The sequence below is a fragment of the Streptomyces sp. NBC_00158 genome, assembly GCF_045160885.1.
GTDB lineage: Bacteria > Actinomycetota > Actinomycetes > Streptomycetales > Streptomycetaceae > Streptomyces.
In genome coordinates, this window is record NZ_CP108161.1 from 4,966,656 (window position 1) to 5,191,933 (window position 225,278).

The following is a 225,278-nucleotide window of genomic DNA, read 5'->3' on the forward strand; positions in this document are numbered from 1 at the left end:
AGACCGGGCTGGTGTTGAGCAGGAAGCCGAGGGCGACGCCGGTCATGGCGACGTGGCCGATGCCGTCGCCCATGACGGCCTGGCGCCGCTGGACGAGGTACGTGCCGATCGCGGGCGCGGTGATGCCGACCAGCGCGGCGGCGATCAGCGCGCGCTGCATGAAGGCGTAGTGCAGGAGGTCCATCAGCTCAGCAGTCCCGTCCGCAGGGGCTCGGCGTCGTGCGCCGCGTGGGGGTGTACGTGGTCGTGGCCGGGGAGGGCGTGCTGCCCGACGGCCTCCGGGGGCGGGCCGTCGTGGACGACGCAGCCGTCGCGCAGGACGACGGCGCGGCCGATCAGGGGCTCCAGCGGGCCCAGCTCGTGCAGGACGAGGAGGACGGTGGTCCCGGCGGCGACCTGCTCGCGCAGGGCGCTCGCGAGGACCTCCTGGTTGGCGAGGTCCACGCCGGCCATCGGCTCGTCCATGATCAGCAGTTCGGGTTCGACGGCGAGGGCCCGGGCGATCAGCACGCGCTGGTGCTGGCCGCCGGAGAGGGCGTTGACCGAGGCGTCGGCGTAGCCGTCCATGTCGACCAGGGCCAGGGCCCGCTCGACGGCGGCCTTGTCGGCCTTGCGCAGGATCCCGAAGCGGGAGCGGGCGAGGCGGCCGGAGGAGACGACCTCCCGGACGGTGGCGGGGACGCCGCTGGCGGCGGTGGTGCGCTGGGGGACGTACCCGATGCGCGACCACTGGCGGAAGCGCTTGAAGTCGGTGCCGAAGAGGGTCAGGGCGCCGTCGGTGAGGGGGACCTGGCCGACCACGGCGCGGACCGCCGTGGACTTGCCGGAGCCGTTGGCGCCGAGGAGGGCGACGACCTCGCCGCGGCGGACGGTGAGGTCGACCCCGCGCAGCACGGGGCGCGAGCCGAGCGAGGCCGTGGCCCCGCGCAGGGATATGACGGTCTGGTCGTCTTCCGCCGGCAGGGGCGTTGACTGCATGGCTCGCGCCTCCGTTGCTGCTGTCATCACTTGGTTCCGAGTGCCTTCTGGAGGTTCTTCAGGTTGGACCGCATGACCTCGAAGTAGTCGGCGCCCTGCGACTTGTCGGTGATGCCCTCGAGCGGGTCGAGGACGTCGGTCCGCAGGCCCGTGTCCTGTGCGAGGGTCCTGGCGGTCTTGTCGCTGGCCAGGGTCTCGAAGAACACGGTCGTCACATTGTCCTTCTTCGCGACGGCCTGGAGTTCCTTCATCCGCGCCGGGCTCGGCTCGGACTCGGGGTCGACGCCGGAGATGCCCTCCTGGTCGAGGCCGTAGCGCTCGGCGAGGTAGCCGAAGGCGGAGTGGGTGGTGATGAAGGTCCTGGACGCCGTGTTCTTCAGGCCGTCCTTGAACTCGGTGTCCAGCGCGCCCAGTTCGGCGACCAGGTCGTCGGTGTTCTTCTTGTAGTCCGCCGCGTGGCCGGGGTCGGCCTTCTCCAGGGCGGCGCCGAACCCCTTGGCGATCTCCGCGTACTTGGCGGGGTCGAGCCAGACGTGCGGGTCCTCGCCTCCCTCGCCGTGGGAGTGGCCGTGGCCCTCGGCGGCATGGTCGTGGCCCTCGGCGGCGTGGTCGTGGTCCTCCTCGCCGGAGGTGCCGTGCGCCTCCAGCTTGGTGAGGGTGGCCGCGTCCACGATGTTCTTCACGCCGGACTGGGCGATGGCCTTGTCCACGGCGGGCTGGAGCGACTTGAGGTAGAGGACCACGTCCGACTCGGAGAGCTGCCCGGTCTGCTTCGGGGTGATCTCCAGGTCGTGCGGTTCGACGCCCGGCTTGGTCAGGGTGTCGACCTTCACGTGGTCCCCGCCTATCTGCTCGGCGAGGAACTGGAGGGGGTAGAACGACGCCGTGACGTGCAGCTTTCCGTCCGCCGTGCCCGCCGCGCCGGCCGTGCCGGAGCAGGCGGTGAGGGCCGTCGCGCCCAGGGCGACGGCGGCGGTGAGGGCGGTGGCGGGTATCAGGCGTCGTACGTTCATGACATCCATTTTCATCAAAGATGGAAACCGTTGTCAAAAACCCTGGTGGGAGGGGTGGCCGGGGCCGCGGAAGGGCATACCCGATTTGAAAGGGGGGGTGCGGGCGCCGGTAACCTGAGGCATTCGCGTTCGTCCTCGTAATGAAGAGAGCACCGTGGCCGCCGACAAGATCGAAACCATCGTCAGCCTGAGCAAGCGCCGTGGCTTCGTTTACCCGTGCAGTGACATCTACGGCGGCTCCAGGGCTGCCTGGGACTACGGCCCGCTCGGTGTCGAGCTCAAGGAGAACATCAAGCGCCAGTGGTGGAAGGCCATGGTCACCGGGCGTGAGGACGTCGTCGGCCTCGACTCCTCCGTGATCCTGGCCCCCGAGGTCTGGGTGGCCTCCGGCCACGTCGCCACGTTCTCCGACCCGCTGACCGAGTGCACCTCCTGTCACAAGCGCCAGCGCGCCGACCACCTGGAAGAGGCGTACGAGGCCAAGCACGGCCGCCTCCCCGAGAACGGCCTGGCCGACATCAACTGCCCCAACTGTGGTGTGAAGGGCCAGTTCACCGAGCCGAAGCAGTTCTCCGGCATGCTGGAGACCCACCTCGGCCCGACCCAGGACACCGGCTCCAAGGCGTACCTGCGCCCCGAGACCGCCCAGGGCATCTTCACCAACTTCGCCATGGTGCAGACCTCGTCGCGCAAGAAGCCCCCGTTCGGCATCGCGCAGATGGGCAAGTCCTTCCGCAACGAGATCACGCCCGGCAACTTCATCTTCCGCACCCGCGAGTTCGAGCAGATGGAGATGGAGTTCTTCGTCAAGCCGGGCGAGGACGAGGAGTGGCAGGAGTACTGGATGGGGGAGCGGTGGAACTGGTACCGCGGCCTCGGCATGCGCGAGGAGAACATGCGCTGGTACGAGCACCCCGCCGAGAAGCTGTCCCACTACTCGAAGCGCACCGCTGACATCGAGTACCGCTTCAACTTCGGCGGCAGCGAGTTCTCCGAGCTGGAGGGCGTGGCCAACCGCACCGACTACGACCTGAAGGCGCACTCCGCGGCCTCCGGCACGGACCTGCACTACTTCGACCAGGAGGCGGGCGAGCGCTACACGCCGTTCGTCATCGAGCCGGCGGCCGGCGTCAACCGCGCCATGCTCGCCTTCATGCTCGACGCGTACGTCGAGGACGAGGCCCCCAACGCCAAGGGCGCCATGGAGAAGCGCACGGTCATGCGCTTCGACCCGCGCCTCGCGCCGGTCAAGGTCGCCGTCCTCCCGCTGTCGCGCAACGCGAACCTGTCGCCGAAGGCCAAGGGCCTCGCCGCCGACCTGCGCAAGAACTGGAACATCGAGTTCGACGACGCGGGCGCCATCGGCCGCCGCTACCGCCGTCAGGACGAGATCGGTACGCCGTTCTGCGTCACCGTCGACTTCGACACCCTCGACGACAACGCGGTGACCGTGCGCGAGCGCGACACCATGAAGCAGGAGCGCGTCTCCCTGGACCAGATCCAGAGCTACCTCGGCAGCCGTCTGCTCGGCTGCTAGTTCCCGCTCGAAAGACCGGTGGCCCGGTGCGCGTACCGCGCACCGGGCCACCGGTCTTCGTGCGTCCGCTCCGGGCGTCAGGCCGCGGAGCCCTCCGCGGCGGCCGCCGCGGCAGCGGCGCGCTTCTCGCCCTCCGCCTTGGTGCGCTTGACGAAGCGGACCGTCCACAGGGCCAGGCCGCCGAGCGTCGCGTAGATCAGGAACGGGCTGAGGGCCACCATGGTGGAGGTGTCCAGCGTGTAGGAGAGGGCGATCCGGACCAGCGCCTCGATGATGTAGACCACGCCCCACACCAGGGTCATGCGGCGCTGGGCGTCGCGGAAGCCCTCGTACTGCCACAGGCCGTTGTAGTAGGCCACGCCCGCGGGGGTGCCGTCCGTGCCGAACTTCCGGCCGAAGTAGAACATCAGCGGACGCGGCGCGAGCAGCGTGGCCAGGCACAGCAGCCCGAACAGCCCGGTCACGGCGGAGTCCTTGACCAGCAGGGCCCGGGCGGACTGGGCGCCGACGAGCGAGACGACTGCCGTGATCACCAGGAACACCAGGGCGATGACGGCGAACTCGTCGAGCTTGCGCCGCCAGGCCACCATGATGATGGTGTCGAGCACCGGCCAGATGCCGCTGACCAGCAGCGCCGAGGCCTCGCTCCAGCCGTGGTCCCCGACGAGGATGTTGTAGGTCAGGAGCGGCGCGACCACGTTGAAGACGATGGTCACGATCAAGCCGATCGCTGCGGCCCCGCCGGACCGTGCCGGTGGCGAGGGCTGTGCTGCTGCTGTGGACAAGGGGTCCCCCTGGACGTACCTGATGAGTGCGGTAAGGGGACCGTAAAGAATCACAACTGACATGTACAAGCCGACATGCCCCAAAATGATCGCCAAGCTGTCCGGAGGGAATGATTCCGGTCAACTGGGCCCGTGGCGGGGTCCGTTCAGGGGCGCAGGCCCCGGATGAGCAGCGCCGTCACGGCCTCGAACTCCGTGAGGATCGTGGGGGAGAGCCAGTCCGCCACGTACTGCGGGTCGTGGAACCGGCCCGTGGCGTCGAAGACCGCGCGGGCGGCCGCCGGGACGTCGGGCGCGGCCAGGGTGCCGGCCGCGACCCCTTCGGCGATGATCCGCGTCAGCTGGTCGATCAGCTCGCCGAGGTGCGCGTCGACCACCCCGCTGTTCTCGCCGAGCAGCACCGTGTACGTCGCGAACAGTTCGGGATCGTCGCCCGCCTTGTGGCGCTTGGCCTCGAAGAGGGCCTCCAGCCAGGCTTCGAGCTTGGAGGGGGCGGCCTCCCCGGGGGCCGAGGCGATCTCCTCCAGCATGATCACGCTCTTGGCGAGCCACCGGTCCGTGACCGCCTCGCGCAGCGCCGCCTTCGAGGGGAAGTGCCGGTAGACGCTGCCGTGGCTCACCCCCAGGGCGCGCGCGACGTCAACGACGGTCGCCTTGGTGGGGCCGAAGCGGCGCAGCACCTCCTCGGTGGTTTCGAGGATGCGCTCAGGGGTCAGGGGCTCGGCGGCAGCGGAGGGCATGGGTACGACCGTACCGCCAGCTCAGTGCTCGCTGTCGAGGTGGGCCATCTGCGCCGCCGGGTAGCGGTCGCCGGCGGCCGATCCCGCCGGGACGGCCTCCTCGATGGCTGCCAGGTCGGCGGCGGTCAGCTCCACCCGCATGGCACCCAGTGCCTCGGCCAGGCGGTGCGGACGCCGGGCGCCGACCAGCGGCACGATGTCCTCGCCCCGGGAGAGCACCCAGGCGATCGCGGTCTGCGCGACGCTGACCCCCTTCTCCTCGGCGACCTTGCGCAGGGCGTCGACCAGGTCGAGGTTGCGGTGCAGGTTGTCGCCCTGGAAGCGGGGGCTCATCCCGCGGAAGTCGCCGGGGGCCAGAGCGCGGTCCCGGGTGAAGTGCCCGCTGATCAGGCCGCGGGACAGTACCCCGTACGCCGTGACGCCGATGCCGAGCTCGCGGGCGGTGGGCAGGATCTCGTCCTCGATGCCGCGCGAGATCAGGGAGTACTCGATCTGGAGGTCCGAGATCGGGGCGACCGCCGCGGCCCGGCGCAGCGTGTCCGCGCCGACCTCCGAGAGGCCGATGTGCCGTACGTGCCCGGCCTGGACGGCCTCGGCGATGGCGCCGATGGTCTCCTCGATCGGGACGTCAGGGTCCACGCGGGCGATCCGGTAGATGTCGATGTGGTCCCGGCCGAGCCGCTGGAGCGAGTAGGCCAGGAAGTTCTTCACGGCCTCGGGCCGGCCGTCGTAGCCGGTGAAGCCGCCCTCGACGGTACGCAGCGCACCGAACTTGACGCTGGTCAGGGCCTGCTCGCGGGCCGCGGTCGGCGCCGTGCGCAGGGCCTCGTTGATCAGCAGTTCGTTGTGGCCCATGCCGTAGAAGTCGCCGGTGTCGAGCAGCGTGCTCACTCCCTCCGGGGCGGCCTCCAGGTAGGCGTGGACGGTCGCGAGGGATTCGGCGCGGTCGGCCTCGCCGTAGAGGGCGGACATGCCCATGCAGCCCAGCCCCAGGGAGAAGACGGCGGGGCCGGTGGCGCCCAGCCGGCGGGTGGCCGCGGGGGCCGCCGCGGGGGTGGAAGTGGTGGCGGTGGTGGTGTTCTCGTTCGTCGTCATGGAACGAGAATGGCATGACGGATGACAGATTTCAATATCTGTCATCCGTAAGTGTGAGCGAGCGTCCCGGGAAGGGTGTGGACATACGAGTGCGGCCGGACCCCGCCAGGGAGTCCGGCCGCACGGCCGCGCGAGCCGCGGGAGGTCAGCCCGCCGGTGCCGGGCCCGGAGCCGGGGGCAGCCCGCCGTCCATCCGGGACCCGGGGCCGGGGCCCGAGGCCTGCCCCGGCGGGGGACCGGAGGGGGCGGAGGGCGCGGCGGCCCCGGACGGTTCGAGGGACTGCGCCGTGCGCAGCGCGGTGGCGTGCGCCCACGGGCCGGTGGTGACCGCCCCCAGGACGAGCACCAGGAACGCGCAGCCGGTGATGATCCACCAGGCCGGCCGGGTCGCCGTGACGAAGTCCGCGCCGCCCGCCGTGCCCGCCGCCAGCACCGCCCCGATCACGGCCACGCCCAGCGCCCCGCCGGTCTGCCGGCTGGTGGAGGCCACCGCGGCCGCCACCCCCGCCTGGGCGCGCGGCATCCCGGACACCGCCGTATTGGTGATCGGCGCGTTGACCAGACCGAATCCGATGCCGAAGAGCACGTACCCGGTGAACATCAACGGGGTGGAGGTCTCCGCCGAGAAGGCCGCGAACAGCAGCCCGCTCGCCCCCATGGCCACCCCCGAGATCAGCAGCGACGGCCGCGGCCCGTGGCTGGCGACCAGCCGCCCCGACACCGGCGCGCACAGGAACGCGAAGGCGGCCATCGGCAGCATGTGCAGCCCGGCGTCCAGGGCGTCCAGCCCCCGCACCTCCTGGAGGTAGAGGGTGGTCAGGAAGAGGAAGCCGGAGAGCGAGGCGAAGGTGCTCACCGCGATCACGGTCGCCCCGCTGAAGGGGGCGCTGCGGAAGAAGCGGGGGTCGATCAGCGGGTCCGTCCGCCTGGACTCGTAGTGCAGGAGCCCGGCCAGCGCGGCCGCCGAGCCCAGCGCGCACCCGAGGATCGGCGGCGAGCTCCAGCCCTCGGCCGGGGCCTCGATGATCGCGTACGTCACCCCGCCGAGCAGCGCCATCACCAGCAGCTGGCCCACCGGGTCCGGCCGGCGCGGGCGCTCGGACCGGGACTCCGGGACGTGCCGCAGGGTCAGCACCAGGGCGAGCAGCCCCACGGGGAGGTTGACCCAGAAGATGGACCGCCAGCCCACCGAGTCCACCAGCAGCCCCCCGACCAGCGGCCCGGCGGCCATCGAGATCCCGACGACCGCGCCCCAGACGCCGATGGCGCGGGCGCGTTCCTTCGGGTCGGTGAAGGTGTTGGTGATGATCGACATGGCGACCGGGTTGAGCATCGCCCCGCCGACGGCCTGGAGCATCCGGAAGGCGATCAGCCATTCCAGGCTCGGAGCCAGCGAGCACAGCACGGACCCCGCCGTGAAGAGCACCAGCCCCCACGCGAACACCCTGCGGCGTCCGATCCGGTCCGCCGTGGACCCGGCCAGTATCAGCAGCGAGGCGATGACCAGCGTGTAGGCGTCGATGGTCCACTGCATCCCGGAGACCGAGGCGTGGAACTCGCGGCGCATCGCCGGCAGGGCCACGTTCAGGACGGTGTTGTCCAGACTGACGATCAGCAGGCTCATGCAGCAGATCGCCAGCACCAGCAGGCGACGCCTGCGGCTCATGTGATCCACGACACTCGTGTGATGCATACCGCCGATAGTACGGCTAACTAACGAACGGCGCGTGGGCGAGAATGGAGGGATGAGCACGCTCCCCCCGCCCCTCGCGATCGGCCCGCACACCGTGCAGCCCCCCGTGGTGCTCGCGCCCATGGCCGGCATCACCAACGCCCCGTTCCGTACGCTCTGCCGCGAGTTCTCGGGCGGCAAGGGACTGTTCGTGAGCGAGATGATCACGACCCGCGCCCTCGTCGAGCGCAACGACAAGACCATGCAGCTGATCCACTTCGACGCGACGGAAAAGCCGCGCTCGATTCAGCTGTACGGGGTGGACCCCGTGACCGTCGGCAAGGCCGTCCGCATGATCGTGGAAGAGGACCGCGCCGACCACATCGACCTCAACTTCGGCTGCCCGGTCCCCAAGGTCACCCGCAAGGGCGGCGGCTCGGCCCTCCCCTACAAGCGCAACCTGCTGCGCGCGATCCTGCGCGAGGCCGTCGCGGGCGCCGGCGACCTGCCGGTGACGATGAAGATGCGCAAGGGCATCGACGACGACCACCTCACCTACCTCGACGCCGGCCGGATCGCCGTCGAGGAGGGGGTCACCGCCATCGCCCTGCACGGCCGCACCACCGCCCAGCACTACGGCGGCACCGCCGACTGGGAGGCCATCGCCCGGCTCAAGGAGCACGTCCCGGAGATCCCGGTGCTCGGCAACGGCGACATCTGGTGCGCCGAGGACGCGCTGCGCATGGTCCGCGAGACCGGCTGCGACGGCGTGGTCGTCGGACGCGGCTGCCTGGGGCGGCCGTGGCTGTTCAACGACCTGGTCGCCGCCTTCGAGGGCCGTCCCGAGGACTTCCACAAGCCGAACCTGCGGGAGGTCGCGGGCACGATGCTGCGGCACGCGCAGCTGCTGGGGGAGTGGATCGGCGACGAGGCCCGCGGTGTGATCGATTTCCGTAAGCACGTGGCCTGGTACCTCAAGGGCTTCGCCGTCGGTTCGGAGATGCGGGGCAAGCTCGCGGTCACCTCCTCCCTGGCCGAGCTGGACGCTCATCTGAGCGAGCTCGACCTGGACCAGCCCTGGCCCGACGGGGCGGACGGCCCGCGGGGCAGGACGTCCGGAAACAACCGAGTTGTCCTGCCCGACGGCTGGCTGAAGGATCCCTACGACTGCGCCGGTGTGAGCGAGGACGCCGAGCTGGACACGTCCGGGGGCTGAGAAATCGCCCTCCGTGCCGCGTGATATACGCCACGCATGGGATGGGTTTCGCTCAGATGAGCGCGTAAGTCACGGGTAAGACTTTCAAAGGGTGGCACTGGGTGCCACCCTTTGTTCGTTCAAGAGTTGAACGCAAATGTATCGATGATCGCTCATCCGAGCGGGATCAAGCCTCAAACCGCCACTCGGGCTTCGGCTTCTGAAGGCTCTTCGTACGATCGCATTACCCATCGGTTACTTTCGATACGGTGGCGCACGGGTGGTTACAGCCTCATGACCGCCAAGTGGACGTACCGATAAGCCTTCGATCTGGGTATGTTCCTGGCCGTCAGGGCAGCCACCCGAGTCCTCGAGGAGTCGAGACCCGTGTCGGAAAACAAAGATCAGAAGTTCGTCTACGACTTCACCGAGGGCAACCGGGACCTCAAGGACCTTCTCGGCGGCAAGGGGGCCAACCTCGCCGAGATGACCAACCTGGGTCTTCCCGTCCCTCCCGGCTTCACCATCACCACCGAGGCCTGCAAGGTCTACCTCGAGAGCGGTTCGGCCCCGGCCGAGCTCCGCGACGAGGTCAGCGCGCACCTCGCCGCCCTCGAGGCGAAGATGGGCAAGAAGCTCGGCCAGTCGGACGACCCGCTGCTGGTCTCCGTCCGCTCCGGCGCCAAGTTCTCCATGCCGGGCATGATGGACACGGTCCTCAACATCGGCCTCTCCGACGAGTCCGTCGTCGGCCTCGCCGCCCAGGCGGACAACGAGCGCTTCGCGTGGGACTCGTACCGCCGCCTGATCCAGATGTTCGGCAAGACCGTCCTCGGCGTCGAGGGCGAGCTCTTCGAGGACGCCCTCGACGACGCCAAGGCCGCCAAGAAGGTCACCGTCGACACCGACCTCGACGCCGCCGACCTCAAGAAGCTGGTCAAGGTCTTCAAGAAGATCGTCTCCAAGGAGGCCGGCCGGGAGTTCCCGCAGGACGCCCGCGAGCAGCTCGACCTCGCCGTCGAGGCCGTCTTCAACTCCTGGAACACCGACCGCGCCAAGCTCTACCGCCGCCAGGAGCGCATCCCGAGCGACCTGGGCACCGCGGTCAACGTCTGCTCGATGGTCTTCGGCAACCTCGGCCCCGACTCGGGCACCGGCGTCGCCTTCACCCGCGACCCCGCCAGCGGCCACGCCGGCGTCTACGGCGACTACCTGCAGAACGCGCAGGGCGAGGACGTCGTCGCGGGCATCCGCAACACGGTCCCGCTCGCGGACCTGGAGGCCATCGACAAGGCCTCGTACGACCAGCTCATGACGATCATGACGACGCTGGAGACCCACTACAAGGATCTCTGCGACATCGAGTTCACCATCGAGCGCGGCCAGCTGTGGATGCTGCAGACCCGTGTCGGCAAGCGCACCGCCGGCGCCGCCTTCCGCATCGCCACCCAGCTCGTGGACCAGGGCCTGATCTCCGAGGCCGAGGCCCTCCAGCGCGTCACGGGCCACCAACTGGCGCAGCTGATGTTCCCGCGCTTCGACGAGGGCGCGAAGACCACCCTGCTGGGCCGCGGCATCGCCGCCTCCCCGGGCGCGGCGGTCGGCAAGGCCGTCTTCGACTCGTACACGGCCGTCAAGTGGTCCCGCTCCGGCGAGAAGGTCATCCTGATCCGCCGCGAGACCAACCCGGACGACCTCGACGGCATGATCGCCTCCGAGGGCATCCTGACCTCGCGCGGCGGCAAGACCTCGCACGCCGCCGTCGTGGCCCGCGGCATGGGCAAGACCTGCGTCTGCGGCGCCGAGGAGCTCGACGTCGACACCAAGCGCCGCCGGATGACGGTCGGCGAGACGGTCATCGAAGAGGGCGACGTCGTCTCCATCGACGGCTCCACCGGCAAGGTGTACCTCGGCGAGGTACCCGTCGTGCCGTCCCCGGTCGTCGAGTACTTCGAGGGCCGCATGCACGCCGGCGCCGACGACGCCGACGAGCTGGTCGCCGCCGTGCACCGGATCATGGCGTACGCGGACCGCGTCCGCCGCCTGCGTGTCCGCGCCAACGCCGACAACGCCGAGGACGCGCTGCGCGCCCGCCGCTTCGGCGCCCAGGGCATCGGCCTGTGCCGCACCGAGCACATGTTCCTCGGCGAGCGCCGCGAGATGGTCGAGCGCCTGATCCTCGCGGACACCGACGGCGAGCGCGAGGAGGCACTCAGTGCCCTCCTGCCGCTGCAGAAGCAGGACTTCATCGAGCTGTTCGAGGCGATGGACGGCCTGCCCGTCACCGTCCGCCTGCTCGACCCGCCGCTGCACGAGTTCCTGCCCGACATCACCGAGCTGTCGGTGCGCGTCGCCCTCGCCGAGTCCCGCAAGGACGCCAACGAGAACGACCTGCGCCTGCTCCAGGCCGTGCACAAGCTGCACGAGCAGAACCCGATGCTGGGTCTGCGCGGCGTCCGCCTCGGCCTGGTCATCCCCGGCCTGTTCGCCATGCAGGTCCGGGCGATCGCCGAGGCCGCCGCCGAGCGCAAGAACGCCAAGGGCGACCCGCGCGCCGAGATCATGGTCCCGCTGGTGGGCACCGTCCAGGAGCTGGAGATCGTCCGCGAGGAGGCCGACGCGATCATCGCCGAGGTCGAGGCCGCCACCGGCACCAGCCTCAAGCTCTCGATCGGCACGATGATCGAGCTGCCGCGCGCCGCGCTGACCGCCGCCCAGATCGCCGAGGCCGCGCAGTTCTTCTCCTTCGGCACGAACGACCTGACCCAGACGGTGTGGGGCTTCTCCCGCGACGACGTCGAGGCCAGCTTCTTCACGGCCTACCTGGAGAAGGGCATCTTCGGGGTCTCGCCCTTCGAGACCATCGACCGGGACGGCGTCGGCTCCCTGGTGCGCTCCGCCGTCGAGCAGGGCCGGGCCACCCGCCCCGACCTCAAGCTCGGCGTCTGCGGCGAGCACGGCGGCGACCCGGAGTCGGTGCACTTCTTCCACGAGGTCGGCCTCGACTACGTCTCCTGCTCGCCGTTCCGGATCCCGGTGGCGCGCCTGGAGGCCGGCCGCGCCGCCGCCGAGGCCAAGGGCTCCGACAGCCGCTGACGCCCTCCAGGGGCCCTTCGGGGCCCCGCCCGGCCCCTGTGGGGCCACCGGGCTCCCCGAGCCCCCCTGACTGCGCCCTCCTCCGGTTCCCTGACTGCCGGAGGAGGGCGCGACCCATTTCGGGGCCCGTTCGCGAGACGTCCCGTTTCGCGAAATTTTCAACAATGTCATTACAGCGCCAGGCGGTGGACGGATCCCCACCCGTCCACCGCCTGCCGCCTATCTGCCAGGCACGTCGGCGCTTCCCGGTGCGACCGACCGCCAGGCCCCGCAAAGCCCCCCACGGCCTTCACGGAGCGTTTCGGTCGCACCGGAGTGTGCCTGGCGGAGTACAGGATTTCGCTTGTCACGCCTCTGCCGAAAGGGGTTTCAACTGTGGCCGAAAGGGCGTGGTGACCACGTGTGACGGCATGCATACTCGTGGGGCGGGGGGATTGCGGTTGCACAGGTGGGGGTTCGGTGCTTCGTATCCATTTCACTGGAGTGGACCTGGCACGCGTACGGATGGCAGGGCGTCCCGATGCGTTGTGGGAAACGATTCTTAGTTTTCATCGCTTAAGAGACCGGCGTGACGCCCGGTTCTTCGGCGAATGGCGTACGGAAACCCGGAGCCGGTTGAATGGTGAAACAAGGCTGCTGGGTGCGCTCATACCGGCTCGTGGCTATTTCCCCGATTTCCTGACCCCGGCCGAGGGCCAGTACGGGTGGGACCTCGGTCTCGACGCGCTGCGCGGGCTGCGCCCCGAGCGGCTGCGCCGGGAGCTGTCCCTCGTGGGCGCCGGCGCCGGAACGGGCTTCGGTGCGGCCTTCGGGACCCCGCCGCCGGCCCGGCTGCGGGAGTTCATGGACGGCGGCACCAGGCACCTGCCCCGGCTGCTGGGCGAGCTGCGCGCGTACCACCGGGCGGCCGTGGAGCCGTACTGGAGCCACATCCAGGCCCAGATAGAGGCCGAGCGGGCGGCACGCGGCCGCGCGCTCCTCGACGGGGGCGCGGACGAGCTGCTCGCCTCGCTGCCGCCGATGCTGCGCTGGCGGGCCCCGGTGCTGGAGTGCGAGTACCCGGTGGACCGGGACGTACGGCTGCGCGGGCGCGGGCTGCTGCTCCAGCCGTCCTTCTTCTGCCGCCGGACGGCGGTGACCCTGCACGACCCGGAGCTGCCGCCGGTGCTGGTCTACCCGGCCGCCGCCCAGCTGGCCTCCGCGGCGGCGAGCGGGGAGGCCGCCCGGCCGGCCGAGGAGCAGCGCCAGCGCACCCTCGGCAAGCTGGTGGGCCACACCCGCTCGGTGGTGCTGAGGGCCATCGGCGACGGGGCCACCACCAGCGAACTGGCCCGCCGGGCCGGGGTCTCCCTGGCCTCGGCGAGCCAGCACGCCTGCGTGATGCGCGAGGCGGGCCTGGTGACCACCCTGCGCCACGGGAACGCGGTCCTGCACACGGTGACCCCGCTGGGCGCGGCCCTGCTCAAGGGCGGCGCGGTGGTCTCCTGAAGGATCGGTTCTCCGGGTGCGCCGCGGCCCGGCGGGGAGGCGTGGTCCTCCCCGCCGGGCCGGGCGTCCGGGGCGCGGGCGTCAGACGCGGAACGGCCCGGTCACCTCGTAGGTGATGCCGCCGGTCGAGGAGCCGCTCGTACCGCGCTGGCTGCTGAAGTACAGCCGGCTGCCGTCGGGGGAGAAGGCGGGGCCGGTGATCTCCGAGGAGGACTGGCCGGTGATCCGCAGGAACGGCGCCACCACGTCGTCCGGGGTGATCACGCAGATCTCCATGTTCCCGCCGTCCTCGGCGACGTACAGGTCCCCGTACGTCGACCCGGTGACGTTGTCGACACCGGTCAGCGGCGCCGCGCCGCCGGGGACCAGGGAGTCGTCGTAGGCCAGCTCGTAGGTGCTGGTCGCCAGGTTGAGCTGCCAGACCCGGTTGTCGCCCTTGGTCGTGAACCACACGGTGTCGCTCGCGTAGTGGCAGCCCTCGCCGCCGTTGAACTTCTTGGCGGCCGAGACCTGGCTGCGGGTCGCGGTCGGGGAGCCGTCGGGGTCCGGTACGTTCTGCCAGCTGAAGGAGCCGGAGGTGCCGCTTCCGGCGACCATGACCTGGAGCGTGCCGGAGGAGAGGTTGCCCCAGGTGGTGGGCACGAACCGGTAGAAGCAGCCGTTCGTCTCGTCCTCGGTCAGGTAGACCACCTGGCGCACCGGGTCGGCCGCCGCCGCCTCGTGTTTGAAGCGGCCCATCGCGGGCCGCTGCACGGCCGCGTTGACCCCGTACGGGTCGGTCTCGTAGACGTAGCCGAGGCTGACCTCCTCGCACGAGAGCCAGGTGTTCCACGGGGTCTTGCCGCCCGCGCAGTTCTGCCGGGTGTTCGAGAGGATCCGGTAGGCCCCGGTGACCGTGCCCGAGGAGTTGAACTTCACCGCGCTCGCGCCGCCGCTCGGGTTGATCTCCGAGTTCGACACGTAGATCCAGCCGCTGCCGTCCGCGAAACACGCACCGCCGTCGGGGGCGCTGTGCCAGGTGTACGAGGTGCCGCTCACCGTCTGGGAGGAGCGCGCTATGACCCGGCTGGTGAACCCGGACGGGAGCATGATCCCGTTGGCGTCCGCGGCGCCGAGGGCCCCGTAGGGCCCGGCGCCCGGCTGGGCGGGGGCGGCGTACGCGGCCCCGTGGCTGAGGGTTCCGGCGAAGGCGGCGGCGGAGGTGCCGATCACGGCACCGCGCAGGAAGGTACGACGTTCCACGGTCTCGCTCCTGGGGGAGGAGGGCCCCCTCGCCCGGTCGGGCGCGGGGTCGCATGCGTCGAGGAACCTAGGGGCGCAGCATGGACGGGGCGCCAACTCCGCATGACGCGGGAGCGACCGGCGCGCGTGCGGTCGCCCTGGCCCGCCGGGCCGCCGGACGACTCCGTTCCAAAGGCTCTGACCTGCGGAAACGAAGTCACCGAAATAACTTCTGCGGACAGCGATGAGTTCTGCCGGTGCCCCGGGTCTACCCCTTCGACAACGCACCGCGTACCGCGCACCACGCACCGGGCCGCACCAGAGAAGAGGAACCGAGATGACCCAGATGATCTTCGTCAACCTGCCGGTGAAGGACCTGGACGCCGCGAAGGCCTTCTGGGAGAAGCTCGGCTACTCCTTCAACCCGCAGTTCACCGACCCGACCGCCGCCTGCATGGTCGTCAGCGACAGCATCTTCGCGATGCTGCTGACCGAGGAGAAGTTCAAGGAGTTCGCCACCAAGCCGGTGGCCGACGCCTCGAAGACCACCGAGGTCATGGTCGCGCTCAGCGCCGACAGCAGGGAGAAGGTCGACGAGGTCGTCGACGCCGCCCTCGCGGCCGGCGCCGTCGAGCCCCGCCCCGCCATGGACCTCGGCTTCATGTACGGCCGCGCCTTCGAGGACCTGGACCACCACGTGTGGGAGTTCGTCTGGATGGACCCGGCCGCGGTCCAGGGCTGATGCCCTACGGGGCGGAGGCGGTCCGCACCTGGTACGTCCGGACCGCCACCTCCTCGTCGTCCAGGCAGCGCCCCGACTCCAGGTCGAAGCGCTGCTTCAGCAGCGGCGAGGCCACGAACGGCCGCCCCGCCGCACGCCCCACCAGCCCGCGCGACAGGACCTGCGCGCCGGTGAAGGGGTCCTGGTTGCCGATCGCGTACGGGCGCCCCGCGCGGTCGAGGAAGACCGCCGCCTGGCTCCCGTCGGGCAGCAGGGCCGCGACCCCGCGCCCCGGGATGAGCGCCGACAGCGGGCACACCGTCAGCCAGCCTTCGGCCACCTTCAGTTCCACGGTCATCGGGCCGGTCCTCCAATGGTCAGGACGGCCAGGTCGGGCTTGACCTGGTCGCGCTCGGGAACGAACTTCACGGTCGGGTCGGGCGCGCCGGGCGCGTTGACGAAGGACACGAACCGGCGCAGCCGCTCCGGGTCCGACAGGGTCTCGGCCCACTCGTCCCGGTAGTGCGCCACGTGGTCGGCCATCAGGGCCTCCAGCTCGTCGCACAGCCCCAGCGAGTCGTGCACCACCACGTCCCGCAGGTGGTCCAGGCCGCCCTCCAGCCGGTCCAGCCAGGTGGACGTCCGCTCCAGCCGGTCGGCGGTGCGGATGTAGAACATCAGGAACCGGTCGATGAGCCGCACCAGCTCCGCGTCCGACAGGTCCTGCGCCAGCAGGTCCGCGTGGCGCGGGGTCGCCCCGCCGTTCCCGCCGACGTACAGGTTCCAGCCGCTCGCCGTCGCGATCACCCCGAAGTCCTTGCTCTGCGCCTCCGCGCACTCGCGGGCGCAGCCGGACACCGCCGACTTCAGCTTGTGCGGGGCGCGCAGGCCCCGGTAGCGCAGCTCCAGGTCGATGGCCATCCGTACGCTGTCCTGCACCCCGTAGCGGCACCAGGTCTGGCCCACGCAGGACTTCACCGTCCGCAGGGCCTTGCCGTACGCGTGCCCGGACTCGAAACCGGCTTCGACCAGCCGCGCCCAGATCCGCGGGAGCTGGTCCACGCTCGCCCCGAACAGGTCGATGCGCTGACCGCCCGTGATCTTCGTGTAGAGGCCGAAGTCGCGGGCCACCTCCCCGATCACGATCAGCTTGTCGGGGGTGATCTCACCGCCCGGGATGCGCGGGACGACCGAGTACGAGCCGTTGCGCTGGAGGTTGGCGAGGAAGTGGTCGTTGGTGTCCTGGAGGGCGGCCTGCTCCCCGTCCAGGACGTAGCCGCTGGCGCCCAGGGTCGGGGCCAGGGAGGCGATGATCGAGCCGACGGCGGGCTTGCAGACCTCGCAGCCGTCGCCGCCGCGCGCCGCCTCGCGGCCGTGGCCGTCCAGGATCTCCCGGTACGAGGTCAGGCGCCGGGTGCGGACGATCTCGTACAGCTCGGCCCGGGTGTACGGGAAGCAGCCGCACAGGCCCTTGTCGGCGGCGGCCGGCAGCAGCTGCCCGATCGTCTTCAGGCAGCTCCCGCAGCCGGTGCCGGCCTTGGTGCACTTCTTGACCTCGGGCAGGGTGGCGCAGGCGGTGATGGCCCCCTTGGTGACGTTGTGGCAGGAGCAGATCACCGCCGTGTCCGGCAGCGCGGACGGGCCGAGCGCGACGGGCGCGCCGACCCCGGCGGGCAGCACCAGCTGCTCGGGGGCGACCGGCAGGACGCTGCCGGTCAGCGGGCGCAGCGTGCCGTACGCGTCGGCGTCGCCGACCAGCACGCCGCCGAGCAGCACCCCGTCGGCGGAGACGACCAGCTTCTTGTAGACGCCGGAGCGGGAGTCCGACCAGACCACGTCCAGGCTGCCCTCGGCGGTGCCGTGCGCGTCGCCGAAGGAGGCCACGTCCACGCCGAGCAGCTTGAGCTTGGTGGACAGGTCGGCGCCGGTGAACTCCTTCTCCCGGCCCAGGAGGTCCTCGGCCGCGGTCTCGGCCATCTCGTAGCCGGGCGCGACCAGCCCGTAGACGCGGCCGTCGACGGCCTGCGCGCACTCGCCGATGGCGTACACGTGCGGGTCGGAGGTGCGGCAGCGGGCGTCGACGGTGATGCCGCCGCGCTCGCCGACGGCCAGGCCGGCCGCGCGGGCCAGCTGGTCGCGGGGGCGGACCCCGGCCGAGAAGACCACCAGCTCGGTCTCGACGGCGGAACCGTCCGAGAGGCTCATCCCGCACACCGAGCCGTCCTCGCCCGTCAGCACCTCCTGCGTGCCGACGCCGGTGTGCACGGTCAGGCCCATGGACTCGATGGTGCGCAGCAGGGCCGCGCCGCCGCCCTCGTCCACCTGGACGGGCATCAGGCGCGGGGCGAACTCGACGACGCGGGTGGCGAGCCCGAGCCCCTTGAGGGCGCCCGCCGCCTCCAGGCCGAGCAGGCCGCCGCCGACGACGGCTCCGCTGGAGCGGGTCTTGGCGTACTCCTCGATCGCGAGGAGGTCCTCGATCGTGCGGTACACGAAGCAGCCCGGGGCGTCCTTGCCGGGGACGGGCGGCACGAAGGGGTAGCTGCCGGTCGCCAGCACGAGCACGTCGTACGGGATCACCCGCCCGGAGCGGGAGGTGACGGTGCGGGCGGCCGTGTCGACCTGCTCGGCGGGGTCGTCGAGGTGCAGCTCGATCCCGTGCTCCGCCATGAAGCCGGCCGGGGTCAGAGAGAGGTCCTCGGGGGTGCTACCGGAGAAGTACGAGGTGAGGTGGACCCGGTCGTAGGCGGGCCGGGGCTCCTCGCACAGCACGGTGATCCGGTGCGTGGCGGTGGCCCCGCGCTCGGCGAGGGCCTCCAGGTAGCGCTGGCCGACCATGCCGTGTCCGATGAGCACGATCGCGGGCAGGGGCTCGGGCACGGTCATCAGTGGCCTCCGTCGTCGGTGAGCAGGTGGAACGGGTCGTGCGGGGCGGTCAGGAACTCGTCGCCCTCCCAGGTGCGGGCGAGGGCCCCCACCGTGGAGAGCTCCCCGAGCAGCACCCCGCCGACCAGCCGGTCGCCGCGCAGGACGACCTTGCGGTAGGTGCGGCGGGTGGCGTCCGCGAGGCGGAGCACGTCGTCGCCGGGGAGCGGGGTGGGGTCGCCGAACGCGGCGAGGTCGAAGGGGCCGGGACCGCCGGCCGTGGGGAGGGTGAGGCGGGTGAGGGCGCGGGTGCCGGTGTACTCGGCTCCGCCGTCCCCGCGCAGGACCGCCGCGAGGGCGTCGGCCTGCTCCAGGGCGGGTCCCGCCAGCCCGTACACCCGGCCGTCGTGCTCGGCGCAGTCGCCGATGGCGTGGACGAGAGGGTCGCTCGTACGCAGCCGGCCGTCGACCACGACGCCCTTGCGGACCTCCAGCCCGGCCGCCTGGGCGAGCCCGACGCGCGGGCGGACCCCGCAGGCGAGGACGACGACGTCGGCGTCGAGCCGGTACCCGTCCGCGAGCTCCACCCCGGTCACCCGGCGGGGGCCCTGTCCGGGCCTCGCGCCGGGCCGTAGGCGGGCGGGATTCTTCAGCCTCGCCGGCGTTTGAGGCGCGGGGTCCGGGGCGGAGCCCCTGGGGGTACCCCCAGCGGTAGCTGGGGGAGGAACGGAGGAAGGGCGGGGCGGGGAGGAGGCCCCGCGCAGCTGCCCCGCCGGGTCGGCCGCCTTGCGGGCCGGGGACGAAGCCCCGTGCGGCGGCGGACCAGTCGTGGTCAGGCCCCTGACACGGCATTCCGTGTGGATCTCCACCCCGAGCGCCGTGAGGTGCTCCCGCAGCAGCGCGGAGGCGTCGGCGTCCAGCTGGCGCTCCATCAGGCGCTCCGCCTGCTGGGCGAGGACCACCTGCGCACCGCGCGCGGCCAGTGCACGGGTCGCCGAGACGCCCAGCAGCCCGCCGCCGATCACCACCGCCCGCACTCCCGGGCGTACGGCCGCCGCGAGGGCCAGGCAGTCGTCCATGGTGCGGAACGCGTGCACCCCCTCGGGGAGTTCCCGCCCGTCCGGGGCGAACAGCCCGCGCAGCGGCGGCAGCACCGGGTTCGAACCGGTGGCCAGCACCAGGGCGTCGTACCGCTCCACCGAGCCGTCGTCGCAGTGCACGGCCCGGTCCGCGCGGTCGATCCGCACCGCCCGGACGCCCCGGCGCAGCGCCGGGCCGGGGGCCGGGAGCGCGGTGACCTCGGGCGCGTACCGGCCCGCCAGCACCTCGGCCAGCAGCACCCGGTTGTAGGGGGCGCGGGTTTCCTCCCCGAGCACGGTCACCGCCGCACCGGGGCCGAGCCGCGCGGCGAGCCGCAGGCCCGCCAGGCCGCCGCCGATCACCACCACACGCTGTTCCGAGGTCATGGCACGAGCGTGCGGGCGGGCTGTTTCCCCGCCGCATCGCCCCTGTTACCCGGACGGAACACCGACCTCAGCATCCGTGCCGGGGGTTCGTGAGGCCGGGGAACCTCAACCTTTGCGCAAGTTTTCGGGGATCGATGGTCCCTGCACCGATGCGGTACCTAGGGTCGTGGCCGTGCCTGACATATCAACGACCATGATCATCGTGCTGTGCGCGGCCGCCGCGGCGGCCGGCTGGATCGACGCGGTGGTCGGCGGCGGCGGACTGCTGCTCCTGCCGGCCCTGCTGCTCGGCCTGCCGAACGCCCAGCCCGCCGCCGTCCTCGGGACCAACAAGGCGGTGGCCATCGTCGGCACAGCCGGAGCGGCCGTCACCTACGCCCGCAAGACCCCGGTCGACGTGAAGCTGGCCGTCCGCATCGGCCTGGCCGCGCTCGCCGGTTCGATGGGCGGGGCCGCGCTCGCCGGCGGGATCAGCAAGGACGCCATGCGCCCGCTGATCATGGGCGTCCTGGTGGTCGTCGCCGCCGTGGTCATCTTCAAGCCGGGCTTCGGCGCCGCCCCCGCCGCCTCGCCCGTCTCCCGCGGCCGCGTCCTCCTCACCATCGCCCTCGCCGGCCTCGGCATCGGCTGCTACGACGGCCTCATCGGCCCCGGCACCGGCACCTTCCTGGTGCTGGCCCTGACCGCCCTGCTCCACCTCGACCTGGTCACCGCCTCCGCCACCGCCAAGATCGTCAACTGCTGCACCAACGCCGGGGCGCTCGCGATGTTCGCCTACCAGGGGATGGTGTTCTGGCAGCTGGCCGCCCTGATGGCCGTCTTCAACCTGGCCGGCGGCATGGTCGGCGCCCGGATGGCCCTGAAGAAGGGCAGCGGCTTCGTCCGCGGCGTACTGCTCACCGTGGTGGGCGCGCTGGTGGTGAAGCTCGGCCTCGAACAGTGGGGGTAGCCGATCAGGATTCCCCCGTGAGGTGGGCGAAGACCACCACGTTGCCCTGGTAGCCGGTGCGCGGCGAGAACGCGCCGCCGCAGGTGATCACCCTCAGCTCCGCACGCGGCGAGGGCCCGTACACGCGCCGGTCCGGGAAGGCCCCCGCGTCGTACACCTCGACCGCGTGGACGGTGAACACGGCCGTACGCCCGTCCGCGCGGTCGACCTCCACGGCCGCCCCCCGGCGCAGCGCGCCCAGGTGGTAGAAGACGGCCGGTCCGCTGGCGTGGTCGACGTGCCCCGCGATCACCGCGGTGCCCGTCGCGCCCGGCGTGGTCCCGTCCCGGTACCAGCCGGCCAGCTCGCGGCGGTCCGGCGGGGGCACTTCGAGGCTGCCGTCGCCGTCCAGGCCCAGACCGGTCAACGGGGCGTCCACCCGGATCGACGGGATCCGGATGCGCACGGGCGGGGAGCCGGGGAGCGGGTCGATGCTCCCGGGGTAGAGGGGCTGCGCGCTCAGCGCCTCGGCGGCGGAGGGCAGCGGGGGCCGCACGGTCACGGCCGAGCCGCTGCCGATGAGCCAGACCCCCGCGCAGACGGCCGCCGCGACCAGCGCGGCCCGTGTCGCGAGCGCCCCGGCGGAGCCCCTCGCGCGGTCCCCGGGACGTACGCTTCGCGGGGCTCGGGGGCGTCCCCGCAGGCCCGGGAAGCCGCCACGCATGCGCCGCACCCCCTCGTCTCGCCGTTCCTGGAGTGGCCGTCGCCCGGCCCCGCGAACGGGGGGACCTCGCGGGGCGGGCGACGGGGGGCGGTACCGGTCGGACCGCGGCCGCAGCCGCGGTGGGCGCCCGTCAGCTCCGCGTGCCGCTCGCCCGGCGACGCAGGAGCCAGGTACCGCCGACGGCGGCCGCGGCCAGCACTGCCGCTCCCGCCGCGATCTTGGCGGGGTCGGTGGCGGTGGTCGTGCCACCACCCACCCCGGTCCGTACGTGGCCCTGCGGGCCGCGTTCGGTGACGACCAGGTCGCCGGTGGCGAACTTGCCGTTCGCGCAGGTGGCGCCGATTCCGTAGGTGCCCGGCCGCAGGGCCCGGCCGATCCGGAACCGGCCCGTGACCACGTCCTCGCGGCCGCCCGGGGCCAGTTCGAACCGGCCGCCCTCCACCGTGCTGGCGTCGCCCTCGGCCCGGCTGCCGCGGCCGCAGGCCTTGGTGTGCACGGTGACGGTGGCGCCCGGCGCCGCCGACTTCGGCCAGACCTCCAGCACGGCGAAGTCCCCGGGCGCGAGGGGCGTCATGCCGAGCTCCGCGGCGGCCACCGCCCCGGCGACCGGCCCGGCGAAGGCGACGGCGGTCAGCGCGGTGGCGGTGAGCACGTGGGCGGTGCTGCGGCGCATGGGTACTCCAGGGGACACGGGGTCGTGATCCGAGGTAAACCGGCCTGCCCGCGCAGCGCCTGCCGAACCTGCGCAGAATCCCGTCCGCGACACCCAGAACGAGGGCGTCCGTGCAGGTCAGGGTCGTGCAGGGGCATCCGTGTGCGCCCACGCCGTCCGGGTGACGTCAGGCCGGCGGCAGGGTCACCACGGCTGCCGCGCCCGCCGGTCCGGGGTTCGACAGGGCCACCTCGGCGCCGATCACCCGGGCCTGCCCGAAGGCGATCGTCAGCCCGAGCCCGGTGCCCTGGCCCCGCTCCGGCGTGCCCGTCACGAACCGCCGGGGCCCCTCGCGCAGCAACGTCGGGGGATAGCCCGGACCGTCCTGGTCCCGGACGGTCACCGAGGTCCCCGACACCGTCACCGTGATCGGGCCGCTGCCGTGCCGCCGGGCGTTGACCAGCAGGTTCGTCAGGATCCGCTCCAGCCGCCGGGCATCGGTGCGCACCAGCACCGCGCCCGGCCGCCCGGCGGTCCCGTCTGCCCCGGGCACGTCGGCTCCGGGCACGTCGGCTCCGGGCACGTCCGCACCGGCCGCCTCCGCACGGGGCGGCTCCGCACCGACCACCCGCGCCGTCACCCCCGACCGCTCCGTGATCGAGGCCACCAGCGGCCCCAGCGCGTGCACCTCCAGCCGCGCCTCCTCCCGGTCGGCGTCCAGCCGGGCCACCTCCAGCAGGTCCTCCGTCAGCGTCCGCAGCGCCGCGACCCGGTCCCGGACCAGCTCCGTCGGCCGCCCGGCGGGCAGCAGCTCGGCCGCCGTGTGCAGGCCCGTCAGCGGGGTCCGCAGCTCGTGCGCCACGTCCGCCGTGAACCGCTGCTCCGCCTCCAGCCGCCGCTGGAGGCTGGCCGCCATGGTGTCCACCGCCGAGGACAGCTCGGCCACCTCGTCCCGGCTCCCCGGCGGCCCCGCCGGGCCGATCCGGGCGTCCAGATCGCCCGCGCTGATCCGCCGGGCCGTCTCGGCGGCCGTCCGCAGCTCCTTGCTGAGCCGGCTGGCCAGCAGCGCCCCGCCGACCGCCGCCAGCGCCACCACGCCCGTCACGGAGGCGATCAGCTGCGCGTCCAGCTCCTCCAGCTCGGCCTGCTCGGCCGCCAGGGACTGCCGCACCGTCAGCACGTGCCCGCTGCCCACCGGCCGGGCCGCCCACACCGCCGGGTCCGCTCCGGTCAGGTCGAGGTAGGTGGTGCGGCGCCCGTCCAGGGCCGCCCCGCGCAGCTCCTGCGGGGTGGCGGGGCAGTCGATCCGGGCGTCGGCCTCCCCGACCTTGTCGGAGTCGAGCCGCCCGGTGATCTCGTAGATCTGCCGTACGCGGACCAGCTGTTCGACCGCGCTCTTGCGGGCGGCGTCGGACACCTGCCGCACCCGGGCCTCGTGGATCAGGACGCCGATGGTGACGGCGACCAGGGAACAGCCCACCGCCAGCAGGGCGGCGATCTTCCAGCGCAGCCCGAGGGCGCGCAGCCACCGCCGGCAGCCGGAGGGCACGTCCAGGAGCCGGGCCCTCACGAGGGGTCCTGGGGCTTGGTGTAGCGGCGTTCGTCGTTGACCACCGTCATGCGGGTGCCGTCCCAGTGGTAGCGGACGACCTGCTCGGAGCCGTCCTCGGGGGCGGTGCGGACCAGCAGGTCATGGCCGATGGACTCGGCGTCCATCCGTCGCCCGATGGTGAACAGGATGGGGACGATCCGCTCGCCCCGGGCGGCGTACACGCTGAGCGCGGTGCGGCCGGTCTCGGTGTCGGCGGCGACGACCATCTCCTGCTTCCCGTCCCCGGTCAGGTCGAGGTAGACCGGCGGACGGACCCCGGCCCGGCCCGGGGCGTTGATCACCCCCTTGCCGGTGAGCACCTTCATCCGCTTGTCCGCCTTCACCACGGCCATCACGTCCACCGACGCCAGCCCCCCGGGACCCACCTCGGGCGCGTCCGGCAGCGGCTCGGGCGGCGGCTGGCGGGTGCCGGTGGCCGCCCCGGGCGCGCGCGGGGAGTCCTCGGACCAGACCGGCCACAGCGCCTCCGGCTGCGGCTGCGGGGAGACCGGCGCCACGGGCTCGCCCGGGGCGAGCCCGCCGGGCGCGGCGCAGCCCGCCGCCGCCGACGCGGCGGCGCAGATCAGCACGGCGACGGCGGTGGCGGCGCGGGAGCGGTGGGGGGATCGCGTCATGGGGGGAGGGGGTGGGGTCGGGAAACGGGCGGAACCTGACGTTATGGGGCGCCCGTCACGGGAGCCGGGAGATCGTGTAACAGCGGTGCGTACGGTGGGGGTGCGCGGCGAAGACGGGCCTTTGGGCCCGGACCCCGCACCGTCCAGTAGTAGTCGAGGGAGGGCCCTGTGGCATCGGTCGATCGGCCGGGATCCGGACCGGGGTCCGGCGTACTGCCGTTCTTCGTCTACGGGACGCTGCGGCCGGGGGAGGTCAACCACGACCTCTTCCTCAAGGGCCGCACGGCGGCCGAGGAACCCGCCCGTCTGCCGGACGCGGCACTGTACGAGGGCCCCGGCTACCCGTACGCCGTCGACCGCCCCGGCTCCGGCATAGCCGGGGAGCTGATCACCGCCGCGCCGGGGGCGTACGCGGAACTGCTGGTCGCGCTGGACCTGCTGGAGGAGTACGCCGGCCCCGGCCGCCCGGGGAACGTCTACGACCGGGTCGCCCGCGAGGCCGTGCGCCCCGACGGCAGCCGGGTCCTGGCCTGGGTCTACCTGGCGGCCGCCCCGCTGGCCCGCCGCCTCGCGGCGACCGGCACCGAGATCCCGGGCGGGGACTGGCTGCGGCGGTAGCCCCCGGCGGTCCGGGGACGGAGGCCCCGGCGGGGGACCGGTGGGACCGCTCGGCGGCGCGGCCCTGCCGGGTGCCGCCGGGCGGGGACCGCGGCGGTGGGCCCGGCGGTCAGAGCCCTTCGGCGCCGCGGTTGCGCAGGCGCTGCCCGTACTGCTGGAGCACCCACAGCTCCTGCTGGATCGCCGCGTGCTGCTCCGGCGGGGCCTGCGGGCTCAGCCGGGTCATGGCGCCCTGGATCTCCAGGACCCGGCGGTCGACGGCGCGCAGCCGGACCTGCACGAGCTGGACGCCCGCGTAGACCTCGTCCACCGTCTTGGTGTGGATGGCCTCCACCGCCAGCTCCGTGACCATCGCGCGGACCGTGTCGTTCGGAGCGGCCTCGCGCACCCGGACCAGGTAGTCCTCGGTGCCCTGCGACGCGCCGCCCGCGTCCTGGATGGCCTGCCGGACCGCCGCGTAGGGCGGGGCGGTGAACTCGTCGGTCCCGTACGCGTCGAACGCGGGGGAGACCAGGGCCGGCCGCTGGAGCGCCAGCTTGAGGAGCTCGCGCTCGGTGCGGTGGGCGGGGCTGCGCAGGTTCAGCGCGGGCCCGCCGCCGACGGCCGCCGCCGGCGGCGCGGGGGCCGGTTCCTGGGGGCGGCCCCGGCCCTGCTGCGGCTGGCCGCCGCGCTCGCGCGCCCAGCGCGCCAGCTGCGCCACCCGCTTGACCACGAACTGCTCGTCCAGGATGCCCAGCATCCCGGCCAGCTGGACGGCCGACTCGTGCTGGATCGAGAGGTCCTTGATGCTGGCGACGACCGGCGCGGCCTCGGCCAGCGCGGCCGCCCGCCCCGCCGGGTTCTCCAGGTTGTGGCGGGCCACGATGTGCCGCAGCGCGAACTCGAACAGCGGGGTCCGCGCGTCCACCAGCCCGGCCACCGCCGCGTCGCCCTGCGCGAGGCGCAGGTCGCAGGGGTCCATGCCGCCCGGGGCGATGGTGATGGAGGTCTCCGCCGCGAACTTCTGGTCGTCCTCGAACGCCCGCAGCGCGGCCTTCTGCCCGGCCGCGTCACCGTCGAAGGTGAAGATCACCTCGGCGGTCGCGTTGTCCATCAGCAGCCGCCGCAGGATCTTGATGTGGTCCCCGCCGAACGCCGTGCCGCAGGTGGCGATGGCGGTGGTGACCCCGGCCAGGTGACAGGCCATGACGTCCGTGTAGCCCTCGACGACCACGGCCCGGGAGGTCTTCGCGATCTCCTTCTTCGCCAGGTCGATGCCGTACAGCACCTGGGACTTCTTGTAGATCGCCGTCTCGGGGGTGTTCAGGTACTTCGGCCCGTTGTCGTCCTCGCGCAGCTTGCGCGCGCCGAAGCCGACCACCTCGCCGCTGATGTCCCGGATCGGCCACATGAGCCGGCCCCGGAAGCGGTCGATGGGCTTGCCGCTGCGGCTGTCCTGGGACAGCCCGGAGAGGATCAGCTCCTTGTCGGAGAAGCCCTTGCCGCGCAGGAACCGGGTCAGGTGGTCCCAGCCGGCCGGGCTGTAGCCCACGCCGAAGTGCTGCGCCGCCGCCTGGTCGAAGCCGCGCTCCGCCAGGAAGCGGCGGGCGATCTCGGCCTCGGCGCCGCCGAGCTGGTCCGCGTAGAAGAGGGCGGCGGCCTTGTGGGCCTCGACCAGGCGGATCCGCTCGCCGCGGCCGCTGGTGCCGGCGGTGTAGCCGCCCTCCTCGTACCGCAGGGTGATGCCGGCCTGGCCGGCCAGCCGCTCGACCGCCTCCGAGAAGGAGAGGTGGTCGATCTTCATGATGAAGTCGAGGGTGTCCCCGCCGGCCTGGCAGCCGAAGCAGTGGTAGAAGCCCTTGCTGGGGCTGACCTGGAAGGACGGGGACTTCTCGTCGTGGAAGGGGCACAGGCCCTTGAGGTTGCCGCCGCCGGCGTTGCGGAGCTGGAGGTACTCGGAGACCACGGCGTCGATCGGGACCGCGTCCCGTACCGCCTTCACGTCGTCGTCGTTGATCCGTCCAGCCACCCGTGAATTCTACGGCCGGGCGGCGGCAAACCCGTCAGGCCCCCTCGGCCGGCACCAGGGAGTCAAGCGGAACAGACGGGTCCGCCAGTTTGTCGCGATCCACCGGCGCCTTCGACCTGATCAGGGCCTGGATGGGCTCGGCGACGTCCCACACGTTCACGTTCATCCCGGCCAGCACCCGGCCGTCCGACAGCCAGAACGCGACGAACTCCCGCTTGCCCACGTCCCCGCGCACCAGCACCTGGTCGTAGCCGCCCGCCGGGGCGTACCCCGAGTACTCCAGGCCCACGTCGTACTGGTCGGAGAAGAAGTACGGCACCCGCTCGTACGACACCTCCTGCCCCAGCATCGCCCGCGCGGCGGCCGGGCCGCCGTTGAGGGCGTTGGCCCAGTGCTCCACGCGCAGCCGGGTGCCCAGCGCCGGATGGTGGGCGGCGGCCACGTCCCCGACCGCGTACACGTCCGGGTCGGAGGTGCGCAGCGAGGCGTCCACGGCGATGCCGCCGCCGTGCTCCCGGTCCACCAGGGCCAGCCCCGAGGTCTCGGCGAGCGCGGTACGCGGCGCCGCCCCGATCGCGGCGAGCACCGCGTGCGCCGGGTGCTCCTCCCCGTCGTCGGTGCGGGCGGCCATCACCATGCCGTCCTGGCCGACGATCTCCGTCAGCCGCGCTCCGAAGTGGAACCGCACCCCGTGCTCGGTGTGCAGGTCGGTGAAGAGCCGGCCGACCTCCGGGCCGAGCACCGCGTGCAGCGGGGTGGCCAGCGGCTCGACCACGGTCACCTCGGCGCCGTAGCCGCGCGCGGCAGCCGCGACCTCCAGGCCGATCCAGCCCGCGCCCGCGATCAGCAGGTGGCCGTTGTCCCGGCCCAGCGAGGTCAGTGCCTTGCGCAGCAGGTCGGCGTGGGCCAGCCGGCGCAGGTGGTGCACCCCGGCCAGGCCGGTGCCCGGGATGTCCAGGCGGCGGGGCTCGGCACCGGTGGCCAGCAGCAGCTTGTCGTAGTGCATCAGGGTGCCGTCGCCCAGCCGCACCGTCTTGGCCTCCCGGTCCAGGTGCACCGCGGGCTGGCCCAGGTGCAGCTCGACGTCGGCGCCCGCGTACCAGGACGGCTTGTGTACGAAGACGCTGTCGCGCTCCTCCTTGCCCAGCAGGTAGCCCTTGGACAGCGGGGGCCGCTCGTAGGGATGGTCGCGCTCGTCGCCGATCAGGATCACCCGGCCGGTGAACCCCTCCGCCCTCAGCGTTTCGGCGGCCTTGGCCCCGGCCAGCCCCGCGCCGACGATGATGAACGTCTCGTTTGCGTCGACCACCTGATGCCTCCTCATAACCCATCGGCCACTTGCGGCCACCTTGCGAGCGTCCCGCACCCAGCCTGCCGCGTGAAGGGGGAGTGGCCCGATCGGCTCACCCTTCGGCGCGCCGCCCGCGTCGGGTGAGGCGGGCGTGCAGTGAGCGTGCGGACGCGTCGGTCAGGCAGGCGATCTGGTCGATGACCGCGCGTTTGCGGGCCTTGTCGTCCGCCGCCGCGTCGAAGATCGCCCGGAACTGGGGGTCCAGGCCCTCCGGAGCGCGGGCGCTGAGCGCCTCCGCCAGTTCGGCCAGGACGATGCGCTGGTCGGCCCGCAGCCGTTCCTGCTCGTCGCGCTGCATCACGTACAGGTCCGCCACCGCCTTGAGGACCGCGCACTCGTTGCGCGCCTCGCGCGGTACGACCAGCTCCGCCGCGTAGCGGGTGAGCCGGCCGGAGCCGTACGCCTCGCGGGTGGCGCCCTCGGCGGCCAGGCAGAAGCGGCCGATCAGCTGGCTGGTGGCGTCCTTCAGGCGGGCCTGCGCCACCGCCGAGCCGTCGTAGCCGTGCGGCCACCAGTCCTCCTCCATCAGCCGGTCCAGCGCCTCGCGCAGCTCCTCCGGGGAGGTGTCGGCGGGCACGTAGCGGCCGATCGCGACCTGCCAGATGGCGGCCCGCTCGGGCTCGGCGAACAGCATGTTGGGGTCGAGGTGGCCGGCGTGGAGTCCGTCCTCGAAGTCGTGCACGGAGTACGCGACGTCGTCCGACCAGTCCATCACCTGGGCCTCGAAGCACTTGCGGTCGGCGGGCGCGCCGCGCCGCAGCCACTCGAAGACCGGCAGGTCGTCCTCGTAGGCCCCGAACTTCACCGAGTCCGGGTCGGTGGGGTGGCCGCCGCGCGCCCAGGGGTACTTGGTGGCCGCGTCCAGGCAGGCGCGGGTCAGGTTGAGGCCGACGCTCAGCTGCCCGCCGTCCGGTCCCGTGACGAACCGCTTGGGCTCCAGCCGGGTCAGCAGGCGCAGCGACTGGGCGTTGCCCTCGAAGCCGCCGCAGTCCTTGGCGAACTCGTTGAGCGCCTCCTCGCCGTTGTGCCCGAACGGCGGGTGGCCCATGTCGTGGGAGAGGCAGGCCGCTTCGACGAGGTCGGGGTCGCAGCCGAGGGCCGCCCCGAGCTCCCGGCCGACCTGCGCGCACTCCAGGGAGTGCGTCAGCCGGGTGCGGGGGCTGGCGTCCCAGTCGAAGGAACGCGTGCCGGGGGTGACGACCTGGGTCTTCCCGGCGAGGCGGCGCAGCGCGGCCGAGTGCAGCACCCGGGCGCGGTCGCGCTGGAAGGCGGTGCGGCCGGGCCGTTTGTCCGGCTCGGCGGCCCATCGCTCGGTGGCGGCCGGACCGTAGGACTCGTAGGCGGGGACGTGCGCGGTGCCTTCCATGCTGAGACGTTAACCGGAGTCACCGACAATCCGAGCAATCCGAACCTACGCGGCCTTTACGCGGTGGCCAGTTCCGGCTCCCGCGCGCTGCGGGCGAGGGCTTCGTCGTAGCGGCGCAGCACCAGCCGGGCGAGTGCCGGGTGCGCGCCGAGCGGGGCCGACGCCGGGCCGGTGGCGGCGGCCGCGCTCGCGGAGGCGAACCGGCCCGGGGCGACGAAGCAGGAGGCCACGGCGGCCCGGTGGTACCCCCGGGCCGCCAGCGCCCGGACGGCGTCGGGCACGCCGGGGGCGGCCGCCGACGCGTACGCGGGGACCACGGGGACCCCGTCGAGCCGCTCGGAGAGCAGTGCGGCGACGCGGCCGGTGTCGGCGGCGGAGTCGGGGTCGAGGGAGCCGGCCGAGGCCAGCACCACGGCCGTGCCCGGGGTCCAGCCGGCCTCCAGGAGGCGCTCGAACAGGGCCTCGACGAGAAGGGGGTGGGGGCCGAGGGGGTCGGCGGTCCGGATCGGCAGGTGCGGGGCGCGGGCCGCGGCGGCGGGGAGGTCCCGCTTGACGTGGGTGCCGCGTCCGAGCAGCAGCGGTACGAGGACGGCCGGTCCGGCGGCGTCCCGCAGGGTGTCGGCGAGCAGCGGCCGGTTCAGTTCGATGTGGCCGAGGCGGACGTCGAGGGCCGGGCGGAGCTCGCGGACGCGTTCGAGCAGGGCGAGGACGGTGTGCGGGGCGCGTGGGTCGCGGCTGCCGTGGGCCACGGCGACGAGGGTGGGGTGCATGCGGGGACTCCGTGGTGCCGGGCGCGTGGCGGGCGCAGGCCGCTGAGCTGGGTGCCGAGCTGGTCGGTGATCCGGGTCAGCAGCTCGGCCGCGCTGCCGAAGGGGAAGGACTGGGTGGCGGGAGGGTGCACCGGCTCCGTCATGGACCGATCCTGCGGGGTGCGGATTGCGTGGGCGTTGCGCGGGGGTGACGGGTGGTTTCCTGCTCCTCACTCGGTCATTCGTACGAGTGAAGGGCGGGGCGGGTGGAACTGGGGGGCGGGGATGGTTCGTCAATCCGTGCGAAAGGCGTGCGGGACGAGGGGAATCGGTCATGGGGGAGCGGGAGCGGGAGCGGAAGCGGGCGGGGCGGTTCGGCGTCGGCCGCTGGCGGACGGGGCTGCGGACCGTGGGGGTGCTGCGGACGGTGCGGGGGCGGCGGCGGGCCGTGCAGGCGGTGATGGTGCTGTGCGTGCTGGCCCTGCTGCCCTCGACGTGGACGCACGCGGTGGCCGCCGACCGGCTTCGGACGACCGCGGAGGCGCCCGACGCCGGGGTGGCGGTGGTCTTCGGGGCCGGCCTGTGGAAGGGCCGCCCGACCCCGTACCTGGCGTACCGGCTGGACGCGGCCGTGGAGCTCTACCGGGCGGGCAAGGTGAAGGTGGTCCTGGTGACCGGCGACAACAGCCGTACCGAGTACGACGAGCCGGGCGCGATGCGGACGTACCTCAGGGGGCACGGCATACCCGACGACCGGATCGTCAGCGACTACGCCGGATTCGACACCTGGGACTCCTGCGTACGGGTCCGGGAGATATTCGGGGTGCGCCGGGCGGCGCTGGTCAGCCAGCACTTCCACATCCACCGCGCGGTGGCCCTGTGCCGGGCGGCGGGCGTGGACTCCTACGGCGTCGGCGTGGACGACGAGCACGACGCCACCTGGTACTACGGCGGCGCCCGCGAGGTCTTCGCGGCCGGCAAGGCGGCCCTGGACGCGGCCTTCCGGCCGGAGCCGAGGTTCCTCGGCCCGAAGGAAGAGGGGGTGTCGCGGGTCCTGGCCGCTCTGGCAGACTGACGCCGCAATCGGCATATGCCGATTAGTCATATACCGATGTGTCTGTCTGCGTCAGGGGTGTGGATCGTGGCTGTGGTGGATCTGAGCGGCAAGGTCGTCGTCGTCACCGGTGGGGCCAGGGGCCTGGGCGCGGCGGCCGCGCAGGCGGTCGTCGACGGCGGCGGCCGGGTGCTGATCACCGACCTGCTGGAGGCCGAGGGCGCCGAGACCGCCGCCAAGCTCGGCGACGCGGCCCGCTTCCTGCGGCACGACGTGACCAGCGAGGCCGACTGGACGGCGGCGCTGGAGTACGCGGTCGCCGAGTTCGGCCGGATCGACGGGCTCGTCAACAACGCCGGCATCTCCACCGGCCAGTTCCTGGAACACGAGAGCGTCGAGCACTTCCGCCAGGTCATCGAGGTCAACCTGGTCGGCGTGTTCATAGGCATCAAGACCGCGATACCCCTGCTGCGGGCGAACGGCGGCGGATCCGTGGTCAACATCTCCTCCGCGGCCGGCCTCACCGGCCTCGCCCTCACCGCCGGCTACGGAGCCTCCAAGTGGGGCGTGCGCGGACTGTCGAAGATCGGCGCCGTCGAACTCGCCGAGGCGAAGATCCGCGTCAACTCCGTCCACCCGGGCATGACCCTGACCCCGATGACCGCCCCGGTCGGCATCCAGGCCGGCGAGGGCAACTACCCCGGCGCCCCCCTGGGCCGGGTGGGCGTCCCCGAGGAGACAGCGGCCGCCGTCGCCTTCCTCCTCTCCGACGCGGCCGGCTACATCACCGGCGCCGAACTCGCCGTCGACGGCGGCTGGACGGCCGGCCTCACGGTCAAGTACCTCACCGGCCAGTAGCCGGGCTCACCGGGTCGGGCGCGCCAGATCGATGTCGATGCCGAAGGGCACGCTCGTCTTGAGGCGCTCCCGGTGGGGGCGTAGGTGCAGGTGGCCGTCAGTTGATTCGACTGTTGGCCGTGGCTGACTGTCGGCTGCCTCGTATGGGTGAACGGGAGGCGCCGTAGGCACGGTGGTTTCGTTGAGACGTCAGTCTGAGTGGGGAACGTCCGTGCTGGTGTAGGGGATGGGGAGGGGGTGGCCGATGGCGCGCGGTGGGAGAGAGCGGAAGCCGAAGCGCGCACTGCGCGCGCTGGCTGCGCCGTTCACCGTGTCCGCTCCCGCGGGTGCGCGGATCAGGGATCGCCTGCGCGTGTCTGCTGACGATGCCCGGGTCTTGCGGGTCGTCGGCGAACATCTCGGTGGGTGCGCCCGTGCCGATCTTGCTGAGCGGGTGCGGATCGGCAAGGTAGCGGTGAAGGAGAATCGGCGGGCGGAGCGCAAGCGGGCGCTGACGAAGGTCTCGTCATCGCGCTGGGCGGGGGCGATCACCCGCGCCAGTGAGGACCAGTACCAGCTCTCCCTGCGGTGCCTGTTCGATGAGCGGGCTTCCCTGCGCCGGGCCACCGCCAGGATCCGTCAGCGTCTTGCGGTGCCGTGCGGGCATCGTGCGGGCGGTGTCCGGGGCTACCTGAACCAGGCCGAACGCGCACAGAGGCAGCGCCGGTTGCAGGTGCTCACCGCGCGCCTGGTCGACGTGGAGACCCGTATCGAGGCCGGGCGTCCAGCGATCGTCGTGGGCGGTCGGCGGTTCGTCAAAGTGCGGCACCACCTCACGGCCGCCGGTCTCATCGAATCCGGGTGGCGGGAGCGGTGGGAGGCGGCCCGACTGTTCCTGACTGCCGACGGGGAGTCCGGGGCCCCGTACGGGAACTACACGATCAGCGTGGGCCCGGTCGAGGGCACGGTCACGATCGTTCTTCCCGAACCCTTGCGGCACCTGGCGAACGCGCCACGCGACCGCTACCGCCTCACCTGCACCGTCACCTTCAACCACCGCCGCGAGGAATGGCTGGACCGGGTCACCGCCCACCAAGCGGTGCGCTACGACATCACCCACGACCCCGAACGTGGCCGCTGATATCTCGACGCGTCCTGGTCCAACCCGAAAGCGGTCCTGCCCACCCCGGCCGAGCTGGCCGCCACTGGTGTGCGGCTGCTGGCCGTGGACCTCAACGCAGGCCACCTCGCCGCATGCGTCATCGACACGCACGGCAACCCGGTGGGCCAGCCCGTCACCGTGCCCGCCGACCTGACCGGACCCACATCACAACGCGACGGACGACTGCGGGCCGCCATCACCACGCTCATCGACCTCGCCCGCCAGCATGGCTGTGCCGGTCTGGCGATCGAGAGTCTGGGCTTCGACGATGCCCGCGCGATCGGGCGCGAAACCATGGGCCGCGGCAGTCGCGGCAAGGCCTTTCGCCACACCGTGGCCGGACTCCCCACCGCCGGCTTCCGGGAACGCGTACGCGGCATGGCCCACCACGTCGGACTCGTCGTGGTTGCGGTCGATCCCGCCTATACCTCCCGTTGGGGAGCACAGCACTGGAAGCAGCCTCTCCAGCAGCAGTCGAAGACCGTCGTCGTCACCGGCCACCACGCGGCCGCGGTGGCGATCGGCAGGCGCGCCCTCGGACACGGGCTACGGCGTCGGCCAGGTGTGACCGCACACGACCAGAGGATCGTGGCGCGGAGAGCTACCGGCCAGACCGTCCCCCACCCCAGGGCGCGCGGGACCGCGAGCCCGCCGAGGACCACAGGCACGCCCCACCAAGGCAGCAAGACCTGCCGGGACCGAAACGACCAGCTCGCGCTGCTCCCCGTTTCCCAAGACCGTTCGGGGAGACAACCGGCCGGCCCGGTTCACGGCGATCCGGCCAACAGCGGCCAACATCGCTAGGAACGGTAGAGCCACTCGGGCAGCGTGGCGGTCATGGTCTCCTCCAGTCCTGACCTCGCCAGCCTAGCCATGCCGGGCTGCGGGCGGGGCTCCATCCGGTCCCGCTCACCGGGCCGGGCCGGGACCTGGGAGACCGGCGTACCCAGCGCGTAACGCGGGGCGAAGCCCCCGCGTAACACCCGGCCGACACCCTGGGGGCATGCACAGCTCCCCGGACGCCACCGCCACCCACTGCCCCTACTGCGCCCTGCAGTGCGGCATGAACCTGCGCCCCGCCCCCGCGGGCGACGCGGTGACCGTCGAGGAGCGGACCGGGTTCCCCGTCAACCGGGGCGCGCTGTGCGGCAAGGGCCGCACCGCCCCCGCCGTACTCTCCTCCCGGGTGCGCCTGACCGAGCCGCTCATCCGCACCCACGCCGGCGGCCCGCTCGTACCGGCCACCTGGGAGGAGGCCCTCGACGCCGTCGCCGAGGGCCTCGCCCGCACCCGCCGCGCCCACGGCCCCGACGCCGTCGGCGTCTTCGGCGGCGGCGGCCTGACCAACGAGAAGGCCTACGCCCTCGGCAAGTTCGCCCGCGTCGCCCTCGGCACCTCCCAGATCGACTACAACGGCCGCTTCTGCATGTCCTCCGCCGCCGCCGCGCACCACAAGGCCTTCGGCCTCGACCGCGGCCTGCCCTTCCCGCTGGAGGACATCCCCCGCACCGGCTGCGTCGTCCTCGTCGGCTCCAACCCCGCCGAGACCATGCCCCCCTTCGTGCGCTACCTCACCGAACTCAAGGCGAACGGCGGCACCCTGATCGTCGTCGACCCCCGCCGCACCCGCACCGCCGAACTGGCCGACCTGCACCTCGCCCCCCGCCCCGGCACCGACCTCGCCCTCGCTCTCGGACTGCTGCACCTGGTGGTCGCCGACGGCCGCACCGACGAGGAGTTCATCAGCGAGCGCACCACCGGCTGGGAGGACGCCCGCGCCGCCGCCATGGCCCACTGGCCCGAACTCGTCGAACGCATCACCGGTGTCCCCGTCCCCGAACTGCGCCGTGCCGTGGACCTGTTCTGCACCCCCGCCGCCGCCATGGTCCTCACCGCCCGCGGACCCGAGCAGCAGTCCAAGGGCACCGACACCGTCGGCGCGTGGATCAACCTCTGCCTCGCCACCGGCCGCGCCGGCCGCCCGCACTCCGGCTACGGCTGCCTCACCGGCCAGGGCAACGGCCAGGGCGGCCGCGAACACGGCCAGAAGGCCGACCAGCTCCCCGGCTACCGCAAGCTCACCGACCCCGCCGCCCGCGAACACGTCGCCCGCGTCTGGGGCGTCGACCCGAACGCCCTGCCCGGCCCCGGCCGCAGCGCCTACGAACTCCTCGACGCCCTCGGCAACGACGTCAAGGCCCTCCTCCTCATGGGCTCCAACCCGGTCGTCTCCGCCCCCCGCGCCGCCCACGTCGAGGACCGGATCCGCTCCCTGGACTTCCTCGCCGTCGCCGACGTCGTCCTCTCCGAGACCGCAGCCCTCGCCGACGTGGTCCTGCCCGTCACCCAGTGGGCGGAGGAGACCGGCACCACCACCAACCTGGAGGGCCGCGTCCTGCTGCGCCGCCGCGCCCTCACCCCGCCCCCCGGCGTCCGCGGCGACCTCGACGTCCTGCACGGACTCGCCGCCCGCCTCGGAGTGGAGAAGGGCTTCCCCACCGACCCCGAAGAGGTCTTCGAAGAGCTCCGCCGCGCCTCCGAGGGCGGCCCCGCCGACTACTCCGGCATCACCTACGCCCGAATCGAAGCCGAACAGGGCGTGTTCTGGCCCTGCCCCGAAGGCTCCCCGGGACAGCCCCGGCTCTTCCTCGACCGCTTCGCCACCGACGACGGCCGCGCCCGCTTCACCCCCGTCTCCCACCGCGACGCCGCCGAGGTCCCCGACGCCGAATACCCGCTGCTCCTCACCACCGGCCGGGTCGTCGCCCAGTACCAGTCCGGGGCCCAGACCCGCCGCGTCCCCGAACTCAACGCCGCCGCCCCCGGCCCCTTCGTGGAACTCCACCCGCGCCTCGCCGCCCGCCTCGGCGTCACCGACGGCACCCCGCTCGCCGTGACCTCCCGCCGCGGCCGCGCCGTCGCCCCCGCCCGGGTCACCGACGCCGTCCGCGCCGACACCGTGTTCATGCCGTTCCACTGGTACGGCGAGGGCCGCGCCAACACCCTCACCAACCCGGCCCTGGACCCCGTCTCGCGGATGCCCGAGTTCAAGGTCTGCGCGGTCCGCGTGGAACCCGCGTAGCTCAGGTCGGACATGAGTCCGATCCGCATCGGGATTCCCGCCAGGGGGTAACCATCCGTCACGCAGCGGGCTCAGAAAGTGCTCGCACGCCCCTCGTGGCAGCGATGTGTCGTACCCCACACTGAGGTGCGGTGCCACCGTCCTCGGAGCCCTGGAGGTCGCCCCCGTGCAGACCCAGACCCTGACCGTGAACGTGAGCCGCCCCGCCGAAGACGCCTCCGATCCGGATCCCGAGGCCGAGGCCGACACGGTGGAGGAAACCGGCGACGAGGAACCCGAAGTCCTCGAACTCATCGAGCCGGTCCCCCCGCAGCGCGTACGCGCCGGCCGCGACAACGGCGCCGGGACCGGGCCCTCCGCCGACCTCTTCCGCCAGTACCTGCGCGAGATAGGCAGGATCCCGCTGCTCACCGCCGCCGAGGAGGTCGAACTCGCCCGGCGCGTGGAAGCGGGACTCTTCGCCGAGGAGAAACTCTCCGGCGCCACCGACCTCGACTCCCAGCTCGCCGTGGACCTCGACAAGCTCGTGGTCATGGGCCGGATGGCCAAACGCCGGCTCATCGAGTCGAACCTGCGGCTCGTCGTCTCCGTCGCCAAACGCTACGTCGGCCGCGGACTGACCATGCTCGACCTGGTCCAGGAGGGAAACCTCGGCCTGATCAGGGCCGTCGAGAAGTTCGACTACGCCCGCGGCTACAAGTTCTCCACCTACGCCACCTGGTGGATCCGGCAGGCGATGTCACGGGCCCTCGCCGACCAGGCCCGCACCATCCGCGTCCCCGTCCACGTCGTCGAACTCATCAACCGGGTCGTCCGCGTCCAGCGGCGCATGCTCCAGGAACGCGGCTACGAACCCACCGCCGAAGAGGTCGCCGTTCACCTGGAACTGACCCCCGAACGGGTCATGGAGGTCCTCCGCCTCGCCCAGGAGCCCGTCTCCCTGCACGCCCCCGTCGGCGAGGAGGACGACGTCGCCCTCGGCGACCTCATCGAGGACGGCGACGCCGCCTCCCCCATGGAGTCCGCGGCCTTCTTCCTGCTGCGCGAACACCTCGAAGCCGTCCTCTCCACCCTCGGCGAACGCGAACGCAAGGTCGTCCAGCTCCGCTACGGCCTCGCCGACGGCCGCCCCCGCACCCTGGAGGAGATCGGCCGGATCTTCGGCGTCACCCGCGAGCGGATCCGCCAGATCGAGTCCAAGACCCTCAACAAACTGCGCGACCACGCCTTCGCCGACCAGCTGCGCGGCTACCTCGACTGACCCGGCCGGCCCGCACGGGCCGGGGAACGGGAAGGGGGCGCCCCGAAGGACGCCCCCACCCGGGCTCACGGCCCGGCCGGTCAGTCGACCTCGGCCACCGCCTGCGCGAACTGCGCCGCGTACAGCCGCGCGTACGCGCCCTCCGCCGCCAGCAGCTCCTCGTGCGTGCCCTGCTCCACGATCGAACCGTTCTCCATCACCAGGATCACGTCCGCGTCGCGGATCGTCGACAGCCGGTGCGCGATCACGAACGACGTACGGCCGTGCGCCAGCCGCGCCATCGCCTTCTGGATCAGCACCTCCGTACGGGTGTCCACCGAGCTCGTCGCCTCGTCGAGGACCAGGATCACCGGGTCCGACAGGAACGCACGGGCGATGGTGATCAGCTGCTTCTCACCCGCGCTGACCCCCGCGCCCTCGTCGTCCAGCACCGTGTCGTAGCCGTCCGGCAGCGTGCGGACGAACCGGTCCGCGTGCGCCGCCCGCGCGGCCTCCTCGATCTCGGCGCGCGTCACCTCGCGGGAGGCACCGTAGGCGATGTTCTCCGCGATCGTCCCGCCGAACAGCCAGGTGTCCTGGAGCACCATGCCGATCCCGCCGCGCAGCTCCTCGCGGGTCATCTTCGCGATGTCCACCCCGTCCAGGGCGATCTCCCCGCCCGTGACCTCGTAGAACCGCATCAGCAGGTTGACCAGCGTGGTCTTGCCGGCGCCCGTCGGCCCGACGATGGCGACCGTCTGGCCCGGCTCCACCGTCAGCGAGAGGTTCTCGATGAGCGGCTTGTCCGGCTCGTAGCGGAAGGCCACCTTGTCGAGCGTGACCTGACCGCGCAGCTCCTCCGGGCGCTCCGGAACCTCCGCGTCCGGCTCCTGCTCCGGCGCGTCCAGCAGCTCGTACACCCGCTCCGCCGAGGCGACGCCCGACTGCACCAGGTTCGCCATCGACGCCACCTGCGACAGCGGCATCGAGAACTGGCGCGAGTACTGGATGAAGGCCTGCACGTCACCGATCGACAGGGTGCCCGAGGCCACCCGCAGACCGCCGACGACCGCCACCAGCACGTAGTTGACGTTCGAGATGAAGAACATCACCGGCTGCATGAGGCCGCTGACCAGCTGCGCCTTGAACGAGGCCCGGTACAGCTCCTCGTTCTGCTCGGCGAAGACCGCCGCCGACTCCTTCTGCCGCCCGAAGACCTTCACCAGCGAGTGGCCGGAGTACATCTCCTCGATGTGCGCGTTCAGCGCGCCCGTGCTCTTCCACTGCGCCACGAACTGCGGCTGCGACCGCTTGCCGATCTTCGCCGCGACCACCACCGACACGGGTACGGTCACCAGCGCGACCAGCGCCAGCAGCGGCGAGATCCAGAACATCATCACCAGCACGCCGACGATCGTGAGCAGCGAGTTCAGCAGCTGCCCCATCGTCTGCTGGAGCGTCTGCCCGATGTTGTCGATGTCGTTCGTCGCCCGGCTCAGCACCTCGCCGCGCTTCTGCTGGTCGAAGTACGACAGCGGCAGCCGAGACAGCTTCGCCTGGAGCTCCTCGCGCATCCGGTAGACGGTGCCGTTCATCACGTGGTTCGACAGCCGCGTGGCGACCAGCATCAGCAGACCCGCCAGGGTGAACACCAGCAGCGCCCACAGCGCCGTGACCCCGACGGCACCGAAGTCGATGCCCTGGCCGGGGGTGAAGTCGGTGCCGGACAGCATGTCCGCCATGCCGTCCTGGCCCTTGGCCCGCAGCCCGTCCAGCGCCTGCTGCTTGGTCAGGCCGTCCGGCATCTGCCGGCCGACGATCCCCGCGAACACCAGGTCGGTGGCCTCGCCGAGGATCTTCGGCCCGACCACCGCGCAGCCGACGCTGCCGACCACGGCGGCGACCATGCCCCACAGCTTGGCCCGGTCCTGCGCCAGCTGGCGCAGCAGCCGCTTGCCGGACCCCTTGAAGTCCAGGGACCGCTGGCCCGGCCCCATCATCATCCGTCCTCCGGGCCCGCTCATGCGGCCTCCGCCTCCGTCAGCTGGGAGAGCACGATCTCCCGGTAGGTCTCGTTGCCGGCCATCAGCTCGTGGTGACGGCCCTCGCCCACCACCTGGCCCTCGTCGAGGACGATGATCCGGTCGGCGTCACGGATCGTGGAGACCCGCTGCGCGACGATGACGACCGTCGCGTCCTCGGTCTCCCGGGCGAGCGCCGCGCGCAGCGCCGCGTCCGTCGCGTAGTCCAGGGCCGAGAAGGAGTCGTCGAACAGGTAGATCTCCGGCCGCTGCACCAGCGTGCGGGCGATCGCCAGACGCTGGCGCTGGCCGCCCGAGACGTTCGTCCCGCCCTGGGTGATCGGCGCCTCCAGGCCGTGCTCCAGCTCGGACACGAAGTCCTTGGCCTGGGCGACCTCCAGGGCCCGCCACAGTTCCTCGTCGGTCGCGTCCGGGCGTCCGTAGCGCAGGTTGGAGGCGACCGTCCCGGAGAACAGGTACGGCTTCTGCGGGACCATGCCGACCGTCCGGGCCAGCAGCTCCGGGTCGATCCGGCGTACGTCCTCCCCGTCGACCAGCACGTCGCCGCCGGTCGCGTCGAACAGCCGGGGCACCAGGCCCAGCAGTGTGGACTTGCCGCTGCCGGTGGAGCCGATCACCGCGGTGGTCTCGCCGGGACGGGCCACCAGGTCCACCCCGCGCAGCACCGGGGCCTCGGCGCCCGGGTAGCGGAAGTCGGCGCCGCGCAGCTCCAGCTGCCCGCGCCGGGCCAGCGTACGCACCGGGTCGACGGGCGGGACCACGCTGGACTCGGTGTCGAGGACCTCCTGGATGCGCTCGGCGCAGACCTCGGCGCGCGGCACCATCATGAACATGAAGGTGGCCATCATCACGGCCATGACGATCTGCATCAGGTAGGCGAGGAACGCGGTCAGCTGGCCGATCTCCATGCCGCCGCCGTCCACCCGCATCGCACCGAACCAGATGACGGCGACGCTGGAGATGTTCACGACCAGGATGACGACCGGGAACATCAGGGCGAGCAGCTTGCCGGAGGCCAGCGACACCTCGGTCAGCTCGGAGTTCGCCCGGCGGAAGCGCTCCTCCTCGTAGCCGTCGCGGACGAAGGCGCGGATCACGCGGTTGCCGGTGATCTGCTCGCGCAGCACCCGGTTGACGACGTCGAGACGGTCCTGCATCAGGCGGAACAGCGGCCGGGTCTTCCAGACGATCGCGCCGACCGAGACGCCGAGGACGGGCACCACCGCGAGCAGGACGGACGACAGCTTCACGTCCAGCGAGAGCGCCATGGCGATGCCGCCGACGCACATGATCGGCGCCGACACCATCAGGGTGAACGTCATCAGCACCAGCATCTGGACCTGCTGGACGTCGTTCGTCGTACGGGTGATCAGCGACGGGGCGCCGAACTGGCCCAGCTCCCGCGCCGAGAAGCTCTGCACCCGGTCGAAGACGGAGGCGCGGACGTCACGGCCGAGGGAGGCCGCGGTGCGGGCACCGTAGTAGACGGCCCCGGCGTTGCAGACGAGCTGGACGAGGGAGACCCCGAGCATCAGCGCGCCGAAGCGCAGGATGTAGCCGGTGTCCCCGTTGACGACGCCCTTGTCGATGATGTCCGCGTTGAGGGTGGGCAGGTAGAGGCTCGCACTGGTCTGCAGGAGTTGCAGCAGCACCAGTACGGCGATCGGTTTCTTGTACGGATCCAGGTGGGTCCGCAGCAGTCGTATGAGCACGCGCAGGCTCCGGTTGGCAAGATCGAGGGGGTTCACTCCATCTTCTGCCAACGGGTGGCCCGAACCCCACCGGATTTCGCAAAGCCCGGTCAAAAGGACGAGGGGCGCCCGGCCCCCCGTCCTAGAACCCGAACGCGCCCGGGTACATCTGCTCCCGCGTGGTGACGTACTGCTGGCGCACGGCCTGCCAGGCCGGGTAGTCCTCGCCCGGCTCGAACACCTGGGCCGGCGGCGCCGGCCACAGCGGCGGGACGTGCGGGGCCAGCGTGCCCTGCCGCACCCCGAGCGCCCAGGCCGCCTGACGGGCCGCGCCCAGGGCCGCGTAGTCCGCCGGAGCGGGCACGACCACCTGCGTCCCGAACAGCCCCGGTGCGGCGGCCTGCACGGCGGGCAGCTCGGCGGCGGCCCCGAGCAGGAACACCCGGCGGATCCCCACGCCCCGGTGCCGCAGCACGTCGAGGGCGTCGACCAGCCCGCACAGCATGCCCTCGAAGGCGGCCCGCGCGAGGTGCTCGGGCTTCATCGAGTCCCGGCGCAGCCCCGACAGGGTCCCGGCGGCGTGCGGCAGGTTCGGGGTCCGTTCCCCCTCCAGGTACGGCAGGAGCACGAGCCCGTGTGCACCGGGGGTCGACTTCAGCGCGAGCGCGCTCAGCCCCTCCAGGTCGGTGCCCAGCATGTCGGCGGTGCCGCGCAGGGCCCGTACGGCGTTGGAGGTGTTCACCACCGGCAGGTGCATGCCGCTCGCGTCGGCGAGGGAGGTGATCAGGCCGCCCGGGTCGGACAGGGCCTCGTGGTGCACGGCCATCACCGAACCGGAGGCGCCCAGCGAGACCACCGCGTCCCCCGGGCCGATGCCGAGCCCCAGCGCGGCGGCCGTGGTCTCGCCGGTCCCCGCCGAGATCAGCAGCCCCTCGGGGGTCATCCCGGCGGCGTCTGCCGGACCGAGGACCTCGGGCAGCAGCGCCTGGTGCCCGAGCGCCAGCTCGACCAGGTCGGGCCGGTAGGAACCGGTCGCCGCCGACCAGTACCCGGTGCCCGAGGCGCCGGCCCGGTCGGTGGTGCGGCGCGCGGGCCGGCCGAGCAGCTGCCAGACGAGCCAGTCGTGCGGGGAAAGCACCACCGCGACCCGGCGCGCCGACTCCGGCTCGTTGCGGGCCAGCCACGCGAGCTTCGTGACCGGCTGCGCGGCGTGCGGGACGGCGCCGACGGCGGCCACCCAGGCGGCCCTGCCGCCGAGCGCCCCGATCAGGTCGGCGGCGGCGACCTGGCCGCGCTTGTCGTTGCCGATCATGGCAGGACGTACCAGCGCGCCCTGCGCGTCCAGCGGCAGCAGGCCGTGCTGCTGCGCGGAGACGCCGATGGCCTGGACGCCTTCCAGCAGCCCGCCCCCGGCGGCTTCGCCGAGGGAGAGCAGCCAGGCCTGCGGATCGGTCTCGTGGGGGACGGTCTCACCGGCGGGCTGCGGATGGGGCGCGTAGCCCTGGCGCAGCACGGCCCCCGTGTCCGTGTCACAGACGACGATGCGAGTGAAGGTGGAAGAGCTGTCCAGCCCGGCGACTATCCCCATGCGGAGAATTCTGCCGCACGCCGGGCCGGAACCAGCCGCCTCAGGTGTTGCTCGTGCCCCACTCGTCCTCGGCGCCCTGTCCCCGCTCGCGCAGCGACCGCACGCGCTTCGCCACGGAGCCGGGAACGGCGTCGCCGACCTTGTCGCCCACCGCCGCGAACGCCTTGCCCGCGAACTGCCGCCCGGTGTGCCCGGCGGTCTCGGCGGCGTTGCGCACCGCCGGGTTCTGCGCGATGCGCCGGGCGGACTTCTTCATCTCCTCGTACCGCTCGCGTCCCGCCGCCGCGCCCACCACGTATCCGAGGGCTACTCCGGCGAGGAACGTGACCTTGTAGCGCATGCCTGCCACCCTTCGTTGTCTCGGTGCCCGGCCTGCTGCGATACCGATTGGCGGAGCACCCCCCTGCTTGCGCTAATCTATGACTCGCAACGGGCGCTCGCCCCCCGGCAAGGCCGGAGGTGGGCTGTTCGGTGCACCGCAGCAATCCCCTGTAGCTCAATTGGCAGAGCAGCCGGCTGTTAACCGGCAGGTTACTGGTTCGAGTCCAGTCGGGGGAGCGCGGTCCCCTGTAGCTCAATTGGCAGAGCAGCCGGCTGTTAACCGGCAGGTTACTGGTTCGAGTCCAGTCGGGGGAGCAGGAAGAGGAGAGGACCCGGGAGGGTCCTTTTCTTTTTGCCCTGATCCGGGAACCGGGCAGCCCTCGGCGCGGTCTCTCTGAACAAGCGCAGCCGATCATGCGGGGCATCCGAGGCAGGAGATCGTATGAGCGGCTATGCTGCGGCAGACGGCGCGCACACATGTACGCGCCACGCCGTAAAGGGGCGGTAGCTCAGCCGGTTAGAGCAGCGGACTCATAATCCGTCGGCCGTGGGTTCGAGTCCCACCCGCCCCACCGCAAGCCGCAGGTGCAGAAACGATTGCACCTGCGGCTTCGGCGTTCCCGGGGGAAGGGGAGCGCGGGCGGGGGTGTGTCGTACGTCACGGCAGGGTGGGAGTGGTCGGCTCCGGCCGCCGTCCTTCGCCCGTTCGGCGCCGCCCTCCGTCCGGCGCCGAACGGAGGATCAGTCCCAGCCGATGGTGCGCTTGTCGGCGGCGGCGGAGTCCCAGCCGATCGTCTGCGGGCCGGCCGCCCGCACCGAGTCCCAGCCGATCGTGCCCGGGGTCGTGGCGACCGCGACGGCGGCGGTGCAGGACAGCAGGGCGGTGAGGCCGGCGGCGGCGAGCAGACGAGCGGTGCGAGACATGGATCCCCCCGGAACGCGAAGCGGTGTCGGTGTGGTGCGGCTGGGGCGCCCTGCACCGGTCCGGCCTTTCGGCCCTGGCCTGGGGTGGGGCTCCGTGCCCCGCCGTCCCGGTGAACACCATCCTGCAAGCCCGCGTATAGACGCAGAAGAGGAATCCGATGGCACCAAGGTGACAGGCACCAAGGTGCCGCTCCGGCAAGATCGAAAGAGACTGCCTATGGCCCCACCTGCGCACCTTTGGGATCAAGACAACCGGCGGGAAGTCATCCGTCGGACCAACACGCCGGGGGGCAAAGCATGCTGGAAGCGTTGGGACTGGACAGCCTCGTAGAGGCCGTCTACCGGGAGATGCTCGCCGATCCGACCGGCGGAGTGGCCGAACTGGGCGCACGGCTGGGGATGACCGAGGCGGAGGTGCGCGACGGCCTCGACCGGCTCGTCGACCTCGACCTGCTCACTCCCTCGCGCGACCACGCGGGCGGGCTGCGGGCCGTCAGCCCCGAGGCCGGGCTGGAGCAGATACTGCGCCGCCAGGAAGAGGAACTGATCCGTCGCCAGCAGGAACTGGCGGCCAGCAAGGCGGCGGCGGCCAGAGCCGTCGCGGAGTTCGCGGGCCTGCGGCCCAACACCGAGTCCGACGGCGCCGAACGGCTCGTGGGCCTCGATGCCATCCAGTCCCGGCTGGAGGTCCTCGCCCGGGACCTCACCGTCGAATGCCTCTCGATCATGCCGGGCGGCGCCCAGTCCCAGGCCAGCCTGGACGGCTCGCGGCCGCTCGACGAGGACGCGCTGCGGCGCGGCATCCAGCTCCGGTCGGTCCACCAGGACAGCGTCCGCAACGACCCGGCCACCCTGGCCTACGTCCAGTGGGAGACCGACCTCGGGGCCCAGGTCCGCACCAGCCCCGTGCTGCCGCCCCGCCTGGTGATCTTCGACCGGAAGACCGCCGTGGTCCCCATCGACCCCGCGAACTCCAGGCTCGGCGCCCTCTGCACCACCGCCCCCGGCATCGTCGCCTCCCTCGTCAGCCTCTTCGAGCAGACCTGGGAGCAGGCCGTCCCGCTCGGCGCCGCCCGCGAACAGGCCGCCGAGGACGGCATCACCGCCGGCGAACGCGAACTGCTCAAGCTGCTGGCCTCCGGCCTGACCGACGAGGCCGCCGGCAAGCGGCTCGGGGTCTCCCTGCGCACCGTCCGCCGCCAGATGTCCGCGCTGATGGAACGCCTCGACGCCACCAGCCGCTTCGAGGCCGGACTGCGCGCCGCCCAGCGCGGCTGGCTCTGAGCCCGGGGCGCGCCACGGCCGCGGACGCCCCGAGCGGGCACCCGCGGCCGCGGCCGCCGGGACGGACCGGCTGGGCCGGTTGGACCGGTTGGACCGGTTGGACCGGCAGGACCGGTTTGACCGGCAGGTCCGGTCCGACCGGCTAGAAGTTCTCCGTCTCCTCGACCAGATGGCGCAGCACGTCCGTGAGGTCCTCACGGCGTGCGAACGCCGTACGCTGCCGGGCCGCCCCCGACCCGTCGCGCAGCAGCCCGCCCAGGGTCTTCGCCGCGTGGTCCAGGTCGCCCGTGGCGGCCAGGTCCGGGGCGACCAGGTCGAGCAGCGCCTCCGCCAGGTCGGCCGCCGGAACCTCGGCACCCGTGTACGGGTCCAGGCCGAAGCCCTCCAGGCCGTCGTGCGCCGCCCGCCACCGCGCGAGACGCAGTACGTCGTCCCGTACGGGCGGATCCGGCCGCCCCTCGGCGATGGCGCGCAGCGCCGACGCCACCAGGGCGCGCCCCAGCTCCGCCTGGAGCACGGCCGTGTCGATGTCCGGGGACATGTCCGGCGCCCGGATCTCGAGCGTGGGCCAGTTCCCGGATGGACGGAGGTCCCAATAGACCATCTTGGTGTCCAGGGCCGCACCGGAGCCGAGCAGGGTCTCCACCGAGTGCCGGAAATGGGCCGTGGACGTGAAGTGCGGGGGCGGCCCCGCCGAGGGCCAGCCCGACCAGGCCATCGCCCGCCAGCTGGAGTGCCCGGTGTCCCGGCCGCCCCAGAAGGGGGAATTGGCGGCCAGCGCGATCAGCGTGGGCAGCCATGGTCTGACCCGGTTGGACACGGCCACCGCGGTGTCCACGTCGAGGGTGCCGATGTGGATGTGGCGGCCGCAGCTCACCAGCGTGTCCGTCAGCGCGCCGAACCGCCGGTGCTGCTCCCGCTGGCGCGGCTCGTCGTCGGTCAGGTGCAGGGGCCCCTCCACCGCCACGACCGGCGAGGGAGCGGCCAGCAGCCGGCAGCCGTGCGCACGGGCCGCCGCCGACAGCGCGCGCCGCAGGACGGCGAGCTCCTCGCGGAGGGTCACCGCCGAATCCGCGACCGGGGTGGAGATCTCCACCTGGTACCGGGTCCCCTCGGCGTGCAGCTGCTGCGGGAGCCCGGCGGCGGTGGCGAGGACGAGCGGTGCGGCCGGGACCACCCGCAAGGTGGTGGAGTCGACGAGCAGGAACTCCTCTTCGACCCCGACCGTGAGGGGGGTGGTGACGCCGCTCACGGTGGTGCTCGTTGTGCTGTTGCCAGGTTCGATCACTACGCCTCCCTGGACATACGAGTCTTTTCATCATGAGCGGACAGGGGGCGTGGAGGGTACGCCGATTTGGTCAAATGTCTGGTGACAGTGGCGGGTTAGCGGCAAGACCGGCCCCCGTCTGGGGCCCCGGGTCCGCGTGGTGAGGGCGTTGCGGGAGTGTGAACGGTCCCCGTTCTCCAGAGCTGCCCCAGCAGGGCCTGGTTACCATCCCGTGTGACCGGAACCGCCTCCCCAGCCCGACCGAAGCGACGCATATTCGCCGACCTGACCCCGCTGCGCACCTCCGCCGACTACCGGCGGCTGTGGGTGGGCGGCACCATCTCCTGGATGGGCCAGGCGATGACCGCCCTCGCGATCTCGCTCCAGGTCTACGAGATCACCGGCTCCAGCTTCTCCGTCGGCCTCGTCGGGCTGTTCTCGCTCGTCCCGCTCGTCGCCTTCGGCCTGTACGGCGGCGCCATCGCCGACACCGTCGACCGGCGCAAGCTCGGCCTCCACAGCCAGACCGGGCTCGCCGTCCTCTCCGTCGGCCTGGCCGCCGCCGCCCTGCTCGACTACCACCGGGTCTGGCTGCTCTACACCGTCGTCGCCCTCCAGGCCGTCTGCGGGGCCCTCAACGGACCCGCCCGCTCGGCCATGATCCCGAAGCTGCTGCCGCCCGAGCAGCTGCCCGCCGCCAACGCGCTGGGCTCCGTCACCATGACCTCCGGCGCCATGCTGGGCCCGGTGCTCGGCGGCGTCATCGTCGGCTGGTGGGGCTACCAGGCGGCGTACCTGATCGACGTGGTGACCTTCGCGGCGGCCCTGTACGCCATGTGGCGGCTGCCCTCGATGCTGCCGGAGGGCCGCAAGGGCGGGCGGGCCTCGGTCCTCGACGGCCTGCGCTTCCTCGGCACCCGGCCCAACATCCGGATGACCTTCTTCTCCGACCTGGCCGCCATGGTGCTGGCACAGCCGAAGGCGCTGTTCCCGGCCATCGCCGTGCTCTGGTACGGCGGCGACGCCAAGACCGTCGGACTGCTGGTGGCCGCCCCCGCGGTGGGCGCGCTGCTGGGCGGGCTGTTCTCCGGCTGGCAGGGCCGGATCCGCCGGCACGGGCTGGCGATCCTGCTCTCCGTCGGGGCGTGGGGGCTGGCCATCGCCGTCTTCGGCCTGACGCGGAACCTCTGGCTGGGGCTGCTCTTCCTGGCGGTGGCCGGCTGGGCCGACACCATCTCGATGGTGTTCCGCAGCACGATGCTCCAGGCGGCCACACCGGACGGCATGCGGGGGCGCCTCCAGGGCGTGTTCATCGTGGTCGTCGCGGGCGGCCCCCGGCTCGGTGACTTCCTGGCCGGAACCGTCGCCGACCTCACCTCCCCGGCCGCGGCCATCACGGGCGGCGGCCTCGCGTGCGCCCTGGTCCTGACCCTGCTCGCCGCCCGCTGGCGCTCCTTCGCCCGCTACGACGCCCGCACGCCCGAGGCGTAGCGGCCGCGGGCCTTCGGCCGGCGGGCGTGGTGCGGTGTGGTGGGCCGCACGGACACGCAGCTCCCGGACGGGGGGCGGGCCCGCGCAGCGCCCCCCGTGTGAACGGGAGTTGGCGAGTTCGTTGCCACCCCGCCGCCCGCCCTTCCCTTTTGTTTCGGTCAGGCATATGACGGTTAGGCAGGGTCCCCGTCCGGTCCCGGCCCAGCCCGCTCCGAACCCCGACCCGCACAGGAGGAAGGCCGCATGCGCCTTCGTACCCTCGCCACCACCGCGGTGGCCACCGCCGCGCTCACCGGGGCGCTGACCCCGCCGGCCGGCGCCGCCGGCCAGGCCCCCGCCAAGCCCGCGCACTGCTCCCCGTACATGTCCGTCGCCGGCTTCTCCGACTCCCTCGACAAGACCCTGCTCGACGGGAAGCCCGTCGGCGGCATCTCCGGCCTCGCCCTCGACCGGGACGGCAGCGTCACCGCCGTCTCCGACAAGTCGGCGCTCTACCGCCTGGAAGTGGCCCGCGGGAACACCCCCGCCGCCAGGGCCACCGCCCGGCTCCCGCTCACCGACGGCGCCGGCAAGGTCACCGACTCCGAGGGCGTGGTCGTCGACCGCGACGGCACCTACCTCGTCACCGACGAGACCGCGCCTGCCATCCGCCGCTACAGCCGTACCGGCCAGGTGCTCGCCACCCTGCCGATCCCGCCCGCGTTCACCCTCGCGCCCCAGGGCCGGGCCACCGTCAACCAGACCTTCGAGTCCCTCACCCTCCTCCCCGGCGGACACACCCTCGTCGCCGGCGTGGAGGGGCCGCTCGCGGGCGACGGCAAGGACGCGCGGGGCCGCACCCTCCAGCGGATCCAGACCTGGGAGCGGCGCGCGAACGGCGAGTTCGTCCTCGGCAGGCAGTACGCCTACCCCGTCGACCCGGGCCACGGCCTGGTGGAGCTCGCACCCACCCGCGACGGGCGGCTGATCGTCCTGGAACGCGGCTTCACCCGGGAGTTCGCGATCACCGCCAGGCTCTACCTCGCCGACCCGCTCGGCGCGAGCGACACCTCGAAGACGGAGGCGCTGACCGACGGCCCGGGCCTGAGGGTCGCCCGCAAGACGCCGCTCGGCGACTTCGACGACTGCCCGACCCTGGGCGCCCCCTCGAAGCTGCCGCAGAACCACCCGCTGGTGGACAACATCGAGGGCATGGTCGCCACCGACCACGACGGCCACGGCCGCGTGCGGCTGCTGCTGGCCAGCGACGACAACGAGTTCCCGCAGCAGATCACCCGGCTGTACACGGTGGACCTCCGGCTCCCGGCCCGCCGCTTCGGCTGACCCGGGCGGGGGCCGGTCAGGCCAGCGGATCGGCGTCCAGCCGGAGCACCTCCGCCGGGCCCGCCCGGAACGCGGCACAGGCGGCATCGGACTCGACCATGTGCGGGGCGGCGTCGTGAGCGGCCAGGGCCGCCTGCGACGCCCACCGCTCGATGAGGACGAAGCGGTCGGGCTCGCCGCTCACCCCGTGCAGGTCGTAGCGCAGGCAGCCCTCCTCGGCCCGCACGACCGGCGCGAGGCGCTCGTACGCCTCGACCTGCTCGGAGCCCCTGCCGGGGAGGGTGGTGATCAGGACGACGAGCTGCACGGGCTTTGACATGCGGCGGAGCGTACGTCCCCGACTCCGGCCGGGTGAAACGGTGTTCAGGGGGTGAGATCTGCGATCGGCGCGCGGGGGATCAGCGCAGGGGAGGAACGATTCCCCGGGCCACGCCCAGCGCCACCAGGTCCTGCGGCCGGATGCGCAGCTGGTCCGCCGTGGCCGGAGCCTCCTCGACGGGACGCTTCAGGATGGCCGCCGCGAGCTCCGGGGCGATCACCGAGAAGTAGCTGTCCGGGGTGACCCAGGTGTTCCCCGGCGCGGCCAGCGCCAGCGCCCCACCGGAGCCCCCCTCCCCGATCAGCAGCGTGGTCACCGGTACGGAAGCCTCCGCGAGCGCCGCGAACGCGTCGGCGATGGCCGGGCCGGCACCGGCGTGCTCGGCGGCCGCGTCGTTGGCCGCGCCCGGGGTGTCCACCAGCGTCAGCACCGGGATCCCGAGCCGGTCCGCGAGCCGGACCACCCGGGCCGCCGTACGGTAGCCCGCCGGACGGGTCGCCGTGCCGCACTGGGCGGCGTACGCGACCGCCCGCCCCTCCCGCAGCCCGAACCCGCACAGCATCCCCGGGTCGGCCGCCCCGGCCCGGTCCCCGCGCAGCGGCATCCGCAGCTCGAAGTACGCGTCCAGGTACGCCTCCGCCCGCGGGCGGTCCGGGTGCCGCGCCTGCCGGACGGCGTCCCAGCCCGTCTCCGGGGGCGTCACCCCGGCCAGCGCGGCCGGGGGCTCGACGGGCCCGGCGGCCCGGGGCGCGGCCAGCACCCGCAGCCAGTCCGCCACCGTCCCCGGCAGCTCCGCCCCGGGCACGACGGCGTCGACGTGCCCGGCCCCGTACTGCCCCTCGGCGGTGTACGCCGCCGGATCCGCGTCCGCCGGCCGCACCCGGGACCCGGCGAAGCCGACCTGCGCCCCGGGCAGCGCCAGCACCACGTCGGCACCCGCCCCGAGCGTCGCCCACCCGCCACCGGTGGTGGGGTCGCGCAGCACCGCGATCTGCGGCAGCCCCGCGGCCCGGGTGAGCACGCACTGCCGCGCCACCCGCTGGAGCTGGGTCAGCGCGAGCATCCCCTCCTGCATCCGCGAGCCGCCGGTCGCGATCAGCGACACCAACGGCAGCCGCTGCTCCCGAGCGTGCGCGTACGCGGCTTCGAGCCGGTCTCCGGTGCGCTGCCCGAGGGACCCGCCGAGGAAGCCGAACTCGAACGAGATCACGGTCGTCGGCCGCCCGCCGACGAGGGCGGTCCCGATGACCACCGACTCCGACTCACCGGTCCGCGCGGCGGCCCGCGCCCGCGAGGCGTCGTACCCGGCCCACCCGATGGGCCCGTCGTCGGACGACTCCGGGCCGGGGGCGGGGAGTTCGGTGAACGAGTCGGGATCGATGAGGGCGGCGATGGCGGCACGGGCCGAGAGACGGGTCGTCACCGGGCCACCCTAGGCGGAGCCGGCTCGCGGGGCCATCGACTGGCTGCGCGGTGGGGGCCCGCTATCTCCCCCGCGAGGGGGCGGGGGCCGGGCGGTGTTTGCCCACCCGCCCCCTTGTCTGCGGGCCGGTGGCCGGGGTGGGCGGGGTCCCCTGGGGCGGTCTCAGTGCGGCCTTGGGGGTTTCCCGGCAGTCCATCGTCCTTCCGTGTCGGGCCGGCCTGTCAAGGGCGCTCCCTTCGGTCGCGTCGCTTCGCGATGGCCTTCGGCCACCCTTGACAGACCGACCCGCCACGGAAAGCCGAAGAACTGCCGGGAAACCCCCAAAAGAACGGTCACGGGGCAAGAGAAGGACAGCGGCCTCGTCAGCGATGAGGCGAGGGGCCGGGCGCCGGCCGGCTGGGCATCCGAGCCGGCCGGCAGTGCTGATCCAGGCCAGGGGCGCGGCTACCCGCACGAAAGGTCGATCAGAACGGCCTGGGGAGCGCCCAGGCGCCCCAGATCGCTACGCGCTCCTCTCGTATCGGCGTCCGACGACCGCCTGTGGCTGATAAACCGCACGAGTGAGGTTGTTCCTGTTTGGCGGACAGGTTCGATGTGTTGGTCAGGCTGCTGTGGTTTCGTACTCGGCTGGGCTTTGGTAGCCGAGGCTCGAGTGGAGTCTGCGGGTGTTGTACCAGCCTTCGATGTACTCGAAGATCGCGGTCCGGGCTGCTGCTTTGGTGTGCCAGACGTGCTGGCTGACGAGCTCGTTCTTCAGGCTGGCGAAGAAGGACTCGGCGAGGGCGTTGTCCCAGCAGACGCCGGTGCGTCCGACGGAGAGCCGGATGCCCAGGCCGGCTGCGAGGCGGGCGAACGCGTGGCTGGTGTACTGGCAGCCGCGGTCGGAATGGAAGACGACCTGGCCTGCGGGCCTGCGCTGGTGGCAGGCGCTGCTGAGGGCGTCGGCCGCCAGGGACGTGCCCAGGTGGTCGGCGGTGGCCCAGCCGACCACGCGCCGGGAGGCGATGTCGATCACGGTGGCCAGGTAGAGCCATCCCTCGCCGGTGCTGATGTAGGTGATGTCTCCGCACCAGCGGGTGTCGACCGCGTCCGCGTCGGCGTGGAAGTCCCGCCCGATCAGGTCGGGGCGGGCGGCTGCGGCAGGGTCGGGAGTGGTGGTGCGGTGGACGCGCCGACGGTGCCGGCCGGCGATGCCGGCTTCCCGCATGAGGCGCGCGATGCGGCGTCGGCCGCAGGCATGCCCCTCGCGCAGCAGGGCGGCGTGAATGCGCGGGGCGCCGTAGGTGCCCCGTGAAAGCGCGTGGACCTCGCTGATCAGCGAAGTCAGTTCCTCATCACGCAGAACCCGTTTCCCAGGCCTGTGGCTGCGGCGCGTGTAGTAGGCGGACCGGGAGACCTTCATCAGCTCACACGCCCGTTTGACGCTGTGACCTGCCTGCTTCTCCGCCTCGATGAACGGATCAACCGTCACCGGGTCCCCCTCGCGAAGAAAGCCGTGGCCCGCTTGAGGATCTCGATGTCCTCCCGCAGACGGCGGTTCTCCCGCCGCAGCTCCGCGAGCTCGGCCCGCTCGTCGTGCTGAAGGTCTTTGGGCTGGTGGCTCTCGTCCGCCTGGGCCAGCCACAGCCGCACTGCGGTCTCGGTCAGGTCGAAGTCCTTGACGATCTCGGGCACCGACCGGTCCCCACGCAGGCACAGCTCCACGATCTCGGCCTTGAAATCGGCCGTGAACTGCCGCCTGGGCCGCGGCTTCTTCTTCGGCATGTTCTCCATCATGGACATCCCTCCCTGGGCGCGAGCCCAGATCTCCGGATGTCCGTCAAACCAAAGCAACCTCAGAGCGCCCTTGACAGGCCGGCCCGACGCGGAAGGACGATGGGACTGACGGGAAACCCCCAACCTGCTCCGAGACCGTCCGAGGGGATCCCGCCCCCGGGCCACCGGCCCGCAGACGGGGAGGCGGGTGGGCAGCCACCGCCCAGCCCCACCCCCTCGCGGGGGAGATAGCGGGCCCGAACCGCAGGCCGCGTACGCCGTCCCAGCCCCCTACAGCCCCGCCTCCCACACCACCGTCGTCCCCCGCGTGCCCGTCTCCGTGCGGCCGTCGTCGGAGACCGTGAGGCGGACGCGGGAGGGGGTGGCGTCGATCTCGACCTCGATCGAGGTGACCTCGGTGCGGCGGTGGGCCGCCGCCAGGGCGCTGCGGAGGGTGGAGAGCAGGGCCGTGGTGACGGGGTCCGGGAGGAGGGCGTCGACGGCGCCCGCGAAGTGCACCGACGGCTGGAAGCCCAACAGCACCGCGGCTCCGCCCGTTTCGCGGAGCACCCGTCCGCGGAAGGTGGTGGGGGCGTCGCTCGGGGGTTGCTGGAGGGCGAAGATGGCGGTGCGGACCTCCTGGATGGTGGAGTCGAGTTCGTCCACCGCCCGGCCGAGTTCCTCGCCGACCTCGTCGCCGGTCCGGCCGCCCTCCGCGTCGGCCGCTGCCGCGTTGGCCGAGCGTCGGCGGGTGCTCTCCAGCATCATCTCGGTCGCGAACAGCCGCTGGACCACCAGGTCGTGCAGGTCGCGCGCGATGCGGTCGCGGTCCTCGTAGACGGCCAGCTGTTCGCGGTCGTGCTGGGCGTCCGCGAGGACCAGGGCCAGCGCGGCCTGCGAGGCGAACTGGGAGGCCAGCAGCCGGTCCACCGCGTCGTACGGCTGTCCGCCCCGGGCCCTGGGCAGGGCGAGGGTGCCGATCAGCTGTCCGCCGCTCTGCAGCGGCAGCATCATGCTCGGTCCGAAGCGTTCGCGCACGTGGGTGGTCATGCGGGGGTCGGTGGCGGAGTCCTCTATGAAGACGGGTTCCCCGCCGAGCAACTGGACCAGCACCGGTGAGCCGGGTGCGATGGCGGTGCCGACGAGGTCGCCGGGGTCGCCGTGGGTGGAGGCGGCGACGATCTCCATGCCGCCCTCCGGCGTGGGCTGGAGGATGACGCCCGCGGCGGCGTCGGCGAGCAGCCGGGCGCGTTCGGCCACGCACATGAGGGCGTCGGCGGCGGGCCGTCCCGCCAGCAGGGTGGTGGTGACGGCGGCCGCGCCCTCGATCCAGCGTTCGCGCCGGCGGGCGGTCTCGTAGAGCCGGGCGTTGCCGATCGCTATCCCGGCCTGGGAGGCGAGTACGCGCATCAGCGCGAGGTCCTCGTCCGTGAAGGGGCCGCCGCCGCGCTTCTCGGTGAGGTAGAGGTTCCCGAAGACCTCGGTGTGCACCCGGATGGGCACGCCGAGGAAGCTGCGCATGGGCGGGTGGCCGGGCGGGAAGCCGGCCGAGCGGGGGTCTTTCGTGAGGTCGTCGAGCAGCAGCGGCCGGGGGTCGGCGATCAGGGCGCCGAGCACGCCGGCGCGGCCGTCGGGCAGCCGGGGGATCGCGGCCCGCTCGGCCTCGGTCATCCCGGAGGTGAACAGCTGGGTCAGCCGGACGCGCTCGGGGTCGACGACCCCGAGTGCCCCGTACCGGGCCCCGCACAGCTCGGTGGCGGAGTCCACGACGTGCTGGAGGGTGGTGTGCAGTTCCAGTTCGGAGCCGACGCTGAGCACCGCCTCCAGCAGTACCGGGAGGCTGCTCGACGGCGCACCGGCCCCGCCGGAGTCGTCCGCGGGGCCGGCTCCGGCGGGTCCGTCCAGGGTCATCCGGCCAGCGGGTTGAGGACCATGGGGGCGATCTTTCCTTCCAGCATGGCGCCGAGACCCAGCACGGCGCACACGTCGGGCCGTTCGGCGATGGCCACGGGCATTCCGGTGGAGTCCCGCAGCATCTGGTCGAGGCCGGGCAGCAGGGCGCTGCCACCCACCATCATGATCCCCCGGTCCGTCAGGTCGGCGACCAGGTCGGGCGGGCAGTCCCGCAGGACCTTGCCGATGCCGTCGAGGACGGCCGTGAGCGGGGTGTGGATGGCGTCCCGGACGGCGGCGGTGTCCACGTGGACGGAGCGGGCGAGTCCGGTCGCCACGTCGCGGCCGTGGATCAGGGTGGAGGCGGGGCCCTCGGGGGTGATGCCGTTGCCGTGCAGGGCCAGCTGGAGGGGGCGTACGGCCTGGCTCGGGAGCATCAGCTCGTGGGCGTGGCGCAGGTGCTGGACCACGGCGTGGTCGATGGCCTCGCCGCCGACGGGGATGCGTTCGGCGGTGACGATCGAGCCGAGGGAGAGCACCGCGATCTGGGTGGCGGCGGCCCCGCACACCATGATCATGGTCGCTGTCGGCTGTTCCACGGGCAGGCCGCAGCCGACGGCGGCGGCGATCAGGGTGTCGACGAGTTCGACGCGCCGGGCGCCGAGTCCGACCATGGTCTCCACGGCCGCCCGCTGGGCGAGCGGGTCGGCGTCGTGCGGGGTGCAGCACGCGGCGCGCAGCCGGGGCTTGCGGCGCAGGGCGCGGCGCAGCTTCTCGCCGAGGAGGTGACGCAGCATCCGCTGGGCCATTTCGATGTCGACGACGGTGCCGCCGGAGACGGGGCGTGCGACGCGGATGTAGTCGGGCGTGCGTCCGGTCATCCGTTCGGCGAAGGTGCCGACGGCGATGAGGGCGCCGGTGCGGGTGTTGACCGCGGCGACGCTGGGCTCGTCGACGACCAGTCCGGCTCCCTTGACGTAGACGCGGGTCCTCGCGGCTCCCAGGTCGACGGCGACGTGGCAGCGGCGCAACTGCTCAAGACTGACGGTCACGGCAGATCCTCCCGAGAGCGCTGACGAAGGATGAGACCGGCGGCTGCCGATCGCATTCCATATCTTCTCGGATAAATCAGACATATGGCCCGTTGGAATGCTCCGGGCGGGGCGTGCCGTACGGGTGAGGGGTGCTGCACGGGGGTGGATTTCTGTACCGACAGGCATCAGCATGCGCGGACCACACGCGCTACTCGCCCGTAACAAGGTAAAGGGGACCCGATGCTGACGCCCCGCCAGAGAATCCTGGCGTTCCTGACCCTCTGCCTCGCCCTCCTGGCGCCCTTTCCGGCCCAGGCGGCCGCCGGGCGGGTGGCCGACACGCCGACCGCCCGCAATCCGGTGGTCTTCGTCCACGGGTACAACGCCGACCCGGGGGTCTGGGGTTCCCTGCGCGAGGACCTGAGGGCCGACGGGTACGCCGACTCCCAGCTGTTCTCCTTCGGCTACGACACCCACCAGTCCGTCAACGAGGTGCTCTCCGGCCGCCTCGCCGCCTATGTCGACCAGGTGCGGCAGCAGACCGGCGCCGCGCGCGTGGACGTCGTGGGGCACTCCTTCGGATCGCTCGTCAGCCGCTGGTACGTCAAGTACGGCGGTGGCGCCGCGGCCGTAGACCACTGGGTCTCGCTGGCCGGACCCAACCACGGCACGTCCACGGCCTGGGCCTGCGCCCTGTGGGACCAGGCGTGCAGGGACATGACACCGGGCTCGTACGTGGCGAAGAACCTGGCCGCGGGCGACGAGACCCCGGGTGCGGTCAAGTACGCCACCTTCTGGTCGGAGTGCGACGAGGTGGTCAACCCCGACAGCAGCGTCCCGCTCTCCGGCGCCCTCAACACGTCGGTCGGCTGCCTGAAGCACAACGACCTGCTCGGCGACGACGCCACCTCGGCCGGGGTCCGCGCCTTCCTGCGGAGCTAGGGAGCCCCTTCCTCCACCCGCTGGAGCAGCCCGTACGTGAACTCCGCCACCAGCGGCCGGCCCGACGCGGTGAACGCGAGCCGCCAGCGCGTCGGTGCCGTGCCCTCCATCGGCCGCGCCGGCGCGAAGGCCCGGGCCACCTCGTCCACCGTCGCCGACCAGGGCACCAGGTCCCCGGCCGCCTCCAGTACGGGCCCCCGCGCGCCCGGGGCCCGGACCAGCCACTCGTTCCACACGGCCCCGTCCGGCGCTGCCAGCACCTCGAACCGCAGCTCCGGCCAGAGCGGCACCGGCCACAGCAGGGCCTCGCACTCCAGGTCCCCGATGCGGCGCCGCTCCGCGGACTCCGGCGGGCCGAGCACCGACCGGTAGCGCGCGAGGGCCCCGCGGGAACGGGGCGATCGGACCATCGCCTGCCAGCGCCGGTTGGCCTCCCGCTGCTCCGCGAGCGAGGCGCCCAGGCGCAGCCGGGCCTCCTCAGCGAGGTCCGGCTGGAAGTCCGCCATCCTGCGCAGCAGCACCAGCTGGAAGGCGGCCGGCCCGAAGGCCCCCGGCCGTCCCGGATTCGGGGTCGCTGTCATGGACGTAACGATTCCACACAGGATCCTTACGATCCCGGAATGCTTATGTTGCCGGGGACCGCATAGTTTGTGGGCGCCATGAACTACTTCTGCCCCGCCTGTCAGAGGCACCTCAACGGCGCGCTCGCCTGCGCCGGGTGCGGAACCCCGGCCGAGCACCTGGTGGTCGCCGCGCCCAGCGCGCCGGCCCCGGGTCCCGAGCCGCAGCCCGCGCTGGCCGAGGTGTTCGCCGATTCACTTGTCGTGCTGTCGGGCCCCCATGAGGGCCGCGCGGACACCCGCAAGCGGGCCGCCACCCGCCGCAGACGGGGCCGGGGCGTGCTCGCGCTCGGCCTCGGCGTGGTGCTGGCGGCCGGGGGCTCGATCGCCGTGGCCCGGATCGTCGGCGACGACGAGGGGATCGACCGGGCCGACAAGGTGATGCTCACCGACGGCGGGCCCAAGCAGCCGGACGCGCTGCCGAGCGTGGCGGGACCCTCGGTGCCGGCGGTCCTCCCGAAGGCCTCCGGCGGGGCGGCGAAGACGGCCAGGCCCAGCGGGAGCCCGAGCGCCTCCGCGACGCCTTCGGCGAGCCCGAGCGCCTCCGCCTCGGCGGCCACGCCCTCGCAGAAAGGTTCCGGCGGCGGGGCGGCCGTACAGCCGTCCAGGCCGGGGCAGCCCGCGCCCGGCCCCACGGGCACGGCGAAGCCGTCCCCGACGAAGACCAAGCCGGGCAAGCCGAAGCCCGAGCCGACCGAGGAATGCGTGTTCTGGATCTTCTGCTGACCGCGCCCGACCGGGCCTGACGCCGCCCGGCCCGGCCCGGTGTGGCCGTGCCGGGCCAGGCGCGGCCGGACCCGGCGCGGCCGGACCCGGCGCGGCCGGACCCGGCGCGGCCGGGCCCGAGCCGTGGGCCCGCGTGCCCGGGCCCGGCCCCGACCGGGCGGTACCGCCCGGCGGTGCGCCCCGGGCCGCGTCTCGGCTCCGCCGGGCGGTGCCGTTTCCGGCCCCATCCCCCGGTCGCCCGGCTCAGGCCAGCATGCGCCTGAGCAGGTCGCGCAGTGCCGTGCGCTCCTCCTCCGAGAGTCCGGCCAGCGGCTCGCGCGCGAAGTCCAGGGACTCGCGCAGCCGCTCCGCGGTCTCCACGCCCTCCGCGGTGGGGGCGGCCAGCTTCACCCGGCGGTCGGCCGGGTCCGGGCGGCGTTCGACCAGGCCGCGGGTCTCCAGCCGGTCGATGATGCCGGTCACGTTCGAGGGCTCGCAGCGCAGCTTCTGCGCGATGCGCCGCATGGGCAGCGGTTCCAGGGAGAGCAGGTTCAGCACCTTGGCCTGGGCCCCGGTGAGCTGGTGGCGGGCGGCCGCCTCCTCGTACTCCATGTGGTAGCGGGCCACGACATCGCCGATGAGTTCGACGACCTCGACGGTCACTGGGTCTGCGCGACGACTGGGCATGCATTCAGCGTAACCGTTTACTTGACAACATGAAATATCCAGGAGCATGGTTGTTTCACGTTCTGAAGTAAATCTTCGTTCCTCAGGAGTCCCCCATGTCTCAGATCCCCGCCGTCAGCCGCGAGTGGCACCTCGTCCGCCGCCCGCAGGGCTGGCCCGTGGCCGAGGACTTCGCCCTGCGCGAAGTACCCGTCTCCGCCGAGCCCGCCCCCGGCCGGATCCTGGTCCGCAACCTCCACATGTCCGTGGACCCGTACATGCGCGGCCGGATGAACGACACCAAGTCCTACATCCCGCCCTTCCAGCTCGACGAGCCGATGCAGGGCGGCGCGGTCGGCGAGGTCGTCGCCTCCGCCGCCGAGGGCTTCCAGGTCGGCGACCACGTCCTGCACCCGCTGGGCTGGCGCGAGTACGCCGACGTGGACGCGCAGCACGCCACCAAGGTCGACGCCTCCCTCGCCCCGCTCTCCGCCTACCTCGGCGTCCTCGGCATGCCGGGCCTGACCGCCTACGCGGGCCTCTTCGAGGTCGCCTCCTTCAAGGAGGGCGACTCCGTCTTCGTCTCCGGCGCGGCCGGCGCGGTCGGCGGCCTCGTCGGCCAGTTCGCGAAGATCAAGGGCGCCTCCCGGGTGATCGGCTCCGCCGGCTCGGACGAGAAGGTGACGCTCCTCACGGAGAAGTACGGCTTCGACGCCGCCTTCAACTACAAGAACGCCCCCGTCGCGGAGCAGCTTCCCGCGGCGGCCCCCGGCGGTGTCGACGTCTACTTCGACAACGTCGGCGGCGACCACCTGGAAGCGGCCATCTCCGCCATGAACGTCCACGGCCGCGCCACCCTCTGCGGCGCCATCGCCGGGTACAACGACACCGAGCCCGCCCCCGGCCCGCGCAACCTGATGATGGTCATCGGCAAGCGCCTGCGCCTCCAGGGCATCCTCGTCGGCGACCACTACGGAATGCAGCAGCAGTTCGTCCAGGACGTGGCCGGATGGCTGGCCTCCGGCGAGCTCCGCTACGACGAGACGGTCGTCGAGGGCATCGAGAACGCCACCGGCGCCTTCCTCGGAATGCTGCGCGGGGAGAACACCGGAAAGATGATCGTTTCGTTCTCGGGTTAGGCTCACTCCACGACCGTCGCGATCGTGGGCGCGCATCGCGGCGATTCATCTGGAGGAAGTTCTTCATGTCCATCACGCAGACCGACGTCGCGTACACGGCCGTCGCCACCGCCGAGAACGGCCGTGACGGCCGCGTCGCCACCAACGACGGCCAGCTCGACGTCGTCGTGAACCCGCCGAAGGAGCTCGGCGGCAGCGGCGCCGGCACCAACCCGGAGCAGCTCTTCGCGGCCGGCTACAGCGCCTGCTTCCAGGGCGCCCTGACCGTCGCCGCCCGCAACGAGAACCTGGACGTCGCCGGCTCCACGGTGACCGCCGAGGTCGGCATCGGCAAGAACGACGAGGGCTTCGGCATCATCGTCAAGCTCACGGCCTCGATCCCGACCGTGGACGCCGCCACCGCCAAGGACCTGGTCGAGAAGGCCCACCAGATCTGCCCGTACTCCAAGGCCACCCGCGGCAACATCTCGGTCGAGCTGAACGTCGCCTGACGTCGTCCGACCGCGTCGCACGCCTGGTGAAGGCCGCACCCCCCAGGGGGTGCGGCCTTCGCCGCGTCCGGCCCATAAACTGGCCCCATGCGTGATCTTGCGGGGGGCTTCCGGTACTTGCTGGCCGGACAGAGATGGGTGTTCCGGAACGGCCGCTGGCTGGGCTTCGGCCTGCTGCCGGGCCTCGTGGCGCTGGCGCTGTACGCCGCCGCGCTCGTCGGCCTCCTCTACGGGGCCGACGACTTCGTCCGCTGGGCCACGCCCTTCGCCTCGGACTGGTCCTCGGGCTGGCTCAAGGTGTTCCGGGGCTTCCTGACGGCCGTGGTCGTCTCCCTCGGGCTCTTCATCTCGGTGATCACCTTCACCGCCGTGACCCTGCTCGTCGGGCAGCCCTTCTACGAGTCCCTCTCCGAACAGGTCGACCGGACCGAGGGCGGCGAGGTCCCCGAGTCGGGGCGCTCCTTCTGGGAGGACCTGTGGATCTCCGCCCGGGACAGCGTGCGGCTGCTGGTGCGGGTGGTGCTCTACGGGATCCTGCTCTTCGCCCTGGGCTTCATCCCGGTGATCGGACAGACCGTGGTGCCGGCGATCGGCTTCTGCGTCTCCGGCTTCTTCCTCACCCAGGAGCTCACCTCCGTCGCCCTCCAGCGGCGCCGGGTGGACCTGGCCGAGCAGTTGGTCCTGCTGCGCGGGCGGCGGGCGCAGGCGCTGGGCTTCGGCGTGCCGCTGGTCCTGGCGTTCCTGATCCCGTTCGTGGCGGTGTTCCTGATGCCCGGCGCGGTGGCGGGGGCGACCCTGATGGCGCGTGAGCTGGTCGGCGCGGATTCCTCCGAGGGGGGGTCCGAGGACGAGGGCGAGGACGAGGCCGGCGGCGACGGTGCCGGCGGGCAGCAGTACGGACAGGCACCGGCGGGCCAGGGGCCGTACGGGCAGCAGTACGGGCAGCCCCAGGGCCAGGGCCCGTACGGCCAGTCGCCCCAGGCCCCCTACGGCCAGGCGCCCCAGGGTCAGGCCCCCAACCCGTACGCGCAGGGCCCGAACCCCTACGGCCAGTCGTACGGCCAGACCCCCAACCCCTACGGCCAGGGCTGACCGCGGCTAACGCCGCCGCAGCAGGGTGATCGCCCCGGCGTTGTCCTCGCCCGCGTGGGCCGTCGGGTCGGCCTCCAGCCGCTCGCGCATCAGGTCCAGGTACGGGCGCAGCAGCTCGGCGCTGACCCCCTGCTCGGCCGAGGTGCGCAGCAGGGTGCCGCTGCCCGCGACCTGCATGGCCAGGCCGGACACCACCCCCGTGGTGAAGTCCCGCGAGACCAGCCGCTCGGCGGCGCTGCCGATGAAGAAGCCCATCGCGCCCAGCCACTCCGACAGCAGCGGTGCGAGGGACCCGGGGGCGATCCCTTCGCCCTCGGTCAGGGCGTAGGCGTGCGAGACCCCCGCGAACAGCCCGTACATCGCGCTGAGCAGCGCCACGTCGTGCAGGGCCGCGTGGCCGGGGTCCTCGCCGACGAAGCGGGCCCCGGCCGGGACCTCCAGGGTGGCCCGGTGGGCGTCGAAGAGGGCGCGGGAGCCGCTGTGGAAGACGTACCCGCCGGCCTCGGGGACGCCGATCATCGCGGGCGTGGCCATGATCCCGGCGTCCAGGAAGCGGGCTCCGCGGGCCTCGGCCCAGGCGGCCCGGGCGCGGCCCTCGGCGGGGGTGCCGGTGGTGAGGTTGACCAGGTCCTTGCCGGTCAGGTCGATGCCGTCGAGGGCGGCCCCGACGCTGGCGTCGTCGAGCAGGCAGAGCACGACGAGCGTGTTCGCGGCGACGGCCTCGGCGGGGGTCGCGGCGACGGCCGCGCCCTCGGCGGCCAGGGCTTCGGCCTTGGCGGCGGTGCGGTTCCAGACGGTCAGGGGGTGGCCGGCGGCGAGCCAGGTGCGGGCCAGGGCGGTGCCCATGTCGCCGAGGCCGAGCAGGGTGAGCGGACGGTTCGTCACGTGTGTGTCGGTCATGCCGTTTAGCCTGGTGGCGGGCGGTGAAGCGCTCAAGTACGCACTTCGGAGTGGGTGGTTACCCCGAGGTGAGCGAGCAGGTGGGAGGGGTGTGCGCGATGGCGGTGACACGGAGGCCGGGGGCGGACCACTGCGGGATCGCCGCGGCGATGGCGGTGATCGACGGCAAGTGGAAGGTCTCCCTCTTGTGGGAGCTGGAGCGCAGTCCGCGCCGCCGCTTCGGCGAGCTGCGCCGGCTGGTGCCGGGGGTGTCGGAGAAGGTCCTCGCGGCGCAGCTGCGGGAGCTGGAGAACGACGGAGTGGTCCACCGCGAGGTGTACGACGAGGTCCCGCCGCGCGTGGAGTACTCCCTGACCCCGCTCGGCGAGGAGCTGAACGGGGCCCTGGAGGCGCTGGGGGAGTGGGGCAGGAAGCGCCTGCTCCCGGAGACGGCCCAGGCCTAGGCCGTCTTCCGGAGCGTGCCGGATCCGCCTAGGCTCGCGGCGTTGGGTCGCGAACTGACCTGCTTGCTCCCGGCACCCTGAGGCGGCGCCCATGCCCGGCTGGATGGACCTGGCGTACACGACGGCCGGCGGAGTGGTCGGCGCCGCGGTGACCAACCACCTTTCCAGGACCCAGGAACGCCGGGAGCTGCGGGCGGCGGTCATGCAGCAGCTGCTCCGCGTCGAGGCGGTGCGCGACGAGGTGTACGGCATCGTGCCGGGCCGGCGGGAGGGCCCGTCGCGGCGGCCGGCGGGGGTGCGGGCGCCCGTCGCGGCGCGCTTCGGGGCCGTGGCGGTCCTGGAGGACGGCCGGGACGCCGAGCGGGCGCAGCGGGAGGCGGTCGCGGAGCTGGTGGCGGCCGCCCGCTCGGCCGGTGTGCCCCGCCGGGTCCTGGACTTCGCCGGAGGCGGCGCGGAGCGTGCCCTGCAGTGCGAGGTCGTCCGGGAGGTCGACGCCCGCCTGGGCGGTGTCCTCGGTGCGCCGCTCGACGAGCTGACGGTGGCCTGCGAGGAGTACCGGCAGGCCACCGCCCAGTTGCTGCTCGGGGCCCTGTGGCAGCCGTGGCGGAAGCGCCTCCGGATGCGGGGGCGCCTGCGCGCGCTACGCCGGGACGCGGCAGCCCTGCACCGCATGCAGGAGGCGGCGGTGTCCGTCCTGACGGGGCCGCGGCACCTCGCCACCCTCGCCGAGCGGCTCCGCGGCGGTCTCCCGGGCCCGGACCTGGACCCGGGCCCGCCCCGTGCCGACGGCCCGGGACATGCGGCGTAGGGCGGGGGGAAAGAGCCCGGGGCGCTCAGGCCGCCGGGACGTCGGCCGTGATCACGTCCGGGCCGTCGGCGCCGGCTTCGGCGAGGAGGGTGCCGTCCGGGGCCCAGACCGCCGCGCCGCCGCAGCCCGTCCAGGGGCCGGCCGGGCCGACGTGGTTGGCGAGGACCACGTACAGGCCGTGCTCCTTCGCGATCCCCGGGTACACGGTCGCCCGCTCGGCGATGCCGTCGCCCGTGCCGTAGAGGGAGCTCGCCAGGTGCACCGTGCAGCCGTCGGCGGCGGCCCGTTCCGCGAGGTCCGGGAAGTGGTTGTCGAAGCAGACCCCCAGCGAGAAGCGGACGCCGCCGAGCTCGAAGCGGCCGTCGGCGGCGCCCGGGGCGAAGGCGCCCTGTTCGTGCTGGTAGAGGTGCTGCTTGGCGTACGTGGTGACGTGCGTGCCGTCCGCGTCGTACACGAGCGTCGCGATGGCGGGCAGCGGCCCGTCGGTGCGCAGGGCGGCGTTGACCGCCACGGCGAGGCCGCTGGAGCGCAGCCCGTCCAGGCGGGGGTCCTCGGCGTCGGCCAGCCACAGGCCGGGGTCGGCGGCGAGGGGCTCCAGCTCGTACCCGGTGAGCGTGAACTCCGGGAACACCACCAGCTCCGCGCCGTCCTCGCGGGCCCGGGCGGCGAGGCCGGCGGCGTTCGCGGAGTTGGCGGTGACGTCGGCGGGGACGCAGGTCAGCTGTGCGGCGGCGATCTTCATGCCCTCAGGATGCCAAGGGCTCCGGGGCCTGTTCGGCCCGGCCTCCGGGGAGGACGCCCCGCCGGCGGACCAGGCCCAGCTCCACCAGGTTCAGGGCGGTGACCAGGAGGGTGAGCAGCGCGAGCGCCCCGAGGGAGGGCAGCAGCGCGGCCACCGGCAGCAGGGCCAGGACGGCCGCGGCGGCCGCCAGCCGGGTCACCGACCAGGAGCGGAACAGGTGCCAGCGGGTGTAGCCGAAGGTGGCGAGGAAGAGGGCGCAGCCGCCGTACAGCAGGGCGGCGACACCGAGCGGGAGCCGGGCCCCGGGGTGGGCGACGGCCTCGGCCATGCCGACGGCGACCGCGATGATCGAGGCGATCAGCGAGAGGTGCCCGTACGACAGGACCTGCCGGGCCACGTCGGCCCGTACGGCGGCGGTCTCCAGCCCGTGCCGGACGGCTCCGGCGGCCAGGTGGAAGTACACCCACCACAGGCTGCAGACGAGTACGAAGGCCACGGCGACGGCCGTCAGGGAGCCCGTGTCGAGGTCGGGGGCGGTGGCCACGGGGGCGCCGACGGCGACGATGGACTCGCCCAGCGCGATCATCACGAACAGGCCGAACCGTTCGGCGAGGTGCCCCGAGTCGAGGTTCAGCCGGACCATGCTGGAGCGGGTCAGCCGGGGTGCGGCCAGGTCCACGGCGGCGGCCAGGGCCCACAGCCCGACGCGGGGTCCGCCGTCGAGGAAGGCTCCGGCCAGCAGCAGCGGCCCGCTGATCAGCACGGACAGGGTCACGGGGGTGGGCCGCAGGCGGCGGCTGCGGCCGTGGGCGAGGGCGGCGAGGACGAGGCGGGCGCAGAAGTAGGCGCCGGCGAAGAGGATCCCGCGGTCCCCGAAGGCCTCGGGCAGGGCCAGGGCCATCAGCAGGCCGCACAGCCCGGCCGCGAAGAGGGCGATCCGGTTCAGCGGGCGGTCCGCGTCGTGGGTGTTGGCGTGGACGGTGTTGCCCACCCACACCCAGTAGACGGGCACGAAGACGATCAGGGCGCGGCCGGTGCCGGCCCAGCCGTGGTCGTGGTGCAGCAGGGCGGAGACCTGGGTGACGGCGAAGACGAGCACCAGGTCGAAGAACAGCTCCGACCAGGCGACCTTCTTCTCCGGCCGCTCGGGCCGCTCGGGCCGCTCGTGTGACTCCAGCTCGTCCATCTCGTGTCCCCCCACTAGAAGTTGGGGGAAAGGATGCCCGGTCACGGGGTGCGGCTATGCGCCGGGGCCCCTCAGCAGGGTGATGAACGAGCGGAACGCGGCGGGCATGTCCACCGATTCCGGGGCGAGCAGCCACTGGTACTGGAGGCCGTCCATCACCGCCGTCAGCAGCGGAGCGGCCTGCTCCGGGGTGAGGCCGGAGGGGAGCCGGTCGCCGAACTCGGCGCGCAGCAGCGCGGCCATCTCCGCGCGGACCTGCGCGTACCGGTCGGTGAAGAACTCGCGGGCGGGGTGGCCGTCGGTGACGCTCTCGCCGAGCAGGGCCGAGAAGGTCTGCACGATGCCGGGGCGCATGGCGTTGTACTCGACCAGCGACTCCAGCAGGTCCAGGCGCCAGGTGCCGGCGGCGGCGCGCGAGCCGCCGCCCGTGTCCCAGCGGTCGCGCTCCTCCAGGACCGCGACGAGGAGGGCCTCCTTGGTGGGGAAGTGGTGCAGCAGCCCCTGCTGGGTGAGGCCCACGCGTTCGGCGACGGACCCCAGGGAGGCGCCCCGGTAGCCGCGCTCGGCGATCACCTCGACCGCCGCGCGGACGATCTCCCCGCGCCGCTCCTCGCTCTTCGCTCTGGCCATCGCCCGGCACCCCTTCCGCTCACACCTGCCAGCAGGACCGTACGGCATGATGACATCACGAAAAGATTACAAGACCTACCGCTCTACAGGTACCGGGTCCACGATGGGGGCCATCCGCACCGCACCCGCACGCAATCGACGAGGAGGCACGGCCGTGACCGATGCCGATCAGGTACGCGAAGCCGACGAAGACGGCGAAGCCCGCCAGGCCGCCGGGGCCCGCGAGGAGCAGGCCCGCGAGGACGCGGTGGAAGCCGCGCTGGGCAAGCTGGACCTCGACACCAAGGCCCTCCTGCTGTCCGGACAGGACATGTGGACCCTGCCCGCCCTCCCCGGGATCGGACTCGGCTCCCTGGTCATGTCCGACGGCCCCATCGGGGTCCGCGGGGTGCGCTGGACCGCCGACGACCCCTCGGTCGCGCTGCCCTCCCCGACCGCCCTCGCCGCCTCCTGGGACCCGGACCTCGCCCGCCGCGCCGGCCGGCTGCTCGCCCAGGAGGCCCGCCGCAAGGGCGTCCACGTCCTCCTCGCGCCCACCGTCAACCTGCACCGATCCCCGCTCGGCGGCCGCCACTTCGAGTGCTACTCCGAGGACCCGTACCTCACCGGCGCCATCGGCAGCGGCTACGTCAACGGCGTCCAGGACGGCGGCGTCGGCACCACCGTCAAGCACTTCGTCGGCAACGACGCCGAGACCGAACGCTTCACCGTCGACAGCGTCATCGCCCCCCGCCCGCTGCGCGAGGTCTACCTCGCCCCCTTCGAGGCCATCGTCAAGAACGCCCGCCCCTGGGGCATCATGACCGCCTACAACCGGGTCAACGGCACGACCATGACCGAGCACCACCACCTGGTGAACGAGGTCCTGCGCGCCGAGTGGGGCTTCGACGGCTGCAACGTCTCCGACTGGATGGCCGCCCGCTCCACCACCGGCGACATCCTCGGCGGCCTCGACGTGGCCATGCCCGGCCCGCAGACCGTCTACGGGCCCGCCCTCGCCGCCGCCGTCCGCGCCGGGGAGGTCCCCGAGTCCGCCGTCGACACCGCCGTGCGCAACGTCCTGCGGCTCGCCGCACGCGTGGGCCTCCTGGAGGGTGCCCCCGCCGCCGTCCCCCGGCCGCCCGCGCCGGTCGACGGGCAGGCGCTGGCCCGCGAGCTGGCGGCCCGCGGGTCCGTCCTCGTGCGCAACGAAGCCGGCGCCCTGCCGCTGGACGCCGGCCCCGGCCGCACCGTCGCCCTGATCGGCGCCGCCGCCCGCGACGCCCGTGTCCTCGGGGGCGGCTCCGCGACCGTCTTCCCCGAGCGGGTGCTGTCCCCGCTCGACGGACTCACCGCCGCGCTGCCCGAGGGCGCGCTCACCTTCACCGTCGGCGCCGACCCGAGCGACGAACTCGTCCCGGCCGGACAGGGCTTCGAGCTGCGCGCCGTCTGCCGCGACGCCTCCGGTGCCGTCGTCGGCGAGGGCGGCCTGCCGAGCGGACAGGTCCAGTGGATCGGCGACGACCTGCCCGCGGGCGCCTCGTACGAGACGATGGCGTCCATCGAGGTCACCGGTACGTACGTGCCGCGCGAGAGCGGCGAGCACGCCTTCGGCACCCGCGGCCTCGGAGCCTTCGCCCTCGCCGTCGGCGGCCGGGTCCTGTGGGAGGGCGTCCAGGAGATGGGCGACGAGGCCGACCCCTTCGAGGCCTTCTTCGGGGCGCCCAGCGAGCGCGCCACGGCCGTCCTCAGCGCGGGCGAGCCGGTCGAGGTGTCGCTGACCTACCAGGTCCCCGACATGAGCGCGCTGCCGCTGCGGGCGGTCATGTTCTCGCTGCTCCACCTCGGGCCGCGGCGCGACGCCGACGAGCTGATCGCCGAGGCCGTGGAGGCCGCGCGGGCCGCCGACACGGCCGTCGTGGTCGTCGCCACCACCGAACGCGTGGAGTCCGAGGGCTTCGACCGGGGGGACCTGGCCCTGCCCGGCCGCCAGGACGACCTGGTGCGGGCGGTCGCCGCCGCCAACCCGAACACCGTGGTCGTCGTCAACGCGGGCTCCCCGGTGGAACTGCCCTGGCGCGAGGACGTCGCAGCCGTGCTGCTGACCTGGTTCCCCGGGCAGGAGGGCGGGGCCGCGCTGGCCGACGTCCTCCTCGGGGACGCGGAGCCCGGCGGGCGGCTGCCCACCACCTGGCCCGCCGCGCTCGCCGACGCGCCCGTCACCGAGACCGTCCCCGACGGAGGACGGCTGGAGTACCGGGAGGGGCTGTTCATCGGCTACCGGGCGTACGAGGCGCAGGGCGTGGAGCCCGCCTACCCGTTCGGGCACGGCCTCGGCTACACGGACTGGGCGTACGAGTCCCTGGAGGCGGGCCCCGACCGGGTCCGCGTCCGGCTCACCAACACCGGTACCCGGCCGGGCCGCGAGACGGTCCAGGTCTACCTGGCCCCCGCCGCCGACCGTGACGGGCGCCCGGCGAGCTGGCTGGCCGGTTTCGCGGGCGTGGAGGCGGGCCCCGGCGAGAGCGTCGAGGCGGAGATCGAGCTGCCCGCCCGCGCCTTCGAGATCTGGGACGAGGAGGCGCACGGCTGGCGGCGGATCGGCGGCGCCTACGAGGTCCGCGCGGGCCGTTCGCACGCCGACACCCGGCTGACCGCCACCCTCGACCTGTGAGGGCCGGCCGTCGCGACACGCCGTAGCGCGGAATTGGCCGGAAACAACCCGTGAACCGGGCCGGAGGCGGACCCTGACACCGCTTCCGGCCCCCCCGCGCGTCAACGCGGCGGTGCCGCAGCCGTCACCTGTCGGTGCGCGAGTTCCGCGAGCCGCGCCTGCCCGTCCCGGCCCGGGTGGAACCAGTCCCAGTGGCTCAGCTGGTCCGCCCCGAACGGGTACTGGAAGACGGCGCCGCCGTCGTAACGGCACAGCGCGTCGGCCGCGCACACCTCGCGCAGGACCTCGTTGTACTCCACCACCCGCGCCCGCACCTTCTCCCGGCGGGCGGTGGCCCCCGCCTCGGCCGACAGCGGTTCGGCCAGCATGGACTGACAGATCCCCAGCTTCCAGACCTGCCGCACGAGCGGGTCGTCCTTGCCCTGCTGCCACAGCCGCTGGAGGTCCGGCACGGAGGACACGTACACCTGGGACTCGGGCGAGGCGCTCCGCAGGTCCTTCAGGGCGCGCTCGAACCCGCTGCGGAACTCCGCCACCGGGGTCATCGACGAAGGCGTGGGCCGGCAGGCGTCGTTGGAGCCCACCATGACCGTGACCAGGCCGGGCTTGTGCTGGGCGGCCGTGGCCACCTGTCCGGGGAGGTCCGCCATGCGGGAGCCGGTGACCGCGTAGTTCCAGCTGCGCGCGGGCACTTCGGCGTCGCCCAGCAGCCGGGCGGCCAGCGAGCGGACGGCGGGATCGCTGCCGGTGGCCCAGGAGACCTCGGGGCAGTCGGCCAGTACGGAACAGGCGTCGAAACCACGGGTGATGGAGTCGCCGACGGCGGCGACCGAGGCGGGCGCGGTGTTCCAGCGGGGTGCGGCCTGCGCCCCCCGCTCGCCGCCGGCCGGCGGGGCAGGGTCGTCACAGCCCGTGACCACCGCGGCCAGGACGGCCACCGCCAGGCCCGCGGACGTCCGGGGTGCGCGACGGCGGGCGGCGGTGGTGCGCATCGGGTGGTCCTCCCTCGTCGTTCCCGTGTTTCCGGGGGCGTCCTGCTGAGTGAATGCTCTGTGTTTAGGGGCCTCGGAGCGACCGTACGTCACACCATGACCCCTGGCGCACGGTAGCTTTTTCCCGTGGCGTTTCGGCCGCAGGTGCCGTAGCGCAATGTCAAATAATTTCCGTTACATTACATCACGTCACATACTGTCCGTTTTCTGGAGTTTATTCCCGACCTCGTCCCACACTGGAGGTCCCGGTGACGACACGTGGAGTTCTGTACGTGCATTCCGCGCCGCGCGCGCTCTGCCCGCACGTGGAATGGGCTGTTGCGGGCGTGCTCGGGGTGCGGGTGAACCTCGACTGGATCAGGCAGCCCGCCTCCCCCGGCACCTGGAGAGCCGAGTTCTCCTGGCAGGCCGAGGCGGGCACCGCCTCGAAACTCGCCTCCGCCCTGCGCGGCTGGCACCTGCTCCGCTTCGAGGTGACCGCCGAACCCTGCCCCACCGCCGAGGGCGAGCGCTACAGCTCCACCCCGGAGCTGGGCATCTACCACGCCGTCACCGGCATGCACGGGGACATCCTGATCCCCGAGGACCGGCTGCGCGCGGCGCTGGCCCGGTCCGCGCGCGGCGAGACCGACCTGGAGGCGGAGATCGCCAAGCTGCTCGGCAAGCCCTGGGACGACGAACTGGAGCCCTTCCGCTACGCCGGCGAGGGCGCCCCGGTCCGCTGGCTCCACCAGGTCGTCTAGCCGCCCCGCGCACGACGAAGGCCCCGTCCGGCAGCTGCCGGACGGGGCCTTCGTCGTGGTACGGGATCAGACGGTGCGGAACGCGAGGCTCACGTTGTGGCCGCCGAAGCCGAAGGAGTTGTTGATCGCGGAGATCGGGCCGTCGACCGGCAGCTTGCGGGGCTCGCCGATCACGATGTCCGCGTCGATGTCGTCGTCCAGCTCGTCGACGTTGATCGTCGGCGGGGCGATCCGGTGGTAAAGCGCCAGCACGGTCGCGACGGTCTCGATACCGCCCGCGCCGCCCAGCAGGTGACCGGTCATCGACTTGGTCGCGGAGATCGCGATGTGGTCGAGGTCGTCGCCCAGGACCTTGCGCAGGGCCTTCACCTCGGCCGTGTCACCCTGCGGGGTGGACGTGGCGTGCGCGTTGACGTGGACCAGCTCGGACGGGTCCAGCTGGGTGTTGTCGAGCAGGTTCTGCAGGGCGGCGGCGACACCGCGGCCCGTCGGCTCCGGCTGCGCGATGTGGTGGCTGTCCGCGGACAGGCCCTGGCCCAGCACCTCGCAGTAGACGCGGGCGCCGCGCTTGGCCGCGTGCTCGGCGGACTCCAGCACCACGACGCCGGCGCCCTCGCCGAGGACGAAGCCGTCGCGGGCCTTGTCGTACGGGCGGGAGGCCGTGGTCGGGCTCTCGTTGTTCTTGGACATCGCCATCATGTTGGCGAACGCCGCGATCGGCAGCGGGTGGATCGCGGCCTCGGTACCGCCGGCGACGACCACGTCGGCACGGCCGGTACGGATCATCTCGACGGCGTAGCCGATGGCCTCGGCGCCGGAAGCGCAGGCGCTGACCGGGGTGTGCACACCGGCGCGGGCGTTGACCTCCAGGCCGACGTTGGCCGAGGGGCCGTTCGGCATGAGCATGGGAACGGTGTGCGGGGAGACCCGGCGCACACCCTTCTCCTTCAGCACGTCGTACTGGTCGAGCAGGGTGGTGACACCGCCGATGCCGGAGGCGATCACGGTGCCCAGGCGCTCGGGGACGACGGCGTCGTCCTCGCCGGCCGGGGCGGTGTAACCCGCGTCGGCCCAGGCCTCGCGGGCCGCGATGAGGGCGAACTGCGCCGAGCGGTCGAGCTTGCGGGCCAGCGGGCGGGGCAGTACCTCGCCCGGGTCCACGGCGGCCTGGGCGGCGATGCGGACCGGCAGTTCGGCGAAGCGCTCGCCCTCCAGGGGCGAAACGCCGGACCGGCCGGCGAGCAGACCTTCCCAGGTCGAAGCGCTGTCGCCACCCAGCGGAGTGGTTGCGCCGATACCGGTGACGACCACGGTGCGATTGGTCGGGCTCACAGGAATTCTTTCTCCACGTCTAAGGGGGTGCTGAATTGTCACGGCGCCACCGCCGGGTGGCGACAAACGCTCGTCAGGCTCAGGCCTGGTGCTTCAGGATGTAGTCGGCGGCGTCGCCGACCGTCTTGAGGTTCTTGACGTCCTCGTCCGGGATCTTGACGTCGAAGCGCTCTTCGGCGGCGACGACGACCTCGACCATGGACAGCGAGTCGACGTCCAGGTCGTCGGTGAAGGACTTGTCGATCTCGACGTCCTCGACCGGGATGCCCGCGATCTCGTTGACGATCTCCGCGAGACCCTCGACGATTTCTTCCTGCGTGGCGGCCATGTGGCGCTCCTTCTGTAGCTAACTGGTGGATCAGGGCGGGAAGTGATCCCGGCCCTAGGGGAGGGTAACGACCGTCGCGGCGTAGACGAGCCCCGCCCCGAAGCCGATGACGAGCGCGGTGTCGCCGCTCTTCGCCGCTCCGGTCGCCAGGAGCCGCTCCATGGCGAGCGGGATCGAGGCGGCCGACGTGTTGCCGGTGGTTTCCACGTCACGGGCGACCGTGACGTGCTCCGGCAGCTTGAGAGTCTTCACCATCGAGTCGATGATCCGCATGTTGGCCTGGTGCGGAATGAAGACGTCCAGGTCATCCGGGGTGATCCCGGCGGCGTCGAGCGCCTGCTGGGCCACCTTGGCCATCTCGAAGACGGCCCAGCGGAAGACCGCCTGACCCTCCTGGGTGATGGCCGGGAACTTCTCGCCGCCGTCCTTGCCGAGGTACTCGTCCCACGGCACGGTCTGCTTGATGGTCTCGGACTTGTCGCCCTCCGAACCCCACACCGTGGGGCCGATGGCCGGCTCGTCCGAAGGGCCGACGATCACGGCGCCGGCGCCGTCGCCGAACAGGAAGGCCGTCGCGCGGTCCTCCAGGTCGGTCAGGTCCGAGAGCCGCTCGACGCCGATGACGAGCACGTACTCGGCGGAACCTTCCACCACCATGCCCTTGGCGAGCGTCAGGCCGTAGCCGAAGCCGGCGCAGCCGGCCGAGATGTCGAACGCGGCGGGCTTGCCCGCGCCGATCCGGTGCGCGATCTCCGTCGCGACGGCCGGGGTCTGCTTGAAGTGCGAGACCGTCGAGACGATCACCGCACCGATCTGCTCGGGGGACACCCCGGCGTCGGCGAGCGCCTTGCCGGAGGCCTCCACCGACATCGCGGCGACCGTCTCCTGGGGCGAGGCCCAGTGCCGGGACGCGATGCCCGAGCGGGAGCGGATCCACTCGTCGGAGGAGTCGATCGTCTCGAGGATGACCTCGTTGGGCACCACCCGGGTCGGGCGGTAGCCGCCGACACCGAGGATGCGGGCGTAAGGGGAGCCCTTGGCCGGTTTGATCTTGGACATGCTGTGTGGGCTCCTTCTCTCAGGCCGTCTGCTCGGCGATGAGCGCCTTGGCCTTGTCGAGATCGTCCGGCGTCTTCAGGGCCACGCTGGGCACGCCCTTGAGCGCGCGCTTGGCCAGACCCGTCAGGGTGCCGCCCGGGGACAGCTCGATGATCCCGCTGACGCCCAGCTCGGCGAACTTCTCCATGCAGAGGTCCCAGCGGACCGGGTTCGCGACCTGGCCGACCAGGCGGGCGACGACGTCGGCACCCGAGGCGACGACGAGGCCGTCCTTGTTCGAAACGTACTTCAGCGCCGGGTCCGCCGGAACGAGGGCCTCGGCGGCCTTCTCCAGCGTGGCGACCGCGGGGGCCATGTGGTGCGTGTGGAAGGCGCCCGCGACCTTGAGGGGCACGACCTTCATGGAGCCCTCGGGCTTCTCGGCGACCAGGGCCTCGATCTGCTCCGCGGTGCCGGCGGCCACGATCTGGCCCGCGCCGTTGATGTTGGCCGGGGTCAGGCCGAGCTTCTCCAGGTGGGCGACGACCACGTCCTGGTCACCGCCCAGCACCGCGGCCATGCCCGTCTCGGTGACGGCGGCGGCCTCGGCCATGCCCAGACCGCGGGTGCGGACGAAGGACAGCGCGTCGCCCTCGCTCAGCACGCCGGCGATGCCGGCGGCGGTGATCTCACCCACGCTGTGGCCCGCGACGGCACCGAAGGCCGTCGGCGAACCGAGCGCGGAAGCGGACAGCAGGCCGGCCGCGACCAGCAGCGGCTGGGCCACCGCCGTGTCGCGGATCTCGTCCGCGTCGGCGTTCGTGCCGTAGTGGACGAGGTCGAGCCCGATGGCGTCGGACCAGCCCGCGACGCGTTCGGCGGCGCCGGGGAGTTCGAGCCAGGGAGTCAGGAAGCCGGGCGTCTGAGCGCCTTGGCCGGGAGCGACGAGTACGAGCACCCTCACACTCTCTCTTGTTGATGGTCTCCGCCGCCCGTGGGGACAGGGACGAAGAACCGCCGGGCTAATTGTTGATGTCCGACAAAAGTCTAGAGCTGCTGATCTCCATCGGCCAGACGCCCGAGGATCAGGGCGATCCGGAGCGTGAACGCCGAACGGACATCGGACGGCGACCAGCCGGTGACGTCGGTCACACGTCGGAGCCGGTAGCGCACCGTATTGGGGTGCACGAACAGCATCCGCGCCGCCCCCTCCAGGCTGCTCGCCTGCTCCAGGTAGACACTCAGCGTCTCCAGCAGCGCCGAGCCCGCCTCCTCCAGAGGTCTGTAGATCTCCTCCACCAGCTGCTCCCTGGCCGAGGGATCCGAGGCGATCGCGCGCTCGGGCAGGAGATCGTCCGCCAGCACCGGGCGGGGCGCGTCCTGCCAGGCCGTGCAGGCCTTCAGGCCCGCCGCCGCGGCCTGCGCGGACTTCGTGGCGTTCAGCAGGTCCGGGACCACCGGACCCGCCACCACCGGACCGGCCGCGAACGGCCCGATCAGGGACTTGGCCACCTGCATCGGGTTGTCGCTGCCGCCCGCGATCACCACCAGGCGGTCGCCGAGCACCCCCGTGAGCACCTGGAGCTTGTGGTGGCGGGCCGCGCGGCGGATCGCCTCCACCGTCAGCTCGCTGTCCCCCTCCGGGGCGGTGCCCAGGACCACGCACACGTGCTCCGGGGAGTTCCAGCCGAGCGCCGCCGCCCGCGACAGCGCGCCCTCGTCGGCCTCGCCCGACAGCACGGCGTTGACCACCAGGGACTCCAGCCGGGCGTCCCACGCGCCGCGCGCCTCGGCGGCCTGCGCGTACACCTGGGCGGTCGCGAAGGCGATCTCCCGGGCGTACACCAGCAGCGCCTCGCGCAGGATCGACTCGTCGCCGGGGGCCGCCACCTCGTCGATCGCGGCCTCCATGACCTCGATCGTCGTACGCACCATCTCGACGGTCTGGCGCAGCGTGATCGCCCGGGTCAGCTCGCGCGGAGCCGTTCCGAAGACGTCGGTGGAGATGGCCTGCGGGGTCTCCGGGTGCCGGAACCACTCCGTGAAGGCGGCGATGCCGGCCTGCGCCACCAGGCCGATCCACGACCGGTTCTCCGGTGGCATCGCCCGGTACCAGGGCAGGTTCTCGTCCATCCGCGCGATGGCGTTGGCGGCGAGCCGTCCGGAGGACTTCTCCAGCCGGCGCAGCGTCGCGGCATGCGGGTGGACCGGATGCGCGGGACGCACCTCGGGGGACTGCTCACGTTCGGGTTGGGGCACGGGACAAGACTGCCTTATCGGCGGCCCGGCTCGGACTCGGGTCCGCGCCGCGCTGCCCGGGCGGCGGCTACGGTGGCCCACATGATCGATGTACGCCGCGCCGCCGACCGGTACCCGGGCGGGGATCCGGACGCCGGGATCACCACCCGCCACGCCTTCTCCTTCGGGTCGTTCTACGACCCCGACAACATCCGGTTCGGTCCGGTGCTGGCCTGCAACGAGGAGAGCCTCGCGCCCGGGGCGGGCTTCGACGAGCACCCGCACAGCCACACCGAGATCGTCACCTGGGTGGTGGAGGGCGAGCTCACCCACGAGGACAGCACCGGCGGGCACAGCGGCACCGTCCGGCCCGGGGACGTCCAGCGGCTCGGGGCCGGATCCGGGGCGCGGCACGTCGAGCGCAACGACGCCGGGGTTCCACTGAGGTTCGTGCAGACGTGGCTCGCGCCGCTGGCCGCGGGCGGGGAGCCGGCGTACGAGGTCGTACGGGACCTCCCGGACGGTACCCCGTACGAGGTCCCGGCGGCGGGCGCGGTGCTGCACGTGCGGCGGCCGGGCGCGGGCGAGCGGGTCCCCGTACCGGAGGCCGGGCGGGTCTACCTGCACGTGGTGCGCGGGGACCTGCGGCTGGACGGGGAGGAGCTGGGCCCGGGGGACTCGGCGCGGATCACCGGCGAGAAGGGCCTGGAGATCACCGCCGGGTCCCCGGGGGAGCTGCTGATCTGGGAGCTGCCGGCCTAAACGGTACGCAGCTCCGCGAGGACCGCGTCGGTGAAGGGGGTCCAGGCCTCCACGGCCCAGGGGCCGAAGGCGCGGTCGGTGAGGGCCACGCAGGCGGCGCGGACGTCGGGGTCCACCCACAGGAAGGTGCCGGACTGGCCGAAGTGGCCGAAGGTGCGCGGGGAGGAGGTCAGGCCCGTCCAGTGCGGGGACTTGCCGTCGCGGATCTCCAGGCCGAGGCCCCAGTCGTTGGGGGACTGGTGACCGTACCCGGGCAGGACGCCCTTGAGACCGGGGTGGACCACGGAGGTGGCCTCGGCGACGGTGCGGACGTCGAGCAGCCGGGGAGCCTGGAGCTCGGCGGCGAATCGTACGAGATCGGCGACGGTGGAGACGCCGTCCTTGGCGGGGGAGCCCTCCAGGCTGGAGGAGGTCATGCCGAGCGGCTCGAAGACGGCCTGGTGCAGGTATTCCGCGAAGGGGATCCCGGTGGCCTTGGCGAGGTGGTCGCCGAGCACCTCGAAACCGGCGTTGGAGTAGAGCCGGCGCTGTCCGGGCGGGGCCGTGGCGCGGTGCTCGTCGAAGGCCAGGCCGCTGGTGTGGGCGAGGAGGTGACGGACCGTCGACCCCTCGGGGCCGGCCGGCTCGTCCAGTTCGAGCGCCCCCTCCTCGTACGCGACGAGGACGGCGTACGCGGCGAGCGGCTTGGTGACCGAGGCGAGCGGGAAGCGGCGGGCCGTGTCCCCGTGGGAGCCGGCGACGGTCCCGTCGGTGCGTACGACGGCCGCCGCGGCGGCGGGTACCGGCCAGGTCTCGATGGCCCGCAGGCTGTGCATGGTCTCCATGCGGCCGAGCCTACTTGCTTGGAGTGCACTCCAGGGTTCTAGCGTATGGCCATGAACCTGACGGAGACGCGGTACACGATCAGCGAGGTCGAGGCGCGGACCGGTCTGACCCAGCACACGCTGCGCTGGTACGAGCGGATCGGCCTGATGCCGCACGTGGACCGCTCCCATTCGGGGCAGCGGAGGTTCACCGACAAGGACCTCGGCTGGCTGTCCTTCGTGGGCAAGCTGCGCGCGACGGGGATGTCGGTGGCGGACATGGTCCGCTACGCCGAACTCGTCCGCGAGGGGGAGCACACCGTCGACGAGCGCCGCGAGCTGCTGGAGCGGACGCGCCGCGAGGTGCGGGCGCGGCTCGCGGAGCTGACGGACGCGCTCGGCGTCCTGGACTTCAAGATCAACATGTATGCGATGAACACGATCAGCACGATCAACACGACGAGCACACAGACGACGAGCGCCGATACGGTCGCGGGGAAGGCACGGTTATGACGGAGTACGACACCACCCCCATCGAGCGGGCCGAACTGGGCAAGGGCGGACCGGTCGTCGGCGTCCAGGGCCTCGGCTGCATGGGCATGAGCGAGTTCTACGGGGAGACCGACGAGACGGCCGCCCGCGAGACCCTGGACGCGGCGCTGGCCGCCGGGGTCACCCTCTTCGACACCGCCGACGTCTACGGGCGCGGCGCGAACGAGGAGTTCCTGGCGCCGTTCGTGGCCGCCCACCGCGACGAGATCACCCTCGCCACGAAGTTCGCCATCGAGCGCAACGACGACCCGATGTACCGGGGCATCCGCAACGACCGCGCGTACATCCGCCAGGCGGTCGAGGACAGCCTGCGGCGGCTCGGCGTCGACGTGATCGACCTGTACTACATGCACCGCCGCGACCCGGAGGTGCCGTTCGCCGAGTCGGTGGGCACCATGGCCGAGCTGGTTCGCGAGGGGAAGGTGCGCCACCTGGGCCTCAGCGAGGTCACCGGGCCGGAGCTGCGCGAGGCGCACGCGGTGCACCCCATCGCTGCGATCCAGTCGGAGTGGTCGCTGTTCAGCCGGGACGTGGAGCGCAGCGCGGTCGGCGCGGCGGCGGAACTGGGCGTGGCCTTCGTGCCGTACTCCCCGCTCGGGCGGGGCTTCCTGACCGGCGCGTTCGCGGACGCGGCGGCGGAGCTGTCGGCCGACGACTTCCGGCAGTACCAGCCCCGGTTCACGGGCGAGAACGCCAGGGCCAACGCGGCCCTGCTGGCCCCGGTCCGGGAGATCGCGGCCGCGCACGGGGCCACGGCGGCGCAGGTCGCGCTGGCCTGGGTACAGCAGCGGGCGGCGGTGCACGGCCTGACGGTCGTCCCGATCCCCGGCACGCGCAAGCCGGGCCGGCTGCTGGAGAACACCGCCGCGACCCGGATCACCCTGACCGAAGCGGAACTCGCCCTGCTGGAGCCGCTCGCCGGCCAGGTGGCCGGGGCCCGCTACCCGGACATGGCCTTCACCTCGGACTCCCGCGAGGTGTAGAACGCGGGCCCCGCGGCCCGACCCGGCCCGGCCTCGCCCGACCCGGCCCGACCCGGCCCGGCCTCGCCCGACCCGGCCCGACCCGGCCGGCCTCGCCTGGCCCGGCCTCGCCCAGCCAGGCCAGGCCAGCCCGGCCAGGCCAGCCCGGCCAGGCCAGCCAGGCCAGGCCAGCCAGGCCAGGCCAGCCAGGCCAGGCCAGCCCGGCCAGGCCAGCCCGGCCAGGCCAGCCCGGCCGGGCTTCGGCCGGTCCTGGTCAGGCCGCCGGTCCGGGTCCCCCGCCCCGCCGGGCGGTCAGGCGTCGGCGGCGAAGCTGTCGCGGAGGGTCGCGTACTCGGCGTCCGTCAGCAGGCCCGTGCTGTGCAGTTCGCTGAGGTGGGTCAGCCGGTCGTCGGACGCCCGTGCGCGCGGGACCGCGGCCACCGGGGCCCGCTCGCGCAGCGCGGCGAGTACGGCGGCCGCGAACGGCAGCGACTCGTGCACGGCCCCGTAGCCCACCCCGAAGACCGCGGCCGCGAGGTCGTGGTCCGGCGGGGCGGGTTCCGCGGCGGCGTCCCGGGGCCGCAGCCGCAGGTAACCGCCGCCCGGGCGGTCCGGGGAGGCCCACTCGACGCCGGACAGGCCGGCCAGCGCGAAACGCTGGTCGCCCGCCCGCCACTTGGCGCTGCTGGCGCCCGTGCGGGACCAGTGGAAGGTGACCGCGGAGCCGTCGAAGCCCAGCCTGGCGTCGTACGCCTTCAGCTGGAGCGGCGGCTGCGGCACCTCCACGAGGAAGCGGTCGGCGGGTCCGCCGGAGCCGGGCCCCAGCCGCTCGCGCAGGGTGTCGGCGAAGGCGGCTGCCTGCGCCGCCCGGTCCCCGGGCAGCACCAGCCGGTACGGATCGCACCCCTCCTTCAGCTGCCCGGCGGCAGCCTCCATCAGCGGATCGGCACCCGCGCGCGGTACCGCGCGCAGCACCACCGCGTCCCGCCGGCCCATCGCCCCGGCGGCGGCGCTCACGTTCACCCCGGACAACGCTTCCAGGGGGATCCGCCGCTCGCCCAGCGCGTGCCAGAGCCGTGGAGTTCGCATCCCCCGTGCGAAGCGGATGAGCACCGAGTCCGAGTCGAACTCCCAGACGGCATGATTTCCGGCCAGTACGTCACCCATGCGGCACATGGTAGAGGGACGCGCCCCCGCGCGTCCCCCTCGTCTTCAGGCCCGGTTTTCTGCTTGCTACGGGTGTGCGGCGGGGGATACCCCCGTCAGTCACCGTCCGTGGCGGAAATTCCGGCGCGGCAGTCGTCGCTCCCGTTCGCGCACGCGACGGAACCGAAGGCGCCGGTTCCGATCTTGGCGAAGTTGTCCAGCGAGGCCGTGCCTGGCTCGAAATAGCCGGTGTGGCTCCGGGCCCCCTCGGAGGACAGCAGCCGCGAGCCGAAGTCCGGGGAGACCGGGTCCGCGCCGTGGCCCACGCCGCCGACCTCCATGTGCGGTACGCCGGAGATCCAGTCGCCCTCGTCGCGCATCGCCCAGACCCGGGCCGAGGTGTGCAGTCCGGCGACGTTCTCGGTGCGCATGCCGGGGCTGCCGGCGACCACCACGTCGGTGACCCGCTCGGGCAGCCGGTGCGCGGCCACGCCGCACACCACCGAGCCGTAGCTGTGGCAGATCAGGGCCACGCTCGCGTCCCCGGGCAGGGCCGCGGCCAGGGACTCCAGGCGGGCGGCGCCCTGGACGGCGAGCCTGCCGGTGGCGGCGTCCACGCCGACGCCGGTGGGGGCGGTGTAGCCGGCCCAGGCGATGACGGCGGTCCGTTCGGCCGGCGCGGTCGAGAGCTCGGCCTCGTACAGGGAACGGGCCATGCCGGCGGGGGCGGTGAGACGGCGCTGGGAGCGCTCGAAGGTCAGCGCGTCGGTGTCGACGCCGGGGACGACCACCGAGACCCGACGGGCCGCGTCGAGGTCGCCGAAGACCTCGGCCACCAGGCCGCTGCCGGTGGGGTCGAAGGCGAGGATCTGCCGGCCGGGCTCGGCGAGGGACTCGAAGCGGTGCGCGCGCCGGACGGCGGTGCTGCGGTCGGCGGGGGTGAGGGCGACGTCCCGGCCCCGGGACTCCTCCAGCCGCGCGGCCAGCGCCAGGGAGCGGCGGTTGGCGCGGTAGCGCAGCTCGGCGGGGACCCCGTCGAGGTTGCCGACGACGAGCGGGTAGCCGTCGACGAGGTGGCCCCGCTGGGCCCCGTCGAGGTCGGCGAAGAAGCGGGCGACCGTGCGTACGGGGGCGTCGGCGGGCGGTACGGCCCGGCCGTCGATCCGCGCCGAGGCCCACGCGACGAGCTCGGCGGCCCGCGCCTGGATCCCGGCGTCGGGGCGGTGCACGGCGGTCCAGCCGGTCGTCGCCAGCATCAGGAACACGACGCCGAGCGCGAGCAGCATGCGCAGGGCGGCGGGGCGCGCGGGGGCGTCCGGGGTGGTGGGGGCGGGGCGGCCGGGCAGGTTCACTGGAGCCAGACTAGGAGACCGGTGGAGGCTGCGGCGCGCCGGGTGACCGGGCTCACGGCCGGTCGTGGGACACATCTCCCCGCCGATCACGCTCTGTTGCCGGTCCGGGGGGACGCCCGCGGGTGCGGCGGGTGTGCCCGGAGCCACTCCCGGGCGGCGCCTTCCGGAGCGGTCCGCGGCCCTGTGCCCGGGCCCGGATCAGCCCGCCGCGGGCGCCCGGCGCCAGTCCGCGGCCAGGGCCGGGCCGATCTGGTCGAGGTAGGCCACGGTCATCCGCCGGATCGCGGCCACGCTGGTGTCCTCGCCCTGCCCCCAGAGCCGGCCCGTGACGCGCATCACGCCGCTGAACGCGGCCACCGCCACCCGGGGCCGCGGGTCGGCGTCCAGGTCGAGCCCCTCGCGGGCGGCGATCAGCCGGGCGATCTCCTCCTCCAGCTCGGTGGAGCGCCGCAGGTGCACGGCGAGCAGCGCCGGAGTGGACTCGATCAGCTGGTAGCTGCGCATGTAGAGGTCCACGGGCACCACGTCGGAGATGGCCTCCCCGACGGTGTCCCAGGAGGCGAGCACCGCGTTGCGCATGGCCTCCAGCGGGCCCTCGGAGGCCGGCCGGGCCCGCAGGGCGGCGAGGAAGTGGGACTCGACCACGTCCTGTACGGCGAACGCGACCTCCTCCTTGTTGGCGAAGTACCGGAAGAAGGTGCGCTGCGAGACCTCGACGGTGTCGGTGATCTCGTCGACCGTGGTCCGCTCGTAGCCCTGCGAGATGAACAGCAGCAGGGCGGCGCGCAGCAGCGCGTCCCGGGTGCGGCGCTTCTTGCGCTCGCGCAGTCCGGCCGCCGGCGCGGGCCGCTGGTCGGTCATCGCCGCGGGGTCCTCTCTGATCCTGATCTGACGCTGAGTAAGCGGTCAGGGTACCTGTGACGGACCTGACAGCCGCTGTCGCGTTAAGCCGTTTGTGAAGTGTCAGCGACTGTCATTAGCCTGTTCGCATGACAAGTCAGATCACGCTCGCCAAGGAAACGGGCCCGGATCCGGCGGCGCGCGCCGGTCTGCGCGGCCATCCCTGGCTCACCCTGTTCGCGGTGGCCGTCGGCGTCATGATGGTCACCCTCGACGGCACGATCGTCGCCGTCGCCAACCCGGCGATCCAGAAGGACCTCGGCGCCAGCCTCGCCGAGGTGCAGTGGATCACCAACGGTTACCTGCTGGCCCTCGCGGTCTCCCTGATCACCGCGGGCAAGCTCGGCGACCGTTTCGGGCACCGCCAGACCTTCCTCATGGGCATCGCAGGCTTCGCGCTCTCCTCGGCGGCGATCGGCCTGTCCACCGGCGTCGGGCTCGTCATCGGCTTCCGCGTCGCCCAGGGCCTCTTCGGCGCCCTGCTGATGCCGGCCGCCCTCGGCCTGCTGCGCGCCACCTTCCCCGCCGAGAAGCTCAACATGGCCATCGGCATCTGGGGCATGGTCATCGGCGCCTCCACCGCCGCCGGCCCCATCGTCGGCGGCCTGCTCGTCGAGCACGTCAGCTGGCAGTCCGTCTTCTTCATCAACGTGCCGGTCGGTGTGATCGCCCTGGTCCTCGGCCTGGTCATCCTGCTCGACCACCGCGCCGAGAACGCCCCGCGCTCCTTCGACCTGCCGGGCATCGTGCTCCTGTCGGCCGCGATGTTCTCCCTGATCTGGGCGCTGATCAAGGCCGCCGAATGGGGCTGGGGGGACACGAAGACCCTGCTCTTCCTCGGCGCCTCGGTGCTGTGCTTCGCGCTCTTCGCCGTCTGGGAGAGCAAGGTCTCCGAGCCGCTGATCCCGCTCGGCATGTTCCGCTCGCTGCCGCTGTCCGCCGGCACCGTGCTGATGGTGCTGATGGCCTTCGCCTTCATGGGCGGCCTGTTCTTCGTCACCTTCTACCTGCAGAACGTGCACGGCATGAGCCCGGTCGACAGCGGCCTGCACCTGCTGCCCCTCACCGGCATGATGATCGTCGGCTCGCCGCTGGCCGGCGCCGCCATCACCAAGGTCGGCCCGCGGATCCCGCTCGTCGCCGGCATGGTCGCCACCGCCGCCGCCTGCTTCGGCATGGCCCGGCTCACCCCCGACACCGGCACGCTCACCATGTCGCTCTGGTTCGCCCTGCTCGGCCTCGGCCTCGCGCCCGTCATGGTCGGCGCCACCGAGGTCATCGTCGGCAACGCCCCGCTGGAGCTGTCCGGCGTGGCGGGCGGCCTCCAGCAGGCGGCCATGCAGGTCGGCGGCAGCCTCGGCACCGCCGTGCTCGGAGCGGTCATGGCGGCCGAGGTCGGTGACACTTTCGGGGACAACTGGCAGGGAGCGGGCCTGCCCCCGCTCACCCCGGAACAGCTCGACCTCGCGGAGAAGGGCGTACAGGTCGGCATCGCCCCCGTACCGCCCGGCGTGCCCGAGCCGGTGGCGCAGACCATCGCGGGCGTCGCGCACGACACCTTCGTGTCCGGCATGAGCACGGCCTTCACCTGCGCCGCGGTCGTCGCCGTCCTCGCCGCCGTCGTGGCCTGCTTCACCAAGCGAGGGCAGAACGCCGAGGCCGGAGCGGGCGCCGCGGCCCACATCTGAGCAGCCCGCCGACGCGTTACGGGTACGTCAACCCCGCGCCCGCCACAGCCCCGCCGGACGGTTCCGGCGGGGCTGTCGCCTATCCGGGTGGACCCGCCCCCAGCCCCTTCCGCTCGGACGTCGCCGCAGGTCAGCGTGGTGTCGACGGAGCACCGGAAGGAGTCCGGAGCCCGTCCGTCAAGGAGGAGTTGACCCCGTCATGCGTACGTGGAGCACCGCACGAGCCACCACCCTCGCCGCCGCCCTGCTGGCCGCCGCCACCCTCGTACCCGGCACCGCCGCCGGCGCCCACGCGGCCGGCCCGCCCTGCGCCACCGGGGAGCTGTGCCTGTGGGCGAAGCCGGACTTCAAGGGCACCAGGCAGACCTACGACCTCAGCACCGTCGACATCAACAGCTGCATCACCCTGCCCGCCGGGAACTACCAGTCCCTGATCAACCGCATCCAGCGGCAGGTGACGGCGTACCAGTCGGCCGAGTGCGCGGAGACCGGCCAGTTCGAGACCTACTCGGGCAACGGGGTCTGGCTGCCCGCCTCCCCCTACCAGATCAGGGCGTTCAAGGTGTGGGAGACGTAGCCCCCGGCTGCTCGGAGTGGCCGGCGGCCTGGGCGGGCATCGCGCCCTGGCCGCCGCCGCCCAGCAGCGCGACCTCGGCGCGCAGCGCCCGTACCTCCGCCTGGAGCTCCCGGATCGCCGCGAGCTGGATCCGCTCCGCCTGGTCGTCCCGTTCGAAGCGGGCGATGAACCAGGCGGCGATGTTGGCCGTCACCACACCGAGCAGGGCGATCCCCGACAGCATCAGCCCGACCGCCAGCACCCGGCCCAGACCGGTGGTGGGGGAGTGGTCCCCGTACCCGACCGTGGTCATGGTGGTGAAGGACCACCACACCGCGTCGCCGAGGTTCTTGATGTTCCCGTCGGGGGCGTCCCGCTCCACGCTCAGCACCGCGAGCGAGCCGAACATCAGCAGCCCCACCACGGCCCCCGCCACGTACGTGGTCAGCCGGATCTGCGGAGCCATCCGCGCCCGCCGCCCCACCAGCATCAGGGTGGCCACCAGCCGCAGCAGCCGCAGGGGCTGCACCAGCGGCAGCACCACCGCGGCCAGGTCCAGCCAGTGCGTCCGCACGAAGTGCCGCCGGTCCCGCGTCAGGCCCAGCCGCACGAGGTAGTCGAGGGCGAAGGCACCCCACACCACCCACTCCGCGTACGTGCACGCCCGGTGCACGGCCGGGTCCGCGTCCGGGGCGACGATCGGCACGGCGTACGCGAGGGCGAAGGCCACCGCGAGGACGAGCAGCGGGGTCTGGCTCCGCCGCTCCCACAGCAGCTGGCGGGAGGTTTCCTTCATGCGGAGCATCGTAGGGAACGGCACGGGTGAGCCCCGCCCGGCATCCGGACGGGGCTCACACCGGCGTGCTCGCCGCAGGCGTCAGGCGTCGCCGCCGGCGGCGCCCGGGTCCGCGGCCGACACGTCCAGCAGCTGGTACCGGTCGACGGCCTGCTTCAGCACCGAGCGGTCCACCTTGCCCTCACGGGCGAGCTCGGTGAGCACCGCCAGGACCACCGACTGCGCGTCGATGTGGAAGAAGCGACGCGCCGCGCCGCGCGTGTCCGCGAAGCCGAAGCCGTCCGCGCCCAGCGAGGTGTACGTACCCGGCACCCAGCGGGAGATCTGGTCCGGCACCGCGCGCATCCAGTCCGAGACCGCCACGAACGGCCCCTCCGCGCCCGACAGCTTCCGCGTCACGTACGGGACGAGCTGCTCCTCCTCCGGGTGGAGCAGGTTGTGCTCCTCCACCTCGACGGCCTCGCGGCGCAGCTCGTTCCAGGAGGTCGCCGACCAGACGTCCGCCCGGACGTTCCACTCGGCGGCCAGGATCCGCTGCGCCTCCAGGGCCCACGGCACCGCCACGCCCGAGGCCATGATCTGCGCCCCGACGGCGCCCGAGGTGCCCTCGGAGACCCGGTGGATGCCCTTGAGGATGCCGTCCACGTCGACGCCCGCCGGCTCGGCCGGGTGCTGGATCGGCTCGTTGTAGACCGTCAGGTAGTAGAAGACGTCCTCGGCGTCGGGCCCGTACATGCGCCGCAGGCCGTCCTTGACGATGTGCGCGATCTCGTACCCGTAGGCCGGGTCGTACGCGACGCAGCCCGGGTTCGTCGACGCCAGCAGCAGGGAGTGACCGTCGGCGTGCTGGAGGCCCTCACCCGTCAGGGTGGTCCGGCCCGCGGTCGCGCCCAGGACGAAACCGCGCGCCAGCTGGTCGGCCATCTGCCAGAACTGGTCACCGGTGCGCTGGAAACCGAACATCGAATAGAAGACGTAGACCGGGATCAGCGGCTCGCCGTGCGTCGCGTACGCCGAACCCGCGGCGATCAGCGAGGCCGTGCAGCCCGCCTCCGAGATGCCGTCGTGCAGCATCTGGCCGGTCGGGGACTCCTTGTACGCGAGGAGCAGGTCGCGGTCGACCGCCTCGTACTGCTGCCCCAGCGGGTTGTAGATCTTGGCGCTAGGGAAGAAGGCGTCCATGCCGAAGGTGCGGTACTCGTCGGGCGCGATCAGCACGAAGCGCTTGCCGATCTCCTTGTCCCGCATCAGGTCCTTCAGGATGCGGACGAAGGCCATCGTGGTGGCGATCGACTGCTGTCCCGAACCCTTCTTGGCCGCCGCGTACGTCTTCTCGTCCGGCAGCTGCAGCGGCTTGGCCCGCACCACGCGCGTCGGCACGTAGCCGCCGTGGGCGCTGCGCTGGTCGTGCATGTACTGGATCTCGGGCGAGTTGCGGCCCGGGTGGTAGTACGGCGGCGCGCCGCTCTCCAGCTGGGCGTCCGTGACCGGGATGTGCAGGCGGTCGCGGAAGCGCTTGAGGTCGTCGACCGTCAGCTTCTTCATCTGGTGCGTGGCGTTGCGGCCCTCGAAGTTCGGGCCGAGCGTCCAGCCCTTGACCGTCTGCGCCAGGATCACCGTCGGCTGGCCCTTGTGGGCCTTGGCCGCCGCGTACGCGGCGTAGACCTTCTTGTGGTCGTGGCCGCCGCGGCCCAGGTGCTGGATCTGGTAGTCGGACATGCCCTCGACCATCGCGCGCAGCCGCTGGTCGCCGCCGAAGAAGTGCTCGCGGATGTAGGCGCCCGACTCGGTGGCGTACGTCTGGAACTGCCCGTCGGGGGTCGAGTTCATCTTGTTGACCAGGATGCCGTCGCGGTCCTGCGCCAGCAGCGGGTCCCAGGAGCGGTCCCAGATCAGCTTGATGACGTTCCAGCCGGCCCCGCGGAAGATCGACTCCAGCTCCTGGATGATCTTGCCGTTGCCGCGCACCGGGCCGTCGAGGCGCTGAAGGTTGCAGTTCACGACGAAGGTCAGGTTGTCCAGGCCCTCGCGCGCGGCCAGCGAGAGCTGGCCCAGCGACTCCGGCTCGTCCATCTCGCCGTCGCCGAGGTACGCCCAAACGTGGGACTTGGAGGTGTCCGCGATCCCGCGCGCCTCCATGTACCGGTTCATCCGGGCCTGGTAGATCGCCCCGAGCGGGCCGAGGCCCATCGAGACGGTCGGGAACTCCCAGAAGTCCGGCATCAGCCGCGGGTGCGGGTAGCTGGACAGGCCGTACGGGGCCTTCGACTTCTCCTGCCGGAACGAGTCCAGCTGCTGCTCGGTGAGCCGGTCCAGGAGGTAGGCGCGGGCGTAGATGCCCGGGGAGGCGTGGCCCTGGAAGAAGATCTGGTCGCCGCCGTCGCCCTCGTCCTTGCCCCGGAAGAAGTGGTTGAAGCCCACGTCGTAGAGGGAGGCGGAGGAGGCGAACGTGGCGATGTGGCCGCCGACGCCGATCCCCGGGCGCTGCGCGCGGGAGACCATGACCGCGGCGTTCCAGCGGGTGGCGTTCAGGACCTTGCGCTCGATCTCCTCGTTACCGGGGAAGAACGGCTCGTCCTTGGTGGCGATGGTGTTGACGTAGTCCGTGCTGCGCATCTCCGGCACGGCCACGCGCTTCTCGCGGGCCCGCTCGATCAGTCGCAGCATCAGGTAGCGGGCGCGCTCGCGGCCCCGCTCGTCGACCGCGGCGTCGAGGGAGTCGAGCCACTCCTTCGTCTCCTCCGGATCGAAGTCCGGGACCTGGCTCGGAAGACCGCCAATGATGATCGGGTTGCGATCGGATGCGGAAGCCACGCTGTTCCTTCGCTGTCGGGGGAGTCGTGCCCTGGGTCGCCGCCTCCCATGGTCTTACGCCCGGCCGAAATCTTCACCTCTACCACTGGGTAACACCTGGAGCGGCGAAGGAGCGGGCCGGCGTGCCTTGCCCGGTGCCGGGCCAAATCGCAACCATACGCCCAAGTCGATCAGCGGGTTCGTAAGGACGTTCGTCCCTCAAACAGGTAGGAAAGTCCTCATGCGATGCCGAATGAGCTGGAATGGTGTGGGATGAATCACCGGTGGTCCACCGGGGAAGCCTGAAAGTTGCGGCGAGACGGCCGTAATCGTCACCGTTTCGACGGTCTCGGCGGCCGGGTACTTGCGCGATCCGCCGCGCCCGTGTGGACTACGCCCAATGCTGCGCGTACGCGCGCCGCCGAAAGACATTCACCGAACATGAGCAGGAGGCACCCCGTGAGCGCGACCGCGGACCACGCGGAGAGCCTGGCCACCCGGCTGGGTTTCCAGTCCGAACAGGTGGTCCAGGAGATCGGCTACGACGAGGACGTCGATCAGGAATTCCGTGACGTCGTCGAGACCCTCGTCAGCGAGCTCGTCGACGAGGACTACGACGAGGGCGCCGACGCGGTGCTGTTGTGGTTCCGCGACGAGGACGGCGATCTGACGGACGTCCTGGTCGACGCGACCGAGCTGGTCGAGGACGGCGCACTGATCCTGCTGCTGACGCCCAAGACGGGCCGTGACGGCTACGTCGTGGCCAGCGACATCAGCGAGGCCGCCGAGACGGCCGGCCTGTCGCTCGCCAAGGGCGGGCCCGTCGGCAAGGAGTGGGTCTCCACCAAGCTGGTGACGCCGAAGGCAGCCAAGTCCAAGCGCTGATCTGCGCCCCGCAGCCGAGCGGAAAGCACGCACCCCGCCGACCGGGACTCCCCGGCCGGCGGGGTGTGCGCGTTCCGGGGCCGGCGCGCGGGCCGGCCCCGGAACCCGCTTCCGGCGCGCCGGTCCGGTCCGCTCTCCGGGGACGGGCCGTAGGCTGGGCCTCACCCGAACGGCCCCGTGCGGGGACGCAGGAAACGAAGGGATACGAGAGATGGCGATCGAGGTCGGTCACAAGGCCCCGGACTTCGAGCTCAAGGACAACCACGGCGCCACCGTGAGGCTCTCCGACTTCCGCGGCGAGAAGGCCGTGGTGCTGCTCTTCTACCCCTTCGCCTTCACCGGCGTCTGCACGGGCGAGCTGTGCGAGCTCCGCGACCAGCTGCCCCGCTTCCAGAACGACGACGTGCAGCTGCTGGCCGTCTCCAACGACTCGGTCCCGACCCTGCGCGTCTTCGCGGAGCAGGAGGGCCTGGAGTACCCGCTGCTGTCCGACTTCTGGCCGCACGGCGAGACCTCCCGCGCCTACGGCGTCTTCGACGAGGACAAGGGCTGCGCGGTCCGCGGCACCTTCGTCATCGACAAGGACGGCATCGTGCGCTGGACCGTCGTCAACGGCCTGCCCGACGCGCGTGACCTGAACGAGTACATCAAGGCCCTCGACAGCCTCTGAGACGGAGCCGTCGGCGGCTTCCGTACGAAAACCGCCTGTGGGCGGGAACCCGTCACTAGGATCGAACCGTTGATCCGGTAGCAACGCACGACGGGGCCCCGCCCCATACGAAAACCAATGGAGGACCCGTGGGAGTCAGCCTCAGCAAGGGCGGCAACGTCTCGCTGACCAAGGCCGCGCCTAACCTGACGGCGGTCATCGTCGGTCTGGGCTGGGACGCTCGCACCACCACCGGTGTCGACTTCGACCTCGACGCCAGCGCGATCCTGACCAACGACCAGGGCAAGGTCGCCAACGACTCGAACTTCGTGTTCTTCAACAACCTGAAGAGCCCGGACGGTTCGGTCGAGCACACCGGTGACAACACCACCGGTGAGGGCGAGGGCGACGACGAGGCCATCAAGGTCAACCTCGCCGGCGTCCCGGGCGACGTCGCCAAGATCGTCTTCCCCGTCTCGATCTACGAGGCCGAGAGCCGCCAGCAGAGCTTCGGCCAGGTCCGCAACGCCTACATCCGCGTCGTGAACCAGGCCGACAACACCGAGCTCGCCCGCTACGACCTCTCCGAGGACGCCTCGACCGAGACCGCCATGGTCTTCGGCGAGCTGTACCGCAACGGCGCCGAGTGGAAGTTCCGCGCCATCGGCCAGGGCTACGCCTCGGGCCTGCGCGGCATCGCGCAGGACTTCGGCGTCAACGTCTGAGCCGAAACCCCAGAGCAGTTCGTCCGTCCGGCGCCGTGCACCCCTGTGTACGGCGCCGGACCGGCTTTGCCACCATGAAGCGGGTGGCTCGGCCATCACCACCACGTCGTCCGGGGAGGACCACATCATGGGCGTCACACTCGCCAAGGGGGGCAACGTCTCCCTGTCCAAGGCCGCACCGAACCTCACCCGGGTTCTGATCGGTCTCGGATGGGACGCGCGCTCGACCACGGGGGCGGACTTCGACCTCGACGCCAGCGCACTGCTGTGCAACAGCGGCCGGGTGCTGGGGGACGAGTACTTCGTCTTCTACAACAACCTCAAGAGCCCCGAGGGCTCCGTCGAACACACCGGGGACAACCTCACCGGCGAGGGTGAAGGCGACGACGAGTCGATCATCATCGACCTCACGAAGGTCCCCGCCCAGGTCGACAAGATCGTCTTCCCGGTCTCGATCCACGAGGCGGATTCCCGCCGGCAGAGCTTCGGCCAGGTGAGCAACGCCTTCATCCGCGTGGTGAACATGGCCGACGACCAGGAACTCGCCCGCTACGACCTGACCGAGGACGCCTCCAGCGAGACCGCGATGATCTTCGGGGAGGTCTACCGGTACGGGGGTGAATGGAAGTTCCGTGCGGTAGGACAGGGGTACGCGTCGGGGCTGCGGGGCATCGCTCTAGACTTCGGGGTCAACGTTTCGTAAAGCCGTACAAGACGATGGGGTGCCAGTGGTTCTCAAAACCTTCGGCTGGTCGTTCGCAGTCACTGCGCTCGGTCTGGTCGCAGCGGTGTTCTACGGGGGGTGGACCGCTTTTGGGATCGTGGCGATCCTGTCGATCCTCGAAATCTCGCTGTCCTTCGACAACGCGGTGGTCAACGCCGGAATCCTGAAGAAGATGAACGCCTTCTGGCAGAAGATCTTCCTCACGATCGGCGTGCTCATCGCCGTGTTCGGCATGCGCCTGGTCTTCCCCGTCGTCATCGTGGCGATCAGCGCCAAGATCGGGCCCATCGAGGCCGTCGACCTGGCGATGACCGACAAGGAGATGTACAAGCAGCTGGTGACGGACGCCCACCCGTCCATCGCCGCCTTCGGTGGCATGTTCCTGCTGATGATCTTCCTCGACTTCATCTTCGAGGACCGCGACATCAAGTGGCTCGCCTGGCTGGAGCGCCCGCTCGCCAAGCTCGGCAAGATCGACATGCTGTCGGCGTGCATCGCGCTGATCGTCCTGGTCATCACCTCGATGACCTTCGCCGCCAACGCCCACCAGCACGGCGGCACCCACGTGGACAAGGCGCAGACCGTCCTGGTCTCCGGCGTCCTGGGCCTGATCACCTACATGATCGTCGGCGGCCTCTCCGGCTACTTCGAGAACAAGCTCGAAGAGGAGGAAGAGGCCGAGCACGAGGCGGAGGAAGCCGCCAAGAAGAGCGGCAAGCCCGTCTCGGCCGTCGCCATGGCCGGCAAGGCCGCGTTCTTCATGTTCCTCTACCTGGAGGTCCTCGACGCCTCCTTCTCCTTCGACGGCGTCATCGGCGCCTTCGCCATCACCAACGACATCGTGCTCATGGCCCTCGGCCTCGGCATCGGTGCCATGTACGTCCGGTCGCTCACGGTCTACCTGGTCCGCCAGGGCACCCTCGACGACTACGTCTACCTGGAGCACGGCGCGCACTACGCGATCGGCGCCCTCGCCGTGATCCTGCTCGTCACCATCCAGTACGAGATCAACGAGGTCATCACCGGCCTCGTCGGCGTCGTGCTCATCGCCTGGTCCTTCTGGTCCTCCGTCCGCCGCAACAAGCGGCTGGAGGCCGAGGGCGGCGACAGCCCCGCGGAGGTCGGTGCCGGGGTGTGACCCGGCGCTGATTGCGGAACGCTTCCAGTAACGACGGGGCGGCCGCGCGGATCCACTGGACCGCGCGGCCGCCCCGCCGCATTTTCCGCTGCACGGACCGACCTGGGGGGTTGGAACATGGGGTTCTTCGACGGGATCAGGGGCGCTCGCGCCATGGGCTTCGACTCGGGCAACGCCTCGTCGAACGCCATCGAGCTCACCAGGCGGCAGCCGACGGTGTCGCTCACCAAACAGCAGGCCGTTCACGGCAACATGCGCGTGAACCTCTCCTGGCGGATGCGCACCTCCGACTTCGGCGGCCGCTCCGGCCAGAGCGGGCAGCTCTTCCGGCACCCGTTCAAGCTCTTCAAACCCGACATCGTGCAGGCCCACACGCAGGGCATGGTCAACGTGGACCTGGACATGGGCTGCCTCTACGAGCTGACCGACGGCACCCGGGGCGCCGTCCAGCCCCTGGGCAACCTGCTCGGCGACCTCAACGACCCGCCGTACGTGAAGCTCAGCGGCGACGACCGGTTCGGCTCGGGCTCGGGGGAGACCCTCTACATCAACCTCGACCACGCCGACGAGATCAAACGGCTGCTGGTCTTCGTCTACATCTACGACCAGACCCCGGCCTTCGACCGGACCCACGCCCTGGTCACCCTCTACCCGACCGCCGGCCCCCGGATCGAGATCCCGCTGGACGAGCGGCACCCGCAGGCCCGCTCCTGCGCGGTCCTGTCCATCGAGAAGGTCAAGGGCGAGCTGATCGTGCGCCGCGAGGTGAAGTTCGTGTACGGGTTCCAGGCCGAGCTGGACCGGCTGTACGGCTGGGGGCTCCAGTGGGGCCGGGGCTACAAGAGCACCAAGGCCTGAGGCCCGGGGGACTCCACGCCCCCGGGCGGCCCGTCAGCGGCGGATGAACTGCGGCCCCTGCACCGGCAGCCGGAACGACGGGTCCCCGCCCGGAGCCGGCACCGGGACCGGCGACACCGGCTGCGGGTACCCGTACGCGGGCTGGGCGGCCGGCGGGGCCTGGGTCACCGGGGTCTGCACCGGCGGGCGCATGGCGGCCGTCCGGTCGTCCCCCGGGGTGCCGGGGGCCGCCGGTGCGGGCTCCGCGGCCGCACCGGCGCCCTCGCCGGCGTTCTCGTCGACGGAGATCCCGTGGTCGGTGGCCAGCCCCACCAGGCCGTCGGAGTAGCCCTCGCCCAGGGCGCGGAACTTCCACCCCTCGCCCCGGCGGTACAGCTCCCCGCAGATCAGCGCCGTCTCGGCGCCGGTCTCCGGGCGGACGTCGAAGTGGGCCAGCGGCTCGGGAGCACCGCCCGGCGTGGCGTCGTACAGCTGGATCCGCAGGTCGCGGACCTGCTCGAAGGGCACGTCCTCGGCGGAGGCCACCACCAGGACCCGGTCCACGACCGGCGGCACGGCCCGCAGGTCCGCCTGGACCGCGTCCGTGACCCCGTCGCCCACCTGCTTCTTGCCCAGCCGCCACACGGACCCCGAAGGGTGCCGGGGCTGGTTGTAGAACACGAAGTCCTCGTCCGAGCGCACGCGCCCGTCCGCTCCCACGAGCAGCGCGGAGGCGTCCACGTCCGGCACCTCGGGGCCGGTGGTCCAGCGCAGCACCGCCCGGACCGCCGTGGCGGTCACCGGGATGTTGGAGCCCTTCTGCATCGCGTGCGTCATGCCCGTCATCCTGCCCTCCCGGAGCCGACCGGGACAATGCGGCCCCCCGTAGGGCCTTGTCCCGAGCGTGAGAGCTGGGCATGGTGCAAGAGGGTTACCTGAACTTCATGTGCTTGAGGAACTCTTGACTCGCGTTCGTACGTACTATTACCGGCCACGCCAGTTGGGCCGCCGAGGCAGTACGGGGGAAGCACATGCGTCACTTCGGGCACATATCGCCCACCGTCCGCAAGGACCTCTTCCACCAGGAGCCGGCGGAGTTCGACCTGGCCTCCCCGGCCCGCACCCTGGCGGCCGCGCTCGGAGCCACCCTCTACAGCCCCGCCGTCCGGCCCAGGCTGGCCGACGACATCCGCAAGCAGGCCGGCCGCGGAGTCGTCTCCATGGTCCTCTGCCTGGAGGATTCCATCAGCGACGCCGAGGTCGGGGACGGGGAGGAGAACCTCGTCCGGCAGTTCGCGGCCCTCGAAGCCGAGGGCGCCGGCCCCGAGGGGCTCCCGCTCCTCTTCATCCGCGTCCGCACCCCCGAGCAGATACCCGACCTCGTCCGGCGGCTCGGCGGCCCCGTCCGGAACCTGGCCGGATTCGTACTACCGAAGTTCACCGAAAGCCGCGGAACGGCCTTCCTCGACGCCGTCGCCGCCGCCGAAGCCGCCGCCGGACTGACCCGCCTGTACGCCATGCCGGTCCTGGAGACCCCCGACCTCCTCCACCTGGAGACCCGGGTCGAAGCCCTCGCGGGCATCAAGCGCACCGTCAACCGCTACCGCGAGCGGGTCCTCGCCCTGCGCCTGGGCGTCACCGACTTCTGCTCCGTGTACGGACTGCGCCGCACCCCCGACATGACCGCGTACGACGTCCAGATCGTCGCCGGGGTCATCGCCGACGTGGTCAACGTCCTCAGCCGCGCCGACGGCACCGGCTTCACCGTCACCGGCCCGGTCTGGGAGTACTTCCGCAGCCAGCAGCGCCTCTTCAAGCCGCAGCTGCGCCGCAGCCCCTTCCTGGAGGAGGGCGTGGAGGAGCTGCGCACCGCCCTGATCGAACACGACCTGGACGGCCTGCTGCGCGAGATCGAGCTCGACCGCGCCAACGGGCTGCTCGGCAAGACCTGCATCCACCCGGCCCACGTCACTCCGGTGCACGCGCTGTCGGTGGTCTCCCACGAGGAGTTCAGCGACGCCCAGGACATCCTGCGCCCCGAGCGCGGCGGCGGCGGGGTCATGCGCTCCGCCTACACGAACAAGATGAACGAGGTGAAGCCCCACCGGGCCTGGGCCGAGCGCACCATGCTGCGCGCCGAGGTCTTCGGTGTGGCGAAGGAGGAGGTCGGCTTCGTCGACCTCCTCACGGCCGGGCTCCAGGTGTGAGCGGGCCGGCCATGACGAGGAAGGGCAAGACGATCGACACGGTGTGGTCGGGAACCTGGGTCGCCGAGCGGCTGGGCGTGGACCTGCGCGGGGCAGGCGGCGGAGCCTCGCCCGAGCTGAGGGAACTGCTCGGGCTGGCCCTGCGGCGCAACCCCAAGCGGGCCCACCTGCTGGTCTCGCAGGTGCTGGGCAAGCACGTCCCGCAGTCGCCCGGGGCCGTGTACGCGGCCGGCCACGGGCTCGGCGTACGGGTCCGCGAGCTGCTCGGCGACCGGGCCGCCGACGCGGTCGTCCTCGGCTACGCGGAGACGGCCACCGGGCTCGGCCACTGCGTCGCCGACGGCCTCGGCCCCGCCCCCTACCTGCACTCCACCCGCCGACCGGTGCCCGGGGTGCGGCCCGCGGGCGGGTTCGAGGAGGCCCACTCGCACGCCACCTCGCACCTGCTGCTGCCCGAGGACCCCGCGCTGCTGGCGGGGGAGGGGCCGCTGGTCCTCGTCGACGACGAGTTCTCCACCGGCAACACCGTCCTGAACACCATCCGCGACCTCCATTCCCGCCACCCGCGCGCGCACTACGTGGTCGTCGCCCTCGTGGACATGCGCTCCGCCGCCGACCGGGACCGGCTCACCGCCTTCGCCGCCGAACTGGGTGCGCGGGTGGACCTGATCGCCCTGGCGTCCGGGACGGTCTCCCTCCCGGACGGGGTCCTGGAGAAGGGCCGGGCCCTGGTGGAGGAGTACGAGGCGGCGGCAGCCGAGGCGCCGGCCGCCGGCGGTACGGCTACCGGCGTCCCGACCGCCGGCGGTGAGGCCGTGGTTGACGTGGCCGACGTGGCCGACGTGGCCGATGTGGCCGGCCTGGCCGGCAGGGCCGACGCCGACGCCGTGGCCGCACCTGTGGCCGATGCTGCGCCCGTGGCCGGCGTGGCGGCGCCCGCGGGCGTCGCCCGGGTGCCGCTCGGCTGGCCCGGCGGGCTGCCCGACGGCGGCCGGCACGGTTTCACCGCCGCCCACCGCGAGGCGCTGGAGGGCGCCCTGCCCGCCATGGCCGCCCGGCTCGCCGACGCGCTCGGCGCGCAGCCCGGAAGGGTCCTCGTACTCGGCAACGAGGAGCTGATGTACGCGCCGCTGCGCCTCGCGCGGGCCCTGGAGGAGTCCGGGGCGGCCCGCGAGGTGCGGTTCTCCACCACCACCCGCTCGCCCGTGCTCGCCGTCGACGACCCCGGCTACGCCATCCGCACCCGGCTCGTCTTCCCCGCGCACGACGCCCCCGCCGACGGGCCCGGCGACCGCTACGCCTACAACGTCGCCGGCGCCGGCTTCGACACCGTCGTCGCCGTCGTCGACTCCGCCGGGGACACCCCCGAGCTGCACGCCGGGCTGCTGGCCCGGCTCGCCCCGCACACCGGCCGGGTCGTCCTGGCCGTCGTCCCGTCCTACACGCCCGACGACCGGCAGGAGCCGACCGTGACCCAGCCGCCGCTGCCCGAACCGCTGCGGGGGCCGGCGTTCTCCTCGTACGCCCCCGAGGACGTCGGCTGGCTCCTCCAGGACCTCTCCGAGGTGCGGCTGGAGGCCCCGACCGAGGAGCGCGAGGAGGCCATCCAGGCGGGCGGCGCCCACTACGCCGAGTCCCTGCCCGTCGAGTACCAGCCCTCCCCGCAGTACCAGGAGCTCTACCGCAGCGCCCTCGACGCCTCGGCCGCCCGGATCGCCCGCGCCGTCGGAACCGTCACCGAGACCGTGCTCGCCGAGCGCTCCCCGTCGCCCGTGCTGGTTTCGCTGGCCCGCGCCGGCACGCCCGTCGGCGTGCTGATGCGCCGCTGGGCCCGCGCCCGGCACGGCCTGGACCTCCCCCACTACGCCGTCTCCATCGTCCGCGGCCGGGGCATCGACGCCAACGCCCTGCGCTGGCTCGCCGCCCACCACGATCCCGCCGACGTCGTCTTCGTCGACGGCTGGACCGGCAAGGGCGCCATCACCCGCGAGCTGCGCGAGGCCCTGGCCGCCTTCCCGGGCTTCGACCCGGAGATCGTCGTCCTCGCCGACCCCGGCTCCTGCGTGCGCACCTACGGCACCCGCGAGGACTTCCTGATCCCCTCCGCCTGCCTCAACTCCACCGTCTCCGGCCTCGTCTCGCGTACGGTGCTCAGGTCGGACCTGGTCGGCCCGCACGACTTCCACGGCGCGAAGTTCTACCGGGACCTGGCCGGAGCCGACGTCTCCACCGCCTTCGTCGACACCGTCGCCGCCCGTTTCGACGAGGTCGCGGACGCGGTCGCCGCCGAGGTCAAGGAGCTCCTCGCCGCCGACCGCACCCCGACCTGGGTGGGCTGGGCGGCGGTGGAGCGGATCAGCGAGGAGTACGGCATCCACGACGTGAACCTCGTCAAGCCCGGCGTCGGCGAGACGACGCGGGTGCTGCTGCGCCGCGTGCCGTGGAAGATCCTGGCCCAGCGCGGGGCCGGCTCCGACCTGGACCACGTACGCCTGCTCGCCGAGCAGCGCGGGGTGCCGGTCGAGGAGGTCGACGACCTCCCGTACACCTGTGTAGGACTCATCCACCCCCGCTTCACGCGCGGCGCCACGGGCGCCGACGGAAAGGCAGTGGCCTCCCAGTGACCCGCCAAGAGACCGTCCTCGTAGCCAGTGACCTCGACCGGACCCTCATCTACTCCTCGGCCGCGCTCGGCCTGACCATGCCCGACCCGCAGGCCCCCCGGCTGCTGTGCGTCGAGGTGCACGAGGGCAAGCCGCTGTCGTACATGACGGAGACGGCGGCGGCGCTGCTCGCGGGACTGGCCGCCGACCCGTCGGCGGTCTTCGTTCCGACCACCACCCGCACCCGCAAGCAGTACCAGCGGATCCGCTTCCCCGGCCCCCCGGCCCCGTACGCCATCTGCGCCAACGGCGGTCAGCTGCTGGTCGACGGCGCCCCGGACCGGGACTGGCGGCGCGCGGTGGCCGGACGCCTCGCCGCGGAGTGCGCCCCGCTGGAGGAGGTGCACCAGCACCTGCTGGCCGTGTCCGACCCGGCGTGGCTGCGCAAGGCCCGCCTGGCCGAGGACCTCTTCGCGTACCTGGTCGTCGAGCGGGAGCTGGTGCCCGACGAGTGGCTCAAGGCCCTGACCGAGTGGGCCGGGTCCCGGGGCTGGACTGTCTCCCTCCAGGGCCGCAAGATCTACGCCGTCCCGCGCCCGCTCACCAAGAGCGCCGCGATGCACGAGGTCGCCCGCCGCACGGGAGCGGCCACCACCCTCGCCGCCGGGGACTCCCTGCTCGACGCCGACCTGCTGCTCGCCGCCGACCGGGCCTGGCGGCCGGGCCACGGGGAGCTCGCCGACACGGGCTGGACCGCCCCCACGGTGACGGCCCTGGACACGGCCGGGGTCCTGGCGGGCGAGGAGATCGTCCGGGAGTTCGTCCGGGCGGTCGGCACACCCGCCGCATGACCTCCGGCGTTGCACCGGCCGCTCGGCACACCGGCCGCACGACCCCCGGGCCGCCGCGGGCAATTGGCACACTGACCGCATGACCAAGGGCAACAGCACCAAGATCACCGACGAGCTCTACCAGTACGTCCTGGCCCACAACCCCCCGCTGGACGAGATCCAGCGGGGGCTCGTGCGCACCACCTGGGAGAAGTTCCCCGAGTCGGCCGGCATGCAGTCCGCGGAGGAACAGGGACCGCTGCTGGCCTTCCTGGTCCGGCTGACCGGAGCCCGCCACATCGTCGAGGTCGGCACCTTCACCGGCTTCTCGGCCCTGTCCATGGCCCGGGCCCTGCCGGCCGACGGCCGCCTGATCGCCTGCGACGTCTCGGAGGAGTGGACCGCGTACGGCCGCGAGGCCTGGGAGGCGGCCGGCGTCGCGGACCGGATCGACCTGCGCATCGCCCCGGCGCTGGAGACGCTGCGCGCCATGCCGGCGGAGCCGCACGTCGACATGGCGTACGTCGACGCGGACAAGGAGAACCAGATCCTCTACTGGGAGGAACTGGTCCCGCGGCTGCGCCCGGGCGGGCTGATCGTCACCGACAACACCCTGTACCACGGCACGGTCCTCGACGAGTCCCCGCAGGGCCGGGGCGCGAGCGTGCGCGCGTTCAACGAGCACGCCATGGCCGACACCCGGATGGACTCCGTCCTGCTGGCGATCTCCGACGGCCTGACCCTCTCGCGCAAGCGCTGAGGAGGCTCCGTCCGCTCAGCCGCAGCCGCCCCCGCCGCAGCAGCCGCCCCCGCCGGCGGGCGCGGCCGCGGGGGCACTGCTGGTCCCGCCGACGGCGACGGCGGAGAGCAGCTTGACGGTGTCGGCGTGCCCGGCGGGGCAGTCGGCGGGCGCGGACGACTCGGCCATCGGCCGGCTGACCTCAAAGGTGTCGTCGCAGGTCCGGCAGCGGTATTCGTAACGAGGCATGCGCACAGGCTACGCAGTGGGGCGCGCCGACCGGAATCCCTCGCGGCCCCGCGTCTCGCGCGCCGCCTGTTCGGGGTGGCGGGCGCGCCAGTACGGATTGTCGTGCGGCAGGGCGCTGCCCACCCGCCCGTACATCCCGAACCACATCAGCATCACGCCGACGACGAAGCTGAACAGCACGTTCTGGATCCGGAAGGCCAGGAAGTTCAGGCCCGTGTCCAGGAGGGCGAGGTTGATGAACCCGCTCACGATGAAGGCGATGCCGAGCACGATGTTCAGGGTGGAGGCGAAGGTCCCGCCGATCACCATCCCGGCGAACAGCAGCGCGCCGATGCAGATCGACAGGACGCTCAGCGCACCGTTCGTGTTCAGGGCGAGCACCGTGTCGCCGCCCGTGTCGAAGAAGCCGATCCGGTTGACCAGCCCCAGGATGCCGAACGCCACCAGCAGCAGCCCGGTCAGGCCGGCGCCGACCCGGTACACCTGGCCGAGCTTGTGGTCGGCCGGCAGGTGATCGTCCAGCCGGGCGTTGACCGGGTGCAGCATCCGCTCCAGCAGACCCGGACCCTGCCGCTCGGGCGGCGGCCCGTACGGCTCGTGGGGCACGTAGGGCGCGTAGTGCTCGTGCGGCTCGGTGCACCCGTACGCCGCGTGCGCCACGTACGGCTCGTGGGACACGGGGGGAGCCGCCCGGTCCGTGCGGGACCGGTGGAAAGTGTGGGCAGCCATGACGCCCTCCTCAGCCCTCCCTCTCAGTCCTTCCAGTCCTCCCCAGACCGCTGTTCCGTTCCAGTCCAGCATCCGCCGCCGCCCGCGGCCTGGCTACCCCACCGCGCGCTGGTCGCGGATGTCCGACACCACCCGGCCCACCGCCGACCGGACCTGCTCCAGCTCCTGGAGGAAGTGCCAGTAGTCGGGGTGCCGCCCCTCCAGCCCGGCCAGCGCCCGCTCCATCCGCGCCACCGACTCGTCCAGCGGGCGCGCATGCCGCGGATCGGGCACGCTCCGGCCGGCCATCGCCAGCCGCTGCGCGTCCCGGATCGCGAAACGGGTCCGCTCCACCTCGGCCTTCGGGTCCCGGGCCACCGCCTCCAGCCGCGTGAGCCGGTCCTGCGCCGCCGACACCGCCTCGTCGGTGGCGTCCAGCCCGGCCCGCACCGCCTCGACCAGTGCCGTCACGTCGGCCCAGCGCTGCTCCTGCCGCGCCCGGGCGGCCTCCGCCAGCCGCTCCTCCGCCTGCGCGACGTCCCGTACCGCCTGATCGGGGACGTGCTGGAGGTCCTGCCAGCAGGCCGCACTGAACCGGCGCCGCAGCTCGCTGAGCACCGGATCCACCCGGTCCGCCCGGTTGCGCAGCGCCTGCGCCCGCGTCCGCAGGCTCACCAGCCGCCGGTCCACCTCCGCGGCCCGCTCCGGCAGCCGCGCCGCCTCGGCCCGCACGGCTTCCGCGTCCCGCAGGATCCGGTCCGCACGCTGCACCGTCTCCTGCACCCCGTGCTGGGCCGCGCCCTGGTTCAGCTTCGTCAGCTCCGGCCCCAGCGCCGCCAGCCGCGCCGCCAGGTCGTCGGCCCGCATCCCCTGCGCCCGCACCGCGTCCAGCGCGTCACTGGCCGCCAGCAGCGCGGCCTTCGCCCGCTCCCGCGCCGGCGCGACCCGCGCCAGCTGCGTCTCCGCCTTGTCCAGCAGCGGCTGCAGCCCCTGCGCGAACCGCTCCAGCTCCCCCTTGACCCGCACCAGTTCGTCCCGCGCCCGCGTCAGCTGCTGCCGCGCCTGCGAGGCGGCGGAGCCCTCCAGGTCGACCCGGTCCAGGTCGTGCGCGTCGACGGCCTCGATGTAGGCGTGGCTCACCTCGTCGATCCGCCGCCCGAGCGCCGCGAACCCCTCGGTGGCCTGCCGCGCCGCGGGAGACCCGTCGGCGGCGGCGATGGTCTCGATGGAGATCCGCAGATCCCGCTGCGCGGTGTCCAGCTCGTAGAACGCGGCCGCGGCGGCGTCCTTCGCCGCCTGCGCATCCGCCCGCCGACCCTCGTCCCGCCCGCCGAACCACCGCCGGGATGCCGTCGTCACAGTCCCACTCCCGTACCCCGTCCGCCCGTGCCCCGGGTCCATTCTCCCCCACGGGAACGGGATTGCGTGGGGGGTCCGCCCTGCATGTAGGCTGTCCACTCGTCCACGGGTGTGTAGCTCAGGGGTAGAGCGCTGCTCTTACAAAGCAGATGTCGGCGGTTCGAAACCGTCCACGCCCACCAGACATGAAGGCCCCCAACCGGTCACGGTTGGGGGCCTTTCGTGTGTCTGGGGGGTGCGGCTCAGGCGTTGGGGCGCTTGCCGTGGTTGGCCTTCTTCTTCTTGCGGGCGCGCTTCTTGTTTCCTCGCTTGGCCATGTGCTGCTCCTGGGGGCCGGAAGGGTCGGGCGTTCGCCAGTCTAGGTTCCGGGGCGGTTTCCCGCGCGGTGGGGCGGGGATCTGGAGGGTGTGGCAGGGGCAGCGGAGTGGGTCGGGGCCGTGGGGCTCGGGGTGGCCGGGCTCGGGCTGCTGGCGGCCGGGGTGGTGGGCCGGGCGCGGTTCGGGCGGGAGCGGGACGCCGAGCGGGAGCGGCTGCTCGCGGGGCTGGGCGCAGGGCCGCGGGAGGAGGGCGAGCCGCGGCTGGTCGACGCAGGGGCGCACCGGGGAGGTCCGGCCGAGCTGGGGGACCGGCACGACGACTTCACCCCGATCCTGGTCGAGTACTACGCCTACGGGCTGGCCCAGGCGCGCAGCAGCTTCGCGACCAGCCAGCTGTTCTCCGGGGTCGGCGCGGCCGTGCTGCTCTTCGGGGTCGGGCTCGCGGTGTGGAAGGCGGAGGGCGCCGGGGACGCGTACCTCGGGGTCGTCACCAGCTCCGTCGGCCTGGTCGTCACCCTCGTCGGGCAGCTGTTCCACCGGCGCGCCGATCTGGCCCTGCGGCACATGGCCGCCCAGACGGCCGCCCTGCGCGAGGACCGGCGGGCGGCGGAGAGCACCCAGCAGGCGCTGGGGCTCCTGGAGGAGGTCGCCGACCCGGAGCTGCGCGGAAGGCTCCAGGCCGGGCTCATCATGAAGCTTTCCGGGGCCGAGCTGCCGCCGGCCGCGCCATAGTGGAGGTATGTGCCGCTCCATTAAGACCCTGCGCCCGCCCGCCATCCCCGAGAAGGCCACCGAGGAGGAGATCCGGGCGGCCGCGCTCCAGTACGTACGCAAGGTGTCCGGCTTCCGCGCTCCGGCCGCGCACAACCAGGAGGTGTTCGACGCCGCCGTGGACGCCGTCGCGGAGGCGACCGCCGCGCTGCTCGACGGCGTGCAGGTCCGGGGCCGGACGGCTGCCGCGGCCGTCTGACCGGTCGGCGGTCAGCGGGTGTGGGCCCAGCGGCGGCGCAGCAGCCAGATGCCGGTGCCGAGCGCGCCGGCCGCGAGGGTGCCGCCCAGGGCGATCCGGCCCGGGCTCATGGCCTCGATGCTGCCGCCGAGGCCGCCGCGGGCGGCGCCGGAGCTGACTTGGAGGGTGACCGTGACCCGGCGGCCGCTGTTCCCGCCGCACTCGAAGGTGACGGGGTAGGAGCCGACGGGGGCGTCGCGGTAGACGGTGGCGCTGCCGGAGAAGCTGCTCGCGCTCCGGCTGCTCGGTGCGAGGGAGACGTCGCCGAAGGCGCGGGAGGAGGCCCGGGCCGTCGAGGTGTCGCAGCCGTCGACGTTGAGGCTGACGCGGCTGCCGGGGGCGACGGTGCCCGGGGAGACGGTGGCGGATGGGGCGGCGGAGGCGAGCGTGGCGGGTGTGAGGGCCGCGGCGACGAGTGTCGCGGCCGCGATCCCGGTCAGGCGGCGCCGGTTGCGGGTGCGCGTGGGGGGCATGGAGGGAACTCCTCGGCTCGGCGGAACGGCGCGGCCAGGGCTGGGGCGTCACGCGGTTCGGTCGCGCCGTTCTCCGGACGCTAGAAGCACGGGAGTGGGGCGGCGATCGGTGCCGGGTGAACGGGTGACCGGCCTGCTCCCTCCGGGGGAGGGGAGGTTACGCGGGCGCCGGGCCCGGGGACGGGCGGCGGACGAGGTAGGCGGCCAGGGAGCCCGCCGCGAGGAGGGCGACCATGGAGACCGCGGTACCGAGCCAGGCAGTGCCCAGCCACTGGGTGCCGAAGTAGCCCAGCGACACGCTGTAGCCGGCCCAGCTGATGCCCGCCAGCACCGACCAGGGCAGGAACTCCGTCACCTTCCGCCCGGTCCGGCCGGCGCCCAGGGAGACCACGGAGCGGCCGGCCGGGGCGAAGCGGGCGAGGACCACCAGCGCGCCGCCGCCCCTGGTCAGGGCGGTGCCCAGGCGTTCCTGTGCTCGGGTCAGCCGGCGGGAGCGGGCGAGGGCGCGGTCCAGCCGGGCCCCGCCGCGGCGGGCCAGCCGGTACGCCGCCATGTCACCCAGTATCGAGGACGTCGCGGCGACGACCAGGAGCAGCCTGATGTCCGGGACCTGCGCGGGCGTGCCCGTGGCCGCCGCCGCGGCAGCGGCGGCGCTGATCACCAGCACTCCGCTCGGCAGTACCGGCAGGAACACGTCGAGCAGCACCGACACCGCCACAACGGCGTAGATCCACGGGCTCGTGGTCAACGACCCCAGAGTCTCGAGCAAAGCGGAACTCCCCAGTCCGATGCGCCGCGTCGTCGCGGGGAGCGGCAGGGGCGGCTGACAGCCATACAGCGTACGCCCGCCACCGCTCCGGCGGCGGCCCGGCCTACTCCGCCGCGGTGAGTTCCCGGTCCAGCACCGTCACCAGCCGGGCCCCCGCGCGGCCCGACCGGGCCTGGTCCAGCCGCAGCCGGGCGCTGCGGCCCGCCAGCGCCAGCGTCATCAGCTGGTTGCCGAACCACGGTCCGCCCGTACGCCGCCAGCTGAGCGGCGGCCGGCCCGTCCGCCCGTGCCGCGAGAAGCCCCGCCCCAGCCACCGGCCCAGTCGCGACCAGCCCAGCCGGAACCCCCACTTCACCGCCGTGTGGATGGAGTTGTGCACGGGCGAGCAGGTCAGCTGGAAAACCCGGGCGGTGCTGGGTATTCGAGGCTCGGCCACGTACGCGTGGTGGACGTCCCCGGACAGGACGGCGACCGTCGCCGGGGCCTTCGGGCCCGTGCCCACCTCCTCGATCAGATCGCTCAGCGCGGCGAACGAGGCGGGGAACGCCGCCCAGTGCTCCAGATCGCTGCGCCGCCGCAGGTCCTCGCCGATCCGCGCCCAGCGCGGCCCGCGCTCGCCCCGGCAGAGCGCGGCGTTCCACACCTCCGCGTCGTGGATCAGCGGCGGCATCAGCCACGGCAGGGAGGACCCGATCAGCAGGTGGTCGTAATCCCCGTGCCCCTCCAACGCGTTCTCCCGGAGCCACAGCTGCTCCGCCGGGTCGAGCATGGCCCGGCCGTCCTCGGCGAGCACCCGGGCGGCCCGGGTGTCCACCATCAGCAGCCGCGTCCTGCCGAAGTCCCGCCGGTAACTCCAGCGTGCCGAAGCCGGGTCGGCGTCGGCCGCGGCCGCGAAGGCACGCAGCGCGTCGGTGCCGTCCGGGGTGGCCCGCACGGCCGCGTACAGCGCGTCCGCCTCCAGTTCGGCGGGGGAGAGGTTGCCCAGGTGCTGGTACACCCAGTACGACATCAGCCCGCTGAGCACCCGCTCCGGCCACCACGCGGTCGCCCGCATCTCCGCCAGCCAGGCCGCGCTGGTGTTCCAGTCGTCTATGACGTCGTGGTCGTCGAACACGTGCAGGCTGGGGACGGTCGACAGCAGCCAGCGGATCTCGGGGTCGAGCCAGGACTCGTAGTACAGCCGGGTGTACTCCTCGTAGTCCGCGACCTGCGCGCCGGGTGCCTCCCGCAGGTCGCGGCGGGCGGCGAGCCACTTGCGGGTCTCGCGCGAGAGGTGGTCCGCGTAGACCTGGTCGCCGAGCAGCAGCAGGAGGTCCGGCCGGACTTCGCCGGGGTGCTGGGCCAGCCGCGCCGCGAGGGTGTCGAGGGCGTCGGCCCCGTGGGGTCCGCGCCGGTCGGCGGGCGGTGCGGCCTGCCGGCAGGAGCCGAAGGTGACGCGCAGCCCGGGAGCGGGCTGCCCGGGCCGGCCCCCGACGGCGGGTGTGGTGATCGTGCTCGGAGGGAAGCCGCCGCCGGTCCCCGGCCAGACGAGGACCCCGTCGAGCAGGACCTCGTACGCCGTGGTCGTGCCCGGGGTCAGGCCGGTGACCGGCACGAGCGCGTAGTGGTGGCCGGAGATCTGGAAGGTGCGGACGCTGCCGCCGGAGCCGTCGGCGCACCGCACCTCGGCGGTGCACGGGCGGTCCGCCTCGACCCATATCGTGGCGGAGCCGCCCGTGTCCCAGTCGACGTGGCGCAGCAGTGGTCCCAATCGCAGCCCGGCCATCCAATTCCCCCTTCTCGGAAGCCCTTTCGATCACGGTACGGGGCCGGGCGGGGGCGGGCCTCCCCCTCGCGGGGGATTGGGAGGGTGAAAACCCCGGTTGTTTCCCGGGGGAGGGGCGCGACGGGCCGGCGGGTGCTCGGGTCAGCAGCCGTTCAGGACGTTCACCAGGGCGGCCTTCTCCCCGGAGTCCATGCTCAGGCCCCAGTACTGCTTCACCTGGACCCACATGCGGGCGTAGGTGCAGCGGTACGCGGTGCGCGGCGGCAGCCACTTGCCGGGGTCGAGGTCGCCCTTGGCCTGGTTGACGTTGTCCGTGACCGCGATGAGCTGCGGGCGCGTCAGGTCGTTGGCGAACTGCTGGCGCTTGGTGGTGGTCCAGGAGTTGGCGCCCGAACGCCAGGCCTCGGCGAGCGGGACCATGTGGTCGATGTCGATGTCGGAAGCGGCGGTCCAGGTGGCCCCGTCGTACTCGGAGTACCAGCTGCCGCTGACGGAGGCGCAGGAGGAGTCGGTCACGACGTTCACGCCGTCGCGCTTGAGCACCGTCTCGCGGGTGTTGCAGGTGCCGGAGACGGTGCTCCAGTGCGGGAACTGGGTGCGGCTGTAGCCGGTGAGGGAGCCCTCGGCGGCGGGGGTGACCGTGGCCAGGTAGGAGCGGGCCTCGGCGGCGGTGATGGGGGTGGGCGGGGCGGCCAGGGCGGCCGGAGCGTTCACCAGCGAGGTGAGCGAGGCGAGGGCTACGGCGGAGGCGAGGATGCCCGCGCGCCCGATGCGACGCGCGTAGACGGAGGGCGTGCGGGTGGATATGAGGGCCATGGGGGGCTCCCTGGTGCGGGGGGTGGTGGCCGTGCGGACCCCGGCGGGGCGCGGCCATGGTGGCGGCGCCAGATGTCGCTGGGACGGGCACCAGGTGACAGATTGCCGACATGGGCACGTCACATCAAGGCAATCAATGCCCCGCATTCAAGGGGAAGTTGAGATTCCGGCCGCCGGGGTGGGGCTGGAGTGGGGCCAAACTCACATAACGGACGCCTTCGTCCTGTCGGTGCCGTCGCGTACCCTGGGCGGAGCAGAAGGGGAGTAGCTCTTCGCCGGACCGTCGACATACTGCTGGGTCACCCAGCCGGCGCCCGGAGGCAGGCCGCGTCAGCGGTCGGCCAGCGAGACCTTCGGCCGCAGTGCCCTGTCCATGTGGCGCGGCGCGCGTGACGCATCCAGATGCGTGGCGCGTGACGTGTTCACGCCTCCCAGGGCGCCGCCGAGCCGAAGCGACCCCTGAAGCACCCCAGGTCTCTCGGTCCGACGGCGTCCTGCCCGACCGACCGATCGAGGTTCCACCCCGTGTTCAGCTTCAGCGTCCTCGCGATCGCCTTCGGCGTCGTCTTCCTCGCAGAACTCCCCGACAAGACGGCCCTCGCCGGTCTGATGCTCGGCACCCGCTACCGCGCCTCCTACGTCTTCGCGGGCGTCGCCGCGGCCTTCGCCGTGCACGTCGCGCTCGCCATCGCCGCGGGCAGCGTGCTCACGCTCCTGCCGCACCGGCTCGTCCAGGCCGTCGTCGGCGTCCTCTTCCTCGCGGGCGCGGCCATGCTGCTCCTGAAGAAGAACGACGAGGACGAAGAGGTCAAGCCGCCCGCCGACCAGTCCTTCTGGAAGGTGTCCGGGGCCGGCTTCATGCTGATCCTGGTCGCCGAGTTCGGCGATCTGACCCAGATCATGACGGCGAACCTCGCGGCCCGGTACGACAACCCGCTCTCCGTCGGCCTCGGGGCGGTGCTGGCGCTCTGGGCGGTCGCCGGCATCGGCATCCTGGGCGGGCGCACGCTGATGAAGTACGTGCCGCTGCGGCTCATCACCAAGATCGCGGCGGCCGTCATGGCGGCGCTGGCGGCGTTCTCGCTGTACGAGGCGATCGCGGGCTGACCCGGAGGGTCGCGAAACGGGCCGCCTCCCCGCGCGGGGAGGCGGCCCGTTTCGTTCGGTCGCGCCGGGCGGGCGGCGGGAGCGCCCGGCCCGGGGTCACGCGGGCGGCGTGAGGGTGAGGGTGAGGGTTCCGTCCGCGCCGGCTTCGACGCGGACCGAGGTCAGGTCCGGGACCTGGGCCGTCGGGCCGTGGGCGGCGGCGCGGGGGCCTATGCCGATCACGCGCATGCCGGCCGCCAGGCCCGCGGCGATGCCGGCCCCGGAGTCCTCGAAGACCAGGCAGTCGGCCGGGTCCACGCCCAGCTCGGCGGCGCCCTTGAGGAAGCCCTCGGGGTCGGGCTTGCTGGCCCCGACGGACTCGGCGGTGACCCGCACGTCCGGCATCGGGAGCGCGGCGGCCGTCATCCGGGCCTCGGCCAGGGCGGCGTCGGCCGAGGTGACCAGGGCGTGCGGGAGAGCCGCGATCGACGCCATGAACTCCGGAGCGCCCGCGACGGGGACCACGCCGTCGGTGTCGGCGGTCTCGCGGGCCAGCATCACCGCGTTCTCGGCGTGGTTGAGCTCCATCGGACGCTCGGGCAGCAGGATCGCCATCGTGGCGTAGCCCTGGCGGCCGTGGACCACCTTCAGGGCCTCCTGCGGATCCAGTCCGTGCGACACCGCCCACTCGCGCCAGCAGCGCTCGACCACCGCGTCCGAGTTGACGATGGTCCCGTCCATGTCCAGGAGCAGTGCCCTGGCGGTGAGGACGGTGGGGGCGGTGGTCGTGGTGGTGCTGGCCGGCATCGGCGGGGCTCCAGACGGGCGGCTAAAGAGAACAAGCGGTTCCGTCCACCGGTCAGGGATTGCGGACGGAACCACTTTGTTTCTTCACGATACAAAATCCGGCGGGGTACGCGCCACCGACGGCCGAGTGACTTATCCCTCCAGGGCGCGCCGGGTCGCCGGGCCGTACACGCCGAACTCGTCCTCGTACACCTCGTACTCCATCTGGAAGTTCGCCACGGCCCGCTCCACGCCGCGGCCGTACCGGCCGTCGAACCTGCCGCCGTACATCCCGCGCTCCGACAGAAGCCGCTGGAGCTTCTCCACCTCGGGCCCCGAGTCGCCGGGACGCAGCGTCGCAGGCTTCACGGGCTTCGCCGGGGAGGTGGGGCTCGGGGCGCGGGTCGTCCCGGTGGAGGGGGAGGGGGACGGCGACGCCGAGCGGGACGCGCTCGGAGAGGCGGACGCGGACGCCGAGCGGGAGGCGCTCGCCGACGGGGAGGACGTGGCCGACGAGGAGGGGTTTGCCGTCGGGCCGGAAGGGGACTCCGACGGGCCGGCCGGGGCCGACTCGGCGACGGGCGACGACGGCTTGGGGTCCACCAGTGCGGTGTCCCGTTCGTCGGACCCCGTGAACATCACCAGGGCCAGCGCCACCGCGCCGACCGCCACCGCCGCACCCGCCGCGGCCAGCAGCGGCAGCCGCCGGGAGCGCGGCCGCCTGGCGGGGACGTCGTCGGGCCACTGCGGGGGGACGGCCCGCAGCTGAACCGTCTGCTCCGCCGGCGGTACGGGTACGGGTACGGGTGCGGGCGCCGCGCCGGGTATCCCGAACGCCGGCGTACCCGGGTCCTGCGGGGGCGGTCCGGCCGGGACGGGCGCCAGCATGGCCGTCGGGGCCTCGTCGCCCCCGCCGCCGGACGCGGTGGCGGCCGGGGCCGCCGGTACGGGAACCCCGGGCCCGCCCGCGAACCCGCCGGCTGCTGCGGCGGCACCCGGCTGCGCCGCGAACGCCCCGGGCGGGGGCGTGCCCGGCCCGGCGCCGGCGACCCCGGGCGGGGTCGCGAGGGGTTCGGCCGGGCCCGCCGCCGGGGTACCGGGCTGCGGACCCCAGGCGCCCGGCTGGGCCGGGGCCTGCGGCGCCGCGCTGCCCGGCGGGGGCGTCGGATCGCCCGGCCGGCCCGCCCAAGGCTCCGCCGGGGGCACGAAGGCTCCTACCGGAGCCGCCGGAGCCGCCGGAGCCGCCGGAGCCGCCGGAGCCGCCGTGGCCGCCGGAGCCGCCGGAGCCGCCGTGGCCGCCGGGGCCGCCGGAGCCGCCGGGGGGACGGTCGGCTGGGCCGTCCAGGCCCCCGCCGGGGTTGTCCGGCCGTCGACCGGGGGCGCGACGGATCCCGCCGGGGGCACCTGCGGTGTCGCCGGAGCCGTTGCCGCGGGAACGCCCGGCTGGGCTGCCCAGGGTTCCGCCGGGTGCGTCGGGGCCTCAGCCGGTGATGCGAAGGCTTCCGCCGGAGGTGCTGCCGTGGGGCCGCCCGGCTGCGCCGGGGGCTGCGGCGCGTCGGCCCCGGGCATCGGGCCGCCTGCCGGGGTTGTCGGGCCGCCCGGCTGGGTGGCCCAGGGTTCCGGCTGGGGCGTCTGGGCCTCCGCCTGGGGTGCGAAGGGGCCCGCCGGTGCGGTCGGCGGGGTGGCCTGGTGGGTCGGCCAGGTTTCCGCCAGAGGGGCCGGGGCTGCCTCCGGAGCCCCCGCCGGGGGCGGGGGGAGGGTGGGGAAGGGGGTGGCGGGGTCCGCGCCCGGTCGGGCCATCGCGCCCAGGACCGGCTGGGGCGGTGGCGGGCTCTGGTCGGCTTCCGGCATGGCCACGTACGGGCGAATGCGCAGCGGGTTGAACCCCACCCCCCGCCCACACTCGCAGCCGACGCCCACGGCGCCGCATTCCGGACAGCGCTCTGCGCTCACTGGTACCCCTCCCTGGACACTGCCAGCGATTATGCAGACCCCTCAGGCCCCACCCAACCCTTCCGAGAGGCCATAACCGGACACACCGCTCAGGATGGAGATGTTGATCCGGCCTGAGGAGGAGCCGATGGCTCAGGATGTGACCGCGTCGGCCGTGGACCCGAAGCCCGCCGCCGAGCACGCCTCCCGCGAGGTGCTCGTCTCGATCGGGGCCCTGCTGCTGGGCCTGCTGATCTCCGCACTCGACCAGACCATCGTCTCCACCGCGCTCCCCACGATCGTCAGCGAGCTGGGCGGCATGGAGCACCTGTCCTGGGTGGTCACCGCCTACATGCTGGCCTCCACCGCCGCCACGCCCCTGTGGGGCAAGCTCGGCGACCAGTACGGGCGCAAGAAGCTCTTCCAGGCCGCCATCGTCATCTTCCTGATCGGGTCCGCCCTCTGCGGCCTCGCCCAGGACATGCCCCAGCTCATCGGCTACCGGGCCCTGCAGGGCCTCGGCGGCGGCGGACTGATGGTGCTGTCGATGGCGATCGTCGGCGACATCGTCCCGCCCCGCGAGCGCGGCAAGTACCAGGGGCTCTTCGGCGCGGTCTTCGGCGCGACCAGTGTGCTCGGGCCCCTGCTGGGCGGCCTCTTCGTGGACCACCTCTCCTGGCGCTGGGTCTTCTACATCAACCTCCCCATCGGTCTCGTCGCGCTGGTCGTCATCGCCGCCGCCCTGCACATCCCGGCCCGGTCCTCCCGGCACACCATCGACTACCTCGGCACCTTCCTCATCGCCTCCGTCGCCACCTGCCTCGTGCTCGTCGCCTCCCTCGGCGGCACCTGGGGCTGGGGCTCGGCCCGGATCATCGGACTGGCGGTCCTCGGCGCCGTCCTCCTCGTCGCCTTCCTCCTCATCGAGCGGCGGGCCGCCGAACCAGTCCTGCCGCTGGGGCTGTTCCGGATCCGCACCTTCACCCTCTGCTCGGTGATCAGCTTCGTCATCGGCTTCGCGATGTTCGGCGCGATGGTCTACCTGCCGACCTTCCTCCAGGTCGTGCGGGGCGTCTCACCGACCATGTCGGGCGTCCACATGCTGCCGATGGTGCTCGGCCTGCTGATCGCCTCCACCGCCTCGGGGCAGGTCGTCAGCCGCACCGGCCGCTGGAAGGTCTTCCCGATCACCGGTACGGCCGTCACCGCCGTCGGGCTCCTGCTCCTGCACCAGCTGGAACGCACCAGCTCCGACTGGGAGACGAGCATCTACTTCTTCGTCTTCGGCGTGGGCCTCGGACTGGTCATGCAGGTGCTCGTCCTCGTCGTGCAGAACGCGGTCAGCTACGCCGACCTCGGGGTCGCCACCTCCGGTGCCACGTTCTTCCGCTCCATCGGCGCCTCCTTCGGCGTCGCCATCTTCGGCACGGTCTTCACCAACCGGCTCGGTGACAAACTGACCGCCACCCTCGCCGGAGTCCCGCTCCCGCCCGCCGCGACGCCCGAACGGCTGGAGGCCGACCCCCGGGCCATCGGCGCGCTCCCGCCCGAGGTGCGCCCCAGGGTGCTGGACGCCTACTCCTCCGCCATCACCGACGTCTTCCTCTACGCGGTCCCGGTGGTCCTGCTGGCCTTCCTCATCTCCTGGTTCCTGAAGGAGGACACGCTCCGCGCCTCCGTCACCGCCCCCGACGTGACGGAGACCCTCGCCTCCAACCCCGTGCACCGCTCCTCGCACGAGGAGGTGGCCCGCGCGCTGTCCGTGCTCGGCACCCGCGAAGGCCGCCGCCACGTCTACGAGAAGATCACCGCGAAGGCCGGCTACGACCTGCTGCCCGCCGCCAGCTGGCTGCTGCTGCGGATCAACAAGTACGGCTCCGTGGAGCCGGCCGTGCTGGCGGAACGCACCGCCATCCCGATCAAGGTCGTCACGGACGCCGCGCGCCAGACCGAGGAGCGCGGACTCGCCACCCGCGACGGCCTCGCGCTGGTCCTCACCGACCGGGGCCGGGAGGTGGCGGGCAGGCTGGCGCACGCACGCCAGGAGTCCCTGGCCGAGCTGCTCGGCGACTGGTGGGGCCCGGACCGTCCCACCGACCTCATCAAGCTGGTCGAGGAACTCAACCGGGAGCTCTGCGGATCCGACTCCGAGGAGCCCTACGACACGCCGGCGCGCCGCGACCACTCCGCCAACTAGGAAGCGGCCGAGCCGAGGTCCAGGCCCTTCTCGAACCAGTGCTGGGCGTACGGACCGGAGTTGTAGGCCGGTATCTCCCGGTACCCGTGCCGCGCGTACAGGGCGCGGGCCTCCACCAGGTCCGTACGGGTGTCCAGGCGCACCCGCGCGGCGCCCAGCCCGCGGGCGGCCTCCTCCAGCGCGGCCAGCAGGGCCGCCCCGCCGCCGGTGCCGCGGGCGCTCCGGTCGACGTACACCCTGGTGAGCTCGGCGGTGGCCGGGTCGAGCAGGCGTATGCCGCCGCACGCCAGCGGCCGCCCGTCGAGCCTGCCGACCACGAACTGCCCGGCCGGGGGTAGGAGCCCGTCGGCCGGGAAGTCCAGCATCCCCTGGTCGATCTCGGCCTCGGTGACGGACCGCTCCCAGTACCGTCCGGCGACCTCCGCGTAGTAGGCGCGGCGCAGCGCCGTCGCGTCCACGGTGTCGAAGGGCTCCGACACCACCTCCCACCTGCTGTTTCGGGCGTCGGCGGAGTCATTCCCGATGATCGTGTTCCTGTCCATGGCGCCATTGTGCAGCGCCCTCCCGAGCCCCCGCGTGGAATATCCACAGGCGCGGGCCGATGATGAGGAAAGGTGTAAATCGCACGAGCGGAGGGTGTGAACCGTCATGTCGGAGCATCCGGACTGTGCCCTGATCCGCCGCGGCTACGAAGCCTTCGGCAAGGGCGACATGGAGACCCTGGGCACGCTGATGACGGCCGACGTCATCCACCACGTGCCCGGCAACAACAGGCTCTCGGGGCACCACAAGGGCCGGGAAGCCGTCCTCGATCTCTACCGCCGCCTCGGGGAGGAGACCAACGGCACCCTCCGGGTCCGGCTGGAGAACGTCATGGTGGACGGCCGCGGCCACGCGATAGCCGTGCACGTCGCCCAGGGAGACAGGGGCGACCGCGGCATCGAGATCCACGAAGGGCTCTTCTTCACCATCGTCGGCGGCAAGATCACCGACATCGACCAGTGCACCCAGGACATCGACGAGAGCGACGCCTTCTGGGCCTGAAGGGTCGAAGGGACGTTGAAGCGACAGAACCGAGGGGCCCGGGGCGGCGTCCGCCCCGGGCCCCTCGGCCACACATCAGGCCTGCTTCGGCGCCGCCTGCTGCACGACCTCGAACGACCACACCTGCGACCCGGAAGCCGCCGGCTTCGGCCGCTCACCACCGGCCCCGCCCGCGCCGCCACCCTGGTGCGCCGCCTTCATCGGACCCTCCATCCACGCCTGGAAGTCCTCCTCCGACCGCCACCGCGTGTAGACGAGGTACTGGTCCGTACCCTCGATCGGCCGCAGCAGCTCGAACCACTCGAACCCGTCCGAACCCTCCACGGCGCCCGCCCGCGAGGCGAACCGCTGCTCCAGCAGCTCCCGCTGCTCGTCCGGGACGGTCAGCGCGTTGATTTTTACCACGCTAGGCACATGACACCTCTCAGGAAGAACAGGCCGGGTGCTGCACCTAGCCTTGACCACGTGCGAGCAGTCTCCTACATCCGTCAGTCAAAGCGTCGTGAGGACGATTCGCAGGCGTCACCCGTGGCGCAGCGCGACCGGTGCGCGTCACTCATTAGCTCGAAGGGGTGGAACGACGCGGGCCACTTCGAGGACGTCGGCAAGTCCGGATGGGACCCCAGCGTCCACCGCCCGGGGTTCGAGGAGATGATGGCTGCCGTACGCGGCGGGCATGTGGACGCGGTGGTCGTCTTCTCGCTGTCCCGCCTCACGCGCCGTGGTGCGCTGGAAGCCATGCGGATCATCGAGGAGCTGGAATCGCACGGCGTCCGGCTGGTCAGCGTCGAAGAGCCATACCTAGACACGTCCACCCCGGTCGGTGTCGGAATCCTCGCCATCATCGCGGGTCTGGCGCAGCAGGAGTCCGACATGAAGTCGGCCTACGTCTCCGCCACGAAGGACACGCTCCGGCGGGCCGGCAGCCATGTGTCCGGTCTCGCCCCCTATGGCTTCACGACGGAGCGCGGCACCAGAGGCAAGCTGTCCGTCATCCGGCTCGTCCCGGACCCCGTAGAGGCCCCGCACGTCCGAGACATGGCGAAGTGGGCGGCTGACGGACTGTCCGCCTCGCAGATCGCCAAGCGACTCAACGAAGAGGGCGTACCCACCAAGGCTGAGTCCCTGGGAGAGGCGGGGATAAAGAGGCTTGCCGCACGGCGCGCTCGGGCGATCTCCGAAGCTGTGGACCGGCCCGCGTGGGTGTCCTCCACCGTGCTCCGCATCCTGCGGGACCCGCGCCTCGCTGGGTACGCCATCGAATGGCAGGGGCGCGTACTGCCAACCAAGGATGCTGACGGCAACCCGGTCCCTGGGAAGACCGGCAAGCGCGTGATCCTCCGTGACGAAGAGGGGCAGCCCGTCCAGACGCATGATGCACTGATCCCCGTCGAGGAGTGGTGGCAGCTACAGGACGTGCTCAACGGCCGCACACAGACCGTCGTGCGCGCCGGACGACGAGTGCCCACGCTGCTAGCCGGTCATGGGCTGCTGTTCTGCGACGTGTGCGGCTCCGTCATGGTCGCTGACCGCCGGGTGGGAAAGCTCTACTACAAGTGCAACCGTGCCGGGGGAGTCGTAGCCGGCCATGGCGGTCTCGTCATCGGCCAGGAAGCGGCGGACGACCAGACAGCACGCCGAGTGTGGGCGCGCCTCACGGCCATGGACCCGGATGACCCGGAAGACCTCGAATGGCTCGCTGAGGCATCCCGCCGATTCGCCAGGCAGCGGGACACGTCCCAGCGGGACGCTGAACGAGCGGCCGTGCGCGCCGAACTGGAGCACGTACGGGAGTCCCGCCGCATCCTGCACATGGACCGGTTGGCGGGCGTCTACGACGACAAGACCGGCACGGCGATGTTCCACGAGTCGATGGCGCGTCTGTCGGCCCACGAGGAGCGCACGGCTGAACGGCTTGCCCACTTGGACGCGACGGAAAGCCAGACGATCGAGATTCCCAACGAGTGGACCGGCGTGGACGGAGACCCAATCGGAGAGGGGTCCACGTGGGCAGCCTGGGACCTCAAGACGAAGCGGGAGTTCCTGGCGCTGTTCATCGATTCCGTGAGGATCGCCAAGTCTGTCGGCAGGGGCCGCAACGCGAAGACGCTCGACCGCGTGATCCTGCGGTGGGCTGAGTCGCCGGAACCTGCGGGCGCCTGAGCTTGCCTGAGTGCCGTTCACGGCTCGCCGTTGGGGAAACCCGGTGGCGGGCCGTTCGGCGTTCCTGTGAGCGTGCGTGAGGCACCGGGTTGCTGTCGGCCCATACGCCTACGGTCGTGAGGGGGTGACGGTGTGACGAATGACGGTGTTGGGCACCACTTCGGCTTCTTCTCTATGTAGTTTTTATTTTTACTTCTCTCTCTTCACCTAAACAGCGATTGACCTGGGGTTTTATGGACAGCGGGAGTCACCTGATGAATGGTTCTCGACTCACCTTTGGTCACCTGTGGGGGTCCTCGATCGCTTCGCGATCTGCGGACAGCGGGGAGAAAAGGTCTTGAAGGTTTGACAGATGGGGGTTTGAGGATTTTGGGCAAGTACATAGACGACACGAAGGCGCGCAGCGCACTGGAAGCGGCAGCCCAGCACGCTGACAGGGCGGGTAGGTCGGTGCCGTTCGTCTGGAGTGGTGCTCAGTGAGCCCCCGCCAACTTGAAGTCGCAGGTCAAGGGGCTGGTGTGACCGGTTCTGGGGGTGCTCACGCTGGTCGCGGGCGGAAGTCTTCGGGGAAGATCGTCCGTCAGCGGTTGACTTCGAGATTCGGAGTGACATGTCGGCGTGCGGTAAAGCTCGGTACATGGTTGGGATGCCTCCGTCGCACGCTGGGGGCCGGGGATGCAGACACGCGAACCGGCCCGGGGCGACCGTCGGAGTGGATCACTTGCGCCATGTGAGCGTGCTTCGAAATGTCGTCCGAAGGTTCGTTCAGGTGTCGCGATAGGTCTGAGGCGGCTCACACCCGATGTGACGCCTCTTTTCTGACACCCGAGCGAAAGCAGGGCATCTCGTGCTGAAGAAGTTTCTCGTGGCCGCCGCGGCAGCGGCGATGGTGATGGGGCCGGCCGCCGTGGCGCAGGCAGACGACATCGTGCGCGTCGTGGAGAACACGGTGACCATCCCCGTCGCCTCCGGCGGCTTCCCCGGCCGGGCGGCGGCCCAGGCCTCGTGCCCGCCCGGCGAAACCCGGACCGGCGGTGGCGCCAGCGTGATCGCGGGCAACTCGCACGCCGAGCGGTACCTGCTGCACTCGACCCAGCCGATCAGCGGAGAGGCATGGTGGGCGTTCGCTACGAACACGGACACCACCAACCCGGGAACTCTGAAGGTCTACGCCATCTGCGCGCGGGTGGTCAGCACCCCGACCCTCACCACGCCCATCAGCTCCTGACCCAGCCGCCCCCTCTGGTGGGGCGGTGGGAAGCCGCTGGCGACGCTCGGCTGGGTGCCCCAGCCGAGCGTCCTTGCGCAGGCGGCGGTTCAGTTCGACAGCGAGCCGACCGGGCTCCTACTCAACGGACACCGGCAGATTTCCACCCGTGCCTGGTTCCTGCTCGCTGTGACCGGACGGTCTTCTATGCTCCTGGGCATGCTGGATCCCGAGCTACTGGAACGGATCACCGCGCGGCGCGCGGAACTGGACGACCTCGAACAACAGCTGGCCAAGCAGCTCGCCGAGGTCCGGGCCGAGCGGGACGAACTCGCCGTCGCCGAACGTGTCCTTGGGAGGGTGAGCAAGCAGCTCGCCACCGAGCGTGCCTCGGCCGCGCCGACGCCCGGGCAGGTGGGCGGCCGGACGGTGATGCTGATCCCAGACCTCGAACCGGGCGTAGAAGAGACCATGCTCCCGTCGGACTACCAGCGCATCCTTGCTGCCGTGCGGCAGGCAGCTGGACCGGTCATGGCCCGCGAGGTCGGCGAGGTGGTGGGGGTGGACGTCAACGTGAAGGCCAAGCTGGAACCGCTACGCGGCAAGCTGGTCAGACTCGTCGACCGCGGCTGGCTGCGGAAACTGCCCGACGGCCGGTTCACCACCCGTCTGTGATCAGCAACACCTCGACTCGGAGCGGCTCGACACCAGAGTAACCAAGGTGTCCCCGGCAGCCGTTGGAATCATGTGACGAATGCCAAGGAACTCGCCGAGGACACTTGCCCGGCTGTCTACCAGTGCCGTCTGCCGCTGTCCACGCGCACCGTCAACCACCTCGCCGATCTGCTGCGGCGCCATCTGAAAGCGATTCGGTCCCGATGGCGGATCCTGCCGCCGGGGAAGATCGCCGTGATCGTCCTGGCCGTACTGCGCCACGACCAGCGCCTGGCCGACATGGCCGGCGGCAACGACGTGTCCGAATCCACCGTCCGCCGCTGGCGCGACGAGCTGATCGGACTGCTCGCCACCCGGGCGCCGCGCCTGGACCGCGCCCTGAAGAAGATCGCCAAGCTGGGCGGGGAGGTGGTCCTGATCGACGGCACCCTCGTCCGCACCCAGCGCCGCACCGGGAAGGCCGACCGGCGGAACTATTCCGGCAAGCACCGCAGCCACGGCCTGCACTTCCTCGCCCTGACCGACGAGAAGGGCCGGCTGATCTGGATATCCGCCGGCCGGCCCGGACGCACCCACGACAACACCGCCGCCCGCCACGACCGCATCCTGGCCCACCTGCGCGCCGCCGGCCTCGGGGCACTGGCCGACCTCGGCTTCCGCGGCCTGGACAACGACATCCTCGACCCCGTGATCGTCACCGGCTACGCCGCCAGCCGCACCCACAAGCTCACCCCAGGTGAGAAGGAAGCCAACCGCGTCCTCGCCGTCGGACGCGCGCCGGTCGAGCACGGCTTCGCCCACCTCAAGAACTGGCGGATCCTTACCAAGCTCCGCACCGACCCCGCCCGCGCCACCCAGCTCCTGCGAGCCCTGCTCGTCCTGACGAACCTCGAAGTCAACCGCTGACGGATGATCTTCTGCGCGGGCTTGCGCCCGCGACCAGCGTGAGCACCCCGAGAGCCGGTCACACCAGCCCTATGACCTGCGACTTCAAGTTGGCGAAGGCTCAGTGGACGACTTCGGCTGGCGAGTGGCGGGACTGGCCGCTGGTCCGCCGGGGCATGGGCGAGTGGCTGCACGCAGTAGTTAAGGGGGTGGACGCGGAGGCAGAGGCATCCATCAGGGAACGTCGGTATGCACTGCGGGACTCGCTGGACGCCGCACGGGAACGAGCAGAGAACGCCGACAGCGAGGAGGAGGTAGAGCACCACTACGCCACCCTCGGAAGGTTGCGGCAAGAACTGGACGCCCTGCCCGTCCCCACCGGCCTTGCCCCTGCCATCGTCCGGGACATCGGGACCGTGGCATCGGAAGTGGAGTCCGCTTCCGACGGTCGCGCCACGCAACTCCTCTCGCTGGCCTCTCAGTTCGACGCCTTCCGCGCCCCACTCAACGACCCCTCCTCGTGGGTTCGGATGCTGGGGACGGCACCGCACAGCGTTCACGTCCGCACGTCGGTTGTGTGGGAGGCGTTCTGTGCGGCGGAACCGGTGCTTGCCCGGAGTCTGGGCACGACGACGGGGAAGCGTGCCCTGTTCGCGGCTATGGACAAGCGATTCGGTACACGCCGGAAGCTGGCCGGCTACGAGGGTTGGCGGGGCGCTGTGATTCCTGATGTGGGCCCCAGGGGATGACCCCCGCCCTCCGTCCTGCCTGAGCGGTAGGGAGGGAAAACTCCCCCATGGCTCATTGGGGTGTTCCGGTGGAGCCCTGCGGCCCCAGGGGGGCATCCCTGCGGAGGGGAGTGGCCGACCGTCAGGTGGCTGACCCTGGCGGGGTGTACGGGTCTGGTGGATGTGGCTATGCGTGACCGACTGCGGTCGTCTCAGAAACGAAGGATTGTGAGACGGTCGCCAGGGGGCGCCCCGCCCCTGCCAAGAGTGCTCCAAAACCCGTCTCAGAACTTCTTGAAATCCCTTGAGGTTTTGAGACGGGTTCTGCGACGATGGGTGCATGACGACGACCGCGGGACAACTGATCGGATACGCCCGAGTCTCCACCGACGACCAGGATGCGCAGTTGCAGCACGATGCGCTGACGGTTGCCGGTTGTGCCCGGATCTTCACGGACAAGGCGAGCGGCAAGAACACTGACCGCGCGGAGCTGACGGCCGCTCTGGACTACCTGCGCCCCGGCGACACCCTGTGCGTCTGGAAGCTGGACCGGTTCGCCCGATCGCTGATCGACCTCGTGACCCTCGTGGACTCGCTCGCTGCCCGTGGCGTCGGCTTCAAGGTGCTGACGGGAGCGCTGGCGAGCATCGACCCGAACACGCCGGATGGGCGGCTCATGCTTCAGGTGGTGGGCGCGATGGCGGAGTTTGAGCGCAGCCTGATCAAGGACCGCACCCGTGCCGGACTGGACGCTGCCCGCGCTCAGGGGCGTACGGGTGGACGCCCCGCCGTGATGGACGCGGACAAGCTTGCTGCGGCCAAGGCCCGTCGCGCAAAGGGGGAGAGTGTTACGGCCATCGCCAAGGCCCTCGGGGTCTCCCGCGCCACGCTGTACCGGGCCTTGGGCGATAGCCAGTAGCCCGTACTAACCCGAGAGGCCGTCCGCCCTGGTGGTGGACGGTCTTTCCCGCGTCCTGCTGGGGGGAGGGGAGGGCGGTCCGAAAGTTCGGCGTGCATGCCGGCTGGCGATCCCGGCCCAAGCTCGGAATGCGCGCCCTGGGTGCAGCGCCTTTTTTCGGGCCTTGTTTGGTGCTGACCAGCGGAAACGTCTCCACCGGCACCCGAGGACGACCCCGTGAGGAAGTGGGGAGGGCCCCTGAAACACCAGCTCGGGGACCGGAACGTGGTGGCAGCCCTGCCCGCGTACGGGTTTCGCGGTCGTCGGCCGTCAGGTCCGTTCGATCTCCGCCATGAGCAACCGCAGCGTCAGGGAGTGCTTCTCCGGCGGCAAGGCGTCCAGCGCTGTCCGGGCGTAGGCGGCTCCGCCCAAGAGGTCTCCGGACCGGGCGAGCATGAGGCCCCGGTGCATCTCCAGGTGTGTCGCGAAGCGGGGCAGCTCTGCGGGGAGTTCCCGGCGTGCTGCTTCCTGTGCTTCGACGGCTCCCCGTTCATCTCCCAGACGGGCCAGGAGGAGGGACAGGAAGACGTTCATTCGCCACCAGGGCACGGCGTAGTCACTGGTCTGCTCGTGCGACCCTGCCTTGTCGAAGATGCGCCGGCCACGGTTCGCCAGGTGGAGCGCTGTTGTCCGATCACCTCGGATCGCTGCCGCGTGTGCCTTGCCCATCACGGCGTTCAGGAGGCCCAGGGAGGGGCGATCCGATATCGCCATGGCTTGGTCGGCCAGTACGTCAGCGACCCCGAGGGACGCGCCTTCGTAGCCCAGGGCGATGGCGGCACGGCCCCGGACCCACACGCGCGCTTCGTCGTTGCCGGACTCGTCAGCAGCCGTCGCTGCCATCCGGTACCAGTGCACCGCCTTGGAGCCGTCCGCCCCGGGGAACGTCTTGGCGTAGAGGGTCATCAGGCGGGAGGCGACGGACCACAGCCGTGGGTCATCGAGTTGCTGTTGCACGGTGACGAGTTCGCCGGATACCCGGCGTTGAATGTCCGCCGCGCCCATGGACATGTACTCGGTGCCGTACGTCGTGAGCTTGGCCTCCCACTCGTCTGCTGACGGCCCTCCACGCAACCGGGCGGCGAATCCCGCGCTGATCAGATCGGAGGCGACGACAGGGGCTATGGCGGCCCCGGCCACGTCGGTAAGGAACTCGCGTCGGTCCACTTCACCTTCAAGGACAGCTAGGGGAACGTCGAGCACGGCGGACAGCGCGGCCAGGTAGAACGGGCCCGGCCTGACCTTGGAACGCTCCCAGTTGCTCACGTACTCCCGGGTCAGCGTCGTGCCGTGAACCTTGTTGATCTCCGAAGCTAACCGCCCCTGGCTCCAGCCACGAGCCTTGCGGAGATCCCGAATCAGCTCCCCGATGTCCATGTGGCCATCTTGCTACTAGGGATGCCACTAGACAGAGGGATTCCGGGGCCCGGGGGACGGTTGCCACTACGGATCACACTAGGCCGGGCTTCCTGGCGGCGGAACGATGCCCGCACCGAGGGTGACACGGAGGTGCAGCATGCCGACGGCAGCACGACAGGAAGCGACCCGGCCGGAGGCTTCGGAGCCTCCCGCCCATGAATGCGGGGTGTGCCGCGCGCTCGACGCCGACCTGAAGGTGGCCGAAGCGGTCGGAGACCTGGGCGCTGTCGAGTCGCTGCGTACCGAGCTGCGCAACCACTCCCGTGACGGGGGCGCGGCATGACCGTTCGAGCCGTCCTCCGCTTCGTCCACTACGTGATGCACCGTCATCCGTCGGCGGAGACGACCGCCACGGCACGGTGCCTGAACCCGGACTGCCAGTGGGCGGCCGCTCCGACGGGCAACGCGGACGTCTGCACCGACATGTGCATCGAGCACACGGGGCGGACGGGGCACATGACGTTCCTGCGGGAGTTCTCGGAAGTCGCCGTGGTGGAGCGGGTCCGGTGAGGGGGCGGTCCCGGCTGACGGTCCGCGTGCTCAGCGGGGGCTCGGTCGGCCCCGTGCTGGTCTTCCGGTCCGGTGACCCCGTGCGCCCGCTGGTGCGCGACCCGATCGACGTGGCGCGCTTCCGCCGTGAGGGCTACTGGGAGGGCTTCGGGGACGTGTTTCCTCCCTGCGAGTGCGTGCGCTGCCTACAGGCCATGTGGAACTTCGAGACTCCCCGCCCGTGACGGGTGGGGCGCACATGCACGACGGCGCGGGGACCGCTTCCCCGCAGCACGGCGAAGGGACGGCACCATGACCACGATTCCCGACTACGAGTTCCGCACGTCCTCGGCGTGCACCTACGAGAACAACAACCCGCGCTGCGTCGAGGTGGCCACCAACGTGCCCGGCAAGGTGGTCGTGCGCAGCTCCGTGACCGGCCGGGCGGTGGAGTTCACCGCCACGGAATGGACCGACTTCCTGAGCGGTGCCAAGCTGGGCGAGTTCGACCTCTCGGCCTAGGAGACGCGGTGCAGGAGTGCCCCCGCTGTGGCGGCGAAGCGGTGCCGGACGCGGAGCATCACCGGATGCTCTGGTGCCTGTCCTGCTGGCGCTCCTGGACCCTCCCCCGAGAGATCAGGTGTACGGGCTCCTTGCCCCGTCTCGCGCCCGGACTGCGCGCGCTGGACGAACACCGGGACCTGAACCGCTGAGTCAGCCGCGAGCCCCGTCCGGCGACGGAGACCGACCACGCCGGGCGGGGCTCTTATGCTTGAGCGGCCAGCGTGAATCACCCGCAGGTGGGCCTCTATGTGAGTGCCTTGACACCCTTGTTGATCTTCACGATGCTCATGCCCGCCATCCTAGGGATCCCGCCCGGGATATCGTCGTCCAGGCAGTCCAGGTGATGGAACGGGGCACGACGCGCGGCAGCCAGGCGAAGTGACGGTGGCGGTCGACAGGGCGGAGGGCGGCGGGGCGTGGCGGCTGATGCGGTGGAGCGCGGCGGTGCCGGGGGACATGCCGGTGTCATAGGCGCCGGCGGCAGGCTCGGAGCGGTGCGGATCCTGCTGTGGGCGCTCGCCGCGGTCCTCGGTGTCAGACAGGCCGCCACGGTGCTGCGCGTGCCGCCCGGTGAATGGCTCGGCGGCCTCGACCTCCCCGCCGGCCCGCCCGGACCGCTGTACGGAGCCGGCCAGTTCACCGGAACCCCCTTCGCCGGACTCGTCCTCAAACCGCTCGCCGGCCTCGCCGCCCCCTCCCTGGAGGTGGCCTGGACCTGCGCGACGCTGCTCCTCGTCGCCGCCGTCGGCCTCGTCGCCGCGCGGGCGCTCCCCGACCCCGTGCCCCGCCGCACCGCGCTGCTCGCCGCGCCCGCGCTGGTCGCGCTGATGATGGTCTCCCTCCCCGTCCGCGAAGCCGCCTCCCCCGGGCAGACGGCCGTCCTGCCCGTACTCCTGGTGCTCCTCGCCGTGTTCCGGGTCCCCGGCGGACGGCCCGCCGGGTTCCTCGTCGGCCTCGCCGCCGCCCTCCAGCCCGCGCTGCTGCTCTTCGCCCCGCTGCTGTGGCTCACCGGCCGCCGCCCGGCCGCCCGGGCCGCCGCCGCGACCTTCGCCGGAGCCACCGCCCTGTCCTGGGCCTCACTGCCGCGCGACTCGTGGACGTACTGGGTCGAGTACCTCGCCGGTACGGGCCTCGGCGGCGCCCCCGACGCCCTCGCCAACCAGTCCCTGCACGGCGCCCTCCTGCGCCTCGGCCCCGGCGGCCCCGGCGAGATCGCCCTCGCACTCGCGCTCGCCGCCGCCGTCGCCTGGACCGGCATGCGCCGCGCGGTCCGCTACGCCCTCGACGGCCAGCTGCTGCTCGCCGTCGCCGTCACCGGCTGCGTCGCCGTCGCCGTGTCCCCCGCCGGCTGGCGCCACCAGCTGCTGTGGGTGCTCCTCGCCGTGGCCGGCAAGGTGGGCCGGCGCGCCGCCGACCGCCGGGTGTGGCCCGTCGCCGTCGTGCTGGCCATGAGCCTGCCGAGCGCCGTACTGCTGCCCAACCTGGCCGCGCTGGCCCCCGTACGCGACAACGTGCTGCTCCTCGCGGCCCTCGCGGCGGCCTGCGCCGTGCCGTTCCTGCCGCGCTCCTCCCCGTACTGGCGCGAGCCCGTGCCCACCGCCCACGCGGAACCCGCCGACGCCCGCTGGTCCCGCATCCCGCTCCTCGCGTTCTGGCGGCGGGTGAACTCGCGCCCCAACCTGCTGCTGGAACTGCTGCTGATACGGGTCGGCTACTCCATCTACTCGCACATCCGCGCCGCGGCCCCCACCAGCCGCACCCTCGCCGAGGGCAACGGCGGCCAGATCCTCGCGATCGAGCGCGCGCTCGGCATCGACATCGAACACGCCGTCAACCGGGCCGTGGTGGAAACGCCTTGGCTGGAGGCCTTCTTCAACTTCTACTACGCCTCCTTCCACTTCGTCGTCCCGCTCGCCGTCCTCGCCGTCCTGTACTGGCGCCGCCCCGCCGACTACCGCTGGGCGCGCGCCTCCCTCGGGCTGGCCACCGTCCTGGCACTGGCGGGCTTCTGGCTCTACCCGCTCGCGCCGCCGCGCCTGATGCCCGGCCTCGGCTTCGTCGACACCGTGCACGGGGTCCAGGACCTGGCCAACCCCTCCTACGGGGCGATGACCGCGATCTCCAACCAGTACGCCGCGATGCCCTCCCTGCACTTCGGCTGGTCCCTGTGGTGCGGGATCGTCATCGTGGTCCTCGCGCCCCGCCGGTGGCAGAAACTGCTCGGCGTCCTCCACCCGCTGATCACGGTGTGCGCGATCGTCGCCACCGCCAACCACTGGGTGCTCGACGCGGCCGGCGGCGCGGCCGTCGTCGCCGCCGGCTTCGGGCTGGTCCACGTGCTGTCCGGGCCGCGCGGCCTGAAGACGGCCCTTCCCGGCCAGCGCCGGACCGCCCCCGATCCGGTACGCACCCCCGCGTAGCGGGCCCTACGCCCGCCCCCGCCGCAGCAGCGCGCGCAGCGGGCCGGGGCTCTCGTACCCGACCCGGCGGGCGACCGCGGCGAGCGGCAGCGCGGTGGTGCGCAGCAGGTGCTCGGCCTGCTCGACCCGCAGGTCCTGGACCAGGCGGATCGGGGAGCGGCCCAGGGTGCGGGCCATCGTGCGCTGGAGGGTCCGCTCGCTGACGCCGAGGTCGCGCGCCGCGTCGGCGATGGACAGCGGCTCCTCGATGCGGGCGCGCACCCACCGCTCGAAGGCCGCGACGAGCGGCTCGTGCCGGGCCATGGCGCTGGGGATCATGTACGCGGCCTGCGAGGCCCGGTCGTCGACCACCAGGTAGTGCCGCACCAGGTCCGCCAGGGCCGGGCTGCGCCCGGCGACGACGGAGAGCGCCAGGTCGAGGTGGCTGAACGCGGCGCCGGCCGTGGTGACCCCGTCGGAGGTCGTCACCATCCGGGTCTCCTCCAGCGTGACCCGCCGGTACCGCTCGCGGAAAACCGGCGCGAGCCACCAGCTCGTCGTGGCCCGCAGCCCGTCCAGGACGCCCGACTCGGCGAGCAGGAAGGTGCCGGTGCAGGAGGAGGCGAGCGGGGTGCGCCGTTCGCGGGCCTCCGCCAGCATCCGGCGGGCCGTGCGCCGTTCGGGCGCGGAAACGGCCTCCAGCAGCGCGGAGGGGCGGCGTTCCGTCAGGGCGGGCAGGACGAGCAGCCCGGCGTCCTCCGCCTCGCGGGCGGGCTCGGTGTCGATGCGGTGGCCCAGCCCGCTGCGGACGCGGCGGCGTGCGCCGACGCCGACCGTGCGGATGTCGAAGGCGGGCGGCGTGGCGCCGGGGAGCTCGCGGCGCAGGGCGTTGGCGGTGTGCAGCACGTCCAGCACGGCAGAGATCCCGGAGTCGAAGACCCCGTCGAGGGCCAGTACGGCGACTTTCACCGGGCCAGGGTAGCTCCGGGCGCCGCCCCCCGGGGGGTGTCGGAATCGATCCGCAAGGCGCCGGATCCGACACTCCCGGGCTCCGGCCGCCCCGCCTAGGGTCGATGGCATGACCACGCATCACACCACCGCCGCCGCCACCGCCCCCTCCGCCGCCCCCGAGGGTCTGCGCAGCCGTACCCACACGTGGGAGCCGCGGCCCGAGACCACGCCGGAGCTCCTGCGCATGAGCGGCCTGGAGATCCTCCGGGCGGCGCTGAAGGGCGCCCTGCCGGCCGCCTCGATGACGAGCACCCTGGGTTTCCGGCTCACCGAGGTCGAGGAGGGCTCCGTCGTCTTCGAGGGGGACCCCGGCGACCACCTGCTCAACCCCATGGGCACGGTCCACGGCGGCTTCCTCGCCACCCTGCTGGACTCGGCGCTCGGCTCGGCCGTGATGACCCGGCTCCCGGCGGGCACCGCCTACACCACCGTCCAGCTGGGGGTGCACATGATCCGCCCGGTCCTGGCGGACACCCCGGCCCTGCGCTGCGAGGGCACCGCCCTGCACGTCGGCCGTACGACCGCGACCGCCGAGGCCCGGGTCGTCGGCACGCACGACGGGAAGCTGTACGCCCACGGGACGACGACCTGCGCGATCCTGCGGCCCGCCTGACGGGAGGGCGTACGGCCCGAACGGGCCGGGAGGTGGCCGAAGGGATGCCGAAGGGATGCCGAAGGGCCGGGAAATGGCCGAAGGAACGCCGGGGCATGGTGTCCCCGGCGCCCCTTCGGTGGATCGTCGCGTCCTGTCAGGATCGGCCAGGTCCCGGCATTCCGCCACTCGGGCGATCACGGCACCGGCGGACGGCAGGGGCCGGGGCGTGGGTGTGCGGCCCCTGCCGTCCTGGTTCACGGGCCGGCTCGCACCGGCCCGCAGCCCTGTGGGCCCGTCAGCCCGTGCTGACCCGCAGCTCCTTGATGCCGTTGAGCCAGGCCGCGCGGAGCCGCCGCGGGCCGTCGGAGGCGGCGCGCAGGTCGGGCAGGACGTCGGCCAGGGCGTTGAAGATCAGGTCGATCTCCAGGATGGCCAGGGACTTGCCGAGGCAGAAGTGCGGGCCGCCGCCGCCGAAGCCGAGGTGCGGGTTCGGGTCGCGGGTGATGTCGAAGACGTCCGGGTCCTCGAAGACCTCGGGGTCGTGGTTGGCGGAGGAGTAGAACAGCCCCACCCGGTCACCGGCCTTGATCTTCTGGCCGCCCAGCTCGGTGTCCCGGGTGGCGGTGCGCTGGAAGGACACCACGGGCGTGGCCCAGCGGACGATCTCCTCCGCGGCGGTCGACGGCCGGGTCGCCTTGTAGAGCTCCCACTGTTCGGGGTGGGTGAGGAAGGCGTGCATGCCGTGGCTGATGGCGTTGCGGGTGGTCTCGTTGCCCGCGACCGCCAGCAGCAGGACGAAGAGGCCGAACTCGTCGGAGCGCAGGTTGCCCTCGCCCTCCGCCGCGACCAGCTGCGTGACGATGTCCTTGGCAGGGCACTCCTTGCGCTCGGCGGCGAGGTTCATGGCGTAGCCGATGAGCTCCACGGCCGCGTTGGAGCCGACCTCCTCGGTGATCGCGTACTCCGGGTCGTCGTAGGCGATCATCTTGTTCGACCAGTCGAAGATCCGGGAGCGGTCCTCCTGGGGTACGCCGATCAGTTCGGCGATCGCCTGGAGCGGGAGTTCGCACGCGACCTGCGTGACGAAGTCGAAGGAGCCGTCCGCCGAGGCCTCCAGGGCCTCCTCCACGATCTTCCGGGCCCGGTCGCGCAGTGCCTGCTCCAGGCTGCGGATGGCGCGGGGGGTGAAGCCCCGCTGCACGATCTGGCGTACGCGGGTGTGCTCCGGCGGATCCATGTTCAGCATGATCAGGCGCTGGGCATCTATCTGTTCGCGCTGGATGTGCTCGTTGAAGCGGATGATCGCGGTGTTGGTGGTGGAGGAGAACAGCTCCGGGTGCGTGGAGACGTACTTGACGTCCGCGTGCCGGGTGACGGCCCAGTAGCCCTCGTCGTCGAACCCGGTGACGCCCCGCCGCTGCGGGCACCACCACACGGGCGCGGTCTGCCGCAGCTGGGCGAACTCCGGGAAGGGGACGCGGTCCTGGAGGAGATCGGGATCGGTGGCGTCGAAGCCTTCGGGCAGCGCGGGACAGGGCATCGGGCGACTCCAAGGTCTGACGAAGGTCTGACGGCCCATCAGATGTTGGCTTGAAGGTAGTAACGAGTTCTAGAAGTCACAAGGGCTCCCGCGCCAACTGTTGCGTGTGGAATCCGTGTAAGCCGCGTGCAAGACCCTTGCGTGCCGGGCGCCGAGGTCATAAGACTGCGGGGGAGAAGTAGAACGCGTACTAGTTCGCGCGGGGCAGTCGCCGGACGGCCCGCCACGCCGGCGCTGTGCAGAGTGTGCAGGAGAGGACGAGCTCATGGCCGCGGAACCCGTCATCGTCGAAGCCGTACGCACCCCCATCGGGAAACGCGGGGGAGCCCTGGCCAACCTCCATCCCGCCTACCTGCTCGGCGAGACCTACCGCGAGCTCCTGGCCCGTACCGGAATCCAGCCGGACTGCGTCGAGCAGATCGTCGGCGGCACCGTCACCCACGCCGGCGAGCAGTCCATGAACCCCGCCCGCAACGCCTGGCTCGCCATGGGACTCCCCTACGAGACCGCCGCGACCACCGTCGACTGCCAGTGCGGCAGTTCCCAGCAGGCCAACCACATGGTCGCCAACATGATCTCCGGCGGGGTCGTCGACATCGGCATCGCCTGCGGGGTCGAGGCCATGAGCCGCGTCCCGCTCGGCTCCGGCTCCAAGCACGGGCCCGGCAAGCCCTTCCCGGACGAGTGGAACGTCGACCTCCCCAACCAGTTCGAGGCCGCCGAGCGGATCGCCCGCCACCGGGGCCTGACCCGCGAGGACGTCGACCGGCTCGGCGTGCTCTCGCAGGAGCGGGCCGCCACCGCGTGGGCCGAGGAGCGCTTCAAGCGCGAGACCTTCGCGGTCCAGGTGCCGACGACGGAGGAGGAGCAGGCCGCCGGTCAGGGCATGTGGCGGCTGGTCGACCGGGACGAGGGGCTGCGCGACACCAGCATGGAGGGCCTGGCCCGGCTCAAGCCGGTCATGCCGACGGCCGTGCACACCGCCGGGAACTCCTCCCAGATATCCGACGGCGCCGCCGCCGTGATGTGGGCCTCGCGCAAGATGGCCCGCGCGCTCAAGCTCAAGCCGCGCGCCCGGATCGTCGCCCAGGCGCTGGTGGGCTCCGACCCGCACTTCCACCTCGACGGCCCGATCGACGCGACCCGGGCCGTACTGGGCAAGGCGGGGATGTCCCTCAAGGACATCGACCTCGTCGAGATCAACGAGGCCTTCGCCTCCGTCGTCCTCAGCTGGGCGCAGGTCTTCGGACAGGACCTGGAGAAGGTCAACGTGAACGGCGGCGGCATCGCCCTCGGCCACCCCGTCGGCGCCACCGGCGCCCGGCTGATCACCACCGCGCTGCACGAGCTGGAGCGGCGCGACAAGGAATTCGCGCTGATCACCATGTGCGCGGGCGGCGCGCTGGCGACCGGCACGATCATCCAGCGCCTGTGAGCACCGCTCCGGGCGCCCGCTGAACCCCGTGGGATGGGATGCGGAAGGCCCCGGTGGCCGGACCTGGGGAGGCCGGCCACCGGGGCCTTCACATGTCTGCTGTTGTCCGCTGGTTTAGTACCAGTGGTTGGCCTGCCAGAAGTTCCAGGCGTCGACCGGGCTGCCGTAGCGCTCGTTCATGTAGTCCAGGCCCCACTTGATCTGGGTGGCCGGGTTGGTCTTCCAGTCCGAGCCCGCCGAGGACATCTTCGACGCCGGCAGGGCCTGGACCAGGCCGTAGGCGCCGGAGGAGGAGTTCGTGGCGGTGTAGTCCCAGCCGCTCTCGTGCGTGACGATCTTGTCGAAGGCGGCGAACTGGGCCGGGTCCTTGATCATCTGCTGGGCGATCGCCTTCGCACCCGTCGGAGCGGCCTGCGCGGGCACGGCGGCGAGCATGGAACCCGCGACACCCAGAGCGAGGACGGTACCGGCGAGGGTCTTCTTCGAAGCGGCGATGCGGCGGATGACGGCGTTGGACACGGATGAACCTTCCGACGGGAACAAGGACGGTCGCGGCATGCCGAAGACATGCGTGAGCCACTCACACGGGTGGGAGGGGTTCTGCCGGCGGGGGGCTGTGCGCCCCGGCCGCCTCGGCGACAACACCAGTTAGCCAGGCCCCCGCCGCCCTGGCAACGCCCCCCGTCTACTAGCCCCCCTCGCAGGCCGGGACCGACGTCCCGCGCCGGAAGCCGTACCCGGACCGGCCGGGGGGTCTACTAAGGCGGGCCGGATGTGACGTGGGTCCTGTGGGCCGCCTCACCGCCCAGCGGCCCGAATGTCACCCCGGGTAGCCGGTCAGACCCGCTGGGGTGGGTGGCCCCGGTCACTTCCGGCCCCCGAATCGAAGGAAACGGGAGCGTCGAACGCGGCTTTCCGGGTCGCCCGGCGCAGCGCCCTGAGCAGAGTGCCCCCGAGGGCGAGCGTCAGTACGACCGTCAGCGCGGCCCGCCCCAGGTCCCAGCCCACCGAGGTCGCCAGGCAGTAGGCGACGAAGCGCGCCAGGTTCTGCGGCACCGGGTCGCCGGGGTGGAAGGAGATCCCCTGCCCCATGCCCTGCAGGATCACCCAGCCCTGGAGGTTCATGACCGTGCCGTACGCGAAGGAGCCCAGGAACCCGTACGCGGCGAGCATCGCCAGCTCGGCCCGCCCCCGGATCCTCTCCGGCCCCGGCAGCAGCCCGGCGCCCAGCGAGAACCAGCCCAGCGCCAGCATCTGGAACGGCATCCACGGCCCCACGCCGCCCGTGAGCAGCGCGGACGCGAACATCGTGACGGAGCCGAGGACGAAGCCGAATCCGGGACCCAGGACGCGCCCGCTGAGCACCATCAGGAAGAACATCGGCTCCAGCCCGGCCGTACCCGCGCCCAGCGGCCGCAGCGCCGCCCCCACGGCGGCGAGCACCCCGAGCATGGCGACGGCCTTGGAGTCCATGCCCTGGTCGGCGATGGTCGCCACGACCACGGCGACGAGGAGGGGGAGCAGCGCGGCGAAGAGCCAGGGTGCGTCCTGGGAGTGGGCCAGGCCGGACTGGCGGTCGGCGAGCAGCGGCCAGCCGAAGGCGGCGATGCCGATGAGGGTGACCAGGACCAGGGCCGCGGCGGCGCGGGGGCCGATGCGGACGGGGCGGGAGGTGGTCGGGCGGGCGGCTGTGGGGCGGGCGGTCACGGGGTGGCCTCCAGGGCGGCGGCGACCTGGGAGACCGTGAGCCAGTGGCCCGGGGCCAGGATCTTCGCCACCTGGGGAGCGAAGGCGGGTGAGGAGACGACGACCTCGGCCGTCGGGCCGTCCGCGACGATCTCCCCGCCCGCCAGGATGACCACCCGGTGGGCCAGCTCGGCGGCCAGCTCCACGTCGTGCGTCGCCAGGACGATGGCGTGGCCGTCGGCGGCGAGGCCGCGCAGGGTCTCCACCAGGCGGGCCTTGGCGGCGTAGTCCAGCCCGCGGGTCGGCTCGTCGAGGAGCAGCAGCGCCGGGCGGGCCGTCAGCACCAGGGCCAGGGCCAGGGTCAGGCGCTGCCCCTCGGACAGGTCCCGGGGGTGGGTGTCGTCCGGCACCCCGGGCAGCAGGTCGCCGACCAGCGCCCGGCAGGTGCCGGGGGCCGCCCCGGCGTCGGCGTCGGCCGCGGCGCACTCGGCGGCGACGGTGTCGGCGTAGAGGAGGTCGCGGGGTTCCTGCGGCACCAGGCCGACCCGGCGGACCATCTCCGGGGGCGGGGTGCGGTGCGGTGTGCGGCCGCCGACGGTCACCTGGCCGGCGGAGGGGGCGAGAGTGCCGGTGAGGGCCGCGAGGAGGGTGGACTTGCCGGCGCCGTTGCGGCCCATGAGGGCGACGGTCTCGCCGGGGGCCACCTGGAGGGTGACGTCGTGGAGGACGTCGGTGCGGGCTCGGCGCACGCCGAGGTTCCTCACGGAGGCTGCGGGGGTGCCGGCTGCGGGGGTGCCGTCGGCGAGCCCGGCGGGCTGCGGCTTCGGACGGCGTCCGGCCAGTCGCCGGAGCAGGCCGGGGCCGGTGCCGGTCGGGGCCGGTGCGGCGGGGGCCGCTGCGCGGGGCTGGTCCCCTACCCTCCCCCCGGACGGAGTCTGGGGGAGGGTAGGGGACCAGCCCCGCGCAGCGGCGTCTCCGTCGGCCGGCAGGGGCGCGGTGGCGAGGCGGTCGCGGAGGGGGGCGGACAGCCGGCGGGCGTCGCGGATCGAGAGGGGGAGCGGGGTCCAGCCCGCCAGGCGGCCCAGGGAGACCACCGGGGGGTGGACCGGGGAGACGGCCATGATCTCGGACGGGGTGCCGAGGACGGGGGGCTCGCCCGGCGACGGGAGGAGCAGGACGCGGTCGGCGTACTGGACCACCCGCTCCAGGCGGTGCTCCGCCATCAGCACCGTCGTGCCCAGGTCGTGCACCAGCCGCTGCAGCACCGCCAGCACCTCCTCCGCCGCCGCCGGGTCCAGCGCGGAGGTGGGCTCGTCCAGCACGAGCACCTTCGGGTGCGTCGTCAGGACCGAGCCGATCGCCACCCGCTGCTGCTGGCCCCCGGACAGGGTCGCGATCGGGCGGTCGCGGAGTTCGTTCAGCCCGAGCAGGTCCAGGGTCTCCTCCACCCGGCGCCGCATCACCGCCGGAGCCAGGCCCAGGGACTCCATCCCGTACGCCAGCTCGTCCTCCACCACGTCCGTCACGAAGTGGGCCAGCGGATCCTGCCCGACCGTGCCCACCACGTCCGCCAGCTCGCGGGGCATGTGCGTACGGGTGTCCCGGCCCGCCACCGTCACCCGCCCGCGCAGGGTCCCGCCCGTGAAGTGCGGGACCAGCCCGGACACCGCCCCCAGCAGGGTCGACTTGCCGACCCCGGACGGGCCGACGAGGAGGGTCAGCTCCCCTTCCGGGAGGGTGAAGTCCGCGTCGCGGAGGGACGGCCGCGCGGCGCCGTCGTACGTCACCGACACCTGGTCGAAGCGGATCAACGGGAGGACTCCTCGGAAGGTACGGGGGCCACGAAGGCCGGGAGCAGGCCGATCAGGACCGCCGCCGCGGGCCACAGCGGCAGCGCGGGCGCGACCAGCGGGACCACGCCCGGCCGCAGCCCCTCCGGGTCCACCGACCCCGCGTGGACCAGCAGCGCCGCGACCGCCGCGCCCGAACCGGCGACCAGCCAGGCCCGCACCCCCCACCGGTCCGGCCGGTACCGGGTGCGGATGCTGCGCCGCCCGCCGAGCCGCAGCCCCGCGAGGGCCAGCACGAGGCCGATGCCGAGCACGGGCAGCCCGTACACGGCGCCCTCCGCCGCGAGCAGCCCGTACGTACCGGCGCACATGCCGAGCAGCCCGCCGAGGGTGAGGACGTTGGTGGTGTGCCGCACGGCCCGCGGGACCTGCGCCGTACGCCCGTACCCGCGCGCGTCCATCGACGCGGCGACGGCGACGGAACGCTCCAGGGCGCCCTCCAGCACCGGCAGGCCGATCTGGAGGACCGCCTTCACCCCGCCCGTGGGGCGGCCGCGCAGCCGGCGGGCGGTCCGCAGCCGGGCCACGTCGGCGACCATGTTCGGCGCGAAGGTCATGGCCACGACGACGGCCACACCCGCCTCGTAGAGGGCCGCCGGGAGCGACTTCAGCAGCCGCGCCGGATTGGCGAGGGCGTTCGCCGCGCCCACGCAGATCAGCAGGGTCGCCAGCTTCGCGCCGTCGTAGAAGGCGAAGACCAGCTGCTCGGCGGTGACCCGGCCGCCGAACCGGATGCCCTGCGCCCACGCGGGCAGCGGGAGCTCGGGGAGGGTGAAGAGGGTGTGCGTGCCGGGGATAGGGGAGCCCAGCAGCATGGAGAAGACCAGCCGCAGCCCGATCACGAACAGGCCGAGCTTGACGAACGCCCCGTAGGAGCGCGCCCACGGCGCCTCCGTCCGGCGCGCCGCCACCACGTACCCGGCGACGCCGACGATCAGCCCGAGCAGCAGCGGGTTGGTGGTCCGCGAGGCGGCGGTGGCCAGCCCGAGGGCCCACAGCCACCAGGCCCCCGCGTGCAGGGCGTTCCCGCGCCGCGCCTCGGGCGCCCGCCAATGCCTCCGGCGGCCGTACGCCGGCCCGTGCGCGGGACCCGGCCGCCCGGCCGCACCGCGCCCGGCCGGGGGTACGTCGGCACGTGCCGCGCCGCGGGTGGGGCGCGGCCTCATCGCCTGCGGCGGCGGGACTGCCAGACGGCGGCGGCGCCCAGGGCGAGGACCGCCGCGACGCCCAGGTACAGGCCGGCCGAGGGACCGCCGCCGCCCGGGGAGCCCGAGCCTGCGGCCGTGTCCGCCGAAGCCGAAGCCGGGGCGGAGGCGGAGGGCTTCGGCTGCGTCGCGTCCTCGATGGGCTCGCCGCAGCCCGCCTTCGGGTAGCCGGAGATCCCGCACAGCAGCGCGGCGCTGTTGTAGCGGAGCGGCTTCGCCACCTCCGCCAGCGCCTCGGCCGCCGTGGCCGCGGGCGCCAGCTGCGCGCAGGCCGTGCGCGGGGTGCCCTGCGGCGGGGTCTCGCCGGCCGGGGCGTCCTCGGGCACGCCGAAGTCGATGACCAGCGCCACCCGCTTCTTCCCCTCCGCCGGGGCGGTGCCGCCGCAGACGGCCTCGAAGTCGGCGGCCGCGCGCGGCCGGGCGGCCTCGGCGGAGGCGTCCTTGCTCACGGAGAAGCGGAAGCCGAGCGTGGCGCCGTCCGCGGGACGGGCCGTCGAGGGGCCCTGGGTGGCGTACGCCCAGCTGCCGCCCGCACCGTCCCAGAACGACCAGTAGCGGTAGCTCGCCGCCAGGGCCGGGGACGCCGCGAACAGGGTCAGGACCAGGGACAGGACCCCGAGGGCCCCGAGGATCCCGGGGACCCCCGGGAACGGCCCGGCCGTGGTGCGCGTAGGGCGGCTGGTCACAGCTGGTTCTTCTTGCGGCGGCCGCTCAGCAGGATGCCGATGCCCATGCCGGCCGCGGCGCCCGCGCCGACGATCCACCAGATGTTCTGGTTGCCGGAGCCCGGCTTCTCCTCGCCCTTCACCTTCTGCGGTTCGGCGTCGGGGGCCGCCGGGGCCGGGCCCGTGGCGTTCAGCGCCGCCACCAGGTCGACGCCGCCGAAGGCCTTCGGGTCGGTGCCCGTCGCGTGGGCGGTCAGGACCAGGGTGGCCAGTGCGGCCGGGTTCCGGTTGGCCCACGCGGTGGAGTTCTTCTGCAGCCACTCCAGGGCTCCCGCCGCCGCCTGCCGGTGCCCGGCCGCGGCCAGGGCGATCACGGCGTCGGCGGTGTTGCCGGTGTCGGCGGTGGGCTGGTCGGAGCCCGGGGTGACGGCCGTCAGGTGGCCGTCCTTCTTCAGCGCCTCGGCCAGGTAGCCGGCCGCGCCCTGGGCCGCGCCCGCCGGGTCGGCGGTGCCGGCCGGGCACGCGAGTGCGGCGGCAGGGGTGTCCGTGGCGGCCGGCTCGACGACGATGCCCTTGCCCAGGGCGGCCAGCGCGGCGGCGGCCGTGGCGTCGGCGTTCGCGGCGAGCTTGCCGTCGGCCGGCTGGTACCCGAAGGCACCCCGGTCGGAGGCCGGCTCGGCGGAGCAGCCGAGCTGGAAGGAGAGGAGGCCGTCGTACGCGGACCTGCCCGCCTTCGACCTGACCTCGGCGGGCTTCTCACCGGCCGCGGCGAGCGCGCTGATCACGATGGACGTGGAGCTGCCCTCGCTGGGGGAGCCCGGCACGTAGGCCCAGCCGCCGTCCTCGTTCTGTACGGACTTCAGCCAGTCCGTCGACTTCTTGACCTGGGCGTCCTTGCCGCCGAGGGCCTTCATGGCCTGCACGGCGACGGCGGTCGCGTTGGTGTCGTACGTCGTCTTGTCGTCGCAGGCCGTGCCGGCGTCCGCGCGGAAGGAGGCGAAGCCGCCGTTCGCGCACTGCTGGCCGGTGAGCCAGTCGACGGCCTGCGGGGCGGGCGTCAGGCCGGCCGTCTTCTGGGCGAGCAGCGCGAGGGACTGGCGCCACACCCCGTCGTACGTCGGGTCGGCCTTGCCGAACAGGCCCGACGGGACGACCGGCGGCGCGGAGGGCGACGGCGTGTCGGCGAGGGCGGCGGGGGCGGCGCCCACGCAGAGCACGGCGGATGCGGCGAGCGCGGCGGCGCTGCGGCGGACGTTCATGACGGGGCGGGTGCCTCTCGTACGGGGGGCGGGAGACAGGCACGCGCAGGCACCGGGCTCCGGCTCCGTTTACCTCGACGGTGCCGGCCGCCGGAGGCCCCGGCGGCACGAGCCGCGCACCTCCGGTACGGGGCATTCCGGCTGCCGTCCCGCGGACTGCGGGCCGGGTCACGGTTGCGGGTCAGCGCCGGATTCGCACCGGCTTCCCCCCATACGGAAGTGTGGACGACGGGCTCACTCTACCGGCCCGTAGCCGGCGGGCCCGGTGGCACGGGGGCCCGTACGGGCGGCCCCGGACCGTGCCGGGCGGCGGCCTACAGCGCCCGGTACGCCACCGGGTCCGTGCCCGGCACCGCCTCCGCCCGGCCCTGCTTCACCAGCCGCCGCAGATGGGCCTCCGCTTCCGAGACGGCGATGTTCCGGGAGCCGTACGGGATCTGCTCCCAGGGCCGGTTCCACTCCATCCGCTCCGCGAGCTCCCAGGGGGTCAGGGGCCCGGCCAGCAGCCGCCGCAGCCCGGCCAGCCGCTCCTCGTGGTGCTCCAGCAGCTCCCGTACGCGGGCGGGCGCGTCGTTGAAGGCGTACTGGTGGGCCGGCAGCACCTCGGCGGGCGCCAGGCGGCCGATGCGTTCGAGGGAGTCGAGGTAGTCGCCGAGCGGGTCGGTGACCCGGGTGTCCTCGGGGGCCTCGTACAGGCCGATGTGCGGGGAGATCCCGGGCAGGAGGTGGTCGCCGGAGAAGAGCCGCCCGTTGCCGGGGAGGCCGGCGGGGTGCTGCTCCTCCAGGTGCAGGCAGACGTGGCCGGGGGTGTGCCCGGGGGTCCAGATCGCGCGGAGCCGGCGCCCGGCGAGGGGGAGCAGCTCGCCGGGGACGATCTCCCGGTCGGGCACGGCGGCACTGAGTCCGGGCAGGGTGCGCACGCGGCCGCTCGCCCGCGCCGCGCGGAGCGGGGCGACGTGCTCCTCGGGGGCTCCGGCGGCGGCGAGCTTCTCGCTCATGTAGTCGAACCAGACACCGGGCTCGGAGGAGCGGGTCCGCAGGACGACCTCGGTGTCGGCGGCGTGCATCGCGATCCACGCGCCCGACGCCTCCCGGACCTGCCCGGACAGGCCGTGGTGGTCGGGGTGGTGGTGGGTGATGACCACGCCGTGCACGTCGGCGACGGCGATGCCGAGCGCGCCGAGCCCGGCCGTGAGCGTGTCCCACGAGGCGGGGTCGTCCCAGCCGGTGTCGACCAGGACGGGTCCGCGGTCGGTGTCGAGGACGTGGACGAGGGTGTGGCCGAGGGGGTTGTCGGGGATCGGGACCTGGATGGCGTGGACGCCGCCGCCGTGGTCGGTGACCTGTGGCACGACCGGCATGACCTCTGACATGGGTGCTCCCTGGCTGGTTCGATCCGCTCCGACGAGAACGTGTTTCAGTAGTAGCCCAAGTCGACTGGTTTCCAAAAGTCTTGACTGGTCGTCTGATCGTCCGGAGGCTCGTCCCGACCGTGGACTCCTCGAACTAGAACTGGTATCAGTTCTGCGACATCGGTGAGATCGTGCGCAGCCCCTGGAGGCATCGGACATGACCGAGCTCGTGGAACACGGCCAACTGTTCATCGGCGGGGAATGGACCGATCCGCTGGGCACCGACACCATCCGGATCGTCTCCCCCCACACCGAACAGGTCATCGGCAGCGTCCCGCACGCCTCCGAGGCGGACGTGGACCGCGCCGTCGCCGTCGCCCGCAGGGCCTTCGACGAGGGCCCCTGGCCCCGGCTGCCGCTGGAGGAGCGGATCGCCGTCGTCTCCCGCATCAAGGACGCCATCGCCGTCCGGCACGAGGAGATCGCCCGCTCCATCAGCTCCCAGAACGGCTCCCCGTACTCCTGGAGCGTCCTCGCCCAGGCGCTCGGCGCGATGATGGTCTACGACTCCGCCATCAAGGTCGCCGCCGAATACCCCTACGAGGAGCGGCGCCAGGGCGCACTCGGCCCGATCCTCGTACGCCGCGAACCCGTCGGGGTAGTCGCCGCCGTCATCCCGTGGAACGTCCCCCAGTTCGTGGCCGCGGCGAAGCTCGCCCCCGCACTGCTCACCGGCTCCTCGGTGATCCTCAAGCCGTCGCCCGAAGCCCCGCTGGACTCCTTCATCCTGGCGGACATCGCGCGGGAGGCCGGGCTGCCGGAGGGGGTGCTGTCCGTCCTGCCCGCCGACCGGGAGGTCAGCGAGTACCTGGTGGGGCACCCCGGCGTCGACAAGGTCGCCTTCACCGGCTCCGTCGCCGCAGGCAAGCGGGTCATGGAGGTCGCCGCCCGCAACCTGACCCGGGTCACCCTCGAACTCGGCGGCAAGTCCGCCGCCGTGATCCTGCCGGACGCGGACCTGGCGGCGACCGTGGCGGGCATCGTCCCCGCCGCCTGGATGAACAACGGCCAGGCGTGCGTGGCGCAGACCCGGATCCTCGCCCCCCGCAGCCGGTACGAGGAGGTGGCCGAGGCCCTCGCGGCGGCCGCCGGCGCCCTCGTGGTCGGCGACCCGCTGGACCCGGCGACGCAGCTCGGGCCGCTCGTCGCGAAGCGGCAGCAGCAGCGGTCGCTGGACTACATCCGGATCGGCCAGGAGGAGGGGGCGAAGGTCCTGGCGGGCGGCGGCCGCCCGGCCGGCCTGGAGCGGGGCTGGTACGTGGAACCCACCCTCTTCGGCGACGTCGACAACTCGATGCGGATCGCCCGCGAGGAGATCTTCGGCCCGGTCGTGTGCCTGATCCCCTACGGGGACGAGGCGGAGGCCGTACGGGTGGCCAACGACTCGGAGTTCGGCCTGAGCGGCAGCGTCTGGACGGCGGACGTGGAGCACGGCATCGACTTCGCGCGCAGCGTCCGCACCGGCACCTTCAACGTGAACACCTTCAGCCTGGACATGCTGGGGCCGTTCGGGGGCTACAAGAACAGCGGCGTGGGACGCGAGTTCGGCCCGGAGGGGCTGAGCGAGTACCTGGAGCACAAGATGATCCACCTCCCGGCTGGTGCGTGATGGGGGACCGCTGGCAGGTCGAGGTCGACCGGGGGGTGTGCATCGGCTCGGGCATGTGCGTGAACCACGCGCCCGACGCCTTCACCCTCGACTCGGCCCGCCAGTCCCACCCCCGGTCCGCGGAGACGGACGCCAACGAACCCACCCTGACGGCCGCCGAGGGCTGCCCGGTGGAGGCCATCCTCATCACCCTGTCGGCGACGGGAGAGGCGGTGTTCCCGCCGGAGGAGTGAGGGGGTGGGGAGGGGGGTGGGGCTCGGGGGCGGTGCTCCCGGGGGCGGGATCAGGGTTGGTTTGGGGGTTTCCCGTCAGTCCCATCGTCCTTCCGTGTCGGGCCGGTCTGTCAAGGGCGCTCCCTTCGGTCGCGTCGCTTCGCGATGGCCTTCGGCCACCCTTGACAGACCGACCCGCCCCGGAAAGCCGAAGAACTGCCGGGAAACCCCCAAAAGAACGGTCACGGGGAAGAGGGTGAGGGACGGGCCCGTCAGGGACGAGGCGAGGGGCCGGGCGCCGGCCCACCGGGCATCCGGGCCCTCAAGAGTCGCCGTTCCGGGCCAGGGGCGCGACTACCCGCACCAAAGGCCGACCCGAGCGGCCTGCCGAGCCCCCAAGCGCCCCAGATCGCTACGCGCTCCTCTCGTCTCGGCGTCCGACGACCGTCCTGGGCTGATACCTGCACCAGAGGACGAACAGGCCGGCCGGGAAGCTCAGGGGAGCGTCAGATCGCTACGCGCTTCTCTGATCTCGGCGGCTGATGGCCGTTGGGGGCTGGTTTTTCAGGGGTGGGCGAGGGCTTCGAAGGCTTCTCGGGCGGAGAAGGACTCGAAGAGGCGGAGGGTCGGGCCTTGGGGGGAGGCCAGGACGGCGTAGTGCTCCGGGATGAGGGAGAGGTCGCCCCACGGCTCTTCGACGTGCGCGCGGGTGAGGAGACGGCCGGAGCTGTGCCGGATCCAGGGGACGACCAGGAAGTCGGCCAGTTCCGCGAGGGTGGCCAGGGGGGTCGTGGTGGGGCGTTCGACCAGCTCGACGGGGCTGGGGAGCCCGTCGCCCCGGCAGGCGAGGAGGCGGGAGGAGATGTCCCGCCGCATGCCCCAGACCTCCGCCATGACGGAGATCTCCGCCCGGGTGGTCCCGCTGATGGCCACCCGGTGTTCCAGGAGTCCGCTGACCAGGAGGTCGAGTCCGGCCTCCTGCTCGCCGATGTCCCAGCACACCTGGACCTCGTACCCCTTGTCGTCGGGCAGGAGGCTGACGAAACGGTTCCACACATCGGCTTCAGCGATCATCCGGAGAGGCTACTTCCATTTTTCTCGCCTGAGAGACTGCGGGCCTGTCCATCAAGGGAGTTGTGATGCAGGTAGCCGTTGTCACCTTCGACGGGTTCAACGAACTCGACAGCTTCATTGCCTCGGCGTTGATCAGCAAGGCCGGCCTCAAGGCCTACATCACGACGCCCACCCCCGTGGTGACCTCGATGAACGGCGTCGAGGTGACCGGCCAGCGCTCGATGGACTTCGTGACCGAGGCCGACGTCGTGCTGATCGGCAGCGGAGTGAAGACGCGCGACGTGGTCGCCGACCACCGGCTGCTCTCCATGCTGCCGCTCGACCCCTCGCGGCAGCTGATCGGTTCGCAGTGCTCCGGCGCGCTGGTCCTCGCGAAGCTCGGTCTCCTCGGTGAGATGCCCGCTTGTACGGACATGACGAGCCGCCCGTTCGTCGAGGCCGAGGGCGTCACCGTCCTGGACTCCCCCTTCCACGCCGAGGGGAACATCGCCACCGCCGGCGGCTGCCTGGCCTCCCAGTACCTCGCCACCTGGGTGATCACCCGCACCCTCGGCGAGGAGGCCGCGCGCGCCGTCATCGACTACGCCGGCCCGGTCGGTGAGAAGATCGAAACAGTCGAACGCTCCCTCCGCGCCGTCCGCCTCGGTGAGGCCGCCATGACCTCCTGAGTACGGATACCGGCCACAGGCGGCCGTCGGACGCCGAGACATGAGGAGCGCGTAGCGATCTGGCGCGCCCCTGAGCTTCCCGGCCGTCCTGTTCGTCCTCTGGTGCAGGTGTCAGCCCAAGGCGGCCGCCGGACGCCGGGATATGAGGAGCGCGTAGCGATCTGGCGCGCCCGGGGGCTTCGCAGGGGGCTCCGATCGGCCTTTCGTGCAGGTAGGCGCGCCCCCGGCCCCGAACGGCGACTCTTGGGGGCTCGGATGCCCGGCGGGCCGACGCCCGGCCCCGTCGCCTGCTCCCTGACGGAGCCGCTGTCCCTCTCCTGCCCCGTGACCGTTCTTTTGGGGGTTTCCCGGCAGTTCTTCGGCTTTCCGGGGCGGGTCGGCCTGTCAAGGGTGGAGCGAAGCGACGCGACGAAGGAGCGCCCTTGACAGGCCGGCGCGACACGGAAGGACGATGGGACTGACGGGAAACCCCCAAACCGGCTCAGAGACCGCCCCAGGGGACCCCGCCCCCACCCCGCTCCGCCCAGATCAGGCCTTTCCGGGCTGCGTCCCCGCCCCGGTCCCCGCCCCAGTCCCGGTGCCCGCCCCCGTCAGGTCGATCAGCCGGCACACCGTCTCGATGTCGATCTTCACCTGGGCGATGGACGCCCGGCCCGAGAGCCAGGTGATCAGGGCCGAGTGCCAGGTGTGCTCGATGACCCGGACCGCCGAGAGCTGTTCCGCCGTCGGCGCGGCGTCCAGGCCCATCGCGTCCAGGATGATGGCCGTCGTCAGCCGCGAGACCGTGTCGACCTCGGGGGACACGCTCCGGTCCGCGAACGTCAGGGCGCGGACCATGGCGTCCGCGAGGTGCGGTTCCCGCTGGAGGGCGCGGAAGGCGCGCATCAGGGTTTCCGCGACGCGGGCCGCCGGCTCGTCGCCCGCCGGGGGGCGCTTGCGCAGGGTCGTGTGCATGTGCTGGAGCTGGTCCTGCATGGTGGCGACCAGCAGGTGCACCTTGGACGGGAAGTAGCGGTACAGGGTGCCCAGTGCGACGTTCGACGACTCGGCGACCTCCCGCATCTGCACGGCGTCGAAGCCGCCCCGGCTGGCCAGCTGTGCGCTCGCGTGCAGGATCCGACGGCGGCGCGCCTCCTGGCGCTCCGTCAGGGGAGGCGTCACGGTCTTCGCTTCCGCTGTCATGTGTCCCGTTCCTGGCGTTCCGTTTCCTGGCGTTCCGTAGCGTTGCGGCGGCTGATTCCGGGATGGTCCGGGGGTCAGCATGTCAGGCGTCCGAGCCGTGGCGCGAATCACCTGCTCCGCCTCTTACGGTGTGGTTTCCGGCCGGTAGATTCAATGGTCTTCAGAGGATCAACTCTGAAACTTGTTCTACATTATCCGAGCGGTTACGCTCCGGCGAAAGTGCAGGGAGAAGGGGGCCGAGAGTGTCCGCAGAGGCCATGGTGGCGAGCCCTTTCGCGGGTTCCGCCACCGACGGCGACCGCCCGTTGCGCATCGCACTCCTCACCTATAAGGGGAACCCGTTCTGTGGCGGCCAGGGCGTCTACGTCCGGCACCTCTCGCGGGAGCTGGTGAAGCTCGGGCACTCCGTCGAGGTCATCGGCGCGCAGCCCTATCCGGTGCTGGACACCGGCGCCACGCTCACCGAGCTGCCGAGCCTGGACCTGTACCGCAGCCCCGACCCGTTCCGCACACCCAAGCGCGACGAGTACCGGGACTGGATCGACGCCCTCGAAGTCGCGACGATGTGGACCGGCGGCTTTCCCGAGCCGCTGACGTTCTCGCTGCGCGCCCGGCGCCACCTCCAGGCCCGCGCGGGCGAGTTCGACGTCATCCACGACAACCAGACCCTCGGCTACGGCCTGTTGGGCGACCTCGGCGCGCCCCTGGTCACCACCATCCACCACCCCATCACCGTCGACCGGAAGCTCGACCTCGCCGCCGCGAAGGACCGCAAGAAGCGGGCCTCCGTGCGGCGCTGGTACGCGTTCACGCGCATGCAGGGCCGGGTGGCCCGCCGCCTGCCCTCCGTGCTGACGGTCTCGGGCTCCTCGCAGCAGGAGATCGCCGAGCACCTCGGGGTGCGCGACGACCGCATCCACGTCGTGCACATCGGCGCGGACACCGACCTCTGGTCGCCGGACCCGTCCGTCGCGGAGGTCGCCGGGCGGATCGTGACGACCTCCAGCGCCGACGTCCCGCTCAAGGGGCTCGTCCACCTCGTCGAGGCCCTCGCCAAGCTCCGTACCGAGCAGCCCGACGCGCACCTCGTCGTCGTCGGCAAGCGCGCCGAGAGCGGGCCGGTCGCCCGCGCGATCGAGACGTACGGGCTCCAGGACGCGGTGCGGTTCGTCAAGGGCATCACCGACGCCGAGCTCGTGGACCTGGTGCGCAGCGCCCAGGTCGCCTGCGTGCCCTCCCTGTACGAGGGGTTCTCGCTCCCGGCGGCCGAGGCCATGGCCACCGGTACCCCGCTGGTCGCCACCACCGGCGGGGCGATCCCCGAGGTGTCCGGCCCCGACGGGGAGACCTGCCTGGCCGTGCCGCCCGGCGACGCGGGGGCGCTGGCCGGCGCGCTGGGCCGGCTGCTGGGCGACGCCGGGCTGCGGGCCCGGCTGGGTGCCGCCGGGCGGGAGCGGGTCCTGACCCGGTTCACCTGGGCCAAGGCCGCCGAGGGCACCGCCGCGCACTACAGAGCCGCCATCGCGCAGGCCGCCGCCCGGACCCGGTGAGCGCCACCACCACTGAGCAGAGCACCACCGAGCACAGCACCACAAGCACCAACCGCTACACCAGTAACGCCCGCTACACCCGCACCACCCTTCACCCCCGTGACCGCGAAGGCAGGACCCCGTGCTGACCGTCGATTTCTCCCGGTTCCCGCTCGCCGCAGGCGACCGTGTGCTCGATCTGGGCTGCGGCGCAGGCCGGCACGCCTTCGAGTGCTACCGGCGCGGAGCCCAGGTCGTGGCCGTCGACCGCAACGGCGAGGAGATCCGCGAGGTCGCCAAGTGGTTCGCCGCCATGAAGGAGGCCGGTGAGGCCCCGGCCGGCGCCACCGCCACCGCCATGGAGGGCGACGCCCTGGCGCTGCCCTTCCCCGACGAGTCCTTCGACGTCGTCATCATCTCCGAGGTGATGGAGCACATCCCCGACGACAAGGGCGTCCTCGCCGAGATGGTGCGCGTGCTCAAGCCGGGCGGCCGGATAGCGGTCACCGTCCCGCGCTACGGCCCGGAGAAGATCTGCTGGGCGCTGTCGGACGCCTACCACGAGGTCGAGGGCGGCCACATCCGCATCTACAAGGCGGACGAGCTGCTCGCCAAGATGGAGGCCGCGGGCCTCAAGCCGTACGGCACCCACCACGCGCACGGCCTGCACTCCCCGTACTGGTGGCTCAAGTGCGCCTTCGGCGTGGACAACGACAAGGCGCTGCCGGTCAAGGCGTACCACAAGCTCCTGGTCTGGGACATCATGAAGAAGCCCCTCGCGACCCGGCTCGCCGAGCAGGCCCTCAACCCGGTCATCGGCAAGAGCTTCGTGGCGTACGCGACCAAGCCCCACCTGCCCGTCGGCGCAGCCGGCTCCGCCCAGTGAGCTCGCCGGGGCGCACCGTACCCGAGCACCTCGTCCTGGACGGCGTGCTGACCGCCGAGCAGGCGGCGCGGACCGTGGCCGGGATCCTGGCCGTGCAGCGTGCGGACGGGGCCATACCGTGGTTCCGCGGCCACCACCTCGACCCGTGGGACCACACCGAGGCCGCGATGGCCCTGGACACGGCGGGCGAGCACGAGGCGGCCGAGCGGGCCTACACCTGGCTCGCCCGGCACCAGAACCAGGACGGCTCCTGGTACGCGGCGTACGCGGACCGGCCCGACGGCGTGGACACGGCCGTGCCGCAGGACGCGGGGCTGGAGACGAACTTCGTCGCCTACATAGCCGTCGGCGTCTGGCACCACTACCTGGCCACCGGCGACGACACCTTCCTCGACCGGATGTGGCCGGCGGTCGTCGCGGCCGTCGAGTTCGTCCTCGCGCTCCAGCAGCCCGGCGGCGAGATCGGCTGGAAGCGGGAGGCGGACGGCACGCCCGTCACCGACGCCCTGCTGACCGGGTCCTCCTCCATCCACCAGGCGCTGCGCTGCGCGCTGGCCATCGCGGACCACCGCGGCGACCCGCAGCCGGACTGGGAGCTGGCGACGGGTGCGCTCGCGCACGCGATACGCCGGCACCCGGAGCGGTTCCTGGACAAGGACCGCTACTCGATGGACTGGTACTACCCGGTGCTGGGCGGGGCGCTGTCCGGCCCGGAGGCGAAGGCGCGCATCGAGGGGCGCTGGGAGGAGTTCGTCGTCCCGGACCTCGGGGTGCGGTGCGTGCTGCCGAACCCGTGGGTGACGGGCGGGGAGTCGTGCGAGCTGGCTCTGACCCTGTGGGTGATGGGGGAGTCGGACCGGGCGCTGGAGGTCCTGCGCTCGATCGGGCACCTGCGCGCCGAGAACGGCATGTACTGGACGGGCTACGTCTTCGAGGACCGGGCGGTGTGGCCGGTGGAGCAGACGGCCTGGACGGCGGGTTCGCTGCTGCTCGCGGTGGCGGCGCTGGGCGGGGACGAGGCCACCGGGGAGGTCTTCGGCGGGCTGTCCCTGCCGGCGGGCCTGGAGCCGGACTGCTGCCGCTGAGCTGCCGTTGAGCTGCCGCTCCTGAGCCGGGGCGGGCCCGGGCCGCGGCCCGGTGCTTCGTCCCCGGTGCCGGCCGGCGCCGACCGGCCGTACGCGCCGACCGGCCGTACGCGCGCCCCGACCGGCCCCGTGCGCCGGGGGACCCCCGAACGGGTCCCCCGGGTGGTGGTGGCCGGTGCCCGGGGTGAGGCTGCGGGGGACACCTCAGTCCCCGGAGGCAATCGTGGCCGTACCCGCAACCGTCCGTATCCGTAGAGCCCTCACGGCGGTGGTGCTGTCCACCGCGCTGCTGGCCGGTGCCACCGCGTGCGGCAGCGGCGGCGACCGCGGGCAGCGCGAGGAGGTCTCCTCGGCCTCCGCCGCCGAGCTGGCGGTCCTGGCCGTGGCGGAGCCGGACGCGGCCGCGGCCGACGAGCTGGCCGCCGCGACGCCCTCGCCGACGACCCCGGCCGAGAAGCAGAAGTTCGCCAAGACGCGGTTCGTCGCCAACGCCGGGCTCGCGGCCGGGGCGACGTACCAGTGGATCGTGAAGCCGTACCGCGAGGGCAAGTTCAAGAAGGGCGCGAAGGGGCGTACGTTCGCGCTGATCAAGGCGGGTCTGGCGGGTGCCTTCGCGTACAACCGGCTGAAGGCGGCCGCGGAGAACGCCAAGGGCGACCCGCTGCTGTCGAAGGCGATGGGTCCGCTGACGGCGGGCATCGAGTCCCTCAAGGGGCTGGGCGCCAAGCTCCGCAAGGGCGAGGCGGGCGACGCCGACATCGACGCCTTCAACAACGTCATCAACGGCGTCAAGGAAGCCGGCAAGAACGCGGGCGCCGTGGTCACCGACAAGGTGCCGAGCGCCTCGCAGCTGACCGGCTGAGGGCCCGGACGGGCTGCCTGTTTGAATGGCCGGCGTGATCGAGTTCCTGTTCCTCGCCCTCGCGGCCGCCGGCCTGGGCTGGCTGCTGCGCCGCAAGCAGCGTCAGCGGGCCGAGGCCGGCAGCCCCGCCGGGATCCCGGGCATGGCCCGGAACCCGGCGGGCGCCGGCCGTTGGCGTTCCGGCCGGCTCTACGGGGACCGGGGCGCCCCCCGCTGGCAGCCCGGCCGGGGTCCGGCCGTGCCCCTGGCGGGCGCCCGGGCCACCGGCGTACGGGTGCCCTCCGTACGGGAGGGCATCTCCATCAACCCGGGCTCGCGGATCGTGACCTGCGCCCTGGAGGGCGGGGGGACGATGGAGATCGCGGTGATGCCGCTGGACCTGCGCGGGCTGCTCGAAGCCGTACCCGGGGCGACGGAGCGGCCGGAGCAGCCCGACCGGCCCGGGGACTAGACCGGGTCGGGCATCGGGTACCAGTCGGTCCAGCTGCCGTCGTGGTGGCGGGTCTTCACGAAGCGCCAGCCGTCGTTGCCCTCGACGGAGAGGCTGAACTGCCAGGGGTCGCCGCCGCTGAAGCGGTCGATGACGGCGATGGCGCTCCGGGCGGTGCCGCCCATGGACGACCAGTGGGTCCAGTCGCCGTCGGAGTCGGTCCAGCGGGTCCACACGGCGTTGTCCGTGCCGACGAGGAACTGCTGCTTGCCGCCGTCGGGGAGCTTGTACTTGGTCACCCCGTACTGGCAGATGTAGATGCCGCCGCCGCCGGCGTTGCAGTGGTCGGCGGCCTCGGCCGGTGCGGCGGCCAGGGCCAGGCCCGCGACGGTGGCGGCCGCGAGGATGCCCGCCTTGATCCGGTTGGTGCTGATGACTGTTCCCCTTTGTGGAGCTGTGCTTGGGTGGTCTTCCACCATGCTCCGGCCCGGCGCAAACGGTTTGCTAACGTCCGGTTGTTCAGCCGTTGAGTTCCGCCAGCACCCGCAGGGTGTTCGGGTCCGGGGCCGTGACCAGCAGGTCCGTGACCGGGCCCTTGCGCCACAGCTCCAGCCGTTCCGCGATCCGCTCGCGCGGGCCGACCAGGGAGATCTCGTCCGCGAACGCGTCCGGGACGGCGAGCACCGCCTCCTCCCTGCGCCCGGCCAGGAACAGTTCCTGGACGCGCCGGGCCTCGGCCTCGTAGCCCATGCGGGCCATCAGGTCGGCGTGGAAGTTGCGGGCCGCGTGGCCCATGCCGCCGATGTAGAAGCCGAGCATGGCCTTGACCGGGAGCAGCCCCTCGGCGACGTCGTCGCAGACCTTGGCGCGGGCCATCGGGGCGATCATGAACCCGTCGGGGAGGTCCGTCAGGGAGGCCTGGTAGACGTCGGTGCGGGTGGGCGACCAGTAGAGGGGCAGCCAGCCGTCCGCGATGCGGGTGGTCTGGGCGATGTTCTTCGGGCCCTCCGCGCCGAGCAGCAGCGGGAGGTCCGCCCGCAGCGGGTGGGTGATGGGCTTGAGGGGTTTGCCGATGCCGGTGCCGTCCGCGCCGCGGTAGGGGTGGCTGTGGAAGCGGCCGTCCAGGGTGACGGGGGCCTCGCGGCGCAGCACCTGGCGTACGACGTCCACGTATTCCCGGGTCGCGGTGAGCGGGCTCGCGGGGAAGGGGCGCCCGTACCAGCCCTCCACCACCTGGGGTCCGGACAGGCCGAGGCCGAGCATCATCCGGCCGCCGGAGAGGTGGTCGAGGGTGAGGGCGTGCATGGCGGTGGCGGTGGGGGTGCGGGCGGCCATCTGGGCGATGGCGGTGCCGAGCCGGATGCGGGAGGTGTGCGCGGCGATCCAGGTGAGCGCGGTGAAGGCGTCGGAGCCCCAGGCCTCGGCGGTCCACACCGAGTCGTAGCCGAGGCGTTCGGCCTCGGTGGCGAGGTCGAGGTGGGCGGGGCTGGGCCCGCGGCCCCAGTAGCCGAGTGCGAGTCCGAGGCGCATGTGGGGTCCCCTCCGCAGGCCTTATCTGACGGTGCGTCAGTTGACGTCAGGCGACTGTAGGGCACGCGCGCCCCGCCGGGAAGTGCGCCGGAGGCACGGCGGAGAGCACGGCGGCCCCCCGCCCGTGCGGGGGCGGGGGGCCGTGAGCCGTGGTGCGGGGCGGGGCCGGTCAGCCGCGCTGGATGCCGGAGGTGTCGTTCAGGACGCCGCGGCGGCCGTCCTGGGTCTGCGCGATCAGCGCCGACGGGCCGCGCTGGTCGACGGCCAGGTACCAGGTGCCCGGGGCCAGCTCCGCGACCGGGACGGGTGAGCCGTCCTCGCCGTAGAGGGGCCGGGCCACCGGTACGGCGAACCAGAACGGCGTGAAGTCCGCCGCCGGGGCCGGTGCCGGGTTCTGCGGGCCGGGCGCCGGGGTGCCCCCGTACGGCGGGACCGGCTGCGGCGTGGTGCCGTAGCCCTGCGGCTGCTGCTGACCGGGGTAGCCGTAACCGGTGCCGGGCTGGCCGCCGTACGGCTGCGGGGTGACGGGCCGCGGCTCGGGCACCAGCTGACCGGCCAGCGCCGGGATCTTCGTACCGGCCACGGCCACGCCGGCCAGGGCCAGGTTGGCGAGGAAGGCGATGATGCTGCCCGCGCCCAGGTCGGTCTTGGACGGGCAGGTGATCAGGGCCCACAGCGAGGCCCAGGCCGCCGCCACGGCAAGTACGGTGCCCCACGCCGTCAGGGTCAGGCTCCCGAGCTTGCGGCCCTCGGGCTGGAAGCGGGCCGCGACCAGCAGGCCGACGGCGATGAAGCCGGTCAGGAAGACGGTCGGCAGCACCAGCCCGTAGAAGTCGGTGTCCCACGCACTCGGGAGGTCGAGTCCGGTGGCGGAGTAGAAATCGAGGAACGAGGCGATGAACAGCAGTACCGCTGCTCCGATCACCACGCCGTCACCTCGTGTGAGGGAGCGGATGTTCACGTCTGGGAGTGTCCTTCTCGGTCTTGGCTGGGGCGGAGCGGGCGCCCCCATGGTACGGAGCTCCGCGCGGCCGAGAGGACCGGGGCGGCGAGCCGCCCCGGGACGCCTGAAGGTTGAACTACCCGCCCAGGAAGCCGGTGATGCCGTCCGCGATGCCCTGCGCCGCCTTCTGCCGCCACTGCGGACTCATCAGCTGCGCCGCGTCCTTGTCGTCACGCATGTTGCCGCATTCGAGGAACACCTTGGGCCGGGTGGAGAGGTTGAGGCCGCCCAGGTCGTCGCGGACCACGAGTCCGGTGCCGCTGCCGAGGTAGTTGGCGGGGGAGGAGCCGGTGGTCCGGCCGAAGTTGCTCGCGATGCGTTCGCCGAGGTCGCGGGAGGGGCCGACGATCTTCGAGGTGTCCGCGGCGCCGCCCTTGACCCGGGCCGGGAGGATGACGTGGAAGCCCCGGTTGCCGGCGGAGGCGCCGTCGGCGTGCACGGAGACGACGGCGTCGGCCGCCGCCTCGTTCCCGATCCGGGCGCGCTCGTTGATGCAGGGCCCCCACGGGCGGTCGGCCTCGTGGGTGAAGACCACCTTGGCGCCCTTGGCCTCCAGCAGGGTCCGCGCCCGGCGGGAGACGTCGAGGGAGAACTCCGCCTCCATGTAACCGGAGTTGGTGGTGGTGCCGGTGGTGTCGCACTCCTTGCGGTTGGTGCCGATGTCCACCTGCTTGTTGATCTCGGCGGAGTGCTGGAAGTTGCCCGTGTTGTGGCCGGGGTCGATGACCACGGTCCGGCCCGTGAGGGGGCCCTTCGCGGGGGCGGGGGCGGGGGCGGGGGCCGCGGGCTGGGCGGCGGGGGCGCCGGGGCTCGCGGCGGTGCCTTGGGCGGGGCTCGGGGAGGCGCTGGACTTGGCGTCCGACCCCGCCGTCGTGTGCGAGGCGGTGAGCGGCATGCCCTCGGGCTGCCGCTCGCCGGGCTCGGAGCCGGTCAGGACCTGGGTCAGCACCCAGCCGGCCAGGCAGGTCGGGGCGAGCGCCGCCAGCGCCACCGTGAGGGCGGGCCGGCGCGCGAACCAGGGCCGGTCCGGGCTGATCGAGGACCGGGACTCGGGAAGCGGGGGGCTGTCGTCGTAGCGCACGTCGCGATGCTAGAACGCCCGCCCGGGCCCCGTACGGACCATGGGCCATCCGGGGGCGTGGTGTGATTGTCGTCTTATGGCCCGCCGGGTGGGTCCGGTACGCCCGGACCGCCCTAGATGCCCTCGCCGGTGCGCCGGAGCACGCGCAGGGAGTCCGTCACCGAGACCTCCTCGAAGGCGCCGGAGGCCAGCGCGCGCAGGTAGATCCGGTACGGGGCCTGTCCGCCGTCGGTCGGGTCCGGGAACACGTCGTGGATCACGAGCGTGCCGCCCGTCGCGACGTGCGGGGCCCAGCCCTCGTAGTCGCCGGTGGCGTGCTCGTCGGTGTGGCCGCCGTCGATGAAGACGAAGCCGAGCTTGCCGCCCCAGGCCGCGGCGACCTGCGGGGACCGGCCGACGGCCGCGATGACGTGCTCCTCCAGACCGGCCCGGTGCAGGGTGCGGCGGAAGGTCGGAAGGGTGTCCATCAGCCCGACCTCCGGGTCCACGACGCTCGGGTCGTGGTACTCCCACCCGGGCTGCTGCTCCTCGCTGCCGCGGTGGTGGTCGACCGTGATCGCGGCGACGCCCGCCTCGCGGGCCGCGTCGGCCAGCAGGATCGTGGAACGCCCGCAGTACGTGCCGACCTCCAGCAGCGGCAGCCCGAGGGCGGCGGCCTCGGCGGCAGCCTCGTACAGGGCGAGGCCCTCGCGTACGGGCATGAACCCCTTGGCCGCCTCGAAGGCGGCGAGGGTCTCCGGCTTGGGGGCGGCGGCTGCCATGGGTGTTCCTCCGGCGGTGAGCGGGTGTGGCGGCCCATGGTGCCCTACCGCCCGGTAGGGCACCATGCCGGGGCCCCTTCCCGGCTACTTGAGGAGGCCGCCGAGGGCGGTGGAGCTCGCCGGGGCCGGTGAGAGGCCGGTGAGGAGGCCGGAGGCCTGGCGCTTCGCGTCCTGGACGGTGGGCGTGAGGAAGCGCAGGGAGAGCAGGTTGTCCAGGCCGAGCGGGCCCGCCTGGGTGCCGGGGGCCGGGCGGGCGGTGGCGGCGGGGGCGGCCTGGGCGACGGGGGCGGCGGCGAGGCCGATGGCGAGGGCCAGGGCGGCGCCGGACAGGGCGCGGGCGAGGTTGAGGTGAGCCATGACCGGCCCAACGGCCGTCGGCCCGCCCGGTTGTGGGGCGCGGGCCGGGCGGGGGGCGGCGTTCGCCCGACCGGCTTCGTCCGCTGGGCCGTTCGGGGCGCTCAGCCCAGGTCGTACTCGAAGGTGTAGGCGACGGACGGCTCGCCGTGCCGGGCGAGGAAGGTGCCGGCGCCGCGCAGGCCGGTCAGCTCGCCCGTGCCGGAGCCGGGGACCACCTCGAAGGAGCAGTGGGTGGTGCCGTCCTCGCGGAAGGTGCCGCGCTCCGCCAGCGCGAAGCCGCCCTCGACGCCGTCGAGGCTGCCGGTGAGCAGCTCCGTGCCGGAGTAGGAGCCGGTCGTCGCCGTCAGGTACGCGATCGTGTAGGCGCAGAGGGTGCCCGCGGCCTCGATGCCGCCGGAGAAGGTGTTGGTGACCGTGGCCTGCGCCAGCCGGGGCAGCGCGTCGGCCGGCCCGGCGGGACGCTCCTCCCAGTCGGCGAAGGTGAAGTGGCCGGTGGCGGTGCGGGTGGGCATGGGGGTCCTCTCGACGGGTCGCGCGGGGCTTTCCCCGTGCTGTGACCAGCCTGGACGCGGTACCTGACACCTCTTGTCAGGTACCGCGGCCACAATGGGCCCATGCGTGCCGACCGGCTTCTCTCCCTGCTCCTGCTGCTCCAGAACCGCGGCCGGATGACGGCTCCGGAGCTGGCGGCGGAGCTGGAGGTGTCCGTCCGTACGGTGTACCGGGACGTCGAGGCGCTCGGCGCGTCCGGCGTCCCCGTCCGCGCCGACCGGGGGCCCGCGGGCGGGTACCGGCTGATGGACGGCTACCGCACGCGGCTGACCGGGCTCACCGACGCGGAGGCGGCCTCGCTGTTCCTGGCCGGGGCGCCGGGGCCGGCACGGGAGCTGGGGCTGGGCTCGGTGCTGGCCACCGCGCAGCTGAAGCTCCAGGCGGCGCTGCCGGCCGGACCGGCGGACCGGGCGCGGCTCGTGCGGGACCGGTTCCACCTGGACGCGCCCGCCTGGTTCCGGGACGCCGATCCGGTGCCGCACCTGGCCGCGGTGGCGGCGGCGGTGTGGGAGCAGCGGGCGGTGCGGGCGGAGTACCGGCGCTGGTCGGGCGAGCTCCGGCAGCGGGAGCTGCACCCGCTGGGCGTCGTCCTCAAGGGCGGCATCTGGTACCTGGTGGCGGCGCCGGCGGGTGAGGGCGTACGCACCTACCGGGTGTCGCGGTTGCTGTCGCTGCGGGAGACGGGGGAGGGCTTCGAGCGGCCGGCCGGCTTCGAACTGGCGGCGTACTGGGCGGAGTCCTCCCGCCGGCTGGAGGCGGCCCTCCTTCAGGGCGTGGCCCGGCTGCGGGTCTCGCCGCGCGGGCGGAGGCTGCTGCCGATGCAGTTCGGGGCGCCGGGCGTGCGGGCGCTGGAGGGGGCCGGGCCGCCGGACGGGGACGGCTGGACGGAGGTGGAGCTGCCGGTGGAGTCGCAGGCCGTCGCGGTGGGGGACCTGCTGCGACTGGGCGCGGAGGCGGAGGTCCTGGGCCCGCCGGAGCTGCGGGCGGCGGTGGCCGGGGCGGTAGCCGCACTGGCGGTCCGGTACGCGCTCCCCGTACCGGCGGCGGGAGTTGGGGGCTCTGTATGATCCCCTCCCGTGTCCGGAGAGGGCGGGGGAGGCATGGAGCCGTTAGGGCCGTCGGGGCCGTCTTACGTGGGGCCGTTCCGGGTGCTGGGGGTGCTCGGCGAGGGCGGGATGGGCCGGGTGCTGCTCGGTGCCGGGCCGGACGGGCGGCTGGTCGCCGTCAAACAGGTCCTCGCCCGGTTCGCCGACGACGAGGGCTTCCGGGCCCGGTTCCGGCGGGAGGTCGCCGCGTCCCGGAGGGTGTCCGGGGCCTATACGGCGGCCGTGATGGAGGCCGACGCCGACGCGCGGACCCCCTGGCTGGCCTCGGTGTTCGTCTCGGGCCCCTCGCTGGGGGCGGCCGTCGCGGAGGCCGGGGCGCTACCCGAGGAGACCGTACGCCGCCTCGCGGCCGGGCTGGCGTCGGCCCTCGCGGAGATCCACCGGGCGGGCCTGGTCCACCGGGACCTGAAGCCCGAGAACGTCCTGCTCGCCGAGGACGGGGTCCGGGTCATCGACCTGGGCATCGCGCGGGCCGCCGACAGCGGGGCCGACACCCGGCTGACGCACACGGGCCTGGTGATCGGCTCGCCGCCGTTCATGTCGCCGGAGCAGGCGGAGGGCCGGGAACTGACCCCGGCGAGCGACGTGTTCTCGCTGGGTTCGGTGCTGTTCCTGGCCGTCACGGGGCGCAACCCGTTCGCGGGGTCGTCGACGCTCATGACCCTGTACGACGTGGTCCACGCGGAGCCGGACCTGGGCGCGGTCCCGGTGGGGCTGCGGGTGGCCGTGGAGCGCTGCCTGGCCAAGGACCCGGCCGCCCGGCCGACCCCGGCGGAGCTGCTGGGCCTCCTCGGGCCGGTGGCCCCGGCGGGGCGCCTGCCGTGGCCTCCGGCGGTGCACCGGATGATCGCCGAGCAGGCCGTGGCCATCGACGGGTTGCTGGGCGCCGCCGCCGGGGCCACGTCCGGGGCGGCGGTCCGGCCGGCCGAGCCGGAGGCGCCGGCGCCCGCCGCGCCCCGGCCCGCCGTGCCGGCCGCGGCTCCGGTCCCGCCGCGGGACGCGGACCCGGTGACGCTCGTGGCCGAGCCGGAGCCGGAGCCGGAGCCGGAGCCGGTGCGGGCGCGGGCTTCGGCTCCGCGGGGTGCCGCCGGGCCCGCCCTCGTGACGCTGCCGGAGGAGGCGCCCGTCACCGTCGGCGCCCCGGCTCCCGGGGCGCGCGGGCGGTCCCCGGGCCGGAGCGCGCTGCGCGTGGCCGTGCCGCTGGTGGCGGCCCTCGCGCTGGTGGCGGCCGGTGCCGGCGTGTGGGCGTACGGGAAGCAGCCCGGCGGGTGGTGGGGCGAGGCGGTGCACACGAAGCTGAGCCGCTGCGACGACGCGGGCGCCAAGCTGCCGCTGCCGGCCGGGGTGGACCGGGCGCCGACGCTGGACACCGTCCTGCCGGCGCGCGGGGCAGGCCCCACCACCTCGGTGCGCTGCTACTGGTTCGGCGCGGGGAAGCCCCGCGTGATCGCGGAATGGTCCCTGAAGCTCGACGGCGAGGGCGGCCGGGACGGGTCGGAGGAGCAGCGGAAGCGGCTCGCCTCGGACCGGCGGACGGTGGCGGCGGCCGTGCGGTCGGTGGCGCAGACGGAGGTGGGGCTCGGCGACGAGACGCTGTGGAAGGACAGCTGCGAACTCGTGGTCCGTGACGGGAACCTCAGGCTCTCCGTGTGGAGCGGCGGCGATCCGGGTGAGAGCGGGCAGGCCGGGAGCGGGTCGAGCGGGAGCGGGACCGAGTCGCCCGCCGGGCCGCCCGAGTGCCGGTCCGAGGCCGAGGCGATCGCCCGCGCCGCACTCGCGGCCGTGCCGGCCGGCTGACGGGCCGGGCCGGCGTCGGCGCCGGCGTTCGCGGACGCCCGCCGGGCGGGGCCGGGTCCGTCGGGACGCGGGCCGGAGCGGTCGCCCGCTCCGCCCGCGTGCCCGGGGCAGTCGCACGCCCGACCCCTTCGGCCGGGGGCGGGTTCAGCTCCCGTCGGGAGGCCCGAGGCGGCGCGGGTTGCTCGTGCCGCAGGTCAGGCAGACCAGCCAGTCGCGGAGTTCGCCGGCTTCGGTCCGCCAGGTCTCGCCGGCCGCGTTGGAGTCCTCCTCGCCGCAGAAGACGCAGGTCCCCTCGTCCCCCTCCAGGCGCCGCATCGGGCGCAGCGGCAGGTCCGGTCCGCGGCGGAAGCCCAGCCAGTCGCAGCCGGTGCAGCTCCACCACTGTTCGGGCCTCGGCGACGGCGGCGCCCCGCCCCAGCGGTTGCGGCGGTGCGTGACGCCCAGCGGCGTCAGCGTTCTTCCGCAGCGCGGGCAGTCGGGGCGGTCCGGGCTCATGGAGACAGCCCACCGCACCCCCGGCCCGCGCCGCAAGGGGCGTACGGAGAAGAGACCGTTTCTGACCTTCCGTCAGATTGAAACGTGTTCTAGTCTGCCGCGCATGGGCATCGGAATCACGCAAGAGCAGCGGGAGTTGGCCGACGCCGTGCGCGGCTGGGTGGCGCGGGCCGTACCGCCCGAGGAGGTGCGCAAGCTGCTCGACGCCCCGCCGCAGGCGGGTACGAGGCCCGGCTACTGGGACGGCCTGGCCGCGTCCGGGCTGCTCGCGCCGCACCTGGAGGGCGGGACCCTGCTGGACCTGGCCGTCGTCGTGGAGGAGGCCGCCCGGGCGGCGCTGCCCGGGCCCTTCCTGCCCAGCGCACTGGCCTCCGTACTCCTGGACCGGGCCGGGGCCGAACCCCTCGACGCGCGCGTCGGGGCCGTCGCCCTCGGGCCGGGCGGCGTCACCGCCGTCGCCGCCGAAGGGGGCGGATGGCGGCTGGACGGGCTCGCGCCGCCCGTACTCGGCGCCGCCGAGGCCGACCTCGTACTGCTCGCCGCCCGGGCGGACGACGGAACCCGCTGGTACGCCGTGGACGCCGCCGCGCTGGAGATCCGCGCCCACGAGAGCGCCGACCCCACCCGCCCCACCGCCGAGGTCCGCGCACGGGCCGTCACCGTCCCGCCCGGCCGGCTCCTGGAACTGGACCCCGCCCTCGTCGAGGACCTGGCCCGCACCCTGTTCGCCGCCGACGCCTGCGGCACCGCCGCCTGGGCGCTCCACACCGCCGCCGAGTACGCCAAGACCCGCGAGCAGTTCGGCAGCCCCATCGGCCGCTTCCAGGGCGTCAAACACCTCTGCGCCGACATGCTCGTCCGCCTCGAACAGGCTCGCGCCCTCGCCTGGGACGCCGCCAACAGCGCGGACGAGGAGCCCGCCGCCCGCTCGCTCGCCGCCGCCCTCGCCGCCGCGACCGCACTCGACGCCGCCTGGTCCTGCGCCAAGGACTGCATCCAGATCCTCGGCGGCATCGGCTTCACCTGGGAGCACGACGCCCACCTCTACCTGCGCCGCGCCCTCGTCGCCCGCCAGCTCCTCGGCCCCGGCGACACCCACCGCCTCCACGCCGTACGCCTCGCCGCGGCCGGAGCCCGGCGCGAGCTGCGCCTCGAACTCCCGCCGGAGGCCGAGGCCCACCGGGCGGCCGCCCGCACCGCCATCGCGGCGGCCCGCGGCCTCGACCCGGCCGCCGCCCGCCGCGCACTGGCCCCCACCGGGTACGCGGCCCCCTACCTCCCGCCGCCCTACGGAATCGGCGCCGGACCCGTCGAACAGCTCGTCGTCCAGCAGGAGCTGAAGGAGGCCGGGGTCAGGATCGCCGACCTCGGCATCGCCACCTGGGTCGTACCCTCGCTGCTCGCCTACGGCACCGACGAGCAGCGCGCCGCCCACGTACTGCCGACCCTGCGCGGGGACACCACCTGGTGCCAGCTCTTCTCCGAACCGGGCGCCGGCTCCGACCTCGCCTCCCTGCGGACCCGCGCCGAGCGCACCGCCGACGGCTCCTGGAAGGTCAACGGGCAGAAGGTGTGGACGAGTTCCGCGCACACCGCAGACTTCGGGATCCTGCTGGCCCGCACGGACCCGGCCGCGCCCAAGCACAAGGGACTCGGCTACTTCGTCGTCGACATGAAGAACACCCCGGGCATCGAGATCCGCCCGCTGAAGGAGATCACTGGCGAAGCCCTCTTCAACGAGGTGTGGTTCGAGGACGCCGTGCTCCCGGCCGACGCCCTGGTCGGGGCCGCCGACGGCGGGTGGAAGGTAGCCCGCAACACCCTCGGCAACGAACGCGTCCACATGGCCGACCAGATGACCTTCGACACCGGCCTGGAGGCGCTCATCGCCCGCTCCGCCGCACTCGACGACGCCTGCCGGGCCCGCATCGGCGCCCTCGCCGCCGAGGCGCACGCCCTCGCCTGCATCGGTCTGCGCACCACCCTCCAGCAGGTGTCCGGGCTGGAGCCGGGCGCGGGCGCGTCCGTACGCAAGCTGGTGCAGACCCCCCACCAGCAGCGGACCGCCGAACTGGCCCTCGAACTGCTCGGCCCGGCGGGCGCGGTGTGCGAGGGCGCGGGGGAGCGGGCGGTCCACGGGACGCTCATGTCCCGCTGCCTGACCATCGCCGGGGGCACCACGCAGGTCCAGCTCAACGTCGTCGCCGAGCGGATCCTCGGCCTCCCCAGGGACTAGGAGTCAACGGACATGAAGTCGTACATCGTGGGCGTCGGCATGACGAAGTTCGAGAAGCCGGAGTCCCGGGACTGGCAGTACTGGGACATGGTCAAGGAGGCCGGCGGCGCGGCGCTCGCCGACGCGGGCGTGGACTACGGGCTCGTCGAGCAGGTGCCCGTCGGCTACTGCTTCCAGCCCTCCACCGCCGGGCAGCGGGCGGCGTACGAACTGGGCCTGACCGGCGTGCCCGTCTACAACGTCAACAACAACTGCGCGACGGGCTCCACGGCCCTGATGATGGCGCGGCAGTTCGTCCAGGGCGGCCTGGCCGACTGCGTGCTCGCCGTCGGCTTCGAGAAGATGAAGCGCGGCGCGCTGGGCGGCGGGGCCGACGGGGGAGACTTCGCCACCTCCCCGGTGGCCCGGCACTACGGGATCATGGCGGCCGCGCACGGCTTCGAGACGTCCCCGCCCACCGCGCAGATCTTCGGCAACGCGGCCCGCGAGCACATGGAGCGGTACGGGACCACTCCCGCCCAGCTGGCGGCGGTCGGCGCCAAGAACCACCGGCACTCCGCGAACAACCCGAACGCGCAGTTCCAGGACGTGTACACGGTCGAGGAGGTCCTCGCGGCCAAGACCATCCACGACCCGCTGACCAAGCTCCAGTGCTCGCCCACCTCCGACGGGGCCGCGGCGGCCGTCGTCGTCTCCGAACGGTTCGTCGTGGCGCACGGGCTGCACGACAAGGCCGTCGAGATCGTCGCCCAGGCGATGACGACGGACACCGCCGAGAGCTTCGGCGGCTCCTGCATCGACGTCGTCGGCAAGCCGATGACGGCCGCGGCGGGCCGCAAGGCGTACGAGGACTCCGGGCTCGGCATCGAGGACGTCGACGTCGTCGAACTCCACGACTGCTTCTCCGTCAACGAACTGCTGACGTACGAGGCCCTCGGGATGTGCGCGGACGGGGCCTCCGGCAAGCTCGTGGAGAGCGGCGCGACCACGTACGGCGGGCGGTGGGTGGTCAACCCCTCGGGCGGCCTGATCTCCAAGGGCCACCCGCTCGGGGCGACGGGGCTCGCGCAGGCGGCGGAACTGGTGTGGCAGCTGCGCGGCGAGGCGGGCGCCCGCCAGGTCCCCGGCGCCCGCGTCGGCCTCGCGCACAACATCGGCCTGGGCGGCGCGGCGGTGGTGACCCTGCTGCGGAGGTAGCTCACGCGTGAGGGGGCTCCCCGGGCCGAGTACCGGCCCGGTCGGCGAGGCACCCCTTACGCGGGCACGAGCCGGGGCATCAGGCGCAGCGCGTTCTCCCGGTTGACGGCCCGGCGCAGGGCGGGCGTCAGGGCCGGGTCCGCGGCCAGCGCGGGGACGGCGACGTCCGCGACCATGTCGGCGGGGCAGGCGGGCCAGTCGCTGCCGAACAGGATCCGGGCGGGGTCCACGGTCGCCAGCAGGGTCCCGGCCGGGGACATGGGGCCGGCGGTGTCGTAGTAGAAGCGGTGCAGGTGGTCCCGGACCACCGCGGGCTCGACCGGGGGGTCGAAGGAGCCCGCGAAGGCCTCCAGCCGGGTCGCGATGTGCGGGAGGAACCCGCCGCCGTGGGGGAGGATCACCGACAGGTTCGGGAAGCGGTCCAGGGTCCGGTTGCGGATCATGTTGGCGGCGGCGCGGGTGGTGTCGAGGAGGAAGTCGCACAGGAAGTTCGGCAGCCCCGGCACGGTCACCCCGGGCGGCCCCCCCGCCCCCGGCCCGCCGGCCGCGGAGGCACGGGGCGCCCCCGCGGCCCCCGGCCCGTCGGCCGCAGGGTGCGGCCCTCCGGCGCCGGGTCCTCCGGCCGCGCCCTGCCTCCCGGCGTGCCCGGGCGCCTCGTGCCCCCGGGCCCCGGCGGTGCCGCCCGGCCCGCCGCCTTCGCCCGGGCGGCCCGCGCCCGGCATGCCGGCTGCCCCCGCGTCCGCGCCGACGCCCGGCGAGGACCCCGGCTCTCCGGCTCCGCCGGGACGGCCCCCGCCCGGCCCCCCGGCCCCAGCCGGCAGGGCCGGGAGGTTGTGGGGGTGGGTGTCGACCACCGCGGAGCGGTCGTCCAGTTCGGCGAAGATCCCGTCGTACGCGGGGTCCCCCAGGTACACCCCGCCGTAGTTGGCGGTGATGTTCACCCCGACCGCGCCCAGCTCGTCCAGCCCGTGCCGCAGCGCCCAGGAGGAGACCTCCAGGTCGTCCAGGAACAGCGGGACGTGGAAGAAGAACCGCCCCGGGTGGGCCTCGGCGGCCTCCACCGCCGCCCGCAGCGTCACCGTGATGGCCTCCCGCAGCTGCGCGGAGCTCTCGTACCGCGCGGGCAGCATCGGCTTGAGCACGGCCGTGGCGATCCCGGCCCGGTCCATCAGCGCGAGCGCGGACTCCGCGTCCCAGTGGGCCCACGGCGGCAGCGCCCGCGGGTTCACCAGCCCCTCCGCCTCACCCCACTCCCGCCACTGCGGGGCGCAGAAGTGGTGGTGGACGTCGATCACCGCCCGGCTGCCGTCGTCCTCGTCCTCCGGGGCCGGGGAACGGGAACCGGTCAGTGACGCACCACTGGCGGTGAAACCGCCGGCACCGTATTCCGGCATGCGCGCATTCCCTCTCTTCGGGCCGCGGAAGGGGATCAGCGGATCAGCGCACACCTTAGGGCGGGCCCGACCCGGCGGCGCCCGGACATTCCCGAGGGGGAGGATTCGGCTCCGAACGGGTCAACGCGGTTTTGCGTTCATTCGGCCCAGGGAAAGGAGCCGACTGTCAATTCCGGGTTACCCGAGAGGTATGGGCGCGTGACGACTGAACCGACGGTGGCAGTGGGGGACGGACCCGCGCTCGAAGACGCGGTGGCCGCGGTGACGAAGGGCACGCCGGAATACCGGCAGTGCCCCTATCCCGTCTACCGGTCGCTGCGCGAACAGGCCCCGATCGCCCGGCTGACCCCCGGCCACGGGGTCGACACCTACCTCGTCACCCGGTACGAGGACGCCCACGCCGTCCTCGCCGACCACCGCATCGGCAAGGACATGCACGAGGCCATCGACACCTACCACGCCCTCTTCGGGGACGCGTGCGAGGCGCTCGACGACAACCTCCTGTTCGCGGACCCGCCCCGGCACACCCGGCTGCGCCACATCGCCAAGACCGCCTTCACCCCGCGCCACGTCAAGGACCTGCGCCCGCACATCCAGGAGCTGGTGGACGGGCTGCTGGACCGGTGCCCGACGGACGAGCCCGTCGACCTGATGGCGGCCTTCGCCCTGCCGCTGCCCGTCATGGTCATCTGCGAGCTGCTCGGCATCGTCGGCGACGAGCGCGTCGAGGTGCTCAAGTGGTTCGCCCAGGTCACCCGCTCGCGGTTCAGCCGGGACCTCAAGCACGAGCTGGTCGAGGCCGAGCACTGGCTGCGCGACTACTTCACGGGCCTGATCCACCGCACCCGCGAGAACCCCACCGACGACTTCCTGAGCCTGCTGGCGGAGATCCCGCACGACGAGGAACCGCTGACGGACGACGAACTCGTCTCGATGATCTGGGTGCTGCTCTTCGCCGGGCACAAGACGACCACCCTCCAGATCGGCAATTGCGTGTACAGCCTGCTGACCAATCCGGAGCAGCTGAAGGCCGTCCAGGAGAACCGGGAACTCCTGCCGCAGGCGATCGAGGAAATGGTCCGTTTCGAGGGGTCGGTGGAAACCTCCACCTTCCGTTACGCGCTGGAGGACCTGGAAATCGGCGGGACTCCCATTCCGCGGGGCGCGGTCGTGCAGATCGCCCTCGCGTCCGCGAACCGCGACCCGGAGAAGTTCCCCGAGCCGGACAAGCTGGACGTCACCCGCGAGGGGCTCCAGGGCAACCACCTCGGCTTCGGCTACGGGGCGCACTACTGCCTGGGCGCGCCGCTGGCCCGGCTGGAGCTGGAGATCTGCCTGACGGCGCTGCTGGACCGCTTCCCGGACATGGTGCTGGCGATGCCGTCGGCGCACGGCGGCGACTGGCTGAAGGGTCCGTTCCCCGCCTTCCGGGGGCTGGAGCGGCTGCCGGTGGCGCTGGACCCGTCGCGGACCGTCGACGACTGGACGAAGCCCGCGGGCTGAGCCCCGCCGGGGCGTCCCGAGGCCCTCCGCCGACGCCGGCGGAGGGCCGTACGCGTGCCCGTGCGCCTACGGCCCCGCTAGCGCGGGGTCGATCACCGTCTCGCCCATGGAGGCCCGGCGCAGGCAGTCCGCGAGGTCGTCGACGGGGCCGTCCCGCAGGACCAGTCCCACCGCGCCCGCCGCCAGGGCCGCCTCCGGCAGGCCGGGGTGGGCGGAACGGGCGGTGACCAGGACCCGGCACTCGGGGTCCTCGGCGAGCAGGGCGGTCACCGCGGCGACCTCCTCCACCAGGGCCACCTCGGGCCGGGCCACGGGGGAGTCCACCACTTCGATGTCCGGCTGGAGGCCGAGCAGCAGCGCGAGGGCCGGGTCCGGCGGCTCCAGCAGGACACGCAGCGAGCGCGCGGGCCGGTGCGTCACGGGCATTTCGTCCACCGGCGAAGCGTAACCGCCGGGTTCCGCACCGGCGGGCAACACGCCTCGGCCAAAGGTGATCTGACGTGAAGTCAGGAGTCTTCCCAAGTGCTGGGGCGTGCGTTATACATGCCTTCAGCCGATGCTAGAACGCGTTCTAGAACGCGCCCGGCGTCCGGCTCCGCATACGACCTCGGTGCGGCCGACGGTGCGGACGGCCGTGCCGAGGTCTTCCAAGGAACCGAAGGAGCAGCATCCCCATGCCGATCGATGCCGCGAGGGCCCTGGCCGCCGAACCCCGACAGGGGAACATCGGCTGGGACCACAAGGACATCCAGCTCTACCACCTCGGCCTCGGAGCGGGCACCTCGCTGCACGGGCAGAGCCTCGCCACCGACCCCGACGAGCTCCGCTACACCCTGGAGTCCAGGCTGCACGTCCTGCCCAGCTTCGCGACCGTCGCCGGAGCCGGCATGGCCATGCTCGGCGGCCTCGCCGCCCCCGGCATCGAGGTCAACCTCGCCAACGTCCTGCACGGCGGCCAGTCCATCGAGCTGCACCGGCCCATCCCGGTCAAGGGGAACGCCACCTCCTCCGCCAAGGTCGCCGCCCTCTACGACAAGGGCAAGGCCGCGGTGATCGTGCTGCGCACCGAGGTCGCCGACGCCGACGGGCCGCTGTGGACCAGCGACGCGCAGATCTTCGTACGCGGCGAAGGCGGCTTCGGCGGCGAGCGCGGACCCTCCGTCAAGGAAGAGCTGCCCCGGCGCGCCCCCGACCGCACCGAGGAACGGCACATCCGCGAGGAGCAGGCGCTGCTCTACCGCCTCTCCGGGGACTGGAACCCCCTCCACGCCGACCCGGAGTTCGCCAAACTGGCCGGCTTCGACAAGCCGATCCTGCACGGCCTGTGCTCGTACGGGATGACCCTCAAGGCCGTCGTCGACACCGTCCTCGGCGGCGACGTGTCCCGGGTCCGCGGCTACCGCACGCGCTTCGCCGGGATCGTCTTCCCCGGGGAGACGCTGCGCGTCCGGATGTGGCGGGAGGAGGGCCGCGTACTCGTCTCGGTGACCGCCGCCGACCGGGACGACGCGCCGGTCCTCGCCGACACCGTCGTCGAACACTCGTAGCACCTCGTAGCACCCACTAAGGAGCCGCACCGTGCGCGCAGCACTGCAGAGCGAGATAGGCCAGGACAAGCTGGAGGTCGTCGACGACATGGAGGCCGTGGGCTTCGGCCCCGGCAAGGTCAGGATCCGCATCAAGGCCACCGGCCTGTGCCACTCCGACCTCTCCGCGATGAGCGGCGTACTGCCGCAGCCCGCCCCCTTCATACCCGGCCACGAGGGCTCCGGCGTGATCACGGACGTCGGCGACGGGGTCACCTCCCACCGGGTCGGCGACCGCGTCCTCGTCTGCTGGCTGCCGCCCTGCGGCCACTGCCCCGCCTGCAAGCGCGGCCAGGGCCACCTGTGCCTGGAGGCCTTCGGGAACGTCGCCACCCCCAACTTCAAGCGGGCGGCCAGTGACGTCTTCGGCTTCGCCGGCACCGGCACCTTCGCCGAGGAGATGGTCGTCCCGGCCGCCTGCGCGGTCCCCATCCCCGACGACCTGCCCTTCGACATCGCCGCCCTCATCGGCTGCGGAGTCACCACCGGCCTCGGCGCGGCCATCAACACCGCGAAGGTGGAGGCCGGCTCCTCGGTCGCCGTCATCGGCTGCGGCGGCGTCGGCATCTCCGTCATCCAGGGCGCCAAGGTCCAGGGCGCGGCCCAGATCATCGCCGTCGACCCGGTCGCCTCGCGGCGCGAGGCCGCCCTGCGGTTCGGGGCCACCGAGGCGGTCTCCCCGGAGGAGTTCGCCGACGCCAAGAACCGGATCACGGCCGGCGAGGGCTTCGACTACGTCTTCGAGGTCGTCGGCAAGTCCGCGACCGCGCAGAAGGCGTACGAGATGACCCGCCGCGGCGGCTCCGTCGTCGTGGTCGGCGCGGGCGCCCTCGACGACAACTTCCAGGTCAACATGTTCTCCCTGTTCTTCGACGAGAAGAAGATCCTGCCCTCGATGTACGGCGGCGGCGACGTCCTGCGCTCCTACGAGCGGACCGTCGCGCTGTGGCGGGCCGGCCGGATCGACCTGGAGAACCTGATCACCCACCGGGTGAACCTGGCCGAGATCAACGAGGCCCTGGACCAGATGCGCACCGGCGTCGCCCTGCGCACCTGCATCGAACTCTGAGACCGCTGCTCACCGACCGCTGAGAGGAACGCTACGGATGTCACTCCCACTTGAGGGGCTCTCCGCCATCGTCACCGGCGCCGGCCGGGGCCTCGGCCGGGCCGAGGCCCTCGAACTCGCCCGGCTCGGCGCGAGCGTCGTCGTCAACGACTTCGGGCAGAGCGGCCGCGACGGCTCGGGCGAGGCCTCGGCCGCCCCGGCGGAGGAGGTGGCCGAGGAGATCCGAGCGGCGGGCGGCCGGGCGGTGGCCCACCTGGGCGACGTGGCCGACTTCGAACAGGCCCGGGAACTGGTCGGCCTCGCCGTCTCCTCCTTCGGCAAGCTCGACGTCCTCGTCAACAACGCGGGCATCCTGCGCGACCGGATGGTCTTCTCGATGACGGAGGACGAGTGGGACTCGGTCATCCGGGTCCACCTCAAGGGCCACTTCAACACCACCCACTTCGCCGCCGCGCACTGGCGGGAGCGGTCCAAGGCGGCGGGCGGCCCGGTGTACGGGCGGATCGTGAACACCTCCTCGGAGGCCTTCCTCGGCGGTTCGGCCGGCCAGCCCAACTACGCCGCCGCCAAGGGCGGCATCGTGGGCCTCACCACCTCGACCGCCCTGGCCCTGGCCAAGTACGGGGTGACGGCCAACGCGATCTGCCCGCGCGCCCGCACCCGGATGACCGAGGACGTCTTCGCCGGGTTCCAGGTCCCGGAGGAGGGCAAGCTCGACGCCCTCGCCCCCGAGCACGTCTCCCCGCTGGTCGGCTACCTGGCCTCGCCGGCCTCAGCCAAGGCCAACGGGCAGCTCTTCGTCGTGCACGGCGGGATCGTCGTCGTGATGGAACGCCCCCGGGTGGCCGCGAAGTTCGACACGGCCAAGGAGGCCTTCTCCTACGAGGAGCTCGACGGGCTCCTCACCCCGCACTACGACTCCCGCCCGGCGAACGAGACCTTCGCGGCGGCCGAGGTCCTGGGCCTCAAGCACGGCTAGCGGAGTCCGGCACGGCGGCGGCCCGGGGCGGGGACCCCCGGGCCGCCGCCGTGTGCGCGTCCGGGCCGGTCCGTGCCCGTCCGGGCCGGTCCGTGCCCGTCCGTGTCCGTCCGGGTCGGTCCGGGTCAGTCCAGGAAGGCGAGCGCCGCGCGCAGGTCCTCGGGCCTGCGGTAGTGGACGCCGGTCATGCCGAAGGCCTCGGCCGCCTCCACGTTCTCCCGGCGGTCGTCCACGAACAGGCACCGCTCCGGGGCGGCGCCCGCCCGCTCGGCCGCGATCGCGTAGATCTCCCGGTCCGGCTTGGCCACGCCCTCCCGGGCGCTGCTGACCACGTGGTCCGCGAGGTCGGTGAGGCCCATCGCCGCCAGGTCCTCGTCCAGGTCCAGGGCGGCGTTGGTCACCAGCACCAGCGACAGCCCGGCCGCCCGCGCCCCGCGCAGTACGGACACCACCGCCTCGTCCGCCGCGAACGGGGACCGGGTCATCGCCTCGGCCAGCTCCCACGAGCGTGCCTCGGCGTAGTCCTCCCTGAGCCGCTCGGCTATGGACTCCGCCCACTGCTCCCGGGTGATCCGGCCGAGCAGCAGCGGCCGGTCCAGCTCGGGGGAGAAGGCCAGGGCCGCCGTGGTGCCCTCGTGGAGGCCGGCCAGGCGCTCCAGCGCGGCCAGGCCACTGGAGTCGTAGAAGCGGATGACGTTGTCGAGGTCGCACAGGACCGCGTCGAAGGGCCTGTCGGCGCCGGGGCGTTCGGTGATCGTCACGCCCCTTCCCTATCACGGGACCCCGTACGCGCCCCCGTACGCGGATCAGCCCAGCGGCGCCTGCTGGAGCGGCACCGGACGCGGGGCGGGCGGCGGGGGCGGGTCCACGCGCACCGGCGGCGGCGGGGCGGCGGGCTGGCTCAGGCTGACGACCCCGCACGGCACCCCGGGGGTGGCGTACGGCAGGCACAGCCGCCCGTCCGGGGTCCACAGCCCGCTCCCGAGCCAGCCCTCCGGGGCGCCGAGCCGGAAGACGTACCGGTCGGCGGGACGCCACAGCGCGAGGCCGCCGTCGCCCACCCGGAGCGCGACCCCGCAGGTCTCCGGCATCAGGACCTGCCCGGGCTGCACCGCGAAGGGGTGGGCGTCCTCCAGCCGCAGGCAGTCCGGGAAGCGGACCGGCCGCTCGCTGCCCAGCACCCCCCAGCCCAGCCGCGGTTCGCCCGGGGCGTCCGAGCGGATCAGCAGCAGCCCGCTGTCCGGGGCCGCCAGCAGCAGCCGGTCGTCGCTGTCCTCGGAGATCTGGAGCAGCGGGCTGACCACCCCGCCCCGCCCCAGGTCCACGGCGACGGCCTTGGTGCGGCCGTCCACCTCGCGGTCCAGGGCCAGCAGCCGGCCGGTACGGTCCAGCCAGACCCCGCCCGAGCAGCGGCCCGGGACCACCGCGACCCGCTCGGGCCCGCCGGAGCCCCCGGCCACCTGCCAGACGGTGCTCTCCCCGGCCCCCACCGCCAGGGCGAAGGCCCCGCCCCCGTCGGGCGACGGCGGCAGCAGGCGGACCAGAAGCCCGTCCTCGGCGTCGACCGAGCCGAGCCGGAACTCCCCGGTGCGGGGGCCGGACGCGGCGCCCGACGGGTAGAGGAGGGAGAACTCGTGCCGGTCGGCGACCCGGCGGTGGATCAGCACCTGCCCGTCGGCCAGCGCCAGCACCTCGCTGTCGGCCTCCTCCGGCTGTGAGAGGGGCAGCGGCACGGCGTACGGCTCAGGACCGCCGAGCGTCCAGCGCTCCGGGTACCGCGCCTCGCCCTCCCCGGCCAGCCGGGCCGCGTACCCCCCGTCGGCGGACACCGCCAGGACCGGGGCCGGGGCCGCCGGGGCGGCGGGCGCGGGGGCCGTGGGTGCCGGGACCACCGGGGCCGGCGCTGCGGGGGCCGCGGGGGCCCCAGGGTGCTCGGGGACCCCGGCCGGCTCGGCGGCCTCGGGGTCGGGGAGCTCGGTGGTCGTCGTGATCTCGGTGGCACAGACAGTCATCCGGGCCGTCACCTCCGCAGAGGAAACTAGGTTTCGTACTCGCAGCCGAACAACACGACCCAGCCCGCTTCACACGTACGGGTGGCCCGTCATCGATTCACCAGTGGCGGGGGATGCGGTTGTGCTGCCGCCCCGGCCAGGGGACCACCGGTCGCCACGGACGGTAGCCTTGGCCCGTGCCCCGTCTCTCTGAAGTCATCGCCGCGCTGGACGCTCTCTGGCCCCCCTCGCGGGCCGAGGAGTGGGACGCCGTCGGCACCGTCTGCGGCGACCCCGACGCCGAGGTCACCCGGGTGCTGTTCGCCGTGGACCCCGTACAGGAGATCGTCGACGAGGCGCTGAAGCTCGGCGCCGACCTGGTCGTCACCCACCACCCCCTCTACCTGCGCGGCACCACCACCGTCGCCGCGGGCACCTTCAAGGGCCGTGTCGTGCACACCCTGATCAGGAACGACATCGCCCTGCACGTGGCCCACACCAACGCCGACACCGCGGACCCCGGGGTCTCCGACGCCCTCGCCGGCGCCCTCGACCTGCGCGTCACCGGCCCCCTCGTGCCCGACCCCACCGACCCGGCGGGCCGCCGGGGCCTGGGCCGGATCTGCGAGCTCGACCACCCCGAGACCCTGCGCGAGTTCGCCGCCCGCGCCGCCGCCCGGCTGCCGCGCACCGCGCAGGGCATCCGCGCCGCCGGCGACCCGGACGCGCTGATCCGCACCGTCGCCGTCAGCGGTGGCTCCGGCGACAGCCTCTTCGCGCAGGTCCGCGCCGCCGGCGTGGACGCCTTCCTCACCGCCGACCTGCGCCACCACCCGGTGTCCGAGGCCCGCGAGCAGAGCCCGCTCGCCCTCGTCGACGCCGCGCACTGGGCCACCGAGTGGCCCTGGTGCGAGCAGGCCGCCGCCCAGCTCGACGCGATCTCCGAGCGCCACGGATGGGGTCTGCGGACCCACGTCTCGCGCACGGTCACCGACCCCTGGACGGCGCACGCGCCGTCCGCCACACCCCCTTCTAGTGCCTCTGGAGCCCCCAACTGAACGCCGAGCCCGCCGACCAGATCCGACTTCTCGACGTCCAGGCCCTGGACGTCCGGCTGTCTCAGCTCGCCCACAAGCGCAAGTCGCTGCCCGAGCACGCCGAGGTCGACTCGCTGACCAAGGACCTCAGCCAGCAGCGCGACTTCCTCGTCGCCGCCCAGACGCAGGCCAGCGACGCCGCCCGCGAGCAGACCAAGGCGGAGCAGGACGTCGACCAGGTGCGCCAGCGCGCCGCCCGGGACCAGCAGCGGCTCGACTCCGGCGCGGGCATCTCGGCCCGGGACCTGGCGAACCTGCAGAGCGAGGTCGCCTCGCTCGCCAAGCGCCAGGCCGACCTGGAGGACGTCGTCCTGGAGGTCATGGAGCGGCTGGAGGGCGCCCAGGAGCGCGTCACCGGGATCACCGAGCGCGTCTCCGCGCTGGAGGCCAAGCTGACGGACGCCACCGCGCGCCGCGACGCCGCCACCGGCGAGCTCGACACCGAGGCCGCGAAGGTCACCAAGGACCGCGAGGTCATCGTGGCCTCCATGCCGTCCGACCTGATGGCCCTGTACGAGAAGATCCGCGTCAAGCAGGGCGGGGTCGGCGCCGCGCGCCTCTACCAGCGCCGCTGCGAGGGCTGCCGGCTGGAGCTCGACATGGCCGAGATCAACGAGATCAAGGCCGCGGCCCGCGACCAGGTCGTCCGCCACGACAACTGCGGCCGCATCCTGGTCCGTGCGGCGGACTCGGGCATCTGATGCCGCGTTTCGTCGTGGAGGCGGACGGCGGCTCCCGGGGCAACCCGGGCCCCGCCGGCTACGGGGCGGTCGTCCTGGACCCGGCCACCGGTGAGACCCTGGCCGAGCGCGCCGAGTTCATCGGCGTCGCGACGAACAACGTCGCCGAGTACAAGGGCCTGATCGCGGGGCTGAAGGCGGCGGCCGAACTGGCGCCGGACGCGGTGGTCCGGGTCCGGATGGACTCGAAGCTCGTCGTGGAGCAGATGTCGGGCCGCTGGAAGATCAAGCACCCGGACATGAAGCCGCTCGCCGCCGAGGCGGCGAAGATCCTCCCGCGCGCCCAGGTCACGTACGAGTGGATCCCGCGCGAGAAGAACAAGCACGCGGACCGGCTCGCCAACGAGGCGATGGACGCGGGCAAGCGCGGCAAGCAGTGGGAGCCGTCCGCCTCCACGGCCGACCTGGCCCCCGCCCCGGCCGGGCCCCCGGGAGACGCGGCCAAGGGCGCCGCGGCGGTCCGCGCCGCCCTCGCCTCCGGCGGCGGTACGGGGACCCGTGCGGCCGGCGCCGACCTGCGGGCCGCCCGCAGCGCGGCCGCGTCCGGCGCCGACACCCTCTTCGCGGACGCGGGGGCCGAGGCGCTGACCGCGTCCTCCGCCCGCGTCCCGGCCCCGGCCGGTGCGCCCGCGACCGGTGTCGACGCGGCTCCGGCCGCGACCGGTACCGGATGGGGCGCGCCCGACATGGGGACGCCCGCCACCTTCGTGCTGCTGCGTCACGGCGAGACCGCCCTGACCCCGCAGAAGCGCTTCTCCGGCAGTGGCGGCACCGACCCGGAGCTGTCCCCGGCCGGCCGGCGCCAGGCCGTCGCCGTCGCCGAGGCGCTGGCCGCGCGGGGCACCGTGCAGGCCGTCGTCAGCTCCCCGCTGCGGCGCTGCCGGGAGACCGCGCAGGCCGTGGCCGACCGGCTCGGGCTGCCGGTCGCGGTCGAGGAGGGCCTGCGCGAGGCGGACTTCGGTGCCTGGGAGGGGCTGACCTTCGCCGAGGTGCGGGAGCGCTTCCCGGACGACCTCCAGGCGTGGCTCGACTCCCCGAGGGCGGCGCCGACGGGCGGCGGCGAGAGCTTCACCGCCGTGACCCGGCGGGTGTCGGCGGCGCGTGACCGGCTGCTGGCCGCGCACGCGGGCCGCACGGTGCTGCTGGTCACGCACGTGACGCCGGTCAAGACGCTGGTCCGCCTCGCGCTGGGCGCCCCGCCGGAGTCGCTGTACCGGATGGAGCTCTCCGCCGCGTCCCTGTCGGCGGTGGCCTACTACGCCGACGGCAACGCCTCGGTCCGGCTGCTGAACGACACCTCGCACCTGCGCTGACGGTCGCGCGAGGCGTTCCCGCAGGCCCCCGCCCCATCACGGGCGGGGGCCTGCGCGCAGTTCAGTCCCCGCAGCTGCCGGCGGTGCCCCAGCGGAGGAACTCGCCGCCGCCGGAGGCGTCTTCGGCGAACACCGCGTACCGGGCGTAGGGCCAGCCGGCCGACCTCGCGGACTCGGAGGTGAGGTCCGCGCAGGCCCTCCGCGCGGCCTTGAGGGCCCACTCCTCGCGGGTGCCGCGGTTCCACAGGGGCTTGACGGCCCACACGTACATGACCCGGCCGGACGGGTCGAAGCCGACGGCCAGGTTCTCGTGGCCGAGCCGGCCGCCGGCGGCGGCGGCGCTGCCGCCGTTCCACTCGTTGATGACCGCCGTGGCGGTCCGGTCGGCCACCCGGATCTCGTCCGCGTCGCTGGACGGGATCTTCGCGACGGCCAGCCCGCCCGCGGCCGGGTACCAGTCGGCGGCCTGCCCCGCCCGCAGGCCGGAGGCGCTGTCGGCGCCCCCGCCGGTGTCCGCCCCGGTGCCCCGGTCGGTGAGGGAGGCCGAGCAGGTGGTGTTCGTACGGAAGTCGTCCGACCAGACGACGGCGGGGCCTCCCGCGCGGCCGGTGTCGACGATCACGAAGGTGCCGTAGGGGAGGTCCGGGTAGGCGCTGCGGAGGTGGCGCAGGCCCAGGCAGGCGGTCCTGGCGACCTCGCGGAGCGAACCGCCGTCGAGTCCGCGGCCGCCGGAGGTGACGTACACCTCGCCCCGGGGCTGGTGGAAGGTGACGGCGAACGCCTGGTCGGGGTGGGCGTCGGTGTCGAGCCAGGGCCCCGTTCCCATGGACGGGTGGGCGTCGTGCTCGGCGGGCGTCCGCGCCGGGCGGGCCTGCCGCCAGGTCGCGAGGGTGGGCCCGCCGTCCGCCGTCCCGCCGTCGGCCGCGCCCTTGGCGTCGGCCGACGGGCCGGGGGCGGCCGGGGTGCCGGTGGTACGGGAGGCGTTCCCGGGGGTGGCGACGGCCCGGGTCCCGGCCGCCCGGCCGTCGTCGCGGCCGCCGGCGGGCAGTGCGATGAGCCCGCCGACGGCCCCGCCGAGGACGGCCGCGCCGACGGTGACGGCGAGCAGCAGGCGTCCCCGGCCGGGGGCGGGCGGGGCGGTCCAGGCGGGGTCGTCGACGGCGGGCAGGTGCCACTGGGCGGCGATCGGGTCGCGGGGGAGGGTGGGTGCGGGGCCGGCGGCGAGGAGCTGGGTGGGCTCCGCGGCGAGCAGGGCCGAGCAGCGGGCGGCGGCCCGCTCGGCGGTCGGCCGGGCCCCGGGGTCCTTGGCGAGGGCTTCCGCGACCACCTCGCGGAGCGCGGCGGGGAGCCCGTCGAGGTCGGGCTCCCCGGACATGACGCGGAACGCGACCACGTCGGGGGCGCCGGTGCCGAAGGGGAGGCGGCCGGTGGCGGCGTGGGCCACGAGGGCGCCCCAGGCGAAGAGGTCCCCGGCCGGGCCGGTGGTGCCGGTGCGGTAGTGCTCGGGGCTGATCCAGCCCGGTGTGCCGGTCATGACGCCGGTCCGGGTCACGGACGTGCCGTCGGCGGCGTGGGCGATGCCGAAGTCCAGCATCCGGGGGCCAGCCGGGCTCAGGATGACGTTCTGCGGTTTCACGTCCCGGTGGACCACGCCCGCGCGGTGGATCGCGGAGAGGGCCTGGGCGGTCCCGGCGGCGAAGGCGCAGAGGCTGCCGCCGGTGAGCGGGCCGTGGGCGGCGAGGTGCCGGTCCAGGGTCGGGCCGGGCACGTACTCGGCGGCCAGCCAGGGGCGTTCGGCCTCGGTGTCGGCCGCCAGCAGGGGCACCAGGCAGGGGCCCTGGACGCGGGCGGACAGGGCGACCTCGCGGCGGAACCGGGCCCGGAACTCCGGGTCCTGGGCCTGTGCCGGGTGGACGGCCTTGACGGCGACCCGCGTTCCCCGGGGGTCGAGGGCGGCGTGGACGGTGCCCATGCCGCCGCTGCCGAGGCGCCCGATGATCCGGTAGGGGCCGATCCTCTTCGGGTCGCCGGGGTGGGCGGGGTGAACCCGCCCGCCGGGGGCGGTGCTTCTCAAGGGGGCTTCTCTCTGTCAGCGCGGCCGATTCGGAGGAGACCGTCTCATTTTTGGGACTTCCTATGTCACGCTTTGGCGTTTTATTTAAGCTGGGCTGCGCTCATGTTCCGAGTTCACGGCGCTCCTTCCGAGGGTGTTCGGCATCCGGCCCTGAGCCAGACGGCAACCACCCAGCGGAGGAGTCCCCTTGACCACCCCTTACCCCGGCCAGCAGCCGGACCAGCCCTACGGCGGGCAGCCGCAGCAGCCCTACGGGCAGCAGCCCGGCTACGGATACCCCCAGCAGCCCCCGGCCTACGGCCAGCAGCCCCCGCCGCCCTACGGCTACGCGGCCCCGCCGCCGCCCCCGAAGAAGAGCAACGCCGGCAAGATCATCGGCTTCGGCTGCGGCGGCATCGTCCTGCTGTCGCTGGTCCTCTTCGCCTGCGGCGCGGTGGTCACCGGTGCGACCAAGAGCGGCAACAAGAAGGACACCGGGATCACGGTGCCGTCCGCTCCCGCCCCCTCGGCCCCCAACGCGGCGCCGATGCAGCCCGCGCCCGGGAACTCCGAGGCGCCGGCCGGGACGGCCGACAAGAACGCCGACGTGGTGCTCACCGCCTCGGCCACGGCCTTCAGGCCCAGCGTCCTCGCCCAGGGCTCCGACTACACCTCCGTGAAGGTGACCATCGTCAACAACGCCGCCAAGGAAGTCGACGTCAACGTCTTCTACTTCGAGGTGACGGCCGAGGACGGCACGCGCAAGCAGATCGAACTGGCGGCGTCCGAGGACCAGATCGACACCGTCAAGCTGGCCAAGGGCGAGAAGGCCACCGGCACCATCACGGTCAAGGGCAAGGTCACCGCGAAGACGGTGACGTTCAGGAACGGCTTCATCGGCAAGACGTACACCGCCCCGGTGAAGTAGCCGCGCGGCCCGCCGGGCCCCGCTCCGGCGGGTCCCGGCCGCCCCGGGAGGGCGAAGAAGGAGAACGGCAGACGAGTCGGCCTGTACGCCGGGTTCTGTCACCCGGAGACCTCGCGGTCGCCGGGGAGACGGCCATCCATCTAGGACCGGCGTTGCCGCCGGCCTCGTGCGGTCTACCCGCGAACATCGGGCGGGCAGCCCTCAAGCGTTCGCGCAGACCCGTCCGGGGACGGATCCTCTTGACCTTGCTCCAGGTGGGGTTTACCTAGCCGCCTGAGTCACCTCAGCCGCTGGTGGTCTCTTACACCACCGTTTCACCCTTACCGGAGGCCGAAGCCCCCGGCGGTCTGTTTTCTGTGGCACTGTCCCGCGGGTCACCCCGGGTGGGTGTTACCCACCACCCTGCCCTGTGGAGCCCGGACGTTCCTCGGCGGGATCCGGGGACCCCGACGCGGCCGCCCGGCCGACTCGTCTGTCGTGCCGACCATGCTACCGGCTGTCCGCGCCGCCTTGACCTTGACGCAGCGGCAGGGTTTCTACTGAGGGACATGCGGATCGGAGAGATCGCCGCGCTCGTCGGGCTCACCACCCGGGCGATCCGGCACTACCACCATGTCGGGCTGCTCCCGGAGCCGGAGCGGCGACCCAACGGGTACCGGGCCTACACCGTGCGCGACGCCGTACTGCTGGCCCGGGTGCGCCGGCTCACCGAGCTCGGGCTGGGCCTCGACGAGGTGCGGGACGTCCTCGCCGACGACGCGGGGCGCGAGCTGGCCGACGTACTCCACGAGCTGGACGCCGACCTCGCGCGGCAGGAGGCCGAGCTGGCCGAACGCCGCCGCCGGCTGGCCGTGCTGCTCGCCGCCGGGCCCGGGGACGGCGAGCCGGTCTCGCCGGCGCTCGCCGCGCTGCTCGCGAAGGCCCCGCCGACGGACTCGCCCGCCGCCGCGAAGGACCGCGAGCACCTCACCCTGCTCGACGCCACCGGCGCCGTGGGGGAGGAGCTGTACTCCGTCCTCGGGCGGCTGGCCGCCGACCCCGCCGTACTCGCCCTGTACGAGCGGCTCGACGAGCTGGCCGACGCCCCCGTCGACGACCCGCGGATCGGTCCGCTCGCCGAGGAGATGGTCGCCGCCGTACCGGACGAGGCCTTCGCCGCGATCCCGTCCGGCGGACCCGTCGTCCCAGGCTTCGGGGAGGCGCTGCTCGCCGAGTACGCCCCCGCGCAGGCGGAGGTCGTACGCCGGGTGATGGAGTCCTTCACCGGCAGGGGGCCGGCGTGAGCGCCGTACGGGCCGCGCGGATCGCGGCCTGCGCCGTCATACCCGGCGAGCTGGTCCTCGTACTGTGCCTCGCGGCCGGCGTGCGCCCGCCCGGGTGGGCGACGGTCGCCGCCGAGGCGCTGGTGCTCGGGGTGCTGGCGCTGGAGGCCTGGGTGCTCTGCTCCCTGCGGCGGCGCACCGGCTCCTGGCGGCGGGCCGTACGGGCCGCCGTGCCCGAGCCGGTCGTGCGGCTGCTGGTGCACGAGCTGTGGGCCGCCGCCTCCCTCGGCCGGTGGATCGTGCGCCGCAGGCACGGCGTCGGCCCCGGCGACCTCGCCGCCGCGTACACCGGGCCGCAGACGGCCATGATGTACGGACTCCTCTTCGTGTCGGTGATCGAGACGGTCGGGCTGGCCGTGCTCATCCCCTGGCCCGCCGTGCACCGCGTGGTTCTGGTCCTCGACGTGTACGGGGCGCTGCTGGTCCTCGCCCTGCACGCGGCCTGCGTGACCCGCCCGCACGTGCTGCGGGCCGACGGCTCGCTGCGGATCCGCTACGGGGCACTGTTCGACCTCACCGTCCCGCCGGACGCGGTGGCCTCCGCCCGGGTCGACCGCCGCTACCCCGAGGGGCGGCTCGTCACGGTCTCCGAGGACGGGGTGCTCGACCTGATCGTGGGCAGCCAGACGACCGTCACCCTGGAGCTGAACCGCCCGCTGGACTTCCGCCGGCCGCTGGGCGCCCGGGGCACGGCCCGCACGGTCCGCTTCCACGCCGACGACCCCCGCGCACTGGTGGCCGCACTGCGGCAACCCGCACCCCCGTGACGGGCTGCCGCACTGCGTGGGGACCCTCCGGGGGGAGGAGGAGTCGTACGCAGAGCGTGGCAGCCCCGGCCCGGCCCCGTCTTGTACAAAACGGCCCGCCTCAGCCCGGCGGCGGCGGGAGCAGCACGCTCGTGATGCGGTCCGGCACCCGGTCCAGTGCCGAGCCCGGCGGCAGGCCGCCGCGCAGCAGCGCGAACCGGGCGGGCGGCAGACCCGTCATGGCCTTCACCTCCCGGCCCAGGTGCGCCTGGTCGTGGTAGCCGCAGGCGGCCGCCACCTCCGCCGGGGGCGTCCCGGCCGCCAGCCGGCGCAGCGCGTGCTGGAGCCGGAACAGCCGGGCCACGGCCTTGGGCGGCAGCCCCACCTCCTCCCGGAACCGGGCGCGCAGCCGGCGTGCGCTCCAGCCGGCCTCCGCGCCCGCCCGGGCCGGCGCACCCGGGCCGGTGTCCGCCCACAGCCGGGCGAGCGCGCCGCGCACCTCGGGAGCGCCGGCCGGGCCCCGGTCCAGGCGGGCCGCGAAGACGGAGTCGAGCAGGTCGAAGCGGGCGCCCCAGCCGTCCGCGTCCCGGAGCCGCTCGGCCAGCCGCCGCCCGCCCGGCCCGAGCACCTCGGCGAGGTCCACCGGGCCCTGCCCGAAGTGGACCATCGGCACCCCGAAGAGCCGGTACGCGCCGAGCGGGCTCAGGTTCACCTCCAGCCCGTGCACCGCGCCCGAGTGCACCCCGAGCACGGGGCCGGTGCGCGGGCCGCCGATCAGGGCGCGGGAGGCGGCGGCGGGCCGCAGCCGGGCGGTGTCGAGCCCGGCGCCCCGGCTCACCCACAGGCCCTCGTCGAAGGTGAACACCAGCGTGACGAAGCCGGTGGGCAGTTCCAGGCGCCGCCGGGGTGCGGTGAAACGGGTGTCGAAGCCCGTGTAGTTCACGACGTGCGGGCGCAGTACGGCGGCGGGCCCGCGCGCCGGGGCCGCCGGCATCGCAGGCGCCGCGGCTCCGGCGGGCTGGGCGGCTTCGGAGGGGGAGGGCCCGGCGGGCCCTTCGGCGGCACCCGACACCGGGCCTCCCGGGGCTCGCGCGGCCGGTGGCGCCGCGGGGTGCGCAGATGATGGCAGAGCCGCCCCCCGAGGGCCATACCGGTGCCGGGGTGAGCTCCCCCTACGCCGACGCGAAGAGGATCTTCGCGGTGCCCGGGTCGGCCTGGGTCAGCCGGACCCGGATCCGTTCGCCGAGCGGCAGCCGCTGCGTCCGCGACTCGACCCGTCCCACCACGGCCGGCTCCTCCAGGTGGACCGTCCCGACCTTCGGCTCCTGCTCCTTCACGTCGATGACCGTCGCCTCGAAGGTTTCCCCGACGCGGTCCTTGAGCAGCGCCGCCTCCACCAGGTCCACGCACTCCCGCTCGACCGAGTTGGCCAGCCGGGTGCCCTCCGCCATCTCGTGCGGCAGCGCCTCCAGCGCCTCGACCGCCCACGCGGGCGGCTCCGCCCCCGCCACCGCCGCCACGCACAGTTCGCCGGCGTACCGGTCGGCGAGCCGGCGCAGCGGGGCGGTGCAGTGGGCGTACGGGGCGGCGACCGCCGCGTGCAGGGCGGGGTCCGGGGTGCGGCCGCCGGTGAAGACCGTGTAGCCGGCGCCGCGCAGCAGGGCCGTGCACTCCTGGAGGAAGGCGGCGTGCGCCGGGACGCGCGGGTCGAGGGAGCGGACCAGCGCCGCGTACGGGACGTGGTGCGGCCAGTCGATCCGCAGGGCCTTCGCCGCCCGGCGCAGCCGCCCGACCGCGCCGTCGGGTGCGGCGGGGAGGGTGCGCAGGATGCCGGTTCCGGAGGCGAGCATCAGCTCGGCGGCCGCCATGCCCGTCATCAGGGAGACCTGGGCGTTCCAGCCGTCGGCCGGGAGCGGGGCCCGGTAGGCGAGGCCGTACGAGCCGTCGTGTTCGACGACCTCCTGCTCGGGGACGTTCAGGGAGACGCCGCCGCGCTCGGCCTCCAGGGCCTCGCGCAGGATCCCGATGTCCTTCAGCAGGGCCAGTGGGGGTTCGGCGGTGCCGGTGTCGATGGCCTTCTGCACGCCGTCGTAGTCGAGTTTGGCCCGGCTGCGCACCAGGGCCCGGCGGACGTCGGTGGTCTCGACCCGGCCGTCGGAGTCGAGGTCCAGCCGCCACACGAGGGCCGGGCGGGTCCGGTCGGGCAGCAGGCTGGCCGCGTCCTCGGAGAGCACCGTCGGGTGCAGGGGGACCTTGCCGTCGGGGAAGTAGAGGGTGGTCACCCGGCGGTGGGCCTCGGCGTCGAGGGCGCCGCCCGGGCTGACGAAGGCGGCGACGTCGGCGATGGCGTAGTGCACGCGGTAGCCGCCGGTGGGCCGTTTCGCCAGGTGCATGGCCTGGTCGAGGTCGACGGAGGCGGGCGGGTCGACGGTGAAGAAGGGCAGGTCGGTCAGGTCCTCGGACGGCAGCCGGGGAGCGGCGGCCGCCCGCTCTGCCTCGGCGAGCACCTCCGCCGGGAAGGTCCCGGGCACACCCAGTCGCGTCCGCAGGTCGCCCAGCGCGGCGCGCAGCACCGCCCCGTCCGCTGCGGCCATGTGCATGTGACGGCGTGGCATGGACCGAGCGTAGGCCGAGTACGGCGGATCCGCGCGGGCCGCGGGACCCGCCGGGCGGCGGGACACGGCGCGGAACCGGCTCCGTACGACGGTGTGGAACCGCCCGGGACGCGCGGCGCGGCCGGGGCCGTACGCCGGTGAACGGGGCGCGGCGGGCCGTCTACCCTGGCTCGGGGGCCGCATCCCCTGCGCCGCGTCGTCTGAAGGAGAACCACCGTGCTCGTGCTGCTGCCGCCCTCCGAGGGAAAGGCCGCCGGCGGCTCCGGCGCACCGCTCGACCCCGCGTCCCTGTCGCTGCCGGGCCTGGCCCCCGCGCGGGCGGCCGTCCTGGAGGAGCTCGTCGAGCTGTGCGCGGGGGACGAGCCGAAGGCGCGCGAGGTGCTCGGGCTCAGCGAGGGCCTGCGGGGTGAGGTCGCGAAGAACGCCGCCCTGCGCTCGGCGCCGGCCCGCCCGGCCGGGGAGATCTACACCGGTGTGCTGTACGACGCCCTGGACCTGGCGGGGCTGCCGGCCCCCGCGCGGGAGCTGGCCGAGCGGACGCTGCTGGTGTTCTCCGGGCTGTGGGGCGCGGTGCGGGTGACGGACCGCATCCCCTCCTACCGCTGCTCGATGGGGGTCAAGCTGCCGGGGCTGGGCGCGCTGGGCGCGTACTGGCGCACGCCGATGGCCGAGGTGATGCCGCGGGAGGCGGGGGACGGGCTGGTGCTGGACCTGCGCTCGTCGGCGTACGCGTCCGCGTGGAAGCCGAAGGGCGAGACGGCGGGCCGTACCGCCACGGTGCGGGTGCTGCACTCGCAGGTGGTGGACGGGGTGGAGAAGCGGTCGGTGGTGAGCCACTTCAACAAGGCCACCAAGGGCCGCCTGGTACGCGACCTGCTCCTCGCCGGAGCCGTACCGGCGACCCCGGCGGAGCTGGTGACGGCCCTGCGGGACCTGGGCTACACGGTGGAGGCCGAGGCCCCCGCGAAGCCGGGGAAGGCCTGGTCCCTCGACGTGGTGGTCACCCAGATCCACTGAGCCCCTCCCGGGCGCGCCGCCCGCGCGGCGCGTCGGGAAGGAAGGGCGGAGCGGTCGGCGGTCAGCGGCCCGTGGGCCAGGCGACCGCGGCCGGGGTCTGGTCGAGGGTGCCCGCGTACTGGGCGCAGGCGTCCGTGAGGGTTTCCAGGAGGGTCAGCGGGTCCGGGAGCGGGTGGCGGACGTCGCGCAGCCAGGTCACGGAGTGGTCGCCCGGGAGGGCCGCCGGGGGGAGCAGGACGTAGCTGCCGCGGCAGTGCCAGCGCAGGCCGGGGTGTTCGTCCATCGTCTCGGGGTGGCAGTCCAGTTCGCAGGGCCACCATTCGTCCTCGTCCTCCGGCGTACCGCGGGTCGCCGTGAAGAAGAGCATCCGGGCCTGGTCGCCGGTGCCGCCGGACTCGGCGACGGGGCCGACCTCGATGCCCGCGGCCAGCAGGCGCTCCAGCGCGCTGCGGCCCGCCTCCAGGGGGACGTCCAGGACGTCGTGCACCATGCCCGTCGCGGTGATGAAGTTGGCCTGGGGCTGGTTGCGCGCCCAGCGCTCGATCTGCGCGCGGTCGGTGGTCGACTGGGTCTGCCAGGCGAAGGAGACGGGGTGCCGGGCGGGCGTGGGACAGCCGATGCGGTCGCACGAACACCGGTAGCCGTCGGCGGGATGGGCGGCGGGGGCGAGGGGGAGTCCGGCGGTGGCGACGGCGAGCAGGAGCGCTTCGCGCTCCTTGCCGGGGTCCTCTGGGGCGGGTTTCGAGCGGCGGCGCAGCCACTGGGAAATCCTGCTCTGCTCGCCGCGTTTGACGCGGCCGGACTCAGACCCCATCTATCCCCTACCTCACCGTTGCCCCGGCAGACCATTCCATGGTCCCACCATCGGGAGCTCCGGGTGACCGCACCCCCCGAACGGACTCCCCGATCGAGTTCCCCACATAACCACACGATCAGGCCATATGGTTCTCGGCCGTGCCGGTGTCAGCGGCTCTCCGGCCGCCCGGCGGTGACGTATCCCACGCCCGCCAGCACCCCGTCCACCAGCGCGTCCGCGAAGCCGTGGGTCAGCGGCGCGGTCCGCATCAGCCACCGGTACGTCAGCGGGCCCACCAGCATCTCCGTCGCGAGCCGCAGGTCGGTGCCCGCCGGGAGCTGCCCGGCTTCCCGGGCCGCCCGCAACCGCGCCTCGTACAGCGCGAGCTGCGGCTCCAGCAGGCGCTCCGTGAAGCGCGCCCCGAGCTCGGGGTCCGTCGCCCCGGCCGCGGTCAGCGCGCGCGCGGGGGCCTCGTAGCGGGCGTCGGCGAACTCGTCCACCGTGGCCCGCAGTACGGCCTTCAGGTCCGCCGCCAGGTCCCCGGTGTCCGGGAAGCCGGTCCAGCCGCCCTCCGCGGCCGCCTCGCCGGCCAGGGACAGCGAGGCGTCCAGCAGCACTTCGGCCTTCGAGGACCACCACCGGTAGATGGTCTGCTTGCCGACTCCCGCGCGGGCCGCGATGGCCTCGATGGTCAGCTTGTTGTAGCCGACCTCGCCGACCAGCACGAGGGAGGCGTCGAGGATGGCGCGCCGGGAGCGGTCGCTGCGGCGGGTGGCGTCAGGGGTTTTGGTCACCTCCCCAACCTACCAAGGCAGTCCGAGACGTCTCGTCTTCCAGCCGTTGTGGTAATTCACCCGATCAGTTCACTGCGCGGCCACCCCCGAGGAGAGACGATTCTCTCGACACACGCACAGCACCGTGAGTCCGTAGTCACAGTCGTGAGGAGCCTTCTTTGCGCAGAGACGCCACACCCCGGCGCTACCTGATGTGCCCACCCGCACACTTCAAGGTCACGTACTCCATCAACCCGTGGATGGACCCCACGAAACCGGTGGACCTGCCCCTCGCACTCGCCCAGTGGGAAGACCTGCGGGACCGCTACCTCTCCCTCGGGCACACCGTCGAGACCCTCGTCCCCGATCCGGGCCTGCCCGACATGGTCTTCGCCGCGAACGGGGCCCTGGTCGTCGACGGCCGCGTGCTCGGCGCCCGCTTCGCCTATCCGGAACGCGCCGCGGAGGCGGAGATCCACCTCGACTGGTTCCGCGCGCACGGCTTCGCGGACGTCCACGAGCCCTCGCACGTCAACGAGGGCGAGGGCGACTTCGCCGTCACCGCCACCTACATCCTGGCCGGCCGGGGCTTCCGCTCCAGCCCGCTCTCGCACGACGAGGCCCAGGAGTTCTTCGGCCGCCCCGTCATCGGCCTCGACCTGGTGGACCCGCGCTACTACCACCTGGACACGGCGCTCTGCGTCCTCGACGGCGACGAGATCATGTACCACCCGCCGGCCTTCTCCCCGGGCAGCCAGGACGTGCTCCGCCGGCTGTTCCCCGACGCCCTCGTCGTGGAGGACGAGGACGCGGCGGCCTTCGGCCTCAACTCGGTCTCCGACGGGCGGCACGTACTGCTCCCGCAGGGCGCGACCGGGCTGCTGGCCCCGCTGCGCGACCGGGGGTTCGAGCCGATTCCGATGGACCTGGGCGAGCTGCTCAAGGGCGGCGGCAGCGTGAAGTGCTGCACCCAGGAGCTGAGGCCGTAGGCCCTACTCCGCGTCGTCGGCCGACGGCGCGGGCGGCCAGACGTCGCCCCACTCGGCGTCCCGGGCCGCCTTGTACAGGACGCCGTGGCGCTTGGTGACGGTGGCCCGGGACAGCCCCGCCTCCTCGGGACCGCACAGGTCCAGCAGCGCCAGCCCCTTCCGGATCTGCGGCCTGCGCGTGATCCGGGAGGGGACGGGCGTCACGGGGAACCGGGTCGCGGCGACGTAGGCGAACTTCTCGTCCTCGTACGGCAGGGACCCGCCCTTGACCTTCCGGTGCAGGGAGGAGCGGCTGACCCGCGCCGAGAAGTGGCACCAGTCCTGCCCGACCTCGATGGGGCAGGCCCCGTCGTGCGGGCAGGGCGCCGCCACGGTCATCCCGGCCGCGATCAGCTGCTCGCGGGCCTCGCGGATGCGCAGGTACCCCTGGGGAGTGCCCGGCTCGATCAGCACGACGGCCCGCCCGGCGCGGGCAGCCTCGGCGACGACCGCCGTACGGGCCTCCTCCGTCAGCTCGCCGAGCACGTACGACACGGTCACCAGGTCCGCGTCCGGCAGGGCGATCCCGCCGCCGATGACGGCCCGCCGCCACTCGGCCGCGCGCAGCACCCCGGACGGCGAACGGCCCGCCAGCTCCTTGCCGAGCGCCAGCGCCGGCTCAGCCCAGTCCAGCACCGTGGTCGTACGGGGCCCGTCCCAGGTGGCGTCCACCGCCCAGGCAGCGGCGCCCGTGCCGCCGCCCACGTCCACGTGCGAGCCGGGCGTCCAGTCGGGGGCCGCCTCCGCCAGCCCGTCCAGGGCGGCGCGTACGGCCTCGAAGGTGGCCGGCATCCGGTACGCCGCGTACGCCGCCACGTCGGAGCGGTCGCGCAGCACGGGGGCGTCGGTGGGGGTGGCCCCCCGGTAGTTGGCGATCAGCCGCTCGACGGCGGCCGAGGCCTGCTTCGGCGGGAGCCCGTCGAGCAGCCCGGCGAGCGCGCTGCGGAGGGTTTCGGCGGAGGTGGGGGCGGGTGCGGCGTTCACCCCGGAAGTTTACGGCGCCCCGGAACCCGCCCCGGGTGCCGCCGGGGCGTCCGCCGCGGACCGGGCCGTGCCGTCCGGATCAGGCCTGTGCGGCGACGGACTCCCGTGTCCGCCAGGGCCGGCACATCCCGAGGAAGCAGGCCACCGCCAGCACCGAGCAGGTCACCTGCACCAGCGCCATCGGCACCGCCGTGTCCTCGCCCGCGATCCCGACCAGCGGCGAGGCGACCGCCCCGACCAGGAAGGAGGAGGTGCCCAGCAGCGCGGACGCCGATCCGGCGACGTGCGGGGTCCGCATCAGGGCCTGCGCGTTGGTGTTCGGCAGGACCAGGCCCATCGCCGACATCAGCACGAACAGCGCGGCGGCGACGGGCACCAGCCCGGCCTTCCCGAACACCCCGGTGGACATGAGCAGCAGGGCCACGGAGGCGACGGTGATGACGGCGAGCCCGGTGGCCAGGGCCTTGTCCAGGCTGACCCGGCCCACCAGCAGCTTGCCGTTGATCTGGCCGATGACGACCAGCCCGACCGCGTTCAGCCCGAACAGCAGGCTGAAGGCCTGCGGGGAGGCCCCGTAGATCTCCTGCACCACGAAGGGCGAGGCGGATATGTAGGAGAAGAGCACCGCGAAGGCGAAGCCGCCCGCCAGGGTGTAGCCGACGAAGGCCCGGTCGCCGAGCAGCCCGCCCATGGTCCGCAGCGCGGCGCCCACACCGCCGGTCTGGCGGCGCTCGGGCGGCAGGGTCTCGCCGAGGCTGCGCCACACGAGGAGGGTGAGCGCGAGACCGACGGCGGTGAGGACGACGAAGACCCCGCGCCAGTCGGCGAAGCGGAGCACCTGGCCGCCGATGAGCGGGGCGATGATCGGGGCGGTGCCGGATATCAGCATCAGGGTGGAGAAGAAGCGGGCCATCTCGACGCCCTCGTACAGGTCGCGCACGACGGCCCGGGCGATCACGATGGCGGCCGCGCCGGCCAGGCCCTGGAGCAGCCGGAAGCCGATGAGCAGTCCGGCACTGGGGGCGAGGGCGCAGATCGCGGTGGCGAGGACGTAGACGGCCATGCCGGCCAGCAACGGCCGGCGGCGGCCCCACTTGTCGCTCATCGGGCCGATGACCAGCTGTCCGAGCGCCATGCCGGCGAGGCAGGAGGTCAGGGTGAGCTGGACGGTCGCGGCGGGGCTGTGCAGCGCGGCGGTGACCTCGGGCAGGGCCGGGAGGTACATGTCCATGGACAGCGGGGGCAGGGCGGTGAGGCCGCCCAGGATGAAGGTGACCAGCAGGCCGGTGCGGCGCGCGGCCGTCAGGGGGGCGTCGGCGGGGGCCTTCGGGGGCGCGACCGGCGGCGGGGGACCGGTTGAGGGATCGGGCGACGGCCCGGGCGAGGGGGCCGTGGAAGGGCCGCTCTCCGACATGCGGAACTCCAGTCTTTTCATCTGCTTTATGCACCCCTGACCGACCCATGCTCTCAGCTGTCGGAACGTCCATGGCCCGATGTCCGCTGTGACGTACTCTGCGGCCCCATGAGCGCACCCGCGAAGAAGACCGCAGTAGTGACCGGAGCCGGCTCCGGGATCGGCCGTTCCGTGGCCCTGGCCCTGGCCGGCGCGGGCTGGTCGGTGGCCGTGGCCGGGCGCCGGACCGGACCCCTGGAGGAGACGGCCGCCGCGGCCGGGGCGGGCGCGGACGTGCTGCCCGTACCGGCCGACGTCAGCGACCCCGGGGACGTCGCCGCGCTGTTCGGCGCCGTGCGCGAGCGGTACGGGCGGCTCGACCTGCTCTTCAACAACGCCGGCACCTTCGGCCCCGCCGGGGTCCCGCTGGAGGACATCGGCTACGAGGCCTGGCGCCAGGTCGTCGACGTCAACCTGACCGGCTCCTTCCTCTGCGCCCAGGCGGCGTTCCGGGTGATGAAGGAGCAGGACCCGCAGGGCGGCCGGATCATCAACAACGGCTCCATCTCCGCCCACGTACCGCGTCCGAACTCCATCGCCTACACCGCGACCAAACACGCCATGACCGGCCTGACCAAGTCCCTGTCGCTCGACGGCCGCCCGTACCGGATCGCCTGCGGGCAGATCGACATCGGCAACGCGGCCACCGAGATGACCGAGCGCATGCAGACCGGGATCCTCCAGGCCAACGGGCAGCTCGCGGTGGAGCCGGTGATGGACGCCGCCGACGTGGCCCGCACCGTGCTGCACATGGCGGAGCTCCCGCTGGAGGCCAACGTCCAGTTCGCGACGGTGATGGCCACCGCGATGCCGTACATCGGCCGGGGCTGACGGGGCGACGCGGCAACGGCGAAGGCCCCCGCTCCGCGCGGGTGCGCGGGCCGGGGGCCTTCGGGGGTGGGCCGGGGTCAGCTCCTGGCCCCGGTGCGGGTGTCCGCCGGGGGCTGCGCGGGGGTGCGGAGGCGGGCCGGCAGGAGGAAGAGGGTCAGGACGACCGCCAGGTACAGGGCCCACACCACCAGCTGGTAGACCGTCGGGTCCGGCTGGAAGTTGAAGACGCCCTTCAGCAGCACCCCGTACCAGCTGTCCGGCGCGATCACCGAGCTGATGTCGAAGGCCTTGTCGTTCAGGCCGCCGAGGAACCCGGCCTCCTGGAGGTCGTGGACCCCGTACGCGAGCACGCCCGCGGCCACGACCACCAGCATCCCGCCGGTCCACTTGAAGAACTTCGCCAGGTTGATCTTCAGGGCGCCCCGGTAGAACAGCCAGCCGAGGACGATCGCGGTCGCGATGCCCAGCAGCACCCCGATCAGCGGCGCCGAGGAGCCCTCGCCGCTCGCGCGGACCGACGCCCACACGAACAGCGCCGTCTCCAGGCCCTCGCGGCCCACCGCCAGGAAGGCGGTGGCGACCAGCGCGCCCGTGCCCATGGCGAGCGCAGAGTCGAGCTTGCCGTGCAGTTCGGCCTTCAGGTGCCGCGCGGTGCGCTTCATCCAGAAGACCATCCACGTCACCAGGCCGACCGAGATGATCGACAGGCTGCCGCCGAGGAGCTCCTGCGCCTCGAAGGTCAGCTCCTGCGTGCCGAACTCCAGCAGCGCGCCGAACGCGAGCGAGAGCCCGCAGGCGATTCCGATGCCGAGCCAGACCGGGCGCAGGGCGGCCCGGTTCCCGGTCTTGACCAGGTACGCGACGAGGATGCAGACGACCAGGCTGGCCTCCAGCCCCTCGCGCAGGCCGATCAGATAGTTGCCGAACACGGCTTTTCCTCTCCGGCGGGGACTACGCGAACAGGGACCGGCCCCACCAGTCGTCCTTGTCGCGGACGCCCGGCGGGACGGCGAAGATCGCCGAACCCACGTGCTGGATGTACTCGTTCAGGACGTCCGACTTCGCCAGCCGGCGCTGGATCGGGATGAAGCCCTTGCGGACGTCGCGCTGGTAGGCCAGGAAGAACAGGCCCGCGTCGAGGCGGCCCAGGCCGTCCGTGCCGTCGGTGAAGGAGTAGCCGCGACGCAGGATCGTCGCCCCGTCGTTGGTGTCGGGGTGCGCGAGGCGCACGTGCGCCTCCGGCTTCATCGCCTTCAGGAACGGCTCGTCGCGCTCCTTGGACTTGCCCACGGGGGCGCCCTCGCCCTTGTCGCGGCCGAAGATGTCCTCCTGCTCCTGCAGGGGGGTGCGGTCCCAGATCTCGATGTTCATCCGGATGCGCCGGGCGACCAGGTACGAGCCGCCGGTCAGCCAGTCGCTGCCGTCGCCCGCGCCGACCCACACGTGCTTGTCCAGGGCGGGCTTGTCGGTGCCGGAGATGTTCCGGGTGCCGTCCTTGAAGCCCATCATGTTGCGCGGGGTCTGCTCCTCGGGCGTGGTCGAGGAGGTCTTGCCGAAGCCGAGCTGCGACCAGCGGACGACGACCTTGCCGAAGCCGATGCGGGCCAGCTGGCGGATGGCGTGCACGGCGACCTGCGGGTCGTCGGCGCAGGCCTGGACGCACAGGTCGCCGCCGGAGCGGGCCTGGTCCAGGTTGTCGCCGGGGAAGAGCTCCAGGTCCACCAGGGCCTCGGGGCGCTTGCCCTCAAGGCCGAAGCGGTCCTTGGCGAACAGCCCGGGGCCGAAGCCGATGGTCAGGGTGAGGCGGGAGGGCTTGAGGCCGAGGGCCTCGCCGGTGTCGGTGGGCGGGGCCTCGGGCGCGCCCTCGAACACGTCGCCGACCGGCAGGCCGGCCGTCATCAGCCGGGCCGCGGCCGTCCACTCCTTGAGGAGCGCGACCAGCTCGTCGCGGCTCTTCGTCTTCACGTCGAAGGCCGCGAAGTGCAGCCGGTCCTGGACGGCGCTCGCGATGCCGGCCTGGTGCTCCCCGTGGAAGGGGACCGCCGCCCCGGCGGAGGCCGCCGGGGAGATGTCCGAGCCGCCGCCGAACGCGGCGACCGCGCCGCCGGCCGCGGCCGCTCCGACCGCCAGCCCCGCCCCGCCCCAGCCGAGCACGGCACGGCGCGAGGGCGCTGCGGCGGCGCCCGCGGCGCCCGTGGTCTCTTCCGACACCTGGTCGGTCATGGTGCTTCTCCCGCCTCTGCCTGGCTACGGACTACTTGACGACCGCGGCGGCCAGCTTGGAGAGCGGCTCGCCCAGGGCGCTCACGGCGTCCGAGAGTTCCTTGCGCTCGGCCTCGCCGACCTTGTCGTACGAGGTGAACTCGTAGGTGTTCTTGTCGGCGCGGTACTTGTCCAGGAGGGTGTTCATCGCGGCGAACTGGGTGTCCAGCTGCTTGGCGAGCTCCGGGTCGTTCTTGGCGGTGACCGTCTTGAGGAGCTCGTAGGACTTCTGGGCGCCCTCGACGTTGGCCTTGAAGTCGACCAGGTCGGTGTGGCTGTAGCGCTCTTCCTCGCCCGTCACCTTGCCGGTGGCGACCTCGTCGAGCAGCTCCTTGGCGCCGTTGGCCATGGAGGTGGGGGTGATCTCCGCCTCGCCGACCTTCTTCTGCCATTCGGTGAGGTCGGCGATCAGGGTGTCGGCGAGCTTCTTGTCGTTGTCGTCGATCTTGTTGTCCTGGAAGAGGGACTTCTCCAGGCGGTGCCAGCCGGTCCAGTCCTTGGCCGGGTCCTGGCCGGCCTCCAGGCCGTCCTCGCGGACGTCGACCTTCGGGTCGATGTCGCCGAAGGACTCGGCGACGGGCTCGGTGCGCTCCCAGCCGATGCGGGAGGGGGCGTAGGCCTTCTTCGCGGCCTCCAGGTCGCCGGCCTTGACGGCGTCGGCGAAGACCTTGGCCTTCGGCAGGGTCTCGTCGGCCTGCTCCTGGACGTACTTGCGGTACGCGGCGACCGCGGCGTCCAGCTCGGGGCTGCGCTTCTCGGTGCCGCCCTTGCCAGTGGCCTTGACCTGGGTGCGGATGCCGTCGCCCTTCATGCCGGGCTTGCAGGTGAAGGCGTAGTCGCCCGCCTTGATCTCGGCGGTGATGGTGGCCTTGGTGCCGGGGCCGATGTTCTCGCGCTCGGCGACGATGCGGTCGTCCGGGAAGAGCACGTACAGCTCGGTGACCTTGGAGCCCTTGTTCTCCACCTCGATGGTGACCTTGCCGGCCGGGAACTCGGTCTTGGAGACCTCGCAGGCGGTGTCGGTCGCCTTCACCTGGATCGCGCCGGAGCCGCCCTTGTCGCTCTTCTCGGCGCAGCCGGTGACTGCGGTGAGCGCGGCGACGGCTGCGGCCGCGGTGAGGACGGTGAGGCGGGCGGGACGCATGTGGGCTCCTGGCGGGGGTGAAGGCTGGGGAGGGCCGGTGAGGGCCGGTGAGGCGGACCTAACTTAACCGAGGCTTACCTGACCGATACCCACTCGTCCAGTGATTCAGCTCTCACATTCCGGCCCCGGACACGAGGCCGTCACGGGCCCTCCATGACCGGATCAAGCGAAGGTCAAGCGGGAGTCAAGTCGCCGTCCGCATTGCGTGCGGGACGGTTGTTACCGTCCGGTTCGATCCCTTGTGCCGCCTGGGCGGGAGGGTGAACCGGAACGCCTTCGTCCCGTACCGGGACCACCAGCGGAGCACCCGTCCGGGGGTGCGCCAGCACCTCCACCGGCTGCCGGTAGACCCGGCTCAGCAGCCCGTCCCCGAACACCTCCGCCGGGGGCCCGGCCGCCGCGATCCGGCCGTCGTGCAGCACCGCCGCCCGGTCCGCGTACGCCGCCGCGAGCCCCAGGTCGTGCAGGACCACCACCACGGCGTCCCCGGCCGCCGCCCGCTCCCGGCAGATCCGCAGCACCAGCTCCTGGTGGCGCAGGTCCAGGGCCGCCGTGGGCTCGTCGAGCAGCAGCAGCGGGGCCCGCTGGGCCAGTACGCGGGCCAGCGCGACCCGGGCCCGCTCGCCGCCGGAGAGGTCCGAGAAGGGCCGATCGGCGAAACGGGTGACCTCGGTCGCGGCCATCGCCTCCGCCACCGCCTCCTCGTCGGCGTCCGCGAGCCCGGTCCCGGCCCAGGGGGCGCGGCCCATCCGGACCACCTCCGCGACCGGGAACGGGAAGGACAGCGCGGCCGACTGGGGGAGCACCGAGCGGCGCAGGGCCAGCTCGGCGGCGCTCCAGCCGGCCACCGGGCGCCCGTCGATCCGTACGGAGCCCGAGGCGGCCGGCAGGTCGGCGGCGAGGGCGGCCAGCAGGGTGGACTTCCCGGCGCCGTTCGGGCCGACCAGCGCCAGCACCTCGCCGGCCCGGGCGGCCAGGTCGATCCCGGCGAGCACCGCGCGCTCCCCGAGCCGGACGTGCAGGGCGACGGCCTCGGCGACGGCCGCCCCGGGGGCGGGACGTGCGGGCACGGCGCGCCGGCGGCCGCGTGACGGGAACCTCATGCCCATCCCCCCTGCCCCCGGCGGGTCCGGCGCAGCAGCCAGAAGAAGAAGGGGCTGCCGATCAGCGCGGTCAGCACGCCGAGCGGCAGCTCCGCAGGCCGGGCCACCGTCCGGGCGGCCAGGTCGCCCGCGGTCAGGACCACGGCCCCGGCCAGCGCGCTGCCGGGCACCAGGAAGCGGTGGCCGGGCCCGTTCGCCATCCGCAGCAGGTGCGGGACCAGCAGGCCCACGAAGGTGATCACCCCGGCGACGGCCACGGCGGCCGCCGTCAGCAGGGCCACGACCAGCACCAGGGCCAGCCGCAGCCGCTCCACGTCGACCCCGAGGTGGCGGGCGGGCCGCTCGCCGAGGGCGAGGAGGTCGAGCCTGCGGGCGTAGAAGGGGGCCGCGGCCAGCCCGACGAGCGCGCAGGGCAGCACGGCGAGCACCCTGGGCCAGGTCGCCTGCGCCAGCGAGCCGAGCTGCCAGAAGGTGATCTGGTTGACCTGGCCGCTGTCCGCGAAGAAGACGAACAGCCCGATCAGCGCGCCCGCGAAGGCGTTGACGGCGATACCGGTCAGGATCAGCGTGACCACCTCCGTCCGGCCGCCGCTGCGGGAGAGCAGGTAGACGGAGCCGACGGTGACCAGCCCCGCCACGAAGGCGCAGGCGGTGACCGTCCAGTTGCCGAGGAAGGTCAGGCCCAGCCCGATCGCGGCCACCGCGCCCACGGCGGAGCCCGCCGAGATCCCGATCACCCCGGGCTCGGCCAGCGGGTTGCCGAACACCCCCTGCATCAGCGCGCCCGCGCACCCCAGGCTCGCGCCGACCAGCAGCGCGAGCGCGACCCGGGGCAGGCGTACGTTCCACAGCACGCTCTCCCCGACCCGGTCCAGCGGGGCCCCGCCGAGGCCCGCCCGGTGCTGGACGGAGGCGAGGACGTCCCCGGTGGGGATGGCGTACGCACCGACGCCGGCCGAGACCAGCGCGAGCAGCAGCAGCGCGGCCAGCAGCCCGGCCGCGAGCAGCGGCGCCCTGCGGCCCGGCCGCCGCGACGGTACGGCCTCCGGGCGCGCCTGCGCGGAGACGGCCACCTCAGGCTCCCTTGCCGTGGAGCTGCGCGACCAGCGAGGCGAGCACCTGGTCGGTGCGCGGGCCGTAGTTGAGCAGCACCCCGTCGTCGACGGTGACGACCCTGCGGTCCATCCCGGCCGGGGTCTGGGCCACGCCCGGGATCTTCACCAGGCCGTCGACGCCGCCCACCGATTCGAGCCCCTTGGACATGACGAGGAGGGCGTCCGGGGCGGCGGCGGCCAGGGCCTCGCTGGTGATCGGGGTGAAGTCCTTGCCGAGCCCCGACTCCTTGCCGGTGTCCACCGCGCCCGCCGCCTCCAGCAGCGGGCCGGCACCCGAGTCGGAGCCCCCCAGCAGGTACACGGAGGCGGTGCCGCGCAGGTAGAGGAAGGCCACCCGGGGCTTCTTCCCGGCACCGGCCGGAACGCCCTTGCGGGCGGCGGCGATCCGCTCGGCGGTGCGCCGGTCCAGCTGCGCTCCGGCCTCCTTGACGCCGAGTGCGGAGGCGACCGCGTCGATCCGCTTCGGTACGTCCTCCAGGGCCTTGGCGGGCGCGACGACCAGGACGGGGACCCCGGCGTCGCGGATCTGCCGCACCGCCTCGGCGGGACCGGTGGTGGTCTCCGCCAGGACCAGCGTCGGGCGCAGCGAGAGCACGCTCTCGGCGGAGACCTCGTGGCCGCGCGTCACCACCGGCAGGGCCGAGGCCTGTTCGAAGGTGGCGGTGATGTCGCGGGCGACGACCTGTGGGCCGAGGCCGAGGGTCTGCACGATCTCGTTGAGGCTGCCGGTGAGCGGGATGATCCGCTCCGCCGAGGTGACGGTGACCTGCTTCCCGTCGGCCGAGGCGACGGTCACCGGCAGCGCGGGCCGCGCGGCCGCGTCGATCGGCTCCACCCGGTCGGGCGGGGCGGCGGGGGCGGAGCGGCCGGCGGCGGGGCCCCCGGGGGCGTCCGCAGCGGTGCAGCCGCCTGCGGAGAGCGCGAGGGCGAGCCCGAGGGCCGTCAGGGCAACGGTCATGCGGGGGAAGCGGGTTGGGGTGGCGGGCGTGGGCACCGGGACACCGTCCTGATCGTCCGGCCGGGAGGCGGGGGCGGGGGCTGGGTCGGACCGAGGGGTTCCCCGCTCGACCGGGATAGCTTAGGTTAGCCTAACCTTAGTGACTGGCCCGGGAATCGTCCGCCTGTCCTTCGATCCCCCAGACCCTGGAGGGGACTTCATGTCCGCAAGACCCGTCCGCGCGTTCGCCGTGACCCTGTTGGCGACCCTGCTCGCGGCGCTGCTCCCGGCCGCCGCCGCCCGTGCGGAGAGCCGCGCAGTGCAGGGGGGACGGCTCGACTGGGGCCTCAAATCCTCCTTCCAGAGTTACGTCACGGGTCCGGTCGCGAAAGGCGGTTTCCAGCTGAAGAGCGGAGCCGCGACCGTCGGCGGCAGCCTGTTCCGCTTCCACTCCGCGGCCGGCTCCTACGACCCCGCCTCCGGGGCGTTCGAGGCCGCGTTCTCGGGCGGGGTGACCTTCCAGGGCCACCGCAAGCCCGACGGCTCGTACGAACTGGACCTGACCGTCAGCCGCCCCACCGTCCGCGTCTCCGGCGGCAGCGGCACCCTCTACCTGGACGTGACCGGGAAGGCCAAGGACACCGGCGCGGTCAGCACCCGGACCCAGGTGCCCTTCGCCACCCTCGGCCTCGGAGGCATCGACATGAGGGGCGCCGGCAGCCCGGTCACCCTCACCAACATCCCCGCCACCCTCACCGACCAGGGCGCCCAGGCCTTCGCCGGCTACTACCAGGCCGGCGCGCAGCTCGACCCGGTCAGCCTCTCCGCCGACGTCAAGGCCGCCCCGGTGGCCCCGCCCGCACCACAGCCCACCCCGCCCGCCCAGCCGTCCGGCACCCCGGCCGCCGCCCCGCAGACCCAGGGGGCATTCTCCGACGCCGCAGTCGACTGGGGCGTGCGCCGCACCTTCCGCGAGTACGTCACCGGCGCCGTAGGCCAGGGCGGGTGGACCCTCGCCGAAGGCGCCCAGGACGGCGGCGCGCTGTTCCGGTTCCCGCGGGGGAAGGGGACGTACGACGGCCAGAGGGGCGTACTGGCCGCCGAGTTCGCCGGTAGCGTCCGGTTCGCCGGAGCCCGGCTCGACCTCATGCTCGGCAAGGTGGGCGTCAAGGTGGAGAACGGCAAGGGCGTGCTGTCCGCCGACGTGACCACCGGCGGGCAGACCAGGCCGGCCGTGGCGCTCGTCGAGTTCGACGCCAAGGGCCTCAAGACCGAGGGGAAACTCGCCACCTTGACCGAAGCCCCCGCCACCCTCACCGAAGGCGGCTCCCAGGCCTTCGGCTCCCTGTACAAAGCGGGCACCGAGATGGACCCCGTCTCGCTCGCCGTCGCCCTCGAAGCCGGTACGCGGCTGCCCGCCCTGCCCGACCTCGGCTCGGCCGCCGCACCGGCCCCCGCGCCCCCGGCCGCCCCGTCCTCCGCCGCCCCGGCCCCCGCGGCCGCCGCCGAGGCGGGCGACTCCGCCGGCGCCGGGCTGTACGCGGCCCTCGCCGTGGCCGTACTGGTCCTGACGGGCGGCGCAGCCCTGCTGGTGGTCCGCGGCAGGCGCCGCGCGGCGGCGTCCGAGCCCGCGCCGTAACCCCCTCTACCCCTCTTCCCGTTCCTTCCTGTTCGTCACGTACCTCCAGGAGTTCTCAGCCATGTCGTCCCACCGTCGCCCGATCGCCGCAGCGGCCGCCGTACTGACCGCCGCCGCCCTCGGCACCGCCGCCCTCGCCCTGCCCGCCACCGCGGCGGACGGCGCCCCCGCCCCGGCCCCGGCCCCCGCCGGGGCCGCCCAGGCCGCCGCCGCACCGATACCCGTCGTGGGCGGCACCCTCGACTGGGGGGTGATCGCGAGCTTCCGCACCTACGTCACTGGCATGGCGAAGGGCAAGATCACCCCGGCGGACGGAGCCACCCAGAACGCGGACGGCACCTTCCGCTTCGGCTCGGCCACCGGCCAGTACGACAAGGACGGCGGTCACGTCGTCAAGGCCGCCTTCAAGGGCAGCGTCACCTTCGAGAGCGCGTCGCACGGCTTCGTCATCAAGATGGAGAACTTCCGCTTCGACACGGGCACCAAGAAGCTGACGGTCGACATCACCAAGAACGGCACCCTCACCAAGGACGTCCCGGCGGCGGTCGTCTCCTTCGCCGGGGCCGACATGAGCGGCCTGGCCACCAAGCTCACCAAGGAGCTCGGCGAGCAGCTCGGCGCCCCCCAGTACGAGGGCCGCGACGGCGACAGGCTCACGGCGCTCCTGGAGTTCCCGAAGCCGCCCGCCCCGTCCCCCTCCACCTCAACCGCCCCGTCCCCGTCGGCGCCCACCACCTCCGCGCCGGCCCCGGCCCCGTCCGCCGACGGCCCGCAGAAGGTCCTCCGGGGCAAGCTCACGTGGGGCGTGATGGCCTCCTTCCACGACTACGTCGGCGAGAAGGGGATCACCACCAGCGGCGGGGCCGTCAAGAACGGCAAGACCTTCGACTTCTCCTTCGGCAAGGGCGAACTCGACGTCAAGAAGCAGAAGCTGAACGCCGCCTTCGAAGGCGCCGTGCGCTTCGAGTACGCCGCCCACGGACTCGACCTGACCTTCGGCAACATCCGGATCGAGACCACGGGCAAGACCGGCACCCTGGTCCTGGACGCCAAGACGGCGGCGGGCGCGACCAACGACATCCCGTTCGCCACGCTCGACCTGTCCAAGGGCGACTACAAGACCAAGGGCGGCCTGCTGACCCTCGCATCCGTCCCCGCCGTCTTCACGGAGAAGGGCTCGGCCGTCTTCGCCAACAACGGCTCCGTCCCCGACAAGTACAAGCCGGGCAAGCCCATGGACCCGGTGACCCTCTCCGTCTCCGTGGACAAGGACGCCCCCCTCCCGACGGCCGGCCCCACCGGCACCGCCACCAGCGGCACGGGCGGCGCGGGCGGCACCAGCACCACGGGCGGCACGACGGGCGCTTCCGTGGGCGGCGGCTCGGCGGGCGGCTCCGCCGGCGGCTCCACGGGCGGCAACCTCGCCTCCACCGGGGCCGAGGTACCGGCCGGCGCCCTGCTCAGCGCCTCCGCCGGCGTGGTCGCGGCCGGCGCGGGCGCCGTCTACCTCGGCCGCCGCCGCCGGGCGGCCCAGAGCTGACGGAGCCCGGACACCGGGGCGTGCTTGAATGCCAGCGTGAACGATCTAGACGTGATCAGGGTCTTCTGCGCGGGTGACGGCCGCTTCGGCAACCTGCTCGGAGTCGTCCGCGACGGCCGCACCTGCCCGGACGACGACGCCCGGCAGGCCCTCGCCGCCGAACTGGGCTACAGCGAGACGGTGTTCGTCGACGACCCCGAACGCGGGGTCGTCGACATCCGCACCCCCGGCACGCGGATGTCCTTCGCCGGACACCCCCTGGTCGGGGTCGCCTGGCTGCTCGACATCGAGGAGCTCCAGCCGCCCGCGGGGTCCGTATGGGCGCGCGACGACGGGGAGTTCACCTGGATCACGGCCCGCCCCGAGTGGGTCACCGGCAAGCGCACCGAGCAGTACGCCACCCCCGCCGACGTCGACGCCCTGCCGACGCCGCCGCCCGGCGAGGGCTGGCTGTACGCGTGGGCCTGGGAGGACGAGACCGCCGGACGGATCCGCGCCCGCGGCTTCCCGCGCCGCCCGGACGGGGTCATCACCGAGGACGAGGCCACCGGCTCGGCGGCGATCCTCCTCACCGCCCAGCTGAACCGCGCCCTCAACATCACCCAGGGCGCCGGCTCCCAGATCCTCACCGCCCCGGGCCCCGACGGCACGATCGAGATGGGCGGCCGCGTCCGCTTCGCCTCGTAGCGACGCCCGGGCGTCCGGGTGTCCGAACGGGCCGGCGTCCCTGCCCGCTTCCCGGAGCGGCGCACGAACGGGGCCGGGCGGGTGCGTCCGCACCCGCCCGGCCCCATCGTCCTGTACCCGCCCGGCCAGGGCCTACGCGCTGAGCGGGAACTCCTCGCCCAGCTCGCGGAAGACCGCCCCGTTGAAATCGAAGGCCCGCTTGCACTCGTCGATGATCCGCTGCTTCTCCAGGTCGTCCGCGGCGATCGCGTCCAGCAGCTCCCGGTAACCCCGCTTGAAGGCGGCCGGGTTGGAGATGTCCGCGAAGACGTAGAACCGTACGCCGTCGCCCTTGCGCTCGAAGCCCCAGGTGCGTTCGGCCTTGTCCCGGATGATCTGGCCCCCGGAGAGGTCGCCCAGGTAGCGCGTGTAGTGGTGGGCCACGTACCCGCCCGGCCAGGAGGCGGCGCACTCCGCGACCCGGTCCGCGTACGCCTGCGTCGAGGGCAGCGCGCTGACCTCCCCGCGCCAGCCGGGGCCCAGCAGGTGCGCCAGGTCGCGCTCGATCTCGGCGACGCGCATCAGCTCGGGCCGTATGAAGGGGCCCGCCACCGGATCGTCCCGCAGGGACCCGGCGCCGTCCTCCAGGGCCCGGTACACGAACCACAGCTGCTCGGTGTAGCGGGCGTACGCGTCGACGCCGAGCCGGCCGCCGAGCAGGTCGCTCATGAAGGAGGAGGTCTCGGCTTCGGTGTGCTGCTCGTGCGAGGCGACACGGATGACCGTGGAGAACGCGTCCAAGACTGACCTCCGGGAGGAGAGGAACGGGCCGTGACGGCACGCCGCCGCCACGCCCGATCCTCCTACTTAGGCTTACCTAAGTCAATGTGTTCCCGACGTGTTGTCGGCAAAAACCCTCCGGGCGGCAAAAAACTCGCCACAAGGGCCTACGGCAGGGTCAGGATCTCCGCTCCGGTGTCCGTCACCACCAGCGTGTGCTCGAACTGCGCGGTCCGCTTGCGGTCCTTCGTGACGACCGTCCAGCCGTCCTCCCACATGTCGTACTCGTGGGTGCCCAGCGTCAGCATCGGCTCGATCGTGAAGGTCATGCCGGGCTCGATCACGGTCGTGGCGTGCGGGCTGTCGTAGTGCGGGATGATCAGGCCCGAGTGGAACGACGAGTTGATGCCGTGCCCGGTGAAGTCCCGGACCACCCCGTACCCGAAGCGCTTCGCGTACGACTCGATGACGCGGCCGATGACGTTGATCTGCCGGCCGGGCTTGACCGCCTTGATCGCCCGGTTCAGCGCCTCGCGCGTGCGCTCCACCAGCAGGCGCGACTCCTCGTCGACCTCGCCGCACAGGTAGGTGGCGTTGTTGTCGCCGTGCACCCCGCCGATGTACGCGGTCACGTCGAGGTTCACGATGTCGCCGTCCCGCAGGACGGTCGAGTCGGGGATCCCGTGGCAGATGACCTCGTTGAGCGAGGAGCACAGGGACTTCGGGAAGCCCCGGTAACCGAGCGTCGAGGGGTAGGCGCCGTGGTCGCACATGTACTCGTGCGCGACCCGGTCCAGCTCGTCGGTGGTCACCCCCGGCGCGATGTGCTTCGCCGCCTCCTCCATCGCCTGCGCGGCGATCCGGCCGGCGATGCGCATGGCCTCGATGGTCTCGGCCGACTGCACCTCCGGTCCGGTGTACGGAGTGGGCGCGGGCTTGCCCACGTACTCGGGCCGGCGGATGTTTCCGGGGACGGAACGGACGGGAGAGAGCTCGCCTGGTACGAGCAGCGACTGGCCAGACATGCAAGCGAGTGTATCCAGCGGGGATGGGGCAGCATGGCGACGAGGAGCGGTATCGAACGGTATCGAGCGGCGGTACCGGGAGAGCGCGCCGGAAGGAGTCCGAAGGCGATGGCCCTGTTCAAGAAGCGTCAGGTGGGGAAACCGGGCGAGTGGTACTACTGCCTGGTCCACCAGAAGGTGGAAGAGGGCCCCGAGTGCCCCGCCAAGGACCGTTTCGGCCCCTACACCACGCGCGAGGAGGCCGCCCACGCCATGGAGACGGCGCAGGAGCGCAACCTCGAATGGCAGAACGACCCCAAGTGGAACGACAAGACCCGCGAGGGGGAGGAGGGCGGCGGCACCGCCACCCCCTGACCCCGCGCCCTACCAGCGGCTGGGCGGCGGCGGGGCGGTCAGCCCGTCGGCCAGCCGCGCCAGCCGGTCGCGCAGCCGCCGCGGGCCCCGCCGCTCCGGCGGGACGTTCTCCCCGGCCGCCGCGCTGACCAGGTGCTGCACGGTGTCCAGGTCCAGCTCGGAGCCCGCCGCGGGCACCGACAGGGCGTCGTGGGCGAGGGCTGTCAGGTCCGCGTCCCCACCGTCCAGGGACAGTACGGTCGCCCCCGCGCGCCGGGCGTCGTGCACCCGCTCCAGCAGCCCCCCGCCGGGCCGCTCCGGAGCCACCACCAGCAGCGTGTGCCCGCGCCGGGCCGCCTCCAGCCGGCCCAGCCCGACCGACAGGTGCGGCGGCTCGCCCGGCCGCACGCGGTGCCGCACCAGCGTCGGCGCCAGCTCCGGCTGCCCCGACCAGGCCGCCTCGTCCACCAGGTGCGCCGCCAGGTGCCAGGGCTCGTACTGCTCGGTGCCCACCAGCAGCAGGCCGCCGCCCGCCGGCGCCACCGCCCGCCGCAGCGAACCCGCGAACCGCCGGGCCTCGTCGGGCCACCGCGTCCCGGCGAGCACCTCGCGCAGCAGCGCCACCCTCACGGCATCCATGCGGCATCCATGGCCGCATCCTGCACCATCCGGCCCTCCTCGTCCGGCCTACCCGGCAGTACGCTCGCCAGCATGACTTCCTCAGACAGCACGCAGAAGCCGCCGGCCAAGGACCCGTGGGACCTCCCCGACGTCTCCGGCCTCGTCGTCGGCGTCCTCGGCGGCACCGGCGACCAGGGCCGCGGCCTCGCCTACCGGCTCGCCCGCGCGGGCCAGAAGGTGATCATCGGCTCCCGCGCCGCCGACCGCGCCGAGACCGCCGCCGCCGAACTCGGCCTCGGCGTCGAAGGCGCCGACAACGCCGAATGCGCCCGCCGCAGCGACATCGTGATCATCGCGGTCCCGTGGGAGGGCCACGCCAAGACCCTCGAAGCCCTGCGCGAGGACCTCGCCGGCAAGCTCGTCGTGGACTGCGTCAACCCCCTCGGCTTCGACAAGCAGGGCGCCTACGCCCTCCAGGTCGAAGAGGGCAGCGCCGCCCAGCAGGCCGCCGCCCTCCTCCCCGACTCCCGCGTCACCGCCGCCTTCCACCACCTCTCCGCCGTCCTCCTCCAGGACACCTCGGTCGAGGAGATCGACACCGACGTGATGGTCCTCGGCGAATCCCGCGCCGACACCGACGTCGTCCAGGCCCTCGCGGGCCGCATCCCCGGCATGCGCGGCGTCTTCGCGGGCCGCCTCCGCAACGCCCACCAGGTCGAGGCGATGGTGGCCAACCTCATCTCCACCAACCGCCGCTACAAGGCCCACGCGGGCCTCCGCCTCACCGACGTGTGATCCCGCCGCCCGTCCGGGCCCCGCACCGGCGGCGGGGCCCGGACGGGATGGGGGACACTGGAGGGGTTCGACCCCCCTTCCGTGTCGCCGAGGAGCTGTTCCGGATGCCCCGCCTTGCCCTGTTCGCCGTTGTCGTCTGCGTCCTCGCCGTGGCCGCGGCCGTGGTCGCCTTCGTGGAGGGCAGCTTCCTCGGGATCGTGTGGGTGCTGCTGGCCGGCGTCACGTCCAACATGGCCTGGTTCTACTACCGCAAGGCCAAGGCCGAGAAGCAGCGGGCGGCGTAGCCCCCGGGACGGCCTACCGGTCCTGCGGGGCCGTGCAGAAGAACCCCTCGGAGCCCTGCCAGAAGCGGTACAGGTCGCGGCCGCAGTAGGTCTCCAGGTCCGAGACGCCCAGCGCGCGCAGGATCCCGCGCACCGCCTCGAAGAACACGGCGTTCACCTCCGGGATCCACAGCAGCGCGAACACCCCGATCAGCGCGAACGGCGCCAGCGGGGCCAGCTCGCGGCGCACCCGGTGGGACAGCCACGGCTCGATCACCCCGTAGCCGTCCAGGCCCGGCACCGGCAGGAAGTTCAGGATCGCCGCCGAGACCTGCAGCAGCGCGAGGAACGCCAGCGCGAAGCGGAACGGCAGCGGGACCCCGTCGAGGGCGCCCAGCCAGAACGGCGCCGTGCACACCACGGCGAAGGCCACGTTCGTCAGAGGGCCCGCCGCCGACACCAGGCTGTGCTTCCAGCGGCCCCGGATCCGGTCGTGCTCGATGTACACCGCCCCGCCCGGCAGGCCCAGACCGCCCAGGATCACGAAGACCACCGGCAGCACGATGCTGAGCAGCGCGTGCGTGTACTTCAGCGGGTTCAGGGTCAGGTAGCCCTTCGCGCCGACGGTGATGTCGCCGCCGTGCAGCGCGGTACGGGCGTGCGCGTACTCGTGCAGGCACAGCGAGACCACCCACGCCGAGGTGACGAAGAGGAACACGGCCAGTCCCGGGCTCGCCGCGTAGTCCGTCCACACCGCCCACCCGGTCACCGCCATGACGGCGACGATGCCGAGGAACACGGAACTGATCTGCCGCTCGCCGCGGACGCCCTGATGAACCATGCGGCGAAACCTATCCCGGGCTCGGCGGCGGTGGGGGCGCGGGGCCGGAGAGAATGACCCGGTGCGTTACGTGATTCTCGGCACCGCCCAGGCCGTCCGCGACGACGGCAGCCCCGTCGCCGTCGGCGGAGCGCGCCTGCGCGCGCTCCTGACCGCCCTCGCCCTGCGCCCCGGCCGCGCCGTCCCGGCCGCGCGGCTGGTCGCCGAGGTGTGGGACGCCGACCCGCCGGCCGACGCCAGTGCCGCGCTCCAGGCCCTGGTGGGGCGGCTGCGGCGGGCGCTGGGGCACGCGGCCGTGCGGTCGGTGGAGGGCGGCTACCAGCTGGAGGCGGAGCGGGAGGACGTCGACCTGTACCGCTTCGAACGGCTCGCGCGCGCCGCCGCGGCCGACCCGGACCCCGCCCGGGCGGCGGCCCTGTACGACGAGGCGCTCGCACTGTGGCGGGGCCCCGCGCTGGCCTCCCTCCCCGACCCGGCGGCCGAGTCCGCGCGCTGGGAAGCCGTACGGATGGACGCGCGCCGGGGCCGCCTGGGCGCGGCGCTGGCGCTGGGCGAAGCGGAACAGGCCCTCCCGGAGCTGACCGAACTGTGTGCGCGGCAGCCCCTGGACGAGTCCCTCCAGGTGCTGCGGATCCGGGCCCTGCGTGCGGCGGGCCGCCCGGCGGAGGCGCTGGCCGCGTACGAGGCGGTGCGCCAGGACCTTGCCGACCGCCTCGGCACGGACCCGGGCCCGGCCCTCCGCACCCTCCACGCGGAACTCCTCACCCCGGCGGCCCCGCCCACCACCGGCCCCGCCTGGCCCCGACCGCCGGCGGCCGGTCCGGCCGGCCACGAGGCCACCCCGGCCCCCGGACTGCCGGGACCCGCGACCCCTGGCCTGCCCGCGGAGGGTCGGCCCACCGGCCGCGAGGCCAGCCCGGCCGCCGGACCGGCCACCACCGGTGACGCCCGGTCCCGGCCCGCAGCGGACCGGCCCACCGGCCGCGAGGCCACCCCGGCCCCCGGCCCGGCGGGTCACACCCTGCCCGGCACCGGCGACGCCTGGTCCCGGCCGCCGGTGGCCGGGAGGGCCGGCCGCGAGGCCACCCCGGTCCCCGGACCGGCGACCCCCGCCCCGCCCACCACCGGCGACGCCTGGTCCCGGCCCGCCGGGGCCGGCGGCGCGGGGGACCCCGGCCACACCCCGGTCCCGCACCCCGCCGCCCCCGCGGCATCGGCCCCTGGGAACCTGCGGGCGCGGCTCACCACCTTCGTCGGCCGCGAGGACGACATCCGCCTCATCGGCGACGACCTCGCCGCGGCCCGGCTCGTGACCCTCCTCGGCCCCGGCGGGGCCGGGAAGACGCGGCTCTCGCAGGAGGCCGCCGAGACCCACGCCCGCACCGCGTCCGGCGACTGGCCCGACGGGGTGTGGTTCGTGGAGCTGGCGCCCGTCGAGGACCCCGAGGACGTCCCCGAGGCCGTCCTCGCCGCGCTCGGCGCCCGCGAGACCAAGCTGCGCGGCGCCGCCGCCGAGGAACTGCGCGCGCTGACCGACCGCGGCGGCGACGACCCCCTCGACCGGCTCGCCGAGCACTGCTCACGCCGCCGGATGCTGCTGCTCCTCGACAACTGCGAGCACGTCATCGACGCCGCCGCCCACCTCGCCGAACGCCTCCTCACCCACTGCCCCGGCGTACGCGTCCTCGCCACCAGCCGGGAACCCCTCGGCGTGCCGGGGGAGTTCCTGCGCCCCGTCGAACCCCTGCCCGACCCCGTCGCGCTGCGGCTCCTCGCCGACCGAGGGGCCGCCGCCCGGCCCGGGTTCAGCGTCGCCGACGACCCGGCCGCCGCGGCCGAGATCTGCCGCCGCCTGGACGGTCTGCCGCTCGCCATCGAACTGGCCGCCGCCCGCCTGCGCCTCCTCACCCCCCGCCAGATCGCCGACCGGCTCGACGACCGGTTCAAGCTGCTGACCGGCGGCGCCCGCACCGTCCTGCCCCGCCAGCAGACCCTGCGCGCCGTCGTCGACTGGTCCTGGGACCTGCTGGACGAGCCCGAACGGGCCGTGCTCCGACGGCTGTCCGTCTTCGCGGGCGGCTGCGACCTGGAGGCCGCCGAAGCCGTCTGCGCGGATCCGGCGGCGGAAGCGGGCGCCGACGTCGCCGACGCCATGGCCACCCTCGTCGACAAGTCCCTCGTCGTCGCCGCGCCCGGCCCCGCCGGCGACATGCGCTACCGCCTCCTGGAGACCGTCGGCGAGTACGCCGCCGAGCGCCTCGCCGAAGCCGGCACCGGCGTCGGCGCCGGAGACGACCGCGCGGCCACCGAGCACCGCCACCTCGTCCACTACCGCGAACTCGCCCGCACCACCGAGCCCCTGCTCCGCGGCCACGGCCAGCGCGCGGCCGCCGACCGGATCGCCACCGAGTACGAGAACCTCCGCACCGCCCTGCGCCGCGCCATCGCCGCCCGCGACGCCGGCGAGGTGCTGTGCCTGGTCCACTCCCTCGGCTGGTACTGGCACATGCAGGACCTGCGCGCCGAGTCCCGGCACTGGTCCGACGCCGCCGCCGGACTCGGCCCCGACCCGTTCCTGCCGCCCCACACCCCCGCCGAACCCGTCTACGAACGGCTCGTGGACTCGCCCCCGCCCTACTCCGGCGAGGTGCTCACCGAAGGCTGGCGAGCCCTGCACCTCGTACGGCTCGCCGCCCGCGACCAGACGAACACCGACTGGGACAGCCCGGAGGTCCGCGCACAGGTGGACGGGGTGCTCGCCACCTACCGGCCCGGCCTCCCGCAGACCTGCCGCACCCCGGCCTCCCTGTGGATCTACGCCGTGATGATCGCCGGGGACCCGGGCCTGCTCAAGCGGGTCGTGGACGCCACGATCGCCACCGCCCGCGAGCTCGGCTACCGCTGGGAGCTCGCCTCCGGACTCCAGCTGCGGGCCAACATCCTCGCCAACCGGGCCGACTGGGCCGGCGACGCCTCCCGCGACGCCGACGAGAGCCTGGCCCTCTTCCGCGAGCTCGGCGACGACTGGGGCTGCGCCGAGGCCCTGTCGGCCCGCGCCGAGTCCCGGGAGAAGCGCGGGGACTACGCCCTGTCCGCCCAGGACTACCTCGCGGCGATCGAGCACGCCGAGCGCCTCGGCGCCAAGGCGCAGGTGACGGTGCTGCGCGTGCGGATGGCCGGCTCCCTCGTCGAGAGCGGCCGGATCGAGGAGGCCGAGCGGATCCTCACCGACACCCTCACCACCTCCGTGCGGTTCGCCAACGAGTCCGTGCCCGCCGCGCGCATGTTCCTCGCCTCCGTCTACGGGCGCACCGGCCGGATCCCCGAGGCCCGCGAGCAGATCCGGCTCCTGCGCGAGGAGTTCGCGATGGGCGCGTTCGCCGTCTTCGACGTGTTCCTGCTCGCCACGACGGCCTGGCTGGACAACAAGGAGGGCAGGTACGAGGACGCCCTGCGGCTCGCCCGGGAGGCCGCGGGGGCCGTCCGGCACCCGCTGGCGATGATGGTCGCCCCGTACATGCCGGCCCTGTACCTGCTGACGGCCGCCGTGGCCCGGCTGGGCCTCGGCGGCCCGGAGCGCGCGTACGAGGCCGCCCGGCTGGTCGGCGCCTACCGCGCCCAGCTGCCGGCCGCGCACGTCCCGGTCTCCTCGGAACGCGAGGACGCCGCCCACGCCGAGGAGGCGGCGCGGGCGGCACTGGGCGACGCGGCGTACGAGGCCGCGTACGCCGAAGGCGGCGGCCTCACCCTGGAGGAGGCCACCGCCCTCATCTGATCCGGCCGGCTCCCCCGTGCGGTGCCGTCCGGGACGCGATCCGGACGGACCGGCCGCCGCCCGGGATCAGGTCTTCTGGCGGAACTTGCGGACCGCGATCGGCATGGTGACGGCCGTGATGCCGACCGACCAGGCCAGGGTGATCCACACGGAGTTGCCCAGCGGGGTGCCGTTGATCAGGCCGCGGGCCGCGTCGGCCAGGTTGGACAGCGGGTTGACGTCGGTGAAGCTCTGCAGCCAGCCGGGCATCGTCGTCGGCGGGGCGAAGATCGAGCTGCCGAACTGGAGCGGCATCAGGACGATCATCGCCATGCCCTGGACCGCCTGGGCGGTCTTCAGGGTCAGCCCCAGCAGGATGAAGATCCACATCAGGGAGGCGCCGAAGACGGCCGACAGCCCGATGGCCAGGAACAGGTCCAGCACCGAGGACTTGATGGACAGGCCCAGGATGAAGCCCACGGTGAGCAGGATGGTGATGGCGACCATCATCCGGCCGAGCTCGACCACGATCTTCGCGATGAGGACCGAGGACCGGGCGATGGGCATGGACCGGAAGCGGTCCATCACGCCCTTCTTGAAGTCGTCGTTGACGCCGGTGCCGACGCCCATGGCGATGTTCATTCCCATCATCGCCATCAGGCCCGGCACGACGTAGTTGACGTACTCGCCGTTGTTGCCCTTGCCGGAGATCGCGCCGCCGAAGACGAACACGAACAGCAGCGTGAAGATGATCGGCATGAACACGACGTCGAACATCGACTCCGGGTCCTGCTTGATCTGGAGGGCGTTGCGGCGGACGAGCGCGCCGATGTGCCGCAGGTTGGCCCGCAGGCCGATCCGGCCCTCGCCGGCCGTCGGGGCGGCGGCCGGGGCGGCCGCGGTGGTGCTGGGCTTCGTCGTGGTTATGGTGCTCATGCCGCGACCTCCTGATCCGTCTCGGTCTTGCGGGCGGGCGCGGCGTCCTCGACCGTCACCGGCTTCTGGCCGGTGATGGACAGGAACACCTCGTCCAGGCTGGGCAGGTACGTGCCGAGGTCGGCGATGGCGTACCCGCGGGCGGCCAGCAGGCCGACCACGGCGGTCAGCTGCTCGTCGCTGAGGATCGGTACCAGCAGCACGCCCTCGTCCGGCACCGCCTGGGAGCCGGCGACGCCGTCCAGGCCGGTCTCCGCCAGCGCGCGGGCCATGCCCGGCAGGTCGGACGGGTCCACCGGACGGATCCGCAGGGTGCGGCCGCCCACGCGGGCCTTCAGCTCGTCCACCCCGCCCTTGGCGATGACCTTGCCGCGGTCGATGACCGTCAGCTCGTTCGCGAGCTGCTCGGCCTCCTCCATGTACTGGGTGGTGAGCAGGACGGTGACGCCCTCGGCGACCATCCGCTGCACCTCGTCCCACACCTCGTTGCGGGTACGGGGGTCCAGGCCGGTGGTCGGCTCGTCCAGGTAGAGCACCGCCGGGCGGCCGATCATCGAGGCGGCCAGGTCGAGCCGGCGGCGCATGCCGCCGGAGTAGTTCATCGCCGCCTTCTTCGCGGCCTCCGTGAGGGAGAACCGCTCCAGCAGTTCGTCCGCGCGGGACCGGGCGTCCTTGCGGGACAGGTCCAGCAGCCGGCCGATCATGTAGAGGTTCTCCCAGCCGGAGAGCTTCTCGTCGACCGAGGCGTACTGGCCGGTCAGGCCGATCGTGCGGCGCAGCTGCCGGGGCTGGCGGACCACGTCGAAGCCGGCGACGGTGGCGGTGCCCGCGTCGGGCACGATCAGGGTGGACAGGCAGCGCACCAGGGTGGTCTTGCCGGCGCCGTTCGGGCCGAGGACACCGAGCACGGTGCCCTCGCGGACGTCCAGGTCGACCCCGTCCAGGGCCTTGGTCTCGCCGTAGTGCTTGACCAGCCCCCGCACTTCCACGGCGTTGGGCTTCTTGTCGTTTCGCGTCATGTCCACCATGGGACCAGCCGCCACTGACAAACCTCCGACAGCCTGCCGACAGGAGACGGACAGCCCGCCGACGGTTCTGTCGGCGGGCTGTCGGTACTGCTCGGGTACTACCTGTCAGCGCTCCCGGACTACTCCCGGACTGCTTCCGGACCTGCCTCCGGACCTGTCTCCGGACCTGCTTCCGGATCAGTGGAAGGCGTGCTCCTCCTGCGGGAACGATCCGCCGACCACGTCCTCGGCGAAGGCCTTCGCCGCGTCACCCATGGTCTGCCGCAGGTTCGCGTACTGCTTCACGAAGCGCGGCATCTTCCCGCCGGTCAGGCCCATCATGTCGGTCCACACCAGCACCTGCGCGTCGCACTCCGACCCGGCGCCGATGCCGACCGTCGGGATGTGCAGGGACCGGGTGACCTCGGCGGCCAGCTCGGCCGGGACCAGTTCCAGGACCACCGCGAAGGCACCCGCGTCCTGTGCCGCCTTCGCGTCGCGCAGCAGCTGGTGCGCGGCCTCGTCGGTGCGGCCCTGCACCCGGTAGCCCATGGCGTTCACGGACTGCGGGGTCAGCCCCAGGTGGGACATGACCGGGATGCCGGACTGCACGATCAGCTCGGTCTGGTGCAGCGAGCGCTCGCCGCCCTCCAGCTTGACCGCCCCGACACCGGCCTCCTTCACCAGCCGGGTGGCACTGCGCAGCGCCTGCACGGCGCCTTCCTGGTACGAGCCGAACGGCAGGTCGCCGACGACCAGGGCACGGCCGGTGCCCCGTACGACGGCCGCCGACAGCAGGGTCATCTCGTCCATCGTCACGGGGACGGTGGTGTCGTAGCCGAGGTGACAGTTGCCCATCGAGTCGCCGACGAGGATCACCGGGATGCCGGCCTCGTCGAACACGGACGCCGTCATGGCGTCGTAGGCGGTGAGCATGGGCCACTTCTCGCCGCGCTCCTTGGCGAGCATGAGGTCGCGGACGGTGATCCGCCGGGTGCCAGTGCCTCCGTACAGGGTGGCGGAGGCGGCTTCGCGGGCAGGCGAAACGGCATGCGTCATTGCAACTGCTCCTTGTGTCATCTCGAGGCGCCCTCACGGCGTCCCCGGACTCACCCACCATGGTGGCACTCGTCCGGCCGTCGGCGGAAGTGGCGGAGCCGCGACGCGCTGACCCGTCCGTCACACTCCCGGCCCGCCTCCAGGGGCGCCGGAGCCAATGTGCGCGTTTCGTGACAACCGGAACCCTTGCCGCACGGCCGTTCGTCCTCCCGGTTGTACGGCCGCGAGGTCGGCACGGAAGGCTCCGAACATCGCCTAGGGTCAAGGGGCGGGGACGGAGCGCGAGCACGGCAGCGAGGATTTGGCATGGCACAGGCGTACATGACGGAGACGGGGAACGGCGGCTCCGAGCCCGGCCCCTCCGGATCCGGACTGAAGCGCCGGCTGGCCGAGCTGCGGCGCGACCGGGGCATCTGGAAGCGGGGGACGGTCACCGCGGGGTTCGCCGCGCTCATCTCGCTGATCATGGTCTTCCACGCGGAGCTCCCCAACGACATCGGCAACCTCGGCAGCCTCACCGAGACGTTCCTGCCCTGGCTGGGCGTGTTCGTGCCGGTGCTGCTGGCCATCGCCGTGGTGCGCAAGTCCGCGACGGCCCTGCTCGCGATACTGCTGACCGCCGCGGTCTGGGTGAACCTCTTCGGCGGCCTGGTCACCGACAAGTCGGGCTCCGGCGGCAACCTGATGGTCGCCACCCACAACGTGGACGCCGACAACCCCGACGCGCGCGGCACCGCCGAGGCCGTCGCCAAGTCGGGGGCCGACGTACTGGCCCTGACCGAGCTCAAGGCGAGCGCCGTGCCCGTCTACGAGAAGGCCCTCGAAGGCGCGTACAAGTACCACGCGGTCGAGGGCACGGTCGGCGTGTGGAGCAAGTACCCGCTGACCTCCAGCAAGCCCGTCGACATCCGGCTCGGCTGGACCCGCGCCATGCGCACCACCGTCGCGAGCCCGTTCGGCGACATCGGCGTGTACGTCGCCCACCTGCCGTCGGTCCGCGTCAAGCTCAACGCCGGCTTCACCGCCAACCAGCGCGACAACAGCGCCGACGCGCTCGGCGCCGCCCTCGCCGCCGAACCGCTGAAGAACGTCATCCTCCTCGGCGACCTCAACGGCACCATGAACGACCGCTCCCTGTCCGAGGTCACCTCGCAGATGCGCTCCACGCAGGGCGCGGCCGGCGACGGCTTCGGCTTCAGCTGGCCCGCGCAGTTCCCGATGGCCCGGATCGACCAGATCATGGTCCGCGGGGCGAAGCCGGAGGCCTCCTGGACCCTGCCGCGCACGGGCAGCGACCACCTGCCGGTCGCCGCCCGGCTGACCGTACGGAAGTAGCGGCGCCGGCCGCCCCCCCCCCAGGCGGCCGGCTACGCCCGCTCGCGCCAGCCGTTGGTGATCGGCAGCCGGCGGTCCTTGCCGAAGCCCTTCGCGGAGATCTTGGTGCCCGGCGGGTACTGGCGGCGCTTGTACTCCGCCGTGTCCACCATCCGCAGGGTCTTCGCCACGAGCTCCCGGTCGAAACCGGCCGCGACGATCTCCTCCAGGCCCTGGTCCCGGTCCACGTACCGGTCGAGGATCGCGTCGAGCACCGGGTAGTCCGGCAGCGAGTCCGTGTCCACCTGCCCCGGCCGCAGCTCCGCGCTCGGCGGCTTCACGATCGAGTTCTCCGGGATCGGCGGGGTCTCGCCCCGTTCCGCGGCGGCCCGGTTGCGGTAGCGGGCGAGCCGGAAGACGTCGCTCTTGTACACGTCCTTGATCGGCCCGTAGGCGCCCACGGAGTCCCCGTAGAGGGTGGAGTAGCCGACGGCCAGCTCGGACTTGTTGCCCGGTGCCAGCACGATGTGGCCCTCCTGGTTGGAGACCGCCATCAGCATGGTGCCGCGCAGCCGGGACTGGAGGTTCTCCTCGGCCAGGCCGGTCAGGCCCAGCGAGCCCATGTACGCGTCGAACATCGGCTCGATCGGGACGGTCCGGAAGTTCAGCCCGGTGCGCGCCGCCAGGTCGGCGGCGTCGCCCTTGGAGTGCTCCGAGGAGTACTTCGAGGGCATGGCGATGCCGTACACGTTCTGCGCGCCGACCGCGTCGCAGGCGATGGCCGCCACGAGCGCCGAGTCGATGCCCCCGGAGAGCCCGATCAGGACGGAGCGGAAGCCGTTCTTGCGGACGTACGCGCGCAGGCCCACCACCAGCGCGTCGTAGACCTCCTCGTCGTCGTCCAGCCGCTCCGCGTAGCCGCCGGTCACGACGGGCTCGTACGCCTCCAGCGGCTCCTCGGAGAGGATCACGCGGTCGATGCGCAGGCCGTCGTCGACGACGCCTTCGGGGGCGTCGGCGCGTGCGGCCGGGAGGTCCAGGTCGACCAGGACGCAGCCCTCGGAGAACTGCGGGGCGCGGACGACGACCTCGCCGGAGGCGTCCACGACGATCGAGTCGCCGTCGAAGACGAGCTCGTCCTGGCCGCCGATCATCGCCAGGTAGGCGAGGGTGCAGCCGGCCTCCTGGGCGCGCTTGCGGACCAGTTCGAGGCGTACGTCGTCCTTGTTGCGCTCGTACGGGGACGCGTTGATCGAGATCAGCAGCCCCGCCCCGGCGGAGCGGGTGGCGGGGACGCGGCCGCCCTCCTGCCAGAGGTCCTCGCAGACGGCGAGGGCCACGTCGACGCCGTGGACCCGGACGACGGGCTGGGTGTCGCCGGGCACGAAGTACCGGAACTCGTCGAACACCCCGTAGTTGGGCAGGTGGTGCTTGGCGAACCGCAGCACGACCTCGCCGCCGTACAGCACGGCCGCGGCGTTCTCCGGGGAGCCGGCCGGTAGGCCGAGGCGGGGTGCGGACCGCTCACTGCGGTCGAGGTAGCCGACGATGACCGGGAGCCCGCCGAACCCCTCGTCCGCGAGCCGCCGGGCCAGCGCGGTCAGGGCGGCGCGGGACGCGTCGACGAAGGACGCGCGCAGGGCCAGGTCCTCGACGGGGTAGCCCGTCAGCGTCATCTCCGGGAACGCCACCAGGTGGGCGCCCTGCTCGGCGGAGTGCCGCGTCCAGTGCACGACCGAGTCGGAGTTGGCGGCGATGTTGCCGACCTGCGAGTCGATCTGATTCAGAGCGAGGCGAAGTTGAGGCACGGGGCCCAGTGTAATCGTCTTTCTGACGCGATGTCCTGGGCCCCGGCCGTTCCGGGCGTTTCAGGTACGCCTCAGGGGCGGTTCGGCCGCTGCTCTACGGGGCCGGAGAACTTCGCCGGGGGCAGCAGCACGCCGGGGGAGAGCTCCACGGTGAGGGTCGTGGTGCCCCCGAGCAGCTCGTACGCGGCACTGCCGGAGGCCGTCTGGCCGGGTTCGAGCACCCGGTCGACGCGCTTGGGCATCCGCCCGTCGAAGACGAGCCTGCCGACGGTGCCCCTGCCGTCGCGGACCTCGGGGATCGCGTGGACGACGCGGAGCGGCTCGGCGGAGGTGTTGGTGATGGTGAAGGGCACCTCGACCGCGTTGCCCACCTCGATCCACTTGCTGGCGCTGGTGTACTTCCGGGGCGCTTCGACGGTCACCTTGACGCCGTTCGGGTACGTGTACGTACGGCCGAAGTCGAGCGGGGTGGTCATGCCGGGGCCCGGCGGGGGCGAGGGGAACGGGTCCTCCTCCCAGTCCTCGTCGTCCTCCCAGTCGTCCTCCCAGTCCGGTTCGGCCGCGGCGTGGCGGGCGCGGTCGACGGCCTTGTCGACGAGGCCGACGGTGAAGAGCCACCCGCCGACGGAGGCGCCGAGGCCGATGACGCCGAGGGCGATGCCGAACAGGGACATCACCTTGCGCGGGGCGCCGCCACGGGCGCGCACGAAGGCGCCGATGCCGATGCCGACGGCGGTCATGGCGAGGAGCGTGCCGATCCAGAACGCGAACGGCACGAGGGCGAAGGGCACGGCCAGCAGGCCCAGCACCAGCGCGGCGACGGCCATCCCGTTGGAGGGCGCGGCGGGCACGGGCGGGTAGGCGGCGTAGCCGGGGTGGCCCGGGTAGCCGGGGTATCCGGGGTACGCGGCGTACGGCGCCGCCAGCGCGGGGGCGGGGGCGGGGGCGGGTCGGCCCCAGGCCCCGGCGGTCGCCGCGAACGGCGGCGGGACGGCCCCGGGGGCGGGAGTCGCCCATGGGTTGAACTCCCCGGCCGGCGCCGACGGCGCCTGCACGGGCGCCTGCACCGGCGGCGGGGCCTGCACCGGGGCGGGCCCCGGCTGCGGCGCCCCCTCCGGCGCGGGGGCGGTGTGCGGGGCGGGCTCGGCGGCGGGGGTCTCTGCCGGTGCGGCCCGGGTCTGGGGGGTCTTCGTCAGCGAGGGGCCGGGCTGTTCGGGCTCGGGGGCGGTGTGCGGGGCGGGCTCGGGGGCCGGGGTCTCTGCCGGTGCGGCCCAGGTCTGGGGGGTCTTCGTCAGCGACGGGCCCGACTGCTCGGGTTCGGGCGCGGGCTCCGTGGCGGGCTCGGGGGCCGGGGTCCCGGCCGGGGGGGCCTTCGTCAGCGACGGCTTCGCAGACTCCGGCTCCGGCTCCGGGGTCCCGGGCGCCGGGGAGTCCTCCACAGGCGGGGCATCGGCAGGCGGGGCGTCCGCAGGCGGGGTCTTCTCCAGTGACGGCTTCGCCGTCCCGGGTATGGGCGCGTCCGCGGGCTCGGACGGCGGACCGGACGGGGTCCCGGGCGGGTTCGGCGGCGTGCTCATACCTGGCGGCGTCCTCGGAGTGTGCGGCGTACGGGGCGGGAAACGCGGTGTACGGACGATGCGGGCAGACTGCCATGCCCTCCGGCCCCCTCCAAGCCGTTTCGGCCCCGGCCCCCGCACCGCGGAGCGGTATCGGCCGATGTGCCGGAATCGGAACCTCCGCCGGGCCGGGAGCCCCGGACCGGGGCCGGTCCCGGCCGCCCCGGACTCCGTCGGAGACCCGGGGCCGCGACTCCCCGTCGGGCACCCCGGGCCGCCACGCCTCCGTCGGGCGCCCCGCGCCGCGACCTCCAGCTGGGGACGCTGGGCCGCCACGCCCGTCGGGGCCCCGTCGGGGCCCCTGGGCTGCGCCCCCCGTCGGGCGCCCCGGGCCGCTACCCCCGTCGGGCGCCCCGGGTGGCAACCTCCGTCGGGCGCCCCGCGCCGCCGCCTCCCGTCGGGGCCCCTGGGCTGCGCCCCCCGTCGGGCGCCCCGGGTGGCAACCTCCGTCGGGCGCCCCGCGCCGCCGCCTCCCGTCGGGGCCCCTGGGCCGCGCCCCCGTCGGGCGCCCCGCACCCTCCGTCGGGCACCCCGGGCCGCCACGCCTCCGTCGGGCGCCCCGGGCCGCGCCCCCCGTCGGGCGCCCCGGGTGGCAACCTCCGTCGGGCGCCCCGCGCCGCCGCCTCCGGCGGTGGCGCGGGGGGAGACCCGGGCCGCCAGCCCGCGATCCGCCCGCCCGCCCCCCCCCCGGGAGGGGAACGCGGTGGCGGGTGCGTGCGTTCTCCTCGTGTGGGACTCGGCCGGATGGCCCAGGGTGCGCATCCCGGCGATCCCCAGCAGCGGCGCCGCCCGGCAGTGCCGCGCGCCGACGCCGGATCTGCTGAGGATCATTCACACCATGCGTACAGAACGCCCGAACCGTCCGCACCGCCCCGAAGGAGCCCCACCCCCCACGACGTGGCCCGTCGCCCTCCTCGTCGGTCTCGGCGCGGCCGCCTACACGGCCTGGGTGCTCGAAGTCGTCCTCTCCACCGGCCTCAACCCCATCGAGACGTACGTCAGCGAGCTCGCCGCCCAGGACCAGCCCCTCGGCGGCCTCTTCCGGGCCACCGACTTCACCGCCGGCCTGCTCGTCTTCCTCGGCGGGCTGCTCGCCCTGGCCCGCCTGCCCCGCCACCCCGAGTCCCGGGGCTTCTGGGCCGTCGCGGGCTGGGCCGGGGTCACCCTCTTCGGCGCGGCCACCGCCGCCGACGCATGGCTGCCGCTCAGCTGCCAGCCGACCGCCGACCCGGAGTGCGCCGCCCGCGAGACCGCCGGCCTCGTCCCGGCCACCCACCAGGCCCACGCCGTCAGCAGCAGCCTCGCCATGACCGGCGCCCTCATCGGCATAGTGGCCCTCACCGTCGCCGCCCGCCGGTACGGCCGGCTCGCGCCCCTCGCCCGCTACGGCCCCGCCCTCGTCGTCCTGGAGCTCCTCGCCACCGCCTGGACCCTGACCGCCATCGCCCTGTTCACCGCCGGGCACGGGACCTGGGCGCTCGGGGCGGGGCAGCGGCTCCAGGTGCTGCTGGTCGCGCTCTGGCTGGGCCTGCTGGCCCACTCCGTCCACAAGGAGCGCCGCACGTGACCGCCCCGCACCCCCCGGCCCGCTTCGTCCGGGTGGACGGGGTACCGCTGCACGTGGTCGTCGAGGGCGCCGGGCCCGTGGTGGTGCTGAGCGCCGGGCTCGCCATGGCCTGGTTCGACTGGGACCCCGTCGCGGCCCTGCTCGTGGCCCGGGACCGCACCGTGGTCCGCTTCGACCGCCCCGGCCACGGCCTCAGCGCCCCGGCCGCCGACCCGCCCGGCGCCGCCGCCGAGGCCCGCCGGATCGCCGGGCTGCTGGACGCGCTGGGCCTGGGCGGCGCACCCGTCACCGTCGTCGGGCACTCCATCGCAGGGTTCCACGCCGAGGCCTTCGCCCGCCTGTACCCGGAGCGGACCGCCGCCCTGGTACTGGTCGACTCCAGCGTCGAGGAGGCCCCCCGCACCCTGCTCCCCGCCGCGCTGCGCACCGGCGCCGCCCGCGCCCTCGGCCGGGCCGTCACCGCCGCCGGGCTCCCCGCGGCCCTGGGGCCCGCGCTGCGGGGCGCGGCCGTACGGGCCTCCCGGGCCGGCCGGGCCGCGGACCCGGCCGCGCGGGACCTCGTACGCCGCTGCTACCGCACGGGCCGGGTCTGGCGTGGCGCCCTCCTGGAGAACTCCCGCTACCCCGACACCGCCGCCGAGCTGCTCGCCCTGCGCGCGGCACACCCGCTGGAGGCCCCCGCCACCGTCCTGGTCGGCCACGAAGGCCCGCCCGACGACGCCGCGACGGGCTGGCCCGGCCGCCAGGCGGCCCTGGCCGACGCCCTCGGCGCCCGCTTCGAGCTGGCCCGGCCCGCCGGACACCTGGTCATGCTCGACCGCCCGCACCAGGTGGCACGGGCGGTCCTGCGCGCCGCCACGTAGGCCGTGGACGGCGTACGCCTAACGCGGCGCCGCCCCGCGCCCGCGGAGCATGTCCTCCATCAGCTTCAGCTCCGACTGCTGCGCCTCGACCATGCCCTGCGCCAGCGCCTTCTCCGCCGGGGTGCCGCACTGGCGGGCACAGCCCTCGGCCATCGCGACACCGCCCTTGTGGTGGTCGGTCATCAGCTGGAGGTACAGCACCTCGGCGTCCCGGCCGTTCGCCGCGCCGAGCCGCTCCAGCTCCTCCTTGGTGGCCATGCCGGGCATCAGCGCCCCGGGCTTGGCGCCCGCGTGGCCCGCGTGCCCGCCGTGCCCCTCACCGGCCTGCATCCACGACATCGGCGGCTCGTCGGCCACCACCTTCGGCAGCTGCCACAGGTCCAGCCAGCCCAGCAGCATGCCGCGCTGGTTGGCCTGCGTGTTCGCGATGTCGTACGCGAGCGAGCGCACCGGTTCGTCCTGGGTGCGGTCGCGCACGATGAAGGACATCTCCACCGCCTGCTGGTGGTGCACCGCCATGTCCCGGGCGAAGCCCGCGTCCGGCGAGTACAGGGCCGGCGCGGCGGACGCGGGACGGTCGCCGCCGCCGTCCGGGCCGTTCGCGGTGGCGACCGTGGCCCCCACCGCGAACAGCACGGCCAGCACGACGGCCGCGCCCGCCGCCCAGTACGTACGGGTCACTTCTCGCCCAGACCGTTGGTGCAGGCCGCGCCCGGCTCGGGGGTCTGCGGGCCCTGCACGTACTTGGTGAAGAACTGCGCCACGCGGGGGTCGTCCGCCTTGTCGACCGTCAGCTGAATGCCCCAGGCGCTCAGCATGATCGCGCCGGCCTGCTCCTTGACGGGGCTCAGCAGCGTGTAGGGGGTCTTGCCGACCTTCTCCGCGAGCTTGCCGACCTCGGCCTTGTCGGCCTTGTCGTTGTACGTCACCCAGACGGCGCCGTGCTCCAGCGAGTGGACGGCGTTCACCTCGGGGACCGGGTTCTTGTAGACGTCGCCGTTGCAGTTCATCCAGCGGGGGTGGTGGTCGCCCCCGACCGGCGGGTTCATCTCGTACTTGACCTGGGTCTCGACGTGGTTGCGGCCGAGCTTCTTCGCGTCCCAGGTCTGCTCGCCCGAGACCGGGGCCTTGCGGGCGGCCTCCGCGTCCTTCTCCTTCTGCTTCTGGTCCATCAGCACCCAGCCGCCGAATCCGACGAGCCCGGCGACGATCACCGTGGAGATGCCGATCGCGAGGAACTTGTTGCGCCGCTCGCGCGACTGCTCGGCGCGGCGCATCTCGGCTATGCGCTGCTGGCGGGAGTTCTGCTGTGACGTCCTGCTGGCCATGTGCCCTGGTTCCTTCTGCTGAGGGGGTGTGGGGGTGGTGCCGTGAATGCCGTCCGGTGCGCCGGAGCGCTCAGGTCCGCAGCACTTGCAGGACGTGCAGGCCGGGCGCGCGCGCGAGGGTGCCGGGCGGCCGCACCGGCCCCGGGGCCGAACCGGGGCGGGCGGCCGGTACCGGTCCGCTCCCGGGCAGGGCCGCGGCGGGCGGCGGGGCGGGCAGCACGGCGGGGGTCACATGGGCGAGGGGGGAGCAGCCCGGAGGGTCGTACGGGGACACGCAGGTGGCGTGCGCACCGTGTCCGGCGTGCACCCGTCCGGGTTCAGCCGCGGGCCGTACGCACAGGAAGGCCATCCCGGCCGCCACCCCGACCGCCACCAGCAGCACGAGGACGGCACGCCGGTGGGGACGCCCGTGGCGCCCGCTCGGCGTGTGCTCCCAGCCCCCCATGGGCGCTGATGGTAATGCTCATGACGGGCCCTGGGTCAGAGCGGGGGTGCCATCGGCCTTGGGGGGTGCGTAATGTGGCGGAAACCACCACTGGCGATACTGGACGGGCCCGGCTGCGCCCCCCGTCCTTTTGGGGTGGTGGTGCACAGATCGTCTGAACTGCGAGGATGAAGGCATGGACAAGCAGCAGGAATTCGTCCTCCGGACGCTCGAGGAGCGCGACATCCGCTTCGTGCGCCTGTGGTTCACCGATGTGCTGGGCTTCCTGAAGTCCGTCGCGGTCGCCCCCGCCGAGCTGGAGCAGGCCTTCGACGAGGGCATCGGCTTCGACGGCTCCGCGATCGAGGGCTTCGCCCGGGTCTACGAGTCCGACATGATCGCCAAGCCGGACCCGGGGACCTTCCAGATACTGCCGTGGCGCGCCGAGGCACCCGGGACGGCCCGGATGTTCTGCGACATCCTGATGCCGGACGGCTCCCCGTCCTTCGCGGACCCGCGCTACGTCCTCAAGCGCATCCTGGCCAAGACCTCCGACCTGGGCTTCACCTTCTACACCCACCCGGAGATCGAGTTCTTCCTGCTGAAGGACAAGCCCCTCGACGGCACCCGGCCCGTCCCCGCCGACAACTCCGGCTACTTCGACCACACTCCGCAGAACGTGGGCATGGACTTCCGCCGCCAGGCGATCACCATGCTCGAATCCATGGGCATCTCCGTGGAGTTCAGCCACCACGAGGGCGCCCCGGGCCAGCAGGAGATCGACCTCCGCTACGCCGACGCCCTCTCGACGGCCGACAACATCATGACGTTCCGCCTGGTCATGAAGCAGGTCGCGCTCGAACAGGGCGTCCAGGCCACCTTCATGCCGAAGCCGTTCTCCGAGTACCCCGGCTCCGGCATGCACACCCACCTGTCCCTCTTCGAGGGCGACCGCAACGCCTTCTACGAGTCGGGCGCCGAGTACCAGCTCTCGAAGGTCGGCCGCTCCTTCATCGCGGGCCTCCTCAAGCACGCCGCGGAAACCGCCGCCGTCACCAACCAGTGGGTCAACTCCTACAAGCGCATCTGGGGCGGCTCCTCCCGCACCGCCGGCTCGGGCGGCGAGGCCCCCTCGTACATCTGCTGGGGCCACAACAACCGCTCGGCCCTGATCCGCGTCCCGATGTACAAGCCGGGCAAGACCGGTTCCTCCCGGGTGGAGGTCCGCTCGATCGACTCCGGCGCCAACCCCTACCTCACCTACGCCGTCCTCCTGGCGGCGGGCCTCAAGGGCATCGAGGAGGGCTACGAACTCCCGGCGGGCGCCGACGACGACGTCTGGGCCCTCTCCGACGCCGAACGCCGTGCGATGGGCATCGAACCCCTCCCGCAGAACCTGGGCGAGGCCATCTCCCTGATGGAGCGCAGCGAACTGGTCGCGGAAACCCTCGGCGAGCACGTCTTCGACTTCTTCCTCCGCAACAAGAAGCAGGAGTGGGAGGAATACCGCTCGGAGGTCACGGCCTTCGAACTCCGCAAGAACCTCCCGGTGCTGTAGGCGTCGGCTGAGCCCTGCTCCGGGCCTCCGGTCGGTGACCGGGGGCCCGGTGGTGTCTTCAGGGCTTGGCGCAGGTGAGGGTGACCTGGTCGCTGCGGGCCGTCTGGTTGCCCGCGTGCAGGGTGACGAAGACGGTCGGGGAGACGCCGTTCACCGTCGGCGAGAGGTTGACGACCTTCAGGAGCGAGACGCTGCTGATGCCGGGAGTGAAGGTGGCCGTGCCCGAGCCGAAGGGGTCGCTGCTGGAGGCGTAGGTCCAGTAGTAGGGGACCTTGCCGTTGCCCGATCCGGTGATCTTGCCGTCGAACTCGGCCCTGCTCGGCTTGGTGCAGTCGACGACCGTGCCCGGCTTGGTGAGGGTGAGGACCTCGACCTTGGTGACCTGGACCTTGCCCTGCTTGCCGCCGCCGTCGTGCTTCTCCCGGGGCGGGGTCAGGCAGCCGGTGCGCTTGCCCTTGGTGTTGACGCTGTACTTGCCGTAGCCGACGCCCTGCTTGTCCAGGGTGCCCTCGTCGCCGACCCGGGTGCGCTGGCTGGTGTGCGGGCCGTTGATCGTGACGGACTGGTTCGGTTCGAAGCCCTCCAGGACGAGGGTGTACGGGCCGCTGCCGCCTTCCCCGGTCGCGACCAGCTCGCACGAGGCGGCCGGCCTCGGTGCCGCGGCCGCCGGCGGTGCGAGGGCGACGGCGGCCGGGGAGAGGATGAGGAGCGGGGCCGCGAGGAGCGTGAGGTGGCGGTGCCGGTTCATCGTGCTGCCCTCCGGGACGGGAATGCCCCCGATGCTCCTCCCAGGATATCGGCGGGTCAGGCGGGCGGCGGGAGGACGGCCGGGTGCCAGGTGGGGTGGGGGGCCGTGGGGCGGGCGGCCGTGGTGTGGAGCTGGGCGTCCAGGCCCAGGACCGCCGTCGTCGTGGTCCCGGAAGGGTCGAGGACGGCCGAGGGGGCGCCCGCGTACAGCATCCGGGACTCCGTCCAGGCGGGCGGCCCGCCCAGGGTGGTCGCGGCGACGGTGCCGGTGTCCGCGCGGCCCGTCACCGTGCGGCCCGCGACGCCGACCGCGCCGTAGCCCGCCCGGCCGCCGGACTCGGAGACGCTGGAGACCTGCGGGGCGCCCGGGCCCGCGGTGACGAGGGCGCTGCGGACCACCCCGGAGTCGGGGCGGCGGAAGTAGAGCCGGATGCCGGCGCCGTCCCGGGCCGCCGAGAGGGGGACCGTGGTGGCGGGGAGCCCGGTGGGGTGCGGGCCGGAGAGCGGGACGCCGGGGGCGGGCTGCGTCCAGGCCAGGACGGACTTGGTGGTGGTGGCGTAGACGTGGCGCCGGCCGGCCGCGTCGACGACCGCCACCGGGTCGCTCTGGAGGTCCTCGCCGCCCAGCTGCTGCCAGTCGGTGAAGGAACCCGACGGCTGCTGCTCGCGGGCGCGCAGGGTGCGGCGGGTGTCGCGGAGGTACACGGTGAGGCGGCCCGCGGCGTCGACGGCGGCGGAGGGGGCGCTGACGGCCGAGGTGCCCGGCTCGTCGCCCTGCTCCGGGGTGCCGAGCGACTGCCACGTCCCGAACGGGCCGTCGGGCGCGGTCTGGGCGGCGTACACGACCTCGCGCCGGTAGTCGGCCGGCCGGGAGCCGAGGGTGGTGCGGGTGGCGAGGACGGCGACGCGGCCGTCGGGGAAGCGGGCGGTGGTGGCGCCGGGGTCGATGCCGGTGCCGGGGAGCAGGGCGGGCCCGGTCCAGGTCCCGGCCCGGTCGCGGTTCCAGACGGCCATCCGGCCGTCCAGCGCGGCGAAGGCCCAGAGCCGGCCGGGGGTGCCCTCGGTGAGCCAGGAGGAGGTGTCGGCGCGGGCGTAGCGCAGCGACTGGGCCCAGTTGCGGCCCGTCGGGCTGCCCGCCACCTTGCGGTCGCCGCAGCCGGAGGGGGAGCCGCCGCAGTAGTCGGTCCGGTCCTGCCAGGCGTACGTCTTCAGGAAGCCGATCTTCGTCTCGGCGGTCTGCGGGTCGAGCGCGTGCGGGAGGGTGCCGTTGTGGTAGCCGAGGTAGTTCTGGACCGAGAACCGCGGCCGGTCCGTGACCCGCTCGGCGTACAGGGCGGTGGCGGCCTGCACGAAGCGGGCGCCGTACATGTGGTCCTGGTGGTCGGTGTACTTGCCGGTGTCCGCGTACCGTCCCGGCGTCGGGTCCTGCATCCGTATCGTCGTCGGGCGGTAGCGCTCCAGGACCCCGGCTATCGACCGGACCACCTGGTCCTTGGTGTACGAGAACTGCTGCTTGACCGGGGTGCCCGTGGTCAGCTGGGCCTCCAGCGCCGGTATCCGCCCGTCCCACAGGCCGCGCAGGCTGTCCGGGGTGTCGGTGGCCGGGTTGCGGGCCTCGCGGAGCTGGAACCAGACCAGGTTGACCTGCGGGCGGGCGACGAGGACGTCGAGCTCGGCCTGTCCGCCGCCGGCCGTGGGTATGACCGTACGCTTCCACGCGCTCGTGCGGTCCCCGGTGGCCATCTGGGCGTAGGCGGACCGTATGCCGTTCTGCCGGGCCTCCGCGTACCGGGCGCGGTCGGCGGGCTGCTCCGGGTCCTTGGCCTCGCCGCCGCGCGCCTCGTTGCGGCCGTCGGCCTCGCCGGAGGTGAGGTAGGCGGTGGTGACGGGGATCCCGGCCAGCAGGGAGCGGCTGAGGTCGGGGTTCATGAAGAAGAGGTCGTCGTCGGGGTGCGCGACGATCTGGACGACCGTGCCGGAGGTGGTGCTGGCGGGCAGGGCGGCGGCCGGGTTCTTCCCCTCGCCGGTCTCGGCCGAGGTCTGCTGGCCGGAGGCGATGGAGAGGACACCGGAGGCGCCCACGGTGAGCATGGGCAGCACGGCCGCGAGGAGGAAGCGGCGGCGGGAAACGGGCATGGTCACGGCCTCTTGAGGTCGCTTCGGGCAGGAAGAACCGCTGTGCAGTCAGTGAGAGGCCAAATCGGGGGAGTTGGTTCACCGATTCCGCCGATGACGCACGCTTTTCCGAAAACGACCGGATGTGATTGTGCCCTGAGGGTGCCGCGAGGGCGCCGAACCGCCCGGATCGTGGACGCGGTCGAGGTGGTCGAGGTGGTCGAGGTGGTCGGGGCGGTCGGGGCGGTCGGGGCCCGCTACCGGGCGGTGTTGCGGGGGCCCACCGGCTGCCACGGTGCGAGGTGCGCGTCGGAGGCGTCCGTCGAGGAGGTGACGTACAGCCGCGCGTCGAGGCCGACCACGGCCAGGCTGACCAGGTTCTTCCCCGTCATCGTGCTGGACGGGGCCCCGACGAACATCAGTGGAGAGCGCTGCCACGCGCCGCCCGGGCCGACGTCCGAGCCCAGTTGCCCGCCCGCCGAGCGGCCCGCCAGTACGTGGCCGCTCGCCGTCACGGGGCCGTAGCCCTGGAGCCCGCCCAGGTCGGTGAGGGCGTCGGCCCTGAGCCCGCCGTCGGCCGTCACCAGGGCGGAGCGCACGTTGCCCGAGCCCGGCTTGCGGAACAGCAGCCGCACCCCGTCCTCGCGCCCCTGCGCCGTCAGCGGGAGCGTGGTGTCCGGCAGGCCGGTGGGGGTGGCCGGGCCCAGCGGGGCGCCGGGCTCGGGCTGGGCCCAGGCCGTCACCGTCTTCGTGGTGGCGGCGAAGACCATCCGCCGCCCGGCCCCGTCGGTCGCGGTGGCCGGGGTGCCGTGCAGGTCGGACCCGCCGAGGGAGTCCCACGGCCCCCACTCCCCGTCGGGGCGCTGGACGCGGCCGCGCAGGGTGGAGGCGCCGTCGCGGACGTACACGGCGAGCGCCCCGGTGCCGTCGACGGACACGGCGGGCGCGCTGATGTCGGAGGTCCAGGCGTCGTCGGCGCCCTCCGGGGTGCCGAGCGACTGCCAGGGGCCGAACTCCCCGGAGCCGGGGGCCTGCTGGACCGCGTAGACGACCTCGCGGAGGTAGTCGGCCGGCTTGTCGCCGAAGGAGGTGCGGGTGCCGAAGGCGGCGATCCGCCCGTCCTTGAGGGTGACGGTGGATATGCCCTGGTCCATCCCTGTTCCGGGGAGGAGGCGGGGGCCGGTCCAGCTGCCGATGAGGCCGTTGCGGTGCCAGACGGCGACCTGGCCGTCGAGGACCTTGAACGCCCACAGGCCGTGCTGGGCGTCGGAGGCCAGCCAGGAGGTGCTGGTGCCGCGGGCGTAGTTGATGGACTGGGTCCAGCGGTTGCCGGAGGGGTGGTCGGCGACCTTGAGGTCACCGCAGCCGGCCTCGCTGCCGCAGTGGTTCTCCTTGTCGAGCCAGGCGTAGGTGTCCAGGATGTCCAGCTTCTCCTTGGCCTCGCCGGGGTCGAGGGCGCTGGGGAGCGAGCCGTTGAAGTAGCCGATGTAGTTCTGCACCGCGAAGTGCGGGCGGTCCTCGACCTCCTGCGCGTAGGCGGCGGTGGCCATCTGCGCGAACCGGGCGCCGTAGAAGTGGTCCTGGTGGTCGGTGTACCGCTTGGTGTCCTGGAAGCGTCCGGGGGTCGGGTCCTGGGCGCGGATGGTGGTGGGCCGGTAGCGCTCCAGGACGCCCTCGATGGTCCGGACGACCTGGTCCTTGGTGTACGTGAACCCCTGCCGGACGGGGGAGCCGGAGGCGAGCACCGATTCCAGGTGCGGGACCCGGCCGTCCCACAGGCCGTGGAGGCTGTCGGGTACGTCGGCGTAGACGTTGCCGGCCTCGCGCAGCTGGAGCCAGACGAGGTTGATCTCGGGCTTCGCGACGAGGACGTCCACCTCGGCCTGCCCGCCGCCCTTGGTCGGGATCACGGTGCGCTTCCAGGCGCTGCTGCGGTCGCCGGTGGCCATCTTGGCGTAGGCGGCGCGGATGCCGTTCTGGCGGGCCTCGGCGTAGGCGGGCTTGTCGGGTCGGGTGGAGGCCTGTGTGGCGGCGCCCGCGTTGATGCCGTCGGCTTCGCCGGAGGTGAGGTACACGGAGGTGACGGGGTGGCCGGCGGCTATGGAGTACCGCAGGTCCGGGTTCATGAAGTACAGGTCGTCGTCGGGGTGGGCGACGATCTGGAGCACCCGGCCGGGGTCGGGGGCGTCCGCCGCGGTGGCGGTGGTGGTCCGGGAATCGGCGGCGGTGGGCGCGCCGATGGCGGCGAGGGCCTCGTTGCCCCGGATCACGAGCATGCCGCTGGCGGCGGTGGCGGCGACGAACCCGACGGCCTTGACGATCTTCCGCGCGACGGGATGCCGGGCGGCTGCGCCGGGGCTTCCGGTGGCCCGGGGGGCCGCCCCCGGGGCGGGTGCGCGCCCCGTGGCGGAGCCGGGCGCGTCCGCGGCGCCCGCCGGGCGGTTTCCGGCCGCGAGGCTTCCGGCCCGGCCGGGCGCGTCCGTGCCGCTGGCCGCACGGGGAGCCGGTACGCGGGGCACGGAGGCGGCGGGGTCGGCTTCCGGCTCCGATCCGGCGGCTCGGGGACTTCCCGCCGGGGCGGCTTCCGCCGGAACGGCTCCGGCCGCAGGCGCCGGGACACGGCGCTCGGCGGCGTCCGTGCCCGGGGCGTCGTCCGGGTCGCCCCCGGCGGGGGCCCGGTCGGGGGCTTCGCCCTCGGCGCCTCCCGCCTCTGCGGTGGCGGGTGCTTCGGCCGGGGCGGCCGGGGCTTCGCCCTCACGCGGCCCGGCGGCGCCGACCGCGGGCACCTTCGGGCCCGGGGTGCGGGGCTTGGCGGGCTGGGCGGCGTCCGCGCCGGGGGCGTCGTCCGGGTCGCCCCCGGCGGGGGCCCGGTCGGGGGCTTCGCCCTCGCGGGTGCCGGTGGCTGCGGTCGCGGGGGTTGTGGCGGGGCGGCGGGTCCCGGAAGCGTCCGTGCCCGGGGTGTCGTCCGGGTCGCCTCCGGCGGGGGCCCGGTCGGGGGCTTCGCCCTCGCGGGTGCCGGTGGCTGCGGCCGTGGGGGGCGTGGCGGGGCCGCGGGGGCCGGGCGTGCCCGCACCGGCGGCGGCCCCGGAGCTCCCCGCAGGGGTAACGCGTTGCTGGGGGACGCGTGCAGTCGGGGTCGAGGGGGTCTCGGCGGGGGGCGGGGGCGCGGCGGAGCCGGGGGGTCCGTCGGACATGGGGGCTCCTCGCGGCCGGTCGGGCGGGGACCGGGCCCCCTCGGGCATAGATCTAACAAGTAAGCAGATAATCCGATAATCCGCCTCATGATATCGGCCACGGTGCCCGGTGAGTCGAACGCCTGCTCCGGCTAGGCTCGCCCCCAGGCCGGCCAGACCAACCAGCAGCGACACCACTCGGGAGGCGGCGGGATGACAGTCCCGGGACGCAGGAGCAGCACCTTCATCAGGCTGCTGCGCAGCGGGTTCACCGACCCCACGCACGCCGCCCAGCTCCTCGACGCCGACGCGCTGGCCTCCGTACGCGCCGACCCGGTCCTCCTCGACGCCCTCGGCGCCACCGCCGACCCCGACCTCGCCCTGCACGGCCTCGTACGCCTCGCCGAGGCCCAGACCCCCGAGGAGCTGCCCCTGCTCCTCGACACCCTCGTCAGCGCCAAGCCCCTCCGCGACCGCCTCCTCGGCGTACTCGGCGCCTCCGAGGCCCTCGCCGACCACCTCGCCCGCCACCCCCGCGACTGGCAGGCCCTCGTCACCTACGAGGCCGCCGACCTGCACCCCGGCCTCGCCGAGTTCGAGCAGGGCCTCGCCGACGCCCACGACCCCGTCGCCCTGCGCGTCGCCTACCGCCGCTGCCTGCTCTCCATCGCCGCGCGCGACGTCTGCGGCACCACCGACGTGGCCCAGACCGCCGCCGAACTCGCCGACCTCGCCACCGCCACCCTCCGCGCGGCCCTGCGCATGGCGACCGCCGCCGCCCCCGAGGACGCCGCCCAGTGCCGCCTCGCCGTCATCGCCATGGGCAAGTGCGGCGGCAACGAGCTCAACTACGTCTCCGAC

The 225,278-nt window shown here is 73.2% G+C and carries 208 protein-coding genes, 4 tRNA genes, 1 other RNA gene, 1 pseudogene and 1 riboswitch (2 of these 215 cut by a window edge); of the genes and pseudogenes, 99 read left to right on the forward strand and 115 right to left on the reverse strand.

From position 1 onward, the window contains the following. The 3 genes in view from OG553_RS22835 to OG553_RS22845 are tightly spaced (at most 26 nt apart) and all read right to left on the reverse strand, a layout consistent with a single transcriptional unit that may run on beyond the window. Positions 1–184 carry the beginning of a metal ABC transporter permease gene (locus OG553_RS22835; protein WP_405980760.1) on the reverse strand. It extends 683 nt beyond the left edge of the window, so the window shows 184 of its 867 coding nt (coding positions 1–184); it begins with the start codon at positions 182–184; the stop codon falls past the left edge of the window. Further along, on the reverse strand, positions 184–978 hold the full coding sequence (locus OG553_RS22840) for a metal ABC transporter ATP-binding protein (protein WP_405980761.1): 795 nt from the start codon (positions 976–978) through the stop codon (positions 184–186). Before OG553_RS22840 ends, OG553_RS22835 begins: the two co-directional genes overlap by 1 nt. Positions 979–1,004: 26 nt before the next feature. After that, positions 1,005–1,991: a metal ABC transporter substrate-binding protein gene (locus OG553_RS22845; RefSeq protein ID WP_405980762.1), complete on the reverse strand. Its 987-nt coding sequence runs from the start codon at positions 1,989–1,991 to the stop codon at positions 1,005–1,007. Positions 1,992–2,145: 154 nt separating this feature from the next. Here OG553_RS22845 and OG553_RS22850 point away from each other — a divergent pair, with 154 nt between their 5' ends. Then, positions 2,146–3,528, forward strand: a complete 1,383-nt coding sequence (locus tag OG553_RS22850; protein WP_405980763.1) for a glycine--tRNA ligase — start codon at positions 2,146–2,148, stop codon at positions 3,526–3,528. Between the two features lie 77 nt (positions 3,529–3,605). Here the strand turns inward: OG553_RS22850 and OG553_RS22855 are convergent, their stop codons facing one another. The 4 genes from OG553_RS22855 to OG553_RS22870 all read right to left on the reverse strand — a co-directional run bounded on the left by OG553_RS22855 (position 3,606) and on the right by OG553_RS22870 (position 7,814). Continuing rightward, on the reverse strand, positions 3,606–4,244 hold the full coding sequence (locus tag OG553_RS22855; RefSeq protein ID WP_405980764.1) for a VC0807 family protein: 639 nt from the start codon (positions 4,242–4,244) through the stop codon (positions 3,606–3,608). 215 nt (positions 4,245–4,459) lie between these two features. Beyond that, the gene (locus tag OG553_RS22860) at positions 4,460–5,053 is read right to left on the reverse strand and encodes a TetR family transcriptional regulator (RefSeq protein WP_405980765.1); all 594 of its coding nucleotides are present in this window, start codon (positions 5,051–5,053) and stop codon (positions 4,460–4,462) included. Positions 5,054–5,074: 21 nt separating this feature from the next. Then, entirely contained in the window at positions 5,075–6,148 is a 1,074-nt protein-coding gene (locus tag OG553_RS22865; protein ID WP_405980766.1) for an aldo/keto reductase, read from the reverse strand. A 145-nt stretch (positions 6,149–6,293) separates the two neighbouring features. Next, positions 6,294–7,814 (reverse strand): MFS transporter, encoded by a 1,521-nt coding sequence (locus tag OG553_RS22870; protein WP_405980767.1) that lies wholly within the window; start codon positions 7,812–7,814, stop codon positions 6,294–6,296. Between the two features lie 79 nt (positions 7,815–7,893). Between OG553_RS22870 and dusB the strand changes: the two genes are divergently transcribed. From dusB to OG553_RS22885, 3 genes are all read left to right on the forward strand, one after another. Continuing rightward, positions 7,894–9,036: a tRNA dihydrouridine synthase DusB gene (dusB, locus tag OG553_RS22875; RefSeq protein ID WP_405980768.1), complete on the forward strand. Its 1,143-nt coding sequence runs from the start codon at positions 7,894–7,896 to the stop codon at positions 9,034–9,036. A gap of 366 nt (positions 9,037–9,402) precedes the next feature. After that, a complete protein-coding gene (gene ppdK, locus OG553_RS22880) occupies positions 9,403–12,111 on the forward strand; it encodes a pyruvate, phosphate dikinase (protein WP_405980769.1) in 2,709 nt (902 codons plus the stop codon). A 459-nt stretch (positions 12,112–12,570) separates the two neighbouring features. After that, a complete protein-coding gene (locus OG553_RS22885; protein ID WP_405980770.1) occupies positions 12,571–13,599 on the forward strand; it encodes an ArsR/SmtB family transcription factor in 1,029 nt (342 codons plus the stop codon). An 81-nt stretch (positions 13,600–13,680) separates the two neighbouring features. Here the strand turns inward: OG553_RS22885 and OG553_RS22890 are convergent, their stop codons facing one another. Then, a complete protein-coding gene (locus OG553_RS22890) occupies positions 13,681–14,841 on the reverse strand; it encodes an alkaline phosphatase PhoX (protein ID WP_405980771.1) in 1,161 nt (386 codons plus the stop codon). Between the two features lie 316 nt (positions 14,842–15,157). Between OG553_RS22890 and OG553_RS22895 the strand changes: the two genes are divergently transcribed. Further along, positions 15,158–15,562 (forward strand): VOC family protein, encoded by a 405-nt coding sequence (locus tag OG553_RS22895; protein ID WP_405980772.1) that lies wholly within the window; start codon positions 15,158–15,160, stop codon positions 15,560–15,562. 4 nt (positions 15,563–15,566) lie between these two features. Here OG553_RS22895 and nirD read toward each other — a convergent pair whose 3' ends face one another. From nirD to OG553_RS22910, 3 genes are read right to left on the reverse strand one after another with little or no spacing between them, the layout of a single operon-like run. Further along, positions 15,567–15,899, reverse strand: a complete 333-nt coding sequence (gene nirD / locus OG553_RS22900; protein WP_405980773.1) for a nitrite reductase small subunit NirD — start codon at positions 15,897–15,899, stop codon at positions 15,567–15,569. Then, the gene (gene nirB / locus OG553_RS22905) at positions 15,896–18,427 is read right to left on the reverse strand and encodes a nitrite reductase large subunit NirB (RefSeq protein WP_405980774.1); all 2,532 of its coding nucleotides are present in this window, start codon (positions 18,425–18,427) and stop codon (positions 15,896–15,898) included. Before nirB ends, nirD begins: the two co-directional genes overlap by 4 nt. Then, on the reverse strand, positions 18,427–19,872 hold the full coding sequence (locus tag OG553_RS22910) for an NAD(P)/FAD-dependent oxidoreductase (protein WP_405980775.1): 1,446 nt from the start codon (positions 19,870–19,872) through the stop codon (positions 18,427–18,429). The genes nirB and OG553_RS22910 overlap by 1 nt, the downstream gene beginning before the upstream one ends. A 172-nt stretch (positions 19,873–20,044) precedes the next feature. Here OG553_RS22910 and OG553_RS22915 point away from each other — a divergent pair, with 172 nt between their 5' ends. Further along, a complete protein-coding gene (locus OG553_RS22915; RefSeq protein ID WP_405980776.1) occupies positions 20,045–20,821 on the forward strand; it encodes a sulfite exporter TauE/SafE family protein in 777 nt (258 codons plus the stop codon). A gap of 4 nt (positions 20,822–20,825) precedes the next feature. On the opposite strand, the gene OG553_RS22920 is transcribed toward OG553_RS22915, so the two are convergent. From OG553_RS22920 to OG553_RS22935, 4 genes are all read right to left on the reverse strand, one after another. Beyond that, complete coding sequence (locus OG553_RS22920; protein ID WP_405980777.1) at positions 20,826–21,524, reverse strand: class F sortase; 699 nt, start codon at positions 21,522–21,524, stop codon at positions 20,826–20,828. Between the two features lie 130 nt (positions 21,525–21,654). Beyond that, positions 21,655–22,197, reverse strand: a complete 543-nt coding sequence (locus OG553_RS22925) for a hypothetical protein (protein WP_405980778.1) — start codon at positions 22,195–22,197, stop codon at positions 21,655–21,657. Positions 22,198–22,363: 166 nt separating this feature from the next. Further along, positions 22,364–23,746 (reverse strand): ATP-binding protein, encoded by a 1,383-nt coding sequence (locus OG553_RS22930; RefSeq protein WP_405980779.1) that lies wholly within the window; start codon positions 23,744–23,746, stop codon positions 22,364–22,366. Further along, entirely contained in the window at positions 23,743–24,402 is a 660-nt protein-coding gene (locus OG553_RS22935; protein WP_405980780.1) for a hypothetical protein, read from the reverse strand. The genes OG553_RS22930 and OG553_RS22935 overlap by 4 nt, the downstream gene beginning before the upstream one ends. A 168-nt stretch (positions 24,403–24,570) precedes the next feature. Between OG553_RS22935 and OG553_RS22940 the strand changes: the two genes are divergently transcribed. Then, positions 24,571–25,020 carry a gamma-glutamylcyclotransferase family protein gene (locus tag OG553_RS22940; RefSeq protein ID WP_405980781.1) on the forward strand — a complete coding sequence of 150 codons (450 nt, stop codon included), beginning with the start codon at positions 24,571–24,573 and terminating at the stop codon, positions 25,018–25,020. Positions 25,021–25,129: 109 nt separating this feature from the next. On the opposite strand, the gene dnaG is transcribed toward OG553_RS22940, so the two are convergent. The 4 genes from dnaG to OG553_RS22960 all read right to left on the reverse strand — a co-directional run bounded on the left by dnaG (position 25,130) and on the right by OG553_RS22960 (position 30,515). Next, a complete protein-coding gene (gene dnaG, locus OG553_RS22945) occupies positions 25,130–27,028 on the reverse strand; it encodes a DNA primase (protein ID WP_405980782.1) in 1,899 nt (632 codons plus the stop codon). Between the two features lie 34 nt (positions 27,029–27,062). Continuing rightward, positions 27,063–28,337: an NAD(P)/FAD-dependent oxidoreductase gene (locus tag OG553_RS22950; RefSeq protein WP_405980783.1), complete on the reverse strand. Its 1,275-nt coding sequence runs from the start codon at positions 28,335–28,337 to the stop codon at positions 27,063–27,065. A 94-nt stretch (positions 28,338–28,431) separates the two neighbouring features. Further along, positions 28,432–29,745, reverse strand: coding sequence for a deoxyguanosinetriphosphate triphosphohydrolase (locus tag OG553_RS22955; RefSeq protein ID WP_405980784.1), 1,314 nt, complete (start codon positions 29,743–29,745; stop codon positions 28,432–28,434). A 56-nt stretch (positions 29,746–29,801) separates the two neighbouring features. Beyond that, entirely contained in the window at positions 29,802–30,515 is a 714-nt protein-coding gene (locus tag OG553_RS22960; protein ID WP_405980785.1) for a sirohydrochlorin chelatase, read from the reverse strand. Positions 30,516–30,828: 313 nt separating this feature from the next. Between OG553_RS22960 and OG553_RS22965 the strand changes: the two genes are divergently transcribed. From OG553_RS22965 to OG553_RS22990, 6 genes are all read left to right on the forward strand, one after another. Continuing rightward, a complete protein-coding gene (locus OG553_RS22965) occupies positions 30,829–31,569 on the forward strand; it encodes a vancomycin high temperature exclusion protein (RefSeq protein ID WP_405980786.1) in 741 nt (246 codons plus the stop codon). A gap of 72 nt (positions 31,570–31,641) precedes the next feature. Then, on the forward strand, positions 31,642–32,406 hold the full coding sequence (locus OG553_RS22970) for a glucose 1-dehydrogenase (RefSeq protein ID WP_405983110.1): 765 nt from the start codon (positions 31,642–31,644) through the stop codon (positions 32,404–32,406). Between the two features lie 352 nt (positions 32,407–32,758). Next, entirely contained in the window at positions 32,759–33,526 is a 768-nt protein-coding gene (locus tag OG553_RS22975; RefSeq protein WP_405980787.1) for a hypothetical protein, read from the forward strand. Positions 33,527–33,610: 84 nt separating this feature from the next. Next, the gene (locus OG553_RS22980; RefSeq protein ID WP_405980788.1) at positions 33,611–34,351 is read left to right on the forward strand and encodes a hypothetical protein; all 741 of its coding nucleotides are present in this window, start codon (positions 33,611–33,613) and stop codon (positions 34,349–34,351) included. 199 nt (positions 34,352–34,550) lie between these two features. Continuing rightward, positions 34,551–36,629, forward strand: coding sequence for a molybdopterin oxidoreductase family protein (locus OG553_RS22985; protein ID WP_405980789.1), 2,079 nt, complete (start codon positions 34,551–34,553; stop codon positions 36,627–36,629). A 166-nt stretch (positions 36,630–36,795) separates the two neighbouring features. After that, positions 36,796–37,890, forward strand: a complete 1,095-nt coding sequence (locus OG553_RS22990; RefSeq protein ID WP_405980790.1) for an RNA polymerase sigma factor — start codon at positions 36,796–36,798, stop codon at positions 37,888–37,890. A gap of 80 nt (positions 37,891–37,970) precedes the next feature. On the opposite strand, the gene OG553_RS22995 is transcribed toward OG553_RS22990, so the two are convergent. From OG553_RS22995 to OG553_RS23010, 4 genes are all read right to left on the reverse strand, one after another. Beyond that, positions 37,971–39,893, reverse strand: coding sequence for an ABC transporter ATP-binding protein (locus OG553_RS22995; protein ID WP_405980791.1), 1,923 nt, complete (start codon positions 39,891–39,893; stop codon positions 37,971–37,973). Next, the gene (locus OG553_RS23000) at positions 39,890–41,623 is read right to left on the reverse strand and encodes an ABC transporter ATP-binding protein (protein WP_405980792.1); all 1,734 of its coding nucleotides are present in this window, start codon (positions 41,621–41,623) and stop codon (positions 39,890–39,892) included. Before OG553_RS23000 ends, OG553_RS22995 begins: the two co-directional genes overlap by 4 nt. 121 nt (positions 41,624–41,744) lie before the next feature. Next, positions 41,745–43,190 (reverse strand): FGGY family carbohydrate kinase, encoded by a 1,446-nt coding sequence (locus tag OG553_RS23005; RefSeq protein ID WP_405980793.1) that lies wholly within the window; start codon positions 43,188–43,190, stop codon positions 41,745–41,747. A gap of 40 nt (positions 43,191–43,230) precedes the next feature. Beyond that, positions 43,231–43,530, reverse strand: coding sequence for a YtxH domain-containing protein (locus OG553_RS23010; RefSeq protein WP_405980794.1), 300 nt, complete (start codon positions 43,528–43,530; stop codon positions 43,231–43,233). Between the two features lie 145 nt (positions 43,531–43,675). Between OG553_RS23010 and OG553_RS23015 the strand changes: the two genes are divergently transcribed. From OG553_RS23015 to OG553_RS23025, 3 genes are all read left to right on the forward strand, one after another. Beyond that, a tRNA-Asn gene (locus OG553_RS23015) sits at positions 43,676–43,748 on the forward strand. Between the two features lie 5 nt (positions 43,749–43,753). After that, positions 43,754–43,826 (forward strand) — tRNA-Asn (locus OG553_RS23020). A gap of 183 nt (positions 43,827–44,009) precedes the next feature. Continuing rightward, a tRNA-Ile gene (locus tag OG553_RS23025) sits at positions 44,010–44,083 on the forward strand. A 169-nt stretch (positions 44,084–44,252) separates the two neighbouring features. On the opposite strand, the gene OG553_RS23030 is transcribed toward OG553_RS23025, so the two are convergent. Beyond that, positions 44,253–44,435: a hypothetical protein gene (locus tag OG553_RS23030; RefSeq protein ID WP_405980795.1), complete on the reverse strand. Its 183-nt coding sequence runs from the start codon at positions 44,433–44,435 to the stop codon at positions 44,253–44,255. Between the two features lie 297 nt (positions 44,436–44,732). Between OG553_RS23030 and OG553_RS23035 the strand changes: the two genes are divergently transcribed. Beyond that, positions 44,733–45,719 (forward strand): LuxR C-terminal-related transcriptional regulator, encoded by a 987-nt coding sequence (locus OG553_RS23035; protein ID WP_405980796.1) that lies wholly within the window; start codon positions 44,733–44,735, stop codon positions 45,717–45,719. Positions 45,720–45,861: 142 nt separating this feature from the next. On the opposite strand, the gene OG553_RS23040 is transcribed toward OG553_RS23035, so the two are convergent. Further along, entirely contained in the window at positions 45,862–46,971 is a 1,110-nt protein-coding gene (locus OG553_RS23040) for a glutamate--cysteine ligase (RefSeq protein WP_405980797.1), read from the reverse strand. A gap of 249 nt (positions 46,972–47,220) precedes the next feature. Between OG553_RS23040 and OG553_RS23045 the strand changes: the two genes are divergently transcribed. Both OG553_RS23045 and OG553_RS23050 read left to right on the forward strand, forming a co-directional pair. Next, on the forward strand, positions 47,221–48,477 hold the full coding sequence (locus OG553_RS23045; protein ID WP_405980798.1) for an MFS transporter: 1,257 nt from the start codon (positions 47,221–47,223) through the stop codon (positions 48,475–48,477). 243 nt (positions 48,478–48,720) lie between these two features. Continuing rightward, on the forward strand, positions 48,721–49,800 hold the full coding sequence (locus OG553_RS23050) for an esterase-like activity of phytase family protein (protein ID WP_405980799.1): 1,080 nt from the start codon (positions 48,721–48,723) through the stop codon (positions 49,798–49,800). 16 nt (positions 49,801–49,816) lie between these two features. Here OG553_RS23050 and OG553_RS23055 read toward each other — a convergent pair whose 3' ends face one another. From OG553_RS23055 to OG553_RS23080, 6 genes are all read right to left on the reverse strand, one after another. Then, on the reverse strand, positions 49,817–50,119 hold the full coding sequence (locus OG553_RS23055) for a putative quinol monooxygenase (protein ID WP_405980800.1): 303 nt from the start codon (positions 50,117–50,119) through the stop codon (positions 49,817–49,819). Positions 50,120–50,198: 79 nt separating this feature from the next. Then, positions 50,199–51,542: a carboxyl transferase domain-containing protein gene (locus OG553_RS23060; RefSeq protein ID WP_405980801.1), complete on the reverse strand. Its 1,344-nt coding sequence runs from the start codon at positions 51,540–51,542 to the stop codon at positions 50,199–50,201. A gap of 601 nt (positions 51,543–52,143) precedes the next feature. Then, a complete protein-coding gene (locus OG553_RS23065) occupies positions 52,144–53,013 on the reverse strand; it encodes an IS3 family transposase (protein WP_405980802.1) in 870 nt (289 codons plus the stop codon). Then, on the reverse strand, positions 53,010–53,318 hold the full coding sequence (locus OG553_RS23070) for a transposase (RefSeq protein WP_405980803.1): 309 nt from the start codon (positions 53,316–53,318) through the stop codon (positions 53,010–53,012). The genes OG553_RS23065 and OG553_RS23070 overlap by 4 nt, the downstream gene beginning before the upstream one ends. A 270-nt stretch (positions 53,319–53,588) precedes the next feature. Continuing rightward, positions 53,589–55,208, reverse strand: coding sequence for a GAF domain-containing protein (locus OG553_RS23075; RefSeq protein ID WP_405980804.1), 1,620 nt, complete (start codon positions 55,206–55,208; stop codon positions 53,589–53,591). Beyond that, entirely contained in the window at positions 55,205–56,242 is a 1,038-nt protein-coding gene (locus OG553_RS23080) for a rod shape-determining protein (protein ID WP_405980805.1), read from the reverse strand. Before OG553_RS23080 ends, OG553_RS23075 begins: the two co-directional genes overlap by 4 nt. Positions 56,243–56,464: 222 nt before the next feature. Between OG553_RS23080 and OG553_RS23085 the strand changes: the two genes are divergently transcribed. Then, positions 56,465–57,166, forward strand: a complete 702-nt coding sequence (locus tag OG553_RS23085) for an esterase/lipase family protein (protein ID WP_405980806.1) — start codon at positions 56,465–56,467, stop codon at positions 57,164–57,166. Here the strand turns inward: OG553_RS23085 and OG553_RS23090 are convergent. Then, positions 57,163–57,747, reverse strand: a complete 585-nt coding sequence (locus tag OG553_RS23090; RefSeq protein ID WP_405980807.1) for a hypothetical protein — start codon at positions 57,745–57,747, stop codon at positions 57,163–57,165. The two genes, OG553_RS23085 and OG553_RS23090, sit on opposite strands and share 4 nt — an antisense overlap. A gap of 78 nt (positions 57,748–57,825) precedes the next feature. Here OG553_RS23090 and OG553_RS23095 point away from each other — a divergent pair, with 78 nt between their 5' ends. After that, entirely contained in the window at positions 57,826–58,512 is a 687-nt protein-coding gene (locus tag OG553_RS23095) for a hypothetical protein (protein WP_405980808.1), read from the forward strand. A gap of 243 nt (positions 58,513–58,755) precedes the next feature. On the opposite strand, the gene OG553_RS23100 is transcribed toward OG553_RS23095, so the two are convergent. Further along, the gene (locus OG553_RS23100; RefSeq protein WP_405980809.1) at positions 58,756–59,178 is read right to left on the reverse strand and encodes a MarR family winged helix-turn-helix transcriptional regulator; all 423 of its coding nucleotides are present in this window, start codon (positions 59,176–59,178) and stop codon (positions 58,756–58,758) included. Positions 59,179–59,273: 95 nt separating this feature from the next. On the opposite strand from OG553_RS23100, the gene OG553_RS23105 reads away from it, so the two are divergent. The 3 genes from OG553_RS23105 to OG553_RS23115 all read left to right on the forward strand — a co-directional run bounded on the left by OG553_RS23105 (position 59,274) and on the right by OG553_RS23115 (position 61,879). Next, positions 59,274–60,296, forward strand: a complete 1,023-nt coding sequence (locus tag OG553_RS23105; protein WP_405980810.1) for an NADP-dependent oxidoreductase — start codon at positions 59,274–59,276, stop codon at positions 60,294–60,296. Positions 60,297–60,361: 65 nt separating this feature from the next. Further along, positions 60,362–60,787, forward strand: coding sequence for an organic hydroperoxide resistance protein (locus OG553_RS23110; protein ID WP_405980811.1), 426 nt, complete (start codon positions 60,362–60,364; stop codon positions 60,785–60,787). Between the two features lie 87 nt (positions 60,788–60,874). Continuing rightward, entirely contained in the window at positions 60,875–61,879 is a 1,005-nt protein-coding gene (locus OG553_RS23115) for an EI24 domain-containing protein (protein WP_405980812.1), read from the forward strand. Between the two features lie 6 nt (positions 61,880–61,885). On the opposite strand, the gene OG553_RS23120 is transcribed toward OG553_RS23115, so the two are convergent. Next, positions 61,886–62,779 carry an NAD(P)-binding domain-containing protein gene (locus OG553_RS23120; RefSeq protein ID WP_405980813.1) on the reverse strand — a complete coding sequence of 298 codons (894 nt, stop codon included), beginning with the start codon at positions 62,777–62,779 and terminating at the stop codon, positions 61,886–61,888. Between the two features lie 98 nt (positions 62,780–62,877). On the opposite strand from OG553_RS23120, the gene OG553_RS23125 reads away from it, so the two are divergent. Both OG553_RS23125 and OG553_RS23130 read left to right on the forward strand, forming a co-directional pair. Further along, positions 62,878–63,222, forward strand: a complete 345-nt coding sequence (locus OG553_RS23125; RefSeq protein WP_405983111.1) for a winged helix-turn-helix transcriptional regulator — start codon at positions 62,878–62,880, stop codon at positions 63,220–63,222. A gap of 91 nt (positions 63,223–63,313) precedes the next feature. After that, positions 63,314–64,030: a hypothetical protein gene (locus tag OG553_RS23130; RefSeq protein WP_405980814.1), complete on the forward strand. Its 717-nt coding sequence runs from the start codon at positions 63,314–63,316 to the stop codon at positions 64,028–64,030. A 25-nt stretch (positions 64,031–64,055) separates the two neighbouring features. Here OG553_RS23130 and OG553_RS23135 read toward each other — a convergent pair whose 3' ends face one another. Genes OG553_RS23135 through OG553_RS23145 form a run of 3 tightly spaced genes read right to left on the reverse strand, consistent with a single transcriptional unit; the run spans position 64,056 to position 66,588 of the window. After that, complete coding sequence (locus OG553_RS23135) at positions 64,056–64,772, reverse strand: carbon-nitrogen hydrolase family protein (RefSeq protein WP_405980815.1); 717 nt, start codon at positions 64,770–64,772, stop codon at positions 64,056–64,058. A gap of 4 nt (positions 64,773–64,776) precedes the next feature. Further along, the gene (locus tag OG553_RS23140; RefSeq protein ID WP_405980816.1) at positions 64,777–65,958 is read right to left on the reverse strand and encodes a low temperature requirement protein A; all 1,182 of its coding nucleotides are present in this window, start codon (positions 65,956–65,958) and stop codon (positions 64,777–64,779) included. 54 nt (positions 65,959–66,012) lie between these two features. Beyond that, positions 66,013–66,588 carry a TetR/AcrR family transcriptional regulator gene (locus OG553_RS23145; protein ID WP_405980817.1) on the reverse strand — a complete coding sequence of 192 codons (576 nt, stop codon included), beginning with the start codon at positions 66,586–66,588 and terminating at the stop codon, positions 66,013–66,015. Positions 66,589–66,742: 154 nt separating this feature from the next. On the opposite strand from OG553_RS23145, the gene OG553_RS23150 reads away from it, so the two are divergent. Next, positions 66,743–69,241, forward strand: a complete 2,499-nt coding sequence (locus tag OG553_RS23150) for a beta-glucosidase (RefSeq protein ID WP_405980818.1) — start codon at positions 66,743–66,745, stop codon at positions 69,239–69,241. A gap of 101 nt (positions 69,242–69,342) precedes the next feature. Here OG553_RS23150 and OG553_RS23155 read toward each other — a convergent pair whose 3' ends face one another. Beyond that, on the reverse strand, positions 69,343–70,233 hold the full coding sequence (locus OG553_RS23155; protein WP_405980819.1) for an SGNH/GDSL hydrolase family protein: 891 nt from the start codon (positions 70,231–70,233) through the stop codon (positions 69,343–69,345). A 248-nt stretch (positions 70,234–70,481) separates the two neighbouring features. Between OG553_RS23155 and OG553_RS23160 the strand changes: the two genes are divergently transcribed. After that, a complete protein-coding gene (locus OG553_RS23160) occupies positions 70,482–70,976 on the forward strand; it encodes a DUF3145 domain-containing protein (RefSeq protein WP_007263912.1) in 495 nt (164 codons plus the stop codon). A gap of 66 nt (positions 70,977–71,042) precedes the next feature. Here the strand turns inward: OG553_RS23160 and fabF are convergent, their stop codons facing one another. The 5 genes from fabF to OG553_RS23185 all read right to left on the reverse strand — a co-directional run bounded on the left by fabF (position 71,043) and on the right by OG553_RS23185 (position 75,933). Further along, positions 71,043–72,308 carry a beta-ketoacyl-ACP synthase II gene (gene fabF / locus OG553_RS23165; protein ID WP_405980820.1) on the reverse strand — a complete coding sequence of 422 codons (1,266 nt, stop codon included), beginning with the start codon at positions 72,306–72,308 and terminating at the stop codon, positions 71,043–71,045. Between the two features lie 79 nt (positions 72,309–72,387). Further along, positions 72,388–72,636: an acyl carrier protein gene (locus OG553_RS23170; RefSeq protein ID WP_125816520.1), complete on the reverse strand. Its 249-nt coding sequence runs from the start codon at positions 72,634–72,636 to the stop codon at positions 72,388–72,390. Between the two features lie 54 nt (positions 72,637–72,690). Then, positions 72,691–73,695, reverse strand: coding sequence for a ketoacyl-ACP synthase III (locus tag OG553_RS23175; protein WP_405980821.1), 1,005 nt, complete (start codon positions 73,693–73,695; stop codon positions 72,691–72,693). Between the two features lie 19 nt (positions 73,696–73,714). Further along, a complete protein-coding gene (locus OG553_RS23180) occupies positions 73,715–74,632 on the reverse strand; it encodes an ACP S-malonyltransferase (RefSeq protein WP_405980822.1) in 918 nt (305 codons plus the stop codon). Between the two features lie 89 nt (positions 74,633–74,721). After that, positions 74,722–75,933, reverse strand: coding sequence for a PucR family transcriptional regulator (locus OG553_RS23185; protein ID WP_405980823.1), 1,212 nt, complete (start codon positions 75,931–75,933; stop codon positions 74,722–74,724). Between the two features lie 81 nt (positions 75,934–76,014). On the opposite strand from OG553_RS23185, the gene OG553_RS23190 reads away from it, so the two are divergent. Further along, positions 76,015–76,674, forward strand: coding sequence for a pirin family protein (locus OG553_RS23190; RefSeq protein ID WP_405980824.1), 660 nt, complete (start codon positions 76,015–76,017; stop codon positions 76,672–76,674). Here OG553_RS23190 and OG553_RS23195 read toward each other — a convergent pair. Next, on the reverse strand, positions 76,671–77,489 hold the full coding sequence (locus OG553_RS23195) for a serine hydrolase domain-containing protein (RefSeq protein WP_405983112.1): 819 nt from the start codon (positions 77,487–77,489) through the stop codon (positions 76,671–76,673). The two genes, OG553_RS23190 and OG553_RS23195, sit on opposite strands and share 4 nt — an antisense overlap. A gap of 54 nt (positions 77,490–77,543) precedes the next feature. Between OG553_RS23195 and OG553_RS23200 the strand changes: the two genes are divergently transcribed. Both OG553_RS23200 and OG553_RS23205 read left to right on the forward strand, forming a co-directional pair. After that, complete coding sequence (locus tag OG553_RS23200; protein WP_405980825.1) at positions 77,544–77,990, forward strand: MerR family transcriptional regulator; 447 nt, start codon at positions 77,544–77,546, stop codon at positions 77,988–77,990. Then, positions 77,987–79,012 carry an aldo/keto reductase gene (locus tag OG553_RS23205; RefSeq protein WP_405980826.1) on the forward strand — a complete coding sequence of 342 codons (1,026 nt, stop codon included), beginning with the start codon at positions 77,987–77,989 and terminating at the stop codon, positions 79,010–79,012. The genes OG553_RS23200 and OG553_RS23205 overlap by 4 nt, the downstream gene beginning before the upstream one ends. 291 nt (positions 79,013–79,303) lie before the next feature. On the opposite strand, the gene OG553_RS23210 is transcribed toward OG553_RS23205, so the two are convergent. From OG553_RS23210 to OG553_RS23220, 3 genes are all read right to left on the reverse strand, one after another. Then, a complete protein-coding gene (locus OG553_RS23210; protein WP_405980827.1) occupies positions 79,304–80,158 on the reverse strand; it encodes a DUF4429 domain-containing protein in 855 nt (284 codons plus the stop codon). Positions 80,159–80,253: 95 nt separating this feature from the next. After that, positions 80,254–81,423: an alpha/beta hydrolase gene (locus OG553_RS23215; RefSeq protein ID WP_405983113.1), complete on the reverse strand. Its 1,170-nt coding sequence runs from the start codon at positions 81,421–81,423 to the stop codon at positions 80,254–80,256. 264 nt (positions 81,424–81,687) lie between these two features. Next, a complete protein-coding gene (locus OG553_RS23220; protein WP_405980828.1) occupies positions 81,688–82,350 on the reverse strand; it encodes a TetR/AcrR family transcriptional regulator in 663 nt (220 codons plus the stop codon). 128 nt (positions 82,351–82,478) lie between these two features. Between OG553_RS23220 and OG553_RS23225 the strand changes: the two genes are divergently transcribed. Beyond that, on the forward strand, positions 82,479–84,077 hold the full coding sequence (locus OG553_RS23225; RefSeq protein ID WP_405980829.1) for an MFS transporter: 1,599 nt from the start codon (positions 82,479–82,481) through the stop codon (positions 84,075–84,077). A 199-nt stretch (positions 84,078–84,276) separates the two neighbouring features. Beyond that, positions 84,277–84,654, forward strand: coding sequence for a peptidase inhibitor family I36 protein (locus OG553_RS23230; protein ID WP_405980830.1), 378 nt, complete (start codon positions 84,277–84,279; stop codon positions 84,652–84,654). Here the strand turns inward: OG553_RS23230 and OG553_RS23235 are convergent. Beyond that, on the reverse strand, positions 84,635–85,429 hold the full coding sequence (locus OG553_RS23235; RefSeq protein WP_405980831.1) for a potassium channel family protein: 795 nt from the start codon (positions 85,427–85,429) through the stop codon (positions 84,635–84,637). The genes OG553_RS23230 and OG553_RS23235 overlap by 20 nt on opposite strands. A gap of 81 nt (positions 85,430–85,510) precedes the next feature. Next, positions 85,511–88,243 carry a pyruvate dehydrogenase (acetyl-transferring), homodimeric type gene (gene aceE / locus OG553_RS23240; protein WP_405980832.1) on the reverse strand — a complete coding sequence of 911 codons (2,733 nt, stop codon included), beginning with the start codon at positions 88,241–88,243 and terminating at the stop codon, positions 85,511–85,513. A gap of 438 nt (positions 88,244–88,681) precedes the next feature. Here aceE and OG553_RS23245 point away from each other — a divergent pair, with 438 nt between their 5' ends. The 6 genes from OG553_RS23245 (at position 88,682) to OG553_RS23270 (ending at position 93,201) form a co-directional block, all read left to right on the forward strand. After that, positions 88,682–89,107 (forward strand): DUF3052 domain-containing protein, encoded by a 426-nt coding sequence (locus OG553_RS23245; protein WP_405980833.1) that lies wholly within the window; start codon positions 88,682–88,684, stop codon positions 89,105–89,107. A gap of 211 nt (positions 89,108–89,318) precedes the next feature. Beyond that, positions 89,319–89,777: a peroxiredoxin gene (locus OG553_RS23250; protein ID WP_007263894.1), complete on the forward strand. Its 459-nt coding sequence runs from the start codon at positions 89,319–89,321 to the stop codon at positions 89,775–89,777. Between the two features lie 128 nt (positions 89,778–89,905). Beyond that, positions 89,906–90,481, forward strand: coding sequence for a TerD family protein (locus OG553_RS23255; RefSeq protein WP_385769365.1), 576 nt, complete (start codon positions 89,906–89,908; stop codon positions 90,479–90,481). A 127-nt stretch (positions 90,482–90,608) separates the two neighbouring features. Further along, positions 90,609–91,184 carry a TerD family protein gene (locus OG553_RS23260; RefSeq protein ID WP_362461002.1) on the forward strand — a complete coding sequence of 192 codons (576 nt, stop codon included), beginning with the start codon at positions 90,609–90,611 and terminating at the stop codon, positions 91,182–91,184. 25 nt (positions 91,185–91,209) lie between these two features. Then, positions 91,210–92,343, forward strand: coding sequence for a DUF475 domain-containing protein (locus tag OG553_RS23265; RefSeq protein ID WP_405980834.1), 1,134 nt, complete (start codon positions 91,210–91,212; stop codon positions 92,341–92,343). A 117-nt stretch (positions 92,344–92,460) separates the two neighbouring features. Next, positions 92,461–93,201: a Tellurium resistance gene (locus OG553_RS23270; protein ID WP_405980835.1), complete on the forward strand. Its 741-nt coding sequence runs from the start codon at positions 92,461–92,463 to the stop codon at positions 93,199–93,201. 33 nt (positions 93,202–93,234) lie between these two features. Here OG553_RS23270 and OG553_RS23275 read toward each other — a convergent pair whose 3' ends face one another. Next, entirely contained in the window at positions 93,235–94,017 is a 783-nt protein-coding gene (locus OG553_RS23275; RefSeq protein ID WP_405980836.1) for a TerD family protein, read from the reverse strand. Positions 94,018–94,211: 194 nt separating this feature from the next. On the opposite strand from OG553_RS23275, the gene OG553_RS23280 reads away from it, so the two are divergent. The 4 genes from OG553_RS23280 (at position 94,212) to OG553_RS23295 (ending at position 99,580) form a co-directional block, all read left to right on the forward strand. Further along, the gene (locus tag OG553_RS23280; RefSeq protein WP_405980837.1) at positions 94,212–95,387 is read left to right on the forward strand and encodes an HpcH/HpaI aldolase/citrate lyase family protein; all 1,176 of its coding nucleotides are present in this window, start codon (positions 94,212–94,214) and stop codon (positions 95,385–95,387) included. A gap of 11 nt (positions 95,388–95,398) precedes the next feature. Next, positions 95,399–98,011 (forward strand): phosphoribosyltransferase, encoded by a 2,613-nt coding sequence (locus tag OG553_RS23285; RefSeq protein WP_405980838.1) that lies wholly within the window; start codon positions 95,399–95,401, stop codon positions 98,009–98,011. Beyond that, entirely contained in the window at positions 98,008–98,841 is an 834-nt protein-coding gene (locus OG553_RS23290) for an HAD family hydrolase (protein WP_405980839.1), read from the forward strand. Before OG553_RS23285 ends, OG553_RS23290 begins: the two co-directional genes overlap by 4 nt. Before the next feature lie 79 nt (positions 98,842–98,920). Next, positions 98,921–99,580: an O-methyltransferase gene (locus tag OG553_RS23295; RefSeq protein WP_405980840.1), complete on the forward strand. Its 660-nt coding sequence runs from the start codon at positions 98,921–98,923 to the stop codon at positions 99,578–99,580. 15 nt (positions 99,581–99,595) lie between these two features. Here OG553_RS23295 and OG553_RS23300 read toward each other — a convergent pair whose 3' ends face one another. The 3 genes from OG553_RS23300 to OG553_RS23310 form a co-directional block, all read right to left on the reverse strand. Next, on the reverse strand, positions 99,596–99,808 hold the full coding sequence (locus tag OG553_RS23300) for a zinc ribbon domain-containing protein (protein ID WP_125816540.1): 213 nt from the start codon (positions 99,806–99,808) through the stop codon (positions 99,596–99,598). A gap of 9 nt (positions 99,809–99,817) precedes the next feature. Next, a complete protein-coding gene (locus OG553_RS23305; protein ID WP_405983114.1) occupies positions 99,818–100,354 on the reverse strand; it encodes a DUF4383 domain-containing protein in 537 nt (178 codons plus the stop codon). Positions 100,355–100,630: 276 nt separating this feature from the next. Then, a complete protein-coding gene (locus OG553_RS23310) occupies positions 100,631–101,917 on the reverse strand; it encodes a hypothetical protein (RefSeq protein ID WP_405980841.1) in 1,287 nt (428 codons plus the stop codon). Positions 101,918–101,982: 65 nt separating this feature from the next. Here OG553_RS23310 and OG553_RS23315 point away from each other — a divergent pair. Then, positions 101,983–102,057: transfer RNA gene (locus tag OG553_RS23315), tRNA-Val, on the forward strand. Positions 102,058–102,117: 60 nt separating this feature from the next. Here the strand turns inward: OG553_RS23315 and OG553_RS23320 are convergent. Next, positions 102,118–102,192 (reverse strand): 50S ribosomal protein bL37, encoded by a 75-nt coding sequence (locus OG553_RS23320; RefSeq protein WP_099895366.1) that lies wholly within the window; start codon positions 102,190–102,192, stop codon positions 102,118–102,120. Positions 102,193–102,282: 90 nt separating this feature from the next. Between OG553_RS23320 and OG553_RS23325 the strand changes: the two genes are divergently transcribed. Next, positions 102,283–102,924, forward strand: coding sequence for a hypothetical protein (locus OG553_RS23325; protein WP_405980842.1), 642 nt, complete (start codon positions 102,283–102,285; stop codon positions 102,922–102,924). Between the two features lie 7 nt (positions 102,925–102,931). Further along, complete coding sequence (locus tag OG553_RS23330; RefSeq protein WP_405980843.1) at positions 102,932–103,162, forward strand: DUF2277 domain-containing protein; 231 nt, start codon at positions 102,932–102,934, stop codon at positions 103,160–103,162. A gap of 11 nt (positions 103,163–103,173) precedes the next feature. On the opposite strand, the gene OG553_RS23335 is transcribed toward OG553_RS23330, so the two are convergent. The 4 genes from OG553_RS23335 to OG553_RS23350 form a co-directional block, all read right to left on the reverse strand. Then, on the reverse strand, positions 103,174–103,674 hold the full coding sequence (locus OG553_RS23335; protein ID WP_405980844.1) for a hypothetical protein: 501 nt from the start codon (positions 103,672–103,674) through the stop codon (positions 103,174–103,176). A gap of 157 nt (positions 103,675–103,831) precedes the next feature. Further along, the gene (locus tag OG553_RS23340; protein WP_405980845.1) at positions 103,832–104,443 is read right to left on the reverse strand and encodes a DedA family protein; all 612 of its coding nucleotides are present in this window, start codon (positions 104,441–104,443) and stop codon (positions 103,832–103,834) included. 103 nt (positions 104,444–104,546) lie between these two features. Next, positions 104,547–106,208, reverse strand: a complete 1,662-nt coding sequence (locus OG553_RS23345) for an alkaline phosphatase D family protein (protein ID WP_405980846.1) — start codon at positions 106,206–106,208, stop codon at positions 104,547–104,549. A 141-nt stretch (positions 106,209–106,349) separates the two neighbouring features. Then, positions 106,350–107,024, reverse strand: a complete 675-nt coding sequence (locus tag OG553_RS23350; RefSeq protein WP_405980847.1) for an HNH endonuclease family protein — start codon at positions 107,022–107,024, stop codon at positions 106,350–106,352. Between the two features lie 525 nt (positions 107,025–107,549). Between OG553_RS23350 and OG553_RS23355 the strand changes: the two genes are divergently transcribed. Continuing rightward, on the forward strand, positions 107,550–108,131 hold the full coding sequence (locus tag OG553_RS23355; protein WP_362469059.1) for a TMEM165/GDT1 family protein: 582 nt from the start codon (positions 107,550–107,552) through the stop codon (positions 108,129–108,131). Between the two features lie 96 nt (positions 108,132–108,227). On the opposite strand, the gene OG553_RS23360 is transcribed toward OG553_RS23355, so the two are convergent. Continuing rightward, entirely contained in the window at positions 108,228–108,917 is a 690-nt protein-coding gene (locus OG553_RS23360; RefSeq protein ID WP_405980848.1) for an HAD-IA family hydrolase, read from the reverse strand. 132 nt (positions 108,918–109,049) lie between these two features. Next, complete coding sequence (locus OG553_RS23365) at positions 109,050–110,102, reverse strand: peptidoglycan-binding protein (protein WP_405980849.1); 1,053 nt, start codon at positions 110,100–110,102, stop codon at positions 109,050–109,052. Positions 110,103–110,976: 874 nt separating this feature from the next. Here OG553_RS23365 and OG553_RS23370 point away from each other — a divergent pair. Continuing rightward, entirely contained in the window at positions 110,977–113,025 is a 2,049-nt protein-coding gene (locus tag OG553_RS23370; protein ID WP_405980850.1) for a DHA2 family efflux MFS transporter permease subunit, read from the forward strand. On the opposite strand, the gene OG553_RS23375 is transcribed toward OG553_RS23370, so the two are convergent. Beyond that, positions 113,022–113,567: a GNAT family N-acetyltransferase gene (locus OG553_RS23375; RefSeq protein ID WP_405980851.1), complete on the reverse strand. Its 546-nt coding sequence runs from the start codon at positions 113,565–113,567 to the stop codon at positions 113,022–113,024. The two genes, OG553_RS23370 and OG553_RS23375, sit on opposite strands and share 4 nt — an antisense overlap. A 106-nt stretch (positions 113,568–113,673) precedes the next feature. Between OG553_RS23375 and OG553_RS23380 the strand changes: the two genes are divergently transcribed. Further along, positions 113,674–114,069, forward strand: a complete 396-nt coding sequence (locus OG553_RS23380) for a nuclear transport factor 2 family protein (RefSeq protein ID WP_405980852.1) — start codon at positions 113,674–113,676, stop codon at positions 114,067–114,069. A 75-nt stretch (positions 114,070–114,144) separates the two neighbouring features. Here OG553_RS23380 and OG553_RS23385 read toward each other — a convergent pair whose 3' ends face one another. Continuing rightward, complete coding sequence (locus tag OG553_RS23385) at positions 114,145–114,483, reverse strand: antibiotic biosynthesis monooxygenase family protein (protein WP_405980853.1); 339 nt, start codon at positions 114,481–114,483, stop codon at positions 114,145–114,147. 51 nt (positions 114,484–114,534) lie between these two features. Between OG553_RS23385 and OG553_RS23390 the strand changes: the two genes are divergently transcribed. The 6 genes from OG553_RS23390 to OG553_RS23415 all read left to right on the forward strand — a co-directional run bounded on the left by OG553_RS23390 (position 114,535) and on the right by OG553_RS23415 (position 120,646). Then, positions 114,535–116,232 (forward strand): recombinase family protein, encoded by a 1,698-nt coding sequence (locus tag OG553_RS23390; protein ID WP_405980854.1) that lies wholly within the window; start codon positions 114,535–114,537, stop codon positions 116,230–116,232. Positions 116,233–117,079: 847 nt separating this feature from the next. Beyond that, positions 117,080–117,460 carry a hypothetical protein gene (locus tag OG553_RS23395; RefSeq protein ID WP_331728613.1) on the forward strand — a complete coding sequence of 127 codons (381 nt, stop codon included), beginning with the start codon at positions 117,080–117,082 and terminating at the stop codon, positions 117,458–117,460. Between the two features lie 198 nt (positions 117,461–117,658). Further along, on the forward strand, positions 117,659–118,114 hold the full coding sequence (locus OG553_RS23400) for a hypothetical protein (RefSeq protein WP_405980855.1): 456 nt from the start codon (positions 117,659–117,661) through the stop codon (positions 118,112–118,114). Positions 118,115–118,186: 72 nt separating this feature from the next. Further along, positions 118,187–119,020 (forward strand): transposase family protein, encoded by an 834-nt coding sequence (locus tag OG553_RS23405; RefSeq protein ID WP_331728617.1) that lies wholly within the window; start codon positions 118,187–118,189, stop codon positions 119,018–119,020. A 71-nt stretch (positions 119,021–119,091) separates the two neighbouring features. Then, positions 119,092–119,748, forward strand: coding sequence for a hypothetical protein (locus tag OG553_RS23410; protein ID WP_405980856.1), 657 nt, complete (start codon positions 119,092–119,094; stop codon positions 119,746–119,748). Between the two features lie 319 nt (positions 119,749–120,067). Next, positions 120,068–120,646, forward strand: coding sequence for a recombinase family protein (locus OG553_RS23415; RefSeq protein WP_405980857.1), 579 nt, complete (start codon positions 120,068–120,070; stop codon positions 120,644–120,646). Positions 120,647–120,955: 309 nt separating this feature from the next. Here the strand turns inward: OG553_RS23415 and OG553_RS23420 are convergent, their stop codons facing one another. Next, positions 120,956–122,062 (reverse strand): helix-turn-helix domain-containing protein, encoded by a 1,107-nt coding sequence (locus OG553_RS23420; protein ID WP_405980858.1) that lies wholly within the window; start codon positions 122,060–122,062, stop codon positions 120,956–120,958. 139 nt (positions 122,063–122,201) lie between these two features. Between OG553_RS23420 and OG553_RS23425 the strand changes: the two genes are divergently transcribed. From OG553_RS23425 to OG553_RS23445, 5 genes are all read left to right on the forward strand, one after another. Further along, a complete protein-coding gene (locus OG553_RS23425) occupies positions 122,202–122,387 on the forward strand; it encodes a hypothetical protein (protein ID WP_405980859.1) in 186 nt (61 codons plus the stop codon). Then, positions 122,384–122,614 (forward strand): hypothetical protein, encoded by a 231-nt coding sequence (locus OG553_RS23430; RefSeq protein ID WP_121014974.1) that lies wholly within the window; start codon positions 122,384–122,386, stop codon positions 122,612–122,614. Before OG553_RS23425 ends, OG553_RS23430 begins: the two co-directional genes overlap by 4 nt. Further along, a complete protein-coding gene (locus tag OG553_RS23435) occupies positions 122,611–122,838 on the forward strand; it encodes a hypothetical protein (protein WP_405980860.1) in 228 nt (75 codons plus the stop codon). Before OG553_RS23430 ends, OG553_RS23435 begins: the two co-directional genes overlap by 4 nt. A gap of 67 nt (positions 122,839–122,905) precedes the next feature. Then, entirely contained in the window at positions 122,906–123,115 is a 210-nt protein-coding gene (locus tag OG553_RS23440; protein ID WP_285345055.1) for a DUF397 domain-containing protein, read from the forward strand. Positions 123,116–123,573: 458 nt separating this feature from the next. After that, a complete protein-coding gene (locus OG553_RS23445) occupies positions 123,574–125,577 on the forward strand; it encodes a phosphatase PAP2 family protein (protein WP_405980861.1) in 2,004 nt (667 codons plus the stop codon). 6 nt (positions 125,578–125,583) lie between these two features. Here OG553_RS23445 and OG553_RS23450 read toward each other — a convergent pair whose 3' ends face one another. Continuing rightward, positions 125,584–126,525 (reverse strand): GlxA family transcriptional regulator, encoded by a 942-nt coding sequence (locus tag OG553_RS23450; protein ID WP_405980862.1) that lies wholly within the window; start codon positions 126,523–126,525, stop codon positions 125,584–125,586. Between the two features lie 109 nt (positions 126,526–126,634). Here OG553_RS23450 and OG553_RS23455 point away from each other — a divergent pair, with 109 nt between their 5' ends. Further along, on the forward strand, positions 126,635–127,180 hold the full coding sequence (locus tag OG553_RS23455; protein ID WP_405980863.1) for a PaaI family thioesterase: 546 nt from the start codon (positions 126,635–126,637) through the stop codon (positions 127,178–127,180). Positions 127,181–127,457: 277 nt separating this feature from the next. Here OG553_RS23455 and OG553_RS23460 read toward each other — a convergent pair whose 3' ends face one another. Beyond that, the gene (locus OG553_RS23460) at positions 127,458–128,702 is read right to left on the reverse strand and encodes a cytochrome P450 (RefSeq protein WP_405980864.1); all 1,245 of its coding nucleotides are present in this window, start codon (positions 128,700–128,702) and stop codon (positions 127,458–127,460) included. A 265-nt stretch (positions 128,703–128,967) separates the two neighbouring features. Between OG553_RS23460 and OG553_RS23465 the strand changes: the two genes are divergently transcribed. Next, positions 128,968–130,137: a steroid 3-ketoacyl-CoA thiolase gene (locus tag OG553_RS23465; protein WP_007263861.1), complete on the forward strand. Its 1,170-nt coding sequence runs from the start codon at positions 128,968–128,970 to the stop codon at positions 130,135–130,137. 114 nt (positions 130,138–130,251) lie between these two features. On the opposite strand, the gene OG553_RS23470 is transcribed toward OG553_RS23465, so the two are convergent. The 7 genes from OG553_RS23470 to OG553_RS23500 form a co-directional block, all read right to left on the reverse strand. After that, positions 130,252–130,695: a transglycosylase SLT domain-containing protein gene (locus OG553_RS23470; RefSeq protein WP_405980865.1), complete on the reverse strand. Its 444-nt coding sequence runs from the start codon at positions 130,693–130,695 to the stop codon at positions 130,252–130,254. 279 nt (positions 130,696–130,974) lie between these two features. After that, the gene (locus OG553_RS23475) at positions 130,975–131,844 is read right to left on the reverse strand and encodes an ECF transporter S component (protein ID WP_405980866.1); all 870 of its coding nucleotides are present in this window, start codon (positions 131,842–131,844) and stop codon (positions 130,975–130,977) included. Next, on the reverse strand, positions 131,841–133,634 hold the full coding sequence (locus OG553_RS23480; RefSeq protein ID WP_405980867.1) for an ABC transporter ATP-binding protein: 1,794 nt from the start codon (positions 133,632–133,634) through the stop codon (positions 131,841–131,843). The genes OG553_RS23475 and OG553_RS23480 overlap by 4 nt, the downstream gene beginning before the upstream one ends. Continuing rightward, positions 133,631–134,839 carry an energy-coupling factor transporter transmembrane protein EcfT gene (locus tag OG553_RS23485; RefSeq protein WP_405980868.1) on the reverse strand — a complete coding sequence of 403 codons (1,209 nt, stop codon included), beginning with the start codon at positions 134,837–134,839 and terminating at the stop codon, positions 133,631–133,633. The genes OG553_RS23480 and OG553_RS23485 overlap by 4 nt, the downstream gene beginning before the upstream one ends. Then, on the reverse strand, positions 134,836–135,489 hold the full coding sequence (locus OG553_RS23490) for an SCO2322 family protein (RefSeq protein ID WP_405983115.1): 654 nt from the start codon (positions 135,487–135,489) through the stop codon (positions 134,836–134,838). The genes OG553_RS23485 and OG553_RS23490 overlap by 4 nt, the downstream gene beginning before the upstream one ends. 71 nt (positions 135,490–135,560) lie before the next feature. Next, positions 135,561–136,802 carry a prenyltransferase/squalene oxidase repeat-containing protein gene (locus tag OG553_RS23495; protein ID WP_405980869.1) on the reverse strand — a complete coding sequence of 414 codons (1,242 nt, stop codon included), beginning with the start codon at positions 136,800–136,802 and terminating at the stop codon, positions 135,561–135,563. Positions 136,803–136,932: 130 nt separating this feature from the next. Further along, positions 136,933–137,011, reverse strand: a riboswitch (cobalamin riboswitch). A gap of 105 nt (positions 137,012–137,116) precedes the next feature. Next, positions 137,117–138,163 (reverse strand): MBL fold metallo-hydrolase, encoded by a 1,047-nt coding sequence (locus OG553_RS23500; protein WP_405983116.1) that lies wholly within the window; start codon positions 138,161–138,163, stop codon positions 137,117–137,119. 208 nt (positions 138,164–138,371) lie between these two features. Between OG553_RS23500 and OG553_RS23505 the strand changes: the two genes are divergently transcribed. Together OG553_RS23505 and OG553_RS23510 are read left to right on the forward strand one after the other, a co-directional pair. Then, positions 138,372–139,823, forward strand: a complete 1,452-nt coding sequence (locus tag OG553_RS23505) for an aldehyde dehydrogenase (protein WP_405980870.1) — start codon at positions 138,372–138,374, stop codon at positions 139,821–139,823. Further along, positions 139,823–140,056: a ferredoxin gene (locus OG553_RS23510; RefSeq protein ID WP_385766175.1), complete on the forward strand. Its 234-nt coding sequence runs from the start codon at positions 139,823–139,825 to the stop codon at positions 140,054–140,056. The genes OG553_RS23505 and OG553_RS23510 overlap by 1 nt, the downstream gene beginning before the upstream one ends. A gap of 543 nt (positions 140,057–140,599) precedes the next feature. On the opposite strand, the gene OG553_RS23515 is transcribed toward OG553_RS23510, so the two are convergent. Continuing rightward, the gene (locus OG553_RS23515) at positions 140,600–141,109 is read right to left on the reverse strand and encodes a hypothetical protein (RefSeq protein WP_405980871.1); all 510 of its coding nucleotides are present in this window, start codon (positions 141,107–141,109) and stop codon (positions 140,600–140,602) included. 65 nt (positions 141,110–141,174) lie between these two features. Between OG553_RS23515 and OG553_RS23520 the strand changes: the two genes are divergently transcribed. Continuing rightward, positions 141,175–141,777: a DJ-1/PfpI family protein gene (locus OG553_RS23520; RefSeq protein WP_405980872.1), complete on the forward strand. Its 603-nt coding sequence runs from the start codon at positions 141,175–141,177 to the stop codon at positions 141,775–141,777. Between the two features lie 528 nt (positions 141,778–142,305). Here the strand turns inward: OG553_RS23520 and OG553_RS23525 are convergent. Beyond that, positions 142,306–142,959 carry a TetR family transcriptional regulator gene (locus tag OG553_RS23525; protein WP_405980873.1) on the reverse strand — a complete coding sequence of 218 codons (654 nt, stop codon included), beginning with the start codon at positions 142,957–142,959 and terminating at the stop codon, positions 142,306–142,308. Between the two features lie 242 nt (positions 142,960–143,201). On the opposite strand from OG553_RS23525, the gene OG553_RS23530 reads away from it, so the two are divergent. The 5 genes from OG553_RS23530 to OG553_RS23550 all read left to right on the forward strand — a co-directional run bounded on the left by OG553_RS23530 (position 143,202) and on the right by OG553_RS23550 (position 147,772). After that, positions 143,202–144,509, forward strand: a complete 1,308-nt coding sequence (locus OG553_RS23530; RefSeq protein ID WP_405980874.1) for a glycosyltransferase family 4 protein — start codon at positions 143,202–143,204, stop codon at positions 144,507–144,509. A 121-nt stretch (positions 144,510–144,630) separates the two neighbouring features. Further along, a complete protein-coding gene (locus tag OG553_RS23535) occupies positions 144,631–145,374 on the forward strand; it encodes a class I SAM-dependent methyltransferase (RefSeq protein ID WP_125604759.1) in 744 nt (247 codons plus the stop codon). Next, on the forward strand, positions 145,371–146,459 hold the full coding sequence (locus OG553_RS23540; RefSeq protein ID WP_405980875.1) for a prenyltransferase: 1,089 nt from the start codon (positions 145,371–145,373) through the stop codon (positions 146,457–146,459). Before OG553_RS23535 ends, OG553_RS23540 begins: the two co-directional genes overlap by 4 nt. 289 nt (positions 146,460–146,748) lie before the next feature. Continuing rightward, complete coding sequence (locus OG553_RS23545) at positions 146,749–147,321, forward strand: hypothetical protein (protein WP_405983117.1); 573 nt, start codon at positions 146,749–146,751, stop codon at positions 147,319–147,321. A 34-nt stretch (positions 147,322–147,355) separates the two neighbouring features. After that, the gene (locus OG553_RS23550; RefSeq protein WP_405980876.1) at positions 147,356–147,772 is read left to right on the forward strand and encodes a hypothetical protein; all 417 of its coding nucleotides are present in this window, start codon (positions 147,356–147,358) and stop codon (positions 147,770–147,772) included. Here OG553_RS23550 and OG553_RS23555 read toward each other — a convergent pair. The 7 genes from OG553_RS23555 to OG553_RS23585 all read right to left on the reverse strand — a co-directional run bounded on the left by OG553_RS23555 (position 147,769) and on the right by OG553_RS23585 (position 152,995). Further along, positions 147,769–148,230, reverse strand: a complete 462-nt coding sequence (locus OG553_RS23555) for a hypothetical protein (RefSeq protein ID WP_405980877.1) — start codon at positions 148,228–148,230, stop codon at positions 147,769–147,771. The two genes, OG553_RS23550 and OG553_RS23555, sit on opposite strands and share 4 nt — an antisense overlap. Before the next feature lie 40 nt (positions 148,231–148,270). Then, on the reverse strand, positions 148,271–149,281 hold the full coding sequence (locus tag OG553_RS23560) for an LLM class F420-dependent oxidoreductase (protein WP_405980878.1): 1,011 nt from the start codon (positions 149,279–149,281) through the stop codon (positions 148,271–148,273). Positions 149,282–149,450: 169 nt separating this feature from the next. After that, complete coding sequence (locus OG553_RS23565) at positions 149,451–150,242, reverse strand: hypothetical protein (protein ID WP_405980879.1); 792 nt, start codon at positions 150,240–150,242, stop codon at positions 149,451–149,453. A gap of 118 nt (positions 150,243–150,360) precedes the next feature. Further along, positions 150,361–151,365 (reverse strand): N-acetylmuramoyl-L-alanine amidase, encoded by a 1,005-nt coding sequence (locus OG553_RS23570; protein WP_405980880.1) that lies wholly within the window; start codon positions 151,363–151,365, stop codon positions 150,361–150,363. A 113-nt stretch (positions 151,366–151,478) separates the two neighbouring features. Further along, positions 151,479–152,126, reverse strand: coding sequence for a class I SAM-dependent methyltransferase (locus OG553_RS23575; RefSeq protein WP_405980881.1), 648 nt, complete (start codon positions 152,124–152,126; stop codon positions 151,479–151,481). A gap of 84 nt (positions 152,127–152,210) precedes the next feature. Beyond that, the gene (locus tag OG553_RS23580) at positions 152,211–152,483 is read right to left on the reverse strand and encodes a hypothetical protein (RefSeq protein WP_405980882.1); all 273 of its coding nucleotides are present in this window, start codon (positions 152,481–152,483) and stop codon (positions 152,211–152,213) included. A 101-nt stretch (positions 152,484–152,584) separates the two neighbouring features. After that, positions 152,585–152,995, reverse strand: a complete 411-nt coding sequence (locus tag OG553_RS23585; RefSeq protein ID WP_405980883.1) for a DUF3224 domain-containing protein — start codon at positions 152,993–152,995, stop codon at positions 152,585–152,587. A gap of 102 nt (positions 152,996–153,097) precedes the next feature. Here OG553_RS23585 and OG553_RS23590 point away from each other — a divergent pair, with 102 nt between their 5' ends. Together OG553_RS23590 and OG553_RS23595 are read left to right on the forward strand one after the other, a co-directional pair. Next, positions 153,098–154,102 (forward strand): helix-turn-helix transcriptional regulator, encoded by a 1,005-nt coding sequence (locus OG553_RS23590; RefSeq protein WP_405980884.1) that lies wholly within the window; start codon positions 153,098–153,100, stop codon positions 154,100–154,102. A gap of 66 nt (positions 154,103–154,168) precedes the next feature. Then, on the forward strand, positions 154,169–155,938 hold the full coding sequence (locus OG553_RS23595; protein ID WP_405980885.1) for a serine/threonine-protein kinase: 1,770 nt from the start codon (positions 154,169–154,171) through the stop codon (positions 155,936–155,938). A 144-nt stretch (positions 155,939–156,082) separates the two neighbouring features. Here the strand turns inward: OG553_RS23595 and OG553_RS23600 are convergent, their stop codons facing one another. After that, entirely contained in the window at positions 156,083–156,433 is a 351-nt protein-coding gene (locus tag OG553_RS23600; RefSeq protein ID WP_405980886.1) for a hypothetical protein, read from the reverse strand. A gap of 103 nt (positions 156,434–156,536) precedes the next feature. Between OG553_RS23600 and OG553_RS23605 the strand changes: the two genes are divergently transcribed. Beyond that, positions 156,537–158,669, forward strand: coding sequence for an acyl-CoA dehydrogenase (locus tag OG553_RS23605; RefSeq protein ID WP_405980887.1), 2,133 nt, complete (start codon positions 156,537–156,539; stop codon positions 158,667–158,669). A 12-nt stretch (positions 158,670–158,681) separates the two neighbouring features. Then, the gene (locus tag OG553_RS23610) at positions 158,682–159,866 is read left to right on the forward strand and encodes a lipid-transfer protein (protein WP_405980888.1); all 1,185 of its coding nucleotides are present in this window, start codon (positions 158,682–158,684) and stop codon (positions 159,864–159,866) included. A 56-nt stretch (positions 159,867–159,922) separates the two neighbouring features. Here OG553_RS23610 and OG553_RS23615 read toward each other — a convergent pair whose 3' ends face one another. Then, positions 159,923–161,260, reverse strand: coding sequence for an amidohydrolase family protein (locus OG553_RS23615; protein WP_405980889.1), 1,338 nt, complete (start codon positions 161,258–161,260; stop codon positions 159,923–159,925). 198 nt (positions 161,261–161,458) lie between these two features. On the opposite strand from OG553_RS23615, the gene OG553_RS23620 reads away from it, so the two are divergent. Next, positions 161,459–162,763, forward strand: a complete 1,305-nt coding sequence (locus tag OG553_RS23620; RefSeq protein ID WP_405980890.1) for a cytochrome P450 — start codon at positions 161,459–161,461, stop codon at positions 162,761–162,763. 66 nt (positions 162,764–162,829) lie between these two features. Here the strand turns inward: OG553_RS23620 and OG553_RS23625 are convergent, their stop codons facing one another. Beyond that, positions 162,830–163,189, reverse strand: a complete 360-nt coding sequence (locus OG553_RS23625) for a DNA-binding response regulator (RefSeq protein ID WP_405983118.1) — start codon at positions 163,187–163,189, stop codon at positions 162,830–162,832. A 248-nt stretch (positions 163,190–163,437) separates the two neighbouring features. Between OG553_RS23625 and OG553_RS23630 the strand changes: the two genes are divergently transcribed. From OG553_RS23630 to OG553_RS23640, 3 genes are read left to right on the forward strand one after another with little or no spacing between them, the layout of a single operon-like run. Then, positions 163,438–164,310 carry a MaoC/PaaZ C-terminal domain-containing protein gene (locus tag OG553_RS23630; RefSeq protein WP_405980891.1) on the forward strand — a complete coding sequence of 291 codons (873 nt, stop codon included), beginning with the start codon at positions 163,438–163,440 and terminating at the stop codon, positions 164,308–164,310. A 31-nt stretch (positions 164,311–164,341) separates the two neighbouring features. Then, complete coding sequence (locus OG553_RS23635; RefSeq protein WP_405980892.1) at positions 164,342–165,418, forward strand: Zn-dependent alcohol dehydrogenase; 1,077 nt, start codon at positions 164,342–164,344, stop codon at positions 165,416–165,418. A gap of 37 nt (positions 165,419–165,455) precedes the next feature. Next, positions 165,456–166,397 (forward strand): 3-oxoacyl-ACP reductase, encoded by a 942-nt coding sequence (locus OG553_RS23640; protein WP_405980893.1) that lies wholly within the window; start codon positions 165,456–165,458, stop codon positions 166,395–166,397. 125 nt (positions 166,398–166,522) lie between these two features. Here OG553_RS23640 and OG553_RS23645 read toward each other — a convergent pair whose 3' ends face one another. After that, entirely contained in the window at positions 166,523–167,158 is a 636-nt protein-coding gene (locus OG553_RS23645) for an HAD-IA family hydrolase (RefSeq protein ID WP_405980894.1), read from the reverse strand. A gap of 45 nt (positions 167,159–167,203) precedes the next feature. Next, positions 167,204–168,409, reverse strand: a complete 1,206-nt coding sequence (locus tag OG553_RS23650; RefSeq protein WP_405980895.1) for a hypothetical protein — start codon at positions 168,407–168,409, stop codon at positions 167,204–167,206. Positions 168,410–168,585: 176 nt separating this feature from the next. Between OG553_RS23650 and OG553_RS23655 the strand changes: the two genes are divergently transcribed. From OG553_RS23655 to OG553_RS23665, 3 genes are read left to right on the forward strand one after another with little or no spacing between them, the layout of a single operon-like run. Further along, a complete protein-coding gene (locus tag OG553_RS23655) occupies positions 168,586–169,446 on the forward strand; it encodes a Nif3-like dinuclear metal center hexameric protein (protein ID WP_405980896.1) in 861 nt (286 codons plus the stop codon). Then, positions 169,443–170,186: a zinc ribbon domain-containing protein gene (locus OG553_RS23660; RefSeq protein WP_405983119.1), complete on the forward strand. Its 744-nt coding sequence runs from the start codon at positions 169,443–169,445 to the stop codon at positions 170,184–170,186. The genes OG553_RS23655 and OG553_RS23660 overlap by 4 nt, the downstream gene beginning before the upstream one ends. Continuing rightward, positions 170,186–171,538, forward strand: a complete 1,353-nt coding sequence (locus OG553_RS23665; protein WP_405980897.1) for a bifunctional RNase H/acid phosphatase — start codon at positions 170,186–170,188, stop codon at positions 171,536–171,538. The genes OG553_RS23660 and OG553_RS23665 overlap by 1 nt, the downstream gene beginning before the upstream one ends. 61 nt (positions 171,539–171,599) lie before the next feature. Here the strand turns inward: OG553_RS23665 and OG553_RS23670 are convergent, their stop codons facing one another. After that, a complete protein-coding gene (locus OG553_RS23670; RefSeq protein WP_405980898.1) occupies positions 171,600–173,612 on the reverse strand; it encodes a protein kinase domain-containing protein in 2,013 nt (670 codons plus the stop codon). Positions 173,613–173,799: 187 nt separating this feature from the next. On the opposite strand from OG553_RS23670, the gene OG553_RS23675 reads away from it, so the two are divergent. Next, positions 173,800–174,519 carry a DUF4352 domain-containing protein gene (locus tag OG553_RS23675; protein ID WP_405980899.1) on the forward strand — a complete coding sequence of 240 codons (720 nt, stop codon included), beginning with the start codon at positions 173,800–173,802 and terminating at the stop codon, positions 174,517–174,519. A 68-nt stretch (positions 174,520–174,587) separates the two neighbouring features. Here the strand turns inward: OG553_RS23675 and rnpB are convergent. After that, an RNA gene (rnpB, locus tag OG553_RS23680) (RNase P RNA component class A) lies at positions 174,588–174,990 on the reverse strand. 77 nt (positions 174,991–175,067) lie between these two features. Between rnpB and OG553_RS23685 the strand changes: the two genes are divergently transcribed. Together OG553_RS23685 and OG553_RS23690 are read left to right on the forward strand one after the other, a co-directional pair. Beyond that, positions 175,068–175,802, forward strand: coding sequence for a MerR family transcriptional regulator (locus OG553_RS23685; protein ID WP_405980900.1), 735 nt, complete (start codon positions 175,068–175,070; stop codon positions 175,800–175,802). After that, positions 175,799–176,608 carry a hypothetical protein gene (locus OG553_RS23690; protein ID WP_405980901.1) on the forward strand — a complete coding sequence of 270 codons (810 nt, stop codon included), beginning with the start codon at positions 175,799–175,801 and terminating at the stop codon, positions 176,606–176,608. Before OG553_RS23685 ends, OG553_RS23690 begins: the two co-directional genes overlap by 4 nt. 100 nt (positions 176,609–176,708) lie before the next feature. Here the strand turns inward: OG553_RS23690 and OG553_RS23695 are convergent, their stop codons facing one another. Together OG553_RS23695 and OG553_RS23700 are read right to left on the reverse strand one after the other, a co-directional pair. Next, on the reverse strand, positions 176,709–177,659 hold the full coding sequence (locus tag OG553_RS23695; protein ID WP_405980902.1) for a helix-turn-helix domain-containing protein: 951 nt from the start codon (positions 177,657–177,659) through the stop codon (positions 176,709–176,711). A gap of 100 nt (positions 177,660–177,759) precedes the next feature. Further along, the gene (locus OG553_RS23700; RefSeq protein WP_405980903.1) at positions 177,760–179,202 is read right to left on the reverse strand and encodes an RNB domain-containing ribonuclease; all 1,443 of its coding nucleotides are present in this window, start codon (positions 179,200–179,202) and stop codon (positions 177,760–177,762) included. A gap of 216 nt (positions 179,203–179,418) precedes the next feature. On the opposite strand from OG553_RS23700, the gene yaaA reads away from it, so the two are divergent. Beyond that, positions 179,419–180,219: a peroxide stress protein YaaA gene (gene yaaA / locus OG553_RS23705; RefSeq protein WP_405980904.1), complete on the forward strand. Its 801-nt coding sequence runs from the start codon at positions 179,419–179,421 to the stop codon at positions 180,217–180,219. Positions 180,220–180,280: 61 nt separating this feature from the next. Here yaaA and OG553_RS23710 read toward each other — a convergent pair whose 3' ends face one another. Beyond that, a complete protein-coding gene (locus tag OG553_RS23710) occupies positions 180,281–181,033 on the reverse strand; it encodes a bifunctional DNA primase/polymerase (RefSeq protein WP_405980905.1) in 753 nt (250 codons plus the stop codon). A gap of 149 nt (positions 181,034–181,182) precedes the next feature. Then, entirely contained in the window at positions 181,183–181,809 is a 627-nt protein-coding gene (locus tag OG553_RS23715) for a TetR/AcrR family transcriptional regulator (protein WP_405980906.1), read from the reverse strand. Positions 181,810–181,967: 158 nt separating this feature from the next. Here OG553_RS23715 and ddaH point away from each other — a divergent pair, with 158 nt between their 5' ends. After that, positions 181,968–182,777, forward strand: coding sequence for a dimethylargininase (gene ddaH, locus OG553_RS23720; RefSeq protein ID WP_405980907.1), 810 nt, complete (start codon positions 181,968–181,970; stop codon positions 182,775–182,777). A gap of 3 nt (positions 182,778–182,780) precedes the next feature. Here the strand turns inward: ddaH and OG553_RS23725 are convergent, their stop codons facing one another. Continuing rightward, positions 182,781–183,800 carry a small ribosomal subunit Rsm22 family protein gene (locus OG553_RS23725; RefSeq protein ID WP_405980908.1) on the reverse strand — a complete coding sequence of 340 codons (1,020 nt, stop codon included), beginning with the start codon at positions 183,798–183,800 and terminating at the stop codon, positions 182,781–182,783. Between the two features lie 79 nt (positions 183,801–183,879). After that, complete coding sequence (locus OG553_RS23730) at positions 183,880–185,214, reverse strand: Bcr/CflA family multidrug efflux MFS transporter (protein WP_405980909.1); 1,335 nt, start codon at positions 185,212–185,214, stop codon at positions 183,880–183,882. Between the two features lie 108 nt (positions 185,215–185,322). Between OG553_RS23730 and OG553_RS23735 the strand changes: the two genes are divergently transcribed. Further along, entirely contained in the window at positions 185,323–186,084 is a 762-nt protein-coding gene (locus tag OG553_RS23735; protein ID WP_405980910.1) for an SDR family oxidoreductase, read from the forward strand. Between the two features lie 77 nt (positions 186,085–186,161). Here the strand turns inward: OG553_RS23735 and efeU are convergent, their stop codons facing one another. From efeU to OG553_RS23765, 6 genes are all read right to left on the reverse strand, one after another. Next, complete coding sequence (efeU, locus tag OG553_RS23740) at positions 186,162–187,013, reverse strand: iron uptake transporter permease EfeU (RefSeq protein WP_405980911.1); 852 nt, start codon at positions 187,011–187,013, stop codon at positions 186,162–186,164. Positions 187,014–187,035: 22 nt separating this feature from the next. After that, complete coding sequence (efeB, locus tag OG553_RS23745) at positions 187,036–188,307, reverse strand: iron uptake transporter deferrochelatase/peroxidase subunit (protein WP_405980912.1); 1,272 nt, start codon at positions 188,305–188,307, stop codon at positions 187,036–187,038. Positions 188,308–188,338: 31 nt separating this feature from the next. Then, positions 188,339–189,490 (reverse strand): iron uptake system protein EfeO, encoded by a 1,152-nt coding sequence (gene efeO / locus OG553_RS23750; protein ID WP_405980913.1) that lies wholly within the window; start codon positions 189,488–189,490, stop codon positions 188,339–188,341. Between the two features lie 173 nt (positions 189,491–189,663). Continuing rightward, positions 189,664–190,599, reverse strand: a complete 936-nt coding sequence (locus OG553_RS23755; protein WP_405980914.1) for a heme ABC transporter ATP-binding protein — start codon at positions 190,597–190,599, stop codon at positions 189,664–189,666. Beyond that, positions 190,590–191,666, reverse strand: coding sequence for a FecCD family ABC transporter permease (locus OG553_RS23760; RefSeq protein WP_405980915.1), 1,077 nt, complete (start codon positions 191,664–191,666; stop codon positions 190,590–190,592). Before OG553_RS23760 ends, OG553_RS23755 begins: the two co-directional genes overlap by 10 nt. A gap of 1 nt (position 191,667) precedes the next feature. Beyond that, positions 191,668–192,666: a hemin ABC transporter substrate-binding protein gene (locus tag OG553_RS23765; protein WP_405980916.1), complete on the reverse strand. Its 999-nt coding sequence runs from the start codon at positions 192,664–192,666 to the stop codon at positions 191,668–191,670. 199 nt (positions 192,667–192,865) lie between these two features. Between OG553_RS23765 and OG553_RS23770 the strand changes: the two genes are divergently transcribed. The 3 genes from OG553_RS23770 (at position 192,866) to OG553_RS23780 (ending at position 196,511) form a co-directional block, all read left to right on the forward strand. Then, positions 192,866–194,284 carry an HtaA domain-containing protein gene (locus OG553_RS23770; protein ID WP_405980917.1) on the forward strand — a complete coding sequence of 473 codons (1,419 nt, stop codon included), beginning with the start codon at positions 192,866–192,868 and terminating at the stop codon, positions 194,282–194,284. Positions 194,285–194,345: 61 nt separating this feature from the next. After that, a complete protein-coding gene (locus tag OG553_RS23775; RefSeq protein ID WP_405980918.1) occupies positions 194,346–195,824 on the forward strand; it encodes an HtaA domain-containing protein in 1,479 nt (492 codons plus the stop codon). A gap of 36 nt (positions 195,825–195,860) precedes the next feature. Further along, the gene (locus tag OG553_RS23780) at positions 195,861–196,511 is read left to right on the forward strand and encodes a PhzF family phenazine biosynthesis protein (RefSeq protein WP_405980919.1); all 651 of its coding nucleotides are present in this window, start codon (positions 195,861–195,863) and stop codon (positions 196,509–196,511) included. A gap of 132 nt (positions 196,512–196,643) precedes the next feature. Here the strand turns inward: OG553_RS23780 and OG553_RS23785 are convergent, their stop codons facing one another. Both OG553_RS23785 and map read right to left on the reverse strand, forming a co-directional pair. Continuing rightward, positions 196,644–197,291 (reverse strand): heme oxygenase (biliverdin-producing), encoded by a 648-nt coding sequence (locus OG553_RS23785; protein WP_405980920.1) that lies wholly within the window; start codon positions 197,289–197,291, stop codon positions 196,644–196,646. Positions 197,292–197,437: 146 nt separating this feature from the next. After that, positions 197,438–198,295, reverse strand: a complete 858-nt coding sequence (gene map / locus OG553_RS23790; RefSeq protein WP_405980921.1) for a type I methionyl aminopeptidase — start codon at positions 198,293–198,295, stop codon at positions 197,438–197,440. A gap of 108 nt (positions 198,296–198,403) precedes the next feature. Between map and OG553_RS23795 the strand changes: the two genes are divergently transcribed. Continuing rightward, positions 198,404–198,649 (forward strand): hypothetical protein, encoded by a 246-nt coding sequence (locus OG553_RS23795; protein ID WP_405980922.1) that lies wholly within the window; start codon positions 198,404–198,406, stop codon positions 198,647–198,649. 9 nt (positions 198,650–198,658) lie between these two features. On the opposite strand, the gene OG553_RS23800 is transcribed toward OG553_RS23795, so the two are convergent. Next, complete coding sequence (locus tag OG553_RS23800) at positions 198,659–199,267, reverse strand: hypothetical protein (protein WP_405980923.1); 609 nt, start codon at positions 199,265–199,267, stop codon at positions 198,659–198,661. Positions 199,268–199,339: 72 nt separating this feature from the next. Between OG553_RS23800 and npdG the strand changes: the two genes are divergently transcribed. Together npdG and OG553_RS23810 are read left to right on the forward strand one after the other, a co-directional pair. Next, positions 199,340–200,044, forward strand: coding sequence for an NADPH-dependent F420 reductase (gene npdG / locus OG553_RS23805; protein ID WP_405980924.1), 705 nt, complete (start codon positions 199,340–199,342; stop codon positions 200,042–200,044). 104 nt (positions 200,045–200,148) lie between these two features. Continuing rightward, positions 200,149–200,328 carry a hypothetical protein gene (locus OG553_RS23810; protein WP_405980925.1) on the forward strand — a complete coding sequence of 60 codons (180 nt, stop codon included), beginning with the start codon at positions 200,149–200,151 and terminating at the stop codon, positions 200,326–200,328. A gap of 13 nt (positions 200,329–200,341) precedes the next feature. On the opposite strand, the gene OG553_RS23815 is transcribed toward OG553_RS23810, so the two are convergent. Beyond that, entirely contained in the window at positions 200,342–201,148 is an 807-nt protein-coding gene (locus tag OG553_RS23815) for a site-2 protease family protein (RefSeq protein ID WP_405980926.1), read from the reverse strand. Here OG553_RS23815 and OG553_RS23820 point away from each other — a divergent pair. After that, positions 201,147–204,923, forward strand: a complete 3,777-nt coding sequence (locus tag OG553_RS23820; RefSeq protein ID WP_405980927.1) for an AfsR/SARP family transcriptional regulator — start codon at positions 201,147–201,149, stop codon at positions 204,921–204,923. The genes OG553_RS23815 and OG553_RS23820 overlap by 2 nt on opposite strands. 66 nt (positions 204,924–204,989) lie before the next feature. Here OG553_RS23820 and OG553_RS23825 read toward each other — a convergent pair whose 3' ends face one another. The 3 genes from OG553_RS23825 to panB form a co-directional block, all read right to left on the reverse strand. Further along, positions 204,990–205,838, reverse strand: coding sequence for an ABC transporter permease (locus tag OG553_RS23825; RefSeq protein ID WP_405980928.1), 849 nt, complete (start codon positions 205,836–205,838; stop codon positions 204,990–204,992). Continuing rightward, entirely contained in the window at positions 205,835–206,866 is a 1,032-nt protein-coding gene (locus OG553_RS23830) for an ATP-binding cassette domain-containing protein (RefSeq protein ID WP_405980929.1), read from the reverse strand. The genes OG553_RS23825 and OG553_RS23830 overlap by 4 nt, the downstream gene beginning before the upstream one ends. Before the next feature lie 177 nt (positions 206,867–207,043). Next, complete coding sequence (panB, locus tag OG553_RS23835) at positions 207,044–207,904, reverse strand: 3-methyl-2-oxobutanoate hydroxymethyltransferase (protein ID WP_405980930.1); 861 nt, start codon at positions 207,902–207,904, stop codon at positions 207,044–207,046. A 365-nt stretch (positions 207,905–208,269) separates the two neighbouring features. On the opposite strand from panB, the pseudogene OG553_RS23840 reads away from it, so the two are divergent. Then, positions 208,270–209,239: pseudogene (locus OG553_RS23840) on the forward strand (endonuclease/exonuclease/phosphatase family protein). A 32-nt stretch (positions 209,240–209,271) separates the two neighbouring features. Here OG553_RS23840 and OG553_RS23845 read toward each other — a convergent pair. Beyond that, on the reverse strand, positions 209,272–211,026 hold the full coding sequence (locus OG553_RS23845) for an NAD+ synthase (protein WP_405980931.1): 1,755 nt from the start codon (positions 211,024–211,026) through the stop codon (positions 209,272–209,274). A 71-nt stretch (positions 211,027–211,097) separates the two neighbouring features. Further along, positions 211,098–212,603: a hypothetical protein gene (locus tag OG553_RS23850; RefSeq protein ID WP_405980932.1), complete on the reverse strand. Its 1,506-nt coding sequence runs from the start codon at positions 212,601–212,603 to the stop codon at positions 211,098–211,100. Between the two features lie 877 nt (positions 212,604–213,480). On the opposite strand from OG553_RS23850, the gene OG553_RS23855 reads away from it, so the two are divergent. Continuing rightward, a complete protein-coding gene (locus tag OG553_RS23855; protein ID WP_405980933.1) occupies positions 213,481–214,209 on the forward strand; it encodes a DUF998 domain-containing protein in 729 nt (242 codons plus the stop codon). Then, complete coding sequence (locus OG553_RS23860; RefSeq protein WP_405980934.1) at positions 214,206–215,072, forward strand: alpha/beta fold hydrolase; 867 nt, start codon at positions 214,206–214,208, stop codon at positions 215,070–215,072. The genes OG553_RS23855 and OG553_RS23860 overlap by 4 nt, the downstream gene beginning before the upstream one ends. Before the next feature lie 18 nt (positions 215,073–215,090). Here the strand turns inward: OG553_RS23860 and OG553_RS23865 are convergent, their stop codons facing one another. From OG553_RS23865 to OG553_RS23875, 3 genes are all read right to left on the reverse strand, one after another. After that, positions 215,091–215,753 carry a DUF305 domain-containing protein gene (locus OG553_RS23865; protein WP_405980935.1) on the reverse strand — a complete coding sequence of 221 codons (663 nt, stop codon included), beginning with the start codon at positions 215,751–215,753 and terminating at the stop codon, positions 215,091–215,093. Next, on the reverse strand, positions 215,750–216,400 hold the full coding sequence (locus OG553_RS23870) for a DUF3105 domain-containing protein (protein ID WP_405980936.1): 651 nt from the start codon (positions 216,398–216,400) through the stop codon (positions 215,750–215,752). Before OG553_RS23870 ends, OG553_RS23865 begins: the two co-directional genes overlap by 4 nt. A 70-nt stretch (positions 216,401–216,470) precedes the next feature. Continuing rightward, a complete protein-coding gene (locus OG553_RS23875) occupies positions 216,471–216,845 on the reverse strand; it encodes a hypothetical protein (protein WP_405980937.1) in 375 nt (124 codons plus the stop codon). Positions 216,846–217,020: 175 nt separating this feature from the next. Between OG553_RS23875 and OG553_RS23880 the strand changes: the two genes are divergently transcribed. After that, the gene (locus OG553_RS23880; protein ID WP_344153501.1) at positions 217,021–218,382 is read left to right on the forward strand and encodes a glutamine synthetase family protein; all 1,362 of its coding nucleotides are present in this window, start codon (positions 217,021–217,023) and stop codon (positions 218,380–218,382) included. Between the two features lie 58 nt (positions 218,383–218,440). Here OG553_RS23880 and OG553_RS23885 read toward each other — a convergent pair whose 3' ends face one another. The 3 genes from OG553_RS23885 to OG553_RS23895 form a co-directional block, all read right to left on the reverse strand. Then, positions 218,441–219,130, reverse strand: a complete 690-nt coding sequence (locus tag OG553_RS23885; RefSeq protein WP_405980938.1) for a hypothetical protein — start codon at positions 219,128–219,130, stop codon at positions 218,441–218,443. A 56-nt stretch (positions 219,131–219,186) separates the two neighbouring features. Next, positions 219,187–221,265, reverse strand: a complete 2,079-nt coding sequence (locus OG553_RS23890) for a PIG-L family deacetylase (RefSeq protein WP_405980939.1) — start codon at positions 221,263–221,265, stop codon at positions 219,187–219,189. Between the two features lie 236 nt (positions 221,266–221,501). Beyond that, complete coding sequence (locus tag OG553_RS23895) at positions 221,502–224,438, reverse strand: PIG-L family deacetylase (RefSeq protein ID WP_405980940.1); 2,937 nt, start codon at positions 224,436–224,438, stop codon at positions 221,502–221,504. A gap of 192 nt (positions 224,439–224,630) precedes the next feature. Between OG553_RS23895 and OG553_RS23900 the strand changes: the two genes are divergently transcribed. Continuing rightward, positions 224,631–225,278: the 5' portion of a bifunctional [glutamine synthetase] adenylyltransferase/[glutamine synthetase]-adenylyl-L-tyrosine phosphorylase gene (locus OG553_RS23900; protein ID WP_405980941.1), read on the forward strand. It continues 2,340 nt past the right edge of the window; only the first 648 of its 2,988 coding nucleotides appear in the window; the start codon lies at positions 224,631–224,633; its stop codon lies beyond the right edge, outside the window.

What these genes read in the sequence shown, in the direction of transcription:
- OG553_RS22840 (WP_405980761.1), bottom strand. Translation starts at nt 978, where the DNA reads ATGCAGTCAACGCCCCTGCCGGCGGAAGACGACCAGACCGTCATATCC.
- OG553_RS22845 (WP_405980762.1), bottom strand. Translation starts at nt 1,991, where the DNA reads ATGAACGTACGACGCCTGATACCCGCCACCGCCCTCACCGCCGCCGTC.
- OG553_RS22860 (WP_405980765.1), bottom strand. Translation starts at nt 5,053, where the DNA reads ATGCCCTCCGCTGCCGCCGAGCCCCTGACCCCTGAGCGCATCCTCGAA.
- OG553_RS22865 (WP_405980766.1), bottom strand. Translation starts at nt 6,148, where the DNA reads ATGACGACGAACGAGAACACCACCACCGCCACCACTTCCACCCCCGCG.
- OG553_RS22870 (WP_405980767.1), bottom strand. Translation starts at nt 7,814, where the DNA reads ATGAGCCGCAGGCGTCGCCTGCTGGTGCTGGCGATCTGCTGCATGAGC.
- dusB (WP_405980768.1), top strand. Translation starts at nt 7,894, where the DNA reads ATGAGCACGCTCCCCCCGCCCCTCGCGATCGGCCCGCACACCGTGCAG.
- OG553_RS22895 (WP_405980772.1), top strand. Translation starts at nt 15,158, where the DNA reads ATGACCCAGATGATCTTCGTCAACCTGCCGGTGAAGGACCTGGACGCC.
- nirD (WP_405980773.1), bottom strand. Translation starts at nt 15,899, where the DNA reads ATGACCGTGGAACTGAAGGTGGCCGAAGGCTGGCTGACGGTGTGCCCG.
- nirB (WP_405980774.1), bottom strand. Translation starts at nt 18,427, where the DNA reads ATGACCGTGCCCGAGCCCCTGCCCGCGATCGTGCTCATCGGACACGGC.
- OG553_RS22910 (WP_405980775.1), bottom strand. Translation starts at nt 19,872, where the DNA reads ATGACCTCGGAACAGCGTGTGGTGGTGATCGGCGGCGGCCTGGCGGGC.
- OG553_RS22920 (WP_405980777.1), bottom strand. Translation starts at nt 21,524, where the DNA reads ATGCGTGGCGGCTTCCCGGGCCTGCGGGGACGCCCCCGAGCCCCGCGA.
- OG553_RS22925 (WP_405980778.1), bottom strand. Translation starts at nt 22,197, where the DNA reads ATGCGCCGCAGCACCGCCCACGTGCTCACCGCCACCGCGCTGACCGCC.
- OG553_RS22935 (WP_405980780.1), bottom strand. Translation starts at nt 24,402, where the DNA reads ATGACGCGATCCCCCCACCGCTCCCGCGCCGCCACCGCCGTCGCCGTG.
- OG553_RS22955 (WP_405980784.1), bottom strand. Translation starts at nt 29,745, where the DNA reads ATGGAAGGCACCGCGCACGTCCCCGCCTACGAGTCCTACGGTCCGGCC.
- OG553_RS22960 (WP_405980785.1), bottom strand. Translation starts at nt 30,515, where the DNA reads ATGCACCCCACCCTCGTCGCCGTGGCCCACGGCAGCCGCGACCCACGC.
- OG553_RS22965 (WP_405980786.1), top strand. Translation starts at nt 30,829, where the DNA reads ATGGGGGAGCGGGAGCGGGAGCGGAAGCGGGCGGGGCGGTTCGGCGTC.
- OG553_RS22985 (WP_405980789.1), top strand. Translation starts at nt 34,551, where the DNA reads ATGCACAGCTCCCCGGACGCCACCGCCACCCACTGCCCCTACTGCGCC.
- OG553_RS22995 (WP_405980791.1), bottom strand. Translation starts at nt 39,893, where the DNA reads ATGAGCGGGCCCGGAGGACGGATGATGATGGGGCCGGGCCAGCGGTCC.
- OG553_RS23005 (WP_405980793.1), bottom strand. Translation starts at nt 43,190, where the DNA reads ATGGGGATAGTCGCCGGGCTGGACAGCTCTTCCACCTTCACTCGCATC.
- OG553_RS23010 (WP_405980794.1), bottom strand. Translation starts at nt 43,530, where the DNA reads ATGCGCTACAAGGTCACGTTCCTCGCCGGAGTAGCCCTCGGATACGTG.
- OG553_RS23030 (WP_405980795.1), bottom strand. Translation starts at nt 44,435, where the DNA reads ATGTCTCGCACCGCTCGTCTGCTCGCCGCCGCCGGCCTCACCGCCCTG.
- OG553_RS23035 (WP_405980796.1), top strand. Translation starts at nt 44,733, where the DNA reads ATGCTGGAAGCGTTGGGACTGGACAGCCTCGTAGAGGCCGTCTACCGG.
- OG553_RS23050 (WP_405980799.1), top strand. Translation starts at nt 48,721, where the DNA reads ATGCGCCTTCGTACCCTCGCCACCACCGCGGTGGCCACCGCCGCGCTC.
- OG553_RS23055 (WP_405980800.1), bottom strand. Translation starts at nt 50,119, where the DNA reads ATGTCAAAGCCCGTGCAGCTCGTCGTCCTGATCACCACCCTCCCCGGC.
- OG553_RS23070 (WP_405980803.1), bottom strand. Translation starts at nt 53,318, where the DNA reads ATGATGGAGAACATGCCGAAGAAGAAGCCGCGGCCCAGGCGGCAGTTC.
- OG553_RS23075 (WP_405980804.1), bottom strand. Translation starts at nt 55,208, where the DNA reads ATGACCCTGGACGGACCCGCCGGAGCCGGCCCCGCGGACGACTCCGGC.
- OG553_RS23085 (WP_405980806.1), top strand. Translation starts at nt 56,465, where the DNA reads ATGCTGACGCCCCGCCAGAGAATCCTGGCGTTCCTGACCCTCTGCCTC.
- OG553_RS23090 (WP_405980807.1), bottom strand. Translation starts at nt 57,747, where the DNA reads ATGACAGCGACCCCGAATCCGGGACGGCCGGGGGCCTTCGGGCCGGCC.
- OG553_RS23095 (WP_405980808.1), top strand. Translation starts at nt 57,826, where the DNA reads ATGAACTACTTCTGCCCCGCCTGTCAGAGGCACCTCAACGGCGCGCTC.
- OG553_RS23100 (WP_405980809.1), bottom strand. Translation starts at nt 59,178, where the DNA reads ATGCCCAGTCGTCGCGCAGACCCAGTGACCGTCGAGGTCGTCGAACTC.
- OG553_RS23105 (WP_405980810.1), top strand. Translation starts at nt 59,274, where the DNA reads ATGTCTCAGATCCCCGCCGTCAGCCGCGAGTGGCACCTCGTCCGCCGC.
- OG553_RS23110 (WP_405980811.1), top strand. Translation starts at nt 60,362, where the DNA reads ATGTCCATCACGCAGACCGACGTCGCGTACACGGCCGTCGCCACCGCC.
- OG553_RS23115 (WP_405980812.1), top strand. Translation starts at nt 60,875, where the DNA reads ATGCGTGATCTTGCGGGGGGCTTCCGGTACTTGCTGGCCGGACAGAGA.
- OG553_RS23120 (WP_405980813.1), bottom strand. Translation starts at nt 62,779, where the DNA reads ATGACCGACACACACGTGACGAACCGTCCGCTCACCCTGCTCGGCCTC.
- OG553_RS23125 (WP_405983111.1), top strand. Translation starts at nt 62,878, where the DNA reads ATGGCGGTGACACGGAGGCCGGGGGCGGACCACTGCGGGATCGCCGCG.
- OG553_RS23130 (WP_405980814.1), top strand. Translation starts at nt 63,314, where the DNA reads ATGCCCGGCTGGATGGACCTGGCGTACACGACGGCCGGCGGAGTGGTC.
- OG553_RS23135 (WP_405980815.1), bottom strand. Translation starts at nt 64,772, where the DNA reads ATGAAGATCGCCGCCGCACAGCTGACCTGCGTCCCCGCCGACGTCACC.
- OG553_RS23140 (WP_405980816.1), bottom strand. Translation starts at nt 65,958, where the DNA reads ATGGACGAGCTGGAGTCACACGAGCGGCCCGAGCGGCCCGAGCGGCCG.
- OG553_RS23145 (WP_405980817.1), bottom strand. Translation starts at nt 66,588, where the DNA reads ATGGCCAGAGCGAAGAGCGAGGAGCGGCGCGGGGAGATCGTCCGCGCG.
- OG553_RS23155 (WP_405980819.1), bottom strand. Translation starts at nt 70,233, where the DNA reads ATGCGCACCACCGCCGCCCGCCGTCGCGCACCCCGGACGTCCGCGGGC.
- OG553_RS23170 (WP_125816520.1), bottom strand. Translation starts at nt 72,636, where the DNA reads ATGGCCGCCACGCAGGAAGAAATCGTCGAGGGTCTCGCGGAGATCGTC.
- OG553_RS23175 (WP_405980821.1), bottom strand. Translation starts at nt 73,695, where the DNA reads ATGTCCAAGATCAAACCGGCCAAGGGCTCCCCTTACGCCCGCATCCTC.
- OG553_RS23190 (WP_405980824.1), top strand. Translation starts at nt 76,015, where the DNA reads ATGATCGATGTACGCCGCGCCGCCGACCGGTACCCGGGCGGGGATCCG.
- OG553_RS23195 (WP_405983112.1), bottom strand. Translation starts at nt 77,489, where the DNA reads ATGCACAGCCTGCGGGCCATCGAGACCTGGCCGGTACCCGCCGCCGCG.
- OG553_RS23200 (WP_405980825.1), top strand. Translation starts at nt 77,544, where the DNA reads ATGGCCATGAACCTGACGGAGACGCGGTACACGATCAGCGAGGTCGAG.
- OG553_RS23205 (WP_405980826.1), top strand. Translation starts at nt 77,987, where the DNA reads ATGACGGAGTACGACACCACCCCCATCGAGCGGGCCGAACTGGGCAAG.
- OG553_RS23210 (WP_405980827.1), bottom strand. Translation starts at nt 80,158, where the DNA reads ATGGGTGACGTACTGGCCGGAAATCATGCCGTCTGGGAGTTCGACTCG.
- OG553_RS23215 (WP_405983113.1), bottom strand. Translation starts at nt 81,423, where the DNA reads ATGCTGCTCGCGCTCGGCGTCGTGTTCCTGATGCTGGCGACGACCGGC.
- OG553_RS23220 (WP_405980828.1), bottom strand. Translation starts at nt 82,350, where the DNA reads ATGACCGACCAGCGGCCCGCGCCGGCGGCCGGACTGCGCGAGCGCAAG.
- OG553_RS23225 (WP_405980829.1), top strand. Translation starts at nt 82,479, where the DNA reads ATGACAAGTCAGATCACGCTCGCCAAGGAAACGGGCCCGGATCCGGCG.
- OG553_RS23230 (WP_405980830.1), top strand. Translation starts at nt 84,277, where the DNA reads ATGCGTACGTGGAGCACCGCACGAGCCACCACCCTCGCCGCCGCCCTG.
- OG553_RS23235 (WP_405980831.1), bottom strand. Translation starts at nt 85,429, where the DNA reads ATGAAGGAAACCTCCCGCCAGCTGCTGTGGGAGCGGCGGAGCCAGACC.
- OG553_RS23250 (WP_007263894.1), top strand. Translation starts at nt 89,319, where the DNA reads ATGGCGATCGAGGTCGGTCACAAGGCCCCGGACTTCGAGCTCAAGGAC.
- OG553_RS23260 (WP_362461002.1), top strand. Translation starts at nt 90,609, where the DNA reads ATGGGCGTCACACTCGCCAAGGGGGGCAACGTCTCCCTGTCCAAGGCC.
- OG553_RS23270 (WP_405980835.1), top strand. Translation starts at nt 92,461, where the DNA reads ATGGGGTTCTTCGACGGGATCAGGGGCGCTCGCGCCATGGGCTTCGAC.
- OG553_RS23275 (WP_405980836.1), bottom strand. Translation starts at nt 94,017, where the DNA reads ATGACGCACGCGATGCAGAAGGGCTCCAACATCCCGGTGACCGCCACG.
- OG553_RS23280 (WP_405980837.1), top strand. Translation starts at nt 94,212, where the DNA reads ATGCGTCACTTCGGGCACATATCGCCCACCGTCCGCAAGGACCTCTTC.
- OG553_RS23285 (WP_405980838.1), top strand. Translation starts at nt 95,399, where the DNA reads ATGACGAGGAAGGGCAAGACGATCGACACGGTGTGGTCGGGAACCTGG.
- OG553_RS23295 (WP_405980840.1), top strand. Translation starts at nt 98,921, where the DNA reads ATGACCAAGGGCAACAGCACCAAGATCACCGACGAGCTCTACCAGTAC.
- OG553_RS23300 (WP_125816540.1), bottom strand. Translation starts at nt 99,808, where the DNA reads ATGCCTCGTTACGAATACCGCTGCCGGACCTGCGACGACACCTTTGAG.
- OG553_RS23305 (WP_405983114.1), bottom strand. Translation starts at nt 100,354, where the DNA reads ATGCTGCACCCGGTCAACGCCCGGCTGGACGATCACCTGCCGGCCGAC.
- OG553_RS23310 (WP_405980841.1), bottom strand. Translation starts at nt 101,917, where the DNA reads ATGGACCCGGGGCACGGGCGGACGGGGTACGGGAGTGGGACTGTGACG.
- OG553_RS23330 (WP_405980843.1), top strand. Translation starts at nt 102,932, where the DNA reads ATGTGCCGCTCCATTAAGACCCTGCGCCCGCCCGCCATCCCCGAGAAG.
- OG553_RS23335 (WP_405980844.1), bottom strand. Translation starts at nt 103,674, where the DNA reads ATGCCCCCCACGCGCACCCGCAACCGGCGCCGCCTGACCGGGATCGCG.
- OG553_RS23345 (WP_405980846.1), bottom strand. Translation starts at nt 106,208, where the DNA reads ATGGCCGGGCTGCGATTGGGACCACTGCTGCGCCACGTCGACTGGGAC.
- OG553_RS23350 (WP_405980847.1), bottom strand. Translation starts at nt 107,024, where the DNA reads ATGGCCCTCATATCCACCCGCACGCCCTCCGTCTACGCGCGTCGCATC.
- OG553_RS23360 (WP_405980848.1), bottom strand. Translation starts at nt 108,917, where the DNA reads ATGCCGGCCAGCACCACCACGACCACCGCCCCCACCGTCCTCACCGCC.
- OG553_RS23370 (WP_405980850.1), top strand. Translation starts at nt 110,977, where the DNA reads ATGGCTCAGGATGTGACCGCGTCGGCCGTGGACCCGAAGCCCGCCGCC.
- OG553_RS23375 (WP_405980851.1), bottom strand. Translation starts at nt 113,567, where the DNA reads ATGGACAGGAACACGATCATCGGGAATGACTCCGCCGACGCCCGAAAC.
- OG553_RS23380 (WP_405980852.1), top strand. Translation starts at nt 113,674, where the DNA reads ATGTCGGAGCATCCGGACTGTGCCCTGATCCGCCGCGGCTACGAAGCC.
- OG553_RS23400 (WP_405980855.1), top strand. Translation starts at nt 117,659, where the DNA reads ATGCTGGATCCCGAGCTACTGGAACGGATCACCGCGCGGCGCGCGGAA.
- OG553_RS23410 (WP_405980856.1), top strand. Translation starts at nt 119,092, where the DNA reads ATGACCTGCGACTTCAAGTTGGCGAAGGCTCAGTGGACGACTTCGGCT.
- OG553_RS23415 (WP_405980857.1), top strand. Translation starts at nt 120,068, where the DNA reads ATGACGACGACCGCGGGACAACTGATCGGATACGCCCGAGTCTCCACC.
- OG553_RS23420 (WP_405980858.1), bottom strand. Translation starts at nt 122,062, where the DNA reads ATGGACATCGGGGAGCTGATTCGGGATCTCCGCAAGGCTCGTGGCTGG.
- OG553_RS23425 (WP_405980859.1), top strand. Translation starts at nt 122,202, where the DNA reads ATGCCGACGGCAGCACGACAGGAAGCGACCCGGCCGGAGGCTTCGGAG.
- OG553_RS23430 (WP_121014974.1), top strand. Translation starts at nt 122,384, where the DNA reads ATGACCGTTCGAGCCGTCCTCCGCTTCGTCCACTACGTGATGCACCGT.
- OG553_RS23440 (WP_285345055.1), top strand. Translation starts at nt 122,906, where the DNA reads ATGACCACGATTCCCGACTACGAGTTCCGCACGTCCTCGGCGTGCACC.
- OG553_RS23455 (WP_405980863.1), top strand. Translation starts at nt 126,635, where the DNA reads ATGACCACGCATCACACCACCGCCGCCGCCACCGCCCCCTCCGCCGCC.
- OG553_RS23460 (WP_405980864.1), bottom strand. Translation starts at nt 128,702, where the DNA reads ATGCCCTGTCCCGCGCTGCCCGAAGGCTTCGACGCCACCGATCCCGAT.
- OG553_RS23465 (WP_007263861.1), top strand. Translation starts at nt 128,968, where the DNA reads ATGGCCGCGGAACCCGTCATCGTCGAAGCCGTACGCACCCCCATCGGG.
- OG553_RS23470 (WP_405980865.1), bottom strand. Translation starts at nt 130,695, where the DNA reads ATGCCGCGACCGTCCTTGTTCCCGTCGGAAGGTTCATCCGTGTCCAAC.
- OG553_RS23485 (WP_405980868.1), bottom strand. Translation starts at nt 134,839, where the DNA reads ATGAGGCCGCGCCCCACCCGCGGCGCGGCACGTGCCGACGTACCCCCG.
- OG553_RS23495 (WP_405980869.1), bottom strand. Translation starts at nt 136,802, where the DNA reads ATGAACGTCCGCCGCAGCGCCGCCGCGCTCGCCGCATCCGCCGTGCTC.
- OG553_RS23500 (WP_405983116.1), bottom strand. Translation starts at nt 138,163, where the DNA reads ATGCCGGTCGTGCCACAGGTCACCGACCACGGCGGCGGCGTCCACGCC.
- OG553_RS23505 (WP_405980870.1), top strand. Translation starts at nt 138,372, where the DNA reads ATGACCGAGCTCGTGGAACACGGCCAACTGTTCATCGGCGGGGAATGG.
- OG553_RS23510 (WP_385766175.1), top strand. Translation starts at nt 139,823, where the DNA reads ATGGGGGACCGCTGGCAGGTCGAGGTCGACCGGGGGGTGTGCATCGGC.
- OG553_RS23515 (WP_405980871.1), bottom strand. Translation starts at nt 141,109, where the DNA reads ATGATCGCTGAAGCCGATGTGTGGAACCGTTTCGTCAGCCTCCTGCCC.
- OG553_RS23520 (WP_405980872.1), top strand. Translation starts at nt 141,175, where the DNA reads ATGCAGGTAGCCGTTGTCACCTTCGACGGGTTCAACGAACTCGACAGC.
- OG553_RS23525 (WP_405980873.1), bottom strand. Translation starts at nt 142,959, where the DNA reads ATGACAGCGGAAGCGAAGACCGTGACGCCTCCCCTGACGGAGCGCCAG.
- OG553_RS23555 (WP_405980877.1), bottom strand. Translation starts at nt 148,230, where the DNA reads ATGGTGGAAGACCACCCAAGCACAGCTCCACAAAGGGGAACAGTCATC.
- OG553_RS23560 (WP_405980878.1), bottom strand. Translation starts at nt 149,281, where the DNA reads ATGCGCCTCGGACTCGCACTCGGCTACTGGGGCCGCGGGCCCAGCCCC.
- OG553_RS23575 (WP_405980881.1), bottom strand. Translation starts at nt 152,126, where the DNA reads ATGGCAGCCGCCGCCCCCAAGCCGGAGACCCTCGCCGCCTTCGAGGCG.
- OG553_RS23580 (WP_405980882.1), bottom strand. Translation starts at nt 152,483, where the DNA reads ATGGCTCACCTCAACCTCGCCCGCGCCCTGTCCGGCGCCGCCCTGGCC.
- OG553_RS23585 (WP_405980883.1), bottom strand. Translation starts at nt 152,995, where the DNA reads ATGCCCACCCGCACCGCCACCGGCCACTTCACCTTCGCCGACTGGGAG.
- OG553_RS23590 (WP_405980884.1), top strand. Translation starts at nt 153,098, where the DNA reads ATGCGTGCCGACCGGCTTCTCTCCCTGCTCCTGCTGCTCCAGAACCGC.
- OG553_RS23600 (WP_405980886.1), bottom strand. Translation starts at nt 156,433, where the DNA reads ATGAGCCCGGACCGCCCCGACTGCCCGCGCTGCGGAAGAACGCTGACG.
- OG553_RS23605 (WP_405980887.1), top strand. Translation starts at nt 156,537, where the DNA reads ATGGGCATCGGAATCACGCAAGAGCAGCGGGAGTTGGCCGACGCCGTG.
- OG553_RS23610 (WP_405980888.1), top strand. Translation starts at nt 158,682, where the DNA reads ATGAAGTCGTACATCGTGGGCGTCGGCATGACGAAGTTCGAGAAGCCG.
- OG553_RS23615 (WP_405980889.1), bottom strand. Translation starts at nt 161,260, where the DNA reads ATGCCGGAATACGGTGCCGGCGGTTTCACCGCCAGTGGTGCGTCACTG.
- OG553_RS23625 (WP_405983118.1), bottom strand. Translation starts at nt 163,189, where the DNA reads ATGCCCGTGACGCACCGGCCCGCGCGCTCGCTGCGTGTCCTGCTGGAG.
- OG553_RS23630 (WP_405980891.1), top strand. Translation starts at nt 163,438, where the DNA reads ATGCCGATCGATGCCGCGAGGGCCCTGGCCGCCGAACCCCGACAGGGG.
- OG553_RS23640 (WP_405980893.1), top strand. Translation starts at nt 165,456, where the DNA reads ATGTCACTCCCACTTGAGGGGCTCTCCGCCATCGTCACCGGCGCCGGC.
- OG553_RS23650 (WP_405980895.1), bottom strand. Translation starts at nt 168,409, where the DNA reads ATGACTGTCTGTGCCACCGAGATCACGACGACCACCGAGCTCCCCGAC.
- OG553_RS23665 (WP_405980897.1), top strand. Translation starts at nt 170,186, where the DNA reads ATGCCGCGTTTCGTCGTGGAGGCGGACGGCGGCTCCCGGGGCAACCCG.
- OG553_RS23685 (WP_405980900.1), top strand. Translation starts at nt 175,068, where the DNA reads ATGCGGATCGGAGAGATCGCCGCGCTCGTCGGGCTCACCACCCGGGCG.
- OG553_RS23700 (WP_405980903.1), bottom strand. Translation starts at nt 179,202, where the DNA reads ATGCCACGCCGTCACATGCACATGGCCGCAGCGGACGGGGCGGTGCTG.
- OG553_RS23710 (WP_405980905.1), bottom strand. Translation starts at nt 181,033, where the DNA reads ATGGGGTCTGAGTCCGGCCGCGTCAAACGCGGCGAGCAGAGCAGGATT.
- OG553_RS23730 (WP_405980909.1), bottom strand. Translation starts at nt 185,214, where the DNA reads ATGTCGGAGAGCGGCCCTTCCACGGCCCCCTCGCCCGGGCCGTCGCCC.
- OG553_RS23735 (WP_405980910.1), top strand. Translation starts at nt 185,323, where the DNA reads ATGAGCGCACCCGCGAAGAAGACCGCAGTAGTGACCGGAGCCGGCTCC.
- efeB (WP_405980912.1), bottom strand. Translation starts at nt 188,307, where the DNA reads ATGACCGACCAGGTGTCGGAAGAGACCACGGGCGCCGCGGGCGCCGCC.
- efeO (WP_405980913.1), bottom strand. Translation starts at nt 189,490, where the DNA reads ATGCGTCCCGCCCGCCTCACCGTCCTCACCGCGGCCGCAGCCGTCGCC.
- OG553_RS23755 (WP_405980914.1), bottom strand. Translation starts at nt 190,599, where the DNA reads ATGGGCATGAGGTTCCCGTCACGCGGCCGCCGGCGCGCCGTGCCCGCA.
- OG553_RS23765 (WP_405980916.1), bottom strand. Translation starts at nt 192,666, where the DNA reads ATGACCGTTGCCCTGACGGCCCTCGGGCTCGCCCTCGCGCTCTCCGCA.
- OG553_RS23770 (WP_405980917.1), top strand. Translation starts at nt 192,866, where the DNA reads ATGTCCGCAAGACCCGTCCGCGCGTTCGCCGTGACCCTGTTGGCGACC.
- OG553_RS23775 (WP_405980918.1), top strand. Translation starts at nt 194,346, where the DNA reads ATGTCGTCCCACCGTCGCCCGATCGCCGCAGCGGCCGCCGTACTGACC.
- map (WP_405980921.1), bottom strand. Translation starts at nt 198,295, where the DNA reads ATGTCTGGCCAGTCGCTGCTCGTACCAGGCGAGCTCTCTCCCGTCCGT.
- OG553_RS23795 (WP_405980922.1), top strand. Translation starts at nt 198,404, where the DNA reads ATGGCCCTGTTCAAGAAGCGTCAGGTGGGGAAACCGGGCGAGTGGTAC.
- OG553_RS23800 (WP_405980923.1), bottom strand. Translation starts at nt 199,267, where the DNA reads ATGGATGCCGTGAGGGTGGCGCTGCTGCGCGAGGTGCTCGCCGGGACG.
- npdG (WP_405980924.1), top strand. Translation starts at nt 199,340, where the DNA reads ATGACTTCCTCAGACAGCACGCAGAAGCCGCCGGCCAAGGACCCGTGG.
- OG553_RS23810 (WP_405980925.1), top strand. Translation starts at nt 200,149, where the DNA reads ATGCCCCGCCTTGCCCTGTTCGCCGTTGTCGTCTGCGTCCTCGCCGTG.
- OG553_RS23820 (WP_405980927.1), top strand. Translation starts at nt 201,147, where the DNA reads ATGCGGCGAAACCTATCCCGGGCTCGGCGGCGGTGGGGGCGCGGGGCC.
- OG553_RS23815 (WP_405980926.1), bottom strand. Translation starts at nt 201,148, where the DNA reads ATGGTTCATCAGGGCGTCCGCGGCGAGCGGCAGATCAGTTCCGTGTTC.
- OG553_RS23825 (WP_405980928.1), bottom strand. Translation starts at nt 205,838, where the DNA reads ATGAGCACCATAACCACGACGAAGCCCAGCACCACCGCGGCCGCCCCG.
- OG553_RS23830 (WP_405980929.1), bottom strand. Translation starts at nt 206,866, where the DNA reads ATGGTGGACATGACGCGAAACGACAAGAAGCCCAACGCCGTGGAAGTG.
- panB (WP_405980930.1), bottom strand. Translation starts at nt 207,904, where the DNA reads ATGACGCATGCCGTTTCGCCTGCCCGCGAAGCCGCCTCCGCCACCCTG.
- OG553_RS23850 (WP_405980932.1), bottom strand. Translation starts at nt 212,603, where the DNA reads ATGAGCACGCCGCCGAACCCGCCCGGGACCCCGTCCGGTCCGCCGTCC.
- OG553_RS23855 (WP_405980933.1), top strand. Translation starts at nt 213,481, where the DNA reads ATGCGTACAGAACGCCCGAACCGTCCGCACCGCCCCGAAGGAGCCCCA.
- OG553_RS23870 (WP_405980936.1), bottom strand. Translation starts at nt 216,400, where the DNA reads ATGGCCAGCAGGACGTCACAGCAGAACTCCCGCCAGCAGCGCATAGCC.
- OG553_RS23875 (WP_405980937.1), bottom strand. Translation starts at nt 216,845, where the DNA reads ATGGGGGGCTGGGAGCACACGCCGAGCGGGCGCCACGGGCGTCCCCAC.
- OG553_RS23880 (WP_344153501.1), top strand. Translation starts at nt 217,021, where the DNA reads ATGGACAAGCAGCAGGAATTCGTCCTCCGGACGCTCGAGGAGCGCGAC.
- OG553_RS23885 (WP_405980938.1), bottom strand. Translation starts at nt 219,130, where the DNA reads ATGAACCGGCACCGCCACCTCACGCTCCTCGCGGCCCCGCTCCTCATC.
- OG553_RS23890 (WP_405980939.1), bottom strand. Translation starts at nt 221,265, where the DNA reads ATGCCCGTTTCCCGCCGCCGCTTCCTCCTCGCGGCCGTGCTGCCCATG.
- OG553_RS23895 (WP_405980940.1), bottom strand. Translation starts at nt 224,438, where the DNA reads ATGTCCGACGGACCCCCCGGCTCCGCCGCGCCCCCGCCCCCCGCCGAG.